At 48.6% G+C, this 218,444-nt stretch carries 184 protein-coding genes, 2 tRNA genes, 1 rRNA gene and 13 pseudogenes; 81 read left to right on the top strand and 119 right to left on the bottom strand.

Features of this window, described 5'->3' with window-relative positions:
* From AYY16_RS16090 to fkpA, 9 genes and pseudogenes are all read right to left on the bottom strand, one after another.
* Positions 1–235 (bottom strand): GTP-binding protein (locus AYY16_RS16090; protein ID WP_235846275.1); only part of this gene is annotated, 235 nt, incomplete at its 3' end.
* A 76-nt stretch (positions 236–311) separates the two neighbouring features.
* Entirely contained in the window at positions 312–2,438 is a 2,127-nt protein-coding gene (gene fusA, locus AYY16_RS16085; protein WP_067368908.1) for an elongation factor G, read from the bottom strand.
* A 79-nt stretch (positions 2,439–2,517) separates the two neighbouring features.
* Entirely contained in the window at positions 2,518–2,988 is a 471-nt protein-coding gene (gene rpsG / locus AYY16_RS16080; RefSeq protein ID WP_067368905.1) for a 30S ribosomal protein S7, read from the bottom strand.
* A 96-nt stretch (positions 2,989–3,084) separates the two neighbouring features.
* Entirely contained in the window at positions 3,085–3,459 is a 375-nt protein-coding gene (gene rpsL, locus AYY16_RS16075; RefSeq protein ID WP_067368899.1) for a 30S ribosomal protein S12, read from the bottom strand.
* A gap of 133 nt (positions 3,460–3,592) precedes the next feature.
* Positions 3,593–3,883 (bottom strand): sulfurtransferase complex subunit TusB, encoded by a 291-nt coding sequence (tusB, locus tag AYY16_RS16070; protein ID WP_067368897.1) that lies wholly within the window; start codon positions 3,881–3,883, stop codon positions 3,593–3,595.
* A gap of 19 nt (positions 3,884–3,902) precedes the next feature.
* A complete protein-coding gene (gene tusC / locus AYY16_RS16065) occupies positions 3,903–4,262 on the bottom strand; it encodes a sulfurtransferase complex subunit TusC (protein ID WP_067368895.1) in 360 nt (119 codons plus the stop codon).
* Between the two features lie 9 nt (positions 4,263–4,271).
* A pseudogene (gene tusD / locus AYY16_RS16060) lies at positions 4,272–4,668 on the bottom strand (sulfurtransferase complex subunit TusD).
* A gap of 14 nt (positions 4,669–4,682) precedes the next feature.
* A complete protein-coding gene (locus AYY16_RS16055) occupies positions 4,683–5,384 on the bottom strand; it encodes a helix-turn-helix transcriptional regulator (RefSeq protein ID WP_067368893.1) in 702 nt (233 codons plus the stop codon).
* 342 nt (positions 5,385–5,726) lie between these two features.
* Positions 5,727–6,485 carry an FKBP-type peptidyl-prolyl cis-trans isomerase gene (fkpA, locus tag AYY16_RS16050; protein ID WP_067368891.1) on the bottom strand — a complete coding sequence of 253 codons (759 nt, stop codon included), beginning with the start codon at positions 6,483–6,485 and terminating at the stop codon, positions 5,727–5,729.
* Between the two features lie 245 nt (positions 6,486–6,730).
* On the opposite strand from fkpA, the gene AYY16_RS16045 reads away from it, so the two are divergent.
* A complete protein-coding gene (locus AYY16_RS16045; RefSeq protein ID WP_067368889.1) occupies positions 6,731–6,949 on the top strand; it encodes a SlyX family protein in 219 nt (72 codons plus the stop codon).
* A 66-nt stretch (positions 6,950–7,015) separates the two neighbouring features.
* Here AYY16_RS16045 and slyD read toward each other — a convergent pair whose 3' ends face one another.
* The 4 genes from slyD to kefG form a co-directional block, all read right to left on the bottom strand.
* On the bottom strand, positions 7,016–7,702 hold the full coding sequence (gene slyD, locus AYY16_RS16040; RefSeq protein ID WP_067368887.1) for a peptidylprolyl isomerase: 687 nt from the start codon (positions 7,700–7,702) through the stop codon (positions 7,016–7,018).
* 121 nt (positions 7,703–7,823) lie between these two features.
* The gene (locus AYY16_RS16035) at positions 7,824–8,033 is read right to left on the bottom strand and encodes a YheV family putative zinc ribbon protein (RefSeq protein ID WP_067368883.1); all 210 of its coding nucleotides are present in this window, start codon (positions 8,031–8,033) and stop codon (positions 7,824–7,826) included.
* Positions 8,030–9,868 carry a glutathione-regulated potassium-efflux system protein KefB gene (kefB, locus tag AYY16_RS16030; protein WP_190973110.1) on the bottom strand — a complete coding sequence of 613 codons (1,839 nt, stop codon included), beginning with the start codon at positions 9,866–9,868 and terminating at the stop codon, positions 8,030–8,032. The genes AYY16_RS16035 and kefB overlap by 4 nt, the downstream gene beginning before the upstream one ends.
* A complete protein-coding gene (kefG, locus tag AYY16_RS16025) occupies positions 9,861–10,427 on the bottom strand; it encodes a glutathione-regulated potassium-efflux system ancillary protein KefG (RefSeq protein WP_067368876.1) in 567 nt (188 codons plus the stop codon). Before kefG ends, kefB begins: the two co-directional genes overlap by 8 nt.
* A gap of 149 nt (positions 10,428–10,576) precedes the next feature.
* Here kefG and AYY16_RS16020 point away from each other — a divergent pair, with 149 nt between their 5' ends.
* A complete protein-coding gene (locus AYY16_RS16020; RefSeq protein WP_067368873.1) occupies positions 10,577–12,508 on the top strand; it encodes an ABC transporter ATP-binding protein in 1,932 nt (643 codons plus the stop codon).
* A 38-nt stretch (positions 12,509–12,546) separates the two neighbouring features.
* On the opposite strand, the gene AYY16_RS16015 is transcribed toward AYY16_RS16020, so the two are convergent.
* Positions 12,547–13,407, bottom strand: coding sequence for an SIS domain-containing protein (locus tag AYY16_RS16015; protein WP_067368870.1), 861 nt, complete (start codon positions 13,405–13,407; stop codon positions 12,547–12,549).
* A 268-nt stretch (positions 13,408–13,675) separates the two neighbouring features.
* Here AYY16_RS16015 and murQ point away from each other — a divergent pair, with 268 nt between their 5' ends.
* Both murQ and murP read left to right on the top strand, forming a co-directional pair.
* On the top strand, positions 13,676–14,587 hold the full coding sequence (gene murQ, locus AYY16_RS16010) for an N-acetylmuramic acid 6-phosphate etherase (protein ID WP_067368868.1): 912 nt from the start codon (positions 13,676–13,678) through the stop codon (positions 14,585–14,587).
* 15 nt (positions 14,588–14,602) lie between these two features.
* Positions 14,603–16,061 (top strand): annotated as a pseudogene (murP, locus tag AYY16_RS16005) (PTS N-acetylmuramic acid transporter subunit IIBC).
* 85 nt (positions 16,062–16,146) lie between these two features.
* Here murP and AYY16_RS16000 read toward each other — a convergent pair.
* Positions 16,147–16,500, bottom strand: a complete 354-nt coding sequence (locus AYY16_RS16000) for a type II toxin-antitoxin system HicB family antitoxin (protein WP_067368865.1) — start codon at positions 16,498–16,500, stop codon at positions 16,147–16,149.
* 194 nt (positions 16,501–16,694) lie between these two features.
* Positions 16,695–17,297 carry a LysE family translocator gene (locus AYY16_RS15995; protein ID WP_067368862.1) on the bottom strand — a complete coding sequence of 201 codons (603 nt, stop codon included), beginning with the start codon at positions 17,295–17,297 and terminating at the stop codon, positions 16,695–16,697.
* Between the two features lie 95 nt (positions 17,298–17,392).
* Between AYY16_RS15995 and AYY16_RS15990 the strand changes: the two genes are divergently transcribed.
* From AYY16_RS15990 to AYY16_RS15980, 3 genes are read left to right on the top strand one after another with little or no spacing between them, the layout of a single operon-like run.
* Positions 17,393–18,379, top strand: a complete 987-nt coding sequence (locus AYY16_RS15990) for a hydrolase (RefSeq protein WP_067368859.1) — start codon at positions 17,393–17,395, stop codon at positions 18,377–18,379.
* Positions 18,376–18,594 (top strand): YheU family protein, encoded by a 219-nt coding sequence (locus AYY16_RS20330; RefSeq protein WP_067368856.1) that lies wholly within the window; start codon positions 18,376–18,378, stop codon positions 18,592–18,594. The genes AYY16_RS15990 and AYY16_RS20330 overlap by 4 nt, the downstream gene beginning before the upstream one ends.
* Before the next feature lie 21 nt (positions 18,595–18,615).
* The gene (locus AYY16_RS15980) at positions 18,616–19,491 is read left to right on the top strand and encodes a phosphoribulokinase (RefSeq protein ID WP_067368854.1); all 876 of its coding nucleotides are present in this window, start codon (positions 18,616–18,618) and stop codon (positions 19,489–19,491) included.
* A gap of 63 nt (positions 19,492–19,554) precedes the next feature.
* On the opposite strand, the gene AYY16_RS15975 is transcribed toward AYY16_RS15980, so the two are convergent.
* Positions 19,555–19,962 (bottom strand): OsmC family protein, encoded by a 408-nt coding sequence (locus AYY16_RS15975; RefSeq protein WP_067368851.1) that lies wholly within the window; start codon positions 19,960–19,962, stop codon positions 19,555–19,557.
* A 426-nt stretch (positions 19,963–20,388) separates the two neighbouring features.
* Here AYY16_RS15975 and crp point away from each other — a divergent pair, with 426 nt between their 5' ends.
* On the top strand, positions 20,389–21,021 hold the full coding sequence (gene crp, locus AYY16_RS15970) for a cAMP-activated global transcriptional regulator CRP (RefSeq protein WP_067368848.1): 633 nt from the start codon (positions 20,389–20,391) through the stop codon (positions 21,019–21,021).
* A gap of 57 nt (positions 21,022–21,078) precedes the next feature.
* On the opposite strand, the gene AYY16_RS15965 is transcribed toward crp, so the two are convergent.
* The 3 genes from AYY16_RS15965 to ppiA all read right to left on the bottom strand — a co-directional run bounded on the left by AYY16_RS15965 (position 21,079) and on the right by ppiA (position 23,821).
* Complete coding sequence (locus AYY16_RS15965; RefSeq protein ID WP_067368845.1) at positions 21,079–22,299, bottom strand: aspartate aminotransferase family protein; 1,221 nt, start codon at positions 22,297–22,299, stop codon at positions 21,079–21,081.
* A gap of 115 nt (positions 22,300–22,414) precedes the next feature.
* Positions 22,415–22,990, bottom strand: coding sequence for an aminodeoxychorismate synthase component II (locus AYY16_RS15960; protein WP_067368842.1), 576 nt, complete (start codon positions 22,988–22,990; stop codon positions 22,415–22,417).
* Positions 22,991–23,254: 264 nt separating this feature from the next.
* Complete coding sequence (gene ppiA, locus AYY16_RS15955; RefSeq protein ID WP_067368838.1) at positions 23,255–23,821, bottom strand: peptidylprolyl isomerase A; 567 nt, start codon at positions 23,819–23,821, stop codon at positions 23,255–23,257.
* Positions 23,822–24,375: 554 nt separating this feature from the next.
* On the opposite strand from ppiA, the gene yihA reads away from it, so the two are divergent.
* Positions 24,376–25,017: a ribosome biogenesis GTP-binding protein YihA/YsxC gene (yihA, locus tag AYY16_RS15950; protein ID WP_067368835.1), complete on the top strand. Its 642-nt coding sequence runs from the start codon at positions 24,376–24,378 to the stop codon at positions 25,015–25,017.
* A 187-nt stretch (positions 25,018–25,204) separates the two neighbouring features.
* On the opposite strand, the gene spfP is transcribed toward yihA, so the two are convergent.
* Complete coding sequence (spfP, locus tag AYY16_RS21835) at positions 25,205–25,252, bottom strand: small protein SpfP (protein ID WP_438361642.1); 48 nt, start codon at positions 25,250–25,252, stop codon at positions 25,205–25,207.
* 301 nt (positions 25,253–25,553) lie between these two features.
* Here spfP and def point away from each other — a divergent pair, with 301 nt between their 5' ends.
* Positions 25,554–26,066 carry a peptide deformylase gene (gene def, locus AYY16_RS15945; RefSeq protein ID WP_067368832.1) on the top strand — a complete coding sequence of 171 codons (513 nt, stop codon included), beginning with the start codon at positions 25,554–25,556 and terminating at the stop codon, positions 26,064–26,066.
* Between the two features lie 236 nt (positions 26,067–26,302).
* Here the strand turns inward: def and polA are convergent.
* The 4 genes and pseudogenes from polA to AYY16_RS15925 all read right to left on the bottom strand — a co-directional run bounded on the left by polA (position 26,303) and on the right by AYY16_RS15925 (position 31,411).
* A pseudogene (polA, locus tag AYY16_RS15940) lies at positions 26,303–29,102 on the bottom strand (DNA polymerase I).
* A 396-nt stretch (positions 29,103–29,498) separates the two neighbouring features.
* Positions 29,499–30,122, bottom strand: a complete 624-nt coding sequence (dsbA, locus tag AYY16_RS15935; protein ID WP_067368942.1) for a thiol:disulfide interchange protein DsbA — start codon at positions 30,120–30,122, stop codon at positions 29,499–29,501.
* A gap of 18 nt (positions 30,123–30,140) precedes the next feature.
* Positions 30,141–31,126, bottom strand: a pseudogene (locus tag AYY16_RS15930) (serine/threonine protein kinase).
* A gap of 15 nt (positions 31,127–31,141) precedes the next feature.
* Positions 31,142–31,411 (bottom strand): YihD family protein, encoded by a 270-nt coding sequence (locus tag AYY16_RS15925; protein ID WP_067368938.1) that lies wholly within the window; start codon positions 31,409–31,411, stop codon positions 31,142–31,144.
* Between the two features lie 344 nt (positions 31,412–31,755).
* Here AYY16_RS15925 and mobA point away from each other — a divergent pair.
* The 4 genes and pseudogenes from mobA to idi form a co-directional block, all read left to right on the top strand.
* Positions 31,756–32,298, top strand: a pseudogene (gene mobA / locus AYY16_RS21235) (molybdenum cofactor guanylyltransferase MobA); the annotation flags it as partial.
* A 57-nt stretch (positions 32,299–32,355) separates the two neighbouring features.
* Positions 32,356–32,862 (top strand): molybdopterin-guanine dinucleotide biosynthesis protein MobB, encoded by a 507-nt coding sequence (mobB, locus tag AYY16_RS21230; protein WP_223861240.1) that lies wholly within the window; start codon positions 32,356–32,358, stop codon positions 32,860–32,862.
* Between the two features lie 211 nt (positions 32,863–33,073).
* Positions 33,074–33,376 (top strand): HdeA/HdeB family chaperone, encoded by a 303-nt coding sequence (locus AYY16_RS15915; RefSeq protein ID WP_067368829.1) that lies wholly within the window; start codon positions 33,074–33,076, stop codon positions 33,374–33,376.
* A 133-nt stretch (positions 33,377–33,509) separates the two neighbouring features.
* On the top strand, positions 33,510–34,046 hold the full coding sequence (gene idi / locus AYY16_RS15910) for an isopentenyl-diphosphate Delta-isomerase (protein WP_067368827.1): 537 nt from the start codon (positions 33,510–33,512) through the stop codon (positions 34,044–34,046).
* Positions 34,047–34,128: 82 nt separating this feature from the next.
* Here idi and AYY16_RS15905 read toward each other — a convergent pair whose 3' ends face one another.
* From AYY16_RS15905 to AYY16_RS15895, 3 genes are all read right to left on the bottom strand, one after another.
* Positions 34,129–34,308, bottom strand: coding sequence for a hypothetical protein (locus AYY16_RS15905; protein ID WP_067368821.1), 180 nt, complete (start codon positions 34,306–34,308; stop codon positions 34,129–34,131).
* 366 nt (positions 34,309–34,674) lie between these two features.
* Entirely contained in the window at positions 34,675–36,027 is a 1,353-nt protein-coding gene (gene gorA, locus AYY16_RS15900; protein ID WP_067368818.1) for a glutathione-disulfide reductase, read from the bottom strand.
* A 72-nt stretch (positions 36,028–36,099) separates the two neighbouring features.
* Positions 36,100–36,942, bottom strand: coding sequence for a 23S rRNA (adenine(2030)-N(6))-methyltransferase RlmJ (locus AYY16_RS15895; RefSeq protein WP_067368815.1), 843 nt, complete (start codon positions 36,940–36,942; stop codon positions 36,100–36,102).
* 188 nt (positions 36,943–37,130) lie between these two features.
* Here AYY16_RS15895 and AYY16_RS15890 point away from each other — a divergent pair, with 188 nt between their 5' ends.
* A complete protein-coding gene (locus AYY16_RS15890; protein ID WP_067368934.1) occupies positions 37,131–37,535 on the top strand; it encodes a DUF1090 domain-containing protein in 405 nt (134 codons plus the stop codon).
* A gap of 39 nt (positions 37,536–37,574) precedes the next feature.
* Here the strand turns inward: AYY16_RS15890 and AYY16_RS20325 are convergent, their stop codons facing one another.
* The 3 genes from AYY16_RS20325 to AYY16_RS15880 all read right to left on the bottom strand — a co-directional run bounded on the left by AYY16_RS20325 (position 37,575) and on the right by AYY16_RS15880 (position 38,708).
* Positions 37,575–37,736, bottom strand: coding sequence for a hypothetical protein (locus AYY16_RS20325; RefSeq protein WP_156665016.1), 162 nt, complete (start codon positions 37,734–37,736; stop codon positions 37,575–37,577).
* Entirely contained in the window at positions 37,720–38,223 is a 504-nt protein-coding gene (locus tag AYY16_RS15885) for an NleE/OspZ family T3SS effector cysteine methyltransferase (protein WP_067368813.1), read from the bottom strand. The genes AYY16_RS20325 and AYY16_RS15885 overlap by 17 nt, the downstream gene beginning before the upstream one ends.
* Before the next feature lie 92 nt (positions 38,224–38,315).
* Positions 38,316–38,708, bottom strand: coding sequence for a putative T6SS immunity periplasmic lipoprotein (locus tag AYY16_RS15880; RefSeq protein WP_067368810.1), 393 nt, complete (start codon positions 38,706–38,708; stop codon positions 38,316–38,318).
* Between the two features lie 345 nt (positions 38,709–39,053).
* On the opposite strand from AYY16_RS15880, the gene yhjD reads away from it, so the two are divergent.
* The 3 genes from yhjD to AYY16_RS15865 all read left to right on the top strand — a co-directional run bounded on the left by yhjD (position 39,054) and on the right by AYY16_RS15865 (position 41,559).
* A complete protein-coding gene (gene yhjD, locus AYY16_RS15875) occupies positions 39,054–40,058 on the top strand; it encodes an inner membrane protein YhjD (RefSeq protein WP_067368806.1) in 1,005 nt (334 codons plus the stop codon).
* A 163-nt stretch (positions 40,059–40,221) separates the two neighbouring features.
* Complete coding sequence (locus AYY16_RS15870; protein WP_067368804.1) at positions 40,222–40,428, top strand: 2-hydroxymuconate tautomerase family protein; 207 nt, start codon at positions 40,222–40,224, stop codon at positions 40,426–40,428.
* Between the two features lie 102 nt (positions 40,429–40,530).
* Positions 40,531–41,559: a serine hydrolase domain-containing protein gene (locus AYY16_RS15865; protein WP_067368801.1), complete on the top strand. Its 1,029-nt coding sequence runs from the start codon at positions 40,531–40,533 to the stop codon at positions 41,557–41,559.
* A 94-nt stretch (positions 41,560–41,653) separates the two neighbouring features.
* On the opposite strand, the gene AYY16_RS15860 is transcribed toward AYY16_RS15865, so the two are convergent.
* The 9 genes and pseudogenes from AYY16_RS15860 to AYY16_RS15815 form a co-directional block, all read right to left on the bottom strand.
* A complete protein-coding gene (locus AYY16_RS15860; RefSeq protein WP_067368797.1) occupies positions 41,654–43,399 on the bottom strand; it encodes a M16 family metallopeptidase in 1,746 nt (581 codons plus the stop codon).
* Between the two features lie 165 nt (positions 43,400–43,564).
* Complete coding sequence (locus tag AYY16_RS15855; protein WP_067368794.1) at positions 43,565–44,272, bottom strand: HAMP domain-containing protein; 708 nt, start codon at positions 44,270–44,272, stop codon at positions 43,565–43,567.
* Between the two features lie 190 nt (positions 44,273–44,462).
* Positions 44,463–45,462: pseudogene (gene dppF, locus AYY16_RS15850) on the bottom strand (dipeptide ABC transporter ATP-binding subunit DppF).
* Positions 45,455–46,438, bottom strand: coding sequence for a dipeptide ABC transporter ATP-binding protein (gene dppD / locus AYY16_RS15845; RefSeq protein WP_067368787.1), 984 nt, complete (start codon positions 46,436–46,438; stop codon positions 45,455–45,457). The pseudogene dppF and the gene dppD overlap by 8 nt, the downstream one beginning before the upstream one ends.
* Positions 46,439–46,448: 10 nt before the next feature.
* Positions 46,449–47,351, bottom strand: a complete 903-nt coding sequence (gene dppC / locus AYY16_RS15840) for a dipeptide ABC transporter permease DppC (RefSeq protein ID WP_067368784.1) — start codon at positions 47,349–47,351, stop codon at positions 46,449–46,451.
* Between the two features lie 12 nt (positions 47,352–47,363).
* Positions 47,364–48,383, bottom strand: a complete 1,020-nt coding sequence (gene dppB, locus AYY16_RS15835; RefSeq protein ID WP_067368777.1) for a dipeptide ABC transporter permease DppB — start codon at positions 48,381–48,383, stop codon at positions 47,364–47,366.
* Between the two features lie 199 nt (positions 48,384–48,582).
* Positions 48,583–50,196 (bottom strand): dipeptide ABC transporter periplasmic-binding protein DppA, encoded by a 1,614-nt coding sequence (gene dppA / locus AYY16_RS15830; RefSeq protein ID WP_067368933.1) that lies wholly within the window; start codon positions 50,194–50,196, stop codon positions 48,583–48,585.
* A gap of 505 nt (positions 50,197–50,701) precedes the next feature.
* The gene (locus AYY16_RS15825; protein ID WP_082970772.1) at positions 50,702–52,252 is read right to left on the bottom strand and encodes a ShlB/FhaC/HecB family hemolysin secretion/activation protein; all 1,551 of its coding nucleotides are present in this window, start codon (positions 52,250–52,252) and stop codon (positions 50,702–50,704) included.
* Positions 52,253–52,431: 179 nt separating this feature from the next.
* A tRNA-Pro gene (locus AYY16_RS15815) sits at positions 52,432–52,508 on the bottom strand.
* Positions 52,509–52,772: 264 nt separating this feature from the next.
* Here AYY16_RS15815 and AYY16_RS21225 point away from each other — a divergent pair.
* Positions 52,773–53,444, top strand: coding sequence for a two-partner secretion domain-containing protein (locus AYY16_RS21225; protein WP_235846331.1), 672 nt, complete (start codon positions 52,773–52,775; stop codon positions 53,442–53,444).
* A gap of 128 nt (positions 53,445–53,572) precedes the next feature.
* Positions 53,573–53,926 (top strand): hypothetical protein, encoded by a 354-nt coding sequence (locus AYY16_RS21220; RefSeq protein WP_235846330.1) that lies wholly within the window; start codon positions 53,573–53,575, stop codon positions 53,924–53,926.
* A gap of 201 nt (positions 53,927–54,127) precedes the next feature.
* On the opposite strand, the gene glyS is transcribed toward AYY16_RS21220, so the two are convergent.
* Together glyS and glyQ are read right to left on the bottom strand one after the other, a co-directional pair.
* Positions 54,128–56,197 (bottom strand): glycine--tRNA ligase subunit beta, encoded by a 2,070-nt coding sequence (gene glyS, locus AYY16_RS15805; protein WP_067368769.1) that lies wholly within the window; start codon positions 56,195–56,197, stop codon positions 54,128–54,130.
* Positions 56,198–56,206: 9 nt separating this feature from the next.
* Complete coding sequence (gene glyQ, locus AYY16_RS15800) at positions 56,207–57,115, bottom strand: glycine--tRNA ligase subunit alpha (protein ID WP_067368766.1); 909 nt, start codon at positions 57,113–57,115, stop codon at positions 56,207–56,209.
* 201 nt (positions 57,116–57,316) lie between these two features.
* Here glyQ and AYY16_RS15795 point away from each other — a divergent pair, with 201 nt between their 5' ends.
* Together AYY16_RS15795 and AYY16_RS15790 are read left to right on the top strand one after the other, a co-directional pair.
* Positions 57,317–57,868: a DNA-3-methyladenine glycosylase I gene (locus tag AYY16_RS15795; protein WP_190973109.1), complete on the top strand. Its 552-nt coding sequence runs from the start codon at positions 57,317–57,319 to the stop codon at positions 57,866–57,868.
* A 646-nt stretch (positions 57,869–58,514) separates the two neighbouring features.
* Positions 58,515–58,868, top strand: a complete 354-nt coding sequence (locus tag AYY16_RS15790; RefSeq protein ID WP_067368761.1) for a YceK/YidQ family lipoprotein — start codon at positions 58,515–58,517, stop codon at positions 58,866–58,868.
* Between the two features lie 63 nt (positions 58,869–58,931).
* Here the strand turns inward: AYY16_RS15790 and AYY16_RS15785 are convergent, their stop codons facing one another.
* Positions 58,932–60,215 carry a DUF3748 domain-containing protein gene (locus AYY16_RS15785; RefSeq protein ID WP_067368759.1) on the bottom strand — a complete coding sequence of 428 codons (1,284 nt, stop codon included), beginning with the start codon at positions 60,213–60,215 and terminating at the stop codon, positions 58,932–58,934.
* A gap of 138 nt (positions 60,216–60,353) precedes the next feature.
* Between AYY16_RS15785 and AYY16_RS15780 the strand changes: the two genes are divergently transcribed.
* Complete coding sequence (locus AYY16_RS15780; RefSeq protein WP_067368756.1) at positions 60,354–60,971, top strand: trimeric intracellular cation channel family protein; 618 nt, start codon at positions 60,354–60,356, stop codon at positions 60,969–60,971.
* On the opposite strand, the gene ligB is transcribed toward AYY16_RS15780, so the two are convergent.
* Positions 60,949–62,640, bottom strand: a complete 1,692-nt coding sequence (ligB, locus tag AYY16_RS15775; RefSeq protein WP_067368753.1) for an NAD-dependent DNA ligase LigB — start codon at positions 62,638–62,640, stop codon at positions 60,949–60,951. The two genes, AYY16_RS15780 and ligB, sit on opposite strands and share 23 nt — an antisense overlap.
* Before the next feature lie 299 nt (positions 62,641–62,939).
* Between ligB and gmk the strand changes: the two genes are divergently transcribed.
* From gmk to recG, 5 genes are read left to right on the top strand one after another with little or no spacing between them, the layout of a single operon-like run.
* Positions 62,940–63,563 carry a guanylate kinase gene (gene gmk, locus AYY16_RS15765; protein ID WP_067368931.1) on the top strand — a complete coding sequence of 208 codons (624 nt, stop codon included), beginning with the start codon at positions 62,940–62,942 and terminating at the stop codon, positions 63,561–63,563.
* Positions 63,564–63,617: 54 nt separating this feature from the next.
* Entirely contained in the window at positions 63,618–63,893 is a 276-nt protein-coding gene (gene rpoZ, locus AYY16_RS15760) for a DNA-directed RNA polymerase subunit omega (RefSeq protein WP_067368747.1), read from the top strand.
* A gap of 17 nt (positions 63,894–63,910) precedes the next feature.
* Positions 63,911–66,016, top strand: coding sequence for a bifunctional GTP diphosphokinase/guanosine-3',5'-bis pyrophosphate 3'-pyrophosphohydrolase (spoT, locus tag AYY16_RS15755; RefSeq protein ID WP_067368744.1), 2,106 nt, complete (start codon positions 63,911–63,913; stop codon positions 66,014–66,016).
* Between the two features lie 2 nt (positions 66,017–66,018).
* On the top strand, positions 66,019–66,723 hold the full coding sequence (trmH, locus tag AYY16_RS15750) for a tRNA (guanosine(18)-2'-O)-methyltransferase TrmH (protein WP_067368742.1): 705 nt from the start codon (positions 66,019–66,021) through the stop codon (positions 66,721–66,723).
* 12 nt (positions 66,724–66,735) lie between these two features.
* A complete protein-coding gene (gene recG / locus AYY16_RS15745; protein WP_067368740.1) occupies positions 66,736–68,817 on the top strand; it encodes an ATP-dependent DNA helicase RecG in 2,082 nt (693 codons plus the stop codon).
* 191 nt (positions 68,818–69,008) lie between these two features.
* On the opposite strand, the gene gltS is transcribed toward recG, so the two are convergent.
* Positions 69,009–70,241, bottom strand: coding sequence for a sodium/glutamate symporter (gene gltS, locus AYY16_RS15740; protein WP_067368737.1), 1,233 nt, complete (start codon positions 70,239–70,241; stop codon positions 69,009–69,011).
* 241 nt (positions 70,242–70,482) lie between these two features.
* Here gltS and AYY16_RS15735 point away from each other — a divergent pair.
* Together AYY16_RS15735 and AYY16_RS15730 are read left to right on the top strand one after the other, a co-directional pair.
* Positions 70,483–71,869, top strand: a pseudogene (locus AYY16_RS15735) (uracil-xanthine permease family protein).
* Between the two features lie 131 nt (positions 71,870–72,000).
* Positions 72,001–73,764: an AsmA family protein gene (locus AYY16_RS15730; RefSeq protein ID WP_067368735.1), complete on the top strand. Its 1,764-nt coding sequence runs from the start codon at positions 72,001–72,003 to the stop codon at positions 73,762–73,764.
* A gap of 88 nt (positions 73,765–73,852) precedes the next feature.
* On the opposite strand, the pseudogene fabY reads toward AYY16_RS15730, so the two are convergent.
* The 4 genes and pseudogenes from fabY to typA form a co-directional block, all read right to left on the bottom strand.
* Positions 73,853–74,771 (bottom strand): annotated as a pseudogene (gene fabY, locus AYY16_RS15725) (fatty acid biosynthesis protein FabY).
* Between the two features lie 50 nt (positions 74,772–74,821).
* Positions 74,822–75,259: a D-aminoacyl-tRNA deacylase gene (gene dtd, locus AYY16_RS15720; protein ID WP_067368732.1), complete on the bottom strand. Its 438-nt coding sequence runs from the start codon at positions 75,257–75,259 to the stop codon at positions 74,822–74,824.
* 32 nt (positions 75,260–75,291) lie between these two features.
* Positions 75,292–75,909 carry a glucose-1-phosphatase gene (gene yihX, locus AYY16_RS15715; protein ID WP_067368729.1) on the bottom strand — a complete coding sequence of 206 codons (618 nt, stop codon included), beginning with the start codon at positions 75,907–75,909 and terminating at the stop codon, positions 75,292–75,294.
* 288 nt (positions 75,910–76,197) lie between these two features.
* Entirely contained in the window at positions 76,198–78,018 is a 1,821-nt protein-coding gene (gene typA, locus AYY16_RS15710) for a translational GTPase TypA (RefSeq protein WP_067368725.1), read from the bottom strand.
* 617 nt (positions 78,019–78,635) lie between these two features.
* Between typA and glnA the strand changes: the two genes are divergently transcribed.
* From glnA to glnG, 3 genes are all read left to right on the top strand, one after another.
* Complete coding sequence (glnA, locus tag AYY16_RS15705; RefSeq protein ID WP_067368723.1) at positions 78,636–80,045, top strand: glutamate--ammonia ligase; 1,410 nt, start codon at positions 78,636–78,638, stop codon at positions 80,043–80,045.
* A 161-nt stretch (positions 80,046–80,206) separates the two neighbouring features.
* Entirely contained in the window at positions 80,207–81,256 is a 1,050-nt protein-coding gene (gene glnL / locus AYY16_RS15700) for a nitrogen regulation protein NR(II) (protein ID WP_067368720.1), read from the top strand.
* A gap of 24 nt (positions 81,257–81,280) precedes the next feature.
* Complete coding sequence (glnG, locus tag AYY16_RS15695) at positions 81,281–82,768, top strand: nitrogen regulation protein NR(I) (RefSeq protein WP_067368718.1); 1,488 nt, start codon at positions 81,281–81,283, stop codon at positions 82,766–82,768.
* On the opposite strand, the gene hemN is transcribed toward glnG, so the two are convergent.
* From hemN to yihI, 3 genes are all read right to left on the bottom strand, one after another.
* Positions 82,747–84,117 (bottom strand): oxygen-independent coproporphyrinogen III oxidase, encoded by a 1,371-nt coding sequence (gene hemN, locus AYY16_RS15690; RefSeq protein ID WP_067368716.1) that lies wholly within the window; start codon positions 84,115–84,117, stop codon positions 82,747–82,749. The two genes, glnG and hemN, sit on opposite strands and share 22 nt — an antisense overlap.
* 141 nt (positions 84,118–84,258) lie before the next feature.
* A complete protein-coding gene (locus tag AYY16_RS15685) occupies positions 84,259–84,537 on the bottom strand; it encodes a SemiSWEET family transporter (protein ID WP_067368712.1) in 279 nt (92 codons plus the stop codon).
* 279 nt (positions 84,538–84,816) lie between these two features.
* Positions 84,817–85,326, bottom strand: a complete 510-nt coding sequence (gene yihI / locus AYY16_RS15680) for a Der GTPase-activating protein YihI (RefSeq protein WP_067368709.1) — start codon at positions 85,324–85,326, stop codon at positions 84,817–84,819.
* Between the two features lie 340 nt (positions 85,327–85,666).
* Here yihI and AYY16_RS15675 point away from each other — a divergent pair, with 340 nt between their 5' ends.
* Entirely contained in the window at positions 85,667–87,139 is a 1,473-nt protein-coding gene (locus AYY16_RS15675) for a glycosyltransferase family 39 protein (RefSeq protein ID WP_067368706.1), read from the top strand.
* A 101-nt stretch (positions 87,140–87,240) separates the two neighbouring features.
* Here AYY16_RS15675 and AYY16_RS15670 read toward each other — a convergent pair whose 3' ends face one another.
* From AYY16_RS15670 to greB, 12 genes are all read right to left on the bottom strand, one after another.
* Positions 87,241–88,578 carry an NCS2 family permease gene (locus tag AYY16_RS15670; protein WP_067368703.1) on the bottom strand — a complete coding sequence of 446 codons (1,338 nt, stop codon included), beginning with the start codon at positions 88,576–88,578 and terminating at the stop codon, positions 87,241–87,243.
* A 254-nt stretch (positions 88,579–88,832) separates the two neighbouring features.
* Entirely contained in the window at positions 88,833–89,615 is a 783-nt protein-coding gene (locus AYY16_RS15660) for an amino acid ABC transporter permease (RefSeq protein ID WP_067368697.1), read from the bottom strand.
* Position 89,616: 1 nt separating this feature from the next.
* On the bottom strand, positions 89,617–90,354 hold the full coding sequence (locus AYY16_RS15655) for an amino acid ABC transporter permease (protein ID WP_067368694.1): 738 nt from the start codon (positions 90,352–90,354) through the stop codon (positions 89,617–89,619).
* 90 nt (positions 90,355–90,444) lie between these two features.
* Entirely contained in the window at positions 90,445–91,278 is an 834-nt protein-coding gene (locus AYY16_RS15650; RefSeq protein ID WP_067368691.1) for an ABC transporter substrate-binding protein, read from the bottom strand.
* Between the two features lie 301 nt (positions 91,279–91,579).
* A complete protein-coding gene (gene phoU, locus AYY16_RS15645) occupies positions 91,580–92,362 on the bottom strand; it encodes a phosphate signaling complex protein PhoU (protein ID WP_067368928.1) in 783 nt (260 codons plus the stop codon).
* 13 nt (positions 92,363–92,375) lie between these two features.
* Positions 92,376–93,152, bottom strand: coding sequence for a phosphate ABC transporter ATP-binding protein PstB (pstB, locus tag AYY16_RS15640; protein ID WP_067368689.1), 777 nt, complete (start codon positions 93,150–93,152; stop codon positions 92,376–92,378).
* 31 nt (positions 93,153–93,183) lie between these two features.
* Positions 93,184–94,071, bottom strand: coding sequence for a phosphate ABC transporter permease PstA (pstA, locus tag AYY16_RS15635; protein ID WP_067368686.1), 888 nt, complete (start codon positions 94,069–94,071; stop codon positions 93,184–93,186).
* Position 94,072: 1 nt separating this feature from the next.
* The gene (pstC, locus tag AYY16_RS15630; protein WP_067368683.1) at positions 94,073–95,029 is read right to left on the bottom strand and encodes a phosphate ABC transporter permease PstC; all 957 of its coding nucleotides are present in this window, start codon (positions 95,027–95,029) and stop codon (positions 94,073–94,075) included.
* Positions 95,030–95,111: 82 nt separating this feature from the next.
* Entirely contained in the window at positions 95,112–96,152 is a 1,041-nt protein-coding gene (pstS, locus tag AYY16_RS15625) for a phosphate ABC transporter substrate-binding protein PstS (RefSeq protein ID WP_067368681.1), read from the bottom strand.
* A 302-nt stretch (positions 96,153–96,454) separates the two neighbouring features.
* Entirely contained in the window at positions 96,455–97,789 is a 1,335-nt protein-coding gene (gene envZ, locus AYY16_RS15620) for a two-component system sensor histidine kinase EnvZ (RefSeq protein ID WP_067368678.1), read from the bottom strand.
* Positions 97,786–98,508, bottom strand: a complete 723-nt coding sequence (gene ompR, locus AYY16_RS15615) for an osmolarity response regulator transcription factor OmpR (RefSeq protein ID WP_067368676.1) — start codon at positions 98,506–98,508, stop codon at positions 97,786–97,788. Before ompR ends, envZ begins: the two co-directional genes overlap by 4 nt.
* 50 nt (positions 98,509–98,558) lie before the next feature.
* Positions 98,559–99,044, bottom strand: coding sequence for a transcription elongation factor GreB (gene greB / locus AYY16_RS15610; RefSeq protein WP_067368673.1), 486 nt, complete (start codon positions 99,042–99,044; stop codon positions 98,559–98,561).
* A gap of 270 nt (positions 99,045–99,314) precedes the next feature.
* On the opposite strand from greB, the gene AYY16_RS15605 reads away from it, so the two are divergent.
* The 4 genes from AYY16_RS15605 (at position 99,315) to AYY16_RS15590 (ending at position 104,844) form a co-directional block, all read left to right on the top strand.
* The gene (locus AYY16_RS15605; protein ID WP_166417054.1) at positions 99,315–101,642 is read left to right on the top strand and encodes a Tex-like N-terminal domain-containing protein; all 2,328 of its coding nucleotides are present in this window, start codon (positions 99,315–99,317) and stop codon (positions 101,640–101,642) included.
* Between the two features lie 324 nt (positions 101,643–101,966).
* On the top strand, positions 101,967–102,194 hold the full coding sequence (gene feoA / locus AYY16_RS15600; RefSeq protein WP_067368668.1) for a ferrous iron transporter A: 228 nt from the start codon (positions 101,967–101,969) through the stop codon (positions 102,192–102,194).
* A gap of 81 nt (positions 102,195–102,275) precedes the next feature.
* Positions 102,276–104,594 carry a Fe(2+) transporter permease subunit FeoB gene (gene feoB, locus AYY16_RS15595; RefSeq protein ID WP_067368665.1) on the top strand — a complete coding sequence of 773 codons (2,319 nt, stop codon included), beginning with the start codon at positions 102,276–102,278 and terminating at the stop codon, positions 104,592–104,594.
* A gap of 16 nt (positions 104,595–104,610) precedes the next feature.
* A complete protein-coding gene (locus AYY16_RS15590; protein ID WP_067368664.1) occupies positions 104,611–104,844 on the top strand; it encodes a FeoC-like transcriptional regulator in 234 nt (77 codons plus the stop codon).
* A 383-nt stretch (positions 104,845–105,227) separates the two neighbouring features.
* Here the strand turns inward: AYY16_RS15590 and bioH are convergent, their stop codons facing one another.
* Entirely contained in the window at positions 105,228–106,001 is a 774-nt protein-coding gene (bioH, locus tag AYY16_RS15585; protein WP_067368659.1) for a pimeloyl-ACP methyl ester esterase BioH, read from the bottom strand.
* Between the two features lie 36 nt (positions 106,002–106,037).
* Here bioH and AYY16_RS15580 point away from each other — a divergent pair, with 36 nt between their 5' ends.
* From AYY16_RS15580 to glpD, 6 genes are all read left to right on the top strand, one after another.
* Entirely contained in the window at positions 106,038–106,721 is a 684-nt protein-coding gene (locus AYY16_RS15580; RefSeq protein WP_067368656.1) for a phosphoribosyltransferase family protein, read from the top strand.
* Between the two features lie 61 nt (positions 106,722–106,782).
* Positions 106,783–107,361, top strand: coding sequence for a Fe-S biogenesis protein NfuA (gene nfuA / locus AYY16_RS15575; RefSeq protein ID WP_067368925.1), 579 nt, complete (start codon positions 106,783–106,785; stop codon positions 107,359–107,361).
* A 257-nt stretch (positions 107,362–107,618) separates the two neighbouring features.
* Entirely contained in the window at positions 107,619–107,942 is a 324-nt protein-coding gene (glpE, locus tag AYY16_RS15570) for a thiosulfate sulfurtransferase GlpE (protein ID WP_067368653.1), read from the top strand.
* 26 nt (positions 107,943–107,968) lie between these two features.
* On the top strand, positions 107,969–108,802 hold the full coding sequence (gene glpG, locus AYY16_RS15565) for a rhomboid family intramembrane serine protease GlpG (RefSeq protein ID WP_067368651.1): 834 nt from the start codon (positions 107,969–107,971) through the stop codon (positions 108,800–108,802).
* 76 nt (positions 108,803–108,878) lie between these two features.
* Entirely contained in the window at positions 108,879–109,640 is a 762-nt protein-coding gene (locus tag AYY16_RS15560) for a DeoR/GlpR family transcriptional regulator (RefSeq protein WP_067368649.1), read from the top strand.
* 270 nt (positions 109,641–109,910) lie between these two features.
* A complete protein-coding gene (gene glpD / locus AYY16_RS15555) occupies positions 109,911–111,398 on the top strand; it encodes a glycerol-3-phosphate dehydrogenase (RefSeq protein WP_067368642.1) in 1,488 nt (495 codons plus the stop codon).
* Between the two features lie 76 nt (positions 111,399–111,474).
* Here the strand turns inward: glpD and AYY16_RS15550 are convergent, their stop codons facing one another.
* The gene (locus AYY16_RS15550) at positions 111,475–112,107 is read right to left on the bottom strand and encodes a LysE family translocator (RefSeq protein ID WP_067368635.1); all 633 of its coding nucleotides are present in this window, start codon (positions 112,105–112,107) and stop codon (positions 111,475–111,477) included.
* A 223-nt stretch (positions 112,108–112,330) separates the two neighbouring features.
* Entirely contained in the window at positions 112,331–113,767 is a 1,437-nt protein-coding gene (locus AYY16_RS15545; protein WP_067368633.1) for a DUF4026 domain-containing protein, read from the bottom strand.
* A 354-nt stretch (positions 113,768–114,121) separates the two neighbouring features.
* On the opposite strand from AYY16_RS15545, the gene AYY16_RS15540 reads away from it, so the two are divergent.
* A complete protein-coding gene (locus AYY16_RS15540) occupies positions 114,122–115,030 on the top strand; it encodes a DNA-3-methyladenine glycosylase family protein (RefSeq protein WP_067368629.1) in 909 nt (302 codons plus the stop codon).
* 46 nt (positions 115,031–115,076) lie between these two features.
* Here the strand turns inward: AYY16_RS15540 and poxB are convergent, their stop codons facing one another.
* Positions 115,077–116,798, bottom strand: coding sequence for a ubiquinone-dependent pyruvate dehydrogenase (gene poxB, locus AYY16_RS15535; protein WP_067368626.1), 1,722 nt, complete (start codon positions 116,796–116,798; stop codon positions 115,077–115,079).
* A gap of 798 nt (positions 116,799–117,596) precedes the next feature.
* On the opposite strand from poxB, the gene AYY16_RS15530 reads away from it, so the two are divergent.
* Positions 117,597–118,775: a M20 metallopeptidase family protein gene (locus tag AYY16_RS15530; protein ID WP_067368620.1), complete on the top strand. Its 1,179-nt coding sequence runs from the start codon at positions 117,597–117,599 to the stop codon at positions 118,773–118,775.
* Between the two features lie 405 nt (positions 118,776–119,180).
* On the opposite strand, the gene AYY16_RS15525 is transcribed toward AYY16_RS15530, so the two are convergent.
* Together AYY16_RS15525 and AYY16_RS15520 are read right to left on the bottom strand one after the other, a co-directional pair.
* Positions 119,181–120,158, bottom strand: a complete 978-nt coding sequence (locus tag AYY16_RS15525; RefSeq protein WP_067368617.1) for a LysR substrate-binding domain-containing protein — start codon at positions 120,156–120,158, stop codon at positions 119,181–119,183.
* A gap of 279 nt (positions 120,159–120,437) precedes the next feature.
* Positions 120,438–120,749 (bottom strand): helix-turn-helix domain-containing protein, encoded by a 312-nt coding sequence (locus AYY16_RS15520; protein ID WP_067368614.1) that lies wholly within the window; start codon positions 120,747–120,749, stop codon positions 120,438–120,440.
* Between the two features lie 1,223 nt (positions 120,750–121,972).
* On the opposite strand from AYY16_RS15520, the gene proP reads away from it, so the two are divergent.
* Both proP and phrB read left to right on the top strand, forming a co-directional pair.
* Complete coding sequence (gene proP, locus AYY16_RS15510; protein ID WP_067368607.1) at positions 121,973–123,475, top strand: glycine betaine/L-proline transporter ProP; 1,503 nt, start codon at positions 121,973–121,975, stop codon at positions 123,473–123,475.
* Between the two features lie 63 nt (positions 123,476–123,538).
* Entirely contained in the window at positions 123,539–124,972 is a 1,434-nt protein-coding gene (phrB, locus tag AYY16_RS15505) for a deoxyribodipyrimidine photo-lyase (RefSeq protein ID WP_067368604.1), read from the top strand.
* 4 nt (positions 124,973–124,976) lie between these two features.
* On the opposite strand, the gene AYY16_RS15500 is transcribed toward phrB, so the two are convergent.
* Positions 124,977–126,614, bottom strand: a complete 1,638-nt coding sequence (locus AYY16_RS15500; protein WP_067368599.1) for a sigma-54 interaction domain-containing protein — start codon at positions 126,612–126,614, stop codon at positions 124,977–124,979.
* A gap of 679 nt (positions 126,615–127,293) precedes the next feature.
* On the opposite strand from AYY16_RS15500, the pseudogene megL reads away from it, so the two are divergent.
* Both megL and AYY16_RS15490 read left to right on the top strand, forming a co-directional pair.
* Positions 127,294–128,491: pseudogene (gene megL / locus AYY16_RS15495) on the top strand (methionine gamma-lyase).
* Between the two features lie 239 nt (positions 128,492–128,730).
* Positions 128,731–130,014 carry an SLC5/6 family protein gene (locus tag AYY16_RS15490; protein ID WP_067368596.1) on the top strand — a complete coding sequence of 428 codons (1,284 nt, stop codon included), beginning with the start codon at positions 128,731–128,733 and terminating at the stop codon, positions 130,012–130,014.
* Between the two features lie 324 nt (positions 130,015–130,338).
* On the opposite strand, the gene AYY16_RS15485 is transcribed toward AYY16_RS15490, so the two are convergent.
* The 14 genes and pseudogenes from AYY16_RS15485 to AYY16_RS15415 all read right to left on the bottom strand — a co-directional run bounded on the left by AYY16_RS15485 (position 130,339) and on the right by AYY16_RS15415 (position 146,755).
* On the bottom strand, positions 130,339–130,629 hold the full coding sequence (locus tag AYY16_RS15485) for a helix-turn-helix domain-containing protein (protein ID WP_328585677.1): 291 nt from the start codon (positions 130,627–130,629) through the stop codon (positions 130,339–130,341).
* Between the two features lie 596 nt (positions 130,630–131,225).
* A complete protein-coding gene (locus AYY16_RS15475; protein WP_067368588.1) occupies positions 131,226–132,410 on the bottom strand; it encodes an acetyl-CoA C-acetyltransferase in 1,185 nt (394 codons plus the stop codon).
* Between the two features lie 23 nt (positions 132,411–132,433).
* Complete coding sequence (locus tag AYY16_RS15470; RefSeq protein ID WP_067368585.1) at positions 132,434–133,756, bottom strand: TIGR00366 family protein; 1,323 nt, start codon at positions 133,754–133,756, stop codon at positions 132,434–132,436.
* On the bottom strand, positions 133,753–134,418 hold the full coding sequence (locus AYY16_RS15465) for a 3-oxoacid CoA-transferase subunit B (protein ID WP_067368582.1): 666 nt from the start codon (positions 134,416–134,418) through the stop codon (positions 133,753–133,755). The genes AYY16_RS15470 and AYY16_RS15465 overlap by 4 nt, the downstream gene beginning before the upstream one ends.
* Positions 134,419–134,429: 11 nt before the next feature.
* Positions 134,430–135,080: an acetate CoA-transferase subunit alpha gene (gene atoD, locus AYY16_RS15460; RefSeq protein WP_067368579.1), complete on the bottom strand. Its 651-nt coding sequence runs from the start codon at positions 135,078–135,080 to the stop codon at positions 134,430–134,432.
* A 276-nt stretch (positions 135,081–135,356) separates the two neighbouring features.
* Positions 135,357–136,742: an acetoacetate metabolism transcriptional regulator AtoC gene (gene atoC / locus AYY16_RS15455; RefSeq protein WP_067368577.1), complete on the bottom strand. Its 1,386-nt coding sequence runs from the start codon at positions 136,740–136,742 to the stop codon at positions 135,357–135,359.
* Positions 136,729–138,505: pseudogene (atoS, locus tag AYY16_RS15450) on the bottom strand (two-component system sensor histidine kinase AtoS). The gene atoC and the pseudogene atoS overlap by 14 nt, the downstream one beginning before the upstream one ends.
* A 320-nt stretch (positions 138,506–138,825) precedes the next feature.
* Complete coding sequence (locus AYY16_RS15445) at positions 138,826–139,461, bottom strand: bifunctional 4-hydroxy-2-oxoglutarate aldolase/2-dehydro-3-deoxy-phosphogluconate aldolase (RefSeq protein ID WP_067368573.1); 636 nt, start codon at positions 139,459–139,461, stop codon at positions 138,826–138,828.
* A 21-nt stretch (positions 139,462–139,482) separates the two neighbouring features.
* Positions 139,483–140,445: a sugar kinase gene (locus AYY16_RS15440; protein ID WP_067368570.1), complete on the bottom strand. Its 963-nt coding sequence runs from the start codon at positions 140,443–140,445 to the stop codon at positions 139,483–139,485.
* A complete protein-coding gene (gene uxaC, locus AYY16_RS15435; RefSeq protein WP_067368567.1) occupies positions 140,445–141,866 on the bottom strand; it encodes a glucuronate isomerase in 1,422 nt (473 codons plus the stop codon). The genes AYY16_RS15440 and uxaC overlap by 1 nt, the downstream gene beginning before the upstream one ends.
* Before the next feature lie 14 nt (positions 141,867–141,880).
* Positions 141,881–143,347, bottom strand: coding sequence for a fructuronate reductase (locus AYY16_RS15430; protein WP_067368564.1), 1,467 nt, complete (start codon positions 143,345–143,347; stop codon positions 141,881–141,883).
* Positions 143,348–143,404: 57 nt separating this feature from the next.
* Complete coding sequence (gene uxuA / locus AYY16_RS15425; protein ID WP_067368561.1) at positions 143,405–144,589, bottom strand: mannonate dehydratase; 1,185 nt, start codon at positions 144,587–144,589, stop codon at positions 143,405–143,407.
* Positions 144,590–144,919: 330 nt separating this feature from the next.
* Positions 144,920–146,230 (bottom strand): TRAP transporter large permease, encoded by a 1,311-nt coding sequence (locus AYY16_RS15420; RefSeq protein ID WP_067368558.1) that lies wholly within the window; start codon positions 146,228–146,230, stop codon positions 144,920–144,922.
* A 21-nt stretch (positions 146,231–146,251) separates the two neighbouring features.
* Positions 146,252–146,755, bottom strand: coding sequence for a TRAP transporter small permease (locus tag AYY16_RS15415; RefSeq protein WP_067368555.1), 504 nt, complete (start codon positions 146,753–146,755; stop codon positions 146,252–146,254).
* A gap of 258 nt (positions 146,756–147,013) precedes the next feature.
* Between AYY16_RS15415 and AYY16_RS15410 the strand changes: the two genes are divergently transcribed.
* The 10 genes from AYY16_RS15410 (at position 147,014) to AYY16_RS15370 (ending at position 158,796) form a co-directional block, all read left to right on the top strand.
* A complete protein-coding gene (locus tag AYY16_RS15410) occupies positions 147,014–147,994 on the top strand; it encodes a TRAP transporter substrate-binding protein (RefSeq protein ID WP_067368551.1) in 981 nt (326 codons plus the stop codon).
* Between the two features lie 254 nt (positions 147,995–148,248).
* Positions 148,249–149,025, top strand: coding sequence for an FCD domain-containing protein (locus AYY16_RS15405; protein ID WP_067368548.1), 777 nt, complete (start codon positions 148,249–148,251; stop codon positions 149,023–149,025).
* A gap of 385 nt (positions 149,026–149,410) precedes the next feature.
* Positions 149,411–150,535 (top strand): trans-sulfuration enzyme family protein, encoded by a 1,125-nt coding sequence (locus tag AYY16_RS15400; protein WP_235846327.1) that lies wholly within the window; start codon positions 149,411–149,413, stop codon positions 150,533–150,535.
* Between the two features lie 45 nt (positions 150,536–150,580).
* On the top strand, positions 150,581–152,029 hold the full coding sequence (locus tag AYY16_RS15395; protein WP_067368543.1) for a Na+/H+ antiporter NhaC family protein: 1,449 nt from the start codon (positions 150,581–150,583) through the stop codon (positions 152,027–152,029).
* A 29-nt stretch (positions 152,030–152,058) separates the two neighbouring features.
* Positions 152,059–153,081 (top strand): D-cysteine desulfhydrase, encoded by a 1,023-nt coding sequence (locus AYY16_RS15390; RefSeq protein ID WP_067368541.1) that lies wholly within the window; start codon positions 152,059–152,061, stop codon positions 153,079–153,081.
* A gap of 817 nt (positions 153,082–153,898) precedes the next feature.
* Positions 153,899–154,462: a fimbrial protein gene (locus AYY16_RS15385; RefSeq protein WP_067368539.1), complete on the top strand. Its 564-nt coding sequence runs from the start codon at positions 153,899–153,901 to the stop codon at positions 154,460–154,462.
* 164 nt (positions 154,463–154,626) lie between these two features.
* Positions 154,627–155,211: a fimbrial biogenesis chaperone gene (locus AYY16_RS15380; RefSeq protein WP_235846326.1), complete on the top strand. Its 585-nt coding sequence runs from the start codon at positions 154,627–154,629 to the stop codon at positions 155,209–155,211.
* Between the two features lie 15 nt (positions 155,212–155,226).
* Positions 155,227–155,730 (top strand): FimD/PapC N-terminal domain-containing protein, encoded by a 504-nt coding sequence (locus AYY16_RS21210; RefSeq protein ID WP_235846325.1) that lies wholly within the window; start codon positions 155,227–155,229, stop codon positions 155,728–155,730.
* 142 nt (positions 155,731–155,872) lie between these two features.
* Positions 155,873–157,741 (top strand): fimbria/pilus outer membrane usher protein, encoded by a 1,869-nt coding sequence (locus AYY16_RS15375; protein ID WP_235846324.1) that lies wholly within the window; start codon positions 155,873–155,875, stop codon positions 157,739–157,741.
* Positions 157,738–158,796 carry a fimbrial protein gene (locus AYY16_RS15370; protein WP_067368537.1) on the top strand — a complete coding sequence of 353 codons (1,059 nt, stop codon included), beginning with the start codon at positions 157,738–157,740 and terminating at the stop codon, positions 158,794–158,796. Before AYY16_RS15375 ends, AYY16_RS15370 begins: the two co-directional genes overlap by 4 nt.
* Positions 158,797–159,049: 253 nt before the next feature.
* Here AYY16_RS15370 and AYY16_RS15365 read toward each other — a convergent pair whose 3' ends face one another.
* The 4 genes from AYY16_RS15365 to acs all read right to left on the bottom strand — a co-directional run bounded on the left by AYY16_RS15365 (position 159,050) and on the right by acs (position 163,756).
* A complete protein-coding gene (locus tag AYY16_RS15365) occupies positions 159,050–159,577 on the bottom strand; it encodes a hypothetical protein (protein WP_235846323.1) in 528 nt (175 codons plus the stop codon).
* A gap of 223 nt (positions 159,578–159,800) precedes the next feature.
* Entirely contained in the window at positions 159,801–161,450 is a 1,650-nt protein-coding gene (locus tag AYY16_RS15360) for a cation acetate symporter (protein WP_067368532.1), read from the bottom strand.
* On the bottom strand, positions 161,447–161,758 hold the full coding sequence (locus AYY16_RS15355; RefSeq protein ID WP_067368530.1) for a DUF485 domain-containing protein: 312 nt from the start codon (positions 161,756–161,758) through the stop codon (positions 161,447–161,449). Before AYY16_RS15355 ends, AYY16_RS15360 begins: the two co-directional genes overlap by 4 nt.
* A 78-nt stretch (positions 161,759–161,836) precedes the next feature.
* Positions 161,837–163,756, bottom strand: coding sequence for an acetate--CoA ligase (acs, locus tag AYY16_RS15350; protein WP_412778970.1), 1,920 nt, complete (start codon positions 163,754–163,756; stop codon positions 161,837–161,839).
* Positions 163,757–164,162: 406 nt separating this feature from the next.
* Between acs and sodA the strand changes: the two genes are divergently transcribed.
* Together sodA and yiiM are read left to right on the top strand one after the other, a co-directional pair.
* Positions 164,163–164,783, top strand: coding sequence for a superoxide dismutase [Mn] (gene sodA, locus AYY16_RS15345; RefSeq protein ID WP_067368528.1), 621 nt, complete (start codon positions 164,163–164,165; stop codon positions 164,781–164,783).
* Positions 164,784–164,885: 102 nt separating this feature from the next.
* Positions 164,886–165,575, top strand: coding sequence for a 6-hydroxyaminopurine reductase (gene yiiM, locus AYY16_RS15340; protein WP_067368922.1), 690 nt, complete (start codon positions 164,886–164,888; stop codon positions 165,573–165,575).
* A 20-nt stretch (positions 165,576–165,595) separates the two neighbouring features.
* On the opposite strand, the gene AYY16_RS15335 is transcribed toward yiiM, so the two are convergent.
* The gene (locus AYY16_RS15335) at positions 165,596–167,266 is read right to left on the bottom strand and encodes an ATP-binding cassette domain-containing protein (RefSeq protein ID WP_162271066.1); all 1,671 of its coding nucleotides are present in this window, start codon (positions 167,264–167,266) and stop codon (positions 165,596–165,598) included.
* Positions 167,256–168,971, bottom strand: coding sequence for an ABC transporter ATP-binding protein (locus AYY16_RS15330; protein ID WP_067368524.1), 1,716 nt, complete (start codon positions 168,969–168,971; stop codon positions 167,256–167,258). The genes AYY16_RS15335 and AYY16_RS15330 overlap by 11 nt, the downstream gene beginning before the upstream one ends.
* A gap of 265 nt (positions 168,972–169,236) precedes the next feature.
* Here AYY16_RS15330 and AYY16_RS21205 point away from each other — a divergent pair, with 265 nt between their 5' ends.
* Positions 169,237–169,425, top strand: coding sequence for a hypothetical protein (locus AYY16_RS21205; protein WP_235846322.1), 189 nt, complete (start codon positions 169,237–169,239; stop codon positions 169,423–169,425).
* A gap of 174 nt (positions 169,426–169,599) precedes the next feature.
* On the opposite strand, the gene dmsD is transcribed toward AYY16_RS21205, so the two are convergent.
* The 4 genes from dmsD to dmsA all read right to left on the bottom strand — a co-directional run bounded on the left by dmsD (position 169,600) and on the right by dmsA (position 174,238).
* A complete protein-coding gene (gene dmsD, locus AYY16_RS15320; RefSeq protein ID WP_067368517.1) occupies positions 169,600–170,211 on the bottom strand; it encodes a Tat proofreading chaperone DmsD in 612 nt (203 codons plus the stop codon).
* An 88-nt stretch (positions 170,212–170,299) separates the two neighbouring features.
* Entirely contained in the window at positions 170,300–171,160 is an 861-nt protein-coding gene (locus AYY16_RS15315; protein WP_067368513.1) for a DmsC/YnfH family molybdoenzyme membrane anchor subunit, read from the bottom strand.
* A 1-nt stretch (position 171,161) separates the two neighbouring features.
* Complete coding sequence (locus tag AYY16_RS15310) at positions 171,162–171,779, bottom strand: DMSO/selenate family reductase complex B subunit (protein ID WP_067368512.1); 618 nt, start codon at positions 171,777–171,779, stop codon at positions 171,162–171,164.
* An 11-nt stretch (positions 171,780–171,790) separates the two neighbouring features.
* Positions 171,791–174,238 carry a dimethylsulfoxide reductase subunit A gene (gene dmsA, locus AYY16_RS15305; protein WP_067368506.1) on the bottom strand — a complete coding sequence of 816 codons (2,448 nt, stop codon included), beginning with the start codon at positions 174,236–174,238 and terminating at the stop codon, positions 171,791–171,793.
* Positions 174,239–174,550: 312 nt separating this feature from the next.
* Between dmsA and AYY16_RS15300 the strand changes: the two genes are divergently transcribed.
* Positions 174,551–175,438: a 4Fe-4S binding protein gene (locus AYY16_RS15300; RefSeq protein ID WP_396673252.1), complete on the top strand. Its 888-nt coding sequence runs from the start codon at positions 174,551–174,553 to the stop codon at positions 175,436–175,438.
* Between the two features lie 465 nt (positions 175,439–175,903).
* Positions 175,904–176,986 carry a YadA-like family protein gene (locus AYY16_RS19920; protein WP_082970770.1) on the top strand — a complete coding sequence of 361 codons (1,083 nt, stop codon included), beginning with the start codon at positions 175,904–175,906 and terminating at the stop codon, positions 176,984–176,986.
* Positions 176,987–177,061: 75 nt separating this feature from the next.
* On the opposite strand, the gene trpS is transcribed toward AYY16_RS19920, so the two are convergent.
* From trpS to AYY16_RS15240, 11 genes are all read right to left on the bottom strand, one after another.
* The gene (trpS, locus tag AYY16_RS15290) at positions 177,062–178,093 is read right to left on the bottom strand and encodes a tryptophan--tRNA ligase (protein ID WP_067368495.1); all 1,032 of its coding nucleotides are present in this window, start codon (positions 178,091–178,093) and stop codon (positions 177,062–177,064) included.
* A gap of 2 nt (positions 178,094–178,095) precedes the next feature.
* Positions 178,096–178,815 (bottom strand): phosphoglycolate phosphatase, encoded by a 720-nt coding sequence (locus tag AYY16_RS15285; protein ID WP_067368493.1) that lies wholly within the window; start codon positions 178,813–178,815, stop codon positions 178,096–178,098.
* Positions 178,812–179,486, bottom strand: a complete 675-nt coding sequence (gene rpe / locus AYY16_RS15280) for a ribulose-phosphate 3-epimerase (RefSeq protein ID WP_067368490.1) — start codon at positions 179,484–179,486, stop codon at positions 178,812–178,814. Before rpe ends, AYY16_RS15285 begins: the two co-directional genes overlap by 4 nt.
* 40 nt (positions 179,487–179,526) lie before the next feature.
* A complete protein-coding gene (dam, locus tag AYY16_RS15275; RefSeq protein WP_067368913.1) occupies positions 179,527–180,345 on the bottom strand; it encodes an adenine-specific DNA-methyltransferase in 819 nt (272 codons plus the stop codon).
* 88 nt (positions 180,346–180,433) lie between these two features.
* Positions 180,434–181,414 carry an SPOR domain-containing protein gene (locus AYY16_RS15270; RefSeq protein WP_067368486.1) on the bottom strand — a complete coding sequence of 327 codons (981 nt, stop codon included), beginning with the start codon at positions 181,412–181,414 and terminating at the stop codon, positions 180,434–180,436.
* A 161-nt stretch (positions 181,415–181,575) separates the two neighbouring features.
* The gene (aroB, locus tag AYY16_RS15265) at positions 181,576–182,658 is read right to left on the bottom strand and encodes a 3-dehydroquinate synthase (protein ID WP_067368483.1); all 1,083 of its coding nucleotides are present in this window, start codon (positions 182,656–182,658) and stop codon (positions 181,576–181,578) included.
* Positions 182,659–182,689: 31 nt separating this feature from the next.
* Entirely contained in the window at positions 182,690–183,214 is a 525-nt protein-coding gene (gene aroK / locus AYY16_RS15260; RefSeq protein WP_067368481.1) for a shikimate kinase AroK, read from the bottom strand.
* Positions 183,215–183,856: 642 nt separating this feature from the next.
* On the bottom strand, positions 183,857–184,921 hold the full coding sequence (locus AYY16_RS15255; RefSeq protein ID WP_190973107.1) for a secretin N-terminal domain-containing protein: 1,065 nt from the start codon (positions 184,919–184,921) through the stop codon (positions 183,857–183,859).
* Positions 184,911–185,447: a hypothetical protein gene (locus AYY16_RS15250; protein WP_067368478.1), complete on the bottom strand. Its 537-nt coding sequence runs from the start codon at positions 185,445–185,447 to the stop codon at positions 184,911–184,913. The genes AYY16_RS15255 and AYY16_RS15250 overlap by 11 nt, the downstream gene beginning before the upstream one ends.
* The gene (locus AYY16_RS15245) at positions 185,444–186,025 is read right to left on the bottom strand and encodes a hypothetical protein (RefSeq protein ID WP_067368475.1); all 582 of its coding nucleotides are present in this window, start codon (positions 186,023–186,025) and stop codon (positions 185,444–185,446) included. Before AYY16_RS15245 ends, AYY16_RS15250 begins: the two co-directional genes overlap by 4 nt.
* Positions 186,022–186,831: a hypothetical protein gene (locus AYY16_RS15240; RefSeq protein WP_150385015.1), complete on the bottom strand. Its 810-nt coding sequence runs from the start codon at positions 186,829–186,831 to the stop codon at positions 186,022–186,024. The genes AYY16_RS15245 and AYY16_RS15240 overlap by 4 nt, the downstream gene beginning before the upstream one ends.
* Positions 186,832–186,983: 152 nt before the next feature.
* Here AYY16_RS15240 and mrcA point away from each other — a divergent pair, with 152 nt between their 5' ends.
* Positions 186,984–189,509, top strand: coding sequence for a peptidoglycan glycosyltransferase/peptidoglycan DD-transpeptidase MrcA (mrcA, locus tag AYY16_RS15235; RefSeq protein ID WP_082970769.1), 2,526 nt, complete (start codon positions 186,984–186,986; stop codon positions 189,507–189,509).
* A gap of 291 nt (positions 189,510–189,800) precedes the next feature.
* On the opposite strand, the gene nudE is transcribed toward mrcA, so the two are convergent.
* A complete protein-coding gene (gene nudE, locus AYY16_RS15230; RefSeq protein ID WP_067368467.1) occupies positions 189,801–190,355 on the bottom strand; it encodes an ADP compounds hydrolase NudE in 555 nt (184 codons plus the stop codon).
* Positions 190,356–190,787: 432 nt separating this feature from the next.
* Between nudE and AYY16_RS15225 the strand changes: the two genes are divergently transcribed.
* From AYY16_RS15225 to pckA, 4 genes are all read left to right on the top strand, one after another.
* Positions 190,788–192,908 (top strand): IgaA/UmoB family intracellular growth attenuator, encoded by a 2,121-nt coding sequence (locus AYY16_RS15225; protein WP_067368464.1) that lies wholly within the window; start codon positions 190,788–190,790, stop codon positions 192,906–192,908.
* Between the two features lie 77 nt (positions 192,909–192,985).
* On the top strand, positions 192,986–193,393 hold the full coding sequence (gene hslR, locus AYY16_RS15220) for a ribosome-associated heat shock protein Hsp15 (RefSeq protein ID WP_067368460.1): 408 nt from the start codon (positions 192,986–192,988) through the stop codon (positions 193,391–193,393).
* 25 nt (positions 193,394–193,418) lie between these two features.
* Positions 193,419–194,309 (top strand): Hsp33 family molecular chaperone HslO, encoded by an 891-nt coding sequence (gene hslO, locus AYY16_RS15215; protein WP_067368457.1) that lies wholly within the window; start codon positions 193,419–193,421, stop codon positions 194,307–194,309.
* Positions 194,310–194,511: 202 nt separating this feature from the next.
* A complete protein-coding gene (pckA, locus tag AYY16_RS15210) occupies positions 194,512–196,131 on the top strand; it encodes a phosphoenolpyruvate carboxykinase (ATP) (protein ID WP_067368454.1) in 1,620 nt (539 codons plus the stop codon).
* A gap of 67 nt (positions 196,132–196,198) precedes the next feature.
* On the opposite strand, the gene AYY16_RS15205 is transcribed toward pckA, so the two are convergent.
* From AYY16_RS15205 to AYY16_RS15200, 3 genes are all read right to left on the bottom strand, one after another.
* Positions 196,199–196,897 carry a pirin family protein gene (locus tag AYY16_RS15205; protein WP_067368451.1) on the bottom strand — a complete coding sequence of 233 codons (699 nt, stop codon included), beginning with the start codon at positions 196,895–196,897 and terminating at the stop codon, positions 196,199–196,201.
* A 109-nt stretch (positions 196,898–197,006) separates the two neighbouring features.
* Complete coding sequence (locus AYY16_RS21475; protein ID WP_263317266.1) at positions 197,007–197,129, bottom strand: hypothetical protein; 123 nt, start codon at positions 197,127–197,129, stop codon at positions 197,007–197,009.
* 533 nt (positions 197,130–197,662) lie between these two features.
* Complete coding sequence (locus tag AYY16_RS15200) at positions 197,663–198,868, bottom strand: BaiN/RdsA family NAD(P)/FAD-dependent oxidoreductase (protein ID WP_067368448.1); 1,206 nt, start codon at positions 198,866–198,868, stop codon at positions 197,663–197,665.
* Positions 198,869–199,122: 254 nt separating this feature from the next.
* Here AYY16_RS15200 and pitA point away from each other — a divergent pair, with 254 nt between their 5' ends.
* Positions 199,123–200,613 carry an inorganic phosphate transporter PitA gene (gene pitA / locus AYY16_RS15195; RefSeq protein ID WP_067368441.1) on the top strand — a complete coding sequence of 497 codons (1,491 nt, stop codon included), beginning with the start codon at positions 199,123–199,125 and terminating at the stop codon, positions 200,611–200,613.
* Between the two features lie 84 nt (positions 200,614–200,697).
* Here the strand turns inward: pitA and uspB are convergent, their stop codons facing one another.
* On the bottom strand, positions 200,698–201,033 hold the full coding sequence (gene uspB, locus AYY16_RS15190; RefSeq protein ID WP_067368438.1) for a universal stress protein UspB: 336 nt from the start codon (positions 201,031–201,033) through the stop codon (positions 200,698–200,700).
* A gap of 364 nt (positions 201,034–201,397) precedes the next feature.
* Here uspB and uspA point away from each other — a divergent pair, with 364 nt between their 5' ends.
* A complete protein-coding gene (gene uspA / locus AYY16_RS15185; protein ID WP_067368436.1) occupies positions 201,398–201,835 on the top strand; it encodes a universal stress protein UspA in 438 nt (145 codons plus the stop codon).
* A 374-nt stretch (positions 201,836–202,209) separates the two neighbouring features.
* The gene (gene gdhA / locus AYY16_RS15180) at positions 202,210–203,550 is read left to right on the top strand and encodes an NADP-specific glutamate dehydrogenase (RefSeq protein ID WP_067368434.1); all 1,341 of its coding nucleotides are present in this window, start codon (positions 202,210–202,212) and stop codon (positions 203,548–203,550) included.
* Positions 203,551–203,703: 153 nt separating this feature from the next.
* On the opposite strand, the pseudogene rsmJ reads toward gdhA, so the two are convergent.
* Both rsmJ and prlC read right to left on the bottom strand, forming a co-directional pair.
* A pseudogene (rsmJ, locus tag AYY16_RS15175) lies at positions 203,704–204,472 on the bottom strand (16S rRNA (guanine(1516)-N(2))-methyltransferase RsmJ).
* Positions 204,473–204,475: 3 nt separating this feature from the next.
* On the bottom strand, positions 204,476–206,524 hold the full coding sequence (prlC, locus tag AYY16_RS15170; RefSeq protein ID WP_067368431.1) for an oligopeptidase A: 2,049 nt from the start codon (positions 206,522–206,524) through the stop codon (positions 204,476–204,478).
* 246 nt (positions 206,525–206,770) lie between these two features.
* Between prlC and AYY16_RS15165 the strand changes: the two genes are divergently transcribed.
* From AYY16_RS15165 to AYY16_RS15155, 3 genes and pseudogenes are all read left to right on the top strand, one after another.
* A tRNA-Sec gene (locus AYY16_RS15165) sits at positions 206,771–206,865 on the top strand.
* Positions 206,866–207,035: 170 nt separating this feature from the next.
* Positions 207,036–208,080, top strand: a pseudogene (locus AYY16_RS15160) (virulence RhuM family protein).
* A 53-nt stretch (positions 208,081–208,133) separates the two neighbouring features.
* Positions 208,134–208,577, top strand: coding sequence for a hypothetical protein (locus tag AYY16_RS15155; RefSeq protein WP_067368428.1), 444 nt, complete (start codon positions 208,134–208,136; stop codon positions 208,575–208,577).
* A gap of 358 nt (positions 208,578–208,935) precedes the next feature.
* Here AYY16_RS15155 and AYY16_RS15150 read toward each other — a convergent pair.
* Positions 208,936–209,231, bottom strand: a pseudogene (locus tag AYY16_RS15150) (IS3 family transposase); the annotation flags it as partial.
* Positions 209,232–209,613: 382 nt separating this feature from the next.
* On the opposite strand from AYY16_RS15150, the gene AYY16_RS19910 reads away from it, so the two are divergent.
* The 4 genes from AYY16_RS19910 to AYY16_RS19900 all read left to right on the top strand — a co-directional run bounded on the left by AYY16_RS19910 (position 209,614) and on the right by AYY16_RS19900 (position 212,008).
* Positions 209,614–210,141, top strand: coding sequence for a sce7726 family protein (locus AYY16_RS19910; protein WP_082970766.1), 528 nt, complete (start codon positions 209,614–209,616; stop codon positions 210,139–210,141).
* A 328-nt stretch (positions 210,142–210,469) separates the two neighbouring features.
* Positions 210,470–211,243 (top strand): sce7725 family protein, encoded by a 774-nt coding sequence (locus AYY16_RS15140; RefSeq protein ID WP_156665014.1) that lies wholly within the window; start codon positions 210,470–210,472, stop codon positions 211,241–211,243.
* Between the two features lie 86 nt (positions 211,244–211,329).
* Complete coding sequence (locus AYY16_RS19905) at positions 211,330–211,611, top strand: hypothetical protein (RefSeq protein ID WP_082970764.1); 282 nt, start codon at positions 211,330–211,332, stop codon at positions 211,609–211,611.
* Complete coding sequence (locus AYY16_RS19900) at positions 211,586–212,008, top strand: RES family NAD+ phosphorylase (RefSeq protein ID WP_082970763.1); 423 nt, start codon at positions 211,586–211,588, stop codon at positions 212,006–212,008. The genes AYY16_RS19905 and AYY16_RS19900 overlap by 26 nt, the downstream gene beginning before the upstream one ends.
* Before the next feature lie 657 nt (positions 212,009–212,665).
* Here AYY16_RS19900 and AYY16_RS15130 read toward each other — a convergent pair.
* From AYY16_RS15130 to AYY16_RS15120, 3 genes are all read right to left on the bottom strand, one after another.
* Positions 212,666–213,028 (bottom strand): YibL family ribosome-associated protein, encoded by a 363-nt coding sequence (locus tag AYY16_RS15130; RefSeq protein ID WP_067368425.1) that lies wholly within the window; start codon positions 213,026–213,028, stop codon positions 212,666–212,668.
* A gap of 154 nt (positions 213,029–213,182) precedes the next feature.
* Complete coding sequence (locus tag AYY16_RS15125) at positions 213,183–214,196, bottom strand: nickel/cobalt transporter (RefSeq protein ID WP_067368421.1); 1,014 nt, start codon at positions 214,194–214,196, stop codon at positions 213,183–213,185.
* Positions 214,187–214,765 carry a DUF1007 family protein gene (locus tag AYY16_RS15120; RefSeq protein ID WP_067368418.1) on the bottom strand — a complete coding sequence of 193 codons (579 nt, stop codon included), beginning with the start codon at positions 214,763–214,765 and terminating at the stop codon, positions 214,187–214,189. The genes AYY16_RS15125 and AYY16_RS15120 overlap by 10 nt, the downstream gene beginning before the upstream one ends.
* 408 nt (positions 214,766–215,173) lie before the next feature.
* Between AYY16_RS15120 and AYY16_RS15115 the strand changes: the two genes are divergently transcribed.
* Positions 215,174–217,114 (top strand): methyl-accepting chemotaxis protein, encoded by a 1,941-nt coding sequence (locus AYY16_RS15115; protein ID WP_067368416.1) that lies wholly within the window; start codon positions 215,174–215,176, stop codon positions 217,112–217,114.
* A gap of 59 nt (positions 217,115–217,173) precedes the next feature.
* Here the strand turns inward: AYY16_RS15115 and yghU are convergent, their stop codons facing one another.
* Complete coding sequence (gene yghU / locus AYY16_RS15110) at positions 217,174–218,013, bottom strand: glutathione-dependent disulfide-bond oxidoreductase (RefSeq protein ID WP_067368413.1); 840 nt, start codon at positions 218,011–218,013, stop codon at positions 217,174–217,176.
* Between the two features lie 305 nt (positions 218,014–218,318).
* A 5S ribosomal RNA gene (rrf, locus tag AYY16_RS15105) occupies positions 218,319–218,434 on the bottom strand.
* Positions 218,435–218,444 lie beyond the last annotated feature (10 nt).

Raw genomic sequence — 218,444 nt, 5'->3', positions numbered from 1 at the left:
GCGCGTAGTGACGTGCAGGCGTATCGTATTCTACGTGTGAGGTAGAGATAGTGATACCACGTGCTTTTTCTTCAGGTGCGTTATCGATCTGATCGAATGCACGAGCAGAACCACCGTAGGTTTTAGCCAGAACGGTAGTGATTGCAGCTGTCAGGGTAGTTTTACCGTGGTCAACGTGGCCGATAGTACCAACGTTAACGTGCGGTTTTGTACGTTCAAATTTTTCTTTAGACACGACTCTATTCCTTATAGAGTCCCTTCTTCACTGTGAGAAGGGACTGAAATTAACGAGTTAAACCGGTAATAACCGATTATTTTGCATTACGCGCTTCAATGATAGCCTGAGCCACGTTGTTCGGCGCTTCATTATACTTCAGGAATTCCATGGAGTAAGAAGCACGACCCTGGGTCTGTGAACGCAGGTCAGTTGCATAACCAAACATTTCAGACAGTGGCACTTGCGCACGTACGATTTTACCGGTAGGCATGTCATCCATACCTTCGATCATACCGCGACGACGGTTCAGGTCACCAATTACGTCACCCATGTAGTCTTCAGGTGTTTCCACCTCAACTTTCATGATTGGTTCCAGCAGCACAGGTTTCGCTTTTTTGAAGCCATCTTTAAATGCCAGCGATGCAGCCAGTTTAAACGCCAGTTCAGAGGAGTCGACGTCATGGTATGAACCGTAGTGCAGACGAACACCCATGTTTACAACAGGGTAGCCTGCTAACGGACCAGATTTCAGCTGCTCCTGAATACCTTTATCAACTGCCGGGATGTATTCACCAGGAATCACACCACCTTTGATTTCGTTGACAAATTCGTATTCCATGTTGACGCCGTCAGCATTCTTTTTGTTCAGTGGGAACATGTCGATAATAACATGACCGTACTGACCACGACCGCCTGACTGTTTCGCGTGCTTACCTTCAACATCAGCTGCTTTAATTGTGATCGCTTCACGGTAAGCAACTTGTGGTTTACCCACGTTCGCTTCAACTTTAAACTCGCGACGCATACGGTCAACCAGAACATCCAGGTGAAGTTCACCCATACCTGCGATGATTGTCTGACCAGATTCTTCGTCAGTTGATACACGGAAAGATGGATCTTCCTGCGCCAGACGGCCCAGTGCGATACCCATTTTTTCTTGGTCAACTTTAGTTTTCGGTTCGATAGCAACAGAAATTACCGGCTCAGGGAACTCCATACGTTCCAGGATGATTGGCGCATCGATGGCACACAGAGTGTCACCCGTCGTTACGTCTTTCAGACCGATTGCTGCTGCAATGTCACCAGCGCGAACTTCTTTGATCTCTTCACGCTTGTTAGCGTGCATCTGAACGATACGACCAAAGCGTTCTTTTTTCGATTTAACCGGGTTCAGTACGGTATCACCGGAGTTAACAACACCAGAGTATACGCGGAAGAACGTCAGGTTACCCACGAACGGGTCTGTTGCAATTTTGAATGCCAGCGCAGCAAACGGGTCTTCGTCAGTTGAATGACGTTCCGCAGGCGTGTCTTTGCCATCATCCAGAATACCTTTGATTGCAGGTACTTCTGATGGAGAAGGCAGATATTCAATAACTGCATCCAGCATTGCCTGAACACCTTTGTTCTTAAATGCAGAACCACAGGTAACCAGGATAATTTCGTTAGCCAGAACGCGCTGACGTAATGCTGCTTTAATTTCAGCTTCAGTCAGTTCTTCGCCGCCGAGATATTTTTCCATCAGTTCATCTGATGCTTCAGCTGCGGCTTCAACCAGATTCTGGTGCCATTCTTTAGCTAATTCCTGCAGATTTGCAGGGATATCTTCGTAGACAAAGCTTGCGCCCTGATCTTCTTCACTCCACTGAATCGCTTTCATTTTGACCAGGTCAACCACACCGGTGAATGACTCTTCAGCGCCGATAGCGATCTGAAGAGGAACCGGAGTTGCCCCTAAGCGGGTTTTGATCTGATCAACAACTTTCAGGAAGTTTGCACCCATACGGTCCATTTTATTAACGAACGCGATACGTGGTACATGATATTTGTTCGCCTGACGCCATACGGTTTCAGACTGTGGCTGAACACCACCAACAGCACAGTAAACCATCACAGCACCATCAAGAACACGCATGGAACGTTCTACTTCGATTGTGAAGTCAACGTGCCCCGGGGTGTCAATGATGTTGACGCGGTGTGGTTCAAATTGTTTACCCATACCGGACCAGAACGCAGTGGTTGCTGCGGAGGTGATAGTAATACCACGCTCTTGTTCCTGCTCCATCCAGTCCATTGTTGCAGAACCTTCGTGAGTTTCACCAATTTTATGGTTCACACCTGTATAGAACAGAATACGTTCTGTGGTGGTGGTTTTACCGGCGTCGATATGTGCACTGATACCGATATTACGGTAACGTGAAATGGGTGTTTGACGAGCCATTATTTCCTCTCTTAGGTCGTTCGTTTGATTTGGTCGGGTAGCCAATTGGCTACCCTATACACAATTCGCTACCGTTTGATTACCAACGGTAGTGTGCGAACGCCTTGTTAGCTTCTGCCATACGGTGAACGTCTTCACGTTTCTTAACGGCAGTGCCTTTGTTTTCAGCTGCATCGGATAATTCATTTGCCAGGCGCAGAGCCATGGATTTATCACCGCGTTTACGGGCAGCTTCAACGATCCAACGCATTGCTAACGCATTACGACGAACCGGACGAACTTCAACAGGTACCTGGTAGGTAGAACCACCGACGCGACGGGATTTAACTTCCACAGTCGGACGGACGTTATCCAGCGCTAATTCAAACGCTTCCAGGAAGTCTTTACCTGAGCGCTGAGCCAGGGTATCAAGCGCGGTATAGACAATTGATTCTGCAGTAGATTTTTTACCGTCTACCATCAGGATGTTTACAAATTTAGCCAGCAGTTCTGATCCGAACTTAGGATCTGGCAGAATTTTACGTTGACCAATTACACGACGACGTGGCATGGAAATACTCCGTTGTTAATTCAGGGTTGTCCAAAACTCAAAGAGTTTATTTGACATTAATGCGATAAATGTTTGGCCTTACTTAACGGAGAACCATTAAGCCTTAGGCTTCTTCACACCGTACTTGGAACGGGACTGTTTGCGGTCTTTAACACCTGAGCAGTCCAGTGCGCCACGAACTGTGTGGTAGCGAACACCTGGTAAGTCTTTAACACGACCACCACGGATCAGGATCACGCTGTGCTCCTGCAGGTTATGGCCTTCACCACCGATGTATGAAGAAACTTCAAAACCGTTGGTTAAACGAACACGGCAGACTTTACGCAGTGCTGAGTTAGGTTTTTTAGGTGTGGTGGTATATACACGGGTACATACGCCACGTTTTTGCGGGCAGGCTTCCAGTGCAGGAACGTTGCTTTTCACAACTTTCGAGCTACGTGGTTTGCGAACCAGCTGATTAATCGTTGCCATTATAAAAAAAAGCTCCTGGTTTTTTGCTTCGTAAACACGGATTTGTACCTCGTATCTGTCAGAGACAAAACACGAGGACGCGAAATTTTATTGCTGACGCAACAGGGTGTCAAGAAATATACAATGATATTTGCTATTCCCACGCAAAATGCTGCGTGTGTGTGACAGTAAGTTCAATAAAACCATTATAGTCTATGATTTTTACTTTGCCGGAGAGGTACGGTAGTAAACCGCGTGCTTGCGCATCCTCCCGCAACACACAGGGAATATGACCCGACTGAATAAGCGCCAGCAACAACGGGTTTTCGTTCGTTGCTGCTATTACGCCATCTTCGGTAAACAGGATGTCATCCTCAGAGGACAACAAATTCAGTAATGATTGAATATCAGTACGAAATGGCGATTGGCTGACAGTATATAGCATCTTGCTCACCGTAAGTAGATCAAAATGACAGAACGATATCGAATGTCGCCAGTTTACGGGCAAACTCTGCTGAATCCAGACAGATTACCGGAAGAATATACGGCGTTTCCGGTGATAATCCGCGGGCGGTCATATCCTCAGCACACACATAATACTCATCAATATCATAGAGCGGCAGTACTTTGAACGTCGCAATATAGTCACGGGCGAGGATCTGCTCAGGCTGTTGAGCGGGTAATAATTGCCAGACGCCGTCAGAGACAAAAAAAGCAGCAACCTGCTCAGTATAATTACTGGTTGCCAGCAATGCATCCAGCCCTTCCCTGCCGCCACTGCTGCCGTGAGGTGCATTTTTGAAAACAAACGCAATACGTTTCACCGGCTCTCCTTAAAACTGGATCACGCGATCACAGGTTATCATCGCTTCCGCCAGTGTACCCAGGCCGCTGAGTGTAAATCCGCCGGCAATATTAGCACCGGCCAGCGCCTGAGATTGTGCCTGTGCTTCATCCGTCACACCACGGCGCAGCGCTGCCGCCACACAAACGGACAGCGTAAACTGCCCTTGCGCGGCAAGCTGCTGCCACCGGCGCACCATGTCAGTTTCATCATTCGCCGGTGAGGTCAGTCCGTTAGCATTACTGACCCCCTCGCGATAAAAAAAACACGCACTGAATACGGTGTCCCGCTGCCAGAAGATGCTGCGCAAACAATAATGCGCTGCCGGCACGCTGTGTACCGTAAGCCGGACCGGTAACCAGCAGGCAGTAAGATAGCGGAGTCATGTTGTCTGCACGCCTTACTCGCCGTTTTTAAACTGGCGGATGTACAGATAAACCGTGTGCTTGGAAATATTCAGACGCAACGCAACAAGGTTGATGGCATCTTTAATATCGAATATTCCTTTTTCATACAGGTTCAGTACAACCTGTTTGTTCTTTGCGTTATTCGCCACGTTGCGGTCAGCATTGACCTCTTCGATAGTCTGTTCCAGCGTCTGGGCAACCAGGTCTTCAACAGAAGAAGCAAAGTTCACGTTGGATGTCTCTTCTGCCAGTTCTTTTGGCATAAACGTCTGCACAATTTGTGAGAACGGAACATCCAGGTTCATATTGATGCACAGTAACCCAATGATACGCCGTGATTTATTGCGGATAGCAATAGTCAGCGATTTCATCAGCGCGCCGGTTTTTGCCCGCGTGAAATACGCTTTTGACGTACTGCAATCTTCATCGGTAATATCATGAAGCATACGCAGGGCAAGGTCAGTTATCGGAGAGCCGACTTTACGTCCGGTATGATGGCCGTTTGCGATCTTCACCGCTGAGCGCTTCAGGTCTTCCAGAGAGTGGAGAACGATCTCACAGTGCTCACCGATGAGTAGCGCGAGGCCATCAACAGCCGCTTCATAGGATTTCAGGATTTCATAGTCCGTTTCAGTAAACGGATGATTTACAATGTAATCCGAATCATTGTCATTAAATAATACTGGGTTAGACATTTAATACACCACTCTTTGTAACGTGTGAACGTCGTTGGTTTTACTCATCTGTAATCTTTCACCGCAGGAGGAGGATTACCCTGTCAACATGTTATAAATTATATACCCGAATTTGTCCGGGTGCAGGAAGGCGGCAAATGACGAGTTTCCCGTACTGCACAGATACCCACTATAGTGTTATAGCGAAAAACAGACAGTTTTGCGCCTGAGGTGATCAAATTCTGGTAAAAAATATAAAAAAAAACTAAAGGTCTTGCAAATATTTCATGAAACAGGGATGTATCAGAAAGAAAAACCCGCACAACAACGTGCGGGTATCTTACAAAATGACTATCAGAACACTTATTTTGATGCAGGTTTGATATCCAGTAATTCAACATCAAAAATCAGTGTGGCGTTCGCAGGGATACCCGGAACACCATCAGCACCGTAAGCTAACTCTGGCGGGATGACTAATTGCGCTTTACCGCCTTTCTTCATCTGCTTCAGTCCTTCAGTCCAGCCTTTAATCACACTATCCAGGCGGATAGTCAGCGGGTCTTTTCGATCATAAGAGCTGTCAAACTGTGTACCGTCAATTAACGTCCCTTTGTAATGGACAACAACGGTATCGGTTTCTTTCGGTGATGCGCCGTTACCGTCTTTTTCTGTTTTATACAGCAGACCGGTTTTGGTTTTCACTACGCCTTTTTCTTTGGCGAATGCAGCACGGTATTTGTCACCGGCAGCTTTATTTTCAGATCCTTCACGCGCCATTTTTTCCTGAGCGGCACCTTTCACCTGCTCTTCAAAACCACGCAGAGTCTGATTGATCTCTTCATCACTCAGTTTGCTTTTATCGTTAAATGCATCCTGAACACCCGCCATCATCTGGTCGCGATCGAGATCCAGACCAATGGCTTTCTGTTCATTCAGTGCATTTTCCATATAGCGACCCAGAGACGCACCCAGTGCATAAGCATTCTGCTGACCTGCTGTTTTAAATGCGCTGTTAAGTTTTACGTCTTCTTTTTTAGGTGCGGTGTCCGCATAAGCCTGCGACATACCTAATGTCATCGCCAGCGAAGTCGCGACAACAGTCGCTTTAAACAATGATTTCATCCTTTTCTCCAATCAATTTTGCAACAATTGCAAGAGGTACTGCTTAGCGAAATACGCCAGAGAGTAGTTGCAGCCGCCACCGGGCGACATCATAATGTCACAGTGTTGTGATGCTGAGACAACCTTAGCAAAAAGAGGTTTCATAGTAACCCCCCAATAAAAGATATCCTCTCACACTAAGCGTATTTCACAGGGATATTACATATTTTTACACAGTCAGCCCCGTCTCAGACAGGAGAAACCCCATGGATTTTCACGAATTAGAACAGCGCCTTGAACAGCTTGAGAGTAAAATGGCGTTTCAGGATCTTACTATTGATGAGCTGAACCAGGTTGTCACGCAGCAACAGATGGATATCACCCGGCTGAATGAAACACTCCGCCTGCTGACTGAACGCCTGAAAGCAACACCCGGCTCAAATGTCGCGCCACAGTCAGAAGAAGTCCCGCCACCGCACTACTGAGTAAATTACAGACAGAAAAAAAGCGCATCAGAGTGCGCTTTTTTTATCCGGTTCAGTCGCGGGTTATCAGTGACAACCACAACCGCCGTTACCTTTACCCTGGCCTTTACCCTGACCACCGCCACAGCAACCGCCTTCTTCGCCATGTTCATGATCGTGGTCATGATGACCGCCGCCGCAGCAACCGCCCTCTTCGCCATGTTCATGATCGTGGTCGTGATGACCGCCGCCGCAGCAACCGCCCTCTTCACCGTGACCGTGACCACCACAGCAACCGCCTTCTTCACCTTCGCCGTGAACATGTCCGTGCTCCAGCTCTTCCGCTGTTGCTTCACGCACACCCATCACTTCGACGTGGAATTTCAGGTTTTGACCTGCCAGCATATGGTTTCCGTCGACGATAACTTCGTCGCCTTCAACACCGGTAATCTCAACCGGTACAGGACCCATATCGGTATCAGCCAGGAAACGCATGCCGACTTCCAGCTCTTCAACGCCCATAAAGACATCTTTCGGAACGCGCTGAACCAGGTTTTCGTCATACTGACCGTAAGCGTCATTTGCGCCTACATCAACATCAAAAACATCACCGGCAATACGGCCTTCCAGTGCACTTTCCAGCCCGCTGATCAGCGAGCCGCGACCGTGCAGATAGTCTAACGGAGCACTTGCCGGAGACTCATCAACTAATACGCCGTCTTCTGTTCTTACCTGGTAAGCTAAGCTCACCACCAGGTCTGTTGCTACTTTCATGGTATCTCCTACATCTGCGGGGATAAATTTTAATTAACGCGCCGATTGTAGCGGAATTTCCGGGCACTGTATCTGTTTTGGGACAAATTCCCCCAAATTCCGTGAGAAAAATGGCGGTTTATTATTCCTGCGGTGTGAAAATACCAATTACCTGTTCATCTTTGCGCACATGTGGGTCAATACGGGCATCGGTCTGCCTCTGCATGTGCCCGCACTGCACACACTGCACCACATCCACACTGTCCTCACGCCACATCGCCAGGGTATCCGGTGCCTGACACTCAGGGCATACTGCCCCCGCAATAAACCGTTTACGATTTTTCACACTCAGCTCCTGTCATCAATCCGCGTTTTACCCGGAGAATCGTCAATACTGTTCCAGCCATCCGGCTGACCTTGTTCCCGCTTCATTTCATTGCTGAACAAATTTTCCAGCTCCCGGCGGGCTTCTTTCACACGGGAAACATGCGCGATTTCTTCTTCTGCCTGCGGGATAAGCTCACGCAGCAACTGCATATCCAGGCGGCGGAATAACTGCTGCGCCCGGTAAGCTTCTGCCGGATGGACTCCCAACCCAGTCAGGGCTTTGCGTGCCAGCTCCAGTGCCGAAGAAAATGTCTCACGGCTGAACTGCGTCACACCATGCTGCAACAGCTCATGCGCCTCGACCCGTCCCCTGGCTCGCGCAATAATTTGCAGATGCGGGAAATGTTCCTGACACAGTTGCACAATCGTCATCGTGTCTTCCGGTTTATCACAGGTAAGTACAATAATTTTTGCGTTTTCTGCGCCGGCAGAGCGCAACAGCGCCAGTTCAGTGGCATCACCGTAATACACTTTATAGCCATAGCGGCGCATAGAACTGACCGCGCTGACATCCTTTTCCAGCACGGTCGGGTGGATTTTATTTGCCATCAGCAGGCGACCGACAACCTGCCCCATCCGTCCGAAACCGACCAGAATCACATGCGGATGATTATCCTCCACAAACGGCGTTTCGTCTGTGCCCGCGCCCGCATTGTAACGACGCGCCAGGATCATATCGATTCCCTGCATCAGTAACGGCGTGGTCATCATGGAAAGCGTGACCACCACCAGTAGCAGTGCCATCTGGTTATCGGTAATCACGCGGCTCGCCAGTGCCGCAGAAAAGAGCACAAAGGCGAATTCCCCGCCCTGGCTCAGCACCCCGGCAAATTGCAGACGCCCGCTCCGGCGGCAACTGAGGCGCGCCAGCACATACAAAACCAGCATTTTGACACTCACCAGCACAATCACACCCAGTAAAATTTGCGGGAGATACTGCCACAACACGCCGATATTCAGCGACATGCCGACAGAGATAAAAAACATCCCCAGCAACAGACCTTTAAACGGCTCAATGGTGATTTCCAGCTCATGCCGGTATTCTGTATCCGCCAGCATCACCCCTGCGATAAATGTACCCAGCGCCATGGAAAACCCGAGCTGCTCCATAAACACCGCCGACCCGATAACCACCAGCAATGACGCGGCGGTAAACACTTCACTGACACCGGATTTCACCACCAGCCGGAACAACGGACGCAGCAGATACCGCCCGCCGACCAACAACCCGGCGAAAGCCAGAATTTTTATACCGATGCGATACCAGTCACTGCCAGCCGCTTCCCCGCCCAGCAGCGGAATAACGGCAAGAATAGGGATCACCGCCATATCCTGAAACAACAAGACAGAGAAACCCAGCTGACCACTTTCATTGTTGGTCATGCCTTTTTCATCCATCAGCTGTAATGCCATCGCAGTGGAAGACATCGCCATTCCCAGACCGCCGACGACTGCCGCCTGCCAGGAAAAATCGGTCAGATACAGCAAAATACCCAGGATCAGCGCGGAGAAAACAACCTGCGCCGTCCCGGTGCCAAAAATAGAGCGCCGCAGTTTCCACAATTCACGCGGGTTCAATTCCAGCCCGATAAGAAACATCAGGAAAACCACACCCAGTTCTGAGAAGTGCAGCAGTTCATTGACGTTTTTAATAAAGCCCAGCCCCCACGGACCGATAGCGATCCCCGCCAGCAAATACCCCAGGACAGCACCGATACGCAGCCGTTGTGCCACCGGTACCATAATGACCGCCGCCGCCAGAAAAATAATCCCCGCATGCAGTAAGTTACCGTCATCCATTGTCATCCGTGCGCCCTCCTGTCAGTTGCGGGGTGCGAAGCCAGTCACACCATGCCTGAGTCTGTTCATGCAATACCGATTTTTCCTGACGGCGCGCCTCATAAATCACTACCGGCGCCAGCCAGTGCATTTCACACATGGATGCGGTCAGTTCAAAGGGGCGCAGTAAATCACTCAGCGGAAAACGGTTATAACCGCCGGGCTGATAGGCATCTGACGGCTCGCCGGTGGTGATAACCTGGCGCCAGTATTTACCTGATAATTGCTTTCCGCCCTGCTCACCGGAAAAATCACGGGTGAGCACCCGGTCAAACCACTCTTTCAGCAATGCGGGGCAACTGTAAGTATACAGCGGGTGCTGAAATACGATGATATCGTGCCGGCTGAGCAATGCCTGCTCATGACGGATATCAATAAAAAAATCCGGATAGGCACCGTAAAGGTCATGAACAGTGACATGTTCCAGCTCAGACGCGCCGCTTATCAGCGCCTTGTTTGCGATGGAGTGATGCGGCTCCGGATGGGCATAAAGCAGTAATATAGTCGGATTATTTGTCATCACTTCCTCTTAAACGCGTGAGAATTGCTGTGATTTTCGCTACTATGCCTGCTGCAACGATACCTCCACGCCTGCTGCCGGGTGATTTGCTGCCGACAACGCACGAATTACATTAATTTTACTCTCAATTGCGTACCCTATCGATATTTATGATTGTTTTCTCTTCACTTCAAGTCCGCCGCGGAGTCCGGGTTTTACTCGATAACGCAACGGCTACCATCAATCCCGGACACAAAGTCGGATTAGTGGGAAAAAATGGTTGCGGTAAATCCACCCTGCTGGCACTGCTGAAAGGCGAATTGCAGGCAGAAGCCGGCAGTGTAACCTTCCCCGGCAACTGGTCACTGGCCTGGGTTAACCAGGAAACACCGGCTCTGGATGTCCCGGCGATTGATTATGTGATTGACGGGGATCGTGAATTCCGCGCACTGGAAGCAAAACTGCATCAGGCAAATGAACAAAATGATGGTCATGAGATTGCCCTGATCCACGGTCAGCTCGATACGCTGGACGCCTGGACTGTCCGCGCACGCGCAGCCACGCTGCTCAGCGGACTGGGTTTTTCACAGGAACAGCTCGAAACCCCTGTCCGCGCATTCTCGGGCGGCTGGCGGATGCGTCTGAACCTGGCACAGGCACTTATCTGCCGCTCTGATCTGCTGCTGCTGGATGAACCCACCAACCACCTGGATCTCGATGCTGTGATCTGGCTGGAAAAATGGCTGAAGAGTTATCCCGGCACCTTGATTCTTATCTCTCATGACCGTGATTTCCTTGACCCGATTATCGATAAAGTCCTGCATATTGAGCAGGATACAATGTTCGAATATACCGGAAACTACTCCTCATTTGAATTGCAGCGCGCTGAAAAAATGTCCCAGCAGCAGGCTCAATATGAGAGCCAGCAACTGCGCCGCGCACATCTGCAACACTATGTGGATCGTTTCCGCGCACAGGCAACAAAAGCCAAGCAGGCACAAAGCCGGATAAAAATGCTGGAGCGGATGGAAAAAATCGCGCCCGCGCTGGTGGATAACCCATTTCATTTCAGCTTCCGCCCGCCGGAAACTCTGCCAAATCCATTGCTGAAGATGGAAAAAGTCACCGCCGGGTATGGTGAAAAAATTATTCTCGATGCCATTAAGCTCAACCTGGTGCCCGGCTCACGCATTGGTCTGCTGGGGCGCAACGGCGCAGGTAAATCCACGCTGATAAAAATGCTGGCAGGGGAATTAAAACCACTGCACGGTGAAATCGGGCTGGCGAAAGGCATTAAGCTCGGCTACTTCGCACAACATCAGCTGGAATTCTTACGTGCAGATGAATCCCCGCTGCAACACATGGTGCGCCTCGCACCGGAAAAAACAGAACAGCAATTGCGGGATTACCTCGGCGGCTTCGGATACAAAGGCGACCAGGTGACTGATGTTACCGCCCGTTTCTCCGGCGGTGAAAAAGCGCGCCTGGTACTGGCAATGATTGTCTGGCAGCGCCCGAACCTGTTGCTGCTCGATGAACCGACCAACCACCTGGACCTGGATATGCGCCAGGCTCTGACAGAAGCGCTGATCGAATTTGAAGGTGCGATCGTGGTGGTTTCCCATGATCGTCATTTACTGCGCTCAACAACAGATGATCTCTATCTGGTCCATGATGGTCAGGTCGAACAGTTTGACGGCGATCTGGATGATTACCAACGCTGGCTGTCCGGCAGCCAAAAGCAACAGCGCCAGGCAACAGAAACTGCAATCGGTGATAATGACGAAGAGAAAACCACGGTCACCGCGCAAGATCGTAAAGAACAAAAACGCCGCGAAGCGGAGTTTCGTCAGCAGACTCAGCCACTGCGCAAACAATCAGAGAAACTGGAAAAAACAATGAGCCGGTTATCTGATGCCATTGCAGCGGTTGAAGAAAAACTCAGCGACAGCGGGTTGTATGAACAGGCGCGCAAAGCTGAACTGACAACCTGTCTTCAGGAACAGGCGCAGCTCAAAGCTGAACTCGAAGAAACAGAAATGGCGTGGATGGAGATACAGGAAAACCTCGAGGCCATGACGCAGGCATTAGAAAACCCGTAAATTATCTCAGGCGGTACAATCATGTACCGCCTCTTTTATCAACCATCCAGGCTGTTAATCATGGTCCGCGCATTGTTCACCAACTGCCGCGCCTGCTCTTCCCGCCGCTGTAACAGCGCCATAAACAGTAAATCTGTCACTGTATTCTGCGCCGTCCGTGATGAAATGGATGAGCTGCGCCATTCATTTTCTTCCGCCACAGTTTCCAGTACATAATCAGCCATTTTTGCCAGCGGTGACAAACGGTTACCGGTGATGGCGATCAGCGTTGCATTCTGCTTTTTTGCCGTCGCCGCTGTCACCAGCATGTCTCTGCGCTTTCCGCTGAAAGAGAGCACCACCAGCACATCCTTTTCAGTCAGCGTCTGGGAAAAAGCAATCTGCACATGGTGATCCGCTTCCGCCAGTGTCATCAGCCCGATTTTCTGGAGTTTATACGCCAAATCTTTTGCCGTCAGACCTGAACCACCGATCCCGGCAACCTGAATACAGCGGGCGCTGTCCAGACAGGCAACAATGTGGGCAACCTGCTCAAAATCAAGACGCCGCGTGGTTTCCGCAATTGAACTTTGTTTTTCCTGTGCCAGTTTTTGTGAAATAACCAGCAGAGAATCATGTGTTTCGATCCGGTTATGCAGGGCATTTTGCTGATTTACCGCCAGCACCCGATTGCGTCCGATCTCTTCACTGATGGCCATTTTCAGTGCCGGAAATCCCTTAAAACCCATTTTCTGGCTGAATTTTACAATGGCGGACTGACTCACCCCCACGCGCTCCGCCAGCGCCTGAGAGGAGAGCGTCACCGTCATTTCCGGCTGCGCCAGAATGAAATCAGCAATATATTGCTGATTTGTCGCCAGTTCGGATCTTGCCCAGCTGATTTTTGTCAGGATCGCCATCTGTTTTTGCTTTCTCCATCCGGAAAACGGCCATAAAAGAATAAATTATTTATGTAAGAGTGGTTACATTATCCCTCAGGAATAATTTGTTATAAAAAAAGATAAATATAATTAAATTCAATATAATAATTAAATAAATAAGTTAAATATCATAGAAATATTCCTCCTATACCATCACAGAAGAATAGATTGACCTGTGATACCCCTCACATAAAAAGAATATTTAATTCCTTAGCATGCAGATTATATCTGGTTCAAAGGATTATGTATGAAGATTGACTTAACCACACTCATTACCGAAAGCCGCAACCCCGCCAGTGCCGACATTGACAGCCTGCCGACCCTCCACATGTTGCAGGTCATTAACCGCGAAGACCAGTCCGTGGCTCTCGCCGTGGAAAAAACACTGCCGCAGGTCGCACAACTGGTGGATGCAGTTGCTGATGCTTTCCGGCACGGCGGACGCCTTATCTATATGGGCGCGGGAACCTCCGGACGGCTCGGTATTCTTGATGCCAGCGAGTGCCCGCCGACGTTCGGCACCCCGGCAGAGCTTGTCGTCGGTCTGATTGCAGGCGGACACAAGGCTATCCTGAAAGCGGTTGAAAATGCGGAAGATAACCGGGTACTTGCCGTCAGTGACTTAAAAGCACTGAATTTCAGTCAAAAAGATATCCTGGTCGGGATAGCCGCCAGCGGGCGGACACCCTATGTGCTGGGCGGGATGGAATACGCGCGTTCTCTCGGCGCAACCGTGGCGGCAATCAGTTGCAACCCGGACAGTGAAATGAGCCGCCGGGCGGATATCGCGATAACCCCGGTTGTCGGTGCGGAAATCGTGACCGGCTCCTCACGGATGAAAGCGGGAACCGCTCAGAAACTGGTGCTCAATATGATCACCACAGGGGCGATGATCCGATCCGGAAAAGTGTACGGTAACCTGATGGTGGATGTTGAAGCGACTAACGCCAAACTGGTTGAACGGCAAAAACGTATTGTGATGGCTGCGACGGAATGCGACAGAGAGACTGCGGAGCAGGCGTTATCTGCCTGTAACGGACACTGCAAAACCGCCATTGTTATGATCCTGGCGCACCTGAGTGCCGGTGATGCCACCGCCCTGCTGGCACAGAATCAGGGATTTATCCGTGATGCTCTCGCCGGTACGGCACACGCTTAACACAAGGTAATAACCATGGCAAAAATCACGCAATCGACAATTATACAGATTCTGGCTGCCATCGGCGGTCCGGGTAATGTGGCACACAGCGGCAACTGCATGACTCGTCTGCGCCTGACACTGAACAACTCACAGCTCGCAGACAAGATAGCCATCAAAAAAAATTGAGGGTGTGCTGGGTGTTATTGAAAGTGATGAACAGTTCCAGATAGTCCTCGGGCCGGGCAAAGCACAAACCGCCGCAGAGCTGATGCAACATCAGTTAGATGAATACACCCCTGACAGTTATTCAGAAAACGGTGATGAAAACCGCAGCCTGAAAGAGATTGCGGCAGAACAAAAACAGCATCTGAAAGAGAAGCAAACCAATCCCGTACAGCGCTTTCTGGCAAAATTTGCCACTATTTTTACGCCGCTGATCCCGGGATTTATTGGTGTTGGTCTGTTACTGGGGCTGGCAACACTCGGTGAGCAACTCTGGATAACCGGCAATGAAGCCCCGAACCAGACACTGGTGGAAATCCTCGCTTACATGAAAATCTTCAGTAAGGGGATGTTCACCTTCCTGAGTATTCTGATTGGTTATAACGCACAGAAGGCTTTTGGCGGCTCCGGCGTGAACGGGGCAATCATCGCCGCACTGTTTGTCTTCGGTTATGATCCGCAGGTAACCAAGGGATTCTATTCCGGCATGGAAACCTTCTTCGGCCATGCTATCGATCCGCGCGGGAATATTATCGGTGTACTGATCGCCGCGATCCTCGGCGCATGGGTGGAGCGTAATGTCCGGAAAATCATCCCCGCCACTCTTGATATTATTCTGACATCAGCAATCACGCTGCTGATTATGGGAGCCGTAACCTTTGTCGTCATCATGCCGGTCGGCGTTTATCTGTTTGACGGTATGTCATGGCTGTTCACACATCTCAACGGAAACCCGTTCGGAACCGCCGTGTTAGCGGGTCTGTTTCTGATAGCGGTAATGTTCGGCGTACATCAGGGCTTTATCCCTGTGTATTTTGCCCTGGTCGATGCGCAGGGATTCAACTCACTGTTTCCGATCCTCGCGATGGCGGGAGCCGGTCAGGTGGGAGCCGCACTCGCGCTCTATATGAAAGCCAAAAAAGATTCACTGCTGCGCACACAAATCAAAGGTGCCATTATCCCGGGCTTTCTCGGCATTGGTGAACCGCTGATTTACGGCGTGACATTACCGCGCCTGAAACCGTTTATAACCGCGTGTCTCGGCGGCGCTGCGGGTGGTTTCTTTATCGGGCTGGTTGCCTGGATGGGCTTACCGGTCGGGTTGAATACGGTATTCGGACCCTCCGGTCTGGTTGCGATACCACTGATGACATCAAATAGCGGGATCTTTGCCGGGATGGGTGTGTATGTCGCGGGTCTGCTGGTCGCGTATCTGGCGGGTTTCCTGCTGACGCTGCTGTTCGGCAGCAAAAATGTGGATTTACGTTAGTTACCCCGCAGCGTATACAAAAACAGACCGCAATGCGGTCTGTTTTTACTACGGACATCACAGGATAAACAGTTTTTGCCTAAAATCAGCGGGATACCAGTTCCCGCTCCAGCAACTGAACAATAAACTGATTCTTTGATACAGAATGTGCCGCTGTGGCTGCATTCAGACGCGCTTCCAGCCGGTAAGGATAACGCAGTGTAAATGCTTTTAATTTATCCTCGTCTTTAAAAGGCTGAATACCTTCTTCTTTGCATGTTTCTGTAAATTCAGCCAGTGAAATGGCACCTTCTCTTTCAAGCCCGTCAATACTGTCTGATATAAAATCACAATATCCGTTTATATCCAGAAATTTACCGCGAAATGCTTTAATTTCATCTTCATAAGTCACTGATGCAGGATGACCGTCAATAGTCATGATATTTGTGTTTTTAATCATGCTCCACCCCTATACACGCATCCGGTTGATGTCATTTAATGACATCAACTTAGCCACAAAATAGCATGATATCAACTCATGATATCATATGAAATAATCAGCGGGTTATCATCGTCTGTTTTTCGTTCAGCTTTTGTTTTTGTTCCACAGGCTATATTATGTAGGTGTTTCCGGGTCAGCGATTCCGGCACCCATTATTCCAGCCAAATCAGCGGGACACATGCAGCCGTCAGTAATCCCATAACAATATTGAACGTAAACCAGGCATTACGGCTGCGCAGGAAAAGCCCGATAAATGCGCCGAAGCTTATCCAGAGCAACCCGGCGACCAGATTCACGGTGATCATTATAATGCTCATCACCCCAACGGACATCATATACGCGTCACCGCTCAGGCTGTAACTGCCGACAGCACCCAGCCCCATCAGCCAGGCTTTGGGATTAATAAACTGCAATAACGTGCCCTGATACCAGGTGATGGCTTTACTGACCTGTGGTTTATCAAGGTGCTCATACGGCGCGGTAGCGAGTTTTTTCGCCAGCCACAAAAGGTAAATACTGCCGGCAATTTTCATAGCAGTATGCAATTTCGGATAAATCAGTAAAATAGCCGCGACACCGAAGGCTGAAAGGTATAATACTGTCTGCATTCCAAGCATAATACCCGCCATCAGGATCAGTGTCCGACGGATCCCGAACTGCGCACCGGAGGCAGTCAGTAACATATTATTAGGACCGGGCGTAACCGCTGCGATAAACATGAATACCGAAAGCGAAAGTAAAAGATGAGTAGTCATTTGCAGCCTTGCGCAAAAGTGGACGTTTTCTTTCCACGAAATTATCAGTATGTTATTAATTAAACAAGAGACGTTTTTTCATTACGAATTCAACTATGTCTAGTCATTTTGAACCGATTTCCTGGGCGACAAATCCGCACCTGCAAACACTGCTGCCCCGGATTTTTCGCCGGAAACCGATGATAAAACCATTCTGGCAGCGCCTGACTCTGCCGGACGATGATTTTATTGATCTCGCGTGGAGCGAAGATCCGGACACAGCACGCCATAAACCCCGGCTGGTGATTTTTCACGGGCTGGAAGGCAGTTTTCGCAGCCCGTACGCTCACGGGATGCTGGCAGCGGCTGCCCGTCAGGGCTGGCTGGGCGTTGTCATGCATTTTCGCGGGTGCAGCGGTGAACCAAACCGCTCCAGACGTATTTACCACTCTGGTGAAACCGAAGATGCCCGTTACATGCTGAACTGGTTACAGGAAACCTACGGCAAAGTCCCGACCGGGGCTGTCGGCTATTCCCTCGGCGGTAATATGCTGGCGTGTTATCTGGCTGAAGAGGGTGACCGGGCGGCAATCGACGCCGGAATTATTGTGTCTGCCCCCCTGATGCTGGAGCCATGCTCATTTAAACTGGAGAGAGGATTTTCCCGTTTCTATCAGTGGTATCTGCTGAAAGGGCTGAAACGCAACGCCACCCGAAAACTGGTGCGTTACCCTAACTCGCTGCCGACAAATTTACTGCATATCCGCGCCATTAAACGGATCAGGGAATTTGACGATATGATCACATCGCCAATCCACGGCTTCCGTGATGCATCAGATTACTACCGTCAGTGCAGCGCACTGCCGAAACTGCCCGACGTCCGTAAGCCGATGCTGATCATTCATGCAAAAGATGATCCGTTTATGGCGCAGGAAGTGGTACCGGATCTCTCTCTGCTGCCGCCGTGTGTGGAGTATCAGATGACTGAGCACGGCGGGCATGTCGGGTTTGTTACCGGCAGCTGGCGTCATCCCCGCTTATGGCTCGAAGAACGCATACCTGAGTGGCTGGCGCCTCATCTGGCGGCAAAGGATACAAAATGATTATTCCCTGGCAGGAGATTGATGCACAAACATTGCAAAATATCCTGGAAAGTATTGTATTGCGCGAAGGCACCGATTACGGTGAATATGAGAAGTCACTCAGTGATAAAGTGACTGACCTGTGCAACCAACTGAAAAACGGCGAGATTGTGATTGTCTGGTCGGAATTACACGAAACACTCAATATCATGCCGTCGGCGGAATTCCGCGGCTGATACGCCCGGAGGAACTGACCCATGTCCCGGACTCACCCGATTATTGCTGTTACCGGCTCCAGCGGAGCCGGTACAACGACCACCAGCCAGGCTTTCAGGAAGATATTTCAGCAACTTTCCGCCACACCGGCAACCCTGGAAGGCGACAGCTTTCACCGCTACACCCGCCCGGAAATGGATGCGGCTATCCGCAAAGCGCGGGAACAAGGCCGGTATATCAGCTACTTCGGTCCTGAAGCGAATGATTTCGGGCTGTTGGAAACCGCGTTCCGCCAGTATGGAGAAAACGGGAGCGGAGAACGCAGAAGGTACTTACACACATACGATGAAGCCGTGCCCTATAACCAGTTGCCCGGTACGTTTACCCCGCGTGAGCCACTGCCGGAAAATACCGATGTTCTGTTTTACGAGGGTTTGCACGGCGGGGTGGTCACGCCGGATCATAAAATTGCCGGTCATGTGGATTTACTGGTCGGCGTGGTGCCGATTGTTAATCTGGAATGGATCCAAAAGCTTGTCCGCGACACATCAGACCGGGGACACTCACGGGAAGCGGTGATGGACTCTGTCGTGCGCTCAATGGATGATTACATTCACTATATTACGCCGCAGTTTTCCCGCACGCATATTAATTTCCAGCGGGTGCCGACCGTAGACACGTCAAATCCGTTCTCTGCCAAAGCCATCCCGACACAGGATGAAAGCTTTACCGTGATCCGTTTTCGCGGTCTGAAAAAAATTGATTTCCCCTATTTATTGTCAATGTTACAAGGCTCATTCATTTCTGCCTCAAATACCATTGTCGTACCCGGCGGAAAATTGGGGCTGGCGATGGAATTAATTATGGCGCCACTTGTAGAACAATTATTACAGGGCAAACAAATAAATAAGCGATAAAAAAAACCGGGTAATTATCATTGCCCGGTTTATTCTCAAAAATAAAAATAATAATTCAAAAAATCATTCAATATTCTTCACTTCGAAACTATGTGTAATGTTAACGCTTTCACCTAACATTAATGAAACAGAACAGTATTTTTCAGCGGATAACGCCACGGCACGCTCAACGGTACTTTCTTTCAAATCACGCCCGGTAACACTAAAATGCAGATTAATATGTGTAAATAAACGTGGCGCAGTTTCACGGCGTTCCGCGGTAAGTTTTACATCACAATCAATAACTTGATGACGACCTTTTTGCAAAATGGAAACGACATCGATCGCGCTGCATCCGCCGGTTGCCATCAGTACCATCTCCATCGGATTCGGGGCTTTTTCACCCGCATTACCATCCATTGTGATCTGGTGTCCTGAGGCAGATTCGCCTAAGAAAGTCATGTTTTCAACCCACTTTACACGCGCTTCCATCTTTATATCCTCATCAACATTATAATTGGGGACAGCCTACCCTTTCATTCACAGGCTGGCAATCTCCCTCATAGTTTATTATGCTGAACCGAGACAGTGGGAGACAGGACCGCTTTCCTATGCTAAAAACACGGCAAGGATTTATCTATGGCTAAGATCAATATCTTTTAATGTAGATTATTATACTATTTTAATAAACTAACTTGCCGGAAATTCAGCAAGTTAATATGATAAGCTAAGACTTTATATAATTGCAGAGTGTATACCCAACATCATTCAAGTTGCAGGCAGGCGGCAAGGGAAGATAGACGGGGAGCATACACAAGTATGTGACCCGGCTGGCTGAGCGCAGCCAACGAACCTGCGGTTTGAATGAATAAGGGTATAAACAACAAGTTGCAATAACAACAACAGAGGATAACGCGAATGGTTCTCGGCAAGCCACAAACAGACCCCACGCTTGAATGGTTTTTGTCTCACTGCCATATCCACAAATATCCATCAAAAAGCACCCTTATCCATCAGGGTGAGAAAGCAGAAACACTCTACTATATTGTAAAAGGTTCTGTTGCGGTGCTTATCAAAGATGAAGAAGGCAAAGAGATGATTTTATCCTACCTTAACCAGGGGGATTTCATCGGAGAACTCGGATTATTTGAGGAAGGACAGGAACGTACCGCGTGGGTACGGGCAAAAAGTCCCTGCGAAGTTGCAGAAATTTCATATAAAAAGTTCCGCCAGCTTATCCAGGTTAACCCGGATATCCTTATGCGCCTCTCCGCGCAGATGGCAAGCCGCCTGCAAACGACATCAGAAAAGGTCGGAAACCTTGCATTCCTTGATGTGACAGGCCGTATTGCTCAGACGTTACTGAACCTGGCTAAACAGCCGGATGCCATGACGCACCCGGATGGTATGCAGATCAAAATTACCCGTCAGGAAATTGGTCAGATTGTGGGATGTTCCCGCGAAACAGTCGGCCGTATTCTGAAAATGCTGGAAGATCAAAACCTGATCTCTGCACACGGTAAAACGATTGTGGTATACGGCACCCGTTAATCCGGATTGTCCATATCACCAAAACAGGCGCATTTTGCGCCTGTTTTATTTTCAGATTTACTGCATTTCCCGGAAATCAGCCAGAGTTTTCGCCAGGCGTACCATCCCTTCTTCTACATCCGCTTTTTCAATAATAAGTGACGGCGTGAAGCGCAGCACATTTGTACCGGCATTGAGCAACATCAGACCATTTTTTGCTGCCAGCCCCAGCAGGACTTTAGATTGATCACGGTAAATACCCGTCAATTCTGCGCCGATCAGCAACCCTTTTCCGCGGGTCTCACCAAATGCCTGATATGTTTTATTCAGGGATTGCAGTGCATCAGCAAACCATTGATGGCGCTCATTTACCCCGGACAGTAATGCAGAGTCGTTGATCAAATCAAATGCGGCATTACCGACAGCACAAGCCAGCGGGTTACCCCCGTATGTCGTGCCGTGTGTTCCGGGTCCCATCACTTGTGCAATTGCTTCTTTCGTCAGCATCGCACTGATCGGAAAACCGCCGCCCAGCGCCTTGGCAGTGGTCAGGATATCCGGCTCAATACCGTAATCCATATACGCAAACAGTTTTCCGCAGCGCCCCATGCCGCTCTGCACTTCATCAAATACCAACAGTGCCTGATGTTTGTCACACAGTTCCCGCAGCCCCTGCATAAACGCCTGAGTTGCAGGTGTTATTCCGCCCTCGCCCTGAATCGGCTCCAGCACAACAGCACAGGTATGGTCATCCATCACCGCTTTGACAGCATCAAGGTCATTAAAGGGCACATGAATAATATCCGCCGGTTTAGGTCCGAAACCATCGGCATATTTAGGCTGTCCGCCGACAGACACCGTAAAGAGTGTCCGGCCGTGGAAACCGTGATGAAAGGCAATTATTTTTGTTTTATAGGGATGATGGCAGGTCAGTGCATAATGACGCGCCAGTTTAAATGCGGCTTCGTTAGCTTCCGCACCGGAGTTGGCGAAAAAAACCCGATCCGCAAAGGTATGCTTTATCAGCTTTTGTGCCAGGGTCAGTGCGGGTTCATTCGTAAAGATATTACTGACGTGCCAGAGAGATTCGCTCTGGTTTTTCAGTGCCGCAACCAGCGCCGGATGGCAATGTCCCAGCGCCAGCACAGCGATACCACCAGCAAAATCCACATACTCAGTACCATTCTGATCCCACACCCGGCTGCCCTTTCCTTTCACAGGAATAAACTCTGCAGGTGCATAAATTGGCAGCATGACATCGTCATAGGTGCTGCGCGTTACAGGGTTCTGTTTTGTCATCTTTCTATACCTGATCCATCCACAAGTGAAAACATAATCACTAAATATGAATAAAAAAATCAAATACAAATAAACAAAAAAAAACAGAACCCGGGATAAAATAAGAACTAACTGATTAATATTTAATAAAATTATTCAACAGTTCATGACCCTGTTCACTGAGAATACTTTCCGGGTGAAATTGCACACCTTCGATCGGCAGAGTTTTATGTCTGATACCCATAATTTCATCCACATTACCATCATGCAGACTCCACGCGGTGACCTCAAAAGAAGCGGGCAGTGTTTCAGGTGCGATAACCAGGGAATGGTAGCGGGTAACCGTCAGCGGACGATTCAGCCCTTTAAATACACCCTGTTGATTGTGATGGATAGCGGTGGTTTTGCCATGCATCACCTTACGCGCTTTCACAACCTGCGCACCAAATGCCTGGCCAATCGCCTGGTGACCCAGACACACACCGAGGATCGGAATATCCCCTGCAAAATGGCTGACGGCATCAAGTGAAATACCGGCTTCCGATGGCGTACACGGACCGGGCGAAATCACAAGATGAGTGGGCGATAGCTGTTCAATGTCACGGAGGCTGACGGCATCATTTCGTTTAACCTGTACATCTGCACCTAACTCACAGAAGTACTGATACAAGTTATAAGTAAATGAGTCATAATTATCGATAATTAATAGCATGATTATCTATATCCGACTGATATTCTTGTCTTTATTATTTTAAACTGCGGTATGGAGTATCGATTGACAATACCCTGTGATCATCACGATCACACCGGCGGTTTCAAGAAGTCGGCTATCATACCACAGCCGGACAGAGAAAATAGCCCGAATGCGGCACGCAGCCACAGAGGCAGATATCATCATATTCAGACTATCAGGAAGCCAGTTCATTCCAAGGGGAATATCAGGAAATATTCCCCTTAGTCTGCGATAAAATAAGGCTTATTTTATGATAGTTGCAGAGATAATTTTGATTGGTACGGAAGGGACATTCTGATAGGGACCGATGTCATCTGTTTTCACTTTTGACATTTTATCAACGACATCCATCCCGTTCACAACCTTACCAAATACGGCATAACCAAAATCACGTTGTCCGTGATCCAGGAATGCATTATCCGCCACATTAATAAAGAACTGGCTGGTTGCGCTGTTTACATCGGCAGTACGTGCCATCGAGAGCGTTCCGCGCACATTACGTAAGCCATTATCAGCTTCATTTTTAACCGGGGGACGGGTTGGTTTCTGGGTCAGATCAGCGGTAAAACCACCGCCCTGCACCATAAAACCCGGGATAACACGATGGAATGTTGTATCGTCATAAAACTTGTCGGTAACATATTGCTTGAAATTCTTTACTGTCTCCGGCGCTTTTTCATCATCCAGTGCAATTTCAAAATTACCCGCTGAGGTAACAAATTGAATATGGGTCTGCTCCGCCGCAAAAGCCAGCGAAGACGCACTGAGAGTACAAGCCGCCACAAGTGAAACTAAAACACGTTTTAACATTCCAAATTCCTTTCAACGAAATATGCTGACACTGTTCTTATCGATTTTAATGGGCAATGACAGGAAGTGCCACCGATTTACCTTAATTTACCTTCACAATAGATATTACTGATTATGGCATGGATTTTTCACGTATTTCCACTAATGATATTCTGTCTGTTGTCATTAATTTATCAAAATACGACGAAATAATTCCCTGTTTTTAACCATGAGCGCCGTCGTCGGATACAGTATCACTATTTCATTGATTTTATTTACTATTATTAATAACATCTCGTGACTAATCACTTATGTCAAATAGAAAACATCCGGTATATACATCACCATTAAATACGTAATTGTGCTTTATTATTTAAGCGATTCGGCATATTAGCCTGACCAGAGGAAAAGCGACGTCATTGTGCTTATTTATATCCCGGTCTGTTGCATGCTGCATTTTTACTGTTTCTTTTTCATTTCTGATAATAAACCCACCCGGTAATCTGTGTGCCGCAGTTCTTAAACGGCAGGCATTAGGCTATAATCGTCACGCTTTCGATCTGAGGAGACGGATTTTGACTATTAAAACGCACAACTATCATATGACCCACTTTGTCATCAGCGCACCGGACATCCGCCATTTACCGGAAGATACGGGGATCGAAGTGGCGTTTGCCGGACGCTCCAATGCCGGAAAATCAAGTGCACTAAATGCACTTACACAGCAAAAAAGTCTTGCGCGGACAAGTAAAACCCCCGGGCGTACCCAGTTAATCAACCTGTTTGAAGTCAGCGAAGGCTGCCGGGTTGTCGACCTGCCGGGCTATGGCTATGCCGAAGTCCCGGAAGCAATGAAACGTAAATGGCAGGCGGCTCTGGGTGAATACCTTCAGAAACGCGACTGTCTGCGCGGTCTGGTGGTACTGATGGATATCCGTCATCCCCTGAAAGATCTGGATATGCAGATGATCGAATGGGCGGTGGCAATGGAGGTTCCGGTTCTGGCACTGCTGACTAAAGCCGATAAACTGGCAAACGGCGCACGTAAAAAACAGTTAATGGCAGTCAGAGATGCACTGGCGGAGCTGAACGAGACAGGAGATATTCAGGTCGAGTATTTTTCAGCCCCGAAAAAAATTGGTATCGATAAATTAAGTCAGAAACTTGATTTTTGGTTCAGCGGGCAGACAGACAGCGATACACAAACAGAAAGCTGATCCCCCGGATAATAACTCTGCGGACAGGTGGCTACCTGATATGCCATCTGTTTTCTTTCGTCATAACAGCCGCCTCAGGTAGTCACTCCGGATATCTTTATTTCCGGTGACACATTCCGTCCCATACTTTTCTTTATACAAAAAAAATGCTCCGGTCAGAGCAATGTCTGACCGGAGCAGCTAATATTCAGCTAAATCCGATTACGTGAAGTAAAAGGTCTGAAAGATAGAACATCTTACCTCTGTACCCTACGCGAATAACTTTACCGTAAATCTTCCGGCAAAAAAACCTTTTTTGTAGTTTATTTTCAGTTTAGTCACGATTCAGCTAGTCATCATCCTGACATACGCCTCTCAAATGTTATTTAATTACATATTAGTGAGATCTGGATCTATAGCTGCATTCCGCCACCCCGCACAAAATAGCAACAAAACAGCACAAATGGTGCCGTTTTCTCAGGGCATTGTTATGATAGTCTGAGCGCATCCGGGGAATAGCCCTCCCCATTAAATTTATTTATATTAGTGAGTTAGCAATGGCATTACTGACACTACGGCATTTCCCCGACCCTTGTCTGCGGGAAACGTCCAAACCGGTCACTGTTTTTGGTGATGAACTGAAAACATTTGTCGCGGATATGACAGAGACAATGTATGCCGAGCGCGGTATTGGTCTTGCCGCGCCCCAGGTCGGCGTTTGTCAGCGCGTGATTATTGTGGATGTTTCAGAGAACCGTGATCAGCCTATCGCGCTGATTAACCCGGAATTTATCCAATGTGACGGTGAAATGATGATGATGGACGGCTGTCTGTCATTACCGGAAAGTTACACAGAAACACAGCGCTACTCGGCAGTAACTGTGCGTTACCAGGACATCTGCGGTGATACACACATTTTAGAAGCAGAAGGATTACAGGCAGGCTGCCTGCAACATGAAATAGATCACCTCAACGGCATGTTATTTATTGATCATCTCTCCCCGATGAAACGCCAGCGCATTGAAAAGAAAGTAAAAAAAGACCCTGAAAATGAGAGCAGAAGACACTAACGACTGATACCTCAGTTATTTTTATCATTCCACCGCCTTTTTACGCTATAGATTTCAATTTGTGGCAAAGCGGCAAGTGAAGAAATCCGGGGAGCATACACAAGTATGTGACCCGGATTTCTGAGTGCGGCCAACGCCGCCACAGATTGAAAGATGACGCGTAAGGGAGCATACATCAGTATGTGACCCGGCTCGTGATGTGCAGCGAACGCAGCTGTGGGCTGAAGGATGACGCATTAATGGGCTTCGTCCCAGTTGAAGCCAACTCCTGCCTCTACCTGCAGCGGCACATCCAGCGTCATAGCCGCTTCCATCAGTGCTTTTATCTTCTCTGCCATGCTTTCGGTCTGATCTTCGCGGACTTCGAACACTAATTCATCGTGTACCTGCATGATCATCAGCGCATCAACTTTCTCTTTCTGCAACCAGTCATCTACTGCGATCATGGCTTTTTTGATGATATCGGCTGCGGTGCCCTGCATCGGGGCATTGATCGCTTCGCGCTCTGCGGCTTTACGGCGCATTCCGTTGCGGGAATTAATTTCCGGCAGATACAAGCGACGTCCTTCCAGAGTTTCGACATAGCCTTTTTCGGCAGCATGTTCGCGGGTACGCGCCATATAATCCAGCACGCCCGGATAGCGCTCAAAATAGAGATCCATATAGCGCTGCGCTTCTTTGCGCGCAATACCGAGCTGGCGCGCCAGACCAAAGGCGCTCATACCATAAATCAGCCCGAAGTTAATCGCTTTTGCACTGCGGCGCTGATCGCCGGTAACCTGCTCAAGCGGTACACCAAAGACTTCTGCGGCGGTTGCGCGGTGGATATCTTTACCTTCGGCAAACGCTTTCAGCAAGCCTTTGTCCTGCGACAGATGCGCCATAATGCGCAGCTCAATCTGTGAATAGTCCGCAGCCAGGATGCGGTAGCCCTCACGGGCAATAAATGCCTGGCGGATACGACGGCCTTCATCTGTTCTGACAGGGATATTCTGGAGATTCGGATCACGGGAAGAGAGACGCCCGGTTGCCGTCACCGCCTGGTGGTAAGAGGTATGAACACGGCGGGTTTTCGGATCTACCATCTGCGGCAGTTTATCCGTATAGGTCGTTTTCAGTTTGGACAGACTGCGGTGCTCCAGGATCACACGTGGTAATTCGTGATTATCTGCCAGCTCTTCCAATACTTCTTCATTAGTTGACGGCGCGCCACCCGGTGTTTTTTTGACAACCGGCAGGCTGAGCTTTTCAAACAAAATGGTTTGCAACTGCTTTGGTGAAGAGAGATTAAATTCTTCGCCGGCAATGGTAAACGCCTGTTTTTCCAGTTCATCCAGACGTGCGGTAATTTCCACAGACTGTACCGCCAGCACAGAAGAATCAATCAGTACCCCGGTGCGTTCCATACGGGAAAGAACCGGCACCAGCGGCATTTCGATATCACGATATACATGCAGCAGCGTTTTTTTCTGCTTCCAACTGCGGATAAAGTGCCTGATGCAGAATAAGCGTGATATCAGCATCTTCCGCTGCATAATTGGCGGCTTCTTCCAGCGCGATCTGATTAAACGTCAGCTGTTTTTTGCCCTTTCCGGCAATCTCTTCAAATGTCGTGGTTTTATGATTCAGATGGCGGTCTGCAAGGCTGTCCATATCATGGCGACCGGCGACACTGTTAAGTACATAAGATTCAAGCATGGTATCAAACGCAATGCCGCGCAGTTCCACTTTATAATTCGCCATAATGCCGCGATCAAATTTCAGGTTCTGCCCGATTTTACGTAAGTTTTCATCTTCCAGAATCGGCTTCATTACCGCCAGTACCTGATCAAGAGAGAGCTGATCCGGTGCATCCAGATAATCATGCGCTATCGGCAGATAGGCAGCGTGTCCGGCTTTGGCGGCAAATGACATACCGACCAGGCGCGCGGAAAGATTATCCAGACTGTCAGTTTCGGTATCAAATGCAAATTCACCGGCACTGCGCAGAATGTCTGCCCAGCGGGTCAGCGCGGCTTCATCGAGAATCGTTTCATAGTTTTCACTGCTGATATCCGGGATATCAGCAACCGGAGCAGCTGCCACCGGCTGTACAGCAGCAGTAACCGCCGCTTTGGATGGTGCGCTGCGGGCGCTTTTCTTCGCCAGCCAGCCGCCGTTTTCCAGGTCACTTATCCAGCGTCTGAATTCATACTGCGTGAATAATGCATGAAGCTTATCCAAATCCGGCTCGGCAAGTGTCAGAGAATCCCAGGTGCGATCAAGCTCGACATCGGTTTTGATGGTTGCCAGCGTATAAGAGAGATACGCCATCTCTTTATTGGCTTCCATTTTCGGTGCCAGTGTTTTCGCACCACGAAAGCTCAATGTCGCGATTTTATCCAGGTCTTTATAGATATCATCCAGGCTGCCCATTCCCTGCAACAGCGCCTGCGCTGTTTTTTCGCCGACACCCGGCACGCCCGGGATATTATCCGAAGAGTCACCCATCAGTGCCAGATAATCAATAATCAGCGACGGCGGTACACCGTATTTGGCTTCCACTTCCTCAGGCCCGAGAATAGTGTTGTTCATGGTATTGATGAGCGTGATATCCGGCGTGACTAACTGCGCCATATCTTTATCACCGGTACTGATAAGCACCGGGTGGCCCTGTGCTGCGGCCTGTTTTGCCAGCGTACCGATAACATCATCCGCTTCAACACCGGAGACAGACAACAGCGGCATTCCCATCGCCACCACCATTTCATGCAGCGGCGCTATCTGCTCACGCAGATCGTCCGGCATCGGCGGGCGGTGTGATTTATAGTCTTCAAACAGTTCATCGCGGAATGTTTTTCCTTTCGCATCAAACACGACTGCCACATGCCCGGATTCATACTGCATCACCAGGCTGCGCAACATGTTCAGTACGCCGTACATGGCGCCGGTAGGCTGCCCTGCGCTGTTCGTCAGGGGTGGAAATGCATGATATGCACGATAGAGGTAGGATGAACCATCGACTAAAATCAACGGGTTGTCTGCAATCTGAGCCATAATTGTCTTCACGGTATTGAATGAATGTCCGGAGGGTAGGATGCCACAGACCGCCGCATTAGACGACATTTATTGCCTGTCACCGGAAATTCAGAAATACATCAGATTAAGATACATCCGCTGGCGGCACGAAAAGGGAAAAGCTGTGGATAAGTTTGTGCATAAATTTATGAATGCTATGTAAATCGCGGCCGATAGCGAAGATCGTTAAAATCACACTCAAAAAAAATCAATAGGTTATAAACTAATACAGCAAGATAATCTATCGCGCTAATCAATTGATTAATGTGGATAGCCTTTTTGCTCTCCGCATTACTCTTTATATCAGGTACGCTGTAAACAGAGAAGGAAACCGGTCACCCAGCTTCCTTCTTATTGTTACTGCCTGAACAGAAATTACTTCTGTTTCAGTAAATAATTCACAGTGTCAGAGAATGCTTTGCCGTATTGCGCCACGTCTTTCACTTCCAGACCACCATTGTTGATCTGGTATTTGCCCTTGACGAAGACCGCAGGAACGCCACGTAATTTATAATCAGCGGCTGCTTTCTGCTGCTTGGCAATCAGAGATTTAACAAAAATGCTGTTCGCAGCGGCGTCATAATCATCGCCGGTGATACCTGCCTGAATGAAAGCGGCACGTACATCATCTGCATTTTTGATAGTACCGGTTTCCTGGATCCCTTTGAACAGAATCGGAGTGACTTTATCTTCCACACCCATCGCCATCGCCACAGACCAGGCTTTAGTCAATTCAGGACCCATAGGACCGCCTAAGAAATCAACATGATAGCGTTCATGTTTAGTTCCTTCCGGCAGGTTTTTATTGATGGCTTCCGGTACTTTGAAATTTTCTTCAAACTGGTAGCAATGCGGGCAATAGAAAGAGAAAAATTCCACTACCTCAGGCTGATTCGCAACCGGAGTGTTAAGTTCAGTATACTGTTTGCCGGCAACAGGTGAGGCGAACACACTGAATGTCATCGCGAATCCCATCATTGCTAACCAAAACTTCTTCATCATTGTATCTCCTGAAAATCAATAAGGCTGATAACGCGTCAGCGGCGGTTCCGCCAGTACGGCTATCTGTTCAGTAATCAGTGACTGCTGTTGTGACCAGAAATCACTATCCGCCATCCATGGAAAAGCTTTCGGAAAAGCGGGATCCTGCCAGCGGCGTGCTACCCAGGATAAAAAGTGAACCATACGCATAGCGCGCAGCGGCTCAATTAATGCCAGTTCCCGCGTATCAAAATCACAAAATTCCTGATACGCCTCCAGCAAAATATCTAACTGATAGCGACGTGAATCATTATCCCCGTTAAGTAACATCCAGAGATCCTGCACTGCCGGTCCGTTGCGGGCATCGTCGAAATCGACCAGCCACGCTCATCACGCCACAAAATATTTCCCGGATGGCAATCGCCGTGTAACCGGATAGATTGCCATTCGCCGGTCCAGCGCGCAGTTACCTCCGCGATCAGGGTATCCAGCGCCTGTAAAAAGCTGCTCCGCACTTTTTTAGGAATAAGCGGGCATTCTGCAAGGATCTCCCGGGGAGCTATCAGATACTCCTGCGACGTAATCGACGGACGGTACTGAAACTCACGCTCCCGTCCAATCTGATGCAGTCGTCCGAGCAAACGCCCGGTACTTTCCAACTGGTCAATATTATCCGTTTCATACGCCCGCCCGCCTATCGACGGAAAGAGCGCGAACATATACCCGTCCTGCGACAGCAAGGTTTCGCCATCAAACACCAGCGGGGCGGCGACCGGCAACCCGGCATCAGCCAGAGACAGTGTCAGCTCATGCTCCTCGCGGATCTGCTGCTCACTCCAGCGCGCGGGACGATAAAATTTCACCACATAACGGGTGCGGTTTTCATCCATAAACTGATAGACCCGGTTTTCGTAGCTGTTCAGCTCGGTTAAACCGGAGTCCAGCCAGATACCGTAACGGCTCAGACTGTCTATCAGACGATCAGGCCGGAAATCCTGAAAGGTAAAAACCGGCGGTGTGATAGTCTGCATTACTCTTTACTCTTTGATAATGCCGCGTGCACGTAACAGCGCGGTTTTAAAATCGTCTTCGTAATCTTTTTTCAGCCCCGGAATTTCAGCCGTTGCATCAGATCCGCGCATTTTCAGGTGGTAAATCAGAATATCATCAGTCAGATCAGACAGTTCGCCCTCAAACCCGGCTTCATCTGCCAGCATTTGCAACATCTGCATCAGATTCAGATCAGAGTGCTGCTGCCAGACAGGGTGCAGAAGTTCAATAACTTCATTAAGACGATGACATTTCATAATAAATTCCTTATAAGCAAGACGTAACACATTACCAATTATCCGCCGTCCCGGAAAGAACAGGACTGTCAGGATGCGTAAATATTGACGCGTTGTAATAACAGCGGACATATTATCCGCGATTATGGCATCCATTGCATTTATATTCGCGCTCACTATACCCTTATTCATTCAAACTGCAGGGTCTGGGCTGCGCTCAGATAACCGGGTCACATAGTTTATCTATGCTCCCCGGCAGCCGGAGCTTGCCGCCTGCCTGCAATTCGAATGACGTTGGGTATATACCGGAATCATTGTTAAGATAAGGTCAGAATTTTTATCGCAGATAGTCAGAGAAATTAAAAATGATGACGCAACTCAGCGGCTGTATCCTTGCCGGTGGCCGGGCAACCCGGATGCAGGGGCAGGATAAAGGTCTGGTTTTACTGGGCGGTATCCCGCTTTATCAACACAGTGTGAAGCACCTTGCTCCCCAGGCGGATGAGATTTTTATCAATGCCAACCGCCATATCGCGGCTTATCACGCCACCGGTCTGCGCGTGGTCAGTGACACACTGCCGGATTTCCCGGGACCGCTTGCCGGTATGCTCGCAGGATTAGAAAATGCCCGCCACGACTGGGTATTATTTGTGCCGTGTGATGTCCCGGTTTTTCCGGAAAATCTCGCCGACACGCTCTGGCAGCAGAAAGGGAATTCCCTGTGTGCCTACGCCTGTGATACCACCCGTGCGCACCCGACATTTGCACTGTGTCACCACTCGCTGGCGGAGCCGCTGAGAAATTACCTTACCAACGGCGACCGGAAATTATTGCTGTTTATGGATATGATCGGCGCAAAAGCCGTCACATTCGATGCTTCTGCTGATCAGTTTGTTAATCTCAATACCTTTGCAGAGTGCCGTGAATGGGAAAAACAGCATCAGTTACCCCACCCGGTTCCGTTACTGGCTGTCACGGCTTACAGCGGCACCGGCAAAACGACCATGCTGAAAAAGCTTATTCCGCTGTTGCGGGATGCCGGTCTGCGGATTGGTCTGGTCAAACACACGCATCACGATATGGATGTGGATACCCCGGGGAAAGACAGTTACGAACTGCGCAAAGCAGGTGCGTACCAAACCCTGGTGGTCAGTCAGGAACGTTTTGCACTGATGACGGAAACTCCGGGCGGTGCGGAGCCTGATCTTGCACAACTTGCCGCCCGGTTTGACAGCAGGCAGTTGGATCTTATCCTGGTCGAAGGATTTAAAGGCGAAGCGGTGCCGAAAATAGCCCTGTACCGCGATGTGGTTGACCGTCCGTATCAGACACTGCTCGATGAATTTGTGATTGCATTTGCCTGCGACATTCCCCGGAGCGATGTTTCAGTACCACAGATGGATATCAATGATATAGCGGCCATCCGGGATTTTATTGTGCGCTGGCTGACAGAGAATCCGCTTAATCCGTAACCATTACTCATATCGGGACTGATACAAAATGGTGTCTGCCGGCCCGATATGAGTGTTTTTCTGTATCACATGCTTTTTTATTTTAAAATAACCCTTTAATATTATTATTTTCATTTTAAAAACTCCGGAATATTGAATAAGGCAGGATTTAATCTATTCTGAAAACGTATTCATTCTGTTTCCTGAAAATAAAAAATGAGGTTTATTTATTATGAAAAAGTATTTTGTTACCGCATGTCTGGTTGCAGCAAGTGCGTTTTCGTCTGTGGCACTCGCAGAGCCCGCTGATATTCAGGTGCCTGATAAAATGACCTGCAAACAGTATGTCGATTTGAACCCGCAAAGCTGGGCGCCGGTTGCCCTGTGGGTTATCAGCAAAGATACGCAATATCCGGGCGGTGACTTTGTCGCACTGTCTGAAAAAGGGGTGGCAGAAGCACCGAAAATCGTTGAATTCTGTAAAAAATATCCTGAAGGTACCTTACAGGATTACTTAGCTGCCCGTAATAAATAACCCCTGCCACTAAATTATAAGATGCCGGAAAATACTTTCCGGCGTTTTTTTTGCCATTATTCCCACAACCTTTCCTTTACAGATTTGATAAAGTACGTCCCTCTGATAACATTTTTCCCGGATGAATAAATTAATGAGTGACGAACTGATTCTGGTTGATGAACATGATTGCGTCATCGGGCATGACGAAAAGCTCCGGGTTCACCAGCTTGGTCTGCTGCACCGTGCATTTTCTGTATTCTTATTTAATGACGCGGGCGAATTACTTCTCCAGCAACGCGCACTCACCAAATACCATTCAGGCGGATTATGGGCAAACAGTTGTTGCAGCCACCCGCGCCGGGGAGAAACACTGGAAGAAGCAACACAGCGCCGTTTACAGGAAGAACTGGGAATAACCTGCCCGCTTCGCGCTGCGGGGCATATTATTTACCACGCAGATGTTCCGCCTGCACTGATTGAGCATGAATACGATCACCTGTTCACCGGGCACTATAACGGAGTATTTTCCCTCAACCCGGAAGAAGTTGCCGCTGTACGCTGGATATCACTGCCGGATTTAGACAGAGAAGTGAAAAATCATCCTGAGCGATTCACTGTTTGGTTCAAAGTTATTTTAAAAAAGTTAAGAGAGACGGTACTATTTAATATCTCACATGACCCGAAATAGAAAAGGCCTCATAAAAAAATGTTTTATGAGGCTTTCAGATATCATACTGATTTAGCATTTTCGTTTACTATATTAAATATAATTAATTATATTTGATAGGAAATATATTACGAATTAAACCGATTATATTCCTGCCAAATTCCAGAAGACTACTGATCGGGTTTGGTCTGACAACATCGGATACCGGTGGATTTACTTTATTACTCACCACACCACCGCTGCCACTAACTGCGTTCATTTCATTATTCGATAATTTTCTCATAATTACATCCTTTTATAGATTAATTAATGACATCCTTGGTTAATTGCGCTTTTCTTTGAATAAATTTAACCTATTTTTTTTATATTAGCAACAAAAAAACATCCGATATTTAACTGAATTAGGTAATCAACCTGTTTATTTAACAAATCAAAACGCAGAAATACCATAAAAACAGGTAAACACTCTCTTCCTGAGTCACCTTTTAATATGGACAATTAAATACGTTTAATTTATGAAGTGATAATTAGGTTAGCAACGATTTATATTAATAACGTTATTACAACCGTCAGGAATGGGGAGTTAAATATAAAAACTGACCATTTAAGGTCAGTTTTCTATGAAACTAAACAGTACACATTAAGTGTATCACCGCATCGTTACAAATTCTTCTGACGCAGTCGGGTGGATTGCCACGGTATTATCAAAGTCTTTTTTGGTCGCACCCATTTTCAGTGCCACCGCGAAGCCCTGTAATATTTCATCCATGCCGTAACCGATGCCATGAATACCGACGACTTTTTCCTCTTTTCCGGCGCAGACCAGTTTCATTTTGCATGGCTGGCGGTGGCTGGTCACAGCGGTGTACATTGCTGTGAAAGAGGATTTGTAGCATGTCACATTATCTGCGCCATACTGCTCAATCGCCTGCGGCTCTGTTAAGCCGACAGTACCGATTGCCGGGTGGCTGAATACCACGGTCGGGATATTGCTGTAATCGAGATGCTCATCCGGTTTATTATTGAAAAGACGCTCGGAGAGACGGCGACCCGCCGCAACTGCAACCGGGGTCAGTTCAACCGCACCCGTATTGTCGCCTACCGCATACACACCGGAAACAGAGGTATTCTGGAATTTATCCACCTGAATGAAACCACGGTCATTGCGTGCCACACCGGTGACATCCAGATTGATGTTATCCGTTGCCGGTTCACGTCCGATAGCCCAGATAAGGCAATCCACTATCTGTTCGTGACCATTTTCCAGTTGCAGTGTCAGACTGCCATCTGCATTTTTCACGACCGCTTTCGGTACGGAATTGGTATGCAGAGCCGGTCCTTCCGTGTTCATAATTTCCACCAGCGTTTCCACAATCAGCGGATCAAAATTACGCAATGGTGCATGTTTGCGGACAAACAGGTGTGCTTCGCTGCCCAGAGCATTCAGAACGCCTGCCAACTCAACAGCAATATAGCCCGCACCGACAATCGCCACGCGCTTCGGCAGCGCTTTCAGCGCAAAGAAACCATCTGAATCAATACCGTATTCCGCACCCGGAACAGATGGCGCCACCGGACGACCGCCGGTCGCGACCAGGATATGATCCGCCGTATAAGTTTCGCCGTTCACTTCCACGGTATGCGCATCTTTAAAACGGGCAAAGCCGGTTATAACATCAACTTTGTTGTTGCCCAGAACACGCTCATAAGACTGGTGAATACGATCGATATACGCAGAACGGCTTTCCAGCAGTTTTTCCCAGCTAAAGTGATTTACCGTGGTATCAAATCCGTAATCCGGACCATACTGGCGGATAGCTTCGGCAATCTGCGCGCCATACCACATCACTTTTTTCGGGACACAACCGACATTAACACACGTACCACCGAGGGCTTTCGCTTCAATCAGGGCGCATTTCTGCCCGTACATCGCTGCACGGTTCACAGAGGCAATCCCGGCACTGCCGCCGCCGATTGCAATATAGTCGTAATGTTTGCTCATAGTTGGCTTGTTCCATTTATCAGTCAATACATAAACACCCGCCGCAGATGTAGTACAGGCGGCGGAAACTAATTATTCCGGCGTAATCCATTCAACCCGTGTATGACCCGTACCTTCCGGCACCAGTACATTATGCAGCCACGGTAACACGGCTTTCATTTGTGATTCCAGTTTCCACGGCGGATTGATAACAATCATGCCGGATGCTGTCATGCCGCGCTGATCACTGTCAGGGCGCACCGCCAGTTCGATTTGCAGAATTTTGCGGATACCTGTTGCCTGAAACTCTTTTACCATACGCTTGATTTGCTGGCGCATCACAACCGGATACCAGATTGCATAAGTGCCGGTTGCAAAACGGCGGTAACCTTCCTGAACACCTTTTACCACATCCTGATAATCCGTTTTCATTTCATACGGCGGATCAATCAGAACCAGACCACGGCGGGACTGTGGCGGTAATTGTGAGCGCAGCTGCTGATAACCATCTTCGCGGATAACACGGGCGCGGTAGTCACCACTGAATTCGCTGCGCAGCAGCGGAAAATCAGACGGATGCAATTCACTGAGACTCAGTTTGTCATCGTAACGCAGCAGATGTGCGGCGATCAGCGGTGAGCCCGGATAAAAACGCAGTTCTTTGCGCGGATTCAGTGCACTGACGGCCTCCAGATAAGCGGTCAGTTCTTCAGGACAGGCTTCCTGTGCCCAGAGCCGTCCAATCCCTTCCAGGTATTCTCCGGTTCGTTCGGCATGCTCACCACTGAGCTGATAACGCCCGGCGCCTGCGTGCGTATCCAGATACAAAAACGGTTTGTCTTTCTCTTTTAATGACTCAATGATCAGACTCTGGACGGTGTGCTTTAACACATCCGCATGATTGCCGGCGTGAAAGCTGTGGCGGTAACTAAGCATACATGGGCCTCAGATGGTCGGGTGTGAACCACCCGGAACAAGAATATCAGTACAAATTTAATGGCTCAGTATAACCTTATTTTTGCAGGAAAGAACCAACGCCCTTTCCCCGTCTGTACTGATACATGTGAACCGTTACGGATATTAAAGGTCATAAAAAGATGAATCAGATTAATCACGAGGTAAATATGACACGATTTAAATCTGCCGCCCTGTCGGCTCTGGCTTTCGGACTGGGTGCGTTACTGATGAGTACATCTGCAATAAGTGCGCAGAATGGCTGTGAAATCAAAAAAGATAAAATTACAGAGCAGATCCGCTATGCCAAAGCACACGGCAATACGTATCGGGTACAGGGACTGGAGCGCGCATTGCAAAATGTAGAAACTTACTGCACACCGGACAGCCTGCGTAATGATGCCCGCAACGAAATTAATGACCGGACAAAAGAGGTTGCGGAACAAAAAGCAGATTTGCAAAAAGCTATCGATAAAGGCGATAAGGCAAAAATCGCCAAACGGGAGCGCAAACTGGCAGAAGCTGAAGCCAAATTAAAAACGGCGCAGTCAGAACTGGATACATTATTAAAATAATAGCAGCGCACCCGATTAAGCCGGGTGCGCGCACTCTTATTACTGAGGTGATTTCAGATAATCCAGCCGGTTTTTCATCATTGTTTCATAGTGCTGAATGTCCGCAGGATCATAATGCAATAACTCTCCGAACCGGCGGCCAAGCGTATATTCTGAATAATAAACCCGCTCTTCGTGAGTTCCTTCACCACTTTCCATCATTGTTTTTTTTTTCGTTCATCAGAGCAATAAAATCCAGCGCTCCCGTCTCACCTTTATCACTGTCACGACGGTATACCAGGATGATATAAATATTAATATCACCTTGTTTCAGGAAGCATTTTATACCCAGCTCCGGTGTGTCATACAACCCGTGAAGAACCGGGTCATAAAGTGACCTCACACTGAATTGCCCCAGCGGGCGCAATCCCTTAACCACACTCAGCCAACTGTCTGACGGATTATTAACTGAGCAGGGATGAACCGTTCCGGTTTCACAACAGGTACCGGAAAATGCCAGAATCTCACGCCGGGTTTCATCATATTTCAGCGTAAATATATCCGGATGCTGCCTGTAACCCTCCGGGTCACAATTTAAATCTGATGCATTACATTGCGGATAAATCATACCGATCCGCGGGTGCATATCATTATTTTCCGGCAACAGACTATCCTGCAGGTGCAATTCAGTGTGATTATTCACATTCATGTTTGTTTTCTCATACAAAAAAACACTATATAAACAGGCACCCGATAACAAACTATTATAAAACCACCCTTTTTTGTATTACGTTATACTGATCAATATTCTGTCGCCCGTAACTGTCCGAAATAATCAGTCAGCTGAAAGCGGGCATCAAAATTCCGCGTGTTCGGGATTATCCCGAGACTGCGCTTAACATCTGACTCCACCGTAATTAATGCAGTATAGGATTTTCCGCTTCTGAACGGATAATTCAGTGTGGAAATACAGCGGTGTTTCCCGATAACAGCCTGCTGCGGTGTAAATGTGTGCGTCAGCAATCGCTTATTTTCACTGCCGATTTCATCAATATCCAGGCGGGCTAATTTTTCATCCCCGGCAGGAGACGTGATAATACATACCTGATTGGAGACGATAATAACCCTGGCAGGCGAATGCGGGCCATCCGGTTTATACACACACGCACCGGAACTCAGTCCGATCAGTACCACCAGCAGCGCACGCCCTGTTTTTTTTATTAAAGATAAACATTTTCATTTATTCAGTGTGAATGTAAAAGAAAAACAAAAATAATAACGCCTGATAAATACACATTATTTATTCATTCGGTGAACATATCATTGCGCCATATTGATTCATCTTATTCTGCGTAAGAATAAGTGCCGATAATAAAGTATTTTTACGTGGATTAATCAATCGGGAAATTCTTAAGCCCGTGAAAACCATATAACATATCGTGTTTTTATCTCTATATTCACGACGCGAACCTGAATTGTTCATCGGGTTTGTCATGTAGTAAACTTAAACCGAATCAATTTTTGAACAAGCGAGGATACATGGACCGGGAAAATGACATACCGGAGAACGGCAACGACACATCATCAATCAAGCCCCTGCGCAAAAATTTTGATGAGGGAATAAAACAGGGAAAAAAAGCCCTGAAATGGAGCGTTAAAGCCGGAAATTATATTCGTGATATTCCGTTTATCGCCCATCTTCTCCGTACCGCCACCCGGTTTAATGACCGGATGGGAAGCCAGTTTGGTGCGGCGATTACCTATTTCTCATTTCTATCCATGATCCCGATTCTGATGGTGTCTTTTGCCGCTGCCGGTTATGCCCTTGCATTTAATCCGGAGCTGCTGACAAAACTTATCCGTGGTGTTGCCAACAGCATCAGTGATCCGACACTCGCCGGTACTATTGAGCGCAGTATTGATACCGCTATCCGCCAACGTGCAACAGTCGGGTTAACAGGGCTGGCACTGGCACTCTATTCCGGGGTGAACTGGGTGGGTAATCTGCGGATGGCAATACGCGCGCAGTACCATGAGCAATGGGAGCCGGATATGGAAATCAAAGAAAATATGTTTCTGCGCTACCTGCGGGATTTTCTGGCGCTCATCGGGCTGCTTGTCGCCCTGATTATTACCCTCACACTGACATCGGTTGCCGGCTCAGCTCAGGCAACTATTGTGCAGTTTTTAGGGCTGGATTCGATTGAATGGCTGCGCCCGGTCTGGACAGTTATCGGGTTGACAATTTCGATTCTGGCAAACTACCTGCTGTTTACGTGGATTTTCTGGTTCCTGCCCCGCATGAAACTGAACCGGACATCACTGCTGAAAGGAACATTGCTGGCGGCGATCGGGTTTGAGATCCTGAAAACAATTATGACCTGGCTGCTGCCGAATATGGCGGCATCCCCTTCCGGAGCGGCGTTTGGTTCAGTTATCGGGTTGATGGCATTCTTTTATTTCTTCGCCAGGCTGATCCTCGTGTCTGCGGCCTGGATTGCGACAGATATTCAAAAAAATAAAATAGCTGAGTGCAACCAATGAACCTGCGGTTTGAATGCATAAAGGTATATACTCTAAATAATTCTGGATGCATGCAGGCGACAAGCTCCGACCGCCGGGGAGCATAGGTAAACTATGTGACCCAGCGGGCTGAGCGAAGTCAACAGCATCCTGAAATATGACGAGTATATCATCAGGAGCTACTATGCCATTTGTACACATCCGCATCACCAAAGAGGGTGCGACAGAAGAACAAAAACAGAAACTGATTGAAGGTGCGACTCAGTTACTGGTTGATGTGCTGGGGAAAAATCCGGCGTCCACCTTTGTGATTATTGATGAAGTGGAAACAGACAACTGGGGTGTCGGCGGGAAAACAGTAACAAAATTACGTGCTGACGCGAAAAAATAGCCTGTACCACCCTGAGGCGGGTATTCCCGCCTTTTTATTTCTGTCATATTGTTGTCATCTCACATATCTTTTTGATTTGTTAATGATTGAGGTGACCTGACTATGCCAACTCAAAATCTGTCTGCCCTGTTGCAGAATGTTCAGCCCGCCGGTTTTGCAACGGCAATATATTTTACCGGCGAAGGCTGCGAAATCCCTGACGGGCTGGCACACGGCGGTCTGAGTAAGACTGACAGCACACCCGTCACACCGGATACCCCGATCCGGATAGCCAGTAACACCAAAACATTTACAGCCGCCGCCATCCTGCGGCTGTATGAACTGAATAAACTCGCTCTGAATGCCCCGGTCGGGCCGCTCATCACCCCGCAATATGCACAATGGCTGACAGACGCAGGCTACGACCTGACGGCAATCACTGTCCGCCATCTTCTCAGCCATAGTGCCGGACTGTATGACCATGCAGACGAGCACTATGTTAAAGAGGTGCTTGCCGATCCCGGTCATATCTGGACGCGGGATGAGCAGATCCGCCTTTATGTCAGCCGCGGATATCCGCTGATGGCTCCCGGCACCTGTTTTCTCTACTCTGATACCGGCTATTTATTACTGGCGGATATTATTGAGCGCATCACACAGTTGCCGCTGGCGCAGGCTGTCCGCGAGTTGCTCCGCTTTGATGCATTGGGAATGACATCCGCATATTGGGAAGTGTATGAGCCGGTTCCGGCGGGGCTGCCGCCACGGGCGCATCAGTATCTCGGTAATATCGACGGCGATACCATCAGCCCGACAATGGATCTCTACGGCGGTGGCGGATTGGTCATGTCAGTAAAAGATTTAGCCATGTTTATGGCGCATCTGTTTGAAGGTCGTATTTTTGACAGTCCCGGCACGCTTGAAGAAATGCTGAAACAAGGTTCGCACGATGGTGCAGAAGATTACCGGGCAGGGATGATGGTCACTAAAAGAGAAGGTCAGACACTCTGGTATCACCTGGGATTCTGGGGTACTGCTGCCTACTACCATCCGCAGAAAAAGATTGCCGCCGCCGGGTTTGTTAACAGCCGGGATACCCGCCCGTGGCTGATGAATCTGCTGGAAACCCGTCTGTGTCAGAATGATGACTAAGCGCTCTGATTTCCCGGAAAAATAATAATAAAAAGGGGCATCCGGAGATACCCCTTAATATGACAGACAAGCCTGTCAGTCTGTAATAACGATATCAGGCGCTGACACCATCGGCGCCTGCGTTATCCGCGGCCGGTGGCTCCGCATTACCTGGCTGCTCACCTTTCTTTGCCGGTGCGACAGCCGGTTTTTCCGGTTCGGCCGGTTTGACGACAGATAAAGGTGCCTGCGCTTCAGCAGGCTGTGCCGGCTGTGAATTTGCCTGCTCTGCAGCTATTTTTTCAGCAGCCGCTTTTTCAGTGGTAGCTTTCTCTGCAGCTTCAGCAACTTTTTCTGCCTGTTCCGCTTTAGCCTGTTCTGCATCAGCTGCTGCTTTTTCAGCTACTGATGCGGCTTTCTCTGCCGCAGCAACCGCTTTACCCGGATGCATTACTTTATCAAACTGCGCACGCAATTGTTCCACGTTCATTTCCGGCTCCCCTTTCGGCTGAGTGAAAATAAACCCGGTATCCTGCTCTAAAATCGCATGAATTTCAGCATTCAGAACTTCCGGCGTCAGGCTGTTCAGAAATAACTGACGCAGGCGCTGATACTGTTCCGGCGGAATATCAATGATATTACTCTGCTGAGACATCAGACGCTGGTTAATCAGAATGTCGGTGGTCGTCCGGGCGTAGATAGCAAACAATTGCTGAAGCTGCGCCTGTTTCAGGGCAATCAGCCCGTTAAAACTGTCGGCAGAAATACCCTTTTCTTTCAGGACAGCCAGTTCACCCGCCAGCTCTGCTGTAATCGCCGGTATTTTTTCATTCGGTGCCTGTACACTCAACATGCAACTGGCGCGCTGATACTGCATCCGGCAATCCATATTCATTGCCATAAACTTTTCGTTTTTCTTGCCCATACTCTGTTGCAATGCACCGAAAAGTGCCTCGCGGGCCAGATCGTTCAGCCAGTAACGGTTCAATGCAGCAGAATCTTTGACAGATGACCAGTTCAGATCCCAGACCAGCGACAGAACGTCTTCTTTCTGATTTTCGCTTACCGCATGGACAGACAGGGGCTTCATCGGTGGCAGCGTTGCCACACTGACAGGGGCCTGCCGCTTACCTTCCAGCCCGGAAAATGCTTTATTGATGCCGTCTTCCAGCGCACGTTTATCGACCGGTCCGGCAACATACAGTGTCACCATGTCCGGCGTATACCAGCGCTGATAAAAATTATTCAGTGCATCCACATCAATTTTATCCGCAACTGGTGGCAGCGGATCAAAACCCTGTAATGTGGTGCCTTTTATCCGGACTTTCCAGATAGGATCGTTAATATTCGGCGGATAAGTGGCAATCGGTGAATTTGGTGCGGCGAGTGCGCCGGCAACCGTATCCTGATTAAAGATACCGTGTCCTGATACATCCGCCATCCAGCTCAGTGCTTCTTTCAAAAGTTCCGGATTATTATTCGGCAGACTCAGGTTATATAAGGTGAAATCATAAGAGACAATAGCCGGCGGCAGCGGCATATTCGGGTCAATAGCATTATTCAGCAAATGAGAAAGCTGCTGTGTATTCAGGCTCTGGCTATTGAACATCACCACTTTCGGAATGAGATAAGAAAACCCTTTTTCAGCGGATTTCTCCATCATCGAGCCGGTCTGTACAGAAAGACGCAACTGGACCCGGTCATTCGGACGCTGCGGGGTTTGCAGTAGTTGCCAGTTAAATCCGTTTGCCAGCTTTCCCTGCTGCCATGCCGGATCAGGCTGTAATGCTTCTGCGTGTAACTGTGACGTGGCTGCAATCAGGACGCCACCGAGTAAAACACGTAAATAAGAGCGTTGCATACTAACCTCTTTTGATATGAATCCCTGGTATGCCTTCTTCTGAGGTTTACCACTGATGCCGGAAATAATATGACGTCAGGCGACAATGCGCAGGCAAAACTGACCGGCTTCCGGGACGTCCTTACGACTCGTCTGAGTTTAGACAGCAAACTGACCGGGAAGTTTTCATGATGGCCCTGATTTATGTTTATTAAGCTGATTTTGATAGCCTTTTGCTAACAAACCAATCTCATCATCCTCATGATACGGTGAACAACTGAGCATTTCTGCCGGCTCTGCGCTGTTCAGCTCACGGGCCATATTACGTAACGGGCGCACCATCAGACGGTTAATACACCAACTTATCGCGATCACCAGGACAAATGCCAGTAACAGATAACTGGTTACCATCAGTGCCAATGTATTCATTGCGAAGCGGTATATCCGGTTATCATCCACCTGAAGAATAAGATACCCCTGCGGGGGTTTTGCAATATGTGCCACGCCGTATGCGTATAGCGGAACCCGGATTTCAACCGGAATCCCGAAGATCATTTTTGCTGCAGCCGGAATAGGCCGGTATGTGGCGAAATCCAGGCTGATAACCTGAACATTATCCGGTGTCATCACGATTGCCCGACCTAAAATACCACTGGCACGCAATGTTATCAGTATGGATTTAATTTCATTTAAATCAGATCCTAACAATGCATCTGCCAACGGTTTTCTGACCTGCACTGACGAATTAAAAAGCTGATTGGTGTAATCATCTTTCCGCTGTTGTATCAAATGCGATAACTGAAGGGTAATAAAAAGTGCGACAGTCACCAAAGTCACTACTGCAACAACTGACATTTGCTTAATTGTCAGCGACTTTTTGACTTTTACACGCATATTTCACGCCTTTCGTTACAATTCAGTTATCACATCTTTCGTCATACGCAGTGATTATACGTCATCATTGTGCTTTCTGCTGAGCTAATCTCACCCCGTTAACAGTAAAGGCGATAATGAAGCCTCTCATTATCGCCTTTTGTCTTTCAGGAAAACATGTTTTTCTGTAATTTGCTGTAAAACAGCGCGTTTATTCCATTGTTTCTGTCTGCTCTTCCCGATCAACTGCAAAGCAGGCAATAAGCTGTCCGCCATAAGATTTCAACTGCGGCTGAAACTGTGTGCAGGTACTGAATGCATGACGGCAACGGGCGGCAAAAGCACAGCCCGGTGGCGGATTCAGCGGGCTGGGGAGTTCACCGGTCAGCTTGATCCGCTCACGCCGTTGTTCCGGGTTCAGACGCGGCGTTGCAGAAAGCAGAGCCTGCGTGTACGGATGGCGCGGATTATCAAAAATCTGCGCTTTAGTTCCTTTCTCCACACAACGCCCCAGATACATCACCATCACATCATCGGCAATGTGCTCCACAACAGACAAATCATGAGAGATAAAGACGTATGACAGACCCAGTTCATCCTGCAAATCCATCATCAGGTTTAATACCTGGGCGCGGACAGACACATCGAGTGCAGAAACCGGTTCATCGGCGATCAGTACATCGGGGTCCAGCATCAGACCACGGGCGATAGCAATACGCTGGCGCTGTCCGCCGGAAAACATGTGCGGATAGCGGCTGTAATGCTCTGTTTTCAGTCCGACTTTTGCCATCATTGCCAGCACTTTCTCTTTGCGCTGAGCCGCACTCAGAGAAGTATTGATAACCAACGGCTCTTCCAGGATCTGCCCGACTTTTTTACGCGGATTCAGCGAGCCGTACGGGTTCTGGAAAACAATCTGGATTTTCTGACGGCGCAGTTTTTCTGCCTGCTTGTCTTCAACCAGTAAATTCTGGCCCTGATAAAACAACTCACCGCCGGTGGGTTTTTCAATCATAGTCAGCAAACGCCCCAGGGTGGATTTTCCGCAACCGGATTCCCCCACCACCGCCAGAGTTTTTCCGCGCGCAAGGTCAAATGAAACACCATCAAGCGCTTTCACCATCCGCTCCGGCGAAAAAAAAACCTTTCTTCACCGGATAATATTTTTTCAACTCTTTTACGTGCAGCAGTGGTTGTGTGATTTCACTCATGGCCCGGTCTCCCTTGATCATCCAGCGGCGTGTGACATTTCACCTGACGTGACCCGACAGTCCGCAGCGCTGGTTCTGTCGTGCGGCAGATCTGCGTTGCATACGGACAGCGCGGGTTCAGCAGACATCCGTCAGGGCGGTCATACTTACCGGGCACGACGCCCGGCAGTGATTCCAGCCGGCTTTTATTGCCCGCAAATTCCGGCAACGCCCGTAACAGCGCCTGAGTGTAAGGATGCCGGGGCGCACGGAAAATATCCGCCGCTTTACCGGACTCCACAACCTGCCCCGCATACATCACAATAATGTGATGCGCCGCTTCCGCCACCAGCGCCAGATCATGGGTGATAAGCACCAGCGCCATGTTTTCCTGCCGCTGTAATTCAAGCAATAATTCAATAATCTGTGCCTGGATAGTGACATCGAGCGCCGTTGTCGGTTCATCGGCAATCAGCAGTTTCGGGCGGCAGGCAATTGCCATCGCAATCATCACCCGCTGACTCATCCCGCCGGATAACTGATGCGGATACACATCCAGCCGCGATGCCGGGTCCGGAATACCCACCAGCAGCAGCAAATCAATGGTCCGCTGTAACCGGGTTTTGCGGTTACCCCCCTGATGCACTTTCAGGGCTTCCATTATCTGAAAGCCGACGGTATAGCACGGATTGAGGCTGGTCATCGGATCCTGGAAAATCATCGCCACATCCGAACCCACCAGTTCACGCCGCTCTTTTTCCGAAATCGTCAGCAGATGGCGGCCGTCAAACTCCAGGTTATCCGCCATCACGCGACCGGGAAAATCAATCAATCCCATAATGGCCAGCGAACTGACCGATTTTCCGGAGCCTGACTCCCCGACAATGCCCAGCACCTGACCTTCATCAACCTGGTAGCTGATCCGGTCAACAGCGCGGAATGGCATCTCTTTTTCACCGAAGTGAACAGATAATTTATCAACTGTTAATAACGCCATGTCTGCACCTCTACTGCTTCAGCTTAGGATCAAGGGCATCACGCAATCCGTCGCCCATCAGGTTAAACGCCAGTACCGTCAGTAAAATCGCCAGTCCCGGGAAGGTCACCACCCACCAGGCACTTTGCGTAAACTGTAAAACATCGGAGAGCATCGTTCCCCACTCCGGTGTCGGCGGCTGTGCGCCCATGCCTAAGAAACCTAACGCCGCCATATCCAAAATGGCGTTGGAAAAGCCCAGAGACGCCTGCACAATCAGCGGCGCGAGACAGTTCGGCAAAATATTCACAAACATCTGGCGGGCAGCACCTGCGCCCGCCACGCCGGAAGCCGTGACATAATCACGGCTGACTTCAGTGAGTACCGCTGCCCGCGTCAGGCGGATATAGTGCGGCAGTGCGACAAAGGTCAGTGCCAGCGAGGCATTCACAATCGATGGTCCGAAGATAGCCACCAGCACCAGCGCCAGCAGCAGGCTCGGCAGTGCCAGCATGATATCGACGATGCGCATGATCAGGGCATCAATCCAGCCGCCGAAATAGCCGGCAACCAATCCCACCACCACACCCATCAGTAATGAGAGCGCAACCACCAGGCAGCCCACCAGTAACGAGAGGCGGGCACCAAACATCAGGCGGGACAATATATCCCGTCCGATATCATCAGTGCCGAGCATAAATTCCCACGAACCCCCTTCCTGCCAGACAGGCGGCTGCAATAAATGTGTGCGGAACTGCTCATCCGGCAGATGCGGGGCAAGCAACGGGGCGAAAATCGCAATCAGCAGCATCAGCAGGATATAAATCAATCCGATTAATGCACCTTTGTTGCGACTGAAATAAACCCAGAATTCGCGCAGCGGAGAGAGAGGCTCAGGCGCGCGGGTAACAACATTGTTCGTTGAATCAGACATCGTGCGCTCCTCTTATTTTTTGTGGCGGATCCGCGGATTAATGACACCGTAGAGTAAATCCACACACAGGTTAACCAGGATAATGAGAATAGCGATCAGCAGTACGCCGCCCTGAACCACCGGATAGTCACGGCGTTGCAGTGCATCAATCAGCCAGCGCCCGATACCGGGCCAGGAGAAAATAGTTTCTGTCAGAATTGCACCTGCCAGCATCACACCGACCTGTAAGCCGATTACTGTCACGACCGGTAACAATGCATTACGCAGCGCATGCACCACAATCACCCGCAGACGGCTCAGCCCTTTGGCGCGTGCGGTACGGATATAATCTTCACCCAGGACTTCCAGCATCGCGGAGCGCGTCATACGGACAATCACCGCCAGCGGAATAGTGCCGAGGACAATGGAAGGTAAGATAAGATGCATCACGGCATCTTTAAAATCCCCGTCTTCGCCCCAGATCAGGGTATCAATCAGCATAAATCCGGTGAGCGGCTGAGTGTCATCCAGGAAAACACTGTCGGCAAGCCTTCCGGATACCGGGGTAAGGTCAAGATTGACCGACACCAGCATGATAAGCATGATGCCCCACCAGAAAATCGGCATGGAATAGCCGGTCAGTGAAATCCCGATAACCGTATGATCAAACACCGAACCGCGTTTGACCGCCGCCAGCACACCTGCCGGAATGCCCACAGAGATGGCAAAAATCATTGCGCAGGTAGCAAGTTCCAGCGTGGCTTTAAAGCGGGGAACAAATTCATCCCACACCGGCTGGCGGCTCTTTAATGAGATACCAAGGTCGCCGTGCAGAACGCCATTGATGTAATGAAGATACTGTTTCCAGTAAGGTTGATCTAATCCGAGTGCCGCCATTAACTGTGCGTGACGCTCCGGAGAAATCCCGCGTTCACCCGCCATAATCGTGACCGGGTCGCCCGGGATCAGATGAACAAATATAAACGTCAGTAATGTGATACCGATAAATGTCGGTATAACCATCCCTACCCGTCGGAGGATAAATTGCAGCATACCCCTGATTCCCTTGTAATGCCCGCTGACAGCGCTCAGGTCATAAAGACCGGACGAAAGGGAGGACTTCCCCTTTATACTCACACCATGAATAATATTATTTTAATTATATGTTCTGCATCGACCGTACTATGCGGTGCGATACAGGGTTCGCCGCCCTTATAAAGACGGCGAACCGGAGACACTAATTACTGACTTATTATTTTTCGATTGAGACTTTATCAAAGTGATGTTTGCCCAGCGGATCAACCACATAGCCTTTCACTTCTTTGCGGACAGGCTCATACACTGTGGAGTGCGCAACAATCAGCGCCGGTTCCTGCTCTTTCATCACGACCTGAGCCTGCTCATACAGCTTGGCGCGCTCTTTCGGATCAGCGGTGGTACGCGCCGGCAGGATGATGTTTTCAAAGGATTGATCACACCATTTTGAGTAATTCGAACCCTGTTCTTTCGCGGCACAGCTGAAGAGTGTCGCGAAGAAGTTATCCGGATCCCCGTTGTCGCCTGTCCAGCCCATCATCACTGTCTGAGGTTCACCCGCTTTCGCGCGCTTGAGGTACTCACCCCACTCATAGGTTACGATTTTGGCTTTCACGCCGACTTTCGCCCAGTCAGCCTGGATCATCTCAGCCATACGACGCGCATTCGGGTTATACGGACGCTGAACCGGCATTGCCCACAGGTCAATTTCAAACCCGTTTTCCATTCCGGCTTCTTTCAGCAATGCTTTTGCTTTTTCAGGATCGTACGGATAGTCCTGTAAGTCTTTGTTATAGCCCCACATGGTTGGCGGAATCAGATTTTTCGCTTTCTGTCCTGCTCCCTGGTAAACCGCTTCGATAATAGCGTCTTTATTCACGGCCATGCTCAGCGCCTGGCGGACTTTGACATTATCCAGTGGTTTTTTCTCAACGTTATAAGAGAGATAGCCGACATTCAGCCCTGGCTGCTCTTTCAGTACAATGTTTTTATCCGCGCGCATGCGATCCAAATCAGCCGGGTTCGGGTACGGCATTACCTGACATTCATTTTTCTGCAATTTAGCATAGCGGACAGAGGCATCAGGCGTGATAGAGAACACCAGGCGATCCAGTTGCGGACGACCATTCCAGTAATCATCATTAGCTTTATACAGGATGCGGGAATCTTTCTGATACTGCTGCAACACAAACGGACCGGTGCCGACAGGATTCAGATCCACTTTTTCCGGTGTTCCGGCTTTCAGCATCTGATCCGCATATTCAGCAGAAAGAATGGAGGCAAAGTCCATTCCGAGGTTTGCCAGGAAAGGGGCTTCTGAGCGGCTCAGCTGAAAACGGACAGTGTTATCATCGACTTTCTCAATTTTTTCGATGATTTTATCCATATCCATGCCGCTGAAATATTCGTAACTGCCGCCGGACACTTTGTGATACGGATTCTCCGCATTTTTCTGACGATCAAACGTGAAAATCACATCATCAGCATTAAAATCACGGGTCGGCTTGAACTCTTTAGTGGTGTGGAATTTAACCCCTTTGCGCAGATGGAAAGTGTACGTTTTACCATCCGCACTCACGTCCCAGGTCTCTGCCAGACCCGGCTCCAGTTCTGTCGTTCCGGCTTTAAACTCGACCAGCCGGTTATAGAGCGGAACCGAGCTCGCATCATAGGTTGTTCCGGAGGTAAACAACTGCGGGTTAAACCCTTCCGGTGACCCTTCCGAACAGAAAACCAGCGTGCCTGCCGCGTTAACACTTGCCGACACTGCCAGTGCAATCAGTGTGACACTCAGCTTCATCAACCCTGTCTTACGTTTGGCGACTTTCATCATCGTTATCTCCGCCTGTCATTGTATGTTGTGTTTGTCTGCGGTCCGGTAAAGCAGTGCGTACCACAGATTTCAGTTTGATTATTATTTTTTTGACTCTTCACTAAATCAACTGTCACACAGGCAGTCAATACTATTGACTGTAGACCCCGACAACACATAAGGCACATAAACTAAACGGTTTTATAACAAAAACAGGTAAAATGTTTGAGTCAGCGCACATTAGCGCGCCAATTCATCCGGTTGATAAAAAAGGGGCAGAATAAACAACTGTTAAAAATTATACGATTTTTGTGACTGGATGCTTAATTACTATCCGATTATTTTGCCTGCTCCCCCTGAACCAGGGTTTTCCGTTGCCCGTTTCATTACACAGCGATACATAATCCGCACCTTATCTGCGTCAGCACGGTATTATCACGCAGCAAAAGTATGTGGCAGATAAAAAGGCCGGATAACATATTGCCGCGCACATCCCGGCAATATCCGGGAAACAGAAAAATACTCAGTAATTAAAACTGACAGAAACCCCGGCATACGCGGAAAAAGCAGCTACATTCTCTGCAGCTTTAAAAGGAATGCCGGTAAACAACTGGTAACTGACAGGTTTATAATGTCCTTTAATGCCGATTTCACTACCTGCCAGCCAGCGCGGAGAATAAGCCCTGCTTATAATATCCGTACCGGGTACGGCAATATCTGCCGCGATATAAAGGTTATGATAAGGCAGTGCCTGCTGCCATACCATTTCATTACGGCTGATGAATGCGCGTGGTGCATTAATACTATAATGGAACGGATAGCCACGAACAGAATTGCGATCACCTAATGACACATGATCCATTTGGTCTGTTTTATCGGCATTGATAATACCCCGCATGACACCTTCATAATAAAAAGCCTGTCCGGCGGCGCGAAAAGGAACCGTTATGGTGGTTTCTGCCATCAGTTGCCGGGTGGGTTTAATCGCCATGTGCGACAGAGGTAATGCGCCAAACTGGTTCAGTGAATGTTTATACTGAACCTGATACTGAAAGGTAAACGCAGGATGGTAATAACGATGATTCAGTGCAAGATCCCAGTACACAGAGCGACGCTCAGGCATTTTCAGCGGAGTACCCGCGAGTGTGATGCTGCGCGTCACTGCAGATATCCCGCTGCTGAGCGTCATATCATGTATTGGCGTCAGAAGCAGTTTGCGGCCGATGCTGAGATCCAGCATTTTGCTGCGGGTAAAATAATCCAGAGAGTCGTTTAACACCGGATATTGCTGTTTCTGTTCGCTGTAACTGCCACCTGCCGTAAATTCCCAGTACTGATACGGCACCCGGTATTGAGCATAGACAAACTTTGTTCCGGTCGCATGACGCCGGTCCAAATCCCGCAGGGTATAGACAAACAGGCGATCATATAACTGAAGTGGATTTTCAATATTGAGCCGGTTATTGATCTGTCTGCTGCCGGTTGACCGGTTTCCATGATTATTTATTTCAAGTGAGCCGCTCACACTGCGTTTTTTCTGCCCGGAAATCATAATAACAGAGCTGCCGGGCTTATCCGGATCAGGTTCAACCGCTGCCCGCACACCCAACCCCGCTACCTGATTCAGATGATTCATTCCCAGTTCAGTATCACGGATATTCAGTTGCCTGTCTGCTCTCTGCGGAAAAACCAACCCCATCGCAAAACGGGACTGCCCGCTATCTTTATCACGGTAGCCACTCAGATAACCGGGCTTATATTGCAGAGTCAGTATCCCGTCACTGACATTTTGTGGCGGTACACCGACCAGGGCGGTAATAAAACCCGCCTGATGGATCCCTGATTCCAGGCTCATGATGGCTTCCGCCATCTGCTCTGATGTCAGACACGTCCCGGTGACCTTATGCTCAAATTCATCTGCCAGATGGGACGGTATTATTAATTCACGCTGCTCAATAACCACCGCTGAAAGTGTGGCGCAAGGTTCTGCTGAAGGTATAGATGGGCTATTTTCCGTGCTCCACGCACAAGTGCTGACTGCTATCACAATAGCAGCAGCTGTTATCTTTATCATGTGTCAGTCCGCTTGACGATATATCCATTTTGAACAGGTAGTTAAGCGGAAACAGAAGAACGGTGATATCAAAAAACACCGTAATTTTACGGGAGATAATAAGGCAGAAGGATAAAAAGAACAGCGCCGGGAACCGGAAAGCAAAAAGCCCTGCCATAAGGCAGGGCTTTTCTTGAATATGGTCGGCGAGATAGGATTCGAACCTACGACCCACTGGTCCCAAACCAGTTGCGCTACCAAGCTGCGCTACTCGCCGAAGCGGGAGGGATATTACTGCCGGAAAGATAAAACGTCAAGGTAAGAAACCAAAAATATTCGCTTTCCGGCGCTTTATTTTCACTTTGCCGTTTTATTATCCAAATTGATGTTTTTAATCTGCTTATTCGTAAAATATATGTTTTTTATTTGCTATCAGAATGCGTAAAACTGACAAAAAATGACCACGGATTTATATCGGACATTTGTTACTTCATTTATGGTATTCGTGTTTTTACTCATCAATCAGAACCAGGGAAAGGTTATGCCAAACATGTTTAAACTCTCAGTTATCAGCAGTACACTTTTAATCAGCCAGTTCGCGCTGGCAGCACCTGATAATAGCATTATTGTTAATCAGGCGTCTGCGGATGAAACCAAAGTCGTTACTCAGAACAATCAAACCACTATTGATATTGCACCGGCAAATAATCACGGTGTTTCTTATAACAGCTATGACGCATTTAATGTTGATAAGAAAGGGCTGACATTTAATAATCAGACAGCGGATGCCGGAATGATTATTAATGAAGTTGTATCAGATCAAAAATCATTCCTGAACGGCAATATGTCTGTTGACGGGAAAAAAGCGCATCTTGTTATTGCCAATCCTAACGGAATTTCCTGTAACGGTTGTGGCATTACCGGTGCAAAACAATTAACACTGACAGCCGGAAAAATTGCGTTATCTCAGGATGGTGCATTACTGGGTTATTATGATAACAGCGGTAGCATTCGCATTAATAATACAGATGGAAATTCATTTTCTTCCGTGAATAAACTCAATATTATTGCTGAAAACATCACTATTCGTAACAGCCAAATTAAAACAGCTGACCTGACGACCTTTGCCGGTCATGAGTTAGTGAAATTTACACCGGGAACTGTCCGGGGGCTGGAAGCAATACCAGGCAAAGACAGTGCAGAAAAAAAGTAAATTATCCATCAGTAAGAATAGCCGTATTAACGCTGATAACATGTATGTCAGTGCAAATAACGCAGTAATAAAAAAATCATGGACAAATTGAAGTTGGTCCGGTTGGTGATGCGAAGACACAAAAATACATGAACAGCCACCTGACGATGGATTTAGTCAATTCTGAGTTAACAAATGGCAGCAATGGTAATATACATGCAGCCGCTGCAAATTCAATCCTGGAAAATAGTGCTATTACGAATAATGGTACTTTTAAAATTGATAACACGCATAAAATAATGGCAATAGGGAATGCTGTTATTAATAACAAGAGTAATATGTCATCAGACATGACAGATGTTACCGGATTACAGAATGTAGTATCCGGTGTCGGAATTAATAACTCTGGTAATCTGTCGGGCAGTTTATCCGTGAAAGCAAACACCATTGCACTGAATAATAAAAAAATATCTGGAAGCACTGGATATATCAACCAACAGTAATGTTCTTGCCTATATTAATAATGGTGAGATCATGAATGAAACAGCAAAATTTAAGGCTTATGAGCTTTATCATTCCGGTAACGGGAAAATCACATCACGACCTGTATTTGAAGCTGAGATAAAAAATCCACTTTAGTAAAAATAAAGCCCGGTACTGTCATCAGACAGACCGGGCTTTTTATCTTAATTACAAATTACTTATTACTGTAACAGCGAAATATCCGCTACTTCCAGGAACAGATTACGTAATTCATTTAATAAGGTCAGACGGTTACGGCGGATATTATCATCCTTATCCATCACCATCACACTATCAAAGAACGCATCCACAGCTTCACGCAAGGATGCCAGCTCAGTCAGTGCTTCCTGATATTTACCTTCAGCATACAGCGGTGTCAGCTGTGCTTTCAGATCAATAACATATGCAGCCAGTCTGATTTCTTCCGGAGCATTAAGCAGAGATGCCTGAACAGCATCATTGAGTGCATCATCACTTTTGGACAGAATATTAGACACACGTTTGTTTGCTGCCGCCAGTGCCGCCGCCTCTTCCAGAGAACGGAAGTGAGTGACCGCTTTCATGCGGGCATCAAAGTCCGCCGGACGGGTAGGACGACGCGCCAGGACAGCCTGGATAGTATCAATCGCATAACCCTGCTCCTGATACCATGCGCGGAAACGGCCTAACATAAAGTCAGTGACATCCGTGACCACATTCTTATTGGTCAGTTTATCGCCGTACAAACGAACCGCTTCCTGTGTCAGCGTATCGAGGTCAAGGTTATACCCTTTCTCAACAATAATACGCAGCACGCCCAACGCAGCACGGCGCAGAGCAAACGGGTCTTTATCCCCTTTAGGATGCTGACCAATACCGAAGATCCCCGCGAGGGTATCCATTTTCTCGGCAATCGCCAGCGCAGCGGAAACCGGTGTGGACGGCAGAGTATCACCGGCATAGCGCGGCTGATACTGCTCTTTCAGCGCCAGAGCCACATCCTCAGATTCACCGTCGTGACGCGCATAGTGCATACCCATCACACCTTGCGTGTCAGTGAATTCAAAGACCATGTTGGTCAGCAGGTCACATTTTGCCAGCAGGCCCGCACGGGTCGCATGATTAACATCTGCGCCAATCTGACCGGCAATCCAGCCGGCAAGGGCTTCCAGACGATCTGTTTTATCACGCAGAGTACCAAGCTGCTGCTGAAACAATACAGTGCTCAGACGCGGCAGATTATCTTCGAGGCGTTTTTTGCAGTCAGTTTTAAAGAAGAATTCCGCATCCGCCAGACGCGGGCGAACCACTTTTTCATTACCGGAAATAATCTGTATCGGATCAGAGGATTCGATATTGGCGACAAAAATAAAGTTCGGCATCAGTTTGCCGTTTTTGTCATACACCGGGAAATATTTCTGGTCACCTTTCATGGTGTAAACCAATGCTTCTGAAGGAACCGCCAGGAATTTCTCTTCAAATTTTGCCGTCAGAACAACCGGCCATTCCACCAGCGAGGTCACTTCTTCCAGTAAACTGTCTGTCAGATCAGCCACACCGCCAAGCGCCTGTGCCGCTTTTTCAGCATCACGCTTAATAATGGCTTTACGGGCATCGTAATCCGCCATCACTTTACCGCGGGTTTCCAGCAACGCCGGATATTCATCCGCGTGAGCAATCGTAAATTCCGGCTCACCCATAAAACGGTGACCACGGATAGTACGGTCAGATTTAATCCCCAGTACTTCGCCCGGGATAATATCCGCGCCCATCAGCATTGTGACTGTATGAACCGGACGCACAAAATGCGTATCTTTATCACCCCAGCGCATCAGTTTCGGGATAGGTAGTTTTGCCAGCGCGCGACTGACCATATCAGCCAGTAATTCTTTTGCGTTATTCCCTTTTTCCACAGCACGGTAAAGTAACCATTCGCCTTTATCCGTGACCATGCGCTCTGCCTGTTCGACAGTAATACCACAACCGCGCGCCCAGCCTTCAGCCGCTTTGGTTGGTTTACCATCCGCATCAAATGCCTGCGCAACGGCAGGACCGCGTTTTTCAACTTCACGGTCAGCTGCTGAATCCGCTAATGCAGCAATTTTTACCGCTAAGCGACGTGGTGCGGCATACCATGCCACATCACCGTGTGTCAGATTGGCGGCGGCCAGTTCAGATGTTAAATTCGCTGCAAATGACTCAGCAAGAGAACGAAGCGCCTTCGGCGGTAACTCTTCGGTGCCGATTTCCACCAGGAAAGTCTGTTGTGTCATGACGGCCTCTCAGTTCTTTTTACACATCGGAAAGCCCATTGCCTCACGGGAGGCGTAATAAGCTTCTGCAACGGATTTGGTCAGAGTACGGATACGCAGGATATAACGCTGACGTTCAGTCACCGAAATCGCTTTTCGCGCATCAAGCAGGTTGAAAGAGTGAGCGGCTTTCAGAATACGTTCGTAAGCCGGTAACGGCAGCGGTGTTTCCAGCGCTAACAACGACAGTGCTTCTTTTTCATACTGTTCAAAACAGGTGAATAAGAAATCCACATCCGCGTATTCAAAGTTATAAGTGGATTGCTCAACTTCATTCTGGTGATAGATATCGCCATACGTGGTTTTACCCAGCGGTCCATCGCACCAGACCAGGTCATAGACACTGTCCACGCCCTGAATGTACATCGCAAGCCGTTCCAGACCATAAGTGACTTCACCGGTAACCGGTTTGCACTCCAGTCCGCCGACCTGCTGGAAATACGTAAACTGAGTCACTTCCATTCCGTTCAGCCAGACTTCCCAGCCTAATCCCCAGGCACCCAGCGTCGGGTTTTCCCAGTTATCTTCAACGAAACGGATATCATGAACCGTCGGGTCAATACCCAGCTCTTTCAGCGAGCCAAGGTAAAGTTCCTGGATATTATCCGGAGACGGTTTGATAATGACCTGAAACTGATAATAGTGTTGCAGGCGATTCGGGTTTTCCCCGTAACGGCCATCCGTCGGACGACGGGATGGCTGAACATAGGCTGCCGCAATTGGCTCCGGCCCTAAGGCTCTTAAGCACGTCATCGGGTGTGAAGTGCCAGCGCCGACTTCCATGTCCAGTGGTTGAACAATGGTACAGCCCTGACGCGCCCAGTAATCCTGTAATGTCAGGATAAGCCCCTGGAAGGTTTTGGTATCAAACTTTTGCATGTTAGATCCGCACGCGAGAGAGTTAATAAAAGTCATTCAGTATACCCTTTGACCGCCTGACGGGACAGCGCTTACCCGATCATTTTTCCGCACAAGAGGAAAAAAGAGTAAACACCTTATTTACATGTATGCATATACAGTATAAGTTACAGAAAAGCCTCTCTCCACCGGAGAAAATAAATGACACTCTCTGCCGCTTCACTGGTGCGTTGCGCCTGGGTCACTGATGATCCGCTCTATATTCATTATCACGACAATGAATGGGGCGTACCGGAACGGGATAATCACAAATTATTTGAAATGATCTGTCTTGAAGGCCAGCAGGCGGGGCTTTCCTGGCTGATTATTCTGAAAAAACGGGAAAATTACCGGCAGGCCTTTTTTAATTTCGATCCGGTAAAGGTCGCCGCAATGACTGAAGATGATGTGGACAGACTGATGCAAAATCCCGGTATAGTCCGTCATCGCATAAAAATTAAAGCCATTATCAGCAATGCGGCAGCCTATCTGGCTATGGCGGAAAAAGGGGAAGATTTCAGCCGGTTTGTGTGGAATTTTGTCGATAATACACCGCTCGTCAATCAGCACACTGACAGCAGCAGTATTCCGACAGATACTCCGCTCTCACACTCTTTGGCTAAGGCACTGAAGAAACGGGGATTTAAATTTTGCGGACCTGTTATTTGCTACTCTTTTATGCAGGCCATCGGCATGATTGATGATCATCTCCCGCACTGCTGCAACCGCCATTAAAAAAAATGCCCCTGTTGTGTGGTAAGAACACAAAGGGGCAAAAAGTATAACGAGGACTTTGGGTCTGTTAATTTACACAATTACTAAATATGCATCACAAGGCTTATGTGGTTCATATCGTCAACTAACAATACCTATTTTACCCGGTGCTGCGATATACAATGCCGTTGGTATACCTTATTTTATCAATGTATTAACGCCAATGAACTTCACTTATTAACAAATAAATGAATACTTTCTTACAGACATATACCCAACGTCATTCAAGATGCAGGCAGGCGGCAAGGGAAGACAGACGGGGAGCATAGATAAACTATGTGACCCGGCTGGCTGAGCGAAGCCAACGAACCTGCAGTTTGAATGAATAAGGATATATTTCATAAAATATAATTATCAGGTCAACTAACCTTGTATAAATACGGCAATAAAAAAACAAAGACTTCTCAGTGCGATCTATTTATGGAATAGTACGCCGGTGTGGTAGGGAAGCATCACTACCATCAGCTATACTCTAAATAATTCGGGATGCCTGTAGGCGACAAGCGAAGATAGACGGGGAGCATAGGTCAACTATGTGACCCGGCGGGCTTTGCGTAGTCAACGACCAGGCATTCTGAAGTATGACGAGTATATACAGGGATATATAATGACACGTACCTATATACATAACTGCATAATAGTAAGCGGGTTACTGAGCTTAAGCACGGCACTCAGCGGCTGCTCAAGCATCATGACCCGGACCGGTCCTACTGAGGGCTACTATGCAGGAACAAAAAACAGTATTGCGATGTTGCAGGATGACGAAACCGGCTGGGTGATGAAACCCGTCATCGCCATCGATTTACCTCTTTCGGCTGCGCTGGATACACTTCTCGCCCCGGTCGATTATGCGCTGGAAGGTAAAGATAACAGCCTGACGTCCCCGGCTGCGCGGGTAAAACAACTTGAAGCCGAAAAAACAGCACAACATCAGCCCGACGCTCAGCCGGTGCAGGATTAAAACAGCCCGGGGTTGTCAGAGATAAATATAATATTCTGCCACCGGGCCCTGATACTGTACCGGTTACAGCACCCCGGTATCTGCCACCCAGATTTGCTGCCAGCCATCAGTGTTTCGCAAAAAAGCCACCTGCCGGTTATCCGGGGAAAACACGACCGCATCACCTGAAATCCGCGCCTCTGAATGTGCTGTAATTGCCCGGCACACTCCTGTTTCAACACAGCACACCACCACCTGCCCCTGCCGGATAAAAGTCAGATACTCTCCGTTGCAGTCCCAGTTGAAAGCCGATTCAATACCCTCTGCCCCGGAGGTTATCTGATGCATGTCGCCGCCATCAGGAGAGAGTGTCCAGAGCTGAGCAATACCCTGCCCGTCCTGCATCAGAAACGCGATTTTATCGCCCTGCGGCGAACTGCGCAGCCAGAACCGCGGGCGCTTTGCCAGCCCGGGATATACACGGTCATGAGTAAATGTCAGGCGGGTCTGAGTCACACCTGCCGGTGGTGCAGGCATTGCATGCTCTGTACCCTCAAGAGGAGACGCTCCGGGCTTTGCATAATCCCCGGCGGACTCAGGCAGATCAAGGCGGAAAATTTCCGGAATAATATCGCCATTATCAGCCCGCGTATCGCCGATAAACGCGATAGCCCGGCGCTGATGTGTACCATCGGGCTTTATATATCCGTTCTTACCAATCCAGCCCTCTTCATACGCCCGGCTGATATCATCGCTGCCTGGTAAAGGAGCCGGAGTGGTCTTTGATACCACACAGCAGAAAAATTCACCGTTATATTCACGCGGATGATGTCCGGCAACCGTCACCGGATGCAGCGGAACGGCGACGGCCACATTGCGTAAATCCAGTGCAGGATCCCTTTCATACAAAACATGGTCGTTATACGTAAAACTGAGCCATTCTCCGTCCGGACTGAACATATGAACGTGCGTTCCGCCCCGCAGCGCCCCCGGCTGATATGGCGGGGTAATACAGAAAGCATCAATGTTATGTACGGTGCCGGGTGCATCATCATTAACAATAACGCCCTGCCGGTGATGAAAATCGTAGTGCCACTGCGTATCCGGATGCTGCGGTCCGCGAATAAACGCGTAACGTACCGGTAATTGCGGGCTGACAGTCACAACACCCACATGAGCATCCGCCGTTCCCCGGTAAATTTCAGTGATTTTTTTTGTTTTTACATGAATTTTTTCTATCGTTTCACCGGTAAAAGAAGCCCCTTCCGGGCGGACATCATAAACCAGCCATTGGCTATCCGGCGTCCATACATTACTATTAGTAAGCTGATGATTACGGGGTGTTGTTGTTATCTGATATTCATTCATTAGGGTGATACTCTCTTCTTATACCATCAGTTCGGATAACTACAGGTAATCCGAATGTGTCAGACTAAAAAAACTCAGTCGAGACTTCCGGCTGCACTGACTATGCTAACCTTCCGATAACCCGGCAATGATAAAATTATGTTACTCAGTATCCTGTACATTATTGGTATTACCGCTGAAGCAATGACCGGCGCACTCGCCGCAGGCCGCCGTAAAATGGATGTTTTCGGTGTTATTATTATCGCCTCCGCGACCGCTATCGGCGGTGGCTCTGTACGCGATATGCTGCTGGGTCACTACCCGTTGGGCTGGGTTAAACATCCCGAATACATTATTACGGTTGCCTGTGCTGCCGTCATTACTATCTGGGTCGCACCGATGATGAAACATCTGCGTCGTCTTTTTCTGATCCTCGATGCCATCGGTCTGATGGTATTCTCTATTATCGGCGCACAGATAGCACTCGACATGAATTACGGTCCCGTTATTGCTGCTATTGCTGCGGTTATCACCGGGGTATTCGGCGGTGTACTGCGCGATATGCTCTGTAATACGATCCCCCTGGTTTTCCAGAAAGAATTATATGCCGGTATTTCATTTGGTGCGGCATGGCTCTATATGGGATTGCTGTTTTATACTCCGCTGCCCCGTGATGCGGTCATTATTATCACCCTGGTCGCCGGGCTCAGTTCCCGCTTAATCGCTATCCGCTACCGCCTGGGGCTGCCGGTCTTTAATTATGAGAATCAGGATTAGCGCCGGTAAATCCGTCCACACCCTGTAATTGTAATGACGCAACCACACCTTCCGCTTCCAGCGCCTGTGCATAGTGGTTGCGTTCGGTCTTCAGCCGGTTTTCCTGTCTGAACAGCGACCAGTCAGCCGGTAACGGGCTCTTTCCCGGCACACCCAGCGCATTTATCCAGACAGAAAATGACTTCTGTCGTGCCGCATTACCCTGCCGGTAAAAATTCACGCCTCTCACTTTGCCTAACGCGGCTTTAAGCTGATCTTCGTCCAGTAACATCCAATCCAGCAGACCGGAAAAGGTATAGTGATCCGCCAGTTTTCCCCAGTTGCGGACACCCGTTCCGGTCATTCCGAGCTGCTTTCCCAGCCAATTCAGGCGGGCCAGGTACTGCTGACGACACAGCGGAGTATATGTCAGACAGCTTGTACGGTGAAAATCCGCTTTACCGGGTACATTCAGTTCCGGTGGTGTTTCTGTTTTCCGGATAACCTCCCGCACTTTCGGGATACCCTGTCCTTGCAATCCCACCACAATCAAATCTCCCGGATGAATGCGCTGTTTCATCCAGACCGCAAGCGACCCCATAGCTACCCGCTTAATTGTTTTCCCGTCAATAATAACCGGCTCAACAGAGAGTAATACCGTGATCCGCCCTGTCCGCCCGACCGGAAACTGTACATGCCGAACTTCGGTAACTGCCGTTTGTACCGGGTATTTCCATGCCAGTGACCAGTGGTTATGCCCCGTCTGCCAGCGGGAAGTGTCCTGCGGGGGCATTTGCTTGAGAACAATACCGTCACCGGCAAACGGCAGCGGCTGGCGATACCAGGCTTCCCGCTGCTCTGCGGCACTTTCCGCGCCACTAACCGGCTTTGTATATTGTGCGGTCAGCGGAAATCCCCATTCTGTCAGGGTATTCAGATAGTGCTGCATATCTGTTGTACCCCCCGGCCATGCCCAGATAAAGACATCCAGCGCCCGTAGTTGTTCGTCATTTGCCTGCCTCATCAGCAGACCGGCAGTGACTGAGCGGAGATTTTTCCCGCCGTCACGGGACTGCACATGACCTTCCCGGCGCAGAAAAATTTCCCCCTGCAAAATAACATCTGTAAGTTCTGTTGTAATTTCCTGCGGGATTGCAGGGATATGCAGAGCTTTCTCTGTCCAGTCAAGACCGTGACGCCCGTCTCCGCGGCTTATCATATGAGTCAGCTTTCCGTGGCTGTACACCAGGGATACCGCCACACCATCTACTTTAGGCTGGACCCAGACATTTTTCCGGTGACGCAACCATTGTTCAACCGCGTTATCTGATGCCGCTTTACGCACGCCGCTATGTACCACCGGGTGCTTCAGGTTGTAGCGTACTGAAGACGGCAATCTTACCGGGGTCTGCTGTCCGTAACACTGCTCAAGCGTAACCAGCCTTGCCCGCATCTGATCATACGTCTCATCACTGACCTCACTTACCCCTTGTGTATAATAACGTTTATCCCAGTGAGCCAGTTGTTTACGTAGTTCGGCCACTTCTGTTTCCGCCTGTACCACCGGGTGTGGCGGGCATCCGGACTGTGCTTTCACCCCGGCAAACGCTGCTACCGCACAGAATAATCCGCCGGATAAGATACCCGTGATAAAAATGCGTTTTATAAATAATAATTTCATCCTGAACATTATATTACTCCCTGTCCGCCTGAATTCAGGACATTACACAGCCACAGACTCTCTGCCCAGAGCCACTGAATTGTTTTTCCTGTTGTGCCGCACTGTCATGTAAATAAAGGAGCAATACGTACATTTTTTTTCGATACGGGCGGAAAAAGCGTAAACACCGGTTCATCTGAACGCAAAAGTAAGAAATTTTCAGCGGATAATCACCGGAACGCTGCATGTCGCTTCGGGTGCGTGTATACTATATGTGGGGATTTATTTCCTCATGGCTTTTTCAACCTCCAATCAGACAAGACATCAACATGACCCAAGGTACGTTATATATTGTCTCTGCGCCGAGTGGTGCGGGAAAATCAAGTCTTATTCAGGCGTTACTGAAAACACAGCCTTTGTATGACACCCAGGTTTCTGTTTCGCACACAACCCGTGGTATCCGCCCGGGCGAAGCGCACGGCGAGCATTATTTCTTCACAACCGAAGACGAATTCAAAAGCATGATCGGTAATGGTGAGTTTCTCGAACATGCCTGTGTATTTGGTAATTATTACGGTACGGCCCGTAAAACAGTTGAAGATATACTAAACTCCGGTGTTGATGTTTTTCTTGATATTGACTGGCAGGGAGCCCGCCAGATCCGGGAACAAATGCCGGCAGCACGCAGTATTTTTATTCTGCCGCCGTCCCGTGATGAGTTGCTGCGCCGTCTGCGCGGCCGTGGTCAGGATAGTGATGAAATCATTGCCGGACGCATGGCGCAGGCTGTGAATGAAATGCAGCACTATGGCGAGTACGATTATCTGATTGTGAACGATGATTTCAATGTCGCACTGACTGATCTGCAAACGATCATCCGCGCTGAACGTCTGCGTTCAGGTCGTCAGGTTCAGCGACATGATGCTTTAATCGCCAAATTATTGGCACAGTGATACAACTTTCAGTATCATGCCGAGTCATTTATTTATCTGTGGAGTAGTACACTTATGGCACGCGTAACAGTCCAGGACGCAGTAGAAAAAATTGGTAACCGTTTTGACCTCGTATTAGTGGCTGCACGCCGTGCGCGTCAGTTACAGACCGGCGGAAAAGAGCCGCTGGTTCCGGAAGAAAATGATAAAGTCACCGTGATCGCCCTGCGCGAAATCGAAGAGAGCCTGATCAACGCACAGATCCTTGATGCTCGTGAGCGCCAGGAACAACAGGAGCAGGATGCTGCTGAAATGCAGGCAGTCTCTGCTATCGCCGAAGGACGTCGTTAAGTTAAGGTAGGTCTGCCTTGTACCTGTTTGAAAGCCTGAATCATATTGTAACGGACTACCTGCCCTCTGAGCAGATTGCGCTGTTAAAACAAGCCTTTGTCGTTGCGCGGGATGCTCACGAAGGGCAGACCCGCTCCAGTGGTGAGCCGTATATTACTCACCCGGTTGCTGTCGCCTGTATCCTGGCTGAGATGCGTCTCGACCTCGAAACACTGATGGCGGCACTGCTGCACGACGTTATCGAAGATACACCTGCAACATTTCAGGATATCGAACAACTGTTCGGCACAACGGTTGCCGGGCTGGTGGAGGGAGTCTCAAAGTTAGATAAACTGAACTTCCGCGATAAAAAAGAAGCTCAGGCTGAAAACTTCCGCAAGATGGTAATGGCGATGGTAAAAGACATCCGCGTCATCCTCATCAAGCTGGCAGACCGCACGCACAATATGCGCACGCTCGGTTCCCTGCGACCCGATAAGCGCCGCCGCATTGCGAGCGAAACCCTTGAAATCTACAGTCCTCTGGCTCACCGTCTCGGTATTCACCATATCAAGACGGAGCTTGAGGAGCTGGGATTCGAAGCACTTTATCCAAACCGCTACCGTGTCATCAAAGAAGTGGTAAAAGCCGCCCGCGGCAACCGCAAGGAGATGATCCAGAAGATTTTATCTGAAATCGAGGGACGTCTGACAGAAGCGGGAATTTCATGCCGGGTCAGCGGACGGGAGAAACATCTCTACTCTATTTACCGTAAAATGCACCTGAAAGAGCAGCGTTTTCACTCCATCATGGATATTTACGCCTTCCGCGTTATCGTGAACAGCGTGGATACCTGCTACCGCGTGCTGGGTCAGGCTCACAGCCTGTATAAACCCCGCCCGGGACGGGTCAAAGATTATATCGCTATCCCCAAAGCTAACGGCTATCAATCCTTACATACTTCTCTGATAGGTCCTCACGGCGTACCCGTGGAAGTTCAGATCCGGACAGAAGATATGGATCAGATGGCGGAAATGGGGGTGGCTGCCCACTGGGCATATAAAGCACAGGGTGAAGCCGGCACTACCGCACAGGTACGTGCGCACCGCTGGATGCAAAGCCTGATCGAATTACAGCAGAGTACCGGTAATACCTTTGAATTTATTGAAAGTGTTAAATCGGATCTCTTCCCGGATGAGATTTACGTCTTCACTCCGGAAGGACGCATTGTCGAACTGCCGACCGGCTCCACGCCTGTCGATTTCGCCTATGCTGTACATACCGACATAGGGCACTCCTGTGTCGGGGCGCGTGTTGACCGCCAGCCATACCCGCTGTCTCAGCAATTAACCAGCGGACAAACTGTTGAGATTATTACCGCACCCGGTGCGCGTCCGAATGCGGCGTGGCTGAACTTTGTCGTCAGTTCCAAAGCCCGTGCGAAAATCCGCCAGTTGCTGAAAAATCTCAAGCGGGATGATTCTGTTAACCTCGGTCGCCGCCTGCTGAATCATGCGCTTGGTAACGGACGAAAACTCACTGATGTGCCGCAGGAAAATATCACCCGCGAACTGGTGCGTATGAAACTTGCGACGGTGGATGACCTGCTGGCCGAAGTCGGACTGGGCAACACCATGAGTGTGGTTGTCGCCCGTAACCTGCTGAATGAACCAAACGCAAATACAGATGAGAACACACCGCGCAAACTGCCGATTAAAGGCGCGGATGGTGTGCTTATTACCTTTGCAAAATGCTGCCGTCCCGTCCCGGGTGATCCGATCATTGCCCATATCAGTCCCGGAAAAGGACTGGTTATTCACCATGAATCCTGCCGCAATATCCGCGGATATGAAAAAGAGCCTGAAAAATTCATGGCTGTTGAGTGGGACAGTGATATTGACACTGATTTTATTGCTGAAATTAAAGTGGATATGTTTAACCACCAGGGCGCACTGGCGAATCTGACAGCAGCGATTAATGATGCGAACTCAAGTATTCAGAGCATGAATACAGAAGAGAAAGATGGCCGCGTATACTGCGCCTTTATCCGGCTGACAGCAAAAGACCGTATCCAGCTTGCGAATATTATGCGTAAGATCCGGATTATGCCGGATGTCCTGCGCGTCAGCCGCAACCGGAATTAAGCATGAATCCCCAACGTTATGAGCGCATCTGCCGGATGATGGCGATGCGCCAGCCAGACCTTACACTGTGCCTTGAAGAAGTTCATAAACCCCACAACGTCTCTGCGGTTATCCGCAGTGCCGATGCGGTCGGTATTCATGATTTACATGCCATCTGGCCGGAAAAAATCAGAACCCGGATCTCTTCGGCCGCCGGCAGTAACAGCTGGGTCAATGTCCATAACCACGCCACGCTCAATGATGCTGTCGGTATGCTGAAATCACAGGGGATGCAGATACTGGCAACCCATCTGTCTGACAGTGCGGTGGATTTTCGTACCGTCGATTTTACCCGGCCGACCTGCATTATCATGGGATCAGAAAAATACGGTATTTCACCGGATGCCATTAATATTGCCGATAAGCATATTATGATCCCGATGTCCGGTATGGTGCAGTCTCTGAATGTGTCCGTTGCTGCTGCCGTGATCCTGTATGAAGCCCAGCGTCAGCGTGAAGCCGCAGGTTTATATACCCATCCCCGCGGTGCATTACCGCAGGATGAACAGCAGCGCCTGCTCTTTGAGCGCGGTTATCCGGTTCTGGCTCAGGTTGCGCTTGAGAAAAAACTTCCCCGCCCGCAGATTGACGTGAACGGCCATATTATTGCGCCGGACAGTTGGTGGGCTTTGATGCAACAGAAAAAAACATCCGCCTCAAAACAATAAACGGAGCAGAGAATGAAAGGGCAACTGCTTGATGCTATCCCGCTCACGACGTTACATGGCGTCGGGGCGAGCCAGGCGGGTAAGCTTGCCGGTATCGGTCTGCATACTCTTCAGGATCTGCTGTTCCATCTCCCGCTGCGTTACGAAGATCAAACCCGTCTCTATTCAATAACCGACCTTCTGCCCGGACTTTACGCTACCGTCTGCGGCGAAGTGCTGCGCACCGATGTCGTCTTCGGACGCAAACGGATGATGACCTGCCAGATAAGTGATGGCACCGGGGTATTAACACTGCGTTTTTTCAATTTTTCGGCTGCAATGAAAAATACGCTGGCAGCCGGAGTGCAGATAACCGCTTACGGTGAGGTAAAGCGCGGAAAAAACGGACCGGAAATTTTTCATCCCGAGTATAAAATCCGCCGGGACGATCGTGACGTTGCATTGCAGGAAACCCTTACCCCGATTTATCCGACAACCGAGGGTGTCCGCCAGACCACACTGCGCAAGCTGCTTGATCAGGCGCTGGAATTACTCGATACCTGCGCTATCCGCGAATTATTACCCCCGGAGCTGATACGCCCGTTGATGAGCCTGCCGGAGGCGCTGAAAACACTGCACCGCCCGCCTGCCGATACACAACTTGCAGAGCTGGAAAGTGGTCAGCATCCGGCACTGAAACGTATTGTGCTGGAAGAACTGCTGGCGCATCACCTCAGTATGCTGGCAATACGCGCAGGAGCACAACGCTGCCATGCCGAACCACTGGCACCGCAGGAAGAGCTGAAAAATCAGTTTCTGGCACAGCTTCCTTTTACCCCGACCCGTGCCCAACAGCGCGTGGTAGCAGAAATTGAGCTGGATCTGGAAAAAAACGTGCCGATGCTGCGTCTGATCCAGGGAGATGTCGGCTCCGGGAAAACGGTTGTCGCCGCACTGGCGGCCATCCGTGCGATTGCTCATGGTAACCAGGCGGCACTGATGGCACCGACTGAGCTGTTAGCCGAGCAACATGCCAATACGTTCCGCCAGTGGCTGGAGCCGCTGGGGATCAATGTAGGCTGGGTTGCCGGTAAACAAAAAGGCAAAGCCCGCCAGGCACAGGAAGAGGCGATTGCCTCCGGCGACGTCGCGATGGTTATCGGAACACATGCTATTTTTCAGGAACATATCCGCTTTCACTCACTGGCACTGGTCATTATTGATGAGCAGCACCGCTTCGGGGTGCATCAGCGTCTGGCGCTGCGGGAAAAAGGTGAACAGCAGGGCTTCCACCCTCATCAGCTGATTATGACTGCCACACCGATCCCCCGCACTCTGGCGATGACCGCGTATGCGGATCTCGATACCTCTGTTATTGATGAATTACCGCCCGGCAGAACACCGGTGACCACGGTCGCCATCCCGGACAGCCGCCGGGGCGATATCATAGAGCGGGTACGCGGTGCCTGCATGGATGAACACCGCCAGGCATACTGGGTTTGCACACTTATTGATGAATCAGAGATGCTGGAAGCTCAGGCCGCGCAGGTTACCTTTGATGATTTATCCGCCGCACTGCCCGGTCTGCGGATTGGTCTGGTTCACGGACGTCTTAAATCAGCGGAAAAACAGGCAGTAATGGCGCAATTCAAAGCCGGTGAATTAGATTTGCTCGTCGCAACCACCGTAATAGAAGTGGGTGTTGATGTCCCGAATGCCAGTCTGATGATTATTGAAAACCCGGAACGGCTGGGGCTGGCACAGCTTCATCAGTTACGCGGGCGTGTCGGGCGGGGAGCAACCGCATCCCACTGTGTCCTGCTGTATAAAACACCGCTGACACAAACAGCAAAACTGCGTCTTCAGGTATTGCGGGACAGTAATGACGGGTTTGTTATCGCACAGAAAGATCTCGAAATTCGCGGACCGGGGGAATTACTCGGTACACGCCAGACAGGGAATGCCGAGTTTAAAGTCGCAGACTTACTGCGTGATCAGGCGATGTTACCGGAAGTACAGCGTATCGCCCGCCATCTGCACCAGAATTACCCGGAGCAGGCAAAAGCCCTGACCGAACGCTGGCTGCCGGAACGCAGTCAGTATACAAACGTATAATATCTATACCCAACGTCATTCAAGATGCAGGCAGGCGGCAAGGGAAGATAGACGGGGAGCATACATTAGTATGTGACCCGGCTGGCTGAGTGCGGCCAACGAACCTGCAGTTTGAATGAATAAGGGTATAATGAAAAAAGCCACCCGAACATCCGCACGGGTGGCTTACCTGCTTTAATAATAACGTTCTGTCAGCCACCCACCGTCGGGAAGACGGGTAACGCCAGGAAGAACGGAATGACGAGTGCATTAATCAAATCAAGGAAGAATGCCCCGACCATTGGCACCACCAGAAAAGCGACATGAGAAGGTCCGAAACGATCGGTTACCGCCTGCATGTTAGCAATCGCTGTTGGTGTTGCCCCCATACCAAAACCACAGTGACCCGCTGCTAATACCGCGGCATCATAGTTTTTACCCATCACGCGGTAAGTGACGAAAATGGCGTACATCGCCATCACAACAGTCTGTACCGCCAGAATAACCAACATTGGTATGGCCAGCGAAGCAACTTCCCAGAGCTTCAGGCTCATCAGTGCCATTGCCAGGAAAAGTGACAGACTGACGTTACCGAGAACGGATACTGCCCGCTCAAATACGCGGTAAAAACCCATTAATGACAGGCTGTTACTCAATATAACGCCGATAAATAACACACAAACGAATGTCGGGATCTGAACTTTCCATCCTCTGCTGAGGAAGAAGTCAGATAACACGCCAAACAGATACGAACCCGCCAGCAGACAAATCGCGATCAGTGCAATAGTTTCCAGCAATACCATCGAGGTGATCATGCGCCCGGCCTGCGGTTTTTCAAACGCGCTCGGTGCTTCATCATCCTGCTGATTTACATCATTCATTGCTGTTTTCTTGATAAGAAAACGGGCAACCGGACCACCAATCAGACCACCGAGTACCAGACCGAATGTTGCACAGGCAATCGCCACTTCTGTCGCCGAACTGAAGCCGTAGCTGTCTGTGAAGATTTTACCCCACGCAGCACCCGTACCGTGTCCGCCGGATAAGGTAATCGACCCTGCCAGTAAACCAATCAGCGGATCAAGACCCATCATTTTTGCCAGCGAAATGCCGACTGTGTTCTGTACAAGAAGCAGACCCACAACAGCTAATACGAAGATAAATAACGTTTTACCGCCTGCACGCAGGCTGGCAAGATTTGCGTTTAACCCGATAGTGGCGAAAAATGCCAGCATCAGCGGGTCTTTCAGCGAGTCATCAAATTTAACTTCCAGATCCATCCCCGATTTGAACCCAAGTAATACAATTGCAACCAGAAGACCACCGGCCACAGGTTCAGGAATGGTATATTTTTCGAGGAATGGTACTGATTTTACGAGTTTACGTCCTAATAAGAGGACGAGTGTGGCCGCCACAAGCGTGCCGTAAACGTCGAGTTGATACATTCACGTACCCCTTTTATTGTAGGTATTTATTACATCAATAGTCGCGCTAAAAACATCCTTATTACGCAAGAAAAAAAGCAGGTATCCGGATTAGAGGGAAAAAAGGAGATAAAGACAAGTTAAAATAAATAAAAGTGTGATTATATTCCACTATAAAAAATAACATTACCGGTGCGCAATCGATTGCTTTTGTGGCATAGATCATTAAAATACGATCATTGCTTATCCCGGATCCCAAGATATGAACAGCACTGCACCCGATAAAAACACCGTAATTCCCCCGGTAAATACCAATAGTGAGCTAATCTACCACCTGGAAGATCGCCCGCCGCTGCCACAAACTCTGTTTGCTGCCAGCCAGCACCTGCTGGCAATGTTCGTTGCCGTGATAACTCCCGGGCTGCTTATCGCGCAGGCGCTGGGGCTTTCCGCTCATGACACCCAGCGCATTATCAGTATGTCACTGTTTGCCTCCGGGCTGGCATCATTACTGCAAATCCGGACCTGGGGACCGGTCGGCTCCGGGTTACTGTCTATCCAGGGAACCAGTTTTAACTTTGTCGCCCCGCTGATTATGGGGGGGGATGGCACTGAAAAATAATGGTGTGGATACCGAAGGAATGATGGCGGCGCTGTTCGGCACTCTGATGCTGGCGGCAATGACGGAGGTTATTCTCTCCCGCTTTCTGCACCTTGCCCGCCGGATTATCACGCCGCTGGTTTCCGGTGTGGTGGTGATGATTATCGGACTGTCACTGATTCAGGTTGGTCTGACATCCATCGGTGGCGGCTATGCCGCTATGTCTGATAATACCTTTGGTTCTGCCAATAACCTGATCCTCGCGGGGATTGTTCTTGCGGTTATTGTGTTACTGAACCGCCAGAAAAATCAGTATTTACGGGTTGCCTCGCTGGTGATCGCCATGGCTGCCGGATATCTTGCCGCCTGGTGGATGGGCATGCTGCCGGATAATCATACCCAACTTCCGGAAGAGCTGCTGGTTATCCCGGCACCGCTTTATTATGGTTTATCAATAGACTGGAATCTGCTTGTACCGCTTATTCTGATTTTTATGGTGACGTCACTGGAAACCATCGGCGATATCACGGCGACTTCAGATGTCTCTGAACAACCGGTTTCCGGTCCGCTTTATATGAAGCGCCTGAAAGGCGGCGTACTGGCCAATGGTCTGAACTCAGCTCTTTCTGCGGTATTCAATACCTTTCCGAACTCCTGTTTCGGACAGAATAACGGTGTTATCCAACTGACCGGGGTTGCCAGCCGTTATGTCGGCTATGTGATCGCGCTGATGCTGATTGTGCTGGGATTATTCCCGGCTGTTGCAGGGTTTGTTCAGCACATTCCTGAGCCGGTGCTCGGCGGTGCGACCATTGTTATGTTCGGAACCATTGCCGCTTCCGGCGTGCGTATTGTCTCCCGCGAGACACTTAACCGCCGCGCGATTATGATTATCGCGCTCTCATTGGCGGTAGGAATGGGTGTTTCCCAGCAGCCACTGATACTGCAATTTGCGCCGGACTGGCTGAAGACGCTGCTCTCTTCCGGTATCGCCGCCGGCGGTCTGACCGCAATCGTACTGAACCTGGTTTTCCCGCCGGAAAAATAATCACTCGTTTGACTGCGTGACCGGGAACGGTCACGCACGCCACATCACACAGAAAAACAGCAATAATCCTTGTCACCGCAAAGAGCCTCACGCTAGTATGCCCAACGAGCTGCACTACGGAGAGAGCAAATATGAAATGGTTGGGACGAACTGTTTTCCGTCTGATAATACTGGCAATTGTACTCATTATTGCCGCAGGTATCCTGATACAGACATCCTGGGGCACGCGCCAGCTTGCCGGGCTTATCAGTGACAATACCCGTTATAAGGTGTCGCTGTCTGCTATCGATCACTCCCTGTCCTCTCCGTCACTCCTGTCACTGCGTGATATCAGTATCAATACCGTTTCCGGTGACATGGCTCTGGATGCCGCAAATATTGAACTGACGCTTGATTGGCGCAGTTTCACCGAGCCGGGCTGGTTTTCCCGGATTATTATTCAAAAAGGGGAGATTGAGATCTCCACTGCCGCTGACAGCCGGACATTACCGGTCAGCGCCGGGCTGTTACAGCTTAATCAGGTAAATGTACGCCGTACTGACGGTAACCAGAATATTACCGCCGAAGGCGTTACCGGCGGTATCACGCCGTGGCAGCCACAAGACAGCGCCATTACCGGTGACGGAAAATATCAGTTTTCCGCCAAAGGTCTGGACTATTACGGTCTGCCGCTGAAAAACGTGCTGACGCAGGGAAATATCAGCGGTACGCAGTTCACCTTTGATAATCTCACCGCCACGCTGGAAAACGGGCTGATCACTGCAACGGGACAACGCACCGCCGAAGGCCGCTGGCTGCTCGATAACCTGCTGCTCAATGATATCCGCTGGCAGACACCGTTATCCCTGACGCAACTGACAGAAAACAGCGGGCACCTGCCGGATATTCAGATAAAAAATATTACCGCGACAAATATTAAACTCGAAGGGGAGCAGTGGGCGGTTAATTATCTGGAAGGTACACTGAAAAATCTGGCTTACACAAAAGGCAACTGGCAGACCGATAACGGATTGGCAGACTTTGGGATCGCCGATCTGACATTTGGCGGGCAACACTTTTCCGATATTCTGGGAACACTGGAATTTGCCGGTGACCACATTGCGGTAAAACGGCTGAGCGGGCGCTACGATAAAAGTATTCTGCGCTTCACCGGTGACTGGAACCGTACATCACGAACACTGGATATAAGCAGCGGCGTTGTGGATAACCTGCTTTTCAGCCTGCCTGAACAATGGTTCACACTATTACAGGAAAGCGCACCACAGGGGATAGACACTATCCGCGTGCAGGATCTGAAAGTCTCCAATGCGTTACTGATTGATACCCGCCCGGCATTTCCGTTCCAGATGACCAACATCAACAGTTATATTAAAACCATGCAGATCCTGAAATCAGGTCAGTGGGGGCTATGGAATGGCGAGCTTTCTGCCAGCGCGGGCAGTGCCACTTTTGCCCGCGTCGAATTGCACCGTCCATACCTGACACTCACGGCTGGTGAAACCGGTGCTGAAACCACACAATTTTCCGCTTCTGCCGGTGACGGTCTGCTGAAAATGCAGTTTCAGGTGACACCATCGGGTACTGCACCGTTCACATTCAATTTGCAGGCAACCAGTGCCGACAGTCAGATCCTGTCACAATGGGGATGGGCATCCGCGCCACTGAACGGCAATGCAAATTACACACTGCGTCTGAGCGGACAACTGCGCACTGATGATGTCCGTAATACGCTGAGCGGCTCGCTCTCCGGACAGGACAAGCAGGGAAATCAGATAAACCGGGCGATTACGCAGGGACAAATAAGCAACTCACCTGTACCGGCAGAAGATATCCCGTCCGCGCCGCCGGTGCAGAGGGTGATCCCGGATGCACCTGAGAACAGTGATATTCTGTAATGACTGATTAGCCATATAAAAACAGCGCCTTATGGCGCTGTTTTTTGAGCTTATATACCCAACATCATTCAAGATACTGTTTCAGTGGCTATTGCGCACTATGTTTCTGACCGGGTAATACCATATAAGTACCGGTAAAGACAGCGCCGACCTCACTTCCCTGACCGACAGTCACGTCCAGTTTGATTCGGGCCTTGCTGCCGCGCGCCAGGCGGTCAAGATCCCCGCTGAGCTTATCGCGGGATGCAATAGCTTCCGGACGGCCTGTCACGGCCTTACGGTAGCGGATATTCGCATCGACCAGCACGATGTCCCCGTTCAGTTCATTTTCCTGAAGCAGCAGCCAGATAAGCCCCCAGCCGGTAAGCGTTGCCATCGAAAACTGGCTGCCCGCAAAAATAGTCTGATGCAGGTTTTGGTTCGGTCCCTCAGGCATCGTCGTCATAAATTCCTGCCCGGTATACTGCGCGATACGTATTCCCATTTTTTCGCTCAGCGGAATAGTTTCATACCATGCTTTTTGTAATTCAGCGCACCAGTCAGGGCGATGCAAAATCGTATCAAGGGTTTCAACGGATTTAATCATAAAAAAAATGTCGAACAGGCGTCGTTTGCGGACCTGTAATCGTTCCCCGGTTTTCAAAGCCTAGTTTTTCAAAAAATGCGACCGCTTCCTCACGCGCACTGCATACAATCCGTTTGAGTCCTTCCTGACGAGCCACCGATTCCAGCGCACGCGCGATCAATGTACCCAGCCCACGTCCCTGCAAATGCGGATCTACAGCCAGAAAGCGGATCGCGCCTTCATTTTCTGCATTTATATATAAACGTCCGGCAGCCACAGGTTGCCCTGTTTCATCAACCACCATCTGATGGTGTGCGAGTGTATCGTACCCGTCTTTCTCCGATCCCTGCGGCTGATTCAGCGGTTTACGCAGCATCTCCCAGCGGAAAGAAAAATAGCTCTCCAGCTCCTGATCGGTTTTTGGTACACGTAAGTGATACATCACACTTTCTCCTGTCAGTGGTGACCGGCGACCGGTCTGAGACTGTTGTATCATACCTGAAGCCAGAAAGTGACCGGACCATCGTTCGTCAGGCTGACCTGCATGTCCGCCGCAAACTGTCCGGTTTCTGTCACCATACCTGTCGCGCGGCATTGCGCCACAAAGTACTCATATAAAACATTCGCTTTTTCCGGCGCAGCGCCGCCTGAAAACCCCGGTCGCATACCTTTTTGTGTATCTGCCGCCAGTGTAAACTGCGAAACCACCAGCAACTGACCACCTGCCTGCGCCACGTTCAGATTCATTTTCCCGTCAGCATCGCTGAAAATCCGGTATCCGGTCACTTTGTCACACAAGCGCTTCGCTTTCTGCTCATCATCATCCCGCTCCACACCCAGCAGGACTAACAGCCCCGGTCCTATTTCACCGGCTATGTCACCGGCTATACGGACATCTGCGCGGGTTACACGCTGTATTAATGCAATCATGTCCCGTCCGTTCAAAAATAATGACTATTTTATTATTCAGATACTTCAACAGAGAAATCATGATCTGCAAAATACCGGCTCACGGCGTCACGATCATTCACGTACACACCTTTGATGCCCAGTTCAACCGCAGCATCCACGTTTTCACGGATGTCATCAAAGAAAACCGCATCCTGAGCCTCAAACTCTTCGCTTTCGAGAACATACTGATAAATATCCGGGTCAGGTTTGCGTAACCCTAAATCCTGCGATAAATAAAGGAAATCCGCGGACGCGGCTATTTCCGGATAGTGCTGCGGCCAGTAATCCTGATGCAGCCGGTTGGTATTAGAGAGCACAACCACACGGTGCCCCTGTTCACGCAGCTTATTCATGATATCAATGACATCAGGACGGACAGTCATAAAAATAGCCTGCCAGCCTTCGGCAAACTCATCAAAACTCAGCGACATGCCCAGTTCATCATTAATTGCTTCGGCAAATTCAACATCTGAAATTTTGCCGCGTTCATGCTGCTTAAATGTCTCTCCAGAAATAAAATTACTATTCAGTTCAGATAACGGCTTACCGCTTAAATTACTCCAGACTGATAAAACACGTTGGAAATCAATATCAATAATGACATTGCCCATATCAAAGATATACAGCATACCATCCTCCGGGTTGATGAATTATTTTTACTCTACCCGCAGATCTGCCCGCTGAACAGAGTGAAAACGACATTCAGACAGAAAAAAGATCAATGTCTGCGATCTCCGCCCACATTTCTGACCCGTTACCGGTCTGTGACGGTATTGTGATCAGGGCGAAAAAATGAAACATAGCAAGAAAGGCGGCGGCGGGAAATGCATTTATGTGCAAAATATCTGGCGGGGAACCCCTGAAAAAGCTCAGGGCGCCCGAAAGGCGCCCTGAGTGGCATTGAATAAAAACGACGATTAATCTTTGCTGCGGTGTGCGCGCTTGCGGTCGTTTTCAGTCAGGTAACGCTTACGAAGACGGATAGACTTCGGTGTTACTTCCACTAATTCGTCATCATCAATGAACTCTAACGCCTGTTCCAGCGTTTTTTCAAGGAATGGTGACAGTGTTGTTGCTTCATCTGTACCGGAAGCACGCATGTTAGTCAGTTTTTTACCGGTTAAGCAGTTCACAGTCAGGTCGTTAGAACGTGAGTGAATACCGATGAGCTGACCTTCATATACTTCAGTACCGTGACCGATAAATAATTTACCGCGATCCTGGAGGCTGTACAGTGCGTATGCAACTGCTTTACCCTGACCGTTAGAGATCATTACGCCGTTCTGACGACGACCAATTTCACCCTGCTTCACATCACCGTAGTGACTGAATGTTGCGTACAGTAAACCTGTACCGGATGTCATTGTCATAAATTCAGTACGGAAGCCAATCAGACCACGGCTCGGAATACTGTAATCTAAACGTACGCGGCCTTTACCATCCGGCATCATGTTGCTCAGTTCGCCTTTACGCTCACCGAGTGCACGCATGACATCGCCCTGATGCTGCTCTTCGATATCCAGAGTAACCTGCTCGAACGGCTCTTGTTTACGGCCATCGATTTCACGGAAGATAACGCGCGGACGGGATACCGCCAGCTCAAAACCTTCACGGCGCATGTTTTCAATCAGAACAGATAAGTGCAGTTCACCACGGCCTGATACACGGAATGCATCCGGGTCTTCAGTCTCTTCGACACGCAGTGCCACGTTGTGAACCAGTTCTTTTTTCAGACGGTCTAAGATCTGGCGGGACGTTACAAACTTACCTTCTTTACCGCAGAATGGTGAGGTGTTAACGCAGAAATACATGCTTACGGTCGGTTCATCAACAGCCAGTGGTGTTAATGCTTCAACACAGCTTGTTTCACAGATGGTATCAGAGATACCCAGTTCGCCCAGACCGGTCAGCGCGATGATATCACCCGCTTCTGCCTCAGCTGATTCAATACGCTCCAGACCCAGGTGGCTCAGAACTTTACCGACTTTACCGTTACGGGTTTTGCCTTCTGAATCAATCACTGTGATTTGCTGGTTAGGCTTCACTTTACCGCGTTTGATACGACCAATCCCGATTACGCCCAGGTAGTTGTTGTAATCAAGCTGGGAGATTTGCATCTGGAACGGACCGTCGAGATCCACTTTTGGTGGTTCAACATATTTAACAATGGCTTTGTACAGCGGAGTCATGTCTTCCGCCATTTCATTGTAATCTTCGCCCGCAATACCCATCAGTGCAGATGCGTAGATGATCGGGAAGTCGAGCTGCTCGTCAGTAGCACCAAGGTTAACAAACAGATCAAAGACCTGGTCGATAACCCAGTCAGGACGTGCGCCCGGACGGTCAATTTTGTTAATAACAACGATAGGGCTCAGGCCGTTTGCAAACGCTTTCTGCGTTACAAAGCGGGTCTGCGGCATCGGACCATCGATTGCATCAACCAGCAACAGTACGCTGTCAACCATGGACATAACACGTTCTACTTCACCACCGAAATCGGCGTGTCCCGGGGTGTCAACGATGTTGATGTGATAGTCTTCCCACGTAATCGCGGTATTTTTTGCCAAAATAGTAATGCCGCGCTCTCTTTCCAGATCGCCGGAGTCCATTACGCGCTCTTCCGGTTTTGCACGATCGTCAAAAGTACCGGACTGCTGTAATAATTTATCGACCAGCGTGGTTTTGCCATGGTCAACGTGAGCGATGATGGCAATATTTCTTAATTTCTCGATAGACAAAGACTTGTACCGTTTTCGTTAATGGATGGGAATTACGTCACAGATAGCATTCTTTTCAGCAACGCCCATCTATGGAGTAGATGATTGGTGGTATTTTACACGTTATCTCAGGCAAGTGAAAGAAGTGTGATAGATCTCACTTAAAAAAATAAATCTTTATAAAACAAAAAGATAAAATTCATCCTGCCATTTTTTACAAATAAGCTGTGCATACCACGCTCTGCGACGAATTCAGAGGCACTTATCATAAACCTATTCAGGAAAAAAGAGATACTTTTTTTGTGACCGTCGGGCAGGAATCTGACCGGGATCAGCATAAAAGCGTGTCATATCAGAAAAATGTTACTTTCACCTTAGCTATTCTGCTTATTTGCACCATTATGGTGCGGACCAGCCGGGATAACGATCACTCCGATTGCACCAAAGTAGTGCAATTCGGTCTGTTTCCGCTATCCTTATATGAGTAACATGCTGGTGTAAGGCGGTTTACAGCGTAATAAAAAAAGTTGGCACGTTTTTCGCTTTATGTTTATCAGGTAATTTGAGAACCGCAATCAGTGTCCCCCCGGGCGACCACCTGAAGATTGCCGGGTCATCCCAAACCAGGAGAATTGACTATGTCCGTTGAACATGTACTGACCATGATGGAAGAGCACGGCGTTAAATTCGTGGACTTACGTTTTACCGATACCAAAGGCAAGGAACAGCATATGAGCATTCCTTACCATCAGGTAAATGAAGATTTCTTCGAAGACGGAAAGATGTTCGATGGTTCCTCTATGGCTGGCTGGAAAGGCATTAATGAATCTGACATGGTGCTGATGCCGATTGCGGAATCTGCCCTGATCGACCCGTTCTTTGAAGTACCGACACTGGTTCTGCGCTGCGATGTGTTAGAGCCGAATACCATGCAGGGTTATGATCGCGACCCGCGCTCTATCTCAAAACGTGCCGAAGATTATCTGCGTACCAGCGGAATTGCCGATACCGTCCTGTTCGGACCGGAACCGGAGTTTTTCCTGTTCGATGACATCCGTTTCGGCGCAGATATTTCCGGTGCTTACTACCATATTAATGATATTGAAGCTGCCTGGAACACCGGCACCGAATATGCGGAAGGCAATAAAGGTCATCGTCCGCGTGTGAAAGGCGGTTATTTTCCGCTGCCGCCGGTTGATTCTTCCCAGGATCTGCGTTCTGAAATGTGCCTGGTGATGGAAGAAATGGGTCTGGTTGTGGAAGCGCACCATCACGAAGTCGGCACTGCCGGTCAGAATGAAATTGCGACCCGTTTCAATACCATGACGCTGAAAGCTGACGAAACCCAGATGTACAAGTATGTCGTCCAGAACGTGGCTCACCGCTACGGTAAAACCGCTACCTTTATGCCAAAACCGCTGGTCGGCGATAACGGCTCCGGTATGCACTGCCACATGTCTCTGGCCAAAGACGGCGTCAACCTGTTCTCCGGTGACAAATATGCCGGTCTGTCAGAAATGGCGCTGTATTACATCGGCGGGATCATTAAACACGCCCGTGCGCTGAATGCCTTTACCAACCCGACGACCAACTCATACAAGCGTCTGGTTCCGGGCTACGAAGCTCCGGTCATGCTGGCGTATTCTGCCCGTAACCGCTCAGCGTCTATCCGTATTCCGATTGTACCAAGCGCAAAAGCGCGCCGCATTGAAGTCCGCTTCCCTGATCCTGCTGCAAACCCGTATCTGGCCTTTGCTGCACAGCTGATGGCGGGTCTGGACGGGATCATCAATAAAATCCATCCCGGCGATGCGATGGATAAAAATCTGTACGATTTACCGCCGGAAGAAGCGAAAGAAATTCCGACAGTCGCTCCTTCTCTGGGTGATGCACTTGATGCCCTTGCCGCTGATCACGAATTTTTAACCCGTGGCGGTGTATTTACTGAAGATGCAATCCACACCTATACCGACCTGCTGCGCGCCGATGTTCAGCGCCTGAACATGACACCGCATCCGGTTGAATTTGATATGTATTACAGCGTGTAATTCTGTTTGTGCCAGATATCATTCAAGAGGCACACAGACTGACATGCTCCGGTTTATTTTGTTGCCGTGAAGCACTTGACCCGCCGTTGGGCGGGTCCTTTTCTCTTACGGAGTAAATACGCTACAATGCACCAAATTGGTGCAATCGGGGGGTAGTTACAATGGACAGGGATAATAAACCGCAGGCAGAGCAACTGCTTAACTCACTGATCAATTGTGTACTGTTACTGGATACGGATTTAATTATCCGCTATGCCAACCAGGCCGCAATGCAGTTGTTTGCCCAGAGCGCCCGTAAGCTCTCCGGCACCCCACTCCCCATCTTATTCAGTTATCTTTCGCTCGACAGCGCCACATTGCAGGCGACACTGGCGGAAGGACTCAGTTTTACAGATAACGATGTAACCCTGGTGGTCAACAACCAGATGCACGCCCTCTCTCTGAGCGCCCAGCCGGTTTCCGGTGATTTTATTCTGCTGGAGCTTACGCCGCTCGACAGCCACCGCCGTATCAGTCAGGAACAATTGCAACAGGCGCAGCAGACAGCAGCAAGAGACCTGGTGCGCGGGCTGGCACATGAGATTAAAAATCCGCTCGGCGGACTGCGCGGAGCGGCACAGCTTCTGTCCCGCGCACTGCCGGACCCGGCGCTGCAGGAATATACACAGGTGATTATCGAGCAGGCAGACCGCCTGCGGGCACTGGTTGATCGCCTGCTGGGTCCTCAGCATCCGGGACAAAAAAGTCTGCAAAGTATTCACCATGTGGCAGAACGGGTATTTCAGCTGATCAATCTGGAAAAACCGGAAAATATCACACTGATTAAGGATTATGACCCCAGTTTGCCGGAGTTATCGCATTATCCCGACCAGATCGAGCAGGTTGTCCTCAATATCATGCGTAATGCCCTGGAAGCCGTGAAAACCCCGGGCGGAACCATCACATTGCGCACCCGTACTGCATTTCAGGTAACGCTGCACGGTGAACGCTACCGGCTGGCAGCACGTATTGATATTGAAGATAACGGACCGGGCATTCCGGCACACATCAGAGATACTCTGTTTTACCCGATGGTCAGCGGGCGTGAAGGCGGCTCCGGTCTGGGGCTGTCCATTGCCCGGAGTCTGACCGATCAACACCACGGCAAGATAGAATTTACCAGTTGGCCGGGTCACACCTTATTTTCACTTTATCTGCCAATCCGTCAGTAACTGCATTTATCAGGGGAGGTTCACATGCAACCGGGAAAAATTTGGGTCGTCGATGATGACAGTGCGATCCGTTGGGTACTGGAGCGCGCACTGAGTGGTGCGGGCTATGCATGTGTCTGTTTTGACAGCGGTGAAAGCGCGCTTACCGCACTGGAGAACGCGTCACCGGATGTTCTTATCTCCGATATCCGGATGCCGGGTATGGACGGTTTTTCTCTTCTCTCTGCGATTAAACAACATAACCCGTTGTTACCGGTGATTATTATGACCGCCCATTCTGATTTGGATGCCGCCGTCAATGCTTACCAGCGGGGAGCATTTGATTATCTGCCCAAGCCGTTTGATATCGACGATGCCGTGGCGCTGGTTGCCCGTGCGCTGGAGCATCACCGCGGACAACATCAGCCATCCCGCCGCGAAGAACCGGCAGATCCGGTGTCTGATATTATCGGCGAATCCCCGGCGATGCAGGAGGTTTACCGGGTTATCGGCAGGCTGTCCCGTTCCTCAATCAGTGTGCTTATCAACGGCGAATCCGGAACCGGAAAAGAGCTGGTTGCTCATGCGCTGCACCGCCACAGCCCGCGGGCAGGTGCGCCGTTTATTGCCCTGAATATGGCCGCTATCCCAAAAGACTTAATAGAATCCGAACTGTTCGGGCATGAGAAAGGCGCATTTACAGGGGCAAACCAGGTTCGTCAGGGACGTTTTGAGCAGGCTGACGGCGGCTCACTGTTTCTCGATGAGATTGGTGATATGCCGCTGGATATTCAGACCCGGCTGTTGCGGGTGCTGGCGGAAGGTCAGTTTTACCGTGTCGGCGGTTATGCGCCGGTGCGGGTGGATGTCCGTATTATTGCCGCAACGCATCAGGATCTGGAACGCCTGGTGACAGACGGGAAATTCCGTGAAGATCTGTTCCACCGCCTGAATGTTATCCGTGTACAGTTGCCGCCGCTGCGGGAACGCGCCGGTGACATTCCGCGCCTTACCCGTCATTTTCTGCAAAAAACAGCAAAAGAGTTAGGAACAGAGACAAAAACGCTGCATCCGGATACCGAAAACCTGCTGATGCATCTGCCCTGGTCCGGAAATGTCCGTCAGCTGGAAAATGTGTGCCGCTGGCTGACAGTGATGTCCGCCACCCAGGAAGTATTGCCGCAGGATTTGCCCTCAGATCTGACCGCCATGTCCGGTACCGGTCAGATAAATAATGGCGCGATTCATTATGACACCATAAATTATACACAAACACAGTCATGGGATAAGCAACTGGCGCTGTGGGCGGATGCGCAACTGCGCGCGGGGAAAACAGATCTGCTGACAGAAGCACTGCCGCTGTTTGAACGCACACTGCTGCAATGCGCACTGAATCACAGCAGCGGCCATAAGCAGGATGCAGCCCGGTTACTGGGCTGGGGACGAAATACACTGACAAGAAAACTGAAAGAGGCCGGGATTGATGACATCACATCAACCCCGGACGCGTCTCAGATAACGCGGGAGAATTGACGCTGGCGCATCTGATTACGCAGATAAGTATCAAAACACATACAGATATTGCGGATAAGCAAACGCCCGCGCGGTGTGACTACCAGGGCGTTATCCCGGATTTCCACCATACCGTCATCCGCCATCGGCTTTAATAATTGTAAATCTTCGGCGAAATGGACTTTAAAATCGAGATTATACAGAGATTCAATCTCTGAATAGTCCAGGCGGAAATTACAAATCAGCGCCTTGATCACATCACGGCGCAGGCAATCTTCGTCTGTCAGCACTAAACCGCGCCACAGCGCGTTTCCGCCCTCTTCCACCTGTGCATAATACGTTTTCAGGTCTTTCTGGTTTTGCGCGTAATGGTCACCCAGCATACTGATTGCCGACACGCCAAAGCCGAGCAAATCACACTCTTCATGCGTGGTATAGCCCTGGAAGTTGCGGTGCAAAATTCCTTTATTCTGCGCAATCGCCAGCTCATCTTCCGGTTTGGCAAAATGATCCATTCCGATAAACTGATAACCGCTGCCGGTCAGGCTTTCAATGGTCTGTTGCAAAATAATCAGTTTCTGCTCCGCAGACGGTAAATCTTCATCTTTAATTTTCCGCTGGGCAGCAAACAGATTCGGCAGGTGTGCATAGTTAAAGACACTCAGGCGATCCGGGGACAGTTCTGCCACCCGTTGCAGAGTGAATGCAAAACTTTCCGGGGTCTGTTTAGGTAAACCATAAATCAGGTCAATACTGACGGAGTCAAACCCGGTCGCGCGGGCGCGCTCTACCAGAGCGAAAATAGTGGCTTCGTCCTGCTCGCGGTTGACCAGGCGCTGAACCTCTTTATTAAAATCCTGCACGCCCATGCTCAGACGATTAAAGCCTTCTGCACGCAGATGGTCGATAACATCCAATTCAATTTCACGCGGATCGATTTCAATCGAGAGTTCGGCATTATCCGTAAAATGAAAATACCGGCGCAGCATACCGGTCAGGCGGCTTATCTGTGCTTTATCAAGATAGGTTGGCGTACCGCCGCCCCAGTGCATCTGATGCACGTCACGTCCGGCAAACAGTGCTGCGCGGGCCGCTATCTCTTTTTCCAGTATTGTCAGGTATTCATCCGCTTTATGTTTCTGCCGAGTGACTAATTTATTACAACCGCAGAAATAACAGAGCTTATGGCAGAACGGAATATGCACATATAACGACAGCGGGCGCTGAGGGTAGCGGTTTGCCGAGGCGAGAAAATCACCGTCACTGTATTGCTGGTTAAACTCCAGCGCAGTGGGATACGACGTGTATCGCGGGCCGGAATAGTTATATTTCTGGATCAATGGCAGATCCCAGATGATCGCGTCGGACATGCTCTCCCCTTTGCTTCGCCTTAAAAAATCACATCAATGTGTTTTCCGCTCTGTGACGGACTCACTTAATCACACAGTTTATCGGATCCGCCCGCTGATTCATATCACAGCACAACAAGCCACCTGATTATCATTGCACCATTACAGTGCAGTGAGGGCTGCCACCAAACCAAAAAGCACACCCGGCGCATTAGCGATTGCCACCGGCAGGTCTTTCACTTTTATACCGTAGATAACCCACAAGGTGCAGTTAAATGCAGCTGCCAGAGGCTGTAACGGCGAGGTTTTGTGTCCGTCAAGGTTATCGATAATCTGAGGAATATAAGAGACATACATACAAAATGCAGTAAACGTGGCAATCCAGCCCAGATAGCGGATAAAGCGACTGTGCCCGTCAGGTTTACTTTCAGAGCCACTCATTCATTCCTCCGGAAAAGGCATTATCAGTATGATGCTATATTGTTAACCTAAATTATTTATTATTTTCAGTAATATATCTGCTGTTCACGTCACATAAAAATAGGGGTTATATTGCAAATAACCGCCCTCACGGAAGCTCTTAATCCGCTATTAAGGCAAACAATGCAGGTCCCGCGTAGGCTTAAATGAAAACCGGAACAGCAAAAAGATCTGCCGTTCCGGTTATTAACTAATACTGTATTGCATTCGTTACGCGATGCTAATAATCGCAATAACGGATCAGCGTCCTTTCAGGAGCTGCATGATGTCATCGGTTTTCTCTTCGTCATCATCTTCATCAAGAGAAATACCGAGCTCTGCCATCAGGGTATCAATGCGTTCCAGCATGGTATCCACATAGGCGTTTTCATCTGCATTCAGGGTTTCGTCCTGCTCAAGACGTAACAGTAACGCATCGAGGCGCTCGTCGTTCTCGAGTTTTGTCAGCTCATCCTGAGGCGATAATTTGATTTTTGCCGGTTCAGCCGGTTTTTTAACAGCAGATTTGGCAGACGTTTTAGCTTCAACGATAAGCGGAACCGGTTTTTTACTGCCGATACGTGGATCAGCTACGGCATTATCCGTACCACGACCACCTTTGCGGGTATTATCCTGCTGGCGGGCACCGGATGGATTACCGCGATGCTTTTTCTGCTGCTTACGTTCACGGCCTTCCGTGTTGAGCTCTTCACGGCTTTTTTTTCGTTGTCCGTGACCGGGCTGGTTTTTTTCTGAATAGCGGCCATATATCTTACTCGCTTAAAAAAATAACAAATTAATATGTGTTAGCATTCATAAAATGAATGAACAGTACAAAACGATACGATACCCAACGTCATTCAAGATGCAGGCAGGCGGCAAGGGAAGACAGGCGGGGAGCATACATAAGTATGTGACCCGGCTGGCTGAGTGCGGCCAACGAACCTGTAGTTTGAATGAATAAGGGTATATTCATGGTGCGTTTTTACCTGAGCCCATGACAATTATTCGCTGACGACTAGTTTACCCTGATTTTCGTCAAAACGATCCATCATTTCGCCGGGAACGGTGTGATGGGTTACCACCCTTATTTCAGACAAGATATAGAATTATGCATTTTTCACAACAAACATCGCGCCGCCCCCTGTGGTTTTGGATAGTGAGTTATACCGCACTCTGGATTATGGTCAGCTGGTATTTAGATCCGACCGTCCCTTATGATGCCGTCGAGGCGCTCAACTGGGGAAAAAACGGTGAATGGGGGTCGCCGAAAAATCCGTGGCTGGTCGGTATGATGATGTATCCGGTGATTGCCTTTCCGGATCAGATCCCTGCTGATTTTTACTGGTATTTTATTCATTTTACGGGGATCGGTGCCGGGATGGCAGGTGTCTGGCATCTGACGTACCGTATCACGCAGCGTCTTGATTATGCATGGCTGGCACTGCTGTCACTGAACCTGTCGGGGATAGTTAATTTTGATGTGATCCCATATAACGACAACTATATCCTGGTGACATTCTGGCCGTGGGTGCTCTTCTTTTTTGTCCGCGCCGTTTATGATAATCCGGTATGGTGGATAGGGTTTGCCCTGTGCTCCGGGCTGGCAACCATGGGAAAATACTCCACACTGGCACTGGTCGGTATGGTGTTCCTGTTCTCCCTGTTTGTGCCGAAAGTCCGTGAAAGCTACCGTTCCCCCTGGTTTTATGCCGCTATCGTACTCTGGGCAGCACTGGTTATCCCGAACATCATGTGGCTGATAAATAATGATTTCGCTGCCTTTAAATGGGTTGATTCACAGATAGAAACCGGATTTACCCTGAAAACGACCGGGTCGCTGGTGATGATATTTTATCCGCTGATTATTATCGCGGGGATTATTAAACTCAAAAGCGGTGGTTTCGGATGGTCAAAAAATCAGGCTGTGCGCCTGGTCAATATCACTATTCTGGCACCTCTGATTTTTATCTGGGTCTGGTTTACCTTTCATAAAGGCGGACGGATCACGGAGTGGTTACAGCCCTTTGTGCTGCTGAGTATCCCGGCGCTGATCTGCTCAGTTACCACGGCGCCAACCCGCCCGCTGAAAAATATCATGAATGCCCTGATGATATTCGCCGTTGTTATTCTGACGGGATATGCAGCGGTAATGAGCTTTGATATCAAAGGCGCGGGACAAAAAAACACCGGACTGAAAACCTTCACTACCGAAGCCGAAAGCTGGTGGGAGAAAGAAACAGGTCATCCGCTGAAATATACAGGTGGTGAATACCTGCATGAATGGGTAACCTTTTACGGCAAACATCAGCCGGAAACTATCCAGCCGTGGATCAACGAACACGGTCATATTTACCGCGCCACCAACATCTATAACCTGCATGTTACCCGTGATGATATCCGCCGCGATGGCGCATTGCTGGTCGGAAAAGTCGGTCATACCTGTGCGGATGAATCCTTTATCAATGCACTGGAAGACTGGCCTGATCTGATGATCACGCAGCGCAGACAGGTTATTTATCAGCCACAGGCAGGCGCAAAAGAGCGGGTAGTTTGCCTCGCAATTGTTCCGCCGGGACAATAAACCGGTACCATAAACAAGCCGCCGCAGAAAACAAAAGCCGCGTGAATTATCATCACGCGGCTTTTTTATATCGCTGTATTTAAGTCACATTGTTGCCGGTATCAGGCAGCGTCAACAAACACCATCTTCAGAATAAACATCAGCGAAACAATAATCACGCACAGGTTCAGTTCACGCCAGCGCCCGGAGCCCAGTTTCATCGCGCAGTAGGCGATAAAACCTAATGCAATCCCTTCTGTGATAGAAAAACTGAACGGCATCATCACAGCGGTCACAAATGCCGGCACAGATTCTGTCAGGTCGTTCCAGTTCACGCGCACCAGGCTCGATGTCATTAACACGCCGACATAAATAAGCGCCCCGGCAGTTGCATAACCCGGCACCATGGCGGCCAGCGGCGAAACAAAGATAGCCGCCAGGAACAACAAGCCAACCACAATCGCAGTAAGCCCGGTACGCCCGCCGACAGAAACCCCAGAGGTACTTTCGATAAATGCAGTGACGGATGATGTCCCCATCGCAGAGCCTGCCACTGAGCTGATACTGTCAACATAGAGCGCTTTTTTCATATTCGGGAAGCGCCCTCTTTCATCAGACAGCCCGGCTTTGTCTGTCACACCAATCAGTGTGCCGGAGGAGTCAAACAGGTTTACCAGCATGAAGGAAAAAATAATACCGGCGAGGGATAAATCCAGCGCACCCATAATATCGACATGGCCGACAACCGTCATCATGCTCGGCGGCATATCAAACACACCCTGGTACGTGACATCACCGAGGAGAAGCCCGGCAACGGTTGTCACCACAATCGACACTAATACTGCGGCATGGATATTACGTGCCGCCAGAATGGCGATAATAAAGAAGCCCAGCGACCCCAGCAGAACACTGTGCGAGGTGAAATTACCGACGGCGACCAGTGTGTCCGGATTCGCCACAATAATACCGGCGTTTTTCAGCCCCATCATGGCAATAAACAGCCCGATACCGCTGGTGATCCCCACGCGCAGACTCAGCGGGATATGGGCAATCAGCCAGTAACGGATACGCAGTAACGTCAGGATAAATAACCCGACCGCGCCCCAGAAAATGGCACCCATCGCCACTTCCCATGAATAATGCATCGCGCCGACCACCACAAAGGCGAAAAAGGCATTCAGCCCCATCGCAGGTGCGACAGCAACCGGCAGATTAGCAAATAATCCCATGCCGATACTGCCGATAGCAGCGATCAGACAGGTGGTGACAAATACGGCTTTGATATCCATCCCGGCAAAAGAGAGAATTTGCGGGTTAACGAAGATGATATACACCATGGTGAGGAATGTGGTCAGCCCGGCAATGATTTCAGTGCGGACAGTTGTGCCGTGTTCCTGTAATTTAAACACGCGCTGGAGCAGGCTCTGATGAGGATCAGTGCCGGAGGTCGGAGTAGTCATGAGTAAGGAGTCCCGGAAATTTATTTTTTTCGGCTTATTCTACCTCATCGTTTTAAAAAAAGGAAACGTTTGCGTTCTACCCTTATTCATTCAAACCGCAGGTTCGTTGACTACGGGCAGCCAGCCGGGTCACATACTAATGTATGCTCCCCGTCTGTCTTCCCTTGTCGCCTGCCTGCATCTTGAATGACGTTGGGTATATAGAGGAAGAAAATCCCGGCATTTATCCGGACCGGGATTGTCGCTGATCAAATTTAAGGCAAACAGGTAACGGAGTGAGATTGTTTCTCCGGCAAAACCGCCGTTTTCAACCTGCGATACCCTGTCAGACGCGAGAACCAGGATTGCTGCGGCTGCCGCTGTAATGACCAGCGTCGCATCAGCGCATTAGCGCTTAACTCCAGACCAAAGCACATCACAAAATAGATAAATGCCACAAACAGGAAAATCTCCAGCGGATAGACCATGCTGCGGTTATTGACCTGTGTCGCAAGAAAAGAGAGTTCCCCCACGCCGACAATATACGCCAGCGAGGTATCTTTAATCAGCGCAATCCACTGATTAATAAAGGATGGGATCATCATCCGCAGTGCCTGCGGCAGGACGATATGCCACAACACTGCCCAGCGCCCCAGACCGAGCGACATCCCTGCCTGCCACTGACCTCTGCCGATAGCCAGAATGCCGGCTTTGACGCCGTGCGCAATATACGCCGAGGTGATCAGTGCCAGCGCACACACAACCGTGGTGATTTCAGGTACATCCACACCAAAGGCTATCGGCAGCAGGAAATAGACCCAAAAAATCAGCATAATGACGGGAATAGCGCGGAAAAACCCGAGAAATGCCGCAAACAGGTTTACCCACCAGCCCCGCAGCATCGCCAGCATCACACCACCGATGATCCCGAATACCACCGAAATAGCGCCTGCGATCAAGCTGATCACCAGTGTCAGTGCCGCGCCTTCCAGCGGACCATCAGGGAATGTGCCGAACAGCAGATATTCCCAGTTTTCCTGAATAACCGTGAAGTCCATCTTAATGCTCCTGAGCAATTGCCCGTTGTGTCCGCCACTGCCCGAAGGCTTCCATCAGTGCAATAGTGAAGATATACAACACGGTCGCCACCCCGAAGGCTTCAAAGGTTTGTAAAGTCTGGCTTTCCACCTGACGCGATGCATATGACAGCTCCGCCACACCAATCGCCATCGTCAGTGATGAGTTTTTCACCACATTCATGTATTGCCCGAGCAGTGGCGGCATGGCAATTTTTACCGCCTGCGGCAATATCACATAACGCATCGACTGCCATGGCGTCAGCCCCAGTGCGAGTGCGGCTGATTTTTGCTGACGTCCGGTGCCCGCGATCCCCGCCCGCAGTTCTTCCGCAATAAAGGGAGCAGAATAGAGGGTCAGCCCGAACCAGCCGGCGATAAATTCAAAGGATGGCCACGCAAGCGTCAATCCGGAAAATTCAATTTCGTGAGGGGTATTCAGCCAGATTCTCAGCACCTGCGGTAAAATTTCGCCGGAGGCGAAATACCAGAAAAAGAGCTGAACCAGCAGCGGCGTATTACGGAACACACTGGTGTAAGCACTGACTAACCAACGGATCAGAAACATCGGACTGTCCCGCCCTGCCACCAGCAAAAAGCCCAGTAATGTGGCTGCCAGAATCGTCCAGAATGAGATAAGGAGTGTGATTACAAACCCTTGCCCAAGCCAGCCCAGGTATTCCGGAGCAAGTAAGTGCGTACTTATAAATTGCTCAAACATCCGATATCCCCATCATCATTCTGTGGTGCAGGTTACAAAAAACGCCTGAAGCCTCACCGGGGTGAGGCTTCATTATATGCAACTACACTCTTATTTTTGCTGGTTTTCCAGCGGACCAAATTTAAAGTCACCGCGTGGCTGTTCTGCTTTGGTGCCGGGACCAAACCACTGGTTATAAATCTGCTGTGATTTGCCGTCACTTTCCAGTTTTGTCAGTGTTTTGTTCACGGCTTCCACCAGACGGGCTTCCCCTTTTGGTGCTGCCAGCGCCTGGTATTCACGGGTCAGGCTGAACGGAGAGAGTTCAAACTCTGCTTTAACCGCGTCCGGCAGGTTGCCCAGCAACCCGACCAGTTTGGCATCATCCTGCGTGATAGCATCTACGTTACCATTACGCAGTGCTGCAAATGCCAGCGGCGTATCATCATAAGAGATGACTTTTGTGCCCGGGAATTTCTCCCGCAGAGTCACTTCCTGAACCGTGCCTTTATCCGCACCGATACGCAGTTTTGCTACATCATCAGGCGTTTTCAGCACACCTTTGCGGGCAATAAATTTTTGTCCGGTCTGGAAATCAGGAATAGAGAAATCCACCTGTTTGGCGCGCTCATCGGTGATAGTAAAGTTAGCACCGATTAAATCCACTTTGCCGGACACCAGCAGCGGAATGCGGTTTGCCGGGTTAGTCGGGCGAAGTTCGAGTTTCACACCTAAGTCATCTGCTACCGCCTGTGCGATATCCACATCATAACCGGCAAGTTTTTTAGTCTGCGGATCAATAAATCCGAATGGCGGGTTGCTGTCAAAAACCGAAATGCGGATAACACCGGCTTTCTGAATGTCATCAAGCTTGTCAGCCTGCGCGGCACCACTTACTAATGCTAAACCGGCAAGCAGTGCCGGAACAAAATTGGTCGGTTTCATACACACCCCTGAATCAGTCTGAGATAACGTCAATTAGTGTAAATCACACTCTCACGCTATCAACTCCTGCTTAGTTCCTGAAATACTAAGAAAGAATAATTCTATAACTAATTGTTCTAACGGGGGATGAACCATATAATTTCCGCAACAAATACAAGACTTATAACCAAAAGGCATATAACGTCTTAATAGTTATTCTCTCTTGTGGATGAATAATTCACCACATGATGCCGGACAAAATAAAACCGCCGGTCATATTCACTGACCGGCGGTTTTGTTATTCAGATGGAAACGCAGTAATTTATTTTGATTCGTCTTTATTACCAATATCACCATTACTACCATTACTGTTCGCAGCCACTTCAATCACATGCTCGCCCAGCAAAATACGCTCCACATCATCCCCTTTGACGTGACGGAAATCCTGTCCCTTCACATAATAGAAGATAAATTCGCAGATATTCTGACAACGGTCGCCGATACGCTCGATAGAACGCGCACAGAACAGTGCGGTCAGCACACTCGGGATAGTGCGCGGATCTTCCATCATGTATGTCATAAGCTGGCGGACAATACCTTCATATTCCTGGTCAATTTTCTCGTCTTCCCGGTAGATACGGATGGCTTCCTGGATATCCATGCGGGCAAACGCATCAAGCACATCATGCAGCATCTGAATGGCATGGCGTCCGAGTGATTCCAGGCTGACCAGCAACGGCTGATGCTGCTGTGAAAATTTTTCCAGTGCGGTTTTGGCGATTTTATCACCGACATCACCAATACGCTCCAGCTCCGCAATAGTCTTGGAAATCGCCATAATCAGGCGCAGATCACTGGCAGTCGGCTGGCGCTTGGCAATGATGCGGACACAGGCCTCATCGATGGCAACTTCCATCATATTGACTTCTTTGTCACCGGCGATCACTTCCCGCGCCAGATCTTCGTCCTGATGGTGCATCGCTGTAATCGCTTTGCTGAGCTGCTCTTCCACCAGCCCGCCCATGGTCATCATTTCAGTGCGGATGTGTTCTAATTCGGCATTAAACTGCCCGGAAATATGTTTATTGTGATTCAGATTTTCCATGATTGTCTCCGCATCAGCCATAACGACCGGTGATGTAATCTTCAGTTTGTTTCTTGCCCGGTGTGGTAAACAGTGTATCGGTATTACTGAATTCAATCAGTTCGCCCAGATACATAAATGCAGTATGGTCAGAGCAACGCGCCGCCTGCTGCATGTTATGGGTCACGATAACCACGGTATAATCAGATTTCAGTTCGCTGATAAGCTCTTCGATGCGCCCGGTGGAAATAGGGTCGAGTGCAGAGCACGGCTCATCCAGTAACAGCACTTCCGGACGGATAGCAATACCGCGCGCGATACACAAACGCTGCTGCTGACCGCCGGATAAACTGTAGCCGCTCTGGTGCAGTTTATCCTTGGTTTCATTCCACAGCGCCGCTTTGGTCAGCGCCCACTGTACGCGCTCATCCATTTCGGCGCGCGGCAGTTTTTCAAACAGACGGACACCAAACGCGATATTGTCATAAATCGACATCGGGAACGGCGTCGGCTTCTGGAATACCATCCCGACTTTGGCGCGTAATAACGCGATATCCTGTTTATCTGTCAGGATATTGGTGCCATCAAGCAGGATTTCGCCTTCTGCACGCTGCTCATTATACAGTGCATACATTTTATTAAAGGTGCGCAGTAAGGTCGATTTTCCGCAACCCGACGGCCCGATAAAAGCCGTTACTTTATTTTTTTCAATATCCAGCGAGATGTTTTTCAGCGCGTGGAACTGACCGTAATAGAAGTTCAGATCGCGGACCCGGATTTTGTTTTCAGTTACGTCTTGAATTTTACTCATGACTCTCTCTCATTATTCCGTCATCATTCAATCAGTGCGCTTTCTTAGCAAACAGCACACGCGCCACGATATTAATTAACAGTACACACAAGGTTATCAGCAGAACACCCGCCCATGCGAGGCTCTGCCACTCGGCAAACGGGCTCATGGCAAATTTAAAGATGGTCACCGGCAGGTTGGCAATCGGCTGCATCAGATCCGTACTCCAGAACTGGTTGGAGAGGGAGGTAAAGAGCAGCGGCGCGGTTTCACCGGCAATACGGGCAATCGCCAGCAGCACCCCGGTGATAATCCCGGAGACAGAGGCTTTCAGGGTGATTGCCGAAATCATTTTCCATTTTGGTGTACCCAGGGCATACGCCGCTTCACGCAGGCTGTCCGGTACAAGGCGCAGCATATTTTCTGTTGTCCGGATAACAATCGGGATTTGCAACAGTGCCAGCGCGATAACACCTGCCCAGCCGGAGAAGTGCTGCATCTGCATCACCACAATGGTGTAAACAAACAGCCCGACCACAATGGATGGCGCAGATAATAAAATATCATTAATAAACCGGGTGGTTTCCGCCAGCCAGGAACGGCGGCCGTACTCCGCCAGATAAATCCCCGCCAGAATACCCAGCGGCGTACCAATCACGGTCGCCCACAGGATCAGTAATCCACTCCCGACAATGGCGTTTGCCAGACCACCGCCTTCTGTATTCGGCGGCGGTGTCATTTCAGTGAACAGCGCAAGAGACATACCGTCCATGCCTTTTGTCACTGTGGAGAACAGGATCCAGATTAACCAGAACAGCCCGAACGCCATGGTGGATACAGACAGGAACAAGGCAACCCGGTTCTTCTGACGCCGCCAGTGCTGGCGTTTTTCACGCGCTTTCAGATCTACTTTTGGTTGTTGAATATCCATCTCAGCCATTCTAGCGCCCCTCATTCTTATTCAGCCGCATCACCATAAATTTGGAGATAGCGAGGACGATAAAGGTGATGACAAACAGGATCAGCCCCAACTCCATCAGCGCCGCAGTATGCAGCCCGGATTCCGCTTCGGCGAATTCATTTGCCAGCGCCGAGGTAATACTGTTGCCCGGCATATAAAGCGAAACGCTGTCCAGCTGATACGTATTACCGATGATAAAGGTAACTGCCATGGTTTCACCCAGCGCGCGTCCCAGACCCAGCATCACACCGCCGATCACACCATTGCGGGTATAGGGCAGAACAATGCGCCGGATAACTTCCCACGTCGTACAACCTATGCCGTAAGCGGATTCTTTCATCATCACCGGTGTCTGTTCGAACACATCACGCATGACTGACGCGATATACGGGATGATCATAATGGCGAGAATAACACCCGCCGCAAGAATACCGATACCAAACGCAGGACCGGAAAACAGCTCACCGACAATCGGGATGCTCGACATCACATCACCGACCGGCTGCTGGAAATAGGTGGCAAAGAGCGGAGCAAAGACAAACAATCCCCACATGCCGTAAACAATACTCGGAATAGCTGCCAGCAGCTCAATTGCGATACCCAGCGGGCGGCGCAGCCATTTCGGCGCAAGTTCAGTCAGGAACAGCGCTATCCCGAAACTGACGGGAACCGCAATCAGCAGTGCAATCACGGAGGTGACAATGGTGCCGTAAATCGGTACCAGCGCCCCGTACTCTTCTGCCGGCGGGTTCCACTCTTTGTTCCATAAAAATCCCAGACCGAATTTCTCAATGCTGGGCCATGATGCAATGATCAGTGAAATGATAATTCCGCCCAGCAGCAATAGCGTAATCAGCGCCGCCAGTTTTACCAGGGCACTGAAGATTTGGTCGCCGCGCTTTCCGGGTGGTTTCATTGCCGTTTTAAGTTCGGCCATAGTCGCTTCCGTTTTTACACTGATCCCCCGCAACCGAGGGATCAATTACTGATAGATTGCTGTATTTCCGTTATCCACTGTATTAATACAGTGGTTTACCGCTGCTGTCTTTAACACTGGTTTTCCATGCTGCACGGACTTGTTCAATCACTTCCTGCGGCAGGACTGCATAATCGAGTTTCTCTGCTTGTGTGCCGCCGTTCTTATAAGCCCAGTCAAAGAATTTCAGGATTTCCTGACCTTTTTCTGCGTCTTTCTGGCTGGTGTGAACCAGGATGAACGTGGTGGATGAAATCGGCCATGCATTCGCACCCGACTGGTTAGTCAGATCCTGAGCAAAGCTCTTCGACCACTCTGCTTTACGCGCTGCATTACTGAAGCTTTCGCCGCTCGGGGAAACCGCTTCGCCGTCTGCAGAAATCAGTTTGGTGTAAGCCAGTTTATTCTGTTTCGCGTATGCGTATTCCACATACCCGATTGAGCCGGGCAGACGCTGAACAAAGGCGGCGATACCGTCGTTACCTTTACCACCCAGACCAACCGGCCAGTTTACGGTGGAGCCTGCACCGACTTTTTCTTTCCAGTCAGGGCTGACTTTCGCCAGATAGCTGGTGAAGACAAAAGACGTACCGGAACCATCCGCACGGCGGACAACAGCAATATTCTGATCCGGCAGTTTAACGTTCGGGTTCAGTTTGGTGATTGCCGGGTCATTCCATTTTTTAATATTACCCAGGTAGATATCACCGAGGGTTTTGCCGTCTAATACCAGCTCACCGGACTTCAGTCCCGGCAGGTTGACGGCCAGCACCACACCGCCGATAACGGTCGGGAACTGGAATAAATTATCTGCGGCGAGTTTCTCTTCGGATAACGGCGCATCTGACGCCCCGAAATCAACTGTATTTGCCACAATCTGTTTCACACCACCAGATGAACCAATTCCCTGATAGTTAACTTTATTGCCTGTTTCTTTCTGATAAGTATCAGCCCACTGCGCGTATACCGGTGCCGGGAATGTTGCACCCGCCCCGGTAAGACTGGTCGCGGCAAATGCAGAAAATGCAGAGAGAGAAAGTGTCGCTGCCATAACAGTGGCTACTGCGGTACGCATCGGTTTCATGATCCCTCCTGACGGGATTTTAGATAATGACATAAATGTTGTGTCTGATTAACGTCGGAACATGAGGGAAAATAGGTCAAACTGGTGACAATAATATGTAGGTTATGTGACAGTTTTATGACATCACCGGCGCGCGGGTGCACAAAACAGGATATCAGCGCCCGGGCGGGCATCACTGCAAAGACAAATAACAGATTGATATACAACAATTAAAATGCAAAAAACCCGTAAAAACGGGTTATTACAGGCATGTGTGACAGTAAAATGAAAATGACATTCCATTGTCATATTTCTCAGTTATCTCAGTCGTCTCTGTCATCCGGCAGTGCCAGCAGAACCCGGATACGGAACCCGCCACGCTGACTGCGCCCGACCTCAATTTTACCGTCATGCGCATCAACGATACGCCGCAAAATTGCCAGCCCCAGACCGGTTCCCTTGTTACTGCGCGCTTTTTCACCCTGAACAAACGGCTGGAACAGATTCGGAATATCCGCTTCATCAATGCCACTGCCGTCATCTTCCACCTGGAACCAGGCGAAATGGTCATCTTTGCCGCTGGTAACACGGATCCACCCGTTACCATAGCGCGAGGCATTCACCAGCATGTTGCCCAGCGCACGCTTGACCGCGATAGCATTTCCGGTGACATACACCGGCTTTTGCGTAACATCATTGTGAATTTCATACTCAGCACTGCTTTGCGCACCGATGACTTCATTGAGAATGCCGGTCAGCTCAAGCTGTGCCATCTCCATTTCCTGACCGGTCCGCAGATAGGCCATAAACTGTTCGATGATAGCATCACACTCTTCAATGTCATGATTAATGGACTCCGCCAGATACTCATCCGCCGGACCCATCATTTCTGTTGCCAGGCGGATACGGGTCAGCGGAGTACGCAAATCATGACTCACACCGGCCATCAGAACGGTGCGATCCTGATCCAGCATTTTAATGTCCCGCGACATCTGATTAAACGAGCGGATCACTGAGCGCACCTCTGCGGCACCTGCTTCGCGTACCGTTGTCTGTGGCCCGCCGGTGCCCATTTGCCGGGCTGCCGATTCCAGTTCAGTGAGCGGGCGGTTCTGATAACGGATAAATACCCAGACGCCGGCAAACACAAACAGCAGAAAAGCAAAAATATAACGGAAAACCGGCGAGAACTGATCCTGACCAATTTCAGTCAGCGGAACCCGCACCCACACATCCGGTGAAATATACGAATTCAGCCACAGTACCGGGTAATCCCGGTTAATTTCCAGCCTGACATCCGCATACCCTCCCAGATAATGGCTCATCTGCCCGCTGAGCGACTCAAAATGACGCGCCCAGCGCAACCCGGCATCATCGGCTTCTTGTTCAGTAAAAAAGGTGATCCCCAGCTCTTCATAAATTTTCTTACGCAATGCCGGGGAAACACGGACAACGGTTCCGTCCTTCAGCACCATTTTTTCGCTCATCAGTGTGCGGACTTCATACGCCAGAACCCGGTTAAACTGTTGCAGGCTCGGCATTACAATGAAGTTCACAACCGCCAGATAACTTGTTGTCAATGTTGCAAACAACAGAAAAATGACTAAAAACAGTGAGCGCGAAAAGGTGCTCCTGGGGGAGAACCGGAGCCGCTTCATGGCTTACTGTTGCCGTCCGGTACAAAGACGTAACCCAATCCCCATACCGTCTGGATATAGCGCGGATGCGTCGGATCTTCTTCAATCATGCGGCGCAGACGGGAAATCTGCACATCGATTGAACGCTCCATCGCACTGTACTCACGACCACGCGCCAGACTCATCAGTTTGTCACGGGACAGTGGCTCACGCGGATGTGAAACCAGCACTTTCAGAACCGCGAATTCCCCGCTGGTCAGCGGCATATTCTCGTCATCGTGGAACATTTCACGCGTACCGAGGTTCAGTTTAAACTTACCAAACTGAATAACCGCATCATCCTGCGACGGCGCACCCGGCAGTTCATTTGCCTGACGACGCAGCACCGCACGGATACGGGCTAATAATTCACGCGGGTTAAACGGCTTGGGAATGTAATCATCCGCGCCGATTTCCAGACCGACGATACGGTCAACTTCTTCGCCTTTCGCCGTCACCATGATGATAGGGATCGGATTATTCTGACTTCTCAGACGGCGGCAAATGGATAAACCATCTTCACCCGGTAACATCAGATCAAGGACGATAAGGTGAATAGACTCACGCGTCAGCAGGCGATCCATCTGTTCCGCGTTAGCCGCAGTACGTACCTGGAAGCCCTGCTCACTCAGATACCGCTCAAGCAGAGCACGCAGGCGCATGTCATCATCAACGACAAGGATCTTATAACTTTCTTGCATGTTTGACTCTCCAGATTCGTTTTTGCATACAAATACTCAGGTTATTTCGTTTATTCAGTGACGGGCTGATACCGAATAGATAAAACGACGTAATTTACTTCGCCGTCAGGTGTTATTACTGTTATTTCATCATCCGCCTGCTTGCCGATTAATGCCCGGGCCACAGGGGAATCCACAGAAATCCATTTCTTTGCCGGTGAAAACTCATCAGGTCCTACGATGCGAAAAGTCTTAATTTCTTCATCATCATTTTCAAGCGTGACCCACGCCCCGAAGAATACCTTTCCTTCCTGGCGGGGATCAGGATCAACTATCTTTAAACTATCCAGACGTTTTGCAAGAAAACGGATTCTCCGGTCTATTTCACGCAGACGCTTTTTTCCGTATATATACTCAGCGTTTTCAGAGCGATCCCCTTGTGCAGCCGCTTCTGACACGGCCTGAGTGACCTGCGGACGCTCCGTTTTCCAGAGATATTTAAGCTCTTTATCCAGTGTATCCCATCCCATACGGGTAATGAGGTTACTTTTTGCCATATATTACCTAAACAAATAGTAAATTATTTAAATAAATTGTAATACGAAATACTTTTAACGAAAGATAACAGGCACACATATACTCTAAATAATTCGGGATGCATGCAGGCGACAAGCAAAGCCCGGGCATCCTGAAGTATGACGGGTAATCCATTTATATTACCTTTATGCGGCTGGTAATTCCCTTTCTGAGCACGTATAACTGTTTCCCGGACTTTTTTTAAGTCACTTTATTTAAGCCACTTTATCGCAGGCAGAAAGAATATCATGATGAATGACACTCTGAGTCAGATTATTGCCGGTGAGCTGAATGCGCAGACAAAACAAGTCACTGCCGCTATTACCTTGCTGGATGAGGGGAACACGGTTCCCTTTATTTCCCGTTACCGGAAAGAAGTTACCGGTGGTCTGGATGATACGCAATTACGCCAGTTGGAAACCCGCCTCAGTTATCTGCGCGAGCTCAATGATCGCCGTCAGACTATCCTCAAATCAATTGACGATCAGGACAAACTGACACCGGAACTGTCGGCGGCTATCAACGGCACACTCAGTAAAACGGAACTGGAAGACCTCTATCTGCCCTATAAGCCCAAACGCCGCACGCGCGGGCAAATTGCCATTGAAGCCGGGCTGGAACCACTGGCAGACAGCCTGTGGCAGAATCCGTCACAAGACCCGGAAACGCTTGCCGCTACTTTTACTGACAGCGAAAAAGGCGTGGCAGATACCAAAGCCGCGCTGGACGGCGCCCGTTATATTCTGATGGAACGTTTTGCCGAAGACGCAAGTCTGCTGAGTAAAGTCCGCGACTACCTGTGGCGCAATGCACATCTGGTATCAAAAGTTATCAGCGGTAAAGAAGCGGAAGGCGCAAAATTCAGCGACTATTTTGATCATCACGAAGCGATTGCCAAAGTTCCGTCTCACCGCGCACTCGCGATGTTTCGCGGGCGCAACGAGGGCATTTTACAACTTGCCCTGAATGCGGACCCGCAAAGTGAAGAGCCGCCGAAAGAGAGCTACTGCGAAGAACTTATCCGCGATCATCTGGGTATCCGCTTTAACAGTGCCCCGGCTGACGGCTGGCGCAAAGCAGTTGTAAGCTGGACATGGCGGGTGAAGGTGCTGCTGCATCTGGAAACCGAGCTGATGTCTGCGCTGCGCGAGAAATCCGAAGATGAAGCCATCAATGTGTTCGCCCGCAACCTCAGTGACCTGCTGATGGCCGCCCCTGCCGGAATGCGCGCCACCATGGGGCTGGATCCGGGTCTGCGTACCGGTGTCAAAGTCGCGGTGGTGGATGCCACCGGTAAACTGCTGGCAACCGATACTATTTATCCGCATACCGGTCAGGCTGCCAAAGCGGCAGCGGCAACCGCCGCACTTTGCATAAAATATAATGTAGAGCTGGTTGCTATCGGTAACGGAACCGCTTCCCGCGAAACAGAACGTTTCTTTGCCGATATACAGGCTCAGTTCCCGGGCGTCAAAGGGCAGAAAGTGATTGTCAGTGAAGCCGGTGCCTCGGTGTATTCTGCATCAGAGCTGGCGGCACTGGAATTTCCCGGTCTGGATGTCACCCTGCGCGGCGCTGTCTCTATCGCCCGCCGTTTACAGGACCCGCTGGCAGAACTGGTGAAAATCGACCCGAAATCTATCGGGGTTGGTCAGTATCAGCATGATGTCAGCCAGACGCAGCTTGCCCGCAAACTCGATGCCGTGGTGGAAGACTGCGTAAACGCCGTGGGCGTCGATCTCAATACCGCCTCTGTTCCGCTGCTGACCCGCGTTGCCGGGCTGAGCAAAGTGATCGCACAGAATATTGTGGACTGGCGGGATGAAAACGGCCGTTTTGCTGATCGCAAACAGTTACTGAAAGTCGCGCGTCTCGGTCCGAAAGCCTTTGAACAATGTGCCGGATTCCTACGCATTGTCGGCGGAAAAAATGCACTGGATGCCTCCACGGTTCACCCGGAAGCGTATCCGGTGGTGGAAAAAATCCTGCTCGCCACCGAAAAAACCCTCAGTGACCTGATGAGCAACAGTGATGCACTGCGCGACCTGAATCCGCAACTGTTTGTTACAGAACAGTTTGGTGTGCCGACTATCACTGATATCCTGAAAGAGCTGCAAAAACCAGGGCACGACCCGCGCCCTGAATTTAAAACAGCGACGTTTGCCGATGGCATTGAAACCATGAATGACCTGACGCCGGGTATGATTCTGGAAGGTGCAGTCACCAACGTGACTAATTTCGGGGCATTTGTGGATATCGGCGTGCACCAGGATGGTCTGGTTCATATTTCGTCGCTGTCAAACCGCTTTGTGGAAGATCCGCATACCGTGGTGAAAGCCGGGGATATTGTCAGTGTCAAAGTGCTGGATGTGGATATCGCCCGCAAACGCATTGCCCTGACCATGCGCATGGATGAAGAGCCGGAAACCATGACCCGCCGGGGCGCGGCAAGTGATAAACCGCAGACAGAAAAACGCAATGAAAAGCGCAATACGTCCCGTCCTGCCCGCAATGATACCTCTGCCGGTAACAGTATGATGGGCGATGCCCTGTCTGCTGCATTTGGCAAACGTAAGTAATTACCCGCAATAACCGCACGCGGCAGCTCAGGCTGCCCGTGCCGGTGCCGCTTTAGTCATGAATTGCGTTAATCAGACGTAAAAAAATGTTACTAACGTAAATCCATACGTAAAATATCTGCTCTCAATTCCTTCATACGCTGAAAATCTTGACGTACATCAAACTTCACTGGTCACTTTTCGGGCTAAATAGACAAAATATTGTTGGTTATGATTCGCATTTGCAGTATCAATTAAATTTGTAAGGGATATTTTCCTGACTCATAGTTCATGCGATAATTATTCTCAATATCATTTCAGTTTGTATGGTTAACGGGAGCCCTTATGACACTTTTGCCACAACACAGTTATAAAATCCTGGGCTTTTCCAACCAAATCAGCCCGGCCTACCGTCAAAAATTATTGTCACTGGGCATGCTGCCCGGTTCCGTTTTCCGGGTGATACGCAGCGCTCCGCTGGGTGATCCGATCCAAATCGAAACCCGGCACGTCAACCTGATGCTCAGGAAAAAAGATCTGGCGCTGCTCACGCTTGATAATGTACCGGCATAATCCGCCGCACCATTATCACTGACGCAGTCTTTTCCCTCCGCCCCCGGAGGGTCTGTTTTTTATTGATTGGCATACGACACTATGAAAGCACTCACCCTGGGACTTATCGGTAATCCCAATTCAGGGAAGACCACGCTGTTTAACCAGCTGACCGGTTCAAAGCAGCGCGTCGGCAACTGGGCCGGCGTGACGGTAGAACGGAAAATTGGTTACTTCACCACGCCGGAACATAAAATTGAGCTGGTGGATTTACCCGGAACTTACTCGCTGACCACGATTTCTGAACAAACCTCTCTGGATGAACAGATTGCCTGCCACTTTATCCTCAGTGGTGAAGCGGACATGCTGATTAATGTTGTCGATGCATCCAATCTTGAACGAAATCTGTACCTTACACTTCAGTTATTAGAGCTGGGTGTGCCGTGTATCGTCGCACTTAACATGCTGGATATTGCCGACAAATCGAATATCAAAATTGATATAGATGCACTGTCTGAGCGCCTCGGCTGCCCGGTCATTCCGCTGGTATCCACCCGCGCGACCGGTATCAGTGAACTGAAAGCCGCTGTCGACAAACACAATATGAAGCCACATGTAGCGCTGGTCAGTTATCCGGCGGCACTGCTGGACAGTGTCAAAACACTGGCAGAATCTATCTCCACCCATGATTTCAGCGCAACCCAGCGCCGCTGGCTGGCATTGCAGAGCCTCGAAGGGGATATCTACAGCCAGGCGCGCGCCGGTTTTACCCCGGAGCATGTTCAGTCTGTCCGTGATGCCATGCAGGCACAGCAACAGGAAGAGCCTGAGCTGGTGATCGCCGATGCCCGTTATCAGACCATTGCCGGTATTTGCGGGCAGGCAATTGATAACTCGAATTCTGAACCAAACCAACTCACCGCCTCGATGGATAAAATTGTCCTCAACCGCTGGCTGGGCGTGCCGGTTTTCCTGTTTGTGATGTATCTGATGTTTGTACTCGCCATCAATATCGGCGGGGCATTACAGCCGCTGTTTGAAGGCGGCTCCGAAGCGATATTTATCCACGGAACACAGTGGCTGGGCATCACCCTCGGCTTCCCTGACTGGCTGACCATTTTCCTCGCCCAGGGTGTCGGCGGCGGTATCAATACTGTTCTGCCGCTCGTGCCGCAAATCGGGATGATGTATCTGTTCCTTTCCTTCCTGGAAGACTCCGGCTATATGGCGCGCGCTGCCTTTGTGATGGACAGGCTGATGCAGGCGCTCGGGTTGCCGGGCAAATCCTTTGTGCCGCTGATTGTCGGCTTCGGCTGTAATGTGCCGTCCATTATGGGTGCAAGAACCCTGGATGCGCCGCGTGAACGTCTGATCACGGTTCTGATGGCACCGTTTATGTCCTGCGGGGCGCGGCTGGCTATCTTTGCTGTCTTTGCCGCCGCCTTCTTCGGCAAAAACGGCGCAAGCATTGTATTTTCTCTGTATATCCTCGGCATTGTGGTTGCTATTCTTACCGGGCTGTTACTCAAACACACCATCATGCGCGGGGAAGCCTCTCCGTTTGTGATGGAGCTGCCGGTCTACCATGTGCCGCACATGAAAACCCTGTTTATGCAAACCTGGCAGCGCCTGAAAGGCTTTGTCGTGCGTGCGGGTAAAGTGATTATTATCGCCAGTATGTTTATCGGCGCACTCAACAGCTTCAGTTTCTCCGGTAAACCGGCGGACAGTATCAATGACTCCGCGCTGGCGTCTGTCAGTAAAGTGCTGACACCGCTGCTCAGCCCTATCGGTGTCCATGAAGATAACTGGCAGGCAACTGTCGGGCTTATCACAGGGGCGATGGCAAAAGAAGTGGTTGTCGGGACACTGAACACACTGTATACCGCTGAAAGCATCACCAATGAACCGTTTAATGCCGATGAGTTTGATCTGTGGGGTGAACTGGGTGATGCTGTTGGTGAAACAGTGGATTCCCTGAAAGAAACCTTCACGTTAGCGGCATTATCCAACCCGATTGAAGCCAGCAAAGGTCCCGGTGATATGGATGGCGGTACAATGGGAACCATGGCAGCGAAATTCGGCTCCGGTGTCTCCGCCTACAGCTATCTGATTTTTGTTCTGCTGTATGTGCCTTGCGTCTCTGTTATGGGTGCGATTGCCCGCGAAACCAGCCGTGGCTGGATGACATTCTCCATCCTGTGGGGTCTGAACGTCGCCTATTCACTCTCCGCCCTGTTCTACCAGATAGCAACCTTCAGTGCGCATCCGGGCAGCAGCGCCCTGATTATCGGTATTACACTGGTATTCAACCTGATACTGTTCGCCATACTGCGCCGGACACGCAGCAGGGTTAACCTGAACTTCCGCCGGAACATGCACGGCCAGTGTGGCGGCTGCTCCGGTGGTGAATGCCACTAACTGAGAGAGTGCGAAAATGATAAGTCTGATCGCCGTGCGTGATGCTATCGCCCTCAATGGCCGGGCTGACGCCCGGCTTCTCAGCCACCAGCTGAATGCACCGGAAGCTCTGGTAAAAGCCATTATGGAAAAGCTGGCGGCAATGGGAAAAATTGAAGCCGTGAATGTCAGTGACTGCCTGAGCAGCAGTTGTAAGCAATGCCCTGAAAGCCAGGGCTGCGATACCAGGGTGTATCAGATTCATTCCTGAACATTAATTTTAAAACAGAGAATGCCTGGTTCCGCCATTCTCTGTTTTAAAAATGTGACCTCACAAAACATTTCATATATTTAATATCAGTAGACTCTTCAATATTAATCTTTATTAAATGTAGAATGTCATTTTTCAAAAACAGAACACAAATAAAAATGACTACAATAATATCGCAAACAACTAATAAAACACCGAGAGTAGCCGTTAAAACTTCAGGCTATTCTGAAGGTAAGATATTTAGTGCGTCTTCTCTTAAAGCACGTATAGCACAGCGTAAAGCAGAAGGTCGGAGCTGAATCGCCCACGTAAACAATATTCTGAACAAATCAAAATTCTGAAAAGGCCGGTTGGTTATTTTAACTAACCGGCTTTTTTCTGAATTATCTGTCCACAAACCCCAGCAACACATCACAGAATTCATCCGGATGAGAAATAAACGGCGCATGTCCGCTGTTACGCATAACGTCCGATGGCGATAACGGCAGTTGTTCATCCAGCAGTTGTGCAACTTTACGCGGCACCAACCCGTCCAGATACCCGTAGATACGCAGGAACGGCATTGTCAGTGATATAAGCTGCGGACGCATGTCAGTTGTCCGCAGAATCTCCAGACCGGCATTCAGTACAGCTACATCCGGCAGTGGCTGCGCCAGTACCACGGATTTCAGTATCCGCGCATCCTGGCGGGCACTCGCGGTTCCCAGTGTCTGCAACGCAAGAAAACGTTCGACTGTGCGCTGAAAATCAGTCTCCAGCTGATGCTGAAACCCGCTCAGAACCGTGGGTTTGATCCCGGGCCAGCCTTCTTCTTCCCGCGCACCAAAACAGGGAGAGGAGCTGATAGTCACCAGATGACTCACTGCCTGCGGGTGTGTCAGCGCAATCTGTGTTGCCACCAGTCCGCCCAGCGACCAGCCTGCCAGCACAGAATTCTCCGGCATCTGTGCATACACGACGTCCGCCATCTCACTCAATGACATCTCACCAAATTCCTGACTGCGCCCGTAGCCCGGCAAATCAACCTTATGAATACAAAAATGCGGCGCTAGTCGCGTTTCAATACTGCTCCATACTTCGCCGTTCAGTCCCCAGCCGTGCAACAGCACAAGATTGCGTTTGCCCTGCCCGCTTCGCTGCCAAAAAAGAGTCGCCATCGCTATTGTGTCCTTATTTATCCGGAGGGAAGACGGATGGTTATTATTGAGAATTACTGCCTGCTATGCAAACAGCCTCTTGCTATCGCCGCACACGGGATCTGCGGATTCTGTGAACGGACACTGCCGGTGATGCCGCGCGTTTGTCTGCGCTGCGGGCGTCAGCTGATAACACCGGAGCCGGAGTGCGGGCGCTGTCTGCATTCGCCGCCACCCTGGCAGCGCCTGCTGGCAGTGACCGGATATCAGCCGCCGCTGACCACACTGGTTCACCGGCTCAAATACGGCAAGCAGCCTTTTGTCGCCCGCGCGCTCGCCCGTTTGCTGTTATGCCGGTTTTTACAGGGCTACCGCGACGGGGATTACCTGAAACCGGATTTACTGCTCAGTTCTCCGCTGCACCGGTACAAACAGTGGCTGCGCGGCTTTAATCAGAGCGACCTTATCACCCGTCCGCTGGCAAAATGGCTGCGCTGCCCTTATGACAGTTCCGGCGTTATCCGGACTCGTGCTACACTGAGTCAGCGGACGCTGTCCCGTGCTCATCGCCTGACAAACCTGAAATCTGCATTTGCCTTAACCCGTGAAATACGCGGACTGCATATCGCCGTAACAGATGATGTCATCACCACGGGAGCGACCATGACAGCGCTGTCTGAATTGCTCATTCGTGCGGGTGCTGCGACAGTCCAGGTCTGGTGTCTCTGTCGCACCTTGTAGTGAACACATGAATGGGCGTATTATAACCTACCAGAACAGTCAACTATTTTCGGGCAATGTTATGATTACTATTACTGACACTGCGCAGGCACATTTTTCCAAACTGCTTGCCAACCAGGAACCCGGTACACAAATCCGTGTTTTTGTTATTAATCCCGGTACACCCAATGCAGAATGTGGTGTCTCTTATTGTCCGCCGGATGCCGTTGAAGCGACGGATACCGCGCTGCCGTTTGAGCAACTGACCGCCTATGTCGATGAACTGAGCGCCCCGTACCTTGAAGAAGCCGTTATTGACTTCATCACTGACCAGCTCGGCTCTCAGCTCACCCTGAAAGCGCCGAATGCAAAAATGCGCAAGGTGGATGATGATGCTCCGCTGATCGAACGCGTCGAGTATGTCCTGCAATCTCAGATTAACCCGCAGTTGGCAGGTCACGGCGGTCGTGTTTCCCTGATGGAAATCACTGATGACGGGTTTGCTATCCTCCAGTTCGGCGGCGGATGTAACGGCTGCTCAATGGTCGATGTGACCCTGAAAGAAGGGATCGAAAAAGAGTTATTAAATATGTTCCCCGATGAGCTGAAAGGCGTTAAAGACCTGACTGAACATCAGCCCGGCGAACATTCTTATTACTGATTCGATTTAATTTACAGTATTTATACTCTAAATAATTCGGGATGCCTGTAGGCGACAAGCTCCGATTGCCGGGGAGCATACATTAGTATGTGACCCGGCGGGCTGAGCGTAGTTAACGACCAGACATCCTGAAGTATGACGAGTATTCAGCGGCCATTATCGCGTGGCCTGTTATATACACTGCCCGGTCTGTTTCCGGGCAGTATTCCGGTGGTGCTCTGTCACCACTGATATTCACCTGCATACGAAAAATAATTATGGAACAAATCCGCTTAATCTCCCCTGATGCCGCCTACGGGCTGTGGCAGCAGCATATTATGTTAGTCGATATCCGTGATCCGCAAAGCTTTCGTGCCGGGCACGCTGACGGTGCCTTTCACCTGACAAATGACTCCGTGAATACCTTTATGGATCAGACAGATTTTGAGCAGCCGATTCTGGTGATGTGTTACCATGGACACAGCAGTCAGGGCGCAGCTCAGTATCTGCTTAATGTCGGCTATGAAACGGTGTACAGCATCAACGGCGGCTTTGAAAGCTGGTCGCGCCTCTACCCGGACACAGTCAGGTCTCTCGCGTGAAAACGAACAGTTAAACGGACAGTTATATGGTTTATTTGATCACCATTGCCAACCCGCGGATAGCTCAGTCATTTATTGATTACATGGCATCCCGCGATATTCAGCTCGTCATGCGTGCAACCCGTGAAGGGAGTGGTGTCGAATTATGGCTGGACGACGAAAACAAACTGACTGAAACACAGGCAGAATTAGAGAGCTTCATGCGTGACCCGATGAACAAACGCTATCTCGCTGCCAGTTGGGCGTCCGGCGAAACAGATTCCCCGTTTCGCTACCCCGCGTCTTACTCCGCCAAAAACCTGATAACCCCCGCAGGTCCGCTGACCATCACTATTACTGTGCTGTGTGCCCTTGTTTATCTGTGGATGCAGATAAGCGGTACTGACACGGTAATGGATTATCTGGCATGGCCGGATGCCGGTCAGCAGGGCGAACTCTGGCGCTGGGTAAGTCCGGTATTTCTGCATTTTTCCCTGACACATATTTTAATGAACCTTGCCCTGTGGTGGTATCTTGCGGGTCAGGTGGAAAAACAGATGGGCAGCGGGCGGCTGTTTGTCATTACCCTCGTTTCCGCTCTGTTCAGTTGCTGGGCGCAGTCACTGTTCAGCGGTCCCTCATTCGGCGGGCTGTCCGGTGTGGTCTTCGCACTGATAGCCTATGTCTGGTACACAGGCATGCGCAACCCGTCCGCAGGCATTTACCTGCCCGGCGCTATGATGGCTTTCTCCGTATTATGGTTGGTTATCGGTTATTTTGATTTATTTGGTACAATGCCGATTGCCAATATGGCACACGCCTCCGGGCTGGCTATCGGCCTGCTGATGGCCGTGTGGGATAACCGCCGTCCGGCGGCCTGAATAATAATGTAATAATGATCTGCTGCTCCATTCGCGCCGCACCTGTGCGGCGATATTGACCTGACCGGGGGATTTTGTGAAACAAACACAGCGCCATGATGCTATCGTTGAATTAGTCAATAAACAGGGCTATGTCAGCACAGAAGAGCTGGTAGAGTTCTTTAATGTCAGCCCGCAAACTATCCGGCGTGATCTCAATGAATTGGCAGAGCTGAATAAAATTCACCGCCACCACGGTGGTGCCGCTCAGCCATCCAGCTCAGTTAATGCCGCGTATCATGAGCGCAAAAGCATGTGGTCTGATGAAAAGCGCCGCATTGCCCGCCGCGTCGCCTCACAGATCCCTGATGGTGCAACACTGTTTATTGATATCGGCACCACACCGGAAGCCGTGGCTCACGAATTACTGAACCATAAAAACCTGCGCATCGTCACCAATAATCTGAATGTCGCCACACTGCTGATGGCAAAAGAGGATTTCCGGCTGATCCTCGCCGGCGGCGAAGTCCGCTCACGGGATGGTGGTATTGTCGGCGAAGCCACACTCGATTTTATCTCTCAGTTCCGTCTGGATTTCGGTATCCTCGGGATAAGCGGCATCGATACTGACGGCTCACTTCTGGAGTTTGATTATCACGAAGTGCGCACTAAACGCGCAATTATCGAAAATTCCCGCTGTGTCATGCTTGTCACCGACCACTCCAAGTTTGGTCGCAACGCAATGGTAAACCTCGGCAATATGGGGCTTATCGACTGTCTGTTCACAGATAAACGCCCGCCGGACAGCATTATCAAAATACTCGATGAGCAAAACGTCCAGCTCGACGTCTGCGGCTGAGTCTGTCTTCCTGCCGCGTCACAGCACCTGTGACGCGGTCGCTATGTCTTTATCTTCTGTTTCTTTCTCCTTCCCGTTATTTCCCGCTGTTTCCCGTTGCTGCTCTGACACTTAATATCATTACTTTTAGTATGGATATGATAATGAATTGTTACCCTTGTCACGGGAAACGTTTTTTTTATGTACAAAATGTTGGATTATCGATCACATTGAACTATTATGAGCGATAACGAACATAAAAGAATGAATGCGCGCATCAAGGGAGTCAGGATGGAAACCAAAGATTTAATCGTCATCGGGGGCGGAATAAACGGAGCAGGTATTGCTGCTGATGCCGCAGGGCGCGGGCTTTCTGTGCTTATGCTGGAAGCGCGGGATCTGGCCTGTGCCACCTCATCCGCCAGCTCAAAACTGATCCACGGCGGGCTGCGCTATCTCGAACATTATGAATTTCGTTTAGTAAGTGAAGCACTGGCTGAGCGCGAAGTTCTGTTAAAAATGGCACCGCACATTGCATTCCCGATGCGCTTTCGCCTGCCGCATCAGCCACATCTGCGCCCGGCCTGGATGATCCGCGCAGGATTATTCCTTTACGACCACCTGGGTAAACGCACAACTCTGCCCGGCAGTCGCGGACTGACGTTCAACAGTGCATCCCCGCTGAAACCGGAATTCAAAAAAGGCTTCGAATACTCGGATTGCTGGGTCGATGATGCACGCCTGGTGGTGCTTAACGCACAGGAAATTGTGCGCAAGGGCGGCGAAGTCCGCACCCGGACAAAAGTCACCCGTGCATGGCGCGAAAACGGGCTCTGGCAGGTAGAAGCTGAAAATACACTGACCGGTGAAAAATTGCACTGGCAGGCAAAAGGATTAGTTAATGCCGCCGGTCCGTGGGTGAAAGCGCTCTTTGATGACGGGCTGCACCTGAAATCACCTTACGGCATCCGTCTCATCAAAGGCAGCCATATTGTCGTTCCGCGCGCTCATGACGAGCCGCAGGCCTATATTCTGCAAAATGAAGATCACCGCATCGTGTTTGTGATCCCCTGGATGGATGAGTTTTCAATTATCGGCACGACCGATGTGGAATACCATGGCGATCCTGCTGATGTAAAAATTGATGATACAGAAATTAATTATTTGCTGGATGTTTATAACGACCACTTTAAGAAGACCCTGAGCCGCGATGATGTGCGCTGGAGCTATTCCGGTGTGCGCCCGCTGTGTGACGATGAATCCGATTCTCCGCAGGCGATTACCCGGGATTACACCCTGGATCTGCATGACGAAAACGGGCAGGCACCTCTGCTGTCCGTGTTTGGCGGGAAACTTACCACATACCGCAAACTGGGTGAACATGCGCTGGATAAACTTGCCGCCTATTATCCGCAGGCCGGAAAAGCATGGACAAAGCAGGCAGTTCTGACCGGCGGTGAACTCAATGGTCATTCACGGGATGAATATGCACGGGTACTGAGTGAAACCTATCCCTGGCTACCTAACGGGCTGGCGCTGCGCTTTGCCCGCACATACGGCAGTCAGACGGCAAAAATTCTTGATGGCGCGCAGTCACTGAGCGACCTCGGGCAGCTATTTGGTCACAATCTGTATGAAGCCGAGTTACGCTATCTGGTAAAAAATGAGTGGGTAGTCAGTGCAGAAGATGCACTGTGGCGCAGAACCAAGCTGGGAATGTGGCTCAGTGTTGATGAGCAGCAGCAGGTTGCACAGTGGCTGGAAAGCAATCAGCTTTAAAAAAAGCAGCGTTAAAAGCAATCCGTACTGTTCGGAATAACGCAGACCGGGAAAATCATGCCGGTCTGCTTATTGATTACCGCCTGGATTCCAGCGCCATTTTCACCGCCAGACCGGCAAGCACGGTTCCCATCAGCCAGCGTTGTACCACCTGCCATAGCGGGCGACCGGTCATAAATCCGGCAACTGTTCCCGCCGTAAAAATGATCAATGCATTGCCTGCAATACTGATGAGCATCTGCATGCTGCCGAAGATCAGAGACTGCGTCAGCACACTGCCGTGTCCCGGTACAATAAACTGCGGCAGCAGAGAAAGGTATAACACCGCCACTTTCGGGTTTGCCAGGCTGGTCAGAAACCCCATGGTAAACAGTTTTTTGGGTTTATCTGCCGGCAGGTCGCGCACAGAAAAAGCAGAGCGTCCGCCCGGTTTCACTGCCTGCCAGGCAAGATACAAAAGGTATAATGCCCCGGCAATACGCAATGCGTCATAGGCATAAGGAACTGCAAAAAACAGCGCGGTGATCCCGAATGCGGCACTGAGCATATAAAAAATAAACGCCAGCCCGACACCGGCGAGCGAAACATATCCGGCCTTCTTTCCCTGACAGAGTGAACGGGAGATCAGATAAATCATATTGGGACCGGGCGTTAATACCATTCCCAGTGCGACCAACGCAAACGCCAGCAACGATGTTAAATCAGGCATAACATACTCCCCCGGCAGTTAATACCGGACAGATAATATACAACGCTCATGCTTCCTGAGCACATATTGCGGTGCTGGTCAGTCACAATTTCGATTATAAACAGAACAGAAAAAAAAGCAGCAATAACATAATTCAGTATGTATTAATAACGTGGTTTACTGCACAGAATAGCGGGCACAAAAAAAAGCGCTGTTCAGCGCTTTATGTAAGAATTTACAGAACTCAGTGAACCAGTGGCGGGCTGAGAAGCTGATAAATAGTATCCGGTGTGTATTTATCGCCGGAGAAATAGATATTCCAGTCAGTCAGCATCGAGGTATCCAGTTGGTACACTCCGCCCTCTTCCATTTCTTTCACATAAAATGGCTGGTTAATCAGTTTACCGGTAAAGGTATCATTTTCCAGACTTTCCGGGACAAACCACATATGCTCCAGGTCATCAGCATCTCCGTATGGAATACCGCATTTGACCATAAACGCCCGTGGTGTTTCCTCTTCTTCCACTTCTGCGCGGTTTTTTTTACTGAAAAATCCCGCCAGCAGACCTTTTTTCTCTTTGACTTCCGGCTGACCGTATTCGGTAAACATCTGAGCAAAGTAGTGCCAGCGTAACCGGGCTTTTGTCGCCATCTCATACGTTTCAGTATTCGGACGGTAAAACATGATCGCCGCATCATCGTCAAAACCTTTGAAGAAGGTTTGCAATACCGGGGTGCTCTCATTGGTCCGGAACAACATACAGGAAGGATGATCATGCTGATCGTCACGATCGCTGCGATCCCCCAGAAATTCATTCTCAGGCATATTATCGTGAGAGTAATCAATCTCTTCCAGTGATTTCAACTGCTCAATCGGGGTTTCTTTATTCACCTGACGAATACCTTCCTGATAAGGAAGCGCCACAATGTACTCTAATTGTTTCTCTGTCTGACCACACAGTATCGGCTCATTAAACAGTACTTTACCCTCATTCAGGCTCTGTCCGACAAAACTGCGCAGTAGATCAGGAATACCGTAGTACGAATTAATCGTATGCGGCAGCAGCAATTCCACCTCCGGGATACCGCAACGCAGTAATCCGTGCGTATGGAACCAATACATAGTCGGCGGGGTATTCTCAGTGTCATAAATCGCATGAATGGTGTACAGCGATTCAATATTCAGTTGCACATCATTTTCGAGCTGAAAATTGAGCCACTCGCGGGTAAAGCCGCGACCGGCTGCGGAAATATCGATCCCCAGCAGTAAGTCCGGAACCAATATCTGCACAATTTTAAGCTGATGGCGATAGCTGAGCAGCACATCATTCTTTAAAAGACATTCAACATAGATATCCTGCTCAGTCTGGTTCACTTCTGCGAGTAATTCCGGCGACAATGTATCTGTTGAATAATAAGGATTAATTTCCAGTTCCGGTGCCCTTGGCGCCAGCGAAATCAGGAACAATAATTCTTCATCACCATAGTGACACGTATAGTAAAAACTGTGTTCATCGGCATCCCCGTATTCAATATCACCCTGTGTGAAAAAGGTTTGTGATGTTAACCGCTCTTCTAGCTCAGCCAGGTTCAGCCGCGAAGGAGAGAATGTCACAATCTCCGACGTCATCTTCTTTCCTTTACCTTCAGCGACCTCAAGGTAATATTGTTTTATATCCATCGGTAATGCCTTTATCCGCTCTGGTTGTGCTGCTGTGCTGTAACAATCTCGGACTAAACGCTAAGCTTTCCCCCCCGGGGAACGTGAGATCTTCGAGCGTCAATTATATTCATTGTTACAACAATAACCTCTGATTTCGTCCCGGAGGGACTGGTGAGGTATCTTTAAAAAATGAATATGCTAAAAATAAACTAATTTGTTCATGCATATAAGTATCACATTTGGTAAGCAGAATTCACTCAGAATAATCCACCTGTCACGACATGAATTTACATTTTTGCATAGCCGGTACTGACAATTGATAAGACAGACCCGGTCCGGTTTTCTGTCCGCTCCGCAACAAGGTACAATAATGTGAGTAAAAACAACAAATTAATTATTACAGTTTTGTTACCATCCCACTATCATACAGCGGATTTCCTTGCTTTTCATTTACGGGATACGCATAACGTTGCAGAGCAGGTCGCAGAGAACCGGGTGATGAAAGGGGTTTGCCTGCACGGACATCCTGCACTGCTGACACTGGAAACCGATACCGGACAGGTACGGGTGACATTGCATACCGATGGTCCGACGCTGCCCGGCGACGAAGCGGCACTGCACCATCTCGCCTGTCATATGCTGGGATTATTACAGCCGGTACAGGAATTTGAGTCCCTGTATCAGGAACATCCGCAAGTCGGGCAGTTGATCCGCCGGCAGCAGGGGCTGCGCATCTATCAATCTGCCACACCATTTGAAGCGATTAACTGGGCGATTATCGGGCAGCAAATCAGTGTTCATGCGGCGATCTCTATCCGCCGCCGCCTGATTCAGCATATCAATCTGCGCCATTCCGGCGGGCTGTGGTGCTACCCGGATGCCGCGCATATCCTGAAAACAGATTTTGACGGACTGCGCAGCTGTGGTTTTTCTGTCGGCAAAGCCAATGCATTGCTGACGCTGAGTGGGCAGTTGGAAAGCGGTGAGCTGGTGCTGCCGGATGTGGTCACGCCGGACAATGCAGACGCGGTTTCTGCGTCACTGACGGCCATTAAAGGCATCGGCACCTGGACGGTCAGCTATGCACTGTTGCGTGGATTTAATTACCTGAACGGCTCACTGCATGGTGATGTGGCAGTGCGGCGCAATTTACAGCGCCTGCTTGAACGGGAAGAGAAACTGACGGCGGATGAAACACAGGCATGGCTGGCAGAGTTTGCCCCGCATCGTGCATTGATGGCGGCACATTTGTGGCGGCTGGAATCTGCCGCCGGATATTAACAGGCATTAAAGTGCCGCAGATACACTGCGGCAACTTCAGATAGTATCAGCGCAACCAGTTGGTTTTTGCCAAATCGACAATCTCATCACCCCGCCCGTTAATAATCGCGCGCAGCATATAAAGACTGAATCCTTTAGCCTGTTCAAATTTAATGTCCGGCGGCATCGCCAGCTCCTGTTTAGCGGTAACCACATCCACCAGAACCGGGCCATCATGAGCAAATGCCGTTTTCAGGGCATCATCCAGTAACTCACTGTCTTCAACCCGTATCCCTTTGATACCCATTGCATTTGCCATAGCCGCAAAATCCGGATTATGCAGATCAGTGCCATCCGTTAAATAACCGCCTGCTTTCATCTCCATCGCGACAAAACCCAATACACTATTGTTAAAGATGACAATTTTCACCGGCAGTTTCATTTGTGCCAGCGAAATAAAATCGCCCATCAGCATACTGAATCCGCCGTCACCACACATGGCTACCACCTGGCGTTTGCGATCAATTGCCTGCGCGCCGATAGCCTGCGCCATCGCATTTGCCATCGAACCGTGATTAAAGGAGCCGATAAGCCGTCGCTTCCCGTTCATGGTGAGATAACGTGCCGCCCAGACAGTCGGCGTACCGACATCACAGGTGAAGACAGTATCGTCATTTGCCAGCTCGCTGATTTTTTTCGCCAGATACTGCGGGTGGATAAGCTCCCGTTTGCTTGCTGTTGCCAGCGCATCCAGGTCACTGCGGGCAGTCTGATAGTGCTTCAGGGCATTATCAAGATGCGTACGGTCTTCTTTAGCCCGCAACCGGGGCTGGATCGCGTTAAGAGTAGCTTTGATATCCCCGATGACAGCCATATCCACAGCACAGTGCGCGCCGAGACTGCCGGGGTTGATATCCACCTGAATAATTTTTGCTTTTGCCGGATAAAAGGCACGATACGGAAAATGTGTACCGAGCAGCACCAGAGTACCGGCATTTTCCATCGCATAGTAACCGGACGAAAATCCGATAAGCCCGGTCATTCCCACACTGTACGGATTATCGTATTCCAGATACTCTTTGCCCCGCAGTGCATGTACCACCGGGGCTTTCAGTGTTTCTGCCAGTTTAAGTACTTCATCATGTGCGCCGGCACATCCCGCGCCACACATCAGTGTGATATTTTTCGCACCATTGAGAGCATCCGCCAGCTTCACCAGTTCATCCCGCTGCGGCATCACCAATGGCAGAGAGGGTTCATACCAGACATTACGGGCAGATTCCGGCGCAGGTTTTAACGCCACATCCCCCGGGATAACCACAACTGCCACACCCCGCTCAAGAATGGCTTTGCGCATGGCAATTCCCAGAACCTGCTGAATCTGCTCCGGGTTTGACACCAGCTCACAATAAACACTGCATTCACGGAATAATTCCTGCGGATGAGTTTCCTGGAAATAATGGCTGCCAATCTCACCGGAAGGAATATGCGCCGCAATCGCCAGTACCGGTACGCGGTTACGCTGACAATCAAATAACCCGTTAATTAAATGGAGATTTCCGGGACCACAAGAACCGGCACAGACTGCCAGCCTGCCGGTCAGGTGCGCTTCTGCACCTGCGGCAAATGCCGCAACCTCTTCATGCCGTGTTCCCATCCATTCAATCGTGCCTAATTTGCGTAAACTGTCACTCAACCCGTTCAGCGAGTCTCCTGTGACACCCCAGATACGGTTGATTCCTGCATCCGCCAACATTTTTGCGATATAACCCGCGACTGTCTGCTTCATCGTAAACCTTCCCTCTTACTGGTTATCAAATCTGATTCGGAAAATGGTGTGACATATACCCAACATCATTCAAGATGCAGCCAACGAACCTGCAGTTTGAATGAATAAGGGTATAAGCCTGATCAATATCCTGTAAATAGAGTGTAGTCCACACCCGGCTCAGATAAAACCACCGGCAATAAGGCAAATCCACAGAATCAATCCACTATGCATTCTGAAGTATGGCGGGATAATATAAAAAGAGGTTGATCGATATATAAATAAGTCCGTTTATATTAAGGTAAATAATATTAATATTACCTTTATCACTTCAGGGTTTTATATTTACATTACTTTTCACCACAAAATAAGGTGATAATTTAAATGCTATTAATTTATTGAAATTTATATGTTTTTTTTATTTATTATGAATGATTTTATTTTTTTATTTCACTGCCATCATCATTATTATTCATACCCCATGCAATACTGATATGATATAAACCCGATCTCCGTCACGCTCACTTTTTTTATATCTGACGTTAAAATCCCTCCTGCAAATAAATAACGACTATTCACCGATGACAGAGTCCCGCCGGTTCTGTCGGAAGGTGTCAGCGTAAAAATAAAATGTACTCATGTTGCACCAGCGTTGTGGTATGACCGGCGATTTCCGGTCATACCCGCGCTTATACTCAACGTCATTCAGGATGCTGGCTGAGCGTAGCCAACGAACCTGCAGTTTGAATGAATAAGAGTATACACCAGGGCTTCTTTCACCAGCACGTAAACCGGTTTCAGTAAACGGGGTATAATGTAATGACGAATAAATATAATATCAGTGAGAAACTCTTTGCTCTTGAAGCGTTTAGCAAGAAAACCCGCCAGGACTTACATAAGATCCCTGAGCTGTCCGGTGAAGAGTATAAAACCTCAGAATATTGCCGCAAACTGATGGAAAGCTTCGGCTATACCATTCGTCCGTTTGAAGGATATACCGGGTTTACCGCAGAGTTAATGATTGACCCCGCAAAACGTCTGATTGCTTACCGCACTGATATCGATGGTCTGGAAATGCCGGACATGACCTGCAACGAGCACAGTTCTGTGCATGAAGGCTGCGCGCACAACTGTGGTCACGATACACACATGACCATCGCGCTGACTGCGGCAAAATATCTGAGTGAGCACCGCGACGAACTCCTTTGCAACATTCGCTTTATCTTCCAGATGGCAGAAGAAGATATGCGTATTCCGGGTGCGGATAAAATGGTCGAAATGGGTTGCATGGACGGTGTTGATGAAGTCTACGGGCTGCACAATGACGGGGCAATTGAGACCGGGCTTATCCGCTTCAATGCAGGTGTTATGTCTTCTTACGGCTCGGCGTGGACGCTGGACGTTCACGGTATTTCCGCACACGGCTCTACCCCGCACAAAGGGCTGGATGCTATCCGCGAAGCCACCCGTATCATCGATTATATGGATTACATCGTCGCCAAAAAAACCGATCCTTTCAGTCCGGCTGTTTTTGGCTGCGGAATGTTCAATGGCGGTACTATTCCTAATGCGCTGGCGGATTACGTTCAGGCACGCGGTACTATCCGTTCAATGGATGAAGAAACTAATAATATCTTAAAAGACAGTTTTAAAGAGATTGTTGCCCGCAGCGAAGCCGGTGGTTTTAAAACCACACTGGATGCCTGCGGCTACCCTGCTGTTATTAACCACCCGCAGGCAGCTGCTGCGATTTATAAAGCCGCTGCGGCGTTCTTACCGGCAGAAAATATTGAATCAAACGGCAAACCAATGACAGGGAGTGAAGACTTCAGTTATCTGGTAAATGCCACCAAAGATAAATTCGGCGCAATGTATTTCTTAGGCAGCGGAAACAAAGCCAAAGGCATTAATAACTATCTGCACGCCAACCCTTATTTTGTAGACGATGATTGTCTGCTGATTGGTGCACAAATTTTTATTAACATCGCCACACATTAATAATAAAAACACACAGCAATATCAGGCCCGGTAACAGATGTTACCGGGCTTTTTTTTATCAAAAATATCGCGTTTATACTCAGCAAAATTTAAGATGCAGGCTAGCGGAGCGTAGCCAACACACCTGCAGTTTGAATGAATAAGGGGGGGGGTATACTCTAAATAATTCGGGATGCCTGTAGGCGACAAGCGAAGACAGCCGGGGAACATACATTAGTATGTGACCCGGTTAGCTGAGCGTAGCCAACGCACCTGCAGTTTGAATCAATAAAGGTAGTATATACCCGACGTCATTCAAGATGCAGGCAGGCGGCAAGGGAAGATAAACGGGGAGCATACATCAGTATGTGACCCGGTTAGCTGAGCGTAGCCAACGCACCTGCAGTTTGAATGAATAAGGGTATATCAGAGCTCGGGTAATGCGCGGTAAAGCACATCCCTCTCACTTTGCCCGGCAGGTAACCACTGTTCCGGCTGATGAATATAATTCAGGTCAAGATGCGGGGCATAACAGGAAATAAAGTCATACATATAATCTTTCAGATGCGTGTGACGGCTGATACAGATATGGGTATAGCTTGGTTTTACCAGGTTTCCGATATTTATACAACGCAGTGTTTCACTGTCTTCCTGTGAATCAAACGCCACAGATGAAATAACACCCACACCCGCTCCCCGTTTTACATAAAATTTAATAATCTCAGTATCGACGGCTGTTAATACCACATTGGGTGTCAGGCGGTTTTGATAAAAGACCTGATCCAGCTTGGAGCGCCCGGTAAATCCGAAGACATAGGTTATCAGCGGATAAGTCGCCAGCTCTTCAATCGTCAGTTGCTCATGCTGCGCCAATGGGTGGTCATGCGGCACAATAGCACTGCGTGACCACTGATAGCACGGCAGGGTCAGTAAATCGTCATACAGGTGCAATGACTCTGTTGCGATAGCGAAATCCACATCTCCGTTCTTAACCATCTCAGCGAGCTGCGCAGGCGCTCCCTGATGAAAATGCAGGGAAATGTTCGGATAACGGGCATTAAAGCGTTCAATGACTTTCGGTAATTTATAGCGGATCTGAGTATGAGTCGTGGCAATACGGAGATTCTGTTTTATTGTGCTGTCTTCGTTAGATACCAGGCTTTTAATTTTATCAAACTGCGCAAGAATGTCGCAGGCAACGCGATGAACTTCTTCACCAATCGGACTGAGTGATAATAAGTTATTATTTTTCCGGTTGAATAAAGAAACGTTCAGTTCATCTTCAAGAATTTTAAGCTGCTTGCTCACCGTTGGCTGCGATGTATACAGTTTTTCGGCAGCATTTGTGATATTAAAATCACTTCTGACCACCTCAACAAAACTTTTGAGCTGATTAATGTTCATTGCTTATTTATCCAGTTATAAAACGGATTAAAAATATTAAAATTATTAATAAATAGGACTATTAGAGTAGTTCGGTGTGCTGTGTATCATGAATGATAGCACAAGGCGGATGATGAAGAAATAAACACACAAAACGGGATGATGGCAATGGCAAATATGTTGATCCGTTTAAATAAAAACAGAGAAAAAGCAGATTTTTCACAAAAAGCGGTATCCGTTATTAGCACGCTAATAACGGATTTTTGAGATAATATTGAGCTTTACTCAGTTATCACGAAATCACATCAGTTCGGATTCAACAGGCAAAATAACAGTTTCCGCTTTCCAGGATTCCCGTTCATTTGCCCCGTCGCGCTTGCTTCGCCCTTCAATATCAGTAAAGAACCAACCAACCGGTACCTCAAAGATATCCGCAATACGGACTAAACAATCAACATCCACACGGTTTACACCACGTTCATAACGTGACATTTGCTGTTGACTGATTTCAATCATTTCAGCCAGTCTTGCGGCAGTAATACCGTGATCTTTTCGTAACACCTGAATTTTTTGCCCAACAGCACGGGCTATTGAGTTTTTTGCTTTGGTCATGTCGCTATCCCTCACATATAGCTGCGGTCATCATCAGAGTGAACCCTGATAACTAACAAAATATGCGTTAATTAAAGAAAGTGGACCAATTGATATTCACAAAGTTTTGCTCTTTGTTGTTTTTTTTAACTACTACATGAAGGTACTTATTCACACCAGCACCATACACATGTTGAAACACATATTACATATTCGTTTACCAAATTGAAACCTACACACCCAAGCCTTAACGAATTGTAAAAAAAAGAATTATTCGGTGAGTGAAAGAGTGATAACCCTATGTATTATCGTATATTTACCATTTCACTCACAAGCAAACTAGGTATAAACCACTAAAACAAAATTAGCTCATCATCGATAGATAATGCTAAATATTTTTCTTTTAATACTTATTAACACGCAATTAAATGGAAAAAAAAACGATATATCTTGAAACAACTTACACTTTCTAAAATATCTATTGACACTTATAACTGCCAATTATTATTACACAGGATATAAATCCAAAGATTATCTTATTATTACGTAAAGAAATTATTCAACCCCGTCATCATGAGTTAATTACAAATGCTGTAATTATCAGAAAAGATCATAGAGAAAATTGAGAAATAAAATGATACATTTCGATAACATTTCGTCGTATTACAAGCCGCTATTGGTACTATTTTTCCTCTCCCTTTTTGCGATTACTAAACCAAATACAGGTTTATTTGCCAGTTTTACGGCATTATCGTCAACGTTTCTGATAAAAACTCGCATATTCATATTTATTTGCATTATTCTGTTTTGTGTCAGACATGACAATCATCAAAAAAAGTTTAAAATGAATATGATGAAAATATCAGTAAAAACAACCAGTAAAAACAATAAAGCCCAGCATAAAACCCCGGTAATTTTACAAATTTTGTTATTTATGATAGCCTAGATGACCTCGATTCAAAATACAGGGGCTTTTTTTTGGTTATTACAACATCATACTTTCCTATTCTTCCTATCCTGCCATCAGCTCACCACACAATACGGCGTTAGCTGTGCTATACCTGATCAACCGATATATTTAACAACATAAGTAAATACAAAAATGTCTACGTATTTATACTTATCACTTTAGTGTTAGATATCTCCTGTTACCGATTAATCCACTATTATAAATACAATCGTTGTGGATTTTGGTGAATAACCGTCACGTTAATCCACCCGGAACGGAGCAAAAGGATACAACGATGAGACGCAAGAAAACAAAACAAAAACCCTTAAATATCAATGACATTACCATCATTGATGATGGTAAATTAAAGAAAGCAATTACGGCCGCATCACTCGGTAACGCCATGGAATGGTTTGATTTCGGGGTTTACGGCTTCTTAGCCTATGTCCTGGGTCAGGTTTTTTTCCCGGCAGTATCACCCGGCGTCCAGATGATCGCCGCACTGGCTACCTTCTCCGTGCCTTTCCTGATACGTCCTCTCGGTGGTCTGTTTTTCGGTATTATGGGCGATAAGTTCGGTCGCCAGAAAGTCCTCTCCATCACCATCATTATTATGGCTGTCAGTACCTTCTGTATTGGTTTGATCCCGTCTTATGCCACTATCGGCATCTGGGCGCCGGTCTTATTATTACTGGCAAAACTGGCGCAGGGCTTTTCCGTCGGGGGTGAATATTCCGGTGCTGCTATCTTTGTCGCGGAATACTCTCCGGACAGAAAACGCGGATTTATGGGAAGCTGGCTGGATTTCGGCTCTATCGCAGGTTTCGTCTGTGGTGCGGGTGTTGTAGTTCTGCTTTCCAGTATTCTCGGAGAAGAGAGCTTCCATGAGTGGGGTTGGCGTATTCCGTTCTTCCTGGCGCTGCCACTGGGTGTGATCGGACTCTATCTGCGTCATGCTCTGGAAGAAACACCGGCGTTCCAGCAACATGTTGCTGATATGGAAAACGCAAACCCGGGTACCAGTGAAGATAAACCACGGGTTACTTTACGCGAAATTGCCTCAAAATACGGCAGAAGCCTGCTGGTGTGTGTCGGGCTGGTGATTGCCACCAACGTCACCTACTATATGCTGCTGACATATATGCCGAGCTATCTGTCTCATAACCTGAACTACAGCGCAGACCACGGCGTGCTGATTATTATCGCTATCATGGTTGGTATGTTGTTTGTACAACCCTTAATCGGGATGATGAGTGACCGCATCGGGCGTAAACCCTTTGTCCTTGCAGGCAGTATCGGATTATTTGTTCTGTCTGTGCCGGCCTTTATGTTGATTAACAGTGACGTTATCGGACTGATTTTCTTAGGATTATTAATCCTCGCTATCTTACTGAACTGTTTCACCGGCGTGATGGCCTCCATTTTACCGGCTATCTTCCCGACGAAAATCCGCTACAGCGCCCTGGCGATTTCATTCAATATCTCTGTTCTTATTGCAGGTGCCACACCAACCGCGGCAGCATGGCTGGTTGAAACCACACAGAATCTTTATATGCCTGCGTATTATCTGATGGTCGTTGCCGTCATCGGTCTGGCCACAGGTATTATAATGAAGGAAACGGCAAATAAACCGTTACGCGGAGCAACACCTGCCGCATCTGACCGGGCAGAAGCCAAAGAGATCCTGCTTGAGCATTACGATAATATTGAGCACAAAATTGAAGACATTGATGACGAAATTGAGACACTGCAAAAGCGCAGACAATCATTGATTGATCAACATCCTAAATTAGATTAGTTTTTCATTGCGGCCCGCCTCTTATGACGCGGGCTTTTTTATAATGCGAACAGGGGAAAGGCTATGACGGACTCAGTACCGGCTGTTGTCTGGCTGCGGCAGGATCTGCGACTGACAGACAATACGGCTCTGCACGCCGCCTGTCAGGCGCACCGCAACGTAACACTGGTGTTTACTGCCACACCGCAGCAATGGGAACAACATGCGATGTCCTCATCGCAGCAGGCGCTGATTATTTGTCAGCTGCGTGCGCTGAATATTGCCGCAGCCGCATTGGGTATCACCCTGCATGTTCAGCCGTGCAGTACCTATGCCGATGCCGCAGACTGGCTGGCACAATGGTGCCGGAAACACAAAACACCTGCCGTCTATGCCAATAACCAGTACGGACTGAATGAACAGCGCCGTGACCGGCGATTTGCCGCCATTCTGCCGGATACCTGCCGTTTTTATACCTTTGATGACAGTGTGCTGCTGCCTCCGGGTGGCGTGAGTACACAACAGGGCGGGATCTATAAAGTTTTTACGCCTTTCCGCCGCGCATTTCTTAACATACTGATGCAAACTCCAGTCCGCGTTCTGCCCGCACCAAAAGCACAAGGTGCGCCGGTGACACCGGCAGATACCGGATTGACCGCACAAGAGCATCCGCTTTTTCCGTCCGGTGAAGATGCAGCACTGCAACGGCTGGCTGATTTCTGTCAGCGGGATGCGGCTGACTACCGTGAGCAACGGGACTTTCCGGCACTCCGTGGCACCAGTCAGCTCTCGGCATATCTGGCAACCGGCATTATCTCTGTACGCCAGTGCCTGAGCACTCTCCGCCTGAATTTCCCGATGGTGACAGATGAACCTGAAAGTGGCGGTTATACCTGGCTGAGCGAACTTATCTGGCGTGAGTTTTATATCCACCAGTTGGCTCTGAATCCGGATCTGAGCCGCCACCGCCCTATGCAGCGCTGGACAGAGTCTATTATCTGGTCACCGGACAGTGACGCACTCACCGCCTGGCAACAGGGGAAAACCGGATTCCCGATTGTGGATGCGGCAATGCGTCAGCTGAATGAAACGGGCTGGATGCACAACCGCCTGCGGATGATCACCGCAAGCTTTCTGGTAAAAGATTTATTAATCGACTGGCGGCGCGGAGAGCACTATTTTATGTCGCGCTTAGTCGATGGTGAATTTGCCGCCAATAATGGTGGCTGGCAGTGGGCGGCATCAACAGGGCATGATTCTGTGCCGTATTTCCGGATTTTTAACCCGGTAACTCAGGGGAAACGCTTTGATCCTGACGGCAGTTTTATCCGCCGCTGGCTGCCGGAACTCGCCGCAGTCCCGGTAAAATATATTCATACACCGCATGAATGGGCTGACAAAAATCAGTATGCGCTTAACTACCCACATCCGATGGTTGATCACAGTATGGCGCGGATCAGAGCTATTGAAGCCTACGAAACGGCCCGCCACACTGCAATAAAAGATGACGGGCGGTAATTACCTATTTATGTGCCTGCCGCCGCACAGAACGGTAGGTCAGCAAGTGTTCCAGATCGTAATAACGGGCTTTGTTCAGTACTGTGGTATGAGACATTCCGATTTCACGTGACACTTTGCGGGCCGAGCCGTAACGGCGCAGGTAATCTTCCAGCAGATTCTTTTCCTGCCGGGCAATAGACTCTTTCAGGCTGTATTCCTCCTGCGGTGAATCTTGCGCGGATATACTCTCAGCCCGGTTTACCGGCTGTTGGCGCACAGGTGCAGCCATCACGTCTTCATGAGGCAGCCATAAGTCTTTGACGGTAATTTCTGCCCCGGATGCCAGATGAATAGCCCGCAGGATAACATTCTGTAATTCGCGGACATTTCCCGGCCATGAATACGCCATCAGCTGATGATAGGCATCCTGAGACAAACTGAGCCGCTTATTCAGTTCCTCCGTATATTTACTGATAAAACGCTGTAATAACAGTGGGATATCATTTTTTCGTTCTTTCAGCGGCGGGATATTTATCGGGATCACGTTAATCCGGTAATAGAGATCTTCACGGAACGATTTATTCTCAATCATCTCTTCCAGGTTCCGGTTCGTCGCCACGATAATCCGCACATCCACAGGCACCTCTTTGTGCCCGCCGACCCGGCGGATCACGCCCTCCTGCAATACACGCAGTAATTTACTTTGCAGGATAAGAGAAAGCTCGCCGAATTCATCCAGAAAAACAGTACCGTGATTGGCGGATTCAAATAATCCCATTTTCCCGCCTTTACTTGCTCCGCTGAAGGCACCGCCTTCATAGCCGAACAGCTCACTTTCAATCAGATTTTCCGGCAGTGCCGCACAGTTTATCGGCGCAAACGGATGACCATTACGGTCACTGGCATTGTGAATTGCGCGGGCAAACAGTTCTTTACCGGTTCCGGTTTCACCCCGGATCAGCACCGTGTACGGGCTTATTGATATTTTCTTAGCAAAATCAATCAGATTGATCATGATTTCACTTTCACAGATAATATCGTCAAAACTGAATGGCAGGCTTTTATTTACCGATGATGCCATCTGCTGAACAGAGCGCAGGCTTTTAAAGGTAATCACCGCGCCCATCACCTGAGATTCTTCACTGAGAATAGGTCGTCCCGAACAAATATAGTAAAGCTCACCTTTTGCTGTGCCGGTGACCATCTGATAGTGATCAAAACTGTTACCACCAAGAAGCTTGGTGATAACTTCCTGATTTTTAGTGCTGAGAATTTTACTGATATTTATCCCGACAATATTTTCTCTTGATACAGAGAAAAATTCTTCAGCGACTTTATTAAAGTAACTGATATTGCCCTGATTGTTGATCCCGATGATGCCGTCAGTGGTGGATTCAAGTATCGCCTGAAGCTCTTTTTCTTTGCGTTCGTAGGGTTGCAGTTTAGAGCGGGTGATGCTGATAACATCAGGATTAAGAAGGAGTTTACTCAGCAGGAGTTTGACGTCGCGCTCACATTCCGCATTGAATTTGACATAAATTTTGCATGGAAATACTTCCATGGAATTAATGCTGATTTCAGACACGGAAAACTCATTGATGACTTCTTCCACCATGGCGACGCGGTCAATGGTATTAATCAACCATCTATATGCAGACATGTGTTTAGCCACTCCCGGTTAGTGGTATGTAGTGCTTAAACTTTTGTCCACTCACCAGAGTTAACCCGAAAGATACAGACCCGGTGCAGTAAACAAAGTGTGAAATAAAAACAAAATAAAACGGAATGAAAAAACCGTACGATAAGCATGCTCATCATACGTGGTATAATTATTATTTTAGGTGTTATTACTTCGCTTACTATAAACAAAATCCACTGAACTGTATCCGGCAGATATCTCAATTCTATGAAAAAATCACATGCAATACCTGAGCGGCCTCACAAAGTAGTAACGTGGGAAATAATTGGAAGCATGGTGATTATCAACAGCCGGACATATCGGTTCAGGAAAAAATTTAAAAAGAGATCTGGATCACTCTTCGTTTTTGGGGCTATAATGTGACGCACGTCTGATTTTACCCCGCAATGTAATTAACTCTTCTGTCAGGTCTATCAGAAAGTGGCAACTCACTGTCAACTTTCGTTCCACTTTGTCACTATTTCTTACAGTTAACTTTCCACTTCTTTCCTGCTGACATCATCTAACTTATGCGTTAAAGTTATTTATTCATTTTAATTCAATATGTTATAAAAATTCCTCCGGAGTTGGCACGCATGTTGCTTTTATTACTGCAACAACACATGTTGGCAAAATAAAAAAATTTTATCCTGGAGGATATATGCACGATTATTCGAATAAAGGTTATGACACTAAGATTGTTCACGCTGGTCAGCAACCTGATCCACTGACAGGTGCGTTATCAACCCCAATCTATCAGACCTCTACATTCGTTTTTGACAGCGCAGAGCAAGGGGCAGCACGTTTCGCATTAGAAGAAGAAGGTTATATCTACTCCCGTTTAGGTAACCCGACTAACGCAGCATTAGAAGAAAAAAATGCGTGTTCTGGAAAACGGCGAAGCCGCTCTGGTAACAGCATCCGGTATCTCTGCAATCTCCACCACTATTCTGACCATGTGCGGTCAGGGCGACCACATCGTTGCTTCTGACACTCTGTATGGTTGTACTTATGCACTGCTGTCTCACTCTCTGCCTAAGTTCGGTATCGAAGTAACATTCGTTCGTGCTGATAATCCGGAAAACATCAAAGCAGCAATGAAACCAAACACCAAAATGGTGTATGTCGAAACGCCTGCTAACCCGACTCTGGCAATGATCGACCTCGAAGCTGCTGCAAATGTTGCTCACGAAGGCGGCGCTATGCTGGTTGTGGATAACACCTTTATGTCTCCGTACTGCCAGCGTCCGCTGGAATTAGGTGCAGACATCGTGGTTCACAGTGTCACTAAATACATCAATGGTCACGGCGACGTTATCGGTGGTGTGATTGTCGGTCCTGCTGACTTCCTGGTTCCTGCCCGTCTGGTGGGTGTTAAAGACATCACCGGTGGCGTCATGAGCCCGTTCAACGCATGGTTAACTCTGCGTGGTCTGAAAACGCTGCATGTGCGCATGGAACGTCACTGCTCTAACGCAATGAAAGTTGCTGAATACTTAGAAACTAACCCGAACATCACATCTGTATTCTATCCGGGCCTCCCATCTCACCCGCAGCACGAATTAGCGAAAAAACAGATGAGCGGCTTCGGCGGTATGATCAGCTTTGAAATCAAAGGTGGTATTGAAGCCGGCCGTAAAGTAATGAATTCCGTTGAATTATGTCTGCTGGCAGTAAGCCTCGGCGATACTGAAACCCTGATCCAACACCCTGCTTCAATGACTCACTCACCGATCCCGGCTGAAGAGCGTCTGAAAGCAGGTATCACTGACGGCCTGATTCGTATCTCCGTCGGTCTGGAAACAGCTGAAGACATCATTGCCGACCTGGAACAAGCCATCGCGAAAGCGGTTGCTTAAGACCTGAGTGAAAAATTAAGTCATCAGTAATGTACTCACCCCGTCGTGTTGAATAACGCAGCGGGATGAGTACACGGAGCACGCGGAAAAATTCACGGGAGCCACTCTGAATTCATCTGCGTGCTCTTTAAGTATCTGAAAAATACTTTTAGCAGTAATAACAAAAGAATAAAGCTGTGCTGACATTTTTTAAAAACCATAATCACAATAAATTATAATGAAAACTAAGGGGGCTTAGTATGGCGGACATGACCTCAACCGAGAATCCCGCGAAAGCGCTGGGCAAAATACCGTTTACAATGTATGACGCCGGATGGGTGGTACTTTGTATTGGTATGGCGATTGGTGCAGGTACGGTTGTAATGCCAATCCAGATTGGCTTAAAAGGTATTTGGGTATTTATTTTAGCGTTCATGATTGCGTATCCGGCAACTTATATGTTGCAGAAGTTATATATGAATACGCTGTCTGAAAGTGAAGAGTGTGAAGACTACACAAACATTATTACACAGTATCTCGGCAGTAACTGGGGTGTCGCACTGGGGATTATTTACTTCCTGATGCTTATCCACGGTATATTTATTTATTCCCTTTCCGTTATTTTCGACAGTGCCTCTTACCTCCATACTTTCGGCGTTACAGAAGGTGTTCTCTCTGATTCACTGATATATCGCGTCGTTGTCTTTTCCGCGCTGATTTTCGTTGCGTCAAAGGGTGAGAAACTGCTGTTCAAAATCTCCGGACCGATGGTTATCATTAAGGTCGGTATCATTATCTCCCTGGGTCTGGTGATGATCCCTCACTGGGATTTCAATAATATCACTGCATTTCCGGCGTTAGGTGATTTTACCCGCGACGTACTGTTAACTGTCCCGTTTGCTTTCTTCTCTGCGGTTTTTGTTCAGATTCTGAACCCGATGAATATCGCGTACCGTAAACTGGAATCTGACAAACGTGTGGCGACCTACCGTGCTATCCGCGCTCACCGCGTGGCATACATCACACTGGTCACCATTATCCTGTTCTTCTCATTCTCTTTTACATTCTCTATCAGTCATGAACAGGCTGTATCAGCGTTTGAACAGAACATCTCTGCACTGGCAATTGCCGCTCAGGTTATTCCCGGCGCAGTAGTCAGCGTGATGACAACAGTACTGAATATTTTTGCAGTTCTGACCGCGTTCTTCGGTATCTATCTTGGCTTCCAGGAATCGGTAAAAGGTCTTGCTGTTAACCTGCTCTCCCGCTTCATGGACAAAGAGAAAATTAACTACACCGTGTTAAACATCGTTATTTCTGTCTTTATTGTTGCATTACTGACAGCGTGGGTGTCTACCGGTTTCTCTGTCGTTGTGTTCTTCCAGATTGGTAGTCCGTTATATGCCATCGTGTCCTGCTTAATCCCTGTTTATCTGGTATTCCGTGTTGCGAAACTGAAAAAATTCAAAGACTGGAAAGCCTGGTGTGTTATGGGATTCGGTATCCTGCTGCTCATTGCGCCATTCTTTAAATACCTTGAGTAACCGGACTGAATAAAAACAGAACAACGTAAAAACCACACACACAAAACCGGTATCTGATACCGGTTTTGTGACGTTAAAAAACTCAGCACTGCTATATGAATAACGAACCTCTGTCCTTCTGACCCTGTTATTAAATTTCTTCACCGGTCAGCATATTGCGGGAGATTATATCTCCCGCTTTTTGCCGGACAAAAGAACGGTGCCGGTTACCTTTGAGCTCATCTATTTTCTGCGTATAATTCTGCGCATAAAAAATACGGTCAAATAATCAGCAGATCATCCCTGCTATTCTGTTTATGATGTAAAAATTAAAATAAGTAATAATTAAAAATCACGGGGTGAAATTATACTATCCGCGATAAGGCTCATGCGGATTTCCTGTATATCACCCTCCCCCTCTTCATAGGCAGGCAGTTCGAATCCTGCGTAAGACTCATTCATTTCTTCAAAGAAACGCCCGGGGGTTATTTTAAACGCCAGACTGACACGTAATAGCGTATCGACATCAATGCGATTAACACCCCGCTCATAACGGGACAGCTGCTGCTGACTAATCCCTATTCTGTGCGCCAGTTGTTTTGTTGTTAAGCCCGCGTTGCTCCGGTATTGCCTGATAACTTGTCCGATAGCTTCGGATACCGCATATTTTTTTTATCATTGATCAATAACCCTATACAGACCATCACTAAAATTCCTTTTTTTAGTTTACGGATCATAGAATAAACACTTAAATCTATAAGTAGTTTATCGTAGATAGGGGCATTTTTGAAAAACCAAAGGATCTGCTGTTTGTGAGTAAAATGCGGGGCGGGCATGACTGAATGTAACGGTATATTTCACCTTAAAAATCATGATGTAAGAATGTAATAACTCAAAATATAAATCGATTAAAAGTGCAATGAATTAGTACATTAGGTGTTATATGCCAAATAATAAGAAAATAAATGTGCTTTGACTTAAATGCAGTCTAAATACCGAGTTTTTACAGGATGTAAAAAGATGTGTTCGCCCTGTGACCCTTGTTTTTAGAACAATACCCCATCCAATAATCATAATTAGATGAGTAAACAAAAGTTAATAAATTAAATTATTGTAAATATTTCGTATGAAAAATTAACTTATCTGCACTTTTGTTAATAAGCACAAAAAACAGACAAAAAACCCGGCCGCAGCCGGGTGATGTAATGACAAGAATATACAGTCAGGCTCCGCTATTGCAGGCGCTCAATAACCATCGAAATTCCCTGTCCGCCACCGATACACAGCGTCGCCAGCCCCAGCGTCTTATTCTGAGCCTGTAATGCATGCAGCAGCGTGACCAGAACCCGGGCACCACTTGCCCCGATTGGATGACCCAACGCAATAGCACCGCCGTTAATATTCACTTTCTCCGGATCAAAACCAAGCTCGCGTCCGACAGCAAGGAACTGCGCAGCAAAGGCCTCATTCGCTTCAATCAAATCAATATCACTGAGCGACAAACCTGTTTTTTCCAGAACTTTCCGCGTTGCCGGTACCGGACCCAGTCCCATCAGTGCCGGTGCAACACCACCGGATGCATAGCCACGAACCCTGGCAAGCGGAACTAACCCGAGAGATTTAGCCCGGTTTTCTGTCATCAGCATCAGTGCCGCAGCACCGTCATTGATACCGGATGCATTACCGGCTGTCACGGTTCCTTCGTTATCAAATGCCGGACGTAATTTCATCAGCCCTTCCGCCGTTGAACCGGCTTTCGGGAATTCATCGGTATCGACAATCACATCACCTTTACGGCCTTTAATTGTGACCGGCACAATCTCTGCTTTGAATGCACCGCGTGTAATAGCGCTTTCCGCTTTCAATTGGGATGCCAGCGCAATGGCATCCTGATCTTCACGGCTGAGATGATACGCTTTTGCTATGTTTTCTGCGGTAACCCCCATGTGATAGCCATGGATGGAACACATCAAACCATCTTTCAGCAATGAATCCTGAACCACGCCGTCGCCCAGACGTAAGCCTTTACGCGCGCGGCTGTCCAGAAGGTAAGGTGCCTGACTCATATTTTCCGTTCCGCCGGCAATAATGATATCCGCATCCCCGTTACTGATAGCCTGAACACCCAGGGCGACACTTTTAAGCCCGGAACCACACAGTTTATTAACGGTATAAGAACATACTTCATCCGGAATGCCGCTGTTTATCTGTATCTGCCGCGCAGGATTCTGCCCTGTGCCTGCCTGTAGCACATTGCCCATAATGACTTCATCAACAAGACCCGGCTCAAGCTCTGTTTTTCTCAGTAATGCACCCACAACGGTGGTGCCGAGTTCCACAGCACTGACATCCGCCAGAGCGCCATTAAAACTGCCGATAGCGGTACGTAATGCGCCGACAATAACGATATTATTCATTTTCTTTCCTTATCCTTTTGTTATTAAAGAAAAACAAGACCAATGATAAAAATCGGACAAGAGAAGAGCAGTGCCGTGATGCAATACCCCATAATGTCCCGGACGCCCAGACCGGCGATTGCCAGTGCCGGCAGCGCCCAGAATGGCTGAACCATGTTCATCCACTGTTCACCGTAGGCGATGGCCATAACTGATTTACCAAGATCAGCGCCCAGAGCCTGTGCCGCAGGCATGACAAACGGACCCTGAATAACCCAGTGTCCGCCACCGGACGGCACGGCAAAGTTAATCAGTGCGGAACTGAAGAAGGTCATCAGCGGGAAAGAATCTTTATCTGCAACATTGATAAAGAACTCAGTGATAAGGCCGCCTAATCCGGAGCCTTCCATCATGAGCTGAATACCGGCATAGAACGGAAACTGCACCAGGATTCCGGCGGTACTTTTTGTCGCGGAACTGACCGCGCGCATGTAGGCCATCGGGGTTTTGTGCAGCAGCAGACCGGTCAGGAGGAACAGCATGTTGACGGTGTTAATGGTGATATTGAAACCATTCTTAATGAAATACATCGCGAGGAAACTAAATCCGAGCAGGCAGATAATCCATGTGATAATCCGGCTCTCCTCCATACGCTCTGATACAGGAGCATCTTTCGGCAACTTTTTCTGGAAATCCGGCTCTTCTTCCAGTAATGCCGGGTCAACCGTCACCACATCCCCTTTACCCGGCATCATCAGACGGGTAACGAAAGGCAAAATAGCGATCAGCGACAAAGTAATAAAAATATTGTAGCGGGTGAAAATAGTGTCACTGACAGGGATAAGCCCGGCGATATGCTCAACCGGATTACCCGGTGTTGCCGCCAGTAACGGCATGGAGCCGGAAAAACCGCCGCCCCATGTCATAAACCCGATATAGGCGCAGGCGATCAGCAGCGGATAGTCAGAGCCACGAACACGGCGTGCCACTTCACGCGCAAACATGGCACCGACAACCAATCCGAAACCCCAGTTAATCACACTGGCGATCGCACCGAAAAAGGTGACTAACATCACCCCCTGAACGGGGGTTTTTGCCAGTGACGCGGTCATCCGTAAAATACGTTTAACCGGCGGAGAGCTTGCCAGGGCATGACCGGTAACGATGATCAATGCCATCTGCATACCAAACGCCAGCAGATTCCAGAATCCGTTCCCCCACATATTCACCAGATCCATCGGCGTACTTGGTGTCAGTGAAAGTGCGATGATAAATGTCAGCATCGTGAGCAGCATTGCAAAGATCAACGGATCCGGCAGATAACGGCTCACCACACGGGTCATCACACGGGAGATACTTCGGATCATACAACCCCCTCAGTAACACCTGACGGCATCTCACAGAGATCCGGCGAAACAATAAATTGCGCGCCTGTTTTCTCACGGATAGTGTCAATATCCACACCGGGCGCAAACTCACACAACACCATCTGTTTATTTTCAAAACGAAATAACGCCAGTTCAGTCACCAGCACATCGACCGCATCCACAGCGGTCAGCGGCATCGTACAATCAGATAAAATCTTGGCTGTACCATCTTTTGCACAGTGCTCCATCGCGATAATAACTTTGCGTGCGCCGGTCACGAGATCCATCGCGCCGCCCATGCCCGGCACCATCTTGCCCGGCACAACCCAGTTCGCGAGATTCGCATGCTGATCCACCTGTAAGCCGCCCAGCACACTCGCATCCACATGACCGCCCCGGATCAGCGCAAAGGAGAACGCACTGTCAAACATCGCCGCACCCGGCAAAATACCGCAGGGCTGTCCGCCCGCATTGACCAGATTTTTGTGCGGTGTTGTCACCGGACCCAGCCCCAGAAAACCATTTTCCGATTGCAGCGTAATATACACACCTTCCGGTAAATAGTTCGCGACCTGCGTCGGCAGACCAATCCCGAGATTAACAACATCCCCGTCATTCAGTTCCAGCGCCACACGGCGGGCAATCAATTCTTTTGCATTCATCATTGTTTTCCTTATTCCACAATCAGCCAGTCAATAATCGCCCCTGGTGTGGCGACACAATCCGGGTCAATATCACCGACAGCGACCATTTCATCCGGCTCCGCGATAGTGATATCCGCAGCCAGCGCCATCAGTGGGTTAAAATTGCGGGAGCTGAGTTCATAGGTGAGGTTGCCGAGAGCATCGGCTTTGTGAGCCTGAATAAGCGCCAGATCGGCGCGCAGAGGAAGTTCGAGAAGATAATCACGGCCATCGAGGGTTATTTTTTGTTTTCCCTCTTCAACAATGGTGCCGACCCCGGTGGGTGTTAAAAACCCGCCCAGCCCGGCACCACCGCAGCGGATTTGCTCCGCCAGTGTGCCCTGAGGAACAAGCTGAACCTCCATTTCACCGGCAATCATGCGGCGTCCGGTTTCCGGGTTGGTTCCGATATGAGATGCAATGACTTTTTTCACCCGTCCGTTCACCACCAGCGGACCTAAGCCGGTATCAACAAACGCGGTATCATTCGCAATAATCGTTAAATCTTTTACGCCGGATTCTAATAATTCGGTAATTAAGCGCGGTGGTGTTCCTATACCCATAAAACCACCGACCATAATGGTCATTCCGTCATGAAAAAACTCACCGGCTTTCTTTATTGTTATTTGTTTATTTTTCATTTTCCTTCCCTTTGAAATAAAATATTCTCAGAAAGGTAATAGCAAGTGGCATGCCAATAATAATGTCGTTTTTTTTGTTATACCAACACAACAATAATGCATTGATATATATTGATAATTAAATTAAATGATAAATTAATTAACAAACCATATAAATAGATACATAAAATAAAGGTGCAATAAAATGCACAGTGTGCAAAATTATTCATAGCAAAAACAAAAAAGCACGGGATATATGATTTATATCTCCGTGCTTTTTTATAATTATATTTTATATTATTCGATATTGTATTCTTGTAATTTATACATTAATGCCCGGCGACTGATCCCTAATGCAGATGCGGTATGTGTCTTATTATTTTGATATTCTGCCAGCGCCGAAATAATCAGCTCTTTTTCATAGGCTTTGATGTTTTCTTTTAAATTCAGCCCCGGCTCCTGCATGACCGGCAGCAATGGTGTCACCTGACTTCTCACCTGTGACAACAGTTGTTCCGGCAGGTCTTCCGGGAAAATAACAAAACCGGTGCTCATAATAACCGCCCGCTCAATCACATTAGAAATTTCCCGCACATTCCCGGGCCACGGATACCCCGTCAGCAGTGCCAGTGTTTCCGGCGCCAGCTCAATAATGTCCCGGTTGTTCTCCTGACTGAATTTCTGTAAGAAATGGGAAGCCAGTAAACCGATATCCTCCGGGCGCTCACGCAGGGGCGGTAAATTTAAATGGATAACATTCAGACGGTAGAAAAGATCCCGCCGGAAATGCCCTTCCCGCACGCGTTCATCCATATCCCGGTTTGTTGCGGCGACAATGCGGAGATCCACGCGGATAGTGTTACTGCCGCCTACCCGCTCAAATTCCTTTTCCTGTACCACCCGCAGTAATTTTACCTGCAAATCTGATGGCATCTCGCCGACTTCATCAAGTAACAATGTGCCGCCGCTTGCCCGTTCAAACAGTCCCTGCCGCTGAACCTGAGCGCCGGTAAATGCCCCTTTTTCATGGCCGAATAATTCACTTTCCAGCAAAGAACCGGGCAATGCCCCGCAATTTACTTTAATAAAGGGTCCGCCTGCCCGTTCGCTGTTGTAATGAATCGCCCGCGCCACCACTTCTTTGCCTGTCCCGCTTTCCCCTGTAATTAATACACTGGCCTGGCTGCGGGACACTTTGGCGATATCGCGGCAAATCTCCATCATTTTCGGGTTGCGGGTCAGCATTCTTCCCCATTGATAGCTGGCACTCAGCTCACGGTGCAGCAGGTTAATTTCCTGTTTCATCTCCTGTAATTGCAACGCGCGGGAGATAAGCAGTTTAAGCTCCGTTAAATCAAAGGGTTTTATCACATAATCAAATGCGCCCAGACGCAGCGCCTCTACGGCGGTTTCCACCGCCGCGTAAGCTGTCATCAGGATCACAGGAATACCTGAGTTAATGTCCCGCATTTGCTGGAGAGCCTCAATGCCATCCAGTTTCGGCATACGGATATCCATCAGCACCACATCAGGCTGTTCTTGTTTAAAACACGCCACAGCAGCTTCGCCGTCTCCGGCGGTCAGTATGTCGTGCCCGTCAATCCGGAAAGCCGTCTGTAGCATCTGACTCAGGTTTTTTTCATCATCAACAATCAGAATACGGTAAGATTTAGTTGTTATCATTGTACTTACTCTGCGTTACCGGCAACATTATTGTGAACGTTGTGCCATGATGTTCCTGACTTTTCAGAAAGATATCCCCGCCATGGCCTGTAATAATCCGCTGACTGATAGCCAGTCCCAGCCCCGTTCCGGATGCTTTTGTGGTAAAAAACGGATCAAATATTTTTTTTCTGTAATTCCGGTCTGATGCCGCACCCGTTATCACGGATAACCACCATGACCCGGTTATCTTCACTGTAATGCGTCGAAATAAACATCTCACCCCGCGCAGGAATGGACTGGACAGCATTAATAATAATATTGAGTAATACCTGTCTGAGCAGCTCACTGTTTGCTTCAATCAGCGGCAGCGTTTCATCCGGTTCATAATGGAAAGAGACTCTCGCTTCGATACCTTTGGTCTTTACCAGCACCAGGGCTTCCTCAATCAGCCGGTTTATACTGACCGGACGGAAGATTTCTGTCTGCGGACGGGAGAAATCCAGCAACTGGCGGATAATGCGGTCGATTGAATCCACTTCTTTCAGAACAATATCGATATAACTCAGCTTATCCGGATGATTTTCCAGCTCTTTGAGGATCTGCACGAACCCGCTGATCGCCGTAAGAGGATTGCGGACCTCATGCGCTACACCTGCCATCATCTCACCCAGCGTGGCGAGTTTTTCTGCCTGCTGCATCCGTCGCTGTACTTCTTTTTGCGCAGTGAGATCTTTAAATATCACCAGCGCACCGATAAGCTCCCCGGCCGCATTACGGATCTGGCTGGTACTGACGTTAATCTGAATCATGCGATCTTTTGCCGGGTACTCAATTTCCAGACTGACGTGCTCAATACCCTGGTTGAGGGTATCCAGCACCGGGCTGGAAAAATCGCGTCCGGAAAAGATATCACCATAATATTTGCCGTACATATCCCGTTGCAGATAGCCGGTAATCTCTTCCGCCGCCGGGTTTATCATCGTCACACAGCCATTAATATCCACGGCAATTACCCCGTCTGCCGCACTCTCAATAATTAATTCATTCAGCGTTTTCATTTCCCGCAGTGCCTGCGCTAATGTATTCACACTGTCACTGATTTCGCCCATTTCACCTTTCATCATGGGCAGATGAATATTGAGATTACGGGAAAGGTCACTCAACCCATTTTTAATCGCATGAATATCCCGGCTGAAATGGCGGGAAAACCAGATAATAATCAGCAGGCTGAAAACAATTCCGAGTGAAATCACGGAAAGGATTTTGACATCCATCGCCAGCGCCTGGCGGTCGATATCATCAGTCAGTTCATTCGCCCACACATAGCCGATAACCTTTCCGTCGCGTTTTATCGGGATCATGGCGTTCATAATATTGCCGCGAACCTGGCTTCCCCAGCCAATTTCCGGCTCTCCTGTTGCCAGCACCCTTTTTCCCGGGTGTTCATCGGTGATCGTGGTGCCGATTTTGTTGCCGTAAAGTGCGCGCGGAGAGTAAGTCACTATACCGTCCAGCTCACGGTGGTAATACCCGGCACCAACACCCGGGAATGTCGCGGTAATCACTTCAGCTTCCGGATACAATTTTTCGCTGATTAATGCCAGCCGCTGCTCACGGGGCAGCGATGCGCCCAGTTCATACTCTTTATCCAGCGTTTTCTCCAGCAATCGCGCCACAGAGTAAAGTTTGTTGCGCTTTTCCTGCAACAGCGCAGCGCGCCCCTCCGTTTCAACAAAATAGCCGATAATCAATGTCGGGACAGTCACCAATATAATGGCCATCAGGATTAATTTGTCCCGCAGGCTGAACGGACAGTATTTATGCAACACGGCAGGCCCATTTAGAAAGAAGATCGACGATTTATCATAACCAAGTGGTTAAAAAATATCTTTGCGAGCGGTCATACTTCCGTAATATCAATAAAAACAATAAGATATTAGAAATATCAATACATTGAACACATTATGATAATCCGCTGATAAGACACAAAATGAGGTGATTAAACCGGAAAAACCGGTCGGCGGGGGGAGACAAAAAATAGGGAGAAGAGAAAGAACAGTGGCAGGAGATACACATCCCGCCACCGGATAACACAAGGAAATTACTTCACAAACTCACTGGCTTCGCGGGCAAGTCTGCCGATTTCCGCCCAGTTTTTTGCTTTAATCAGTGATGCGGGCACCATCCAGGAGCCACCGCACGCCACAATCTGCGGGATAGCCAGATAGTCGCGGATATTATTCAGCCCGATACCGCCGGTAGGCATTACCTGCAACTGATGATACGGCGCCAGCATGGCTTTGATCATCGGGATACCACCTGACGGCTCCGCCGGGAAGAATTTCACAAAATTAATACCCAGTTCCAGCGCCTGTTCAACAGCGCTCGGGTTATTAATGCCCGGAACAATCAGGATATCCATCTGCTGACATGCCTGCACAGTATTCGGGTTCAGTCCCGGAGAGACAACAAACTGCGCACCGGCAGCTTTTGCCTGGCGCACCTGCTCGCGATTGATCACTGTCCCTGCGCCCACCAGCATATCCGGGCGTGCTTCGCGCAGCAGTTTTATGGCTTCTGCCGCACACTCTGTACGGAAGGTAATTTCTGCCACCGGCAGACCATTATCTGCCAGTGCATGACCCAGCGGAATAATATCTTCAGCCTGTTCAACCGCGATAACCGGTACAATTTTCAGCTGACGGAAACGGGCTATCATTGCCTGTAATTCGGACATCATATTCTCCTGCTTCTCCCGTTAAAGAGAGTGAGTAAATAAAGTATCAGTGACCGGGCGGGTCGCAGCTTGCGGGATAATCGCCCCTTTGTGCTGAATGACCACGCCGGCAAGCCGGTGTCCCATCCGTGCGGCGGTTTCAATATCTGCCCCGGTAAGCCAGCCCGCCAGAAAACCGGCGTTAAATGCATCACCGGCAGAAGTGGTATCAACCACCTGCTCAACCGGTGTGGTGGCAATATTCACCACCGGCGCATCAGTGCGCAGGTCACGGTAATCACAACCCTGCGCCCCGGCTTTTATAATCGCCTGTTTTACACCGGCTTTTGCAAGGCGGGCAAATGTGGCATTACGGTCCGTATCGCCCCACAGACGCGCTTCGTCGTCGTCTGTCACCAGCGCCATATCAGTCAGCGCATACATTGCCTGATAACAGGCGCGGGTTTCGTTTTCATCTGCCCACAGTGCCGGGCGGTAGTTACTGTCAAACAGAATCGTTTTACCCTGCTGTGACAGTGCTTTTAAATCATCCAGCAGCCGTAGCCGGTCTTCCGGCGGTAAAATCGCCAGGCTGATGCCGCTGAGATAGACTGCATCCATCTGTGCCAGTTGTGCAAGCAGCGCAGGATACTGCGGATGGCGGACAAGATAGCGCGCCGCTGAATCATTGCGCCAGTACAGGAATGTCCGTTCGCCCTGTTCATCGAGCTGGATAAGATACAGCCCCGGCTGATGGTCAGGATCAATAAGTACGCGTTGCGTATTGATCCCTTCCGCCTGCCAGCGGCTGATCATGCCTTTACTGAGCGGGTCGGTTCCCATCGCTGAGACAAAATTTACCTCAACCTTATCACCGGCGGCGCGTGCCAGATATAACGCACTGTTAAGCGCATCACCGCCATAACGCTGAACCATCTCCCCGAACGGCACGCCGTTCAGTTCGATCATACATTCACCAATCAGACCTATCCGTTTGACTGTCATTATTCACCTTTTGCGGCTGAAAAATAACACTGTGCATTATTAAAGCAGATATCACGTACCATCTGTCCCAGCATCTCTTCATCTGCCGGAATTTCGCCGTTAACCGCCAGATTACCCAGCATATTACACAGAATGCGGCGGAAGTATTCATGACGAGTATAGGACAGGAAACTGCGGGAATCTGTCAGCATACCGACAAACTGACTTAACAGCCCGAGTTGCGATAATTGCTCTAACTGACGCTGCATGCCGTCTTTCTGGTCATTAAACCACCAGCCGGAGCCGAACTGAATTTTGCCGGCGATACCGCCACCCTGGAAGTTGCCGATCATGGTCGCCAGCACTTCATTGTCACGCGGATTCAGGCAATAGAGGATAGTGCGCGGCAGTTCATCGGTTTTATCCATTTCATCAAGCAGACGCGAGAGCGGATAGGCTACCGGCGCGTCACCGATGGAATCAAAACCACAATCCGCGCCAAGCAGATTAAACATGCGCGTATTATTATTACGCAGCGCACCAATATGTAACTGCATGACCCAGTTGCGTTTTGCATACTGTTTGCCGAGCCAGACCAGCACCGCTGTTGCAAACTGCGCCGTTGCAATTTCATCCGGGATTTCCCCGCCGAGGCGTTTTTGCAAAATGCTGTCGAGCACAGATTCATCTGGTACCGGCGCGTAGCGCAGAATTTCGATACCGTGATCAGATGCCACACAGCCGTGTTGCTCAAAGTGATCGAGGCGGCGCTCAAGAGCGGTCAGTAAATCACTGAACCGGGAGATATCCACATCGGCGCTCTGTCCCAGTTTCACCATATAATCCGTAAAGCCGTCCAGCTCAATTTTAAACGCGCGATCAGGACGCCAGCTCGGGCGCACTTCAATAGTAAAGCTCTTATCCTGTGCAATCTGATGGTGATAAGTAAGCGGGTCCGCCGGGTCATCTGTTGTGCCCACCATTTTCACATTCATCTGCTGCATAATGCCGCGTGCGGAAAATTCAGGCTGCGCCAGTTTTTCATTGGCTTCATCCCAGATACTCTGTGCCGTTTGCGGACCAAACAGCTTGCCGGTGATCCCGAACGGGCGGCGTAATTCCAGATGTGTCCAGTGATAGAGCGGGTTACCCAATGTCATCGGTACGGTTTTTGCCCATGCCTGATATTTTTCATAATCACTGCTGTCGCGTCCGGTGATCAACCGCTCAGGTATTCCGGCGGAGCGCATACCGCGCCATTTGTAGTGATCGCCTTCCAGCCAGATCTGCCCGAGGTTATCAAACCGGCGGTTTTCCGCGATTTCACGCGGGTTCAGATGACAGTGATAATCATAGATTGGCATGTCCGCCGCATAATCATGATACAAACGGCGGGCAATCTCACTGTGTAATAAAAAATCGTCGCAAAGAAATGATTTCATCGTGATCTCCGGGATTACAGTGCGGCAACCGCCTGACGGGCGCCGACATCCAGTAACTGCTGATAGGCACGTTTTACGGCATCAACAAACGCCTGCTGCTTAGGTAGCTTCTCACCAAAAACAGACTCAATTGCCAGCAGTTCATCCACGACCGCAACAGAAAGCCCGTGTTTTGCATAAATCGCCGCAAAGGTTTCTGCCAGCGGGTCACGCACATCAATCGGATTACCCTGCTCATCAGTGCCGCTGACATAACGCATCCAGCCCGCCACGCCCAGCGCCAGACGGCGGTAATCACTGCCATCTGCAATATGCCACGCCACCGGGTCCAGCAAACGCTGTGGTAATTTCTGACTGCCGTCCATCGCAATCTGCCATGTCTGGTGTTTCAGTGACGGATTGGTAAACCGGTCGATGAGGTTATCCGCATATGCGACGAGATCTGTCTCTTCCGGCATAATCAGTGTCGGTGCTTGTTCATCAAGCATCAGCGCCCGCGCGGCCTTGCGGTAATCCGGGTTGGTCATGGTATCGGAAATATGTGCATATCCGCCTAAATAACCCAGATAAGCGAGGAATGAGTGGCTGCCGTTAAGCATACGCAGTTTCATTAATTCAAACGGCACCACATCCTGTACAAACTGCGCACCCGCACAATCCCATTCAGGGCGACCGTTAACAAAATTATCTTCAATTACCCACTGACGGAACGGCTCACAGGCGATAGCACAGTTATCTTCTGTGCCCAGCAGTTGTGCAATTTCTGCCAGTGTTTCCGGTGTGGCAGCCGGAACAATGCGGTCAACCATGGTGCAAGGGAACGTGACATTATCCTCAATCCACGCAGCCAGGGCCGCATCCTGCAACCGCGCCAGTCCCAGTACCGCTTCACGGGCAACATGCCCGTTTTCGCGGACATTATCACAGGAAAGCACCGTAAACGGCGCCAAACCACGCTCACGACGGCGTTTGAGTGCCGCAGTGATATAACCGATGGCTGATTTCGGGGTGTCAGGTGTGGCTAAATCTTGTTTAATCAGTGCGTTATCGGGATCGAGTTTGCCGGTTGCGGGGTCAGTGCAATAGCCTTTTTCTGTCACCGTCAGTGAAATAATGCTGATATCCGGTGACGCCATTTTCTCAATGATGGCATCAATGCCATCAATCAGCGGGTGCATGGCTTCTTTCATTGATCCGATGATTTTCAGTTCAGTTTTTTCCGCACCTTTTTCTGCCACGGTGTACAACATGGACTGTGACTGTAAGCCTTCAATCAATGCGGCATCCGCAGCAGACATCAGATTTACTTCGCAATATCCCCAGTCGCTGTCTGTTTTTTCTAATACATGATGCGTGTACAGCGCCTGGTGTGCGCGGTGAAATGCGCCGCAGCCGAGATGAACAATGCGGGTGGTAAGGCGGTCAGTCGTCCAGTCCGGACGCTTGGCGGTGATAACGGCGGTGACAAGATTTTTTTCCATTACAGGCTCCCGGAGAGCAGGCCGCAGAGAGATCCTCACGACCTGCACGGTACAGAATTATTTTGTATAAAATGCGCGGTGAATGCCCATCTCCAGACCACGGATTTCCGCCAGCCCTTTAAGGCGACCGATTGCCGAATATCCCGGATTGGTTTTCTTTTTCAGGTCGTCCAGCATCTGATGACCATGATCAGGACGCATCGGGATAAGTGCTTCCCCGCCATTTTCGCGGCGACGGTTCTCTTCAGCAGCAACGGCGCTTATCACACTATACATATCCACATCACCATACAGGTGTGCGGCCTCATGGAACGTGTTCGGATTCTCTTCACGCAGTGTGGAACGCAGGTGCAGGAAGTAAATCCGCGGACCAAACGTCTCTATCATATTCACCAGGTCGTTGTCAGCGCGTACGCCGTAAGAGCCGGTACACATGGTATAACCATTGGCATCACTATTGACCGTATCTGCCATCCACTGCATATCTTCAATAGTGGAAACAATGCGCGGCAATCCCAGGATAGGACGAGGAGGATCGTCCGGATGCACAGCCATTTTCAGACCGGATGCTTCAGCAACCGGGATAATTTTCTTCAGGAAATACGCAAAATGTTCACGTAATTTTGCTTTATCGATACCAGCATAACGGCCCAGGTGTTGGCGGAATTGTTCAAGTGTATAGCCCTCTTCCGCACCCGGAAGACCGGCAATAATATTGTTAGTTAGTTTTTGTTTTTCATCGTCGCGCATGGTGTCAAAGCGGGTTCTCGCCTGAGCCAGTTCTGCGGCAGTGTAGTCCTGCTCTGCCCCTTCACGCTGTAAGAGGTAAATTTCAAACACCGCGAATTCAATCTGATCAAAACGCAGGGCTTTGGAGCCATCCGGCAGCTCATATTCCAGATCTGTCCGTGTCCAGTCGAGGACAGGCATAAAGTTATAACAGACAGTGTAAATACCACAGGCCGCGAGGTTGCGCAGAGATTGCTGATAGTTTGCGATCCATTTTTCATAGTCGCCGGTTTGTGTTTTGATATCTTCATGAATAGGCACGCTTTCCACGACAGTCCATTCCAGATGGTTCGCTTCAATCAGCGCTTTGCGTGTCTTAATCTCTTCAACAGTCCAGATATCACCATTCGGAATATGATGCAGCGCGGTCACAATACCGGTCGCCCCCGCCTGACGGATATCAGATAAAGTAACCGGATCAGCCGGTCCGTACCAACGCCAAGTTTGTTTCATACTAAACCTCGTTTATGCTCCGCGAATATCATCATATTTCATTATAATATTGATTGGTTGACCAATTATTCCCCTGGTGTGGCGAATATTACTGTCAAACCCTGCCGTATCCTCTGTATCTTCCTATCAGTACAAAGAAACGTCAAGTCTGAAATAAAAATTGGTCAACCAATATAATATTTAAGAACAACCATAATTATTTGTTTTAAAACAAATATTAAAGACAAGCTAAAAATGACAAATACCGTTTTATTGTTTTGGTCACCCGGTAACGGGTGCATTATTATCCGGTGCACATCCCTGAGACAGAAATGAACACCGGAGAACAACTTATGATGGCGTATAGTTTAAAACCAGCTCAGGTAACCACAGGCTGAGCTGAGGGAAGTAGGTCACAACCGCTAATGCAGCGATCAATGCCGCGTACATAGGGATCAATGGCTTCAGCACCTTATCAATACTGACGCCCCCCACAGAGCACCCGACAAACAACGCACTACCAACCGGCGGTGTACAGATACCGATAGCCAGGTTGAATGTCATGATTATCCCGAAGTGAACCGGGTCAATGCCCAGATCCATCGCAACCGGCAGGAAAATCGGGGTAAAAATCAGAACCGCCGGTGTCATATCCATAAAGATCCCGACAATCAGCAGGATGATGTTAATCACCAGCAGAATAGTCAGTGCATTATCTGAAATCGCCATTAACCCGTCAGCAATCAGATACGGCAGGTCAGCGTTTGCCATTGCCCAGGACATGCCCATAGATGCACCAATCAATAACAAAACAATTGACGTGGTAACGGCGGATTCCAGGATAATTTGCGGTAAACGGCTGAAACTGACTTCACGGTAAATAATCACCGCCAGTACAAAACTATAGATAACGGCAATTGCTGAGGCTTCTGTGGCGGTAAAAATACCGCCGATAATCCCGCCCATGATTACCACAATCAGCATCAGGGAAGGAACCGCTTTCCAGACTGTAACTAAAAACTCATTCCAGGTCGCGCGCGGTGCAACCGGATATCCCCGTTTTTTCGCAATGATCCCGGAGACAACCATCAGTGACAATCCCATCAGGATGCCCGGGATATATCCCGCCAGAAACAGGGCGGCAATAGAGGTTCCGCCTGATACCAGGGAATATACAATCAGTGTATTACTCGGCGGGATAAGCAACCCTGACGGGCAGGATGCAATATTCACCGCAGCGGACAGCTCTGGGTCATAGCCTTCTTTCTTCTGCATCGGCGACATAGTGCCACCAACGGCGGCGGCAGAAGCAACCGCTGAGCCTGAAATTGCACCGAATAACATGTTTGCCATGATATTCACATGCAACAGCGAACCCGGTAAACGCCCGCCAATCACCTTCGCGACATTAATTAACCGCGCGGCAATACCGCCCTGGTTCATAATGTTACCCGCAAGGATAAAGAACGGAATTGCCAGCAGAGAAAAGTTATCCACCCCTGCCGCCATGCGCTGTGCTACAACCGTAATAGCAGCGTCCAGCGGCAGAGTCATCGCTATCGCGACTAAAGATGACAGGCCGATAGCAAAAGAAACCGGCACACTGAGTACCAACAGAAATGCAAAGGTGCCGAAGAGCGCGGCAATAACATACCAATCCATAATTAACCTCTCATCGCACCATTATTGGCTATCAGTCAGTTCAGCATGTGCTGAGCCGGGCTGAAAGAGTGAAAAGATATCAACCAGTGCATACATGATCATCAGCAACCCGCTGACGGGTAAGCAAAGATAGATATAACCCATCTGCCAGCCCAGAGCCGGTGTGATTTGCCCGCTTGCCAACGTGGATGACACCAGCGTGCCCCCGCCGTACACCAACACGACACCAGCGAATGTAATAATCGCCAACTGAATAATGACACTAATAAATTGTTTTCTTGCTCCCGTCAGTTTCATGACAAGGAGATCGATAGCAAGATGCCTGTGCTGTCCGGTTGTGTATGCCGCACCAATCATCGCGACCCACATAAAAAGATAGCGGGCAAGTTCATCTGTCACTGTGCTCGGTGAGCTGAGGATATAGCGGGATAACACCTGCCATGTCACACAGAACACCAGAAACGCCGATAAACAGATCGTAAAAATAGCCAGCCCTTTATTAATCAACGCTACAAGGTTTTTCATCGGCCTTGTCCTTGTTCTTCTTCTGGTTAACCAATTTGGCAAATGTCACACCAAATACAGATTTTGCTGTTCGAGAATAGTCTATCCGGCTGAAAACAGTGAGTGACGGCGATCACAAAATGATTTGGTTAACCAAAGTGCGGGGTATTTTTGTGATAGTGGTCAACCAATACGAGTTTGCCTTTTGACCAACAACTCACTTCTGACTAAGGTACAAAGACATAATAAGAAACTTATCCCCCTCCGGAGATCCCTAACGTGAAAAACAGCAAACGTATCATCAGTACTGTTATCGGCGCTTTATTTGCTCTCGGCGCTTCTCAGGCTTTTGCCGCCACCACTCTGAAGCTCAGCCATAACCACAACCGCGATCACGCCGTTCATAAAGCAATGGTAAAATTCGCCGATGACGTAAAAGAAAAAACACAAGGTGAAGTCCGTATCCGCCTTTACCCGGATGCACAGTTAGGTAATCAGCGCGAATCCATGGAATTGATGCAAAACGGTGCGCTGGATATTGTGAAATCCAACGCGGCTGAACTGGAAGCTTTCTCTCCGGCTTATTCCGTCTTTAACCTGCCGTATCTGTTCCGTGATAAACCGCATTATGAAAAAATCATTTATGGCGATATCGGGCAGGAGATTCTGGATTCCAGCCAGAAAAGTGGCTTTATCGGTTTAACTTACTATGATGCGGGTGCACGCAGTTTCTATGCAAAGAAACCCATCCGTACCCCGGCTGATCTGAAAGGTCTGAAAATCCGCGTTCAGCCAAGCCCGACCGCTATTGCAATGGTAAATGCGCTGGGCGGAAACCCGACCCCGCTGGCATACGGTGAGCTTTACACTGCCCTGCAACAAGGAGTGGTGGATGCGGCAGAAAATAATATTCCGTCCTATACTCTGAGCCGTCACAATGAAGTCACCAAGTTCTTCTCACTCGATGAGCACACAATGGTGCCGGATGTATTAGTGATGTCGACAAAATCACTGGATAAACTGACACCGGAACAACAGGTAATCGTAAAGCAGGCGGCAAAAGATTCTGCACAGGTGATGGCAAAACTGTGGGCAACTGCAGAGAAAGAAGAACGTGCTAAAGTTGAAAAACTCGGTGTTGAATTTATCACGGTCGACAAAGTCACATTCCAGGATGCGGTAAAACCAATGTATGAAGAGATCGCGAAAAGTAATCCGGCCCTGTCTTCAATGGCTGATCGTATCCGCGACGTAAAATAATCTGAGTTGTATTTCTCATATACCCAACGTCATTCAAGATGCAGGCAGGCGGCAAGGGAGGATAGACGGGGAGCATAGATAAACTATGTGACCCGGCTAACTGAGCGTAGCCAACGAACTTGCAGTTTGAATGAATAGGGGTATATAGACCACCCTGTATTATCAATATTGGGTGGTTTGTTTTATATTATAGTTGTCAAAATCATTTTTGGTTGACCAATATCTGGTAAACTAGCGTCGTTTTCTTTTTATTTATGGCACCGCAGATGACTCAATTTATCGAATCAAAACGTCCTTATCAGGAAGTCGGCCACGCATTGCGTCAGATGATCATCAACATGGATTTTGCTGTGGGTGACAAACTTCCGCCAGAGCGTGAAATAGCGGACATGCTCAGCGTGTCGCGCACGGTTGTACGCGAAGCATTAATTATGCTGGAACTGGAGAGCCTGATTGAGGTTCGTAAAGGGTCCGGTATCTATATTGTTGCTCTCCCCCATCAGAGGGAGAATGTGGCAACGGAGCCTTGCGCGCTGAATGCCGCAGGTCCTTTTGAGCTTCTCCAGGCACGCCAGCTGCTGGAAAGCAATATTGCGGAATTCGCCGCCACCCAGGCAACCCCGCTGGATATTGCTAATATGCGCAGTGCGCTGCAACGGGAGCGCGATGAGCTGAAAACCGGTGAAGATGAAACCGGTGACCGCGAGTTTCACCTGGCGATTGCCGAGGCAACACATAACAGTATGCTGGTTGAACTGCTCAAGCAATCCTGGGCATGGCGGGAAAATAACCCGATGTGGTTAAAACTCCATACCAGAATCGCGGATAAAGAGTACCGCAAAGAGTGGATGACCGATCACCAGGTGATCCTTGCCGCCATGATTAAAAAAGACCCTGCCGCCGCCAAAGAAGCCATGTGGCAACATCTGGAAAATGTTAAACAGCGCCTGCTGGAACTTTCCGATGTCGACGACCCTAATTTTGATGGTTATTTGTTCAATTCATACCCGGTCGATCTGGTCCGCAATTAATCCGGATTGATAATCAGTCTCTGAACTACGTAGAAAACCGGACATATTTTGTCCGGTTTTTTATTTTAACGACCAAAAATAACGACGAAAAAATAAAAAAAATACCCTTATTATTCATAATGTGATTAGTGTCTCATTTATAAAACCAGCATAATCATCTGATAGATAAGCATTATTTCTTCACAGAGAAATTTATTCTCTGCCCTCCCCGGCTGCATAATCTTTTTAGAAAATTTTTTCTGGTTACCTGTGCCAATATCCGTCCATTACAATAACAATTAACTGACGATACCCGACATTATTCAGGATGCAGGTTGAATGAATAAGGGTATGTTTATCGCATATTTCACAGGACACCTAAAAATGAGTAAAAAAAATTGCCACAGTGCTTATCCACGGCGGACAGCAGCAGGATAACGTTAACCATGCTATTTTTCCGGCGATTACCACAGCAAGCACCTTTGTTCAGACCAGCCTGAGTGAACACGGCGAATATGCCTATTCACGCGTCAGTAACCCGACCCGCCACGCATATGAAACCCTGCTGGCGGATGTAGAAGAAGGCACTTATGCGACCGCGACTGCATCTGGTGTTGCCGCCGCCGCACTGGTCCTGAATATGTTCCCGCAGGGCTCACACATTATTGCAATGAAAGGCGTTTATGGCGGAACCTTCCGCTTATTTGAACGGGTCGCCAAAGAGAATTGCGGGCACGAATTTGATTATGTTGATCTCAATGATTTAAGCGCTGTACGCAGTAAAATCAAAGACAACACCCGCATGATCTGGATAGAAAGCCCGACTAATCCGTTACTGGAACTGGTGGATATTCAGGCTATCTGCGCACTTGCCAAAGAACACAATATTGTTACCTGTATCGATAATACCTTTGCGACACCGTGGAACCAGAAACCCCTGACCATGGGCGCGGATCTGATTATGGTGTCATCCAGTAAATATATCGGCGGGCACTCTGATCTCATCGGCGGCGCGGTAATAACCAACCGTGATGACCTGGCGGAAAAACTGAATTTCCTGAAAACCACAACCGGGGCTGTCGCGTCTCCGTTTGATGCCTATCTTGCGCTGCGCGGGCTGAAAACCCTGGCACTGCGAATGGCGGCACAGTGCAGTAATGCGCAGGCCGTCGCAGAATATCTCTGCGGTCATGAAAAAATCGAAAAAATCTTCTATCCGGGTCTGAAAACACACCCTCACTATGCACTGTGCCAAAAACAGATGCGTACCGGCGGTGCGGTCGTCACCATACAGCTTAAAGGCGGTCTGGCAGAGACAGAAGAGTTTGTTCGTAAGCTGCGTTACTTCGTTCTGGCTGAATCTCTGGGCGGCGTGGAAAGCATGGTAAACCACTCGGCGACCATGTCCCACGGTTCAATGACCCGCGAAGAGCGCGAAGAAATTGGTGTTTTTGACAGCACACTGCGTCTGTCTGTCGGTATTGAAGATATCGGCGATTTACTGGCTGACTTAGAGCAGGCATTAGCCTGAGTCTCCGCGTTTCATTACAATAATAAATAACAGCAGAGAAAGCGTATGCAGGACTATGGAATCTGGACGATCATCACCCCGGTCGTCACTATAATTTTAGCAATTTGTACCCGCCAGGTGATTTTATCACTGCTGATCGGGATACTTGTCGGGTTTACCGTCATTCATGACCACAACATTTTACTGGGCATCAGGGGCACACTTGAAGGCATAATTGATGTCTTTAAGTCATCAGGTAACGCCAAAACCATCATCTTTATGCTGATGATTGGCGGAATTATGCGCCTGGTTGTCGTCACCGGCGGCGTGCGGGCACTTGTGCGACTGCTCACCAATAAAACACAGATAATCAAAGGCAGAAAAGGTGTGCAACTGCTGGCGATGATTATTACCTCACTGATTTTTATTGAAAGCTCAATCAATCAGCTGGTTTCCGGTGCATCCACCAAAGCACTGGCAAAAAAATACGGCGTACCACCTGAGAAGATGTCATACATCATCCAGACCGCCTGTGTCTCTGTTTGTTCTTCTGCCATGATTAACGGCTGGGGTGCGGCAATGATGGGGGTTATCGGTGTCCAGATTTCACAAGGACTGATTACCGGTGAACCATTTGATATTCTTGCACATTCTATGGTGTACAACATCATGGCGTGGTTCTCTCTTGCCAGCATCCTGTTCTACATTTTCAGTAATGTGTCCTGGGGTCCGATGCGTAAAGCAGAAATGCGCGCACAAGCTATCAACTATTCTGCGGATGCTATTACCGGCAATACCACAGATGAAGTGCAAGAGCCGGAAGAAGATGATAAAGATATTATCAATCATCCGAACTGCCATACTTCACTGAACTTCTTTATCCCTATTCTCTCCACCATTCTGATGGTACCGGTAGCGCTGTATATCACAGGCGACGGAGATTTCAGTAAAGGCAGTGGCTCCACATCTGTTTACTGGGGTGTGATGTTCGGGACTGCGGTATCCTTTATCTGGTTCCTTCTCCGCCGCGTAATGAATGTGGATACCTTTTTTAAAGAGCTGTATATCGGCTACGCGAGCATGATTAAAATCAGCTCCGTGATGATCCTCGCTTTCCTGATGGGACATGTTTCCTCTGACCTGAACACCGGCGCCTATATTGCCCATGTGACGTCCGGGGTGATAGCTCCGGGCTTCTCTGTCGGCTTTATCTTCCTTATCAGCGCCGTGATGTCGCTGGCAACCGGAACCTCGTGGGGTACATTCGCGATTATGATCCCGATTGGTGTGCAACTGGGTATTTCTGTCGGGATGCCGCCGGAATATATGATTGGTGCCGCTATTGCCGGGTCTATCTTCGGTGATATGACATCGCCTATCTCCAGTGATGCGATTGTCGCCTCAATGGCAACAGACTGTGACCATATCGAGCATATCCGTACCCAGATGCCGTACGCCGTATTAACAGCAAGTTTTGCACTGGCCGTCTATCTCTGGTTAGGATTCACTTACTGAGACTGACCGGAAACATTCAAGGAAACGCTATGTCATCTTCAGTACTTCCGGCCGGGGAAACCCGGCTGCATCAAACACTGGCACTGTTCAGTAAGATTGATTTACTCGGCGGCGTAATGCCTCTGAATAAACTGAATCACCTATCCCGCCTGCTGGGACGGGATATTTACATCAAGCGTGATGATTTAACGCCTCTCGCCGCCGGGGGTAATAAACTGCGCAAGCTGGAATTTCTGATGGCAGATGCTCTGGAGCAAGGGGCAAAAATCATTGTGACCGCCGGCGCAATCCAGTCAAATCACGTCCGCCAGACAGCGGCTGTCGCTGCCATGTACGGGCTGAAATGCATTGCACTGCTGGAAAACCCGATAGGCAGTCAGGAAACAAACTTTCTGAACAACGGCAATAAACTGCTGAGTGATTTATTCGGCGCACAGTGTGTTATGTGTGATGCACTGACCGATCCCGATGCACAGATGCAGGCACTTATTGATAAAATGCAGCTCAAATCTGCCTATATCATCCCGGTTGGCGGCTCAAATCTGTTAGGTTCTCTCGGGTATGTACAGTGCGCGCTGGAAATTGCACAGCAACAACCTGAAGGTGTTGAATTCGGCGCCGTCGTCGTTGCTTCCGGCAGTGCGGGAACGCATGCCGGGCTTTCTGTCGGGTTGCAGCTCGCCATGCCGCAAACCCCGGTTATCGGTGTCACTGTGTCACGCACTTACGCTGACCAGGCGCCGAAAGTCATCAAACTGCAAAATGAACTGGCGCCGCTGTTTGGTATTGAAACACCGGCTCCGGTCATCCTGTGGGATGATTACTTTGCACCGGAATACGGTATGCCGAATGCGGGCGGACTGGAAGCGATTGAGCTGCTGGCACGCAGCGAAGGTATTCTTCTGGATCCTGTTTATACCGGTAAAGCAATGGCGGGATTGATTGACCAGGTGCGCCGTAACCCGCAGGATACCTCACCACTGCTGTTTATTCATACGGGTGGTGCAACAGGCTTATTTGCTTATCAGGAAGTAAGTGCTCCGATAAAATAATAATCCATCAACGTGCTGCTAAAATCCAACAGATACGGGTAACATATTATTTATCCGTATCTGTTGCTTCCTTTTTTTTAGTCATAATTTACCAATCGGCTTTCATTTATCACGAATATATCTCATTTCTTTTTATAACAAATACACAACAATATAATATAAACATATACTATATTTACAAAAATATTGATACATCCCGCATAATAGCGCCCTGCTATATGTAAGAAAACAATACGCTTATTATGCGTTTTCCTTTCATTTAGTTTTATATAACAAATTGATAAATAATGCATTTATCTTAGATGCCCATTATTTCACATGAACATAATTCAGGTAATGTGAAATCAAATAAAATAAAAACTAATAATAATCAACAGGTAATAACAGATTATTACCCTGAAATATAAAGAAACACTAAACAACACTCCGATACACCCGACTGTTCCGGAAATAAATGATTAAGGTATACTTATATTGTGAGTGACTTAGTCATCACTTATTTATCACTAAAATAAACCTATATAACAATGTCAATGCAGCATCATTTTATACCTGACTCATGCCGGAAAGTATCACCTCCCAATAAGTCAGACCGGCAAACAGGACACAGATGAACTGATATAAAGACAATATTTATTTCAGGATAAATAAACTTATTAAATCGGGTATAAAGATATGTATCTTTTGCCAAATATAATAACTTATAACCATTTCAATCGTTATTTTTAATCAGATTAATATCTGATGATAAATGGTGCATATTAGTTTTATTTAGCCACCCGAATACTACCGATATTAATTCAAACAAGGTTTTTTAATGAAAACGTTTTTAACAGGCAAAACTGTATTATCTATTTTATTAGCAGGTTCAGTAATGAGTGCATCCGCTGTTGAACAGGATGGCACAATCTCATTCAGAGGTTTTATTTATAACGCAACCTGTTCAATCGATATTAATAATTCCAATTCGCCAAATGCGGATGTTGAGATGGGACGTTATCCAACCAGCGCGTTCACCGGGTCAGGTGATGAAGTTGGCGGAGAAGGTAAAAATGGTTCACTGGATATTTCATTAATCGATTGCCCGGATCAGGGCACAGTGCAATTACAGCTGCATGGTACCAGAAAAGATGGTCACGAATCTGTTCTGGAATTAGATAATCCGAATGATGATAATACAGCTAAAAATATCGGTATTATTATTTATAACCGTGACAACATGGATGAGCCTATTACTATTGATGGCGAATCTGAAGAGTATGATGTTGTTTCCAGTACAGAGTGGCATGCAAGCTATGTCGCAAAATATACCAGTACTGCTGACGATGTTGAAGCCGGCCAGGCTGATGCAACATTAAATTATACGCTTTCCTATAATTAATATCAGTGCGCAGATTATTTAATCTGCGCCTTCATTTTATATGATTATTTAATCAGGCGACATTATGTTTACTAAAAAAATCACTATCTCTGTTTTAACATGCCTTTTATTCACGGTAAAAAGCTATGCAGGATTCGGTCTGGAAACTACCCGTCTGGTTTATCATGAAAAAAAATAACAGTGAAGGTGTCGTTGCCTTTAATACTGACAAAAACAGAAACTATCTGCTGCAATCCTGGGTTGAAGATAAAGCAGGGAAAGTCAGCCCTGACTTTGTTTCCACTCCTCCCTTATTAAAACTGCGGGCAGAACAAAAGAATACATTGCAGGTAACAAAAGTTGTCAATTTACCATCAGACAGAGAATCACTTTATTGGCTGAATGTTAAGTTTGTTGCCCCAAGCAGTGAAGGTAAGGAGAATGTTTTACGTTATTCCATGACAAACAGAATAAAGATAATTTACCGCCCTGAATCATTAGATAATAAAGACATTGAAACCTATGTTGATAAATTAACCTGGAGTGTATCCGGAAATACTCTCACAGTAAAAAACCCAACACCCTACTATGTTAATGTTTCAAAGTTAGTCATTAACAATCAGGAAATAAAATTATCTGATGGTTATCTGACCCCAAAATCCGAAGAAACACTGAAGTTATCCGGTACAACCAATGCACCCGCACATATCAGGCTGACATATATAAATGACTATGGCAAAGCAATTGAGAAAAACGTCTCTGTTAAATAAATCATGATGACTACTATGAAAAATACGTATAATAAAAACAACTTCATATTATTACCTGTAATATCATTTCTGCTTGCAGGGACATCCTGTTCAGTTATTGCCGGAGACTATTACCCACCTGGTTTATTCAGTATTGCCGGTGCTGAATCTCAGTTAACTAATGAAGAACTTGATGTTTTCAAAGAAAATGATGTAGCTCCGGGAAAATATAAAGTTAATCTATTTATTAACAATAGTAAAATATCTAATCAGGATATTGATTTCATTCTGATGAAAAACAGTTCCGGAAGTGAAAAGCTGGCGCCTTGCTTTTCAAAAGCAGACTGGGATAATTTTGGTATTGAGTTTCCTGTATTACCTGATGAAACTCAAAATACAGATAACTGCCTTAACATTAATAACATTGAATTTGTACAAGGCTATTTGGATCTCAATACTAAAGTTTATTCCCTGACAGTCCCTCAATCCTATATTAATAAAGACAAACTATCACTGATTGAAGAAAAAAAACTGGGATAATGGTATTCCTGTATTATTTGTTGATTACTTATTTTCTGCGTTCAACCGTCAACATAATGGCAACTCTGATGATAACTATTACGGTAACATCCGGACCCGTGTAAATATGGGAGCATGGCGCTACAAGAATTACTCAACCTGGATGAATGATACCAATGGAAAGAAGAAATGGAACAATATCAGCAATACCCTTTCACGAAATATTAATAAAATTAAAAGTGAATTTACTATCGGGGATTTATACTCCTCATCACAGTTGTTTGACTCCGTTAAATACCGCGGTGTTCGTCTGACAACAGACAGAACAATGGAACCAACAAATAAAACAAATTATGTTCCTACTATTTCCGGCTTAGCTAACTCAGAAGCTACGGTCACTATTGTTCAAAATGGTGAAACAATCCTCAGACAAAGTGTGCCCGCAGGACCCTTTAATCTGACCAACTACTTCCCGATGAGCAATGGCGGGAATCTCTACGTTAATGTTACAGAAACAGACGGTAGTGAAAAGAATTTCATCGTGCCTTTTTCGTCAATCTCAACCCTGGAAAGGAAAGGAAATATACGCTACAGCCTGTCCAGCGGAAAATATGACAGCCGCAATGATGGTGATGGGAAATACATCAATCAGGCAGAGGTTTTTTATGGTTTTACCGATTTTATTACACTTTACGGTGGTGCATTTGTTGCCCCGCGTTACCAATCCGGCGGGATAGGAGCAGCATTTAATTTAGGTGTTTTTGGTGCTATAACGACCGATATATTACATGCAAAAACAACCATGACGGATGATAAAAAATTCAGTGGTAATGCATTCCGTGTTAACTACTCAAAACGTCTCGAGGCAACGAATACCAGCCTATCATTGGTTGGCTACCGGCATTTTGATACTAATTTCTATCGTTTTGATGATGCAATGGCATATCAGGATAATAACAACAGCCATAATAAACTAAAGAATGAATATACACTATCACTGAACCAACCAATATTATCCGGAAATTCATCGTTAAATATTTCCTCTGTCATCTATGAATATACAAACGGGAAAAAACAAAAATCGTACAATGCCGGATTTAACAGCTCATTTAATAAAATAAACTATGGTATTTATTATAACTATTATCAGGGTGGGAAATCTCACGATAATAATAAAAATACCTATAACATCAGTATGAACCTCAGCGTTCCGTTAAGTATTAATGATTACCCTGTCTGGGCAAATTACAGCGCATCTGTCGATAATGATCGACAGTCATTACAAACGGCCGGGATAAGCGGTAATTATGGTGATAAACAGCAAGGCAGCTGGGATATTTATCAAAGTCATGGCAATAAGGGTGTCGATTACTCAGGCGGATTAAGCAGTTCATATCGTTCACAATATTCAACTGTTCATGCCGGTTATTCATACAGTAAAGATAATAAAAATCTCAGTTATGGCATGAACGGCTCACTGGTTGCCACACAGTATGGTGTTCTGGCAACACCTGCATTGCAGGAAACTAATGCACTGGTACTGACAAAAGATGCCGCAGGTATCGGTGTGGTTAATGGCCATTCACTGAAAACAAATAACTCAGGTCTGGCAATTGTCTCCGGTATGACGCCTTACCGGAAAAATAATATTACGATAGATACGCAGACACTACCGGGTAATGTTGAGATTGAAAATAATATTATTAATAATATTGTCCCGACAAAAGGCGCATTAATTCTTGCAAACTTTGATGCAAAGAAGGGATATAAATTATTAATAAAACTTACATCGAAAGACAATACTGAAATACCACTGGGCGCAAAAGCCAGCATGGAAGGATCACCTGACTATCTTGTATCTAATTTCAGCTCACTTTACTTTGTTGCCAATAAAGAAAAAGGCGATATTTTTGTTGAGTGGAAATATAACGGTGTCACACAGCACTGCCGGGTGAATTACAATATTAACAATACTATTCCGACAAATGGTCTTTATATTATGACCTCGGATTGTCAGCAGGAGGTATTATGAGCCACTATCATATAATGAAAAAAACCAAACATCTGGCACTGACCTTACTGGTTACACTGGTCGGGCTGGGTACGATGAATAATGCCTATGCACTGCAGGATTGTGTTGAAAAAGGCAATCAACGGCACTCAACAATGACCTCACAAATATCACTCAAGCTGACCGGGAGCATAAAACAGCACCAGGAAGTCGGCCAGTTCAGCTTTGTTCGTGAGGGCGGCGTCGGCGGTGTTGCTGAATGTGGTCCGGATGCCGGTGTTCACGGCTATACCAGTTACAGCGAAGGAAGTGGTATTTCTGCTAAATATTATGGCGATATTGATGGTCGTCCTGCCTACCATATTTATCCGGGCGGGGATCGTAATTTTGTTTATGTTTTACTCGACAGCAGCACAGGGGTCCCTTTTCAGAACCACCCGGGTGCTGATGTTCCTGTTCCGGAAGGTAGCCTGCTACCGCTTGATTTAACGGTTATTATCTATGCCGCAAAAGATAATCCGGATACCCTCAATCTTTCAGGCGGTGCTTATATCGGTACCGTTTTAATTCAGGCCTTTAATTCCGGAGGAGGCACGACATCTGTCGGGTATAGTTACCAGTTGAAAGGTAAAATTGAAAACGCACCTGTCTCATGTGACCTGGAAAATTCAAATTTAGAATTTACATTACCACGGGCACCAACCAGTGCATTCTCTTCTGTTGGTTTTCCTGACGGAACATATACTGCAGAAGATGAATTATTCATTTCATGTAACGACAATGTTTCGGCAAATATGAAATTAATTGCGACTGATACTGAAAGTTATGATGGCAAAGACTCTGTTATTAAAATTGATAATGAAGGTCAGGGTAATAATGCAGCCGGAATTGGCTTTACCATAAAATCGCCGATGAACAATGACGAGATGCTGGTTAATCAGGAATTTATTAAAATTGCTGATCTTCAGGAAGGAAGAACCAGGGTTCCTCTGATCGCTGAATATTATCGCTATGGTGATTCAATAAAAGCAGGGAAAGCAGAAGCAACGGCACAGTTCGTTTTGCAATTCGACTAATCACTGCGCACTGAATAATCTCTCATTATCAATTAAATCATATCTGTACCCAACGTCATTCAAGATGCAGGAAGGCTTCGTTTAACCAACGCACCTGCAGTTTGAATGAATAAGGGTATGTACCCAACGTCATTCCAAGATGCAGGAAGGCGGCAAGGGAGGACAGACGGGGAGCATACATTAGTATGTGACCAGGCTGGATGAGTGCAGCCAACGCACCTGCAGTTTGAATGAATAAGGGTATATTCAGGCATTACAGTGCCATGGTAACAGATGAGAGATTATACAACGGAGTGCCCAGCAGATAGTGGTCATATACAGTCAGACCCGGTGTTTTATCTTTTTCCATAGCATAATATTCAACCGGTAAAATAAATGACAGCAACAGTAATGAAATCCCGGCATTACGAATAACGCGGCGGGGTAATACGCTACTCAACAGATGAACAACCCCGAAATAAGCCACTGAAACAAGAATAAAGAATCCTGTAATACCCATATTTTCAGCCAGCACATCTGCGGCAGACAATGTATGTCTCTGATGGAGGAGAGCCGGAAGATCAGCTATATATTGTGCTCCCGCCTCCCGGCGGAAAAAAGCAGATGCCGATAAATTCAATCCCCACAATAATGTCAGTACGCCGACAAGCACTTTTCCCCAGCGGTAGCGGTAAAGGTACATATTTGCCAACAGTAACAATGCGCCCATTACCGCAATTTTAACATTGTACTCTGCGCCCAGCCCGCCGGTTAATACTGCGGGTGCCAGTGCAATAATCACAATCAGTAAAACAGAAAAAAAACAGATGCATAAATTAACTTTTAAGTAACATAAATAAGCGGAACGCAGTTAATCATTAACAACCGGATAAAACAAGTAAAAGGAGGAAAGAAAAATGCGATCCCCTGAGCGGAAACCGCACTCTATAATACTCTAAATAATTCCGGATACCTGTAGGCGACAAACTCAGACAGGCATCCTGAAGTATGACGGGTATAGTTTATCAGTGTGACTTACCCTGCTCGATACCAAGACCAATTTGTGAGCGGATAAACTGCGCTTCAAAGCGGCTTCGCTCTCCCTGCGCCTGTAATGAATTATCAGTTACAGAAACCAGCCAGGATACAAAAAAGGCAACCGTCATAGAAAAAAGAGCCGGATATTCATACGGATAAATAGCTTTTTCATGCCCCAGAATACCAACCCAGATTGTCGGTCCCAGGATCATCAGAATCACTGCCGTTAATAATCCCAGCCAGCCTCCTGCCAGTGCGCCACGGGTTGTCAGGCGTTTCCAGTACATGGACAACAGGATGATCGGGAAGTTACAGCTTGCGGCAATCGAGAAAGCCAGTCCCACCATAAAGGCAATATTCTGTTTTTCAAACAAAATACCCAGTCCGATAGCCACTATTCCCAGGATAACCACCGTGATTTTTGAGACTTTCAGTTCATCCCGTTCATTCGCTTTACCATCTTTGATAGCACAGGCATACAGGTCATGAGAAACCGCAGAAGCGCCCGCCAGTGTCAGCCCGGCGACCACTGCCAGTATCGTGGCAAACGCAACGGCTGAAATAAAGCCGAGGAACAGGTTTCCGCCGACGGCATCCGCCAGATGCACTGCCGCCATATTTGTTCCGCCAATCAGCGCACCGGCAGCATCTTTAAATGCAGGGTTCGGGCTGACCAGCAAAATAGCTCCGAAGCCGATAATAAAGGTCAGAATATAGAAATAGCCAATAAACCCGGTGGCGTAAAACACACTTTTACGCGCCTCTTTGGCATCACTGACTGTAAAAAATCGCATGATAATATGCGGCAGTCCGGCGGTTCCGAACATCAGAGCCAGCCCCAGAGAAAGCGCAGAGATGGGATCAGAAACCAATCCGCCCGGGCTCATAATCGCCAGCCCGTTCTTATGTACCGCCACGGCATCTTTAAACAAGGTGTTAAAATTGAAATCAACTGCTTTCATCACCATCAGTGCCATAAAACTGGCACCGGCAAGCAGCAGAACCGCTTTGATAATTTGTACCCATGTCGTTGCCAGCATGCCGCCGAACAGGACATAAAACACCATCAGTATCCCGACGAGAACAACCGCAATGATGTAATCCAGCCCGAACAGCAGCTCAATCAATTTACCCGCGCCCACCATCTGCGCAATCAGATAAAGCGCTACCACCACCAGTGATCCGCTGGCAGACAACACCCGGATAGGGCGTGCTTTCAGCCGGTAAGACACCACATCCGCAAAGGTATACCGCCCGAGGTTACGCAGCCGCTCGGCAATCAGGAACAGGATAATCGGCCAGCCTATCAGAAAGCCGATCGAGTAAATCAATCCGTCATAGCCGGAGGTATACACCAGCGCAGAAATTCCGAGGAAAGAGGCCGCAGACATAAAGTCCCCGGCGATAGCCAGCGCATTCTGAAACCCGGTAATTTTCCCGCCTGCGGTGTAATAATCAGCACGCGATCGGGTGCGTTTTGATGCCCAGTAAGTGATGTAGAGTGTCAGACCGACAAACGCCACAAACATCATAATTGCCTGATAGTTAACAGGCTGGCGTTCAACCGGCCCGCTTATCGCATCGGCATAACTGAGAAACGGAAGCGAAGCCAGCAGAGCAGAGATGCGCTTGATCATGACTTCACCTCATTTAAAATTTCGGCTGTCAGGCGATCAAATTCACCATTTGCCCGGACCGTATAAATTCCTGTCAGAACAAAGGCGCTGATAATCAGCCCGACCCCGACAGGTATTCCGCGTGTGATAGTCGAACCTTCACTGATTGGTGTACCCAGCCATTGCGGATCAAAAGCAATCAGAATAATAAAACTGACATACAGTACGAGAGTAATGATGGACAGCGTCCATGAGAAACGACTGCGCTTTCTGATCAGTTCCTGAAAGCGAGGGTTATTCTCCACCTGTTGATAAATGGATTCACTCATTGAGGATACTCCTCTTTATTGTTATCAGAATTGCGTCAGTGCCGTATTAAACAGCACTGACCAAGGTTGGGTATAGTACTAGCTCATTTTGATGGCCTGCTTTTCTTCGAGCAGTTTTTCGACCACGCCCGGGTCGGCGAGGGTTGATACATCGCCTAAGTTACCGGTGTCCCCGGTGGCGATTTTACGAAGGATACGGCGCATGATTTTACCGGAGCGCGTTTTAGGCAGAGAGTCTGTCCAGTGGAGGATATCCGGCGTGGCAATCGGACCGATTTCTTTACGCACCCAGTTGCGTACCTCAGCGTACAGCTCCGGAGTCGGCTCCTCGCCGTGATTGAGTGTGACATAGGCATAAATTGCCTGCCCTTTGATATTGTGCGGAACGCCGACAACAGCGGCCTCGGCAATTTTCGGGTGTGAAACCAGAGCCGATTCCACTTCTGCGGTTCCCAGACGGTGACCGGAGATATTCAGCACATCATCGACACGCCCGGTTATCCAGTAATAACCGTCTTCATCACGGCGCGTACCGTCACCGGCAAAATACATCCCCTTAAACGCAGAGAAATAAGTTTGCTCGAACCGTTCGTGATCACCAAACAGTGTCCGCGCCTGACCCGGCCAGGAATCAAGAATAACCAGGTTTCCTTCCGTTTCACCCGTGAGAATGTCGCCCTGGTTATCCACCAGCGCGGGCTGAACACCAAAGAACGGCACTGTTGCCGAACCGGGTTTGAGTTCAATTGCTCCGGGCATTGCGCCTATCATGCAGGCACCGGTTTCAGTCTGCCACCAGGTATCGACTATCGGGCAGCGGCTGTCACCGATAGTTTTGTAATACCATTCCCAGGCTTCCGGGTTAATCGGCTCGCCCACAGAGCCCATAATGCGCAGTGACTTGCGGGATGTACCTTCAATGGCTTTAACACCCTCCGCCATCAGGGCGCGGATAGCAGTCGGGGCGGTATACAGAATATTAACCTGATGTTTATCAACAATCTGGCACATCCGGTTCACTTTCGGGTAGTTCGGCACCCCTTCAAACATCAGGGTGATAGCCCCGTTGGAGAGCGGTCCGTAAACCAGATAAGTATGTCCGGTAACCCAGCCCACATCGGCGGTACACCAGAAGACTTCATCACCATGATAATCAAAGATATATTTAAATGTCAGTGTCGCATAAACCAGATAACCGCCCGTGGTATGTAATACCCCTTTCGGCTTGCCGGTAGACCCTGAGGTATAAAGGATAAACAGCGGATCTTCTGCATTCATCTCTTGTGGCGGGCACTCTGCACTGACGCCGTCAATCGCCTCGTGCCACCAGATATCGCGACCTTTTTTCCATTCCACCGGGTTACCGGTACGACGGAAAACAATGACATTGCCGACCGTTGTCACGCCCGGGTTTTTCAGCCCGTCGTCAACATTTTGTTTAAGCGGTATTGTCCGCCCGGCACGCAGACCTTCGTCAGCGGTGATCACCATTTTTGCCCCGGAATCAATCACCCGTCCGGAAACCGCTTCCGGTGAAAATCCGGCAAAAATAACCGAGTGAACTGCGCCAATACGCGCGCAGGCAAGCATCGCAACAGCGGCTTCCGGCACCATCGGCATATAAATCGCGACCACATCGCCTTTGCCAATTCCGTTTTGTTTCAGCACGTTGGCAAACTGACAGACATCATGGTGTAACTCGCGGTATGTGATGTAACGGGATTCATCCGGGTTGTCTCCTTCCCAGATAATCGCCGTTTTATCTCCCCGCTCCGCCAGATGGCGATCAAGGCAGTTGACACTCAGATTCAGTGTGCCGTCTTCAAACCATTTAATACTCACATGTCCGGGATCAAAGGAGGTATTTTTAACCCGGGTATAGGGTTTTATCCAGTCAACAACCTGTCCCTTTTCACGCCAGAAGCCGTCAGGATCCTGAACCGATCGCTGATACTCTGCCAGATACTGCTGATGATTGATGAGCGCATTTTTTTTCAATTTCTTCGGGTACAGGATATTTCATTATTTTTGTCATGGTGAGTCTCCTCTCAATTGTTAATGCTATGTCAAAATCACGTTAAATAAAGTTACCTGTTCACTTTTGTTTCTTTTTTGCGCGAAAGATCACGAATTAAACGGACTGAGACTTGCAGCGTTATCATTTGATGCGGAAACCAGTACCGGTACAAAATGTCAGATAGCAACACAGACATAGTTTTTAACATTATAATGTTGAAATTTATCAACATGTTTAACTAATATACGACAGTAAACTAACGAATTAAAAGAGTCCGCACAGATCGCGAGGGTTTGATAATCATTTTCATTATCATCTGATCCATTATACTGTTTAGCTTGTTCACACATGATGTGAGCGGTTCGGTCAATTACTGGAGTTATAATTATGAGCTATGTATTACCTGCATTACCGTATGCTTACGACGCGTTAGAGCCTCATTTCGATAAGATGACAATGGAAATTCACCATACCAAACATCATCAGACGTATGTGAATAACACCAATACCGCACTCGAAGCATTCCCTGACATGACCGGTCTTGATATCGATGACCTGATCACCCAACTCGACAAATTCCCTGCGGATAAGCGCACCTTTATCCGTAATAACGCCGGTGGTCATTCAAACCACAGCATGTTCTGGAAAGGTCTGAAAACCGGCACAATGCTACAAGGCGACCTGAAAGCCGCCATTGAACGCGATTTCGGCAGTATCGACGCGTTTCAGGCTGAGTTTGAAAAAGCAGCCGCAACCCGTTTCGGCTCCGGCTGGGCATGGCTGGTACTGAAAGACGGCAAACTGGCTGTGGTATCCACTGCAAACCAGGACAACCCGCTGATGGGTGAAGCGATTTCCGGTACATCCGGTTATCCGATTGTAGGTCTGGATGTGTGGGAGCACGCTTACTATCTGAAATTCCAGAACCGCCGTCCTGACTACATTAAAGCCTTCTGGTCTGTGGTTAACTGGGACGAAGCAGCAGCGCGTTTTGCCTCTGCAAAATAAGATTTGCTGATTATTTTATTTCTGTGTGCCGGCGTCCGCCGGCACATATTTTTCTTCCCCGCTTTCGATTATGATAACTGCCTTACTGAATACGGAGGCGGCATGGCATATACACCTTTAGTTTTTACCGGCGCTATCAGAGAAACAGCCCGTTGCGGGCTCAGCGCCATCGAAAAACGTCAGACAGACGGTATTATTGCACTGGACTCAACCGGGCTTGCCGGTGATGAACAGGCAGAAAAAGCCTTTCACGGCGGACCTGATCGTGCATTGTGCCAATATCCGCGTGAGCATTACGACTACTGGAAAATGATGTATCCGGAGATTGAAGAGCGCTTTGCCGCGCCCTTTTTCGGTGAAAATATATCCACGGTGGGTATGACTGAAGAAACCGTATTCATTGGTGATATTTATCAGTGGGGCAGCGCCTTTATTCAGGTCACACAACCGCGTTCGCCGTGCTACAAACTGAATCCGCTGACAGATGTGGCTGATTTTGCACAGGTCATGCAGGATACCGGTCGCACCGGCTGGCTGTACCGCGTTATCGGAAAAGGGGATGTGAGCAGTCAGAAGCCGCTGAGCCTGCTGACCCGCACCAGTGCCGTTTCTGTCAGAGAGGCGGTTGCTATCGCATTTCATCTGCCGTTTGATGAAACAGAATACCGCCATCTGCTGCATGCGCCCGGTTTATCCGCCAGTTGGACACTGACAATGCAGCGCCGCCTGGCGACCGGGAAAATTGAAGATTTTAACCGCCGGTTATTTGGTTTCGCCGGACCGTTTGGCTGAGAAAGCGCGACTGTTGCCGATCAATTTTCACTATTTTCTGTCTGCCCGGTACAAAAACGGGCAAACCAGTCAGATTGTGCCGCCACATCTGCCGGTAACCCCTGCGCACAAATCTGCCCTTCAGCCATCACAATGAGATGGTCAGCACGGCGCGCCAGCTCCGAACTGTGGGTGACAATAATCCGCGTCCCCGGCCATTCCGCCAGTGTATCAATCACACGTTTACGGCTTAATACATCCAGGCTTGCTGTCGGTTCATCCAGCAGCAGCACGGACGGCTTCGCCAGTAAGGCTCTTGCCAGACACAGGCGCTGCTTCTGCCCGCCGGCGAAACAATCTCCCTGCTCCCCGGTATCCTCATCCAGCTGAGCGGCTGTGACAGTCAGACCGAGTGAGTGCAGTTGCGCAATCACCGCCTCATCATCCGGCTGTGTCGCGCCCTGAAGCAGGGACCAGCGCAGTGTGCCGCGCAACAGGTGCGACGATTGAGTGACTAACTGGCGCACCGATGCCAGCACAGTTTCAGACAGCATGGTCACCGGCATATCGCCGTAACTCACCACACCACTTTGCGGATCAGCGGTTCGTGCCAGCAGATGCAGTAGTGTAGTTTTTCCGGCACCCGATGATCCGGTAATAACCGTCAGCCGGTTTTCCGGACAGGCAAAAGAGACATCATGCAGCAGCGGCTTTCCTTCATCTGATACCAGATTCAGATTATCTGCCGTAATGATCAGTGTAGAGGGACTCCGGCTCTGTGCCGGGGAGTGGCGGGTTTTCCCGGTGAGTTCCCGGTTGATCGCATTCAGGGCCGTTCCCGCCTGGCGCAATGCCTGGTCAATATGGGAAAGCTGATGCAGCGGCTCAATAAACCGGGCAATTAAGATCATCACCGCCAGCCAGCCATTCAGTGCCACCGTACCGCCGGAAACCTGTAACGCCCCCCACACCAAAACCACAATAAACAGCAGTTGGATCAACAGGCTGAACAGCAGATGGTACGGCAGACTGCGACGTAAAACCTGTACCTGTGATTGTTGTTGCGCATACAGAGTTTGTTCAAGCTGCTGCGCGGCATCACTCATCTGCCCGCTTTTGCGCAATAACGCCTGATGGCGCGCAAAATCACCCAGTGCCTGCGCAGCATCTGCCCGCGCACTGATAAGCTGCGTTTCAGCCCGGTTCAGGCGCACTGCACTCAAACGCAATGCCGCTATGAGGATAAATGCCGTTGCGGCAAACAGTGCCGCCAGACCCGGATGGTAAAACAGTAAGCCAATGATAATTGTCAGCGGCATCACGATAGTACCGACCAGAGGCGCAAGCAGATGCGCAGGAATGCCCATCGCCTGCATAACCGCGCCTGATAACAGCCCTTGTGCATGATTATCGCGTGATAAACGACGGGGGATATGACTGACCAGCGCTTTCGTCAGCCGGTGCATCAGATTGCTTCCGGCAAAAAATCCGCGTTGCAGGGCAATATATTGCACCAGCAGAGTGATCACCGTCGCAATCCCCAGTTGCCACAGTGCCGGTGTCGGATCATGCTGCCAGGTCAGGATCACCGGGATCAGCAATAATCCGCAGATCCCGTCCAGTACTGCACTCAGTATCATCAGCAGCACAGTGCCTTTCATGGAAAAAATAAGATTTATCAGCGGATTGGTCTTAAGCAGATTAGCTTTCATGAGAAACCTCCTGCTGCCGCGCAAAGTGCCGGTAAGACGGGCATTGCGCCAGCAGCTCATCATGTGTGCCGGTTGCCGCAACAGTACCCTTCACCATAAATACCAGCCGATCAGCGCAGCGCGCCAGCGCAAGATCATGAGTGACAATCACCCGGGTTCCTGTACCACCGGTCAGTGCGGCAAAAATATGCGCGGCATTATCCGGGTCCAGCGCCGATGTCGGTTCATCTGCCAGCAGCAGCGGGCTTTGCGCAATCAGCGCCCGCGCAATTGCCAGCCGCTGAGCTTCGCCGCCGGAAAGGTGAACATCCGTGCCTGTCACTGCATCCATTCCTTTTTCCTGCATGGCAATCACACTGTCAAAGCGGGCAGCCGCCAGCGCTTGCTGTATCTGCCCCGGGGATGCCTGCGGGTTAAACAGCATCAGGTTATCGCGCAGTGTGCCGGGCAGCGGCTCACTGTTTTGCATCACAACCGTCACCAGCTGATTCAATCCGTGCCGCGACCAGGCAGACAACGGCTGTCCCGCCAGGGTGATCATGCCGCCTGACGGATCCATAAACCGCGCAATCAGGCGCAGCAGAGAACTTTTCCCGGCGCCGGACGGGCCAACAATGGCAATGCATTCGCCCGCCGCAACCGTCAGACTGACATTTTTCAGGATCGACACACTGTTTTCTTCCCGGTCCGGGTACAGAGTTACGCTCTGTACTGTCAGCGGGACGGATTCCGGCAAAGGTGTGCTGTCGTCATATTGTCTCTCTCCGTACTGCATCTGCGGGTGCGCCAGTAACTGACGGATACGCGCTGACGCAGCCACCGCCGCCTGTAATGCATCGGCTCCGTGTCCCATGGCGGTTACCGGTTCGGCAATATTGCGCAGCAACAAAATAAACAGCACCAGATCAGCCGGGGACAGTGTTTGCCCGGTCAGTACAGTGCAAAGCAGCAGCCAGCCGGTCAGTAACACAGAGCTGAGAAACACCTGCGCCATCGCACCGGGACGCCCGATTTTGGTGACCCAATGATGAAAAACTGAGGTGAAATGCAGCAACGCCAGTTCTGTTTTGCGCAAAATTCCGCGTCCGGGAAATTGCTGCGCAACGAGCGGATTTTCGGCAAGGGTGCGGTAATCTTCAAATAAGGTGCGCAATGTACTATCGCGCTCTGAAAAAATGTCACGGTAGCGGTCTGAGCGCATCAGCCGGAAACACAAAAACGCACCGACGGGCGGCAGAAGTGATAAGACCAGAAGAAGAGGGTTGATCATCAGCAACAGCAATGCCGCCAGTAACGGAACCAGGATCAGGCGGACAAGATCAGCGGGCGCATGTGCCACCAACTGATGTAATGCATTGATATCCTGCTGAACATAGTGCTCCACGCCAGCGCGACCCTGCTGCACAAACCAGTTCAGCGGCAGACTGCGCATCTTGTCTGAGAGTTGCAGGCGAAGACCGTGACTGCACCGGGCATCCATAACATGGGTGATATGAAACGCCAGTGTCTGAGCTGCCAGCCAGACAATACCCCCCACAGCAGCAACTGCCAGCCAGCCGTTATAACTGTCCGGATAGAAGCTGACCCACTGATGAAGTGCCAACCAGGGAAGTAATGATGCGATACCGGCAATACCCTGAAAGATAAGCGCCGTAATAAGTAAAGAGTGAAAAGGACGCAACAGCGCCCGCAGATCCTGATACATAATGTTCTCCGCAGTTCTCTGCGGAGAGTATCGGAGTGCCGGTTATATCACCAGAGGAAATCCTTTCGTCTGCGCGGCTATTTCTTTCGGTTTACGGACAGCTTCAGCAATTGAAACGGCATTTGCGCAAGTCACTCAGGGGAGAGTTGTAAGAGTGTGTAATACCGTGTGTCCCCGCTTTAAACCGGCTCTGTAATGTGTAATTATCTCTGCCCGCCGCAATAATTACAGCGGGTGAATCAATCGTCTTAAACAGGAGGCAAGGATGAAATACCTGATAATACTGCTGGCGCTCTCTGCAATGACAGGCACGGTATCTGCCGCAGAAAAGCAGCAGGAAGATCCACTTGAAGTGTATATGGATAATGCAGAGACCTGCATACATTTCGCCGGTGAATGGGACAATACCCTGCCGGAGGATCATAAAAAAAGAGATCCGCAAAGCAATGGATGAAACCTGTCCGGCAGCTAAAAAAGACCAGGCAATGTTGCGGGAACAGTACCGGAACGACCCGGAAATGCTGGCAAAAATTAACGAATTTGACCTCGGGCAGTGATCCGGTCAGATAAAAAAGAAAACCCTTCGGATTCGCATCAGAAGGGTTTTTTTATACGTACGGTAATTTATTCAGGCAAAAATCGTTTTTTCTGCCGGTATTATCAGGCGGGTTTCCTGCCAGGCATTCAGTGTCAGCGCAGTCAGGGCAGATAACCCCTCATAGTACGGACTTGCGCAGGTTTCCTGCATTTTTGCCAGATAGTAACGCGCCCAGGGCAGAAGGTGCTCTGCCAGAAGTGCGTTTACGGCATCCGGATTATTTTCCGCCGTCCACGCCACCATCATCAGTAACAAACCTATGTGATCTTCCGGCTCGTTCTGCGTCAGAGCAATATCCACATTGTGATCGCGCATCCACTGACGGAGTGCCACGGTCGATTCACCAAACAATACCTGTTCTTTATCCAGCCAGACAGAGCCCCAGGGTGATGCCGGTAATGCCTGCGGACCAATAAATAAACGCTGATAAGCCTGCGCATGCGTTTCATCACCTGCGGTTACGGCATGCAGTTTTTCTGCCGCCGCCTGCTTTTGTGCATCAGTGCCGTACGGCCATTCCGCCACCCAGTCACCGGAGGAAAGCAGCGCCGTTATCTGCCCGGTTTCTTCCGGCGGATAATAAAATGCCGCGCCGAGAATACGGGCGGTTAATGCGATATCACTGACTGCTTGCTGACTCATAACACACTCTGTTATCAGAATAGAACGATTGGCGTATCCTGCCACGGTTTACGACCGGGTAACAGTAACAGGATACGCATTCACTGTATCAGGCGAGATAAGCCATCCCGACAGTCATGTGCAGACCATAAAAAATACCGCGCCCGATGATTTCACCGCCCAGCACCAGCACAAAACCGGCAAGCATCATGATAACCGGCGGATTAGCGCGTCTGACCAGCGGCAGAACCCAGCATGCCAGACCCAGCGCCAGTAAGACCATACGCCAGCCCATAAACATACCGAACTCCGGCACCAGCGCAGATGCATTCTGAACAGAACTGCGGATGCCGCCCAGATCAAAGCCCTGCGCCGTTACCGCAATCACACTCGCCACCAGCGCAATAATACTCACCACCGGCAACCAGCTGATGCAGCGCAGGTCAAACCCCGCCATGCGCAACAACAGAGCAGCAAGCAGCGGACCGCCCAGCAATGCCGTCAGTACAAAGTGGATAGTGGTGTAAGGTGTGTTCCAGGTCGGCACTGTGGCAATCTGATACACCTGCGGAATGGCGTAAATAAACACCACCGCCAGTATCATCACCACCACCAGCCAGAGCTTGCCGAGAGCAGCAGGCATCTTATTCAGCACCGCCAGCAGCCAGTAAAACCCGCCTGCCGCGAAAAAGACCGAACCTGCGGCAATTTCATTACTGAGCGATGAACTGCCCAGACGGTTAAAGGCATTAAATGCACGCATCGGCGTACCCATGTGCATCATGGAGAGCAGAAAACCAATCCCCATCAATACCCAGAGCCCGAACATACTGTAATGCACTTTCCGGTTCATCTCAGGGGTGAGCTTCCCGGACAGCAGCACTGCTGCCATGATGATAAACGCACCCGCCACACTCTGACCCAGAGTGGTAAAGAACATCAGCGGCCATTCATGAATTCCCGATCCCATGTTATACCTCCTCCGGGTTCGCCAGATGGCCTGTGGTATCCCCGACAGGACGGCTGTTGGCATTGAGTTTTAAAACAATATTCGGATGTGTGTATTCTGCTGACGGCAGCGGTGCGATTTCAGCCAGTGTGCCGTATTTGGCACGCAGTTCTTCAATCGGCGCCATATCCAGCGCGCGCAGCGGGCAGGATTCGACACAAATCGGCTTTTTCCCTTCTGCAACGCGCTCATAACAGCCGTCACATTTGGTCATGTGCCCTTTGACTTCATCAAACTGCGGCGCGCCATACGGGCATGCCATGTGGCAGTAACGACAGCCGATGCAAATATCTTCATTCACCACGACAAAGCCATCTTCGCGTTTGTGCATAGCACCGCTCGGGCAGACTTTGGCGCACGCCGGGTCATCACAGTGGTTACAGGAGATGGAGAGATAGTAAGCGAACACATTCTGATTGTAGACGCCATCCTGCTCAGTCCAGTCACCACCCGCATATTCATAAATGCGGCGGAAATTCACTTCCGGTGATAAGTTTTTAAAGTCCTTACAGGCCAGCTCGCAGGTTTTGCAGCCGGTGCAGCGACTTGAATCAATGTAGAAACCATATTGCGTTGACATAATTCGCTTCCTCAGGCCTTAACGACTTCAACAAGGTTGGAGTGGGACGGGTTCCCTTTCGCCAGCGGCGACGGGCGCTGAGTGGTTAACACGTTAATGCTGCCCGCGTGGTCGATACGATTACCATCCGGGCTGTACCATGCGCCTTCACCCAGTCCGACGACACCCGGCAGAATGCGCGGTGTGACTTTCACATTGACGCGGACTTCGCCACGGTCGTTAAAGATCCGCACCTTGTCACCCTGTGCAATTCCGCGTTTCGCGGCATCCGCCGGGTTTATCCACAATTCCTGCGGGCAGGCTGCCTGCAAGACATCCACATTGCCGTAAGTTGAGTGCGTGCGGGATTTGTAATGGAAACCGGTCATCTGTAACGGGTATTTTTCCATTAACGGATCACCACCGTGTTCAAACCCGGCGGCATATACCGGCAGCGGATGAATTTCATCACCTTCACTGAGTTCCCAGGTTTTCTGGATCTCAGCCAACTGAGATGAATAGATCTCGATTTTTCCCGATGGCGTGGTCAGCGGATTTGCCTGCGGATCTTCACGGAAAGCGCGGTACGCCACATGATGCCCCTGCGGATCGCGTTTTTTGAACATACCTTGTTTGCGGAACTCATCAAACTCCGGCAGTTCCGGCAATGCCGCTCTGGATTGCTCATAGAGATGGCGCAACCACTCTTCCTGAGTACGGTTTTCGGTGAATTCGTCACCGACACCCATACGTTTGGCTATTTCACTGGTCATGTCATAGATATTGCGGCTTTCAAAACGCGGTGCGATAGCCTGGTCTGCAAAAATCACATATCCCATGTTGCCCGCAGACGCATCCATACAAAAATCCATCTGCTCAGATGCAGTACAGTCCGGCAGGATAATATCGGCATATTTTGCAGAAGACGTCAGGTGATTGTCGATAACCACAATCATCTCGCACTTGGTGTCATCCTGAAGAATGTCATGAGTGCGGTTGATATCAGAATGCTGATTAACCAGACAGTTACCGGCATAGTTCCAGACCATTTTGATCGGCACATCCAGCTTGTCTTTGCCGCGTACACCATCGCGGGTCGCGGTCATTTCTTTGCCGCGCAGGATAGCGTCAGTCCACATAAACATGGAGATACTGGTTTCCACCGGATTGGTCAGTGTCGGCATACGGACAAACGGGATGGCATAAGAGCCTTCGCGCGCGCCGGTATTTCCGCCATTAATCCCCACATTGCCGGTCAGAATAGACAGCATTGAGATTGCCCGCGATGCAGTTTCGCCGTTTGAGCGGCGCTGCGGACCCCAGCCTTGTGTAATATAAGCCGGTTTTGCTGTTCCGATTTCACGCGCCAGTTTTACAATTCTGGCTGCCGGAATACCGGTGATTTTTGCTGCCCATTCAGGTGTTTTCGCCACACCGTCCGCACCCTGACCTAAAATGTAGGCTTTATAGTGCCCGTTTTCCGGCGCACCCGCAGGCATAGTGGTTTCGTCATAACCCACGCAATATTTATCGAGGAACGGTTTATCCACCAGATCTTCATTGATCATCACATAAGCGAGCGCACTGATCAGTGCCGCATCAGTTCCCGGACGGATCGGGATCCATTCGTCTTCACGACCGGCACCGGTATCAGTATAACGCGGGTCAATGATAATCATGCGGGCATTTGATTTTTCGCGTGCCTGCTCAACATAGTAGGTTACGCCGCCGCCGCTCATACGGGTTTCGCCCGGGTTGTTCCCGAACATCACCACCAGCTTGCTGTTTTCGATATCTGACGGGCTGTTACCATCTGCCCAACCGCCGTAGGTATAATTCAGACCCGCTGCTATCTGCGCGGTACTGTAGTCGCCATAATGGTTAAGATAACCGCCGCAACAGTTCATCAGACGGGCGATCAGAGTCGCTCCCGGCGGCCAGGATTTAGTCATGGTGCCGCCGAGTGTCCCGGTACCATAGTTCAGATAAATAGATTCATTGCCGTAATCACTGATCAAACGTTTCATGGTGCCGGCGATAGTATCAAACGCTTCTTCCCAGCTTATCCGTTCAAATTTATTTTCACCACGTTTACCCACGCGTTTCATCGGGTATTTCAGGCGATCGGGATTATAAACACGGCGGCGCATTGAGCGCCCGCGCAGACAGGCGCGAACCTGATGAAATTCTTCGTAATTATCATCGCCCGTATTATCGGTTTCGACATATCTGATTTCGCCGTCAGTCACATGCATACGCAGCGGACAACGGCTGCCGCAGTTGACTGTACAGGCACTCCAGACAATTTTTTCCTGTGGCGCTGCTGCTGGTGTGCTATCTGCCGCAGAGGCTGCATGACTGAAAGGAAGTGATAATCCACCGGCTGCGACGGCTAATCCGCCGGCAGCCCCGGTGGCTTTGACAAACCCCCGTCGTGTCAGCGGTGCAGTGAACAACGCCGTTTCTTTAATTTTCGTCATATACATTGCTCGCTTAATTAATTTTGTTATCGTCGTTATTGTTATCGTGGTTATTGCTATCAGATAAGAACAGATACACAGGCTGTCAGATTGCGATTAGTAAGCATTCGCAATAAATATAATTAATACAATAACCTAGAGTGATTGTACGGTTTTACGATTCAGCAAGATTGTTTTGCATCAAAAAAAGGGTCAATGAATACGTGATTATTGATCCCGTAAATAGCAGATATTCCGCTGTCATGGGAAGATACGGGGGTTGATCAGGATCAGGCACAATTGAGAGAGGGGATAGTTATCAGGCGCAGCGCAATAAAATACCTGATGAGTGGCGACAGTATCAGTGCACCGGCAGTGAACAATCGCTGCGTCAGGAAGAAACTCAAAAACAGCACCTGTGACAACTGTGCGGCACACTGCCCCGCAGATGCCATCTCATTCGGGTATCTTGATATCCGGATCGATAATGAGCGCTGTTTTCAGTGCGGAAACTGCCTGTTTGTCTGCCCGTCGGATGCCATTGAAAATATTCCTGTGCGCGAACGCCTGTTTAACGACAATGCACAACTGGTTATCAATCAGAAAGAAGCCCCTGCGCGGGTTGAGGAACTGCTGGTCTGGCACCGCCAATATCATATCCGCGGCATGCAGATTACTGAACCGCAAGTGGATAGCTGGCTGCCGGTACTGGCTGAACTGAATCTTCGCCTGAAAGCCTTGCAGGAGCCGGTCTGGCAACTGACCATCGCGCCACCTGCGCAAATAGATACCGGAAAACGCTTTGCCTTGTTTCGTCAGAAAGCGGGCGCCGCAGAACTAAACCGGGGACGGGCAAAAACCGGGCTGAATGAGCGCAAAAAACTCTGGCCTGACGACAGTTGGTTTGATGTCCGTCCGGATACTGAAAACTGTATTTTATGTTCCGCCTGCGCGGCCGTGTGTCAGGAAGGGGCTATCCTGATTGAAAACAATCAGTTTACCGTGGATAAAACCAAATGCAGCGGCTGTATGAGTTGCAGGGATGTCTGTTTCCCGAAAGCGATTGATGTGGTGCCACAGGCAGAGAAAAATAGTTTACCGGTTCACTATCCGTATTTTGATGCGCACTGTAAAAGCTGCCATCTGCCTTTTATGAGTTGGAAACCGGAACAAATATTGTGCCCGATATGTCAGTCCCGTAAAGAAAAAGGCTGGTTGTGACCTCAATGCCATTACTTTAATTTTAACTATCGTCATAATAAGATACATTGATTATCTATAATCTGTCATAAAAAATACAATTTCGCTCTTTTGTATTAAATCATAATAAGACTGACATGAAACATGCTTATTAACGCTAAATGCTTGATAATAAATTGAGTTTACCACTCTTTTCTGTATACTCAATTTTAGACTAAAGTGGAATTACCTTATAACAAACAGTATATTACGCTTATTACTCATCCATTATAGACGTATGTTAATTTAAATGTACCGGAAGACATGTTAATAAAATTAAATTGAAAATATACTTGGTGGCTATATAATATATCGCAATACCTACCATATCTGACAAACCTGACTACTTACACTGTCTTTATAAAAAAAAATAAATCTGATATAGGCACAATATCCGACATAAAAGCTGACGGTGTGTTTCTAATTTAAATTACCGAGAAAACCTGCATGAAAACTATTAATAAATCATTAGTAATATTATTATTATCAATAATATCACCGTCTGTTTTTTCTGCTGATGAAACAGATAATAAAATACAAGCAGCAAAAGACGATGCTATAAGAAGAAGCAACAACTATACTGATAGTAAGATAAGTTCAAGCAACACTATGATTGGGGCAGATATTAATAAAGCTAAAAATACAGCTATTTCAGAAAGTAACAGTTATACAGATAAAACAATCACTGATAAAACCCGTGATCTGGGCGCAACAATTAATAAAGCTCAACTTAACGCAATTCAAATAAGTACAGGTTATGCGGATATGAAGGCCGTTACCATCGGGCATGACATCGATAGCGCAAAAACAGATGCTGTAACACAAAGCAATACCTATACTGATAAACAGGCTGCTGACGCTAAGTCTGAGGCTATCACCACAAGCAACACATATTCTGATAAACAGGCCGCTGACGCTAAGTCTGAGGCTGTCACCACAAGCAAGACGTATACTGATAAACAGGCCGCTGACGCTAAATCTGAGGCTGTCAGCACAAGCAAGACGTATACTGATAAACAGACCGCTGACGCTAAGTCTGAGGCTGTCAGCACAAGCAAAACGTATACTGATAAACAGGTCACTAAAGTCAGTGCGACTATTGATAGCGCTAAATCTGAAGCCATCACCACAAGCAATACCTATACTGATAAAAAAGTCAGTAATATCAACACAACAATTGATAATTCCAGAGTAAGCGCGATCAACACCAGCAATCATTATACAAATAACAGAGTTAGTGAGCTTGAAACCCGGATGGATAATAAATTCAGCTCTGTTGAAAGGCAGCTTGATAAAAACTCTGACCGTGCAAATGCCGGTATTGCATCTGTTGCCGCGATGGCTAATATTCCGTATATCAGTGACAAGACATTCAGTATGGGATTGGGTGCAGGAAATTACCGCAACGGAAATGCTGTCGCGTTTGGTGGTCAGTACAGTATTGATGGTAATGTTAATATCCGCAGCTCAGTCAGCTGGAATAATGAAGACAGCGCCGTTTATGGTGCCGGTATTGCCGTCGGATTCTGAGTTTTAAAAAGTAATAGTCCATAAAAAAGCGCCGATTGGCGCTTTTTTATTATTCAGGACTCGTCATCACAGATACTACAGCGGACGACGGACAAAACCAATAGCGTCATACACGTTATCCAGTGTTACCTGTGCGCGTGCCGAGGCTTTCTCAGCACCCTCTTTCATCACACGGTTCAGTAACACATCATCATTACGGATTTCATGATAACGGGTCTGTAATGTCGTCAGCATACCGGAAACGGCATCAGCCACCGCGCCTTTCAGGTGACCGTACATCTGCCCTTCAAATTCTGCTTCCAGTGCGGTAACCGGCTTGCCGGTGACACCGGAGAGAATATCCAGCAGGTTTGATACGCCCGGTTTATTGGCTAAATCATAAATCACACGAGGCGGCTCTTCGGAGTCAGTCATGGCGCGTTTGATTTTCTTCGCAGCCGCTTTAGGATCTTCCAGCAGAGCGATCAGGTTGTTGCGGTTATCATCGGATTTCGACATTTTTTTCGTCGGATCCTGTAACGCCATCACACGGGAACCACCGGAGGGAATAAACGGATCCGGAACAACAAACACATCACCATAAATGGCATTAAAGCGCTGCGCGATATCACGGCTCAGCTCCAGATGCTGTTTCTGGTCGATCCCGACCGGCACCTGGTTGGTCTGATACAGCAGAATATCTGCCGCCATCAGAACCGGATAGTCAAACAGCCCGGCGTTGATATTCTCTGCATGACGGGCAGATTTATCTTTAAACTGCGTCATACGGCTGAGTTCGCCGAAATAGGTATAGCAGTTCAGCGCCCAGCCTAATTGTGCATGTTGTGGCACATGTGACTGAACAAACAGGGTATTTTTTTCCGGTTCCAGACCACAGGCCATATACAGGGATAAGGTGTCCAGCGTGCGTTTGCGCAGCTCAACCGGATCCTGGCGGACAGTAATGGCATGCTGATCAACGATGCAGTAAATGCAGTCGTAATCATCCTGCATCTTAACCCACTGGCGCAGCGCGCCCATGTAGTTACCGATAGTCAGCTCACCGGAAGGCTGTGCTCCGCTGAAAACAACGGGTTTCTGATTTTTTGTAGCAGCGGTTCCGCTCATGATTATCCTTCCTGATGAGTTAACGGAGACAGTCCGAGTGCGGGCAGTAAGCCTGCAAAGTCAGACAATACACAGTCCGGATGACTGTCAGCAATAGGAATGCCGTAGTTATAGCCGTATGTCAGACCCACACTCGGGCACTCTGCCGCCTGAGCCGCGAGGATGTCATTACGGGAATCCCCGACAAATAACATCTCTTCCCTGCGCAGCCCGAACTCACCCAGTGTCAGATAAAGCGGTGACGGATGCGGTTTTTTATTTTTCACATCATCGCCGCCCAATACAACGGAGAAGAAGTCAGTAATGCCTAATTCTGCCAGCAGTGGTGCAATAAACGGAGTCGGTTTATTGGTGACAATCGCCAGATCCATCCCCGCGTCAGCCAGCGCCTGCAATGTCGGTTTCACATTTGCAAACAGCGGGCTGCCGGTTTTAACGGCATCAGCATAATATTTATCAAATAACTGACGGCATTTTGCGTGCAGTGCGGCATCCGGTGCGGAGCCTGTTGCCCACGTCAGCGCGCGCTCTAATAAAATATCAACGCCGTTACCAATCCAGACCGTGACATTTTCTTTTCCGGCCTGCGGGTAACCCAGCTCACTCAGTGCGCTGTCTGTTGCATCAGCCAGGCCGTGAATACTGTCGACCAATGTGCCGTCGAGATCAAATGCAACGGCTTTAATTCCTGTAAATTGCGGTACTGCTGTCTTATCTGTCATGCTGAAACCTTTGTTAATTCTTTACGCATATCATCAATAACGGTTTTGTAATCCGGCTGACTGAAAATCGCCGATCCGGCAACAAACATATCAGCACCGGCTTGTGCGATCGCGGCAATATTATGTGTGTTCACACCGCCATCCACTTCCAGGCGGATATCACGCCCGCTGGCATCAATGCGGCGGCGGACTTCGGCAACTTTGTTCAGTGTTTCCGGGATAAATGACTGACCGCCAAAACCCGGGTTTACTGACATCAGCAGGATCATATCCAGTTTATCAATAACATAATCGAGATAGCTGAGCGGTGTCGCCGGGTTGAAAACCAATCCCGGTTTACAACCGCATTCGCGGATAAGCTGGATAGTGCGATCAACATGCTCGCTCGCTTCCGCGTGGAATGAAATGTAGGTAGCACCTGCTTTGGCAAAATCCGGCACAATACGATCAACAGGCTTCACCATCAGATGCACGTCAATCGGAGCAGTAATACCATAGTCACGCAGGGCCTTACACACCATCGGACCGATGGTCAGGTTCGGGACATAGTGGTTATCCATAACATCAAAGTGAACCACATCGCCGCCCGCAGCGAGTACTTTTGCGGTGTCTTCCCCCAGGCGGGCAAAGTCAGCAGATAAAATGGACGGAGCAATCAAAAACTCTTTCATTCCTGTTTCCTCTTAATAAGACGCCGCCGGGTTCAACGGCTCACTGTCCGCGAAAGAGCGCCAGTAATTCACTCACTTTTTCGCGATTAAGTGTGTTGCGGCTGATAGTGCGCCGCACTTTGACGATATGCAGCTGTGCCTGATGATACCACTCCCGGGTCAGGGGGGTATCGTGATTCGAAATCAATACCGGAATGTTGCGATCGGATGAGAGCATTTCTGCCAGCTGCGCCAGGTTTACCTGCTCCGGGAATCCGAATCCGCTGCTGTGATAAGCAGTAAAATTGGCGGTCAGTGATAACGGCGCATAAGGCGGATCACAATATACCGTGTCGCCGGGACGGGACTCTTCCATGCTGGTCACATAGGACTGGCACACAAACGTCGCTTTCAGGGATTTTTCAGCAAACCACAGTAATTCCGCTTCCGGGAAATACGGCTTGCGATAGCGCCCGAAGGGCACATTAAAACGCCCTTTTAAATTATACCGGCACAATCCGTTATAACAATGGCGGTTAAGATACAGAAACAGGACACTGCGCTCGAAAGGGTCCGTGCTCAGATTGAACCGTTCCCGCATGGCATAATACTGAATTTCATCATTAAATTCGGGTGTGAACAGCTTGCGGGACTCATCGATAAATTCCTGAGTCCGCAATTTCACCATATTGTACAGATGGATAAGGTCACTGTTGATATCCGCCAGTACATAGTGCGGATAATCCGTGTTCAGAAAAACAGAACCCGCGCCGACAAAAGGCTCTATCAGGCAATTTCCTTCCGGCAGATGCCGTTTTATCTCATCTGCCAGAGGATATTTTCCGCCAGCCCATTTTAAAAATGCGCGTTGTTTTTTCATGCTGCCTGTAATCATTGCTCAAAAAAGGCCAGAGCCGCCGATCCTGCTCTGTTTCAGACAGTCAATCAGCACCTGACGGAATTCGTGTTTATTTTTTCATGTCCTGATGCACATCCTGCATCTTTCTGACCCACGGTTTTTTCCCCTGAATTTCAGCAGGCAGACGCTCAACTTCCCGTTTTGCATCCCCGACAGTCGGGAAGTTACCGTAAACCAGGACAAACCACGACTTTCCGTTACGTGACGTTTCATATACCTGATAATTCGACAAACTGTGCTTTTGTGCAAAGGCTTTCAGCGTATCTGCACGGCTCGCCCCGCTCAGTTGCAGGGTGTAACCGCCGGCAGCCGCTTTCGCAATCGCCTGACTGTTTTTTGCCGGTGCTGCGGTAACCGGTTTGCTTGCTTCACGCGGCTTAACCGGCTGAGCGGTTGTTGTTTTCACCGGCTGCGGTTTCACCTGAACCGGTTTTTTCGGTTCTGCCGGTGCAGAAGGCTGGATATTGGTTACCGGCGGCAGATTATTCATGTTCTGCTGTGCAGCATTATTAACGCCGCTCTGGGTAGTGCCCTGATTCAGCGCATCATTAATATCACCCGGGATATCCACACGCTGACCGGTGCCGGTCGTCTGTGACGGCTGAGCCTGAGTCGGCAGATTATTGATGGCAGGTAAATTTACCCCGCTCTGTCCGGCTTGTGTCGTGACCGGCTGAGACGGCTGTAACGTCGTTGCTCCGCCATCATTATTATTGCTGTCGCTGTTATTGTAGCTGCCCAGGTTTATCTGGCGCTCGCCGCTTTGCGACTGTTGCGGTGCTTCCGGTTCTGCCGGTGATTTTAATGCAGAACTGATCGCAATAATCAGCAGCACCAATACCACAACCGCCACGCCAATCATCATCTGCTGGCGGGATACGGCAAATTTAGGGCGGGATTGCTGCGGGCGCGGACGTGTAGTGCGGCGCTCCGGGCGATCGGGCCGGTCTGAAGCATCCGGACGGATCACTTCGTCATCCGGCTCGCTGAAAATTTGTGGTTCTTGCTTTTCGGGTTTAAAGCCGTCCATTTTGCCCTCCCATCAGAGCAGAAACTTGTCTTTAGATATAACAGAAGAGAACTGACCCGCACTAAGTACGTCATCATGGTGCGTCATAATGCGTAGTGTAACCATTTTCCGGACACTCAGCGAGACAGATATAAAAAAACATTCTGCCGGACTGACCCGCGTTACACTGACTGAATAGCAGCCAGAACGGTTTCATGCGTAATGTCCGCACGAACAACCGACTGTCCGAGCGAGGTCGGAATAATCAGGTGCAATTTACCGCCCTGCACTTTTTTATCCCGCATCATGTGCGGAAGATACATGTCCGCCGTCATGGATTCAGGTCCGCGAACCGGTAATCCGGTGCGTTGCAGCAATGCAATTACCCTGGATGTCTCTTGCGGGCGGAATACACCCAGTAATTCAGCAGTGCGGGCGGCCATCACCATCCCTGCGGCAACCGCTTCACCATGTAACCAGACACCGTAGCCCATTTCGGCTTCAATAGCGTGCCCGTAGGTGTGTCCCAGATTCAGCAAAGCACGCAGCCCGCTGGTTTCTTTTTCATCTGCCGCCACAACCTCAGCTTTCAGCTCACAGCAGCGGCGGATACAATATGACATCGCCTGCGGCTCAAGTGCCAGCAGACGGTCGATATTCTCTTCCAGCCAGACAAAGAATTCGTTATCCAGAATAATGCCGTATTTGATAACTTCTGCCAGCCCGGAAGCCAGCTCACGACGCGGCAGCGTTTTCAGGCAGTCAAGATCAACCACCACTTTCGCCGGCTGCCAGAATGCGCCGATCATATTTTTACCCAGCGGGTGATTTACGCCGGTTTTACCCCCGACAGAGGAATCCACCTGGGATAATAATGTCGTTGGTACCTGAATAAAACGGACACCGCGCTGATAACTTGCGGCCGCAAACCCGGTCAGATCACCAATTACTCCGCCGCCCAGCGCAATCAGCGTGGTATCACGCCCGTGATTATGCTCAAGCAATGCAGTAAAAATCAGATCAAGGGTTGTCAGGGACTTGTACTTTTCGCCATCCGGCAGGATCACCGAATCCACCAGAATGCCTTCGCGCTGAAGGTTTTCGGTGAGAGTCGTGAGATACAGCGGGGCAAGGGTGGTGTTTGTGACAATCATTGCACGCTGACCGGAGGTCAGCGGCGCAAAGGTGCCGGGAAGGGAAAAGAGACCGGGAGCAATCGAAACTGAATAAGCACGCTCACCTAATGTCACTGTCACATTTTCCATGGCACCTCCGCATGTTGCCGGTAATGTAAAATCAGCTGTTGGTTTCTAACAGCTCAATGATTTGATTTGCAACCACTTTTGCACTCTGATCATCGGTATGGATAGTGATATCCGCGATCTCTTCGTACAACGGATTACGCTCTTCTGCCAGTTTGACCAGAACTTCCCGGACCGGCTCATCAACCTGTAACAACGGGCGCTTTTTATCACGCTGTGTACGGGCCAGTTGTTTTTCAATATTGGTCTCAAGGTAGACAACCACACCCCGCGCTGAAAGGCGGTTGCGGGTTTCCCGTGACTTGACGGAACCTCCGCCGGTAGCCAGTACGATACCTTGTTTTTCAGTCAGTTCATTGATGATTTTTTCTTCACGCAGGCGAAAACCTTCTTCACCTTCGACATCAAATACCCAGCCCACATCAGCACCGGTGCGATGTTCAATTTCCTGGTCGGAATCAAAAAATTCCATATTTAATTGCTGAGCCAGCTGACGACCAATAGTACTTTTGCCGGCACCCATCGGGCCGACAAGAAAGATATTGCGTTTCTCTGCCATGTTTTTGGTATAACTAAGAATATTCGTTAATGATAACCCGCCCCGCTCACCCGATCAGCGGCGGAACCTCAAATGAAACCTCGTGAGTGAATATGTGAGATTAGCCTGAAACTATCTGCGCATATTCTGCCTGACTGCAACCATACCCTTATCCATTCAAACTACAGGTTCGTTGGCGGTACTCAACCAGCTGGGTCACATACTGATGCATGCTCCCCATCTGTTTTCCTTTGCCGCCTGCCTGAATCTTGAATGGCGTTGGGTATATACCTGAGTATAAAATCAGAAAAGTATCTCAGGTACTGCTGTGTGATGCCTGTCGCAATCCGGCCTCTGAACATCTGCACATACTATCATAACGCCTGTAAAAAACCGCGCCTTATATTTCTGTGGATCCTTCTGATAACGGGAGCCGCGCAGAGATATAAGGCGTAGTCTGATAAATTAGGGCGTTATCCGTCAACGGATTAACAGCATGTTTTGATGCAACAAGGATTTCATACCTACTAAATTAGGTAACTCTTGTATGCTAAATCGTTGCAGTCGTCAAATGTATAACACCGCAGAATCGATAAAAAAATACTTTATCCTGCGGATAATTCCCGCAAATAATTATATAACAGACTGATATTTTTGCAGTTACTAAATATCAATCAGTTGTGGTGTAATGAAAATCACCAATTCACGGCGGCTGAGTTTATCGTATTGGTGAGTAAAAAGCTTTCCCATCAGTGGGATTGCAGACAAATACGGTACTCCGGTGACTTGCTTTCCCCTGTCCTGCTGAAAAATTCCGCCGAGGATCAGTGTCTCTCCGTTACGTACAACCACCTGCGTTGTAATTTCCTGTTTATCAATTGCGTATTGCTCACTGCCGTTCTGCACCAGTGCAACTCCGGGGGCATTGCGGCTGATATGCAACGTCAGACGGACTTTGTTTTCCCGTAAAATTTGCGGCGTGACCTCCATTCCCAGCACCGCTTCACGAAACTGAACCTGTGAGCCGGACTCATGGCTCTGTGTGGTATACGGAATTTCCGAGCCCTGTTTAATGCTGGCAGGGTGTTCATGCGCCGTGGTCAGTCGCGGGCTGGCGACGATATCCAGTTGCTGCTCCTGCTCCAGTGCGGTGAGCTCCATCTCCAGCAAATGTCCGCTGATACGGGCAATATTAAAGGTAAAGGTGTTATTGCCCCGCGCCTGATGTAATTGCAGCCGGTTTCCTTTATCCGGCGATGGCAGCACCGTCCCCCATTGCAGTCCCAGTTCATGCAACGCCTCGCGGGAGCCGGACACAATGTGTGCGGTTATCTGTACCTGCTGCTGTGGTTTATCCATCAGTGTCAGCCAGGCTTCTGTACGCGTCAGTATCTGCGCCCCCGCATCTATAAAGAGGGAATTCGTCAGCGGATCAGCCTGCAATACATCGCCCTCACTAAACAGCGCGCCATGATGATGGCGGAGCGTTTCCAAAACCGAAGCCGCATCGGCGTGCTGCAATGTGAATGTGCGGCTCTGCCTGTTCTCCGCTGTATCCGCCGCGACCACAGATAAAACCGGCGGGATCATCACCGCAGCCTGTTGTGCGCTTATCTCCGCCGGCAGAAAGAGATCTCTCGGGTGCATCTCACTGTGTGCCGCGGCCCCCGTCAGGACATAGCCTCCTATAATCAGCCCGGCTAACCATCCCTGTCTTTTAGTTGTCATGCTCTTCCTTATTAATATCCGGTAAATCAGTCTCAGATACTGACCGGCTCTCCGCCCCGGGTAATGCCAGGTGCAGGGTCATCTGTAATAACGGAGGAGATGTCTGAGAGCCGGTGGTGACCGGATGCAGTGACAGCCGGGTGATGTTCAGCTCCGTCAGTTGCGCGGTCAGCGTATCCAGTAAACCGGCCAGTGCCGGATAATTTGCCTCAAAGGTCAGTATCCAGCGCGAGGGGGCATCCTGTGGCTCCTGCTGCCAGCCTGCCAGCATCGGCAGTGCCGTTTCCGGCAGCAGGGCAAGTAACGCCGGTGCCGCAGAGCCGGATGTATGTTCAATCTCCGGGAGAAATATTTCTGTCTGCCGGGTGAGTCTCTGCAACTGCTGATGCCGCACTTCTATGTCACTGAATGCCGGAAGCAGATAAAAATACCAGAGTGTGCCGCCCGTCAGCAGACAGACCATCACTGCAATTGCCCATTGCATGCTGCGATACTGTAAACAGCGCCATAATGCGTCCGTGTTCATGGTGCTGCCTTTGCATGCCTGTCACCGGCATCGGTCACCAGCGTGAATTGCCGGACACGCGCCGCTTTATGATGATGCAGACGGGTCAGCCTGAGCGGCAGCAACCCCGGCGGCGAGTGGTGTAATAAAGGATGGGTTGCCGCGATCACCTGATAGCGTTTTACCGCCAGAACATGCCGCACCGTATTTTCTGTTTCCTCCTTCTGCTGCTCTGCCTGATAGCGCACCAGCCAGGCGTCTGCCGGGAGTTGCTGCTGAAGAAAATGAAGCAGTTCACGATACCGGAGGTTTTCCCGTCCGGCACGCGCCCGGCGGCGCTGTACGTCTTCCGCCTGCTGCTGTGTGGCAATATCCTGCGCCAACGCAATCAGCCGGGGCTGCCAGCGGGTTTCACGCGCCGCTTCTGCCATTTCCATCACGCCCAGATGCGCTTCATGTTTCCCGGTTTGTAAGCAGAACATCATCAAACCGGATAACATAATGCCGCACGTAAAAATAAGCCGGATAGCTATCCCGCGACAGATTTTCCGGCGTAACCGGACACGCCACGCAGTCAGATTGACATAATATCCGCTCATAGCCTATCCACCCCGCGCAATACCATTCCGGCAGCCGCCGCATAACCCGGAGGCACTGTATCCGGCTCTGTCACGCTATATTGCTCACACTCATGCTGCCAGGCGACCGGTAATACCGCAGTATCATGCAGGCAGCATAAAGACGCCTGCGCTTTATCAAATCCCTGTAATGTCAGCGCGTCTGATAATGAAGGCAAATCCGGCTCTGCCTGGCCGCTGAGTGCCGGATGTGGTGTCCCGGCCTGCCAGCAGACAGAATCTCCCTGACTGAACAACAGCCAGTCCTGTGCGGGAACACCCCTGGCATGTGCAAAACAGCGCAGCGCGCAGGGAATGAGATCAAGTACCGTCAGTTGCGCGCCCATTTTTGCCGCCAGCATCGCCCACATATCACGGACAGCGCGGTGTACCGTGGTGAGCACTATTTCCCCCGGCAAAATACTGTAATCGTATATCAGTTCCTGACAGCGCCCCGGAAAGGTGCGCGCCAGATATGTATCGATCAGCGGAACAACCGATGCCTGTATCATCCGGCTTTCCGGCAGACGAATACGTTGTTGCAGATACAACGGGGCGGGCAGTGCCACGCGCCACTGTAAACGCCCGCGAAAACGGCGGCGCCAGCGGGTCAGTGCTGCCGACACCACAGCAGGATCCTGCACCCGGCCATCTGCCAGTTCTCCGTCAGGAAAACGCAGAGTGGTAAAGTCATCAAAAGAGCAGTGATGGCGGTATTTATAGCCGAGTGCGATCATTATCGCGCCATCCTGAAGGGAGATCCCTGCCACCCGTGAAGTTATCCGCACTAATAATTCCTTTTATTATTGATATACGAAATGATTATTTCTTCTTTATTTTCCGTCAGTTATAAAATACGTATTCAAGAAAGGCATGAACCTTTATACTACAGGGTCGCTGTTTATTAACTGTCCACCACACGGCTAACGGAAACTTTCAGGTGAAGTTCTTAAAGTATTTATTGATCTTTGTTGTCTGTTGCATTTTTCTTGGAGCAGCTTCGATATATGGGATGTACAAATATGTCGAGCCGGACTTGCCCGATGTGGCAACACTGAAAGATGTCAAATTACAGACACCTATGCAGGTCTATAGCGCCGATGGCGAATTGATCGCACAGTTCGGCGAAAAACGCCGTATTCCGCTGACTCTCAGCCAGATCCCGCCGTTGATGAAAAAAGCCTTCATCGCGACGGAGGACAGTCGTTTTTATGAGCATCATGGTATCGATCCTATCGGGATTTTCCGTGCTGCCTCTGTTGCAATGACCTCAGGGCGGGCATCCCAGGGCGCCAGTACCATCACTCAGCAGCTTGCCCGTAACTTCTTCCTCAGTCCGGAAAAAACGGTCATCCGTAAAGTAAAAGAAGCCTTCCTGGCTATCCGCATTGAGCAATTGCTCACCAAGGATGAAATTCTTGAGCTTTATCTGAACAAAATTTACCTCGGTCAGCGTGCCTATGGTGTCGGTGCTGCCGCCTATGTCTATTTCGGCAAAACCCCCGACCAGCTGACACTGAGCGAAACAGCCGTTATTGCCGGACTGCCGAAAGCGCCGTCCACATTTAACCCGCTGTATTCAAAATCCCGCGCACTGGCACGCCGCAATGTTGTACTGACCCGGATGCTGGAAGAAAATTACATCACCCGTGCGCAGTATGATGAAGCCCGCAGTGAGCCGATTAATGCCAGTTACCATGCCCCGGAGATTGATTTTTCCGCGCCGTACCTGGCTGAAATGACACGCATGGCAATGATCGAAAAGTATGGCGAAAATGCCTATACCGACGGTTATAAGGTCTACACCACCGTAAAACGTAAAGATCAGATCAGTGCCGAAGCGGCCGTACATAACGGCATCATTGATTATGATATCCGCCACGGATACCGGGGCGCACAGCAGGTGTTATGGCAGCAGAACGCCACGCCGTGGGATACAGAACAAATCCTGAGTAAACTGAAAACATTACCGGTCTACGGTCCGCTGCATCCGGCAGTTGTTCTCAGTGCCGATGCCACCCGCGCGCAGGTGATGCTCAAAGACGGCAGCACGATTGATTTAACCATGGACGGCATGCGCTGGGCGCGGAAATTTATTTCTGACCGCGCTATGGGTCCTGCCCCACGCGCGGTTAACGGCGTAATCCACACCGGCGAACAGATTTGGGTGCGCCAGAGCAAAGAACGCTGGGTACTGTCACAGTTACCGGATGTTAACTCCGCCTTTGTTGCACTGAATCCGGGAGACGGTGCGATTATCGCGCTGGTCGGCGGGTTTGATTTTGAACTGAGCAAATTTAACCGGGTGACACAATCTCTGCGCCAGGTCGGGTCCAGTATTAAACCATTGTTGTACACCGCTGCGCTGGATAAAGGCCTGACCCTTTCCTCACTGCTCAATGATCTGCCGATTGTCCGTGCAGATGGCTCAGGCACGGACTGGCGTCCCAAGAACTCCCCGCCGCGTTATGACGGTCCTATCCGTCTGCGTCAGGGACTCGGACAATCCAAAAACGTGGTTATGGTGCGCGCAATGCGGGCAATGGGTGTGAACTATGCAGCGGACTACCTGCTGCGCTTTGGTTTCCCGGACAGCAATATTGTCCGGACTGAATCGATGGCACTCGGCTCTTCATCCTTTACCCCGATGCAGATGGTGCGCGGCTATGCGGTGATGACAAACGGCGGATACCTTATCGATCCGTACTTTATCAGCCGTATTGACGACATGGACGGCAAAATGTTGTTTACCGCAAAACCCCGGATTGCCTGTCCGCAATGCACCAATATTCCGGTTATTTACGGTGAAGGCGCTCACGATTTAAGCACCCGGATGAACAGTGATGCCCTGGAAACTGATGTGGCAAAATCGGATAATCAGCCACAGGAAAATGACCAGCCGGCAGCACCGGAAGTGGATCTGGAAAAAGCACCGCAGGCGGGAAATGACTCTCCGTATGCCCCGCACGTTGTCAGCACCGATGTCGCATTTCTTATCAAAGATGCCATGAATTCAAATATTTACGGCGAACCGGGCTGGAGTGGTACAGGCTGGCGGGCGATGAGAGATATCAAACGCCGTGACCTCGGCGGTAAAACCGGTACAACCAACAGTTCAAAAGACGCCTGGTTTGTCGGATACGGCCCTGACATCGTCGCGGCGGTCTGGATTGGTTTTGATGAAAATATCCGTGATCTGGGTCGCGGCGAAGCGGGTGCGAAAAGTGCTCAGCCAATCTGGAATGACTTTATGAAAGTTGCGCTGGAAGGCGTACCGGAGCGTAAAGATCCACCACCGCCGGGTATTATCTCTGTGCAGATTAACCGCAGTACCGGAAAGCTGGCTTCCGGTGGTAATTCGCGTTCAGAGTATTTTATCAAAGGCACAGAACCGACTGACTACGGCGTCTCTGAAGTGGGTACAACCATTATTCAGCAGGATGGCGCGGCAGAAGAGCTTTTCTGATCAGATACTGATCTGCAACAAAGGGCTGCCATCCGGCAGCCCTTTGAAATTGCATACAAAGCAGGATAAAACGTGGTTTTTCCTACTTTGTGTTATCAGCCGAAAATCAATAAATTGATTTTCCTGGTCTATTTTACAACCTCTTTTGGTCGTCACCAAACCTTACAGGTTTGCCAACGGCCTGAAAGGACTGCCATCCGGCAGCCCTTTGTTTTTTCAATCGTCCGCACTTAACACAAATTGATACCTTTCTTTAATGATTGGAATCCGTTTATTTGTGTTAAAAATAGGTCATTCCCCGATCTGTGACAAATATTGTTGCGCCAGGAACAGTGCGGTAATATTGCGGGCTTCGTTAAAATCAGGATGTGTCAGTAAATCCATCATATTGCTGATCGGCCAGCGCATCTGAACCAGTGGCTCAGGTTCATCGCCCTCCAGTTTCTCGGGATATAAACCGGTGGCTAGCAAAATATTCATCCGCCCCGAAAAATAAGACGGTGACATCGTGACTTTACGCAAAGGAGCCAGTGTCTGCGCACCAAAACCGATTTCTTCTTTCAGTTCCCGGTTAGCCGCAGTCAGCATGTCCTCGCCGGGATCGATTGCACCTTTAGGGAAACCCAGCTCGTATTTTTCGATACCGGCTGCATATTCCTGAATTAAAATGAGTTCGTTCCCGATAACCGGAACGATTAAAACAGATTCACGGTTAGCCGGACGCATTCGCTCATAAACACGCTCCACGCCGTTACTGAATTCCAGTGCAACAGACTGAATACTGAACAAACGGGATTGGGCGATATTGTCTGTACGGATAATTTTTGGTTTTTGTAGTGCTGTCATGTATGCCCCGGTGCGTTTTGTAAAAACGCGGATTAATATATCGCGTTGTGAATAAATATCTACCCAACGTCATTCAAGATACAGGCAGGCGGCAAGGGAAGGCAGACGGGGAGCATACATTAGTATGTGACCCGGCTGACTGAGTACCGCCAACGAACCTGCGATTTGAATGAATAAGGGTATATACCGGCGTAAATTCCTCCGGATTAACACATCGCACTGCTCCATATTACCTGTTCCTGAAACAAAGAAAAGTACCGTAAGTAATGAACAAATTACGATAACCTACTGAATAATTTGCAGGAAACAGAAAAAACAGCCCGTTATAACAGACTGTTATTTAAAATAATTTTTTGCATAATAAGAAAAGGCTGATTTTTCAGCGATGTTATTCACTGTTATGCTGCACAGGCAATTACCAATGGGGAAAAAATGAATATCACCGTCATTATAGCCGCTGGTCTGGTGATCAGTTGTCTTATAATGGTTTCCGTCGGCAGTCACAGACGGAAGCGGCACCGGGCCGGTCATGTGTTACCTTCGCTTGCAAGTCCGACACACCACCAGCTTGGCCCGGAGGAAATTCAGGCTATTGAATATCACCTGACCCATGCTGCCCGGCAGGCGGTCAGTGATGAGCAGCATTTTGTATTACCGGCTATCCCCGAAAAAAGTGATCACGTTTATCGTCTCTGTAACAGTATCACCCGTTTTGCTGTCCCGGGAAAAAGTAAGCAGAAATGGCATTATTATATTGAAGGCAATGAAGTTTACCTTCCGCTTGTTCTGGAAAAATATATTCAGAACAAAAATGTTATTGATGTCGTTTTTACCGGCCAGTTACCAATGATAACCGGGCTGAATGGTCATGACTTACGTGAATTTACTGATGATTATCCGCTGGCGACGCCTATGACAAAAAATAATGATGTACCGGTACAGGCCGCAATACTGAAAAACAGCAGTGCTGATATTGAGTTCCTCGGCACCCGCAGAGAAAGTCCGCAGGAATATCATCTGCAACACAGCCACGGGTTTATCAGCAGCACTCTGATTATCTGCGGCGTGCTGACGGCGATCACCTCCGTATTTATGCCGCCGTTTTTATTTTACTGGATGCTCGTACTCGGCAGCGGCCTGTTACTGTCAGGTATCGTACTGACACTGATCCGGATGCCCATCCGCCGTAAACTCAAAGATATTCAGTGCTATCGTGGTACGCCCAAACGCTGGGGGCTGTTCGGTGATTTTGATCACAGCCAGAAACACAGCATCTCACTCGGCGGAATAGATCTTATCTACCCGCCGCACTGGGATTCCTGGCTGCACCATGATCTGGGATCTGTCGTACAGATTGAAATGTATGAGGATCAGCAGGTCGTTCGTCAGGGCAAACATCTGTCTTTACAGGAAGAAGCTATCCGCTTCCCGTATCACCGCTACAGCAAAAACCTGCTGATTGCTCTGACCAGTGCTGTCGCCCTGCTGGTGCTTGCGGTTAATCAGCCCGTCAATTTACCGGTTAAACTGGCACTGAACTGGCTTACCGGCACGGAAACCAAAGTCTCGACAAATTTTAATGAACTGCAAAATATGCCGCTTTATGTAGGTGATTTTCTTGAAGCAAAAGGCGTGGGGATGTGTTATATGCCACCAAATCTTTCCGCACAGGATAAACCCTATTTTCTGCCGTTTGACTGCTCCGGTATTTACTGGAATAACACCTCACCGCTTCCGGTACCTGAATCAGAGCAGGTTGAACGGGCAGCGGCTCTGCTTACCGCACTTAACAGCCAGCTGCATCCGGATACCGGTTCCCGCAAGGTAAATGACAGCCTGCGGGATATGATAACCAAATCAGGAATGAGCCTGCTGGATAATTTCTCCTCGCTGGTCTTAAAAACACAGGCACTGTGTGAATTTGAAAACAGCGACTGTATACGCCTGAAAAATGCGCTGGTTAACCTGGGTAATTCACCGAACTGGGAAAATTTATTAGCCCGCGCAGAGGCCGGTAAACTGGAACAATCGAATGTTTTATTACGTCCTGCCAGTGCAGAGGCCTTGGAAAAGCTGGTTATCGTCACCACATCTACAGCTATAAGCAAAGAAGTTGAGAATGCCGCCATGCGGCTGAACAGCCCGCCGCCGGGAGGCGTCCTGCTTATCAGCGATGAAGGCAAGTCACTGGTGGAAAATGCCCCGGTCAATGAACGGACAGGTGATATCACTCCGCTTGAACACTGGCGGGCATTGCAACGGCTGTCAGATATGCTGCTGCATACCCCTTTTGAGGTTCAGGGAATTGTCACCGGTGTATCTGTCGATGCGAACGGCACCCGCCATATCCTGCTGCATTATCAGCCGGATAATGTGATGCTCGCGCGTTTTCTCGCCAGTTGCAGTTTACTGGTGATATTAACTCTGCTGACCATCATTAATGGTGTATATGTTATTGTCCGCTTTCATCAGCGCCGCCGCCGGATGATGAACATCCGCAACTATTACGACAGCTGCTTCCGCCACGATTTTCCGACTGAAGCGCAGCCGTAACAGCCTGCGCTATCTGTACCCGACGTCATTCAGGATACAGTCTGAAAGAATAAGGGTGCATCTGTAACGGAGTAACCATGCAACAGGCTTCAGCACCTGTCCGCCTTGATAAATGGCTTTGGGCGGCACGGTTTTACAAAACCCGCTCAGTCGCCAGAACCATGATTGACGGCGGAAAGGTTCATTATAACGGGCAGCGCAGCAAGCCCGGAAAACTGGTTGAAAACGGAGCAACTCTCGTCCTGCGTCAGGGAAATGATGAACGGACGATCCGTATTCTCGGCATAACTGATAAACGTCTGAGCGCACCGCTGGCACAACAACTCTGGGAAGAAACTCCGGAGAGTATTGAAAAGCGTGAAAAAACAGCACTCGCACGTAAAATGAATGTCCTGACCATGCCGCATCCGGAACGACGTCCTGATAAAAAGGAACGACGGACATTATTGAAATTTAAACACAGTAATTCAGATACCGCAGAGTGATCTGCGGTCAACATGAGAGAAAATTATGTCTGTACGACACGACACATTACACCGCTTCCTGTTCGATAAAAGTGACATCCGGGGAGAACTGGTTTTTGCTTCTGATACATTGCAGCAGATTTTAGGCGATCATAATTATCCTGAGCCTGTCCGGCATTTGCTGGGCGAACTGCTGGTTTGTACCAGCCTGCTGACGGCCACACTCAAATTTGAAGGGGATATTACTGTTCAGATTCAGGGGGATGGCCCGGTACATCTGGCAGTCATTAACGGCAACGACAACCAGCAGATGCGCGGTGTTGCCCGGATGAACAGCGATATTCCTGCCGGAGCAGGTTTGCATGAACTTATCGGCAAAGGCGTTATGGTCATCACCATAACCCCGAAAAAAGGTGAGCGTTATCAGGGTATTGTTGCTCTGGAAAGTGAAACGCTCGAAGCCTGCCTGGATAACTATTTCCGCCAGTCAGAACAGTTGCCGACCAGCCTGTTTGTCCGTGTGGCAGAGCATGACGGGAAATTACAGGCCGCCGGGATGCTGTTACAAGCACTGCCTGCATCAGCCGAAGTCCGGACACCAGAAGAGACGCAGACTATATTCAGCCACCTGATGCAACTCACGGCGACTATTTCCTCTGATGAGCTGTTCACGCTGGATACAGAAACGATCCTGTACCGCCTCTATCATGAAGAAGAGGTTATGCTCTACGAACCGGCTGCCATAAGCTTTCATTGCGGCTGTTCCCGTGAACGCTGCGCAGACACCCTGGTGACCCTGCCGGAAGAAGATGTTACCCATATTTTACAGGAAGATGGCAATATTGATATGGAGTGTGAATATTGCGGCACTCATCATATCTTTAATGAGCAGGATATCCGTGATATCCGTCATCAGAAAGAACAATCACTGCACTGATTCGTTTAAGCTGTCCTGACACCAGGCCGCGCCGGTCTTTCCCGGCGCGGCCTTTTTGTTGAATTTTTCTTATGGTATCGAGTCAGCTCACAAAATAAGCTCAAAAAAAATCCGGATTTTCATTTATTTGATAGCTATCGCTGTTAACCAGTCGTAAACAATTATGATATCAGAAGATAATTCGATGACCAGGAGGCTTTGGATGAGCGCAAAAACGATGGCTGTAAACGAACTGGAGCAATACGGCATTACTGATGCCACGCAGGTAATCTACAATCCGAGTTATGATTTACTCTTCGACGAAGAAACCAACCCCGGCCTGACCGGTTATGAACACGGCGTTGTCACCACCAGCGGCGCAGTCGCCGTTGATACCGGTATTTTTACCGGTCGTTCGCCGAAAGATAAATATCTGGTCAGAGATGACATCACCCGCGATACCGTCTGGTGGGCCGATCAGGGAAAAGGTAAGAATGACAATAAACCTCTGTCGCAGGAAACCTGGTTTTCACTGAAAAAACTCATCACCACGCAATTATCCGGCAAACGCCTGTTTGTTGTTGATGCCTTCTGCGGCGCCAATGCAGATACCCGCCTGAAAGTCCGTTTTATTACTGAAGTCGCCTGGCAGGCACACTTTGTGAAAAACATGTTTATCCGCCCGGATGAAGATGAACTTCATAATTTTGAACCGGACTTTATTGTCATGAACGGCGCAAAATGCACCAATCCGGACTGGCAGGCACAAGGACTGAATTCAGAAAACTTTGTCGCGTTTAACCTGACGGAGCGCATCCAGCTCATCGGCGGCACCTGGTACGGCGGAGAAATGAAGAAAGGCATGTTCTCCATCATGAATTATTTGCTGCCGTTACAGGGAATTGCAGCAATGCACTGTTCGGCGAATGTCGGGGAAAAGGGCGATGTGGCTATTTTCTTCGGGTTGTCCGGCACAGGAAAGACCACGCTTTCCACTGATCCGAAACGCAAACTTATCGGCGACGACGAACATGGCTGGGATGATGACGGCGTCTTTAACTTTGAAGGCGGCTGTTATGCCAAAACCATTAATTTATCCGCTGAGGCAGAGCCGGATATCTATAACGCCATCAGCCGGGATGCATTACTGGAAAACGTAGTTGTACGCCCGGATGGCAGTGTTGATTTTAATGACGGCAGTAAAACAGAAAACACCCGGGTTTCTTATCCCATCTATCATATTGAAAATATTGTTAAACCTGTTTCAAAAGCAGGACATGCAAACAATGTGATTTTCCTGACAGCGGACGCATTCGGTGTATTGCCGCCGGTCGCGGAACTGACCCCGGAACAGATGCAGTACCACTTCCTGTCCGGATTTACCGCCAAGCTTGCCGGGACTGAGCGGGGCGTGACAGAACCGACGCCAACCTTCTCTGCCTGTTTCGGTGCGGCATTCCTGACACTTCACCCGACACAATACGCCGATGTTCTGGTGAAACGCATGAAAGCGGCAGGTGCAAAAGCGTACCTGGTTAACACAGGATGGAACGGTACAGGAAAACGTATTTCAATTAAGAACACGCGTGCTATCATAGACGCCATTCTCAGCGGGGATATTGATAAAGCGGCAAAACATACGCTGCCAATCTTTAATCTGGCCATTCCTCATGAGCTGCCGGGCGTCGACAGTCATATACTCGACCCGCGCAACACGTACGATAACGTGGCGCAATGGCAGGAAAAAGCAAAAGATCTGGCGGAACGGTTTATAAATAACTTTGATAAGTATACCGATACTCCGACCGGTCAGGCTCTCGTCAGCGCAGGGCCTTTGCTATAACCGAATAACAAAAAAAGCAGTGTGAGCAAAACAGCAGCCCCGGATCAAAAGTCCGGGGCTTTCTGTTTTAATCCGCAGCAGGCAGGTCAAACAGCAGTATTTCACTGTCCTCTGTAGCCCGCAGACTGAGCAGGTCTTCATCGCGGATAGCCACACCATCACTGGTGACCGCTGTGTGACCATTAATAGTCAGCGCACCTTTCACTACCTGGATCCAGATCATCCGCCCGCTCTGTGGCTGATACGACCCTTCCTCGCCACCTGTCAGTGCCCAGCGCCACAGCGTCATATCCTGAAAGACTTTAAGCGACCCGTCGCGGGCATCCGGTGACAACACCAGCTGGCGTCCGTTTACAGCATCAAACCGGCGTTGCTCATAGCGTGGTGCCAGCCCCGTAGTCTCCGGAATTATCCAAATCTGATATAAATGCAGCGCCGTCGTATCATCAGGATTATATTCCGAATGGCGGATCCCGGTACCGGCGCTCATTATCTGGAATTCACCGGCAGGCACCTGCTCTTTATTTCCCATACTGTCCTGATGCTCAACCGCCCCTTCCAGGACATAGGTCAGGATCTCCATATCTTTATGCGGATGTGTGCCGAACCCTTTGCCTGCTTCAATAAAATCTTCATTAATCACCCGCAGCGCGGAAAACCCCATAAAGTCCCGGTCATAATAATCAGCGAATGAAAAAGTGTGCCAGCTTTCAAGCCAGCCGTGAGTTGCATGACCGCGTTCATTTGCAGAGCGTACATAAATCATAATTTGTCTCCTTAATCTGATAAGAAACAGTTTACGTCCGCCACAGAAATAGACCAGCAGGGCTGATTAACGTAAGGATCCAAAAAATTTGAATAAGTATTACGGAGTATTAAGGGCGGGAGATTACGGCGCGGTGATTACGGCGCATAGTTTTCACACCGGTGGCGCGGGAATAGCCGGTAAAACGGAAAGACGCTGACACATCCCTGTCCGCTCGGATCGCGCCATCCATGGCGCTTTACGCTTTCCTTTTTTTACCGGCTACTCCCGGATGAACTCCGGCACTGTAAAAATCAAAAGTAAAAACCAAAAAAATTCATCTGCTAAATCATCCGATTTGCAGCACGAAATATACTTTCTGGTTTTGGCCCACACACACTTTCCCCGACGCCATTCGTTCTGCAGCAAGGCGGCAAGGGAAGGAAGACGGGGAGCATACATTAGTATGTGACCCGGCTGCCTGAGTGCAGCCAACACAGCGGCAGAGCGAATGGATAAGGGGAAAGAGGGGGAAAAAAAAAGCCGGCGCAGGGCCGGCTAAATAAACACTGGAAGCAATGTGAGCAATGTCGTTCTTTCATCTGAACCCTGAAGGTGGTCATCTGAAAGTGGATTAATGATAATGGTTATCAGTATCATTTGTAAAGCACTTTTTGCTTAGTTCCATGTGCAATTACTGTCGTTTTCTGTTAACCCACTGATCCGTTGGTTTATTTTAACGTAATTTAATAATTCCATAGGGTTACTATGGATTTACTCATCTGTTCAGCACTCAGCCGGGGCAAACGGCAACGCCTGCGCACATGCCCACGCCGAGCTCCATGCCCACTGGAAGTTATACCCTCCGAGCCAGCCGGTGACATCTGTCACTTCGCCGATAAAATACAGACCCTGAACGTCCCGGGCTTCCATCGTTTTTGATGAAAGCGCCAGGGTATCAACACCGCCCAGCGTCACCTCGGCTGTCCGGTAGCCCTCTGTACCGTTCGGCTGTACCTGCCAGTTCTGTAATTTATCCGTAATTTCCTGCTGTGCCGCTTTTGACAGCTGATTAAGCGCCACATCCGGTAAATCACCCATTGTCTGTAAGCACTCCACCAGCCGCTTAGGCAACAGTTTTGCCAGCGCATTGCGCAGACTCAGGTTCGGGTGTTTTTCCCGCTGAACAGCAAAGAACTCCGCCAGGTCAGCCCCGGGAAGTAAGTTAATGCTCACATACTCGCCGGCTTGCCAATAGCTGGAAATTTGCAGAATGGCAGGACCTGACAGCCCGCGATGGGTAAATAAAATATTTTCAGCAAAGAGCGTTCCGTCCTGCGCTGTAACGGTTGCAGGTACAGCCACGCCGGAAAGTGCCTGAAGCTCTGTCAGCAGGGGCTTATGCAGGGTAAACGGCACTAATGCCGCGCGGGTCGGCAATACCGGCAGACCAAACTGCTCTGCCAGACGATAACCAAACGGTGTTGCTCCCAGGCCAGGCATAGATAATCCGCCGCAGGCAACAATAAGTGAGTGTGTACTCACTAGCTTTCCGTTGACCGTAACAACAAATTCTTCTCCCTGCTTTTCCACAGAGGTCACTTCACTGCGCAACCTGACTGTCACCGCACCCAGTTCACACTCTGCCAGCAGTAAATCAATAATCTGCTGCGCCGAATCATCACAAAAGAGCTGCCCGAGCGTTTTCTCGTGATATGCAATCTGATATTTCTGCACCAGCGCAATAAAATCCCACTGTGTAAAGCGGGCAAGCGCTGACTTACAAAAATGCGGATTATTACTCAGATACGCTGCCGGTTCTGTATACAGGTTAGTAAAATTACAGCGCCCGCCCCCGGACATCAGAATTTTTCGTCCGGCTTTTTTGCCATTATCGAGAACCAGCACACGCAGGCCGCGCTGCCCTGCCTGTGCGGCACAAAATAATCCGGCAGCACCTGCGCCGATAACTATTGCATCAAACTTTTCCAAAATTATGTTCTCTATGGCTAAAAATGTGGCGAAATCCCGGTAAATGTCTTAAATTTGTCATAGTGTTTAAATCAAGCTATAAATTTGTCATTTTTTATTTAGGAGCCTAACCCGATGATATATAAGCGCTAACGATTTTTACGCCTGATCTTCTGAAGGTATCAAATCAAAAAAAAGGCTATATTTCACTTCCCCGGGACGCATTTGTCGCTGATAATGCGCCGCGTTCATGTCCAACAACTGGCTTAACGTCTATGCTACATCTATTTACAGGCTTGGAATTCCATACCGGCCTTTTGTTAGTACTGGCTCTGATTTTCGTGCTGGTTTACGAAGCCATTAATGGCTTCCATGATACCGCAAATGCGGTAGCAACTGTTATCTATACCCGGGCAATGCGGGCTCAGCTTGCCGTTGTCATGGCGGGTGTTTTTAACTTCCTCGGGGTACTGCTCGGCGGTCTGAGTGTGGCGTATGCGATTGTGCATCTTCTGCCCACAGACTTACTGCTGAATGTCAGTTCAGCCCATGGTCTTGCCATGGTCTTTTCCATGCTTCTCGCCGCCATCATCTGGAATTTGGGCACCTGGTACTTCGGTATCCCGGCCTCAAGTTCTCATACTCTGATCGGCGCCATTATCGGGATCGGCTTAACCAACGCAGTTGTCACTGACAGTTCTGTGGTGGATGCGCTTAATATTCCGAAAATGGTCAGCATCTTCCTCTCACTGATTCTGTCACCGTTAATCGGTCTGGTCATCGCCGGGTTAATGATCTGGTGTTTGCGCCGGTACTGGAGTGGTACAAAAAAACGCCGCCGCATTCACTTAACACCGGCAGAACGTGAGAAAAAAGACGGCAAACGTAAACCGCCATTCTGGACGCGTACAGCCCTTATCCTCTCGGCAGTCGGCGTCAGCTTCTCGCATGGCGCAAACGACGGGCAGAAAGGCATTGGTCTGATTATGCTGGTTCTGATTGGTGTCGCACCTGCCGGCTTTATGGTGAATATGAACTCCAGTGATTACGATATCGCCCGTACGCGGGATGCAGTCGTGAATCTGGATCAGTATTACACCACGCACCGGGAAGCATTAGCACACGCTATTGAGCTGACACCTGCGGCTGGCGCAGAAAATGCCGTTCCTGATGAGCAGTTCCATTGTGACAGCTCACGCACCGGCATTGTATTACAACAGGCACAAGGGCTGCTCAGTAATATTCATACCTACAGTGATTTATTACCTGAACAACGTAGTCAGATGCGCCGTCTGCTGATGTGTATTTCGGATACTGCCGCAGAAGTTGCGAAGTTACCGGAAACTAAACCAGAAGATGCCCGCTTCCTGAAACGTCTCTCTAATGACCTGCTGAGTACCGTTGAGTACGCACCAATCTGGATCATCATGTCTGTCGCACTGGCCCTGTCTCTGGGGACTATGTTCGGCTGGAAACGTGTTGCGGTGACCATTGGTGAAAAAATCGGTAAGAAAGGTATGACATACGCACAGGGTGTGTCCGCGCAGGTTACTGCGGCGGTCTCTATCGGTGTGGCAAGTTATACCGGCATGCCGGTTTCAACCACTCAGGTGCTCTCCTCAGCCGTTGCAGGGACCATGATTGTTGATGGCGGGGGCGTTCAGTCCAAGACCATCAAGAACATCCTGCTGGCGTGGATACTGACCTTACCGGTCTCGATTATTCTGTCCGGTTCGCTTTACTGGATTTCCCTGCAAATTATCTGACCGCAGGTTGTTATCCTCAGAAACTGAAAAGCCTGACGGCAGCAGCCGTCAGGCTTTTTTTTGTTTTTTTCTTCTTTTTTTGTTTCACTGCCAGATAAGCATCATCAGTAATGAGGCTATCACAATACCGCATATCGCACTGATCATCGTAAACTGGCGGTGAATACGCCCGCAGCGTAAAACGACCTCAGGATCATGATGAGTGAGATATTCCCGCTGATTAATATAGCGGATAAGGCGCAATTGTTTCTGCCACTGAGTATAATCCGTAAAAGCATTATTACCGCCGACCGCGTGGTAAAGCAGAGGATCACACTCACGCAGAACAGAGAGCAAGGCCCGGATTGAAGAATAAAACCGGATCATGTTAATCAGGCAAAGAAAACATAACGCCCAGAACAGTGTAGCGATGCTGAACATAATCCACCCCTCAGACTATCCGCGGAGAAGGAACCGGTGATATCAGTGTTAATCACAGCGTACTGACAACATTCTATGTATTCAGTATGGACAAAGCTGTGAGGTTCCACAAACTATCGCATTCTTTCACACTGTAGTTTAATAGTTAAGTCTCCTGAAAATATTGGTTTTGCCACGCATAGCCTTGTTAGAAGTATATAGATTGTTATATCTTATAAATCAGACATTCTCCCTGATATCATAAAAGCGTTGAGTTGTGATCGGCATTACACTCTTTAATGATATGAAACAGTTATAGTATTCATCAAGGATAGCGGCGTAAGCCCTGCCAACCCTTAACACTTTGAACGGAAGGAATTTATTTATGGCATATAAACATATTTTGGTCGCAGTCGATCTCTCGCCTGAAAGTGAAGTGTTAGTGAGTAAAGCGGTTTCTATGGCGAAGCCTTACGATGCAAAAGTGTCGTTGATCCACGTTGATGTCAATTACTCTGACTTATACACCGGGCTTATCGATGTTAACCTGGGCGACATGCAGCAGCGTATTACTGAAGAAACCAGTAACTCACTGAAAAATTTATCCAAAAACTCAGGTTATGAGATTCAGGAAATGCTCAGCGGCAGCGGTGATCTCGGTCAGGTATTAGTCGATGCTATCAGAAAATATGATATGGACCTGGTTGTCTGCGGGCACCATCAGGATTTCTGGAGCAAACTGATGTCTTCTGCACGTCAGCTGATCAATACCGTTCATGTCGATATGTTGATTGTTCCGCTGCGTGACGATGATACCGCATAATCTTCTGTTGAAATATTATTCATATAAAATGCCTGCTTATGCAGGCATTTTTTTTTAGCTGAAAATGAGGCGGCTGATCCGGCACAAAATGCCGTCAATGAATTTTTTTTTGTCATATATGTAAAAAAACAACTTGAAAACCAGATATAAACAAGAGATAAATTCAAGTGGTAAATGCAAACACATCTCACATTATCAGAAAAATAAAATAAAAAATGTCTGGGATACCTCACAATGTAACGTAACCCGACATCATTCGTGTCACAGATATGTCGTTCGCAGGAATGTTCCGGAGAACCTGCTCCCGGGAGATGAGTGCGGTCTGTATATTTTGCGCATGAATGCATAAGGGTAAGACAGACAGGAAAATAAATATGAGTAACTTTATCTCTTTGGAAACGTTTCTGGAAAGTGTTCAGCGTCGTGATCCGTCACAACCTGAATTCCTCCAGGCAGTACGTGAAGTGTTCTCCACACTATGGCCATTCCTTGGCAATAACCCGCAATACCGCGATCAAAATCTGCTCGCGCGCCTTGTTGAACCGGAGCGTGTTATTCAGTTTCGTGTCACCTGGGTGGATGATCAGAATCAGGTACAGGTTAACCGTGCGTGGCGCGTACAGTTCAGCTCCGCTATCGGCCCGTACAAAGGCGGTATGCGCTTTCATCCGTCAGTAAACCTCTCAATCCTCAAGTTCCTGGGCTTTGAGCAGACACTGAAAAACGCACTGACCACACTGCCGATGGGCGGCGGGAAAGGCGGTTCTGATTTTGATCCGAAAGGAAAAAGCCAGAGCGAAGTTATGCGCTTCTGCCAGGCACTGATGACCGAACTGTACCGTCATCTGGGTCCGGATACGGATGTTCCTGCGGGTGATATCGGCGTGGGTGGTCGTGAAGTCGGCTACATGGCGGGCATGATGAAAAAACTCTCCAACAACACATCTTGTGTATTCACCGGTAAAGGGCTCTCTTTCGGCGGCAGTCTGATCCGTCCGGAAGCCACAGGTTACGGACTGGTTTACTTCACACAAGCCATGCTGGAGCGCCACGGAATGAGTTTTGAGGGTATGCAGGTTTCTGTTTCCGGCTCCGGTAACGTAGCGCTGTTTACTATCGAAAAATGCCTGTCACTTGGTGCAAAAGTTATTACCGCATCAGACTCCGGTGGTACTGTTGTCGATAAAGACGGTTTCACCACAGAGAAACTCGCTCGTCTGACAGAAATTAAAAACCGTTACGGTCGTGTGGAAGAGTATGCGAAAGAGTTCGGGCTGGTTTATCTGAAAGATCAGACACCGTGGGCGGTTCCGGTTGATATCGCGCTGCCGTGTGCCACTCAGAATGAGTTGGATCTGGCGGATGCACAGGTGCTTATCAAAAACGGCGTGAAAGCAGTTGCAGAAGGTGCCAATATGCCGACAACTATTCCGGCAACAGATGCATTCCTGGCGGCCAATGTGCTGTTTGCACCGGGCAAAGCCGCAAACGCAGGTGGTGTGGCAACATCTGGTCTGGAAATGTCACAAAACTCAGTGCGTATGAGCTGGAAAACAGAAGAAGTGGATGCGCGTCTGCATCACATCATGCTGGATATCCACAACGCCTGTGTGCAGTACGGCAGCGAAGAGAAACAGACTAATTATGTACAGGGTGCGAATATTGCCGGGTTTGTGAAAGTGGCTGACGCAATGCTGGCACAAGGCGTTCTGTAAGTTTTAATTCGTTGCAGCAGTAAGTGTCTGTCGTGTCAGTTACGCGGTAAACACAGTGTCGAAGGGGGTATAACAAGCGGTACGGAAGTCTCACTTGTTGCCCCTTCGCGAAACGGGAACTGCCCTGTCCCCCTTTCACACTGACCGCATCAGTTATTCTGCGTCGGCCTCTGCTTTTATGCAGGGATAGATATCAAAACGATGGCTTTTTGTCTCCAGCGCGGCCGGTGCTTTCTGCCCCGCTAACGGCTCTGCGTAATCCGGACGCTTCACCACGACACGCCGGGTTGCAAGTGCCAGAGCAGGTGTTAGCAGTTTATCTGCATCCTCATCTGCCCCCACCAGCGACTGAAATACCCGCATCTCTTTTTTAACCAACGCACTTTTCTGCCGGTGCGGATACATCGGGTCGAGATACACCACTTCCGGCGGCGGCGAAATATCCGCAAGGGCATCAATACCGGATGCGTGGATCAATACCATCCGCTCACGCATCCAACTGCCGATCTCACTGTCCTGATACGCGCGCTGTAAGCCATCATCCAGCAATGCCGCGACAACCGGATGGCGCTCTATCATGCGCACCCGGCAGCCCAGAGACGCCAGCACAAACGCATCACGCCCCAGACCGGCGGTCGCATCCACCACGGACGGCACATAGGATTTTTTTTATCCCGACTGCTTTCGCAACTGCTTCCCCGCGCCCGCCGCCGAAACGCCGCCGGTGTGCCATGGTGCCACCCGCAAAATCCACGCGGATCCCGCCGAGTTTCGGTTCATCGCACTTGCGCAGTTCCAGCCCTTCCGGTGTCAGTACCAATGCCATCGGTGCCGTTTCATCATGCACCAGACCCCAGCGCACAGCTAACGCGTTAAGGGCGCAGTTATCTGCGCCCTCCTCACACTGTAAACGAATATTCACTTATTACCCGTTGATTCCGTAGCCTTTTAACATCGCATCCAGCTCTGGTTTGCGTCCGCGGAAGCGCTCAAACAGAACCATCGGCTCTTCTGAACCACCACGGCTGAGGATGTTATCCAGGAAAGACTGCCCGGTAACCGGGTTGAAAATCCCTTCCTCACTAAAGCGGGAGAACGCATCTGCCGCCAGCACATCCGCCCACAGATAACTGTAATAACCGGCTGCATAGCCGCCTGCAAAAATATGACTGAACGCATGCGGGAAACGGCTCCACGGCGCACTTGGCACAACAGAGACTTTCGCTTTCACCGCAGACAATACCGGCATAATCTGCGCACCGGTGGCCGGGTCATATTCCGCATGTAAGGTGAAATCAAACAAACCGAACTCAAGCTGACGCAGGATAAACATCGCAGACTGATAATTTTTTGCCGCCAGCATGCTGTCGAGCAGCGACTGAGGCAATGGCTCACCGGTTTCATAATGACCGGAGATAAACGCCAGCGCGTCCGGCTCCCAGCACCAGTTTTCCATAAACTGGCTCGGCAGTTCGACCGCATCCCACGGCACACCATTGATACCGGAGACATCCGCAACCTCAATCTGTGTCAGCATATGATGCAGACCATGACCAAACTCGTGGAATAATGTCAGCACTTCGTCATGGGTAAACAGCGCCGGTTTGTCACCGACCGGTTTATTAAAGTTACAGGTAAGATATGCCACCGGTTTTTGCAGAGAATTATCCGCATGACGCATACGTCCGATGCAATCATCCATCCAGGCACCGCCGCGTTTGTGTTCGCGGGCATATAAATCCAGATAGAAGCTGCCGCGCAGCTCGCCGGTACTGTCAAACAAATCAAAGAAACGAACATCCGGATGCCAGATTTCAACACCGAAACGCTCTTTGGCGGTGATCCCGTAGATCCGGCGGATCACTTCAAACAACCCGCTGATCGCTTTTTCTTCCGGGAAGTAAGGACGCAGTTGCTCGTCACTTATCGCAAACAGATGCTGTTTTTGTTTATCGGCAAAATACGCCATATCCCACGGCTCGAGTTTATCGACACCATATTGCTCTTTAGCAAAAGCGGCCAGTTGTGCAACTTCCTGTTCACCCTGATGATGCGCACGCTCAGCGAGATCATTGAGGAACGCCAGCACTTGCGCCGGGTTTTCTGCCATTTTAGTGGCGAGAGATTTTTCCGCATAATTTTTAAAGCCGAGTAACTGAGCCAGTTCGTAACGCAGCGCCAGAATCTCTGCCATTACATCACTGTTATCCCATTTCCCGCCATTCGGTCCCAGCTCTGATGCGCGGGTGCCGTAGGCTTCGCTCATCTCTTTGCGCAGCTCCCGGTTATCTGCATACGTCATCACCGGCAGATAACTCGGCATATCCAGGGTGAATAACCAGCCCTTATCGCCTTTTGATTCCGCCAGTGCCTGAGCGCCGGCAACAGCACTTTCCGGCAATCCTGCCAGCATTGCTTCATCAGTAATCAGCTTGCTCCAGCCCATCGTGGCATCCAGCACATTATTGCTGTACAGCGAACCAAGCTCTGACAGGCGCGCTGAAATTTCGCCATAACGCTTTTGTTTTTCAGCCGGTAAACCAATGCCGGATAATTCAAAATCACGCAGTGAATTTTCAATCGATTTGCGCTGTGCCTGAGATAAAGACGCAAATTCAGGGCTTGCTTTCAATGCTTTATAGGCATTGTATAACCCTTCATGCTGCCCCATCCAGGTACTGAACTCTGACAACAGCGGCAGACACTGCTCATAAGCTTCACGTAATTCAGGGCTGTTTTTAACCGAATTCAGATGACCGACCGGCGACCAGACGCGGGATAATTTATCACCGGCTTCCGCCAGCGGAACACAGACATTTTCCCATGTGAAATCAGGAGCATGACTCATCACCTGCTCAACCGTCTGACGATAGTTATCCAGCGTTTCTTTTACCGCAGGCACAATACATTCGGGATTAATGGCAGAAAATGCCGGTAACTGATTTTTAGTCGGAGAAAGCAAAGGGTTCATCATAAAAAACATCCTGTTAGCTGTCTGGTGTACATCCGCCTGACGGCGCACATACAAATGAAAAGTGAAAACCGAAACTCCTTATAACATGGGGACATTATCCGGCAAGTTCAATGATTTTTCGTGTTATTGCGCTGAGTAAAAATCATTCGCGCAAATAATCACACTATTCTGATACATCTCAAAAGAAAAGCCGTAAGAGAACTTTTGAATCGCTACCGGAAAGCGTATAATATGCAACCTCGAAACGGAAGATCATCGTCCCCGGTGGGGCGGCCGGATTTCAAATCCGGTTGGGGCCGCCAGCGGTCCCGGGCAGGTTCGACTCCTGTGATCTTCCGCCACTCAAGTTCAATACAACTCCATCAATTCTATTAAATTCAAATCATTACTCAAGTAATCTGCGGCAAATAACTAACCTGCCGGGGTATTTTAATGTTTATTTTTCAGGGTATATTGGTAGGATTGGTTTTCATTTGGTTGGGATAACAGTCAGTAAAACGGAGGCAATGTAATGAGTGATAATCTTCCTGAAGCACCACAGGGCGAATTTGTTTTGTTCCGAAGTGAAGATGGTCAGACTCGCGTCGAATGCCGCTTTGAATCCGATACGCTGTGGTTATCTCAGGCTGAAATTGCCAACCTTTATCAGGTAACACCTCAGGCAATAACTCAACATGTTAAAGCTATCTACGACGAAGGTGAGCTTGTACAAAATTCAACTTGTAAGTCTTTCTTACAAGTTCGGCAAGAAGGTAACCGGCAGGTTAATCGCAATACGCTGCATTACAATCTTTCAATGATCCTCTCCATTGGCTACCGCGTCCGATCTGTTCGCGGAACACAGTTTCGTCAGTGGGCAACGCAAACGCTGGAACAGTATCTGATCAAAGGGTTTGTCATGGATGATGAGCGGCTGAAGAATCCGCCTGTTGGTCAATCAGTGGTGCCTGATTACTTTGATGAGATGCTCGAACGCATCCGTGATATTCGTGCCAGTGAGCGGCGCGTATATTTACGCGTGAAAGAGATCTTCACCATGGCAGCGGATTATGAACCCTCGAATAAAGAAACCACTCGTTTTTTTCAAACCATCCAAAACAAACTGCATTTTGCTTGTACTGGAATGACTGCCGCTGAGCTTATTGCCAGTCGTGCAGATGCGGGTCAGCCGGATATGGGCTTAACCAGTTATAAGTCCGACGAGGTTCGTAAAACGGATGTGACGGTTGCAAAGAATTATCTGCGTGAGAATGAACTCAAAGAATTAAATCGCATCGTCAATATGTGGCTCGACTTTGCCGAAGACCAAGCGCTGCGCCGTAAGCAAGTTTTTTTACAGGATTGGGATACTAAGCTGGATCAGTTTTTGAGTTTCAATGACCGTGAAGTTTTGCAAGGTGCTGGTGGAATAAGTAAAAAAAACCGCTGATGAAAAAGCCAAAGAGATATTTGATATTTTTGCTCAAAAACGTCGTCAGTTAAAAGAAGCCGATGGGGTGAGGGCGAATATTGCGGCACTGAAAGATTTGCTGAAAACAAGTAAGAAAAAGAAGTAGTTTCTAGTTTTTGAGTAATGTTTGACCCTCTGATCTTTTATCCGGGTAACTAAATGGCTAAAATGAGTAAATTGCACAAACAAGCAGATGAGTATTTCAAGCTATTGGAGGAGCAAAAATATGAAAAAAGGGCAACTCATATTTTCGGTTGTGAACCAAGTTTGGCAGTGTTTTTATTATGGTGCAATATAGAGGTACTTCTCCGATTAAATAAATATTATCATAAAATCCAAGAGCCTTGGCCTGATAAATTATCGTTTATAAATGCTAATTGGGCGCCTTTGAAGCACATCAAGGGAATAAATGTCGATGCATATAATGCAATATTTGGCAGTAGCAAGTCACTCTGGAAAATAAGAAATGAAATAGCACATACAGGTAAGTTTATCGAAGAGCATGAGGTTATACATTTTGTAGAATATGCCAAATTTGTTATTGATCGCCTTAACTCAGAACTTCCTAAAAGGAGCGACTTCTTAGTTAAAAAAAAGGCGTAGTGATGCACAAAAGAATAATAGAGGAAGGAAATGACCGCTTCTAAATTATTTTTTTATAGAGTCGGTAAGTGTCAAGGTAGTTGTCACCCCTGGTTGAGTTAAGCAGCTTGTTTCCCCCGCTCCGGATTCAGTGTTACCGCGCCTTCCGGTTGCCAGTTTCGTATCCTGCCTGACCAGCGCTCCGAGTGTGCTTCTTTTGCCCGCCGGTACAGCTCATCCCACTGTTTCAGCAGCCCGTAGTCTCCTCTGCGAGGTTTTTTTCCTTACGAACCCACCGCCTACTTAACTGATTGTTTTCATTCTGGTTTTACTTGATAACTGCTTTGTCGCCGAGAGCTGGAATTTGCAGTAAATCCTATTTCCACTGCTCAAGTTGTTCCGGATAGAGTCCTTTTTACGACAGTATTCAGCCACTTCCGCCTCACTGAGTGTGGCAGTTTCCACGATAGCGGCAAAGTGGGCTTCCGCCGGCCATTGTTCTGTATTTTTATCTGCACTAGGCACCGGTTTCCCCTCTGATTTAGCCTTGTTTCGCCAGTTATACAGAGTAGCTTCGAATATTCCTTCCATTTGTGCAACTACGGCCACAGTCATATTGTAAGGCGGCAGTAATTTAGCCAATACAGCTGTTTTTCGTTCAGTGGAAATACTCACTCCGCGCCCTCAGATTGTTTTTCAGAGGGAGTGACAACTATGCTGACATTGAGGGGTATGAGTAAGCTATAATTTTAAAATGCATGAATACAGAGCATCATTAATGCTGGTTATAAAACTAGTGAGGCTAGGAAAAGCTATATTTGTAAGTTCTTTTTTTGAGATGATGTTTGCATGTAGTGAGGAAAAAAAACTTGATAAGCTAGCTATGTGTTTTATTTTATTTGAATTATTGGAGTGTACATTTTGCTTGATGATAGAAGTGCCGCACAGCTTTTTACAAGTCAGGCTATTAATAAAATAGTTAGTGGAGATTATTCGTTTCTTCAGCAACTAGTTCATGAGTATGTTATACCGAGATTTTCGCCTGTGAAAGTCTCTGATGTTTTTGAACTCACTTATAAAAAAATCCATAAAAGAATATAAAGGCGAGTACTATTATAAGAATGTTATCGCTAATAAGCTATTTCTGAAAAATCATTATAATAGTAACGCTACGGTAGTTAGCGAATTTAGGGTTGGAAGCAATAAAGCTGATTTTGTAATTGTTAACGGCCATTCGGTTTGCTACGAAATAAAGACCGAGCGTGACACACTGAAACGGTTACCTGAACAAATAAAAACTTTCTCTAAGGTATTTGATCGTGTTTATGTCGTTTGTTCTAATAGTCATCTCTCAAATGTATTCGAGATGACTCCTGATAATATAGGTATTATTGAGTTAAATAAAAATGGAACATTAAAAGAGGTTAAAAAATCATTAAGTAATGTTGATGTAGACTGTGAATTAATTATAAGCTCATTAAGGAAAAATGAGTATGTATATATAGCAGAGAGAATATTAGGTAATCCATTACATTCATCTAATATGGATATTTTTTTTAGATTGTTTGTCTATCTTCAAAAATAGCTCACCGAATGAATTGAAAAAACTTTATAGGGAAGCGCTCAAGAAATATAGAAAATCAGATTTTGATTTTTTGAAAACACTTCCTACATCATTAATAAACTCAGCGATTAGTTTTAAAATGACCCCGTTTAATAAAGAACGGTTAGTGGAAAAACTAGCTGAATATATTTACTAGGAGTTTATATGTATTTTCCTTTTGTAAGAGGTAAACAGTTCGAGTTAATAGCTTTGCGAGAGTTAGCACCTAGATTACCTAACAACATTTACAAGCCTATTATTGAGCCTGTGAGGAAAAATTTATTACCTTTATTGAAAACAATAAAAAAAAATAAATGAATATAATATTGAACCTATTATTATTATAAATCCTAACATTGGAGACTATGCAAAAGAAAAAGATAATGTAAATATTAATGATTTACTGAAAGTACAAGGTGAAGATTTAAAATTCTTGCCATGTGTAAAAATTCACGATGAGAATGAAAATTACAAAACCATCATAGATACTTTGCCAGAACGGCATGCAGTATTTGTTGCGGAATTGGTAGACAAGAAAAACATGGAGTATCTCTTCGGGGCCGAATACGCAATTATTCCTAAACGTACTATTGATGAAATACTAACGAGGTTAAAAAAGAATGTAGTCCTCATTGATGATCCATTTCAGAAGAAAAATAGAAATGCCGACTACAAAGACAAATCTCATTTTTCAGATATTCATATTAGCTTTAATCAGAGGCCCAATGTCATTGGTTTTAGTGATTATACTATAGTTGGTTCTGATTATTCTGAGGCAGGCGGACCGGCCTATGTTGTAACAATTCATCTTTCTTACATTGAAGATGAATATAACCAGATGTTTATACGTCATTTTTCATCACAGGAAAGCAATAGTCCTGCGAACCCAGGAGGGAAGTTCAAAGAAGCGATTCATAAGTGTGTTACTTATATAAACGCTAATCCTACCGTGTTTGATGATACTTTAGGTTTAGATGAATTGTTATATCTCTATGAAAAGGGTCATTTCCCAGGTTTAGGGCAAGTAAAAAAGATTTCTCTAGAACATCATATTGAAACACTCTGTAACTTTTTGAACTCCTAATATTATGAGGTAAAAAATGAGCCTATGTTGCATATCATGTTTTCACGATGTAGTTATTAGAGATTTTATTGGTAAAGATCACGGTAATGGTCGTTGTGGTCATTGTCAAACTACTGATATATTTACAATCGATGCTGAGAAACTATCACAATTTTTTTGAACCATTTTTAGGTTTGGTTGAAGAAAGTGATGGTGGTAATAGTTTGTCTAATATATTACAAAGTTTGTTCCATATGTTCAATAATCAAGTGGAAAACAAGGATAGGTTGATTGCTCATATATTAGGTGAAGAATATAGAGATAAGAAATATAAGCTAAAATACCATTACCAAGAGCATTTAGATGGGTGGGAAGAATTTAAAAAATGAAATAAAGCACAAGAATAGATTTTTTCCAGAAAAATCCATGTACTCATCTTTGTTCGATATAAAAGATGATGATTTTGATGGTGATTTTTTTGATATGATAGAGCAATTGAAAATAGACTATCACGAGGAAGACAAGTTCTATCGCGCTCGAATAAATGAAAGCTTGCTAACGAAAGATGAAATGGGAATGCCTCCTAAAGAATATGCATCAGCGGGACGAGCAAACCCTATAGGTATACCATATTTATATTTGTCAAATAATAAATCAACATGTATTGCCGAGGTTAGACCTAATAATACAAGTAAGATACACATATCTGAGTTTACATTACTCAAGAATGTTTCTTTGATAGATCTAACTAATCCAAGAAAAAAAAATGTCTATATGCAAGTTTGAAGAAGGGCATTATAATAATGTCATAAGTATATTAAATTTAATTGAGGCTCTATCTAGAGAACTTTCTATACCAGTACGTCCAGAAAGTTCAAACATTGACTATATTCCAACTCAATTTTTATGTGAGTTTTTGAAAAGCTTTAGTAAATGTGATGGAATAATATTTGAAAGCTCTTTTGGTAGTGGGTTAAACTTTGTCTTTTTTTTTAGAGGTTGATTTTACTGTAAGTAACCCAATAATCCATAGAGTTACTAGAATCACCCATGAATATAATCCATGAATACAAAACTTTAGATGCGATATGAATCATAGTGCTCTCTAATACTTTTTCCAAGTGAAGGGATGTAAAATAAAAAATAATATCTTGAGGGCATTTTCCGTGATTTTCATTAAATATTAAAATATTAGTTATATATATTATGTACTTCTATCATCGTAGTATTTCCCATGAAATTAATGATTTTTTATAATAACAAAAACTTTCATATAATTAAACTTTAAAATCCCCTCCGGCCATTTAACCAAAACTCATTACGCATCTGCTAGCCACAGCGTGACACCTCATATGTCACGCCGCGCCCTCAGATTGATTTCTCAGAGGAGATGACAATTATGCTGACACTGAGGGGTATGTTTTAGCCGGGTTGATTTTCTGACTAAAAATCAGTCTTAGAAAAACCGGTCATATCATCCAGTCCCATTTCGCGACCTAATGCCGTCATTGGATGGACAATTATCAAGCCTCGCACGGCTTTCTTCAGCTTGCCAATATCAGCTTGTTCTTTCTTAGTGATAGGGCGTTTGAATGGCATATCCACTAACTTCTGCGCTTCTTTGCTTAGTTTATTGCTACGTACCGCCTTCAGACGAACAATTTCAATTTCCAGCGCCGCTTTTTCTTTCTCAAGCTCTGCATGCTTTTCCGCTTCGTTCGTCAGCTGCATACCCGCCATCTTGTGACGGATAAGGTCTAAACGGTCGTTAAGAAGTTTAATTTGTGCTTTTTCGATTTCTTTCATTATTAATTAACCGTGAATAAATTTCTTGTCGGCAAGTATACACCATTCGGCGTATGAGGCGAAAAGGGATACTGGTTACTTCTGTAGCGCATAAACAATAATCACCCCGATATTCATAGCAAAAACACCCTATTCTATTTCTATTATTTATAAATCAGCCGGTAAAAAACCCCGCGCCCGGTGTACTGACTGTCTGATACATCAATATTCCGGCAATAATAAATATTCCCCCTGCAATCAGGCGTAAATATTCGCCGTAGCGCAAATTCATACCTCTTCCCTGAGTATGTGTCAGGCGCAGTGCCAGAAAACGCATGCTGTGAACAAACCAGGCAATAGCGCACAGTGTGATCCCGGTTCCCAGCGCCATGGCAAATGTGGCTATAACGCCCCAATGAAAAACACCAATAACCGCAGAGAATAGTAAGACCAGCAATGCACCTGAACAAGGGCGGCAACCCATCGCAAGGATCATTCCTGCCTGTGTCCGCCAGTGTCCGGTTAATGCATCGTCAGCCACAACATGCTGATGCCCGCAACCACAAGCCGGTATCTGACCACCCCGGTGAACCTGCGCCGGTTGTAAAACAGCTGATGATTTTAGTGGCAGCGGTGTGACTTTTTTGATGGCGGATAGTTTAGCAGGTGTAGATATCGCCAACCGGCGGAGCGCGCGGATAATAATAAATCCGCCCAGTGCGATGATAAATACATAGCTCATTTTTTCAGTTAACTGACTGATATGATTCAGCTGTCGTGTTGAAAGTTGCAATATAAATAATACAACCGAAACTAATGTGACCGCGACAGTTCCCTGAAGCAGGGAGGCGAGAAAACTGAGTAATGCGCTGTGGCGTAATTTAGCCGGGTGTGTGGCGATATAAGCAGACAGTATCACTTTACCGTGACCCGGCCCCAGCGCATGCAGCAGACCATACAGAAAACCGAATAATACCAATAAGCCCCCCGCCCGCAGCGGATCGAGTGTTGCCAGTCCGATAAGCGTTGCCAGCTCAGTATTCAGCTCTCTTTGTAATCCGGTACTGATATGCAGTAAAGATGGCCATGCGCTATACAGCAAGTAGCTTCCCGGTAAAATAATGAGCAGGAACAGAATCCATAGCGCAATATGACCGTGCTTTATTGTCGGTGTCTTTATTAATGGCATTGCAATGTGACCCGCTGTGCAAACTGACGACCCAGTGTAAGATCATCATCCGGGGTTTCCCCGGTATCTAATGATAAGGCGTAATTTTTAAGCTCATCCGACGGCTGCGCCTCGGTTAAGGTCAGTTTACACGCTGATTCTGACGGCTTAGAAAGATGCAATGTCCCGCTGCCGGTATACGCCATACTGACAAAAAAGGTCGGTTCATACGTCAGTAAGTCAATCGTACTGCCCGCCAGCGGGATTGGGTGTAACAGCGATACACGAAACGACATCACAATCTGTAATCCCTTCCGGGTCATCTTGTATTCATCAGGAAATAATTTCAGCGGTTGTTTTTTATTCTGATAATAGAGCTCTGAAAAATAGGATTGCCCGATAATATTCGCCATGACAGATGCCGCCTGCTTTTTCCACTGCGGGCTGTCTTCCTCTGTTTTCAGTAAATCATACAAAATATCTGCGGATGTCATCGGGTCCATTACCCACACATAGCTCAGTCCGGTAAGATGATTATTATCAATAACTAATGTGGTATCCATCTCAATAAAACTGTGCGGGTGCGCCATAATACGGGGACTGAAAAAAAAATATTAAAATCAAAAAAAACAGATAATATCGGATATCTGATTACCTTCGTATGTTCCATACCGGTTCCCATTATAACGCCACTTATTGATATAATATAACATATCAATTCATTCACAGAAACCGGCTCAGTAACAGATAACAATTGCATTATCATTAATAGCGTCTGTTTTTATGCATAAAACATAATCAGTATAACTACGCAAAAATACGGTATCCGGGTGCAATATTATTCTGCTTGTCCGGACAAAACTAATCATAAAAAGACTGAAGTGTATTCTCTGCCACAGATCTGCCCGAATCATTCATTAGCTCAATAAAACATCATAAAGATATCACCCAAAGCGCCGATAACGTAAATATATGCTTATCTGTCCCGGGAGATTTATATGTCCTTGTATCCGTCCCGCATTTCAACCCGCCTGACCATCGGGGGCATACTGCTCCTTGCCATCACCACTGTGATTATTATTGTTATCATGCTCTGGCGGGGACAGCCGCGCGTTGTCGAAATAAATACAGCATTAATCGAAGAAACCGGACATGGTCTGACGGCCCGGGTGAGCACGATCTTATCCCATATCGACGGAAAAACAGTCAGTCTGGCACGGTTGTCAGAAGTACTGCCGAATGACGAAGCGTTGTATCAACATATTCCGCCAAACCTTATCGGCGGACAAAATAATGCCATTATTACCGGTGGTGGGATCTGGCCGGAACCGGGCGCTTTTCTGCCGGATGTGGCAAAACGCAGCTTCTTCTGGGCGCGTAACAGCACGGGAGAATTAATTTTCTCTGATGAATATAATGCGGAAAGCGCAAGCGACTACCATAACGAGAGCTGGTACAAAAATGCCCGCGAACACGCGACGGATACCTGCCTGTGGTCTGATGTATATCAGGATGCTGTTTCCGGTGTGAATATGGTGACCTGCAGTGTGCCTTACCGCGTTGGTGGTCAGTTTTCGGGAGTCGCAACAACGGATATCCGCCTGAATAATATTGCCGCCATTATGCAGCAATATGGTGACAGCACCGGCGGCTACGCTTTTGTGACCGACCGGCAGGGACAATTAATTTACTTTCCCGGCGACGATAATAAAAAATTCAAAACATTTGATGAGCTTGCCGCCCAATCCGTATGGCTGTCGCCGGTTGCAGAAAGGCTGAAACAGCAACATTCTCCGCAATCCGGTATCGACATAATAAAGCTCGATGATGACAAACTGCTGAACAGCGCATCACAAGTGATGCTTTTTCCGATGGAAGATACAGGATGGGTTATCGGCCTTGTCACACCGGAAAACCGGATCACCGGTTTGGCAAAAGTCATGATGCAGGATGTACTGGAAGCCTTGCTACCTATAATGGCACTGTTGTTGCTGGGATCCTGGCTGGTTGTGCGCCGGTTAATCACACGGTTGGATGATACCCGCAAGGCGCTGGATGATATTGCACAGGGAGAAGGCGACCTGACACGGCGTATGGACGTGCGGGGCAAAGATGAGATTTCGGCTATTGCACAGGCGTTTAACTTATTCGCAGATAAAATATCCACTATGTTACTGACTGTCCGCAACAGCAGTGCTGTTGTCGCCGGAAACACTGTCAGTCTGGCAGATAACAATAATGAGTTGTCCGCCAAGGTAACACAGCAGGCGGCGGCGCTGGAACAGAGTGCATCTGCGATGGAAGAACTGAATGTTACTGTTCATCAGAATTCAGAAAATACACTTCAGGCAGATAACCTGGCAGAAAGTACAGCGCAAACAGCCAGCCGCTGCGGCGATATGATGCAAAATGTTATTTCAACCATGAATAATGTAAGTACATCATCGGGCAAAATGGTTGAGATTGTATCTGTTATCGACAGCATTGCATTCCAGACCAATATCCTGGCATTGAATGCGGCGGTAGAAGCCGCCCGTGCAGGTGATTCCGGTCGCGGATTTGCGGTTGTGGCATCAGAAGTCAGAACACTGGCGCAGCGCAGTGCACAGGCAGCGCAGGAAATTAAAGTTCTGATTGATCAATCGGTATTGAATGTGGGAACCGGCAGTCGCCAGGTCAGTGAGGCGGGTGAAACACTGGCAGATCTGGTGATGGATGTGCTTCAGGTAAGACAATTAATGAATGATATCCGCATCGCCGGCGAAGAACAGAGTAAAGGTCTTGCTGAGGTCACTATGGCCGTATCTGAAATGGATACAACGGTTCAGCAAAACGCGACATTAATTGATGATGCCGCTTCGCGCACACAGATCCTGAGAAAAGAAGCTGAGCAACTTGCACAGATGGTTTCGGCCTTTAAATTGCCGGAAACACATTGATCAATCATGTAATCAAACACCGGGTTGATACTTTATCAGCCCGGTATTCATTCTGGTGATTATTCAAAATCCGCCGCATCATGGCGTTCACGCAGTAATTTCTCTGACGGATCGCCTGTACGGTTGACCCGGTGCCCTCTCTGTACACCCGGACGGGCTGCCACCTGGTTTGCCCAACGGATCACATGAGGGTAATCACTCACAGATAAGAACGTTGCCGCGCCATATAATTTTCCTTGTACCAATGCGCCATACCATGGCCAGATAGCGATATCCGCGATGGTATAGTGCTCACCAGCGATAAATTCATGCTCAGCCAACTGATGGTTCAGAACATCCAGTTGCCGCTTGGTTTCCATTGCATAGCGATTAATCGGGTACTCGTATTTTTCTGGTGCATAGGCATAAAAGTGACCAAATCCACCGCCGACAAATGGCGCGGATCCCATCTGCCAGAATAGCCATGACAATGTTTCAGCCCGTTCAGGTTGATTTACCGGTAAGAATGCTGCAAATTTCTCAGCCAGATACATCAGGATAGAGCCTGATTCAAATACCCGTATTGGTGCGGTGCCACTGAGATCAACTAATGCGGGGATCTTTGAGTTTGGATTAACATCAACAAATCCGGAACCAAATTGATCGCCTTTGCCAATATCAATAAACCAGGCATCATACTCTGCCCCTTTAATGCCTGACTCCAGTAATTCCTCAAGCATGATCGATACTTTCTGGCCGTTAGGTGTTCCCAGCGAATAAAGCTGGAACGGATGCTTGCCCACCGGCAGGGCTTTCTCATGTGTGGCCCCGGAAACGGGACGGTTAATATTGGCAAACTTGCCGCCGTTACCTTGCTTCCATTCCCATACATCCGGCGGGGTATACGTTGAATCAGCCATCAGTTATTTCCTCTGCGTTGCTTATCCCGGTGATACAACCGGGAATGCAGCACTATACGGTTTTTATTATGGACATTTAATTTACCGTCAGCAGCGTAAAATAGAAACCCTTGTTTTATTCATGGATAGTATCAGGATTTACTGCATCAGGTCAGGAGGAGGATAACCGGGGGATTCAGGGCAGGTGAAAAATAGCGGTGGTGTTGTCTATTCAGTGATTTTATTACAGTCAGGCTGATTGTTGATTACTTTTCGCCCAAACGCAAAAAAGCCACCCTTTGGGTGGCTTCTCGGCTTAAATAATAACCTGGCGGTTCCCTACTCTCACATGGGGAGACCCCACACTACCATCGGCGCTACGGCGTTTCACTTCTGAGTTCGGCATGGGGTCAGGTGGGACCACCGCGCTAGTGCCGCCAGGCAAATTCTGT

The sequence above is a fragment of the Morganella psychrotolerans genome, assembly GCF_001676155.1.
Lineage (GTDB): Bacteria > Pseudomonadota > Gammaproteobacteria > Enterobacterales > Enterobacteriaceae > Morganella > Morganella psychrotolerans.
The sequence above is the reverse complement of the archived record's forward strand: the minus strand, read 5'-3'. Positions and strand labels throughout refer to the sequence as shown.

Excerpts from the sequence above, each read along its gene's own strand:
- fusA (WP_067368908.1), bottom strand. The coding sequence starts at position 2,438 with ATGGCTCGTCAAACACCCATTTCACGTTACCGTAATATCGGTATCAGT.
- rpsG (WP_067368905.1), bottom strand. The coding sequence starts at position 2,988 with ATGCCACGTCGTCGTGTAATTGGTCAACGTAAAATTCTGCCAGATCCT.
- rpsL (WP_067368899.1), bottom strand. The coding sequence starts at position 3,459 with ATGGCAACGATTAATCAGCTGGTTCGCAAACCACGTAGCTCGAAAGTT.
- tusB (WP_067368897.1), bottom strand. The coding sequence starts at position 3,883 with ATGCTATATACTGTCAGCCAATCGCCATTTCGTACTGATATTCAATCA.
- AYY16_RS16055 (WP_067368893.1), bottom strand. The coding sequence starts at position 5,384 with ATGTCTAACCCAGTATTATTTAATGACAATGATTCGGATTACATTGTA.
- fkpA (WP_067368891.1), bottom strand. The coding sequence starts at position 6,485 with ATGAAATCATTGTTTAAAGCGACTGTTGTCGCGACTTCGCTGGCGATG.
- AYY16_RS16045 (WP_067368889.1), top strand. The coding sequence starts at position 6,731 with ATGGATTTTCACGAATTAGAACAGCGCCTTGAACAGCTTGAGAGTAAA.
- slyD (WP_067368887.1), bottom strand. The coding sequence starts at position 7,702 with ATGAAAGTAGCAACAGACCTGGTGGTGAGCTTAGCTTACCAGGTAAGA.
- kefB (WP_190973110.1), bottom strand. The coding sequence starts at position 9,868 with ATGGATGACGGTAACTTACTGCATGCGGGGATTATTTTTCTGGCGGCG.
- kefG (WP_067368876.1), bottom strand. The coding sequence starts at position 10,427 with ATGACAAATAATCCGACTATATTACTGCTTTATGCCCATCCGGAGCCG.
- AYY16_RS16020 (WP_067368873.1), top strand. The coding sequence starts at position 10,577 with ATGATTGTTTTCTCTTCACTTCAAGTCCGCCGCGGAGTCCGGGTTTTA.
- AYY16_RS16015 (WP_067368870.1), bottom strand. The coding sequence starts at position 13,407 with ATGGCGATCCTGACAAAAATCAGCTGGGCAAGATCCGAACTGGCGACA.
- murQ (WP_067368868.1), top strand. The coding sequence starts at position 13,676 with ATGAAGATTGACTTAACCACACTCATTACCGAAAGCCGCAACCCCGCC.
- AYY16_RS16000 (WP_067368865.1), bottom strand. The coding sequence starts at position 16,500 with ATGATTAAAAACACAAATATCATGACTATTGACGGTCATCCTGCATCA.
- AYY16_RS15995 (WP_067368862.1), bottom strand. The coding sequence starts at position 17,297 with ATGACTACTCATCTTTTACTTTCGCTTTCGGTATTCATGTTTATCGCA.
- AYY16_RS15990 (WP_067368859.1), top strand. The coding sequence starts at position 17,393 with ATGTCTAGTCATTTTGAACCGATTTCCTGGGCGACAAATCCGCACCTG.
- AYY16_RS20330 (WP_067368856.1), top strand. The coding sequence starts at position 18,376 with ATGATTATTCCCTGGCAGGAGATTGATGCACAAACATTGCAAAATATC.
- AYY16_RS15980 (WP_067368854.1), top strand. The coding sequence starts at position 18,616 with ATGTCCCGGACTCACCCGATTATTGCTGTTACCGGCTCCAGCGGAGCC.
- AYY16_RS15975 (WP_067368851.1), bottom strand. The coding sequence starts at position 19,962 with ATGGAAGCGCGTGTAAAGTGGGTTGAAAACATGACTTTCTTAGGCGAA.
- crp (WP_067368848.1), top strand. The coding sequence starts at position 20,389 with ATGGTTCTCGGCAAGCCACAAACAGACCCCACGCTTGAATGGTTTTTG.
- AYY16_RS15965 (WP_067368845.1), bottom strand. The coding sequence starts at position 22,299 with ATGACAAAACAGAACCCTGTAACGCGCAGCACCTATGACGATGTCATG.
- AYY16_RS15960 (WP_067368842.1), bottom strand. The coding sequence starts at position 22,990 with ATGCTATTAATTATCGATAATTATGACTCATTTACTTATAACTTGTAT.
- ppiA (WP_067368838.1), bottom strand. The coding sequence starts at position 23,821 with ATGTTAAAACGTGTTTTAGTTTCACTTGTGGCGGCTTGTACTCTCAGT.
- def (WP_067368832.1), top strand. The coding sequence starts at position 25,554 with ATGGCATTACTGACACTACGGCATTTCCCCGACCCTTGTCTGCGGGAA.
- dsbA (WP_067368942.1), bottom strand. The coding sequence starts at position 30,122 with ATGAAGAAGTTTTGGTTAGCAATGATGGGATTCGCGATGACATTCAGT.
- AYY16_RS15925 (WP_067368938.1), bottom strand. The coding sequence starts at position 31,411 with ATGAAATGTCATCGTCTTAATGAAGTTATTGAACTTCTGCACCCTGTC.
- AYY16_RS15915 (WP_067368829.1), top strand. The coding sequence starts at position 33,074 with ATGAAAAAGTATTTTGTTACCGCATGTCTGGTTGCAGCAAGTGCGTTT.
- idi (WP_067368827.1), top strand. The coding sequence starts at position 33,510 with ATGAGTGACGAACTGATTCTGGTTGATGAACATGATTGCGTCATCGGG.
- AYY16_RS15905 (WP_067368821.1), bottom strand. The coding sequence starts at position 34,308 with ATGAGAAAATTATCGAATAATGAAATGAACGCAGTTAGTGGCAGCGGT.
- gorA (WP_067368818.1), bottom strand. The coding sequence starts at position 36,027 with ATGAGCAAACATTACGACTATATTGCAATCGGCGGCGGCAGTGCCGGG.
- AYY16_RS15895 (WP_067368815.1), bottom strand. The coding sequence starts at position 36,942 with ATGCTTAGTTACCGCCACAGCTTTCACGCCGGCAATCATGCGGATGTG.
- AYY16_RS15890 (WP_067368934.1), top strand. The coding sequence starts at position 37,131 with ATGACACGATTTAAATCTGCCGCCCTGTCGGCTCTGGCTTTCGGACTG.
- AYY16_RS20325 (WP_156665016.1), bottom strand. The coding sequence starts at position 37,736 with ATGATGGAAAGTGGTGAAGGAACTCACGAAGAGCGGGTTTATTATTCA.
- AYY16_RS15885 (WP_067368813.1), bottom strand. The coding sequence starts at position 38,223 with ATGAATGTGAATAATCACACTGAATTGCACCTGCAGGATAGTCTGTTG.
- yhjD (WP_067368806.1), top strand. The coding sequence starts at position 39,054 with ATGGACCGGGAAAATGACATACCGGAGAACGGCAACGACACATCATCA.
- AYY16_RS15870 (WP_067368804.1), top strand. The coding sequence starts at position 40,222 with ATGCCATTTGTACACATCCGCATCACCAAAGAGGGTGCGACAGAAGAA.
- AYY16_RS15865 (WP_067368801.1), top strand. The coding sequence starts at position 40,531 with ATGCCAACTCAAAATCTGTCTGCCCTGTTGCAGAATGTTCAGCCCGCC.
- AYY16_RS15860 (WP_067368797.1), bottom strand. The coding sequence starts at position 43,399 with ATGCAACGCTCTTATTTACGTGTTTTACTCGGTGGCGTCCTGATTGCA.
- AYY16_RS15855 (WP_067368794.1), bottom strand. The coding sequence starts at position 44,272 with ATGCGTGTAAAAGTCAAAAAGTCGCTGACAATTAAGCAAATGTCAGTT.
- dppD (WP_067368787.1), bottom strand. The coding sequence starts at position 46,438 with ATGGCGTTATTAACAGTTGATAAATTATCTGTTCACTTCGGTGAAAAA.
- dppC (WP_067368784.1), bottom strand. The coding sequence starts at position 47,351 with ATGTCTGATTCAACGAACAATGTTGTTACCCGCGCGCCTGAGCCTCTC.
- dppB (WP_067368777.1), bottom strand. The coding sequence starts at position 48,383 with ATGCTGCAATTTATCCTCCGACGGGTAGGGATGGTTATACCGACATTT.
- dppA (WP_067368933.1), bottom strand. The coding sequence starts at position 50,196 with ATGAAAGTCGCCAAACGTAAGACAGGGTTGATGAAGCTGAGTGTCACA.
- AYY16_RS15825 (WP_082970772.1), bottom strand. The coding sequence starts at position 52,252 with ATGATAAAGATAACAGCTGCTGCTATTGTGATAGCAGTCAGCACTTGT.
- AYY16_RS21225 (WP_235846331.1), top strand. The coding sequence starts at position 52,773 with ATGCCAAACATGTTTAAACTCTCAGTTATCAGCAGTACACTTTTAATC.
- AYY16_RS21220 (WP_235846330.1), top strand. The coding sequence starts at position 53,573 with ATGAACAGCCACCTGACGATGGATTTAGTCAATTCTGAGTTAACAAAT.
- glyS (WP_067368769.1), bottom strand. The coding sequence starts at position 56,197 with ATGACACAACAGACTTTCCTGGTGGAAATCGGCACCGAAGAGTTACCG.
- glyQ (WP_067368766.1), bottom strand. The coding sequence starts at position 57,115 with ATGCAAAAGTTTGATACCAAAACCTTCCAGGGGCTTATCCTGACATTA.
- AYY16_RS15790 (WP_067368761.1), top strand. The coding sequence starts at position 58,515 with ATGACACGTACCTATATACATAACTGCATAATAGTAAGCGGGTTACTG.
- AYY16_RS15785 (WP_067368759.1), bottom strand. The coding sequence starts at position 60,215 with ATGAATGAATATCAGATAACAACAACACCCCGTAATCATCAGCTTACT.
- AYY16_RS15780 (WP_067368756.1), top strand. The coding sequence starts at position 60,354 with ATGTTACTCAGTATCCTGTACATTATTGGTATTACCGCTGAAGCAATG.
- ligB (WP_067368753.1), bottom strand. The coding sequence starts at position 62,640 with ATGTTCAGGATGAAATTATTATTTATAAAACGCATTTTTATCACGGGT.
- gmk (WP_067368931.1), top strand. The coding sequence starts at position 62,940 with ATGACCCAAGGTACGTTATATATTGTCTCTGCGCCGAGTGGTGCGGGA.
- rpoZ (WP_067368747.1), top strand. The coding sequence starts at position 63,618 with ATGGCACGCGTAACAGTCCAGGACGCAGTAGAAAAAATTGGTAACCGT.
- trmH (WP_067368742.1), top strand. The coding sequence starts at position 66,019 with ATGAATCCCCAACGTTATGAGCGCATCTGCCGGATGATGGCGATGCGC.
- recG (WP_067368740.1), top strand. The coding sequence starts at position 66,736 with ATGAAAGGGCAACTGCTTGATGCTATCCCGCTCACGACGTTACATGGC.
- gltS (WP_067368737.1), bottom strand. The coding sequence starts at position 70,241 with ATGTATCAACTCGACGTTTACGGCACGCTTGTGGCGGCCACACTCGTC.
- AYY16_RS15730 (WP_067368735.1), top strand. The coding sequence starts at position 72,001 with ATGAAATGGTTGGGACGAACTGTTTTCCGTCTGATAATACTGGCAATT.
- dtd (WP_067368732.1), bottom strand. The coding sequence starts at position 75,259 with ATGATTGCATTAATACAGCGTGTAACCCGCGCAGATGTCCGTATAGCC.
- yihX (WP_067368729.1), bottom strand. The coding sequence starts at position 75,909 with ATGCTGTATATCTTTGATATGGGCAATGTCATTATTGATATTGATTTC.
- glnA (WP_067368723.1), top strand. The coding sequence starts at position 78,636 with ATGTCCGTTGAACATGTACTGACCATGATGGAAGAGCACGGCGTTAAA.
- glnL (WP_067368720.1), top strand. The coding sequence starts at position 80,207 with ATGGACAGGGATAATAAACCGCAGGCAGAGCAACTGCTTAACTCACTG.
- glnG (WP_067368718.1), top strand. The coding sequence starts at position 81,281 with ATGCAACCGGGAAAAATTTGGGTCGTCGATGATGACAGTGCGATCCGT.
- hemN (WP_067368716.1), bottom strand. The coding sequence starts at position 84,117 with ATGTCCGACGCGATCATCTGGGATCTGCCATTGATCCAGAAATATAAC.
- AYY16_RS15685 (WP_067368712.1), bottom strand. The coding sequence starts at position 84,537 with ATGAGTGGCTCTGAAAGTAAACCTGACGGGCACAGTCGCTTTATCCGC.
- AYY16_RS15675 (WP_067368706.1), top strand. The coding sequence starts at position 85,667 with ATGCATTTTTCACAACAAACATCGCGCCGCCCCCTGTGGTTTTGGATA.
- AYY16_RS15670 (WP_067368703.1), bottom strand. The coding sequence starts at position 88,578 with ATGACTACTCCGACCTCCGGCACTGATCCTCATCAGAGCCTGCTCCAG.
- AYY16_RS15660 (WP_067368697.1), bottom strand. The coding sequence starts at position 89,615 with ATGGACTTCACGGTTATTCAGGAAAACTGGGAATATCTGCTGTTCGGC.
- AYY16_RS15655 (WP_067368694.1), bottom strand. The coding sequence starts at position 90,354 with ATGTTTGAGCAATTTATAAGTACGCACTTACTTGCTCCGGAATACCTG.
- AYY16_RS15650 (WP_067368691.1), bottom strand. The coding sequence starts at position 91,278 with ATGAAACCGACCAATTTTGTTCCGGCACTGCTTGCCGGTTTAGCATTA.
- phoU (WP_067368928.1), bottom strand. The coding sequence starts at position 92,362 with ATGGAAAATCTGAATCACAATAAACATATTTCCGGGCAGTTTAATGCC.
- pstB (WP_067368689.1), bottom strand. The coding sequence starts at position 93,152 with ATGAGTAAAATTCAAGACGTAACTGAAAACAAAATCCGGGTCCGCGAT.
- pstA (WP_067368686.1), bottom strand. The coding sequence starts at position 94,071 with ATGGCTGAGATGGATATTCAACAACCAAAAGTAGATCTGAAAGCGCGT.
- pstC (WP_067368683.1), bottom strand. The coding sequence starts at position 95,029 with ATGGCCGAACTTAAAACGGCAATGAAACCACCCGGAAAGCGCGGCGAC.
- pstS (WP_067368681.1), bottom strand. The coding sequence starts at position 96,152 with ATGAAACCGATGCGTACCGCAGTAGCCACTGTTATGGCAGCGACACTT.
- envZ (WP_067368678.1), bottom strand. The coding sequence starts at position 97,789 with ATGAAGCGGCTCCGGTTCTCCCCCAGGAGCACCTTTTCGCGCTCACTG.
- ompR (WP_067368676.1), bottom strand. The coding sequence starts at position 98,508 with ATGCAAGAAAGTTATAAGATCCTTGTCGTTGATGATGACATGCGCCTG.
- greB (WP_067368673.1), bottom strand. The coding sequence starts at position 99,044 with ATGGCAAAAAGTAACCTCATTACCCGTATGGGATGGGATACACTGGAT.
- AYY16_RS15605 (WP_166417054.1), top strand. The coding sequence starts at position 99,315 with ATGAATGACACTCTGAGTCAGATTATTGCCGGTGAGCTGAATGCGCAG.
- feoA (WP_067368668.1), top strand. The coding sequence starts at position 101,967 with ATGACACTTTTGCCACAACACAGTTATAAAATCCTGGGCTTTTCCAAC.
- feoB (WP_067368665.1), top strand. The coding sequence starts at position 102,276 with ATGAAAGCACTCACCCTGGGACTTATCGGTAATCCCAATTCAGGGAAG.
- AYY16_RS15590 (WP_067368664.1), top strand. The coding sequence starts at position 104,611 with ATGATAAGTCTGATCGCCGTGCGTGATGCTATCGCCCTCAATGGCCGG.
- bioH (WP_067368659.1), bottom strand. The coding sequence starts at position 106,001 with ATGGCGACTCTTTTTTGGCAGCGAAGCGGGCAGGGCAAACGCAATCTT.
- AYY16_RS15580 (WP_067368656.1), top strand. The coding sequence starts at position 106,038 with ATGGTTATTATTGAGAATTACTGCCTGCTATGCAAACAGCCTCTTGCT.
- nfuA (WP_067368925.1), top strand. The coding sequence starts at position 106,783 with ATGATTACTATTACTGACACTGCGCAGGCACATTTTTCCAAACTGCTT.
- glpE (WP_067368653.1), top strand. The coding sequence starts at position 107,619 with ATGGAACAAATCCGCTTAATCTCCCCTGATGCCGCCTACGGGCTGTGG.
- glpG (WP_067368651.1), top strand. The coding sequence starts at position 107,969 with ATGGTTTATTTGATCACCATTGCCAACCCGCGGATAGCTCAGTCATTT.
- glpD (WP_067368642.1), top strand. The coding sequence starts at position 109,911 with ATGGAAACCAAAGATTTAATCGTCATCGGGGGCGGAATAAACGGAGCA.
- AYY16_RS15550 (WP_067368635.1), bottom strand. The coding sequence starts at position 112,107 with ATGCCTGATTTAACATCGTTGCTGGCGTTTGCGTTGGTCGCACTGGGA.
- AYY16_RS15545 (WP_067368633.1), bottom strand. The coding sequence starts at position 113,767 with ATGGATATAAAACAATATTACCTTGAGGTCGCTGAAGGTAAAGGAAAG.
- poxB (WP_067368626.1), bottom strand. The coding sequence starts at position 116,798 with ATGAAGCAGACAGTCGCGGGTTATATCGCAAAAATGTTGGCGGATGCA.
- AYY16_RS15530 (WP_067368620.1), top strand. The coding sequence starts at position 117,597 with ATGACGAATAAATATAATATCAGTGAGAAACTCTTTGCTCTTGAAGCG.
- AYY16_RS15525 (WP_067368617.1), bottom strand. The coding sequence starts at position 120,158 with ATGAACATTAATCAGCTCAAAAGTTTTGTTGAGGTGGTCAGAAGTGAT.
- AYY16_RS15520 (WP_067368614.1), bottom strand. The coding sequence starts at position 120,749 with ATGACCAAAGCAAAAAACTCAATAGCCCGTGCTGTTGGGCAAAAAATT.
- proP (WP_067368607.1), top strand. The coding sequence starts at position 121,973 with ATGAGACGCAAGAAAACAAAACAAAAACCCTTAAATATCAATGACATT.
- phrB (WP_067368604.1), top strand. The coding sequence starts at position 123,539 with ATGACGGACTCAGTACCGGCTGTTGTCTGGCTGCGGCAGGATCTGCGA.
- AYY16_RS15500 (WP_067368599.1), bottom strand. The coding sequence starts at position 126,614 with ATGTCTGCATATAGATGGTTGATTAATACCATTGACCGCGTCGCCATG.
- AYY16_RS15490 (WP_067368596.1), top strand. The coding sequence starts at position 128,731 with ATGGCGGACATGACCTCAACCGAGAATCCCGCGAAAGCGCTGGGCAAA.
- AYY16_RS15475 (WP_067368588.1), bottom strand. The coding sequence starts at position 132,410 with ATGAATAATATCGTTATTGTCGGCGCATTACGTACCGCTATCGGCAGT.
- AYY16_RS15470 (WP_067368585.1), bottom strand. The coding sequence starts at position 133,756 with ATGATCCGAAGTATCTCCCGTGTGATGACCCGTGTGGTGAGCCGTTAT.
- AYY16_RS15465 (WP_067368582.1), bottom strand. The coding sequence starts at position 134,418 with ATGAATGCAAAAGAATTGATTGCCCGCCGTGTGGCGCTGGAACTGAAT.
- atoD (WP_067368579.1), bottom strand. The coding sequence starts at position 135,080 with ATGAAAAATAAACAAATAACAATAAAGAAAGCCGGTGAGTTTTTTCAT.
- atoC (WP_067368577.1), bottom strand. The coding sequence starts at position 136,742 with ATGATAACAACTAAATCTTACCGTATTCTGATTGTTGATGATGAAAAA.
- AYY16_RS15445 (WP_067368573.1), bottom strand. The coding sequence starts at position 139,461 with ATGTCCGAATTACAGGCAATGATAGCCCGTTTCCGTCAGCTGAAAATT.
- AYY16_RS15440 (WP_067368570.1), bottom strand. The coding sequence starts at position 140,445 with ATGACAGTCAAACGGATAGGTCTGATTGGTGAATGTATGATCGAACTG.
- uxaC (WP_067368567.1), bottom strand. The coding sequence starts at position 141,866 with ATGAAATCATTTCTTTGCGACGATTTTTTATTACACAGTGAGATTGCC.
- AYY16_RS15430 (WP_067368564.1), bottom strand. The coding sequence starts at position 143,347 with ATGGAAAAAAATCTTGTCACCGCCGTTATCACCGCCAAGCGTCCGGAC.
- uxuA (WP_067368561.1), bottom strand. The coding sequence starts at position 144,589 with ATGAAACAAACTTGGCGTTGGTACGGACCGGCTGATCCGGTTACTTTA.
- AYY16_RS15420 (WP_067368558.1), bottom strand. The coding sequence starts at position 146,230 with ATGGATTGGTATGTTATTGCCGCGCTCTTCGGCACCTTTGCATTTCTG.
- AYY16_RS15415 (WP_067368555.1), bottom strand. The coding sequence starts at position 146,755 with ATGAAAAACCTTGTAGCGTTGATTAATAAAGGGCTGGCTATTTTTACG.
- AYY16_RS15405 (WP_067368548.1), top strand. The coding sequence starts at position 148,249 with ATGGCACCGCAGATGACTCAATTTATCGAATCAAAACGTCCTTATCAG.
- AYY16_RS15395 (WP_067368543.1), top strand. The coding sequence starts at position 150,581 with ATGCAGGACTATGGAATCTGGACGATCATCACCCCGGTCGTCACTATA.
- AYY16_RS15390 (WP_067368541.1), top strand. The coding sequence starts at position 152,059 with ATGTCATCTTCAGTACTTCCGGCCGGGGAAACCCGGCTGCATCAAACA.
- AYY16_RS15385 (WP_067368539.1), top strand. The coding sequence starts at position 153,899 with ATGAAAACGTTTTTAACAGGCAAAACTGTATTATCTATTTTATTAGCA.
- AYY16_RS15380 (WP_235846326.1), top strand. The coding sequence starts at position 154,627 with ATGAAAAAAAATAACAGTGAAGGTGTCGTTGCCTTTAATACTGACAAA.
- AYY16_RS21210 (WP_235846325.1), top strand. The coding sequence starts at position 155,227 with ATGAAAAATACGTATAATAAAAACAACTTCATATTATTACCTGTAATA.
- AYY16_RS15375 (WP_235846324.1), top strand. The coding sequence starts at position 155,873 with ATGAATGATACCAATGGAAAGAAGAAATGGAACAATATCAGCAATACC.
- AYY16_RS15370 (WP_067368537.1), top strand. The coding sequence starts at position 157,738 with ATGAGCCACTATCATATAATGAAAAAAACCAAACATCTGGCACTGACC.
- AYY16_RS15360 (WP_067368532.1), bottom strand. The coding sequence starts at position 161,450 with ATGATCAAGCGCATCTCTGCTCTGCTGGCTTCGCTTCCGTTTCTCAGT.
- AYY16_RS15355 (WP_067368530.1), bottom strand. The coding sequence starts at position 161,758 with ATGAGTGAATCCATTTATCAACAGGTGGAGAATAACCCTCGCTTTCAG.
- sodA (WP_067368528.1), top strand. The coding sequence starts at position 164,163 with ATGAGCTATGTATTACCTGCATTACCGTATGCTTACGACGCGTTAGAG.
- yiiM (WP_067368922.1), top strand. The coding sequence starts at position 164,886 with ATGGCATATACACCTTTAGTTTTTACCGGCGCTATCAGAGAAACAGCC.
- AYY16_RS15335 (WP_162271066.1), bottom strand. The coding sequence starts at position 167,266 with ATGAAAGCTAATCTGCTTAAGACCAATCCGCTGATAAATCTTATTTTT.
- AYY16_RS15330 (WP_067368524.1), bottom strand. The coding sequence starts at position 168,971 with ATGTATCAGGATCTGCGGGCGCTGTTGCGTCCTTTTCACTCTTTACTT.
- AYY16_RS21205 (WP_235846322.1), top strand. The coding sequence starts at position 169,237 with ATGAAATACCTGATAATACTGCTGGCGCTCTCTGCAATGACAGGCACG.
- dmsD (WP_067368517.1), bottom strand. The coding sequence starts at position 170,211 with ATGAGTCAGCAAGCAGTCAGTGATATCGCATTAACCGCCCGTATTCTC.
- AYY16_RS15315 (WP_067368513.1), bottom strand. The coding sequence starts at position 171,160 with ATGGGATCGGGAATTCATGAATGGCCGCTGATGTTCTTTACCACTCTG.
- AYY16_RS15310 (WP_067368512.1), bottom strand. The coding sequence starts at position 171,779 with ATGTCAACGCAATATGGTTTCTACATTGATTCAAGTCGCTGCACCGGC.
- dmsA (WP_067368506.1), bottom strand. The coding sequence starts at position 174,238 with ATGACGAAAATTAAAGAAACGGCGTTGTTCACTGCACCGCTGACACGA.
- AYY16_RS19920 (WP_082970770.1), top strand. The coding sequence starts at position 175,904 with ATGAAAACTATTAATAAATCATTAGTAATATTATTATTATCAATAATA.
- trpS (WP_067368495.1), bottom strand. The coding sequence starts at position 178,093 with ATGAGCGGAACCGCTGCTACAAAAAATCAGAAACCCGTTGTTTTCAGC.
- AYY16_RS15285 (WP_067368493.1), bottom strand. The coding sequence starts at position 178,815 with ATGACAGATAAGACAGCAGTACCGCAATTTACAGGAATTAAAGCCGTT.
- rpe (WP_067368490.1), bottom strand. The coding sequence starts at position 179,486 with ATGAAAGAGTTTTTGATTGCTCCGTCCATTTTATCTGCTGACTTTGCC.
- dam (WP_067368913.1), bottom strand. The coding sequence starts at position 180,345 with ATGAAAAAACAACGCGCATTTTTAAAATGGGCTGGCGGAAAATATCCT.
- AYY16_RS15270 (WP_067368486.1), bottom strand. The coding sequence starts at position 181,414 with ATGGACGGCTTTAAACCCGAAAAGCAAGAACCACAAATTTTCAGCGAG.
- aroB (WP_067368483.1), bottom strand. The coding sequence starts at position 182,658 with ATGGAAAATGTGACAGTGACATTAGGTGAGCGTGCTTATTCAGTTTCG.
- aroK (WP_067368481.1), bottom strand. The coding sequence starts at position 183,214 with ATGGCAGAGAAACGCAATATCTTTCTTGTCGGCCCGATGGGTGCCGGC.
- AYY16_RS15255 (WP_190973107.1), bottom strand. The coding sequence starts at position 184,921 with ATGACAACTAAAAGACAGGGATGGTTAGCCGGGCTGATTATAGGAGGC.
- AYY16_RS15250 (WP_067368478.1), bottom strand. The coding sequence starts at position 185,447 with ATGAACACGGACGCATTATGGCGCTGTTTACAGTATCGCAGCATGCAA.
- AYY16_RS15245 (WP_067368475.1), bottom strand. The coding sequence starts at position 186,025 with ATGAGCGGATATTATGTCAATCTGACTGCGTGGCGTGTCCGGTTACGC.
- nudE (WP_067368467.1), bottom strand. The coding sequence starts at position 190,355 with ATGACAGCACTACAAAAACCAAAAATTATCCGTACAGACAATATCGCC.
- AYY16_RS15225 (WP_067368464.1), top strand. The coding sequence starts at position 190,788 with ATGAATATCACCGTCATTATAGCCGCTGGTCTGGTGATCAGTTGTCTT.
- hslR (WP_067368460.1), top strand. The coding sequence starts at position 192,986 with ATGCAACAGGCTTCAGCACCTGTCCGCCTTGATAAATGGCTTTGGGCG.
- hslO (WP_067368457.1), top strand. The coding sequence starts at position 193,419 with ATGTCTGTACGACACGACACATTACACCGCTTCCTGTTCGATAAAAGT.
- pckA (WP_067368454.1), top strand. The coding sequence starts at position 194,512 with ATGAGCGCAAAAACGATGGCTGTAAACGAACTGGAGCAATACGGCATT.
- AYY16_RS15205 (WP_067368451.1), bottom strand. The coding sequence starts at position 196,897 with ATGATTTATGTACGCTCTGCAAATGAACGCGGTCATGCAACTCACGGC.
- AYY16_RS21475 (WP_263317266.1), bottom strand. The coding sequence starts at position 197,129 with ATGGATGGCGCGATCCGAGCGGACAGGGATGTGTCAGCGTCTTTCCGT.
- pitA (WP_067368441.1), top strand. The coding sequence starts at position 199,123 with ATGCTACATCTATTTACAGGCTTGGAATTCCATACCGGCCTTTTGTTA.
- uspB (WP_067368438.1), bottom strand. The coding sequence starts at position 201,033 with ATGTTCAGCATCGCTACACTGTTCTGGGCGTTATGTTTTCTTTGCCTG.
- uspA (WP_067368436.1), top strand. The coding sequence starts at position 201,398 with ATGGCATATAAACATATTTTGGTCGCAGTCGATCTCTCGCCTGAAAGT.
- gdhA (WP_067368434.1), top strand. The coding sequence starts at position 202,210 with ATGAGTAACTTTATCTCTTTGGAAACGTTTCTGGAAAGTGTTCAGCGT.
- prlC (WP_067368431.1), bottom strand. The coding sequence starts at position 206,524 with ATGATGAACCCTTTGCTTTCTCCGACTAAAAATCAGTTACCGGCATTT.
- AYY16_RS15155 (WP_067368428.1), top strand. The coding sequence starts at position 208,134 with ATGGCTAAAATGAGTAAATTGCACAAACAAGCAGATGAGTATTTCAAG.
- AYY16_RS19910 (WP_082970766.1), top strand. The coding sequence starts at position 209,614 with ATGTTTTTGAACTCACTTATAAAAAAATCCATAAAAGAATATAAAGGC.
- AYY16_RS19905 (WP_082970764.1), top strand. The coding sequence starts at position 211,330 with ATGGTCGTTGTGGTCATTGTCAAACTACTGATATATTTACAATCGATG.
- AYY16_RS19900 (WP_082970763.1), top strand. The coding sequence starts at position 211,586 with ATGGGTGGGAAGAATTTAAAAAATGAAATAAAGCACAAGAATAGATTT.
- AYY16_RS15130 (WP_067368425.1), bottom strand. The coding sequence starts at position 213,028 with ATGAAAGAAATCGAAAAAGCACAAATTAAACTTCTTAACGACCGTTTA.
- AYY16_RS15125 (WP_067368421.1), bottom strand. The coding sequence starts at position 214,196 with ATGCCATTAATAAAGACACCGACAATAAAGCACGGTCATATTGCGCTA.
- AYY16_RS15120 (WP_067368418.1), bottom strand. The coding sequence starts at position 214,765 with ATGGCGCACCCGCACAGTTTTATTGAGATGGATACCACATTAGTTATT.
- AYY16_RS15115 (WP_067368416.1), top strand. The coding sequence starts at position 215,174 with ATGTCCTTGTATCCGTCCCGCATTTCAACCCGCCTGACCATCGGGGGC.
- yghU (WP_067368413.1), bottom strand. The coding sequence starts at position 218,013 with ATGGCTGATTCAACGTATACCCCGCCGGATGTATGGGAATGGAAGCAA.